Below are 190,021 nucleotides of genomic sequence, written 5' to 3' on the forward strand. Positions count from 1 at the left end.
GTCGATCTATTCGTTTCAGGGGGCCGATCCCGAGGCCTTCCGCGCGTGGCGGCAGCGTTTTCGCCAGCGTGCCGTGGCCGCCGAGGCATTGTGGCGCGAACCGGCCCTGACCGTTTCCTTCCGCTCCACCGCCCCGGTGCTGAAACTGGTGGACAGCGTATTCGCCAACCCCGCCGCCGCCCGTGGCGTGGTCGAGCCTGATGGCACCATTCCCCCCCATGTCACCGCCCGCCCCGGCCAGGGTGGCCGCGTCGAGATCTGGCCCCCCGTGCCGGTGGAGGAGGATGGCGAGGCGGTCAGCCCCTGGCAGGCCCCCCGGCTGAATGCGGGGCAGTCCACGGCCCAGCAGCGCCTGGCCGATACGCTGGCCGCCTGGATCGCAGCCGAACTGCGCAGGCCCCCGGCACCGGGCGAGGCACCCCTTGCGCCGGGTGACGTGCTGATTCTCGTGCCCCGCCGCTCGGCCTTTGCCCGCGCCCTGATCCGCGCGCTCAAAACCAACGACGTGCCGGTGGCCACCCTCGTGCGCACCGTGCTGACCGACCAGCTTGCGGTGCAGGACCTCATGGCGCTGTGCGCATGCCTGCTGCTGCCGCAGGATGACCTGACGCTGGCCTGCGTGCTGACCTCGCCCATTGGCGGGCTGGATGATGGGTCGCTCATGCATCTGGCAACAGGCCGCGATGGCAGGCCGCTGTGGGCGGTGCTGCGCGCGCGCCATGCCGAGCGCCCGGACTGGGCGACGGCGTGGCATATTCTCAACACGCTGTTCCGGCAGGTGGATTACGCAACGCCCTACCAGCTTCTGGCCGAAGCGCTTGGCCCGCTGGGCGGGCGCACGCGGCTGCTGGCCCGCCTCGGGCCGGAGGCGGTGGAGCCGGTGGATGAACTGCTCTCCGCAGCACTCCGCTTTGAGGAGGCGCACGCCATCTCGCTGCAGGGCTTCCTGCACTGGCTCAATGCCTCGGATGAGACCGTGCGCCACGAACCCGATGCCTCGGCCAACATGGTGCGCGTCATGACCGCGCATGGGGCCAAGGGGTTGCAGGCGCGGCTGGTGGTGCTGCCCGACACCATTGCCAGCCCCCGGTCTGACACCAACATCCTGTGGAAACAGGACCAGAAGACCGGCCTCGACATTCCCATATGGGTGCCCCGCCGCGAACTGGCCACCGACCTGACCGCAGCGCTGCAGGAAAGAATAAAACAGGAAGCGGCGGAGGAATATAATCGCCTGCTCTACGTGGCGCTGACCCGTGCGAGCGACCGGCTGGTGGTATGCGGCTGGAAGCCGAGCCGGGGTGTGCCCGATGGCTGCTGGTATGATCTGTGCCACCGTGGCTTCGAGCAGGCAGGGGCCGAGGCCCGGCCTTTTGATCTGGGCTGGGAGGGCGAAAGCCTTGTGCTGGAGGAACAGCGCACTGTTTCCGCGCCCACGGCAAGGCCGCAGGCCCCGGCGCGGGAGGAGGAACACCCCGTCACCCTGCCGGACTGGATGGGCCATGCGCCGCTGTGGCGGCCGGTGCTGCCCGTGGCGGAAGGCCCGCTGGCCCGCCCGCTCGCACCCAGCCGCCCCGATGATGTAGCCCTTGGCCCGCAGCCCGCCGTGCGTTCGCCGCTGGTTGCGGCCAGCACGGTGCGCGACCGGGCGGATGCCACGGCCCGGCGCGCCCGCGCCCTGCAACGCGGGCAACTGGTGCATGCCCTGTTGCAGTACCTGCCCGACTGCGCGCCTGATGCGCGGGCGGAACTGGCCCATGCCTGGCTGTCGCGCCCGGCAGCGGGGCTTGCGCCAGACATGCGTGATGAACTGGTGGCAGCGGTGCTTGCGGTTATGGAGCAGCCAGAACTTGCGGCACTTTTTGCCCCCGGCAGCCGCGTGGAGCAGCCTCTGGCCGGAATCGTGGGCGAGCAGGTGATCGTGGGGCAGGTGGACCGCATGGTGGTCAATGCCGATACGGTTACGGTGTGCGACTTCAAGACCAACCGCCACCCGCCAGATGATATTGGCCAGACCCCGGTGCTCTACCTGCGCCAGATGGCGGCCTACCGCGCCCTGCTGCGCGGAGTCTATCCGGGCAGGCAGGTCGTGTGCGCGCTGGTCTGGACCGAGGGCGTGCGCGTTGACATCCTGCCCACCGCCCTGCTGGACCATTATGCACCGGACAGGGTTGCCCTAAAGGGGTCGGTACGGGCTTGACCGCGTGCCGGGCGATTGCCATGTCAGCAGGACGCAAGGACAAAGGCAGCCATGGCTGCCGTAAATGGAGCATTGAGTGATGGGTGAAAACACGATTGCGGTCAGCGACGACCAGTTCAAGACGCTGGTTCTCGACTCAAAGGAACCGGTTCTGGTTGATTTCTGGGCTGAATGGTGCGGCCCGTGCAAGATGATCGCACCCGCGCTGGAAGAACTCGGCGGTGAGTTCAAGGGCCGCCTGACGGTGGCCAAGGTCGATATCGACAACAATCTCCGCACCCCCAACGAATACGGCGTGCGCAGCATTCCCACCCTGGTCCTGTTCAAGGATGGCAAGCCCGTGGCCCAGCAGACTGGCGCGATGCCCAAGAGCCAGCTCAAGGCATGGGTTGAATCCAAGCTGGGCTGATTATCAGTGAAAAGTTTTTGGTGAAGCTTTTTTCAAAAAGCTTCAGAAAAAGCCGCCTTTTTTTAAAAAGGCGGCTTCCAAAAACTTTCATTCTTTTCTCTTAACGCCCGCAGGCCACATCGGTCCATGTCGTGGGTGTCGCCCCCGCATGGGCCAGCCCCGAGTGGAAGCCCGGCGAGCAAAGCGTGCGGAACTCGGCTTCATGCTCATAAGTCGGCATGAGCCGCTGCAACAGCCTGTTCTTGGCCGTAGCCGGGTGGAAATAGATTTCCGACAGGCCATCAGGCAGGTGGGCGGCCAGAGCCGAGACGCGGTCGGTGGTCATGTGCCCGCTCCAGGCCAGGCCAAAGCACCAGTCATTCGTCACCAGCCCGGCCTTGTGCGCCTGATGGCGCAAAAGCCCGGTCCAGCGCCGCAGGGCGGCATCGCCCAGCGTGTCGGCATAGGTGCCGGCCGCGCGGAGCGGCTCAGGTGGCTCGAGCGGCACGCGCACCGCGCGCAGGCCATGGCGCAGGCCGCTTTCAATCAGGTAGCGCCCCACGGTGGGGTGCAGGTGCATGTGCTTGTGCGCGTTGGCGTGGTCCAGCGTAAGCCCTGTGGCGGCAAAGGCGCGGAACTGCGCCTCGATCTCGGCGGCAAGTTCACGGCGCACGGCGGGGCGGAAGAAATATTCCACCCCCAGCTTGAGCTGGTCGGAGGGGAACAGCCCATCCTGGGGCACCAGCAGCGGAATATCGGCAGGCGGCAGGGTGGCCGGGCCTTCAATGGCCACAAGGTGCAGCCCCACCCGCAGGTCAGGCAGCTTCCTGGCGCGGCGCACGGCATCGGCGGCAGCGGGGCCGGAGACCATCAGGCTTGCGGTTGACAGCAATCCATCCCGGTGGGCGATCTCGATGGCCTCGTTGACTTCTTCCGACAGGCCGAAATCATCGGCGGATATGATGACGCGCTTCATGCAGCAAAACCGGGTGGCTTGAAAAAAGAAATGCCGGAACCCGAAGGTTCCGGCATGGATCGTGGCGCGATCAGGCCGCGCGGCGTTCGCGCAGGAACTGGAAGAACTCCACCCCTTCGCGCAGGCGGCGCTTCATCATCTGCGGGCTGCGCACCATCTCGTTCAGGATCGAGGCGATCTTGGGCGCGCGGAAGTAGAACTTCCGGTAGAATTCTTCCACGCTCTGGAAGATTTCGGTGTGCGACAGGTGCGGGTAGTGCAGCGGCGCGATCTGCACGCCGTTATCATCGATCAGCTCGGCGTTCTTTTCATCCAGCCAGCCATTCTCGGTCGCCTGCTGGTGCAGGAACGTGCCGGGATAGGGCGCCGCCAGCGAGACCTGCAGCGTGTGCGGGTTGATCTCGGTCGCGAACTTGATGGTTTCCTGAATGGTTTCCTTCGTCTCGCCCGGCAGGCCGAGGATGAAGGTGCCATGGATCTTGATGCCGAGTTCGTGGCAGTTCTTGGTGAACTCGCGGGCCGTCTCGACGCGCATGCCCTTCTTGATGTTGTGCAGGATCTGCTGGTTGCCGCTCTCGTAACCCACGAGCAGCAGGCGCAGGCCGTTGGCCTTGAGCACTTCCAGCGTCTTGCGGGGCACATTCGCCTTGGCGTTGCACGACCAGGTTACGCCCAGCTTGCCCAGTTCCCTGGCAATCGCTTCGGCGCGCGGCAGGTCATCGGTGAAGGTGTCGTCGTCGAAGAAGAATTCCTTCACCTGCGGGAAATACTGCTTGGCGAGACGGATCTCGGCGGCCACGTGCTCGGGGCTGCGGGTGCGGTAGTGATGGCCACCCACGGTCTGCGGCCACAGGCAGAAGGTACAGCGCGACTTGCAGCCACGGCCGGTATAGATCGAGATGTAGGGGTGCATCAGGTAACCGATGAAGTAGTCTTCAATCTTCAGGTCACGCTTGTACACTTCGGTCACGAACGGCAGGCTGTCCATGTCCTCGATCATGGCGCGGTCGCGGTTATGCACGATCTTGCCATCGGCATCGCGCCAGGAGATGCCATCGACATCCTTCCACTCGCGGCCTTCCGCCATTTCCTTGATGGTGAAGTCGAATTCGTTGCGGGCCACGAAGTCAACCGGCGGGGCGTTGAGCAGGCTCTCTTCGGGCTGCACCGCCACCTTGGCGCCAACCATGCCGATCTTGACCTTGGGGTTGGCATCCTTGAGCATCTGGGCCACGCGCACATCCGATGCGAAGGACGGCGTGGAGGTGTGCATGATGACGAGGTCGCGGTTGCGCACGTCTTCGAGGATCGGCTCCATGCCCATGCGGGCCGGCGGCGCATCGATCAGGCGGCTGCCCTCGACCATGGCGGCGGGCTGGGCCAGCCAGGTCGGGTACCAGAACGACTTGATTTCCCGCTTGGCCTGATAGCGGGAACCGGCCCCACCGTCGAATCCGTCAAACGAAGGCGGCTGGAGAAACAGGGTTTTCATCATGCTACGCGTATCCTCGGGTTCTGGCGGGGAACGGGGTTCCCTTAATACCCGTTCTTATTGACTACAGGGTGGTTTTTAAAACGGTCCGGCGGGCTGGCGGGGGGTCAGTCACCGGGGGAGGCGGGTTGCGATCGTGGCGTCATGACCGAATGGGGCGTGACATGCATCGTCTGCCCGCGCCAAGCAACCCTTGTGCCCGTAACGCTGCCCACCATGATCGCGGCTGAAAGCCAGTCACGCAGGGGGAGGAGCAGTAACGGCAGCAGGCTGCGTTGCGCCAGTGTCCGGTCAAGGATGAAGGAACATACGCCCCGCCATCCCCACGCGCCAAGAAAGAAGAACCATGTCCATGCCGCATGGGGTGCCAGCAGCACCGCAACAGTGGCCCAGAACAGGGGGAGCTGGATGGCCGAGGCCGCATAGCCCGCCGGTTCCAGTGTCTTGACGGTGCGGCCCCAGCGCAGTTCATGCGCCAGCACCTCACGCATCGAGGTTTCGCCCACGGTGGTCCATGTCATGCATGCGGCAATGGCGATGTCCTTGCCATGCTCGCGCACGTAGCGGCCAAGAATCGCATCATCGGCCACATGGGGCACAAGGGCTTCAAGCCCGCCAATGGCGTCGAGCATGGAGCGCCGCAGCGCCATGGTGGCGCCGAGGCAGTCCTGCCGCCCGAGGTAACGCGACAGCATGACGCCAGGCAGGAAGTTATGGTTGATCTGGCAGGCGGCGAGCAGGCGCGGCACGGTGTTCGAGGCAGGCAGCCCGGCATAGAGCGTGGTCACAAGCCCCACATTGTCGGGCACCATGGCGCCCACGACATGGCGCAGGTAATCGGGCGCCACGTGAATGTCCGAGTCGGAGATGACCAGCACATCATGCTTTACGCGCGCCATGATGTTGATCAGGTTGCCGATCTTGCGGTTCACCCCATGGAAGGTGGGGTCGATCACCAGCTCCATCGGCACGTCCGGATGGCGTTCCATCAGGCGGTGCACGATGGGGATGGCGGCATCATCCTCGGCCTGTACGCCAAAGACGATCTGCATATGCGGATAGTCCTGCGTGCAGAAGCTTTCGAGTGCTTCCTCAAGCAGGGGTTCATCGCCATGCAGCGGCTTGAGCACGGAGACCGGGGGCAGGGGCACTTCCCGGTCAACGCGTTTTTCCTGCCAGCGGAAGCGCGAGACCAGGAAAGTGCCTACCGCTGCCTGCATGCACCCGGCGGCCGCGACAGTCGCGGCCAGTCCGGCGGGTGAAACAAGAGCGTTGAAAACAGACATTATTTTTCCGGCAAGGTCCCGCGCGTGAAACAAAATGAAAAAGACGTCAGGAAAAGGTCAGGTTACTCTTCCGAGAAGGTCTTGATTTTCTTCTGTAACAGATTTGTCAGTTTTTGCACATTCCCGCCAGACAGGGCGGAACTGAAATCTGCACGCTGTGCGGCAACCTGGCTGATGTGGGCATTGAGCAGCACGTCAACGATCTGCCAGCCCTTGGCGCCCGAGCGCATCACGTAATTGATCTCGGTCCCGCTCGGATCATCTGATGAGCCGATATGCGTTATAACAATGCGGTCGTTACCCACCGGGGAGGGCGTGACAGAAGGATCAATGGTGAAGCGCGCATCGCTGCCCGGCTTGAAGCTCGAGACATAGCGGGCAATGGTGAACTGGCGGAACGTGCTCAGAAGCTGCTGCTTCTGGTCATCGGGCAGGGCGGCGTAGCGCGGGCCGATGGAGGAGGCGAGCACGGCCTCCATGTCATAGGCGCGGTCGATTGCCGGTGCGAGCATCTGCGAGCGCTGCTCGAACGTGCCGCTGCCTTTGGCCTGCACGCGGTCGAGGGCAGCATACAGGGCCTTGATCGGCTCCTGCACCTGCGCGTCGGACGCGCTCGCGGCATAAGCTGCATGGATGGGGAAGACGGCAGGGATGACCGGTGCCGCCATCAGGCCGGCGCAAAGCGCCAGTGCGGTGGTTTTCAGGGCATGTTTCATAATGTTCATGATTTCGGTCCGTTTGCCGTCTTTAGCAAGGGCTGCGTCATGCTGATTCCGACACCCAGCGCCTCAAGGGCGGTATTGGTAATGGCTACCGCATCCAGCCCGGCCTCATGATACTGGGCTTCCTGGCTGTTATGATCGATGAAGCGGTCTGGCAGTGTCATGGGGCGGAAGCGCACGCGGTCGAGCAGGCCGGTTTTTGCCAGATGCGTCATGACAAAGGAACCGAATCCGCCAACCGAGCCTTCCTCGATGGTGATCAGCACCGCATGGTTGCGCGCGAGCTGCTCGATCAGCGCCGTGTCGAGCGGCTTGGCGAAGCGGGCATCGGCCACGGTGGGGGAAAGCCCCTGGGCGGCCAGCATGTCAGCGGCCTTGAGCGCGTCGGCCAGCCTCGGCCCGAGCGAGAGGATGGCGATGCCGCCCTGCTCGGGGCCGGACTGGCGCGCCATCTCGCGCACGATTCGCCCGCGCCCGATCTCGAGGATCTGGCCCGCCGCCGGCAGGTCCAGCCCCAGCCCCGCGCCGCGCGGGTAGCGCAGGCCAAGCGGGCCTTCGTCAAACGCGATCGCGGTGGCGGTCATGTTCAGCAGTTCAAGCTCGTCGCTCGGCGCCATGAGCGTGATGCCGGGCAGGCAGCCCAGATAGGCGATGTCAAACGCACCGGCATGGGTCGCGCCATCAGCGCCGACCAGCCCCGCGCGGTCGATGGCGAAGCGCACCGGCAGCTTCTGCAGCACGACGTCATGCATCACCTGGTCATAGGCGCGCTGCAGGAAGGTGGAATAGATGGCGCAGAACGGGCGCAGTCCCTCGGTGGCCATGCCGGCGGCAAAGGTCACGGCGTGCTGCTCGGCAATGCCCACGTCAAAGAAGCGGTCGGGATAGGCCTTGGCGAACTTGTCGAGCCCGGTGCCCGAGGGCATGGCGGCGGTGATGGTGACGATCTTGTCGTCAGTCGCCGCCTGGCGCACGAGTTCCTTGGCAAACACCGAGGTATAGCTCGGCGGGCCGGACGGGCCCTTCTTCTGCTCGCCGGTGACCACGTTGAACTTCGAGACGGCGTGGTATTTGTCGCCAGCCGATTCGGCCGGGCTGTAGCCGTGGCCCTTTTCGGTGATGACATGCAGCAGCACGGGGCCGACATCCTCGGCATCGCGCAGGTTGCGCAGGATGTGCACGAGCTGGTTCATGTCATGCCCGTCAACGGGGCCGACATAATAGAAGCCGAGTTCCTCGAACAAAGTGCCGCCGGTCATGATGCCGCGGGCGTATTCATCGGCCTTCTTGGCGGTGCGCTCGAGGCGGCCGGGCAGGCGCTTGGCCATCTTGGCGGCGAGTTCACGCAGGGACAGGAACTTGCGCGAGGACATCAGCCGCGACAGGTAGCTCGACATCGCGCCCACGGGCGGCGCGATCGACATCTCGTTATCGTTGAGCACCACGATCAGGCGCTCGGCGCCGGGGCCGCAATGCGAGGCGTTGTTCATCGCCTCATACGCCATGCCCGCCGAGATCGAGCCATCGCCGATCACCGCAATCACGTTGCGCTCGCGGTAGGAGGGGTCTTCCTCCGCGCGCAGGTGATGGGCGACGGCCATGCCGAGGCCCGCCGAGATGGAGGTGGAGGAATGCGCCGCGCCAAACGGGTCGTATTCGCTCTCGCTGCGCCGCGTGAAGCCCGAAAGCCCGCCCGGCTGGCGCAGGGTGCGGATGCGGTCGCGCCGCCCGGTCAGGATCTTGTGGGGGTAGGTCTGGTGGCCCACATCCCAGATCACGCGGTCGGCGGGGGTGTCGAACACGGCATGCAGCGCCACCGTGAGCTCAACCACGCCAAGGGAGGCGCCAAGATGGCCGCCGGTGGTGGACACGGTATCGATCGTCTCCGACCGCAGTTCCTCCGCAAGCTGCTTGAGCTGCTCGACCGAGAGGTTGCGCATGTCGTGCGGCCACTGCACCCGGTCAAGCTGGGCATAGCGCCCAAGGGTCGGAATCGCGGGTTTGGTCTGATCCATGATGTTCGCGTCCATTGTTCTGTGTCGGCCCTTGCCCATATGGGAGGAACCGACCCGGTTTTCGGTTAGGCCCCACGCGCCCCGGTCAAGGGGTCGGGCAGGCTGCCCCGGCGGCGATGAATGGCGGCTCATGGCAAACGGACCATGGCGACCGTAGCGTAATCGCGATGTGTTACTCCGGTTAGGCGTGCAAATACAGTCTCTAATTCCCTGACTGTTGTTAATTGGCCACACTGAAGGCAATAGCAATTGAATACAGGATGGTTTCTGTCCTATACCCTCGCGAAAGGCTTCATGTGTCGTACAAGTCCGCAACCTCGGCATGCTCTGTGTGCACGGCTGGGTGATGTTGGGCTTGTTTTCTTGTAGGTGGATGTGTCCATAGTCCGACCTACCAGACTTGAAATATGAGACCGGCGGTTGGGCCGGTGCAGGAGCAGAGGTTTCATGGCCGTTCCTATTATGCAGGCAGTCCGCGTCGGCGCCTATGTTGTCAAGCAGCATGTCACGCGGCGTAAACGTTATCCGCTCGTGCTTATGCTCGAGCCCTTGTTCCGCTGTAACCTGGCCTGCGCCGGGTGCGGCAAGATCGACTACCCCGCGCAGATCCTGAACCAGCGCCTGAGCGTGCAGGAATGCCTTGATGCGGATACCGAGGCCGGTGCGCCCGTTATCGCCGTGGCCGGTGGCGAGCCGCTGCTGCACAAGGAAATGCCCGAGATCATCCGCGGGCTGATCGCGCGCAAGAAGTACGTATATCTGTGCACGAACGCCCTCCTTCTTGAAAAGAAGATGGACGATTACGAGCCGAATCCGTTCTTCTCGTGGGATGTGCATCTTGATGGCGACCCGCAGATGCACGATGCCTCCGTCTGCCAGGACGGCGTGTACGAGCGCGCCGTGGCCGCGATCAAGAAGGCGAAGGCGCGTGGCTTCCGCGTGTCGATCAACTGCACCCTGTTCGATGGGGCCGACCCCAAGCGCGTCGCTACCTTCTTTGATGAAGTGATGGCGATGGGCGTGGACGGCATCATGACCGCGCCGGGCTATGCCTACGAGCGTGCGCCTGATCAGGAGCACTTCCTCAACCGGCAGAAGACCAAGCAGCTGTTCCGCGACATCTTCCGCCTGGGCAAGGGCAAGAAGTGGCGCTTCACGCAGTCGCCGCTGTTTCTGAACTTCCTGGCGGGCAACGAGCAGTATCACTGCACGCCGTGGGGCAAGCCGCTGCGCAACCCGTTTGGCTGGCAGCGCCCGTGCTACCTGCTCGGCGAAGGCTACGCCAAGAGCTTCAACGAGCTCATGACCGATACCGACTGGGATGCCTACGGCACCGGCAATTACGAAAAATGCGCCGACTGCATGGTCCATTCGGGCTACGAGTCGACGGCGGTGATGGATGCGGTCCGCAGGCCCTGGCACATTGCCAAGGTTGCGCTGTTCGGCCCCGAGACGGAAAAGCCGATGGCGCCGGAAATCCCGCTCGACCACCAGCGCCCGGCGGAATACGTGTTTACACAGCACGTCGATGCCAAGATGGCCGAGCTTGCCGCCCGCAAGAAGCCCGCGGCGCCGCCGCGGGTGAAGAAGGTCGCGGCCCCGGCCGAGACGGCAGACGCAGCCGACTGAGCACGCATTCGGGCATCATATCGACCGGATGGTTAAGGGAAGGCGGGGCATTTGCTCCGCCTTTTCTTTTGCGCGCCAGTCGGGGTCAAAATATGCCCGTCTGGCTGAATATGCTGTAAGAGCGTGGGATCATGCTTGTTTCCCTGATTGTCATATTGTGCCTCGTTCTGCTCAACGGGCTTTTTGCCATGGGCGAACTGGCGCTGATTTCCGCCCGCCGGGCGCGTCTTGCCATTCTTGCGCGTGATGGCACCAAGGGCGCGGACCGCGCGCTGAAACTGGCGGGCGACCCGCAGAGCTTTCTGCCCACCGTCCAGATCGGCATGACGCTGGTCTCGATTCTTGAGGGCACGTTTGGCGGCAACAGCATCGAGGCCGGGGTCAGCCGGTGGCTTTCACATATTGCGGCCCTGCGCTCGATTGCCGATGAACTGGCCATGTTCCTTGTGGTCAGCGCCATTACGGCGGTCATGCTGGTGCTGGGCGAACTGGTGCCCAAGCAGATCGCGCTGCGCCAGCCCGAACTCATTGCCGCCCGCCTGTCGCTGTTGCTGGAGTGGATGGCCTGGTTCACGCGCCCTATCGTCTGGCTGCTTGGCCGCTCATCGGAACTGGTGCTCAGGGTGATGGGCATTGGCAATGCGATTCGCCAGTCGGTCTCGGTGGAGGAACTGCGCGCCTATATTGCCGAGGGGGCCCAGGCGGGCGTGCTGGAGCAGGAGGAGCGCGACATGATCGAGCGCCTGCTGCGCCTGGCCGAGCGCCCGGTCCGCGCCATCATGACGCCGCGCAACGAACTGTGCTGGGTGGAGCGCCACGTGCCGCGCGCGCAACTGCTGCAGGTGCTGCGCTCGACCACCTATTCGCGCATCGTGGTGTGCGAGGGTGGCGTGGATAATCCGGTGGGCGTGATCCTGGCCAAGGACATGCTCGACCGGTTCCTTGATGGCAAGAGTCCCTCGGTCGAGATCGGGCTGCGTCACCCCATCTCGGTGCCCGATACACTATCCGCCTTTGACATGCTTGAGCGCATGCGCGCCTCCCCGCTGGGCATGGCGCTGGTGCTGGATGAATATGGCTCGTTCGAGGGAATCGTGACTTCATCCGACCTGTTCGGCGCGATCGTGGGCGAGCAGCACGAGCCGGGCAGCACGCCGCCCCAGCGCCTGGCGCATGACGATGTGCTCGTGCTCGATGGCGCGATGCCTGCCGATGAGGTCAAGGACCGGCTTGGCCTGTCCGACCTGCCAGCCGAGGGCAGCTATCACACGCTGGCAGGGCTGGTGCTGGCCCTGCTGCGCCGCGTGCCAGCCAGGGGGGACAAGGTGGTCTTCTCGGGCTGGCTGTTCGAGGTGCTGGAAATGGAAGGCCGCCGCGTGGTGCGCGTGCAGGCCAGCCGCCAGCTTCTGGCCGAGAACTGATGCAGCCTGCCGCAACATAAAATAGTTTTTGGTGAGGCTTTTTTCAAAAAGCTTCAAAAAAAGAGCGCCGCCTTTTTTAATAAAGGCGGCGCTCAAAAAATGTTCTCTTAGTGAATGGTGTGGCCCGCGTGGCCCGCCATGGCCATTTCCGCGCCAAAGCCGGGCCATTCATTGCGCCCCATCGCCTCGAGCGAGGGGGCTGCAACACCAAGCCGGTCGGCATAGATCCACAGATAGGTAAAGGCCCGGCGCACATAGTCGCGCGTCTCGCCATTGGGCAGGCTCTCGATATAGAGCAGGGGATCTGCATCCTCATCCATCGTCGCGCTGCGGCGCGAGATGGCCGAAGGGCCAGCGTTATAGCTGGCCAGCATGCGGATCATGTCGCCACCTGCGGGCACATGCGCACCCCCCGCCTGAGTGGAAAGCTGGGCAAGATAGAGCACGTAACGCTGCCCGATATCGAGGTTGGTGGCTGGGTCGTGCAGGTCGGTGGGGCGGCGGGTGAAGCGGTCCCTGTCATGCACCACGAAACCGGCGGTGACCGGCATGACCTGCATCAGCCCGTGCGCCCCGGAGCCGGAAACGGCATTGCTGTCGAAATTGGATTCCAGCCGGGTCAGCGCATAGACGAGTGCCGGGTCCATGCGGAAGCCATGCTCGGGCTGGAGCGGGGGGAGCGGGAAGCGGGCGGCGTGGGTGTTGTGCTCGCTTTCATTGGTGTCGATCAGCATGAGCATCTGCGATGCCAGTTCCTTGAGCCCCATGGCGTCGGCCACCATCTGGGTGGAATGGCACAGGGCGGCATCGTTCTGGATATCGGGCCACAGCCGCCGCAGCGCGGCTTCTGCCCGTTCGCGCTCGCCCACCTGCATCAGGGCAAACGCCCTGCGCCCGGCAGGGGTGGCGGCAACCGCCTCGATATCGATTTCACCCAGAACCGGGCTGCCGGCATGGATCGTCTGCTGGGCTGCCGCGAGCGTCATGTCGGCATCGGCGCTGATGGTATCGGGCGTGTGGGCCGACCGGCTGGCCGGCGGGGCCCGCAGGCCCAGAATCTGTGAGGCCAGAAGGCCATAAAAAGTGTGCGGAGCCGCCGCTGCCCGGTGCAGCCACGGGTGATAGGCCGCGACATCGCCGGTTGCCTGATGCGCGCGGGCCGCCCAGTAAGCCGCACCCGCGCGGATGCTGCCCGGTGTCAGGCTGGCGCGCGATGCGGCCTCGAACAGGGGCTCGGCCATGTCGGCGCGACCCTGCCGCCAGGCGGCCAGACCGGCCACATAGCCCGCAAGCCCGAGCCGCTGGCCGGATTTTTCAAAGGCTGCGCGCGCAATTGACATGGCCAGCCGGTTTTCGCCGCTGCTGAACAGCGTCATGGCAATTTCGGCGTGCAGGTGGGCGGCATACAGGTCGTTCATGCCCGGCGTGATCGCAATCAGGTGCAGGGCGCTGCGTGCGCCCTTTACGCCCTGGGCCGCGCGCTCGCGCACGGTGCGGTCGAGCATGGTGTTGCGGGTGAACACCCGCAGGGAGGGGTCATCCTCCTCCGGCAGGTGGATGTGCTGCGGCGGGCGGCTGCTGTCCAGCGTGCCATGGGCGGGCGCGGGGGGGAGTGGCCCCCCACGGACCGGCGCGGGCATGGCGGCCAGCATGGAATAGATGGCTGGTGAATCCGCAAGGCCCGAGAACGTGCGCAGCCACAGCCGGAGCTGCCCCGCATTGGGGTGATAGGCCGGGTTGAGATAGCGGGCAGCCAGGATGTCGCCGAGCAGGGTGTCATCATGGATGGAAGCGGTTTCGCGGATGGCGGCATCGAACTTGCCATCCGCCTGGAGGCGGAACACCCGGCGGATATGGCTGACATCCTCGGGTGAGAGCGGGCGCGGCATCCCGGCGTTACCGTGCGCGCGCAGGCGCGGAAGGGCGAGCGCCGTTTCCTCGTTATGGTCACCATGGCTTGCTGGATCATCGTCCAGTCGGCCAGGCGCCACTGTTTGGGCACGCAACGGCGCGAACGCCGCTCCTGCCAGAAATGCGGCGCCAGCCAGAAAGGCTGCCACCGCGTGATGGGGGGTATTGATTGTCCCTCGCATGGCGAAGCGGATGTAAGCCGTGCGTGCAAGGAAAGCAATAGCTAACGCATTTCGTGGCGGTAAATAAGTTTTCAGAACAGAATGAGGGAACTTATGTAAACACCGTAAAACATGTGCGCAAACAGGAATGAATAGCTGGTTTGCACAGGCTAATATGCCGGAATGATTATGTTAATACCCTTTATGATTTTAAGGACATGTTTCCGATTGTTTCGCGTATGAGCAGCATGTCTTTCCACGCATCGCGCCGTGCCGTGGCGCTGGCGCGCAACTGCAATGGATGGCGCATGGAAAGGGCTGGCAGCGTGGTGGCGGGCGCGTCATCGGGGCCGGTGGGCAGGGTGATGTCACGCCACCGCCCGCGCATGCGCGCTGCCGTGGTGTTCTGCCCTGTGATGAGGGAAACGGCGAGATTGCCAAGCAGCACCACCCGCCCCGGCCGGGCGAGCACGATGGCGCGCTGGATGAAGGGCAGGCAGATCCGCGCCTCCGCCACCGAAGGCGGCCTGCCGCCGGGCGGCCGCCATGGAATGATGGGGGCGGCAAGCAGGTCGGCGCGGTCGATGCCGATACTGGCGAACATGGCCGTAACCAGCGCGCCGCTTTCCCCCGCGAAGGGGTGGCCATTGCGGTCCTCATCCGCGTCCGGCGCTTCGCCGATCAGCATCAGCGGGGCCTGTTCCGGGCCTTCCACGCACACGCTATGGGTGGCGGTGGCCCGCAGCCCGCATGGCTCGAAGCCGCTTATGGCCGCGCGCAGCGCGGGCAGCGTATCAGCCGCGGTTGCCGCCGCGCGGGCGGCTGCCACGGCCTCGTCAATCAGCGTGGCGCGCGAAGGGGGTGCTGGCGGCCGGGACCTGCGGGCGGGTTTTGGGTGTCCATTCCCCGCATCTGGCTGTATGGGGGTGGGCTGTACGGAAAGGGCGGGGTTGCGCGGCGGAGTGGGAAGCGCGAGCCTGTCATGCGGGTCGGGGTCCAGCGCGTCATCCGCGCCCCACTCCACATAAAGGCGTAACAGGGACAGGGAATCAGTCATCGGATGGATATATCCCGCACCGGCACGGGCCACGGAGCAGCGCGCCATCCTGCCTCCCCGCTCAGGGTTTGGCAGCGGACGCCGCACGCGGTAGATTCTGGCGTCATGCTCTTACCTCGTCTGTCACGCATGGTCGTGGCCTCCCTTGTTGTACCGCTCCTTGCCGGGATTCCCAACCGTGAAATGCGGGCCGCCCCGCCGGTTGACCCCATCATCGAGGCAGGCAAGCAGGATCTGGCCACCAATCTGCTCGTTGGCAACGTGGCTGCGGCCGAGGGCGACAACGCCGAGGCCGCGCGGGCCTATGGCGTGGCGGCAGGGCTTGCGCCCACCTTTCGGCTGTTTGGCGAGCGGGCGTTTTTCTACAGCATTCTGGCGGGCAGCCCGCAGGCGGGCGCGCTTGCCCACGCGCAGCCCCCCGGCGTGATGACCGAACTGGTCATGGGCAATACCGCAGCGCTTGCCGGGCGGTGGGATGAGGCGGCGGCGCATTACCAGAACGCGCCAGCCGACCAGATCATGGGCCTGCTGCGCCCGCTGCTGCGCGCCTGGGCGCTGCAGGGCGCGGGCAAAACGGATGAGGCACTCGCCGCCCTTGCCCCAGCCGAGGTCGATGCCCGGCTGGGCGGTTACTATACCCTGCACTCGGCCCTGATCGCGCAGCTTGGCGGCATGCAGATGCGTGCCGATACCCTGTTCCGCCAGGCGGCGGAAAACGGCAGCGGCGACCTGTTCACCACGGTGGTCATGGCGCGCTGGCTGGTCACCCAGGGGCATGAGGCGGCGGCGCGCGACCTCATCAACCAGCGCATTACGGCCATGCCGGTGCTCGAAACGGCGCGGGCCAGCATCATGGCCATGCTCCAGCGCCCGGTCGTGACCCATGCCACGCAGGGCCTCGCACAGGCTTACGGGCTGGTGGCGCTGCTGATCGACCAGCAGCTTTATGCCCATGAGGGCGGGGATGAAGACCATGCGGGCGATGCCGCGATGGAAATCGGCACCCTGCGCGGCACCGAGCAGATGATGCTGCGCATGGCGCTCACCCTTGACCCCGCGGATTCGGAGGCGCGGCTGCTGCTCTCCTCCATGCTGCATGCCCGCAAGCAGGACCGGCAGGCGCGCGCCGCCTTTGATGGCGCTCCGGCCAATGACCCACTGCTGCCCGTCTATCGCGCCGAGCAGGCCGATCTTGACGTGGTGCTGGGCCACAAGGAGCAGGCGGCGCAGGAACTGCGCGACCTGCTGCGCCAGTCCCCCGATGACCGCATGCTGTGGAGCAGCCTTGGCGATGCCCTGCTTGACCAGCAGAAATGGCCCGAAGCACTTGATGCCTACCAGCATGCCACGGCACTCACGCCCCACCGGCTGGAAGGCGATGACTGGCGGCTGCTGTTTGGCCAGGCCATAGCCCAGGAGCGCCAGAACCACTGGCCGCAGGCGCGGGCGCTGTTGCAGCACGCCCTCCAGCTCGCGCCCAACGAGGCGGAACTGCTGAACTATCTTGGCTACTCCATGGTCGAGCATGGCGAGAACCCCGCCCTGGCCGAATCCTACCTGCGCCGCGCGCTCGCGCTTGCTCCGTCTGATAACCAGATCCGCGACAGCGTGGGCTGGGTGCTCATGCGCCTTGGTCACGTGGCGGAGGGGCTGCCGCTGCTTGAGCAGTCGGTCGAGCAGATGCCGCAGGATCCGGCCATCAACTACCACCTTGGCGTGGCATACTGGATGGCGGGCCGCAGGCTCGAGGCGATCAATGAATGGCAGAACGCCATCCAGTTCCAGCCCGACCCGATGGACCGCCGCAAGATAACGGCGGCGCTGGACTATGCCCATGCGTGGCAGGCCCACAGGCCCATGGCCCTGCCTGCCGACCTCAAGCCGGTGGCAAGCCCGCCTTCTTCCTCTTCCCAGTCAAATGGAACCCGTCACTGATGTCGTCGCTGCACGAACTGGCGCATGCCAAGATCAACCTGTACCTGCATGTCACGGGGCGACGGCAGGCGGATGGCTACCACCTGCTTGACAGCCTTGCCGTATTTGCAGGTGCTGCGGACCGGCTGGACCTGAAAATGGGTAGCGGGCGTGGTGGCCATGTCGCGCTGGACATCACGGGCCGGTTTTGTGCCGGGCTGGGCAGCGAGGACTGCGCCGATAACCTGATCGTGCGCGCAGGGGCGATGCTGCGCGAGCAGATAGGCACGGATGCCGCACGCGCCCTGCCGGATGTAGAGATCACGCTGCACAAGGAACTGCCGGTGGCCTCGGGCATTGGCGGCGGCTCGGCCGATGCTGCCGCCGCCCTGAGGCTTTTGCTGCGGGTTTGGAATCTCGACCTGCCACGCGCCACGCTCATGGCGCTGGCCACGCGGCTTGGTGCGGATGTACCGGTCTGCCTTGAGCAGTGTGCCGCGCGCATGGAAGGAATCGGCGAGGAACTCTCGCCCGCGCCCGGGTTGCCGCCCTGTGGCATGATGCTGGTCAATTGCGGGCAGAGCGTATCCACCCCGCAGGTGTTCAAAACGCGCGCGCCGGTCTTTACCCCCCGCGCCACGTTGCCCCCCGCCTGGGTCACGCTGGCCGATATGGTGCGCGACCTTGCCGCCCAGACCAACGACCTGCAGGAGGCCGCCTGCGCCATCCGCCCGGAAATCATGACCGTGCTCGACGCCCTGCGTGCAGCACCCGGCTGCCGCCTTGCGCGCATGAGTGGCTCGGGGGCCACGTGCTTTGCCCTGTTCGACAGCCCCGAGGCCGCCCGTGCCGCACAGGCGGCCGTGCAGCAGGCTGGCGCGCACTGGTGGGTGTGGGCGGGTGACCTGTGCCGCAGCACGACTGAGGCACGAACGTCCATTCCCGCCTGAGCGGGAAAGGCATTTTACAGATAAAAGTTTTTGGGCGCCGCCTTTTTGAAAAAAGGCGGCGTCTTTAGAAGCTTTTTGAAAAAAGCTTCACCAAGAACTTTTATCAGTTTTCAGCTTTTCCTGCGGCGCAGGGCCAGCAGCACGATGCCCATCAGCCCCGTTACGGTGGCAAGCTGGGCGTGGCGGCTGGTCAGCAGGAACGGCATGGCCTTGCGCGTGATCATGTCAAACCGGCCATGGGCGGCATAGGCGCCCGGCACGGTTTCATACAGGTCATCAGGTTCGTTGCCCGCCACTGGGGTTTTTTCCAGCTGCTTCGCGTAGCCCTTGCCCGACAGCCAGCGGTCTGACAGGCCGGGCAGGAAGGTGGACAGCGCCCAGTTGCGCACGCCCGACAGGCCCACCCAGATGTCGCGCTCGCGCCCGAAGGCGGCGCGGCAGATGGCCTCGGCGGCGATTTCAGGCTCGTACACCGGCCCCATCGGCTTGAGGCGCTTGCCGGTGTGGTTGCGTGTCCACGAAAAGCGCGGCGTGTTGATGGCGGGCAGGTGCACCAGTGCGATATGGATGCGATCGCCATCATGCAGGATTTCGGGGCGGATACTCTCGGAGAAGGCGCGCACGGCGGCACGCGCTCCGTTTTCCACCGCCTGCAGCGGCGGCGGGCGCAGGCTGGCCAGCCGGTCGAGATTGACGATGGTGCCGTGGCCGCGACGGCGCATGCGGGTCAGGGCCGCGCGGGTGCCGTTGACGGTGCCAAGATAGGTCACTTCGGTCGCGCGGCGGATCTCATCGGCCTCAAGGGCTGCAACCTGCCCGGTTACGGTCGCGCCCGCGCAGTTGATCCACAGCGTGATGGGGCCGAGCTTTTCTTCTATTTCCTCAGCCGCCTGTTCCACCGCCGCCGCATCCGCCACGTCGGCGCATACGATATGGGTGCGCACGGTGAGTTCGCGCAGTTCGGCGGCGGCATCATTGAGCCGGTCGCGGTTGCGGCCAAGCAGGGCGACATCGCACCCGGCCCGGGCCAGTGTGCGGGCCGTGGCGCGGCCGATTCCCGCGCCCGCTCCGGTAATGACGGCAACCTGCTGCGGCATGAATGATGCTCCCACCCGTTAGTAACAAGAACCGCGCGGGCAACGCCGCGCGGGCTTAAAAACACGATGGGCACCCTATCACGCCCTGCGGCGGGCGAACACCATCACGCGGGCAGGGGTGCTCCCCTCAGATATATTTCAGCGCCACGATGCCACCCACCAGCACGACCGCGAACAGCCCGGCCATCAGCGGCAGGCGCTTTTCGATAAAGCCCTGGATCGGCGCGCCATAGCGGCGCAGCAGGGCGGCAAGCAGGAAGAAGCGCGTGCCGCGCGTGACCGCGCAGGCCAGCAGGAACGGCACCAGCGACAGATGCGCCGCCCCGCTGGCAATGGTGACGAATTTGAACGGAATGGGGGTCAGCCCCTTGATGAGGATGATCCAGATACCCCATTCCCGGAAGCGGTCCTGCAGGGTCTGCAATGTTTGCTCGGCATGATAGAAATGCACGATGGGCATGGCCGCGTATTCCAGCAGGAACGCGCCGATGCACCAGCCCAGCACCGCCCCCGCCACGGAGGCTATGGTGCAGATGGCGGCGAGCCGGAAGGCCCGCTCGCGCTGCGTCAGCACCATGGGCAGCAGCATGATGTCGGGCGGCAGCGGAAAGACGCTGGCCTCGGCAAAGGCGATCACCGCCAGCCAGATGACGGCGTGCCGGCTGGCGGCGAGGGCAATGATGCGGGCATACAGGCGATCAAGCATTATCGGGCAATGCCATTAACCCCCTGCGTGCAGCAAGAAATTATTGCGCGCTGGTCACGCGTGGTTCGCAGGTCACGGGAAAGCGTACCGAGCGCGCGATGCAGCTGCGCATGGCGGCATCGTGGTGCAGGTCGATCACCTGCTGCACGTCATGCGCGGTGGAAAGGGCGGCGTGGGGCCGCAGGATGACCTGCGTGAAGGAGAATGACCCGTCCTCGAATTCCTCCAGGATACCCTCGGCATGGTCGGCATAGGACAGGATTCCGATTCCCATCGCCGTGCACAGGTGGATGAACCAGAGCTGGTGGTCCGCGCACAACGCGCCGAGCAGCAGTTTCTCGGGGTTCCATTTCTGGGAGTCGCCGCGAAAGGCGGGCGAGGCCGAGCCGTCAATGACCGGCCGGCCCGTGCAGTGCAGCTCGTAGCTGCGTTGATGATGGGCCTGCCGGGAAGCCCCGTCATGTTCGCCGTTTCCGGTCCATAGAAGGGAGACCTGATAACGGTGTGTTCTGTCCGGCATCGAGCGCTATATCCTGAATTGTCCGTTACTGGAATCGGACCTTAGCAGACAAGTGTGACCGTCACACGTAATCCATGCGGGTGTCGGTTGCCTAGCCGGATATCGCCGCCAAGCCCCCAGATAATGTTGCGTGAGATGGACAGGCCCAGCCCCGTGCCGCCGGTTTCGCGGTTGCGGCTCTGTTCGGCGCGGACGAAGGGGTCGAACATGCGCTCGAGATCCTCTGTGGGCAGGCCGGGGCCGTCATCCTCGATCAGGATGGTGACGGTTGTTTCCGCGCCGTCCTCGCCCGTGCCCTGGCGGGGTGGCAGCAGCACGATCCGCACGCCGTCGCCATATTTTATGGCGTTGGTGACAAGGTTGCTCAGCGCGCGCTTGAGCGCCATGGGGCGCGCGCGCACCAGCACGTCGGGCATTTCCGATGAAAACGCGATGCTGTCCGCCGCATCGAGATAGGTCTCGCAGGCTTCATCGGCAATGGTCTGCAGCAGGGCGGTCAGGTTGACCTGCCCCATCGGCTCGCGCTGCGAGGCGTCGCGGCCAAAGGCCAGGGTGGCGGCCACCATGGCCTCGAGTTCATCAAGGTCGGCCAGCATCTTGGCCCGCATCTCGTCATCCTCGATGAATTCGGCGCGCAGCTTCAGGCGCGTGATCGGCGTGCGCAGGTCGTGGCCGATGGCGGTCAGCATCAGCGTGCGGTCGGTCAGGTAGCGGCGGATGCGGTGCGCCATGGTGTTGAAGGCGTGGGCGGCCCGCGCCACCTCGCTTGGCCCGTCCTCGGGCATGGGGGGCGCGTTGACGTTACGGCCCAGCTCCTCGGCGGCGGCGCCGAGCGTGCTGACCGGCGCGATCAGCCTGCGCACGCCCCACAGGATCAGGATGCCGCCCGCGAAGGTCATGATAAGGAAGGCAATGGGGAAGGTGGGCGAGCGGAACGGGCTGGGCCGGGGCAGGATGTAATGGATCGTGACCCACCGCCGCTCATCGGGCAGCAGGAAGGCAACCGCCCGCCTGCGCCCCGATGCGGGCGAGATCAGCACCTGCTCGGGGCGCATCGATTGCGGCAGCGGCCCCATGCCGGGGTCGTTTTCCGGGCCGAAGCCATGCGGGCCACCGGGTCCGCCCGGGCCGTCGGGGCCAAAGGGGCCAAAAGGGCCGTGCGGCCCGTGCGGACCAGGGTGGCTGAAGGGCACCGGCCCCATGTCATCGGGCATGTGGCCGCCATTCCACTCGCCCGGCGGCATGTGGTGCGGGGGGCGCGGGGGCAGCGCCATGGCGTTGATCATGTCCGGCTCGGGGCCGGGGGTCAGCGTGATGTGTACGCTATCGGGCAGGTGCAGCGCCGCAAGTTCGCGGTCGCGGTCCGAGGGCGCGGTCTCCACGATGGCGCGGTAATAGGTGAACATCTTGCTGCGCGCGCGCTCATAAATCATGCGCTGGTCAAAATCGAACCGGTCGAGCGCATGGATGGTCAGCCCGATGATCTGGATGATGCCCAGGCCCCCGATCAGCAGCAGCGTGGTGCGCGCGGCAAGCGATTGCGGCACAAGGCGGCGGCTCAGCCGTTGCCATGCACCCGGCGGCTTTTCCTGCGGTGGGGGCGGGGACAGGAAGGATGAACCGGAGAATGGCTGCACGGGGCGGCTCAGCTACGCTCGACCTCGGCTGCGAGCACGTAGCCTCCGCCGCGCACCGTCTTGATCAGTTGCGCGTTGCGGCCGTTATCTTCGAGCTTGCGGCGCAGGCGGCTGATGGCCACGTCGATGGCGCGGTCGAACGGACCGGCCTGCCGTCCGCGCAGGAGGTCGAACAGCATGTCGCGCGTCATGACCCGGTTGGCGCGGTCGAGCAGGGCGAGCAGCAGGTCGTATTCGCCGCCGGTCAGGGGCACTTCCACCCCTTCGGGGTTGTGCAGCCGCCGCCGCCCGGTATCGAGTGTCCAGCCTGCAAAGCGCAGCGTGTGCAGCACCGGCACGCTGCGCGGGTCTGGCGTGTCGGAGGCCCGGCGCAGCACGGCGCGGATGCGCGCGAGCAGTTCACGCGGGTTGAAGGGCTTGGGCACGTAGTCATCCGCGCCGAGTTCAAGGCCGATGATGCGATCGGTATCATCGCCCATGGCGGTCAGCATCACGATGGGCACGTTGGCCTGCGTGCGCAGCCAGCGCGAGATGTCCAGCCCGCTCTCGCCTGGCAGCATGAGATCGAGGATGACCAGCTGGTAATGCCCTTCCCCCCACCGGCGGCGGGCTTCCTGCCCGTCACGCGCGGTGGTGACGCGCAGTTCATTGCGTTCGAGGAAGCGTGCCAGCAGGTCACGGATCTCGCGGTCATCATCAATGATGAGGATATGCGGCAGCGGGTTCATGGCCATATCTTACACCATGGCGCGCAGCGCCGCATCCGGTGTTTCACTCCGTTTCAATGGCCCTGGCCGCAGGGTGTTCAGGCCAGCCAGGAAGGCACGGGCAGGTTTTTGCCGCGCAGGAACTCCGGGTTGAACAGCTTGGACTGGTAGCGCGCGCCGCCATCGCACAGGATGGTGACGATGCGGTGCCCCGGCCCCATGGCGCGGGCCACGCGGATGGCGGCGGCGATGTTGATGCCCGCCGACCCGCCAACCGAAAGCCCTTCATGGATCAGCAGGCTGTAGATCTGCTCCAGCGCCTCGGGGTCGGGGATGCACACGGCATCATCGAAATGCAGCCCCTCAAGGTTGCCGGTCACGCGCGACTGGCCGATGCCTTCGGTCACGGAAGAGCCGCTGACCGAAAGATCGCCCGATTTCACCCAGCCATACAGGCCCGAGCCTTCGGGGTCGGCCAGCACGATGCGCGGGCGCGCAACGCCAGCCTTGCGGGCTTCATCCTCCAGCCCCAGCGTCACCCCCGCCAGCGTGCCGCCGGTGCCGCACGAGCAGGTGAAGGCATCGAGCTTTCCGCCCATCTGCTGCCAGATCTCGGGGGCGGTGGTGTGGCGGTGGCCTTCGCGGTTGGCGGTGTTGTCGAACTGGTTGGCCCACACGCCGCCAGTCTCCTCGGCCAGGCGGCGCGAGACATGCACGTAGTTGCCCGGATCGCGGAAGGGCTTGGCGGGCACGAGGCGCAGGTCGGCCCCGATCATGCGCAGGAAGTCGATCTTCTCGCGGCTCTGGGTCTCGGGCATGACGATGATGGAGCGGTAGCCGCGCGCATTGGCCACGAGCGTCAGCCCGATGCCGGTATTGCCTGCCGTGCCCTCGACAATCGTGCCGCCGGGCTTGAGCGTGCCGCGGCGTTCGGCATCATCGATGATGGCCAGCGCCGCGCGGTCCTTGACCGAACCGCCGGGATTCATGAATTCCGCCTTGCCGTAGATCTCGCATCCCGTGATGTCCGACGCATGGCGCAGGCGGATCAGCGGCGTATGGCCGATGGCTGCGGGCATGTCAGCACTGGGGGAGGAGACGGGATTTGCACTTTCGGCCATAAGGCAGCACCTTCGCTTGATCTGGGTCGTACCATGCGGCACGGCAGGCCGGGTGGTGGCCATGCAGCGCCTGTTGCATCCTTAACTATCAGGACGGGGGCAGGGCTGGCATATCCCCGCTGCACAGGTTTTTCCAGCCGAAAGGAAACATGATGATTGATGATATCTCGCCCGCCGCCGCGTGGGCTGCGGTCAGTGACCGCCCCAACGCCCACCTGGTGGACGTGCGCACCCCCATGGAATGGGAACATATTGGCGTGCCTGACCTTTCCGGCGCGGGCCGCACGCTGGTGCGCGACAGCTGGCAGCTGCCGCCTGCAGGCCAGGTCAACCCGGACTTCCTGACCACGCTGGAACAGGCCGGGATCGGCAAGACCGACGAGATCTATTTCATCTGCCGCTCCGGCGCGCGCAGCATGGCAGCCGCCCATGCAGCGTATGACGCGGGCTATCACAATGTTTTCAACGTGGCCGACGGTTTCGAGGGGCCGGAAGACGCGACGGGCAGTCGCGGTCGCCTAGCGGGCTGGCAGGCATCCGAACTGCCGTGGACGCGCGGCTGAGGGGCCGTGCGGAATTGAAGTGAAAGTTTTTGGGTGCCGCCTTTTTTAAAAAAGGCGGTGTTCTTCCTGAAAGAAGCTTCACCAAAAACTTTTGGGGTTACTGGTCGGCCTGCGGCTCGCGGTCGGCGTCGTAATGCACCTGCAGCACCACGCACCACGGGTAGCGGGAGTCGAGGCTTTTGCCGTGGCTGTCGGTCAGGCGGCCATTGGGGCCTACGGGCACATGCGTCAGGGCCACGGCATCGTCGATATTGCCGCCAATGATGCTGATTTCGTGGCCAAAGGGCGCATCATCATGCGGACCCGCCACCACGATGCCGCAATGGGCGGGAAAGCCCTGCGGCGTAGGCAGGTCACGAAAGCGCACCGACTTGCTCGCCCCGCGCCCCACGCAGATCAGGTCGCCCATTTTGGGCGCGTAACGGGCGGGATTGCGGGCCTTGACGCCCTTCTCCTGCCCGGAGGCTGCGGCGTTGATATAGGTGGCGTGGTTGGGGGAATAGGCGAAGCGGTCATTGGCCCCGGCCACCCGCATCACGTATGAGATGAACGCCGCCGACCATGCATAATAGCCATCATGCACGAAATCGGTGATGTGGCCGTTCGCGTCATGCTTGCCATCCCATGAGGATTCGGTCTCGGCGGGGTCCTGGCCAATCCACCAGTATTCGCCCACGCGCTGCCACAATCCCGCCGTGCGTTCGGGCTTGACCACGGTCGTGGTCGGCTCGGGGCGCAGCAGCGGGTCGTCATCACTTACCGGCTGGCCGAACAGCCGCCATTCGCGTAGCGCAATGGCCACGACATCCTGCCGGTTGAAGGGTTCGTAGTTACGGGTGGCGAAATCGGGCACATGGGTGTTGACCGCCAGCGGCCCGGCCCCGTTGGCATACTGCGCGACCGGTGTGGTGGCCCGATGGGCCTGATCGGCAGGCGTATGCGCGCACGCAGCCAGCACGAGCAGGGGGGCGAGCAGGACTGTCTTGCGCAAGGGGCACTCCGTAACAGGTAACGTGCCTCTACCCATACGGCGCGGACCGGCCTTGCGGAAGGGGTGCGCCCCCTCCCGGCCCGAAAAAGAACGCAACGCCGCCACGCGCTTCGTGTTGTGGGGAGCAGGCAGGGGCGCGCATGCCTCAGCCGTGGCGGGGCGGGTAACGCTACATGCCATGCCGTGGCACATTGTGGCTGGCGGTCATCCCATCGCCACGATCGTATTCACCATAAGGGAGAACATTCATGACGCAGGCGCCTGTTACGGAAACCATCCAGATACGGGGGCTCAAACATCCCGTTTCGCGCATTGCGCTGGGCACGTGGGCCATTGGCGGGTGGATGTGGGGCGGCCCGGATGACCGCAACGCCATCGCCACCATCCATGAAGCCCTCGATCTGGGCATAACGCTGGTCGATACCGCGCCTGTGTACGGTTTTGGCCATTCGGAGGAGATCGTGGGCCAAGCCCTGGCCGGGCGGCGCGACAAAGTGGCCATCGCCACCAAGGTCGGACTTGACTGGAAGGATGACCACAAGCCCTTCCGCAACAGCGCGCCTGCACGCATTCGCAAGGAAATCGAGGATTCGCTGCGCCGCCTGCGCACTGATTACATCGACCTCTATCAGGTGCACTGGCCCGATTCCTCGGTGCCGATGGAAGAGACCGCCCGCACGCTCGAGGCCCTGGTGCGCGAAGGCAAGGTGCTGGCGCTGGGGGTAAGCAATTTCTCCATCGCCCAGATGGATGCCTTCCGCGCGTTCGCCCCGCTCTGTGCCGTGCAGCCGCCCTACAACCTGTTCGAGCGCGCGATGGAGCACGACATCCTGCCCTATGCCCGCCAGCACGACCTGGCCATCCTGGCCTATGGCCCGCTGTGCCGTGGCCTGCTGTCAGGCAAGATGACGGCGGAGACGAAATTCGGCGCCGATGACCTGCGCAGCGCCGACCCCAAATTCCAGCCGCCCCGTTTTGCGCATTACCTGCAGGCCGTGCGCGAATTGCAGGACTTCGCCCGCGAGAAGCACGGCAAGTCGCTGCTGGCGCTGGCCATACGCTGGGTGCTCGATCAGGGGCCGACCATTGCCCTGTGGGGCGCGCGCCGCCCCGACCAGATCGCTGCCGTGGCCGATGCGATGGGCTGGCACCTGAGCGCTGATGACCGGCGCGAGATCGATGCGATCCTTGCGCGCTGCATCCCCGACCCGGTTGGCCCCGGCTTCATGGCGCCTCCGGGCGCCTGACGGGTGCTGCCCCGTGCCCTGCGGCTCCCGCAGGGCTCAGGGGTCGACCGAGTCGCCCACGCTGGTGCTGTAGCGGGGTTTCCATGCCCCGGCCTCCACCATGCATTCCGAGAAGAAAGTGGTATGTGACGACCCGGCCCATGCCTGGGCGCTGCCGCTGTTCGTGCTGCCCATGGCGCCCACGCCAGCCTTGTTCTGGCATCGCTGCGACGCCGCGACGTAGCGGGGGTCCTTCTCGCTTATGGCGGCCACGAAGCCGCTGAGATGGCCATAGGGCGAGTTGCCGTGCGGATGATGCTCACGCACGTTGAAGTGATGCGAGCGGGCCTGTGCGCCCGCGCTCCCGACGGTGCTGAGGCACAGGCAGGCCAGCAGGATACGGATGCGCAGCAGCATGGGGCGGTTCCTCTTGCGGTTTCGGTCTGCCGGGAAATGGGGTCGCAGTTCTTTTATCAGTCTGTCAGGGCGGGTGTCATGCATCCCGTTTCAGGCAGGGCTGCGCCATCATGGGTGCTGGCATGCGGCAGGCCATCGGGGCGGGGCAGGGAACGGGCCTCGATCTGGAGTTCCTGCTCGATGAAATCAAGCTCCTGATTGATGGTCAGTTCGGTCTCGTCATTGATGAGTTTCTGCACCACCCGCATGTGCAGGCGTTCGCGCATGTGGCGGATGAGGCGGAAGCGCAGCGCAAGCTCGGTTCGTTTTTCGCGGATGGCGGTGGCGCGGATGCTGGCTTCCGCCGCGCGTGAATTGTCCAGCCTGCGCAGCGTGTCCTGATATTCGTGCAGCAGGCGGCCAATGGCTTCCTGCTTCAGGTCCACGCTTTCCGAGCCATCGGGCATGATGTCGAGTTCCTGCTGCGCCAGCACGGCCTGCTCGGCATGCAGGGCCTCGATGGCGGTCTGCGCCAGTTCGATGCGCATCATGTCCAGTTCGTGCAGGCTGGGGTCGTCCTCATCGGTGCTCATGCCGTGCAGCAGCGGCGGAATGGCCAGGCTTGCCAGCACCAGCGAGCAGATGATAACGCCCGCCGCCAGCGTTACCAGCAGGTCGCGACCCGGAAAGCCCGGTCCCGCCAGCGTTGCCACCGGCAGCGACAGCACGGCCGCCAGCGTAATGGCCCCGCGCGTGCCCGCCACGGTCATGAGCAGCACGTTGCGCGCCGACGGGATGACCGTGTTGCGGTGGCGCAGATGGGCGAACAGCCGCCGGGCGGAAATGGAGATCCAGATCCACGCAAAGCGGATCAGGCTCATCATGAGCTGGATGCCCACGATGGCCAGGATCAGGAACCACGGCGAAATGCCGCCCGCGCGCGCAATGGCGGCGCCCCCGCTCACAAGGTCAGGCAGTTGCAGGCCCAGCAGCAGGAAGATCACGGCATTGAACGTGAAGTTCACCATGTCCCACACCGTGGTGGCCTTGAGGCGCGTTTCGGTGCGGGCTTCGTTCATCACCCCGGTGAACTTGACCGTCATGCCGCCCGCCACGGCAGCGAGGATGCCCGAGCACTGCACCGCATCGGCCAGCAGGTAGATGCCAAAGGGCAGCATCATGGCCAGCGTGATGTGGGTGGGCGGGTCGTCATAGCCGCGCACCAGCAGCATGTGCTCCGCCCGGCACGCCGCCCACGCCACCACGATGCCGATCACGATGCCGCCCACCGCCATGAAGATGAAGCTGCCCAGCGCCTGCTGGAACGAGAACAGCCCCGTCATGGCCGCCGCCACCGCGAACTTGAAGCACACCAGCCCCGAGGCATCATTGAGCAGCGCCTCGCCATGCAGGATGTGCACCACGCGGGCAGGCGCGCGCCCGCCCTCGATCATGCTGCCGACCGAGACCGCATCGGTGGGCGACATGACGGCGGCGAGCGCGAAGGCCGCAGGCAGCATGATGGGCGGAATGAGCCAGTGAATGAAGTAGCCGCACGCCAGCGTGGTGAACACCACAAGCCCCAGCGCCATCATGACGATGATGTTGCGCAGCTCGCCAAACTCGCGCATCGGCATGCGGTAGGCATCGGCATAGAGCAGCGGCGGAATGAACAGCAGCAGGAACATGTCGGGGTCGAAGCCGATATTCAGCCCCGCAAGGGCCGCGATGGCCCCCACCGCGATCTGGATCAGTGGCAGGGGCACGGGAATGCGCCCTATGCGCGAAATCAGGCTGCTGATCCCGGTAACGGTCAGTAATGCAAGGGTGATGAAAACGGCATGCATCTGGCGTGGTCTTTTTTATAGTTCTATTGCATTGCGGAAATACTTCATTTTTGCATGAATTAAAAATACAAAAGATGTTATTTTGAAGTTCCTGTTGTGTTATTTTCTTCTGCCAGCCATGCATGGATCGAAGATTTCCCCGCCCTTCATTGACCCTGCTCTCCCCACTTCCCATTATTGAAGCATGAAGGGCCGCAAGGCTGTATTGATGGTGTTCAGGGGGCACGGGCGTGGCGCATGGCCGGGCTGGCCCATTCCTGACGGAGGGATGATTTTTAAGTGAGCAAGGATCCATACGAAGTACTCGGCCTCACGCGCTCGGCCAGCCAGGATGATATCCGCAAGGCCTATCGCAAGCTGGCCAAGAAGTACCACCCCGACCTCAACCCCGGCGACAAGGTGGCCGAGGAACGCTTCAAGGCCATCGGGGCGGCCAATGCCCTGCTGTCCGATGAGGCGCAGCGCGCGCGCTACGATCGGGGCGAGATTGATGAAACCGGCCAGGAAAAAGGCTTCGGCTTTGGCGGTGGCGGCGGCTACCGCGACCATGCCGAAGGGCCGCAGGGCTTCAATTATGGTGGCGGCCAGTTCTCGGAAGATGATCTGGGCGATATCTTCGGCATGTTTGGCGGTGGCGGCGGCGGGTTCCGCCGCAGGCCGCAGGGACCGATGAAGGGGGCGGACCGGCAGTACGCGCTGACCGTAAGCTTCCTTGATTCCGTCAATGGCGGCACGGAACGGATCACGCTGCCCGGCGGCACGCAGCTTGATGTGAAGATTCCGCCCGGCATTACCGATGGCCAGGTCATGCGCCTGCGCGGCAAGGGCGATCCGGGCCATCAGGGCGGCCCTGCGGGCGACGCGCTGATCACCATCACCGTGGCGCCCGACAGCACCTACACGCGTGATGGCAACGACATCCGCATGTCGCTGCCGGTGGACCTGAAAACGGCGGTGCTTGGCGGCAGCATCACCATCCCCACGCCTGCGGGGTCGGTAAAGATGAACGTGCCCGCCCATTCCGACAGTGGCAGCGTGCTGCGCCTGCGCGGGCGCGGGGTCAAGGCGCATGGCAAGACCGAGGCGGGCAACCTGTATGTCAGGCTGGTCGTGACGCTGGGCAAGGTTGACCCGGCGCTGGAGGAATTCCTGCGCAAGGGCACGGCGGATGAGAAGGCGGAGCCAGCGGAGGGCAAGAAAGCATGATTACGATCGAGACCCTGTGCCTGCGCATTGGCAACGTGCCGCAGCAGGACGTGCAGGCATGGATCGACAGCGACTGGCTGCGGCCCGAGGGCGCGCCCGGTCATTACCTGTTTCGTGAGATCGATGAGGCGCGGGCCCGGCTGATTCTTGAACTGCGTGATGACATGGGCATCAATGACGAAGGGATGCCGGTGGTGCTCTCGCTGCTCGACCAGCTTTACGCCGCCCGCCGCCAGATGCTGCGCCTGCGCGAGGCGATCAGCATCCCGCGTGAGAACGAACTGCGTTCCCGCCTGCGCGGCCTGCTGATCAGCGCGCAGGACTGACACAGCCCGACCCCCGTGAGCGCATCCGGCCACGGGGGTTTTTCATGGCTCAGTCCGCGCGGCTGAGTGGCAGGTCGAGCTTCTGGCCCGGCTTGGCGCCCTGCATCTGCAAATCGGCGGCATTGGGCGAGGTCAGGCGGAAGACGGTGCGCGGGTTGTCATTGACCGAGCGCAGCGAAGTATCGTCCTGCACCTTCAGTTCGATGGTGCGGCCCGTCAGCCCCGTGATCTTGCCCAGCGAATCCGGCAGCTTCAGGTAAAGCCGCGCCGCAGGGCCGAGCGCCCTGTTGGCGGCGATGGTGACGGGCTGGAGGCCAAGCGCCGTCCACTCGCCCGTATAGGCGCCGGGACCATAGGGGGGCTTGGGGTCGGGCTGGTCGGCGTGGGCCACGCCAGCACCCGCGATCACGCCGGTCAGGCCCAGCGCTGCGATCGCCATGTGGAGGGGTTTCATCATCGGGTCATCCTGCCTGTTCATTTACCGTTCACAATGCAGGCGGGGGGCGGGCAGGGCAAGCGGCAAGCCCCGTGTGGCCGGTCTGCGGCCCACGCCAGTCCATATATTTTATATATGGAAATAGCCTTGAATATATATTGGACGTACTGACCAGCCTGCCGCACCATCCGCGTGCCATCTACACATGATCGGGAAGCAGGCCGTGCCACGCCGCGCCGCCGCCCCGTTGCAGGAGACCCAGGTCTTGAAGCTGAAATGCTACTCGGTAGGCGATATCGATACCCGCTCCAGCGCCGCTGACGCGACGGGCGTGCGTCCGCGCATGAACCGCCTGTACCAGACCTCCACCATGGCCGCGCTGCTCGATGCCGTCTATGATGGGGAAACCACGCTTGACGAACTGCTGCTGCACGGCAATTTCGGCCTTGGCACGTTCAATGCGCTCGATGGCGAGATGATCGTCAATGACAGCGTCATCCACCAGTTCCGCGCCGATGGGCAGGCCGGTCGCGTGCCGGGCGACCTCAAGACCCCGTTCGCCTGCGTCACCTTCTTCAACCCGGAGAAGGAGTACATGATCGACACTGCGCAGGACAAGGAAGGCTTCGAGGCGATTGTCGACCGTCTGGTCAACAACCCCAACCTGTTCGCCGCCGTGCGCTTTACCGGCCTGTTCGAGCGTGTCGAGACCCGCACCGTGTTCTGCCAGTGCCAGCCCTACCCGCCCATGCTCGAGGTCGTGGCGCGTCAGCCCACCATGCAGCTTGGCGCCGCTGCAGGCACCATGCTCGGCTTCCGCACGCCGGGCTACATGCAGGGCGTGAACGTGGCGGGCTATCACCTTCACTTCCTGACGGAAGACGGGCGCCGTGGCGGCCACCTGACCGATTACGCCGTGCTCAAGGGCAAGCTTGAAGTGGGCATCATCTCCGATGTCGAGATCCAGTTGCCCCGCACCGAGCAGTTCGCCAAGGCCAACCTTTCACCCGAGAACATTCATGAGGCCATTCGCGTGGCCGAGGGCGGTTGAGGGGTCACCCCTCCCGCCATTTCCCTGCCCGGCAGCCCAGGCTGCGGCATACATCTTTCAGGATAGCTGAAACAATGACTGACAAGACCAAATCGGCCGCGCCTGAGTGCGGGGCGGACATGATCGTGCGCAACCTAGTGGCGCATGGCACGACCCACGTATTCGGTATTCCGGGTGCCAAGGTTGACCGCCTGTTCGACGCGCTGGTCGACAGCCCGATCGAGACGGTGGTGACCCGCCATGAGCAGAATGCCGCCTTCATTGCCGGTGGCATTGGCCGCCTGACCGGCAAGGCGGGCGTTGCCATCGCGACCTCGGGCCCCGGCGCCTCGAACTTCGTGACCGGCCTGGCCACCGCCAACTCCGAAGGCGACCCGGTGCTGGCCATTGGTGGCGCGGTGAAGCTGGCCGACCGGCTGAAGCTGACGCATCAGAGCATGGACACGGTGGCCCTGTTCCAGCCCATCACCAAATACAGCGCGGAAATCACCTCTCCCGCCGCCGTATCCGAATCCATTGCCAACGCGCTGCGCTTTGCCGAGAGCGGCCGCCCGGGTGCAGCCTTCGTCAGCACGCCGATGGACATCCTGTCCATGCCGGCGGAAGGCAAGGTGCTGGCCGGGCGCGAATTGCCCAAAAATGGCGCGGCTCCGGTCGAGGCCATCAACGAGGCGCTGGGCCTGATCCGCAAGGCGCAGCGTCCGGTCATCTTGCTCGGCCTGCTGGCCAGCCGCCCCGACGTGTCGGATGCGGTGCGCGCGCTGGTGGCGACCACGGGCGTGCCGGTCATTGGCACCTATCAGGCTGCCGGTGCGGTGTCGCAGGAACTGTCCGACCGCTTTGGCGGCCGCGTGGGCCTGTTCCGCAACCAGCCGGGCGACCAGCTGCTGCATGAGGCCGACCTCGTGATCTCGATCGGCTACAACCCGATCGAATATGATCCGTGGCTGTGGAATGTCGATAACGGCCGCAAAATCGTGCATGTCGATGTGGTCGCTGCCGAACTCGACACGCATTACGACCCGGCAGTGGAACTGGTTGGCGATATCGCGGCCTCCGTGCGCGCGCTGGCCACGCAGGCAGGCAAGCTTGCGCGCGCGCCGCAGCTTGAAGAGATCCTGAGCCAGTATCACGCTACCCGCCTGGCCGCCCTGTCGGGCGCGCGCAGCACGTCCAACACCGCAGTCCACCCGCTGCAGATCGTGCGCGAACTCGAGCAGTTCGTTACCCCGGACGTGACGATGTGCCTCGACATGGGCACCTTCCACATCTGGCTGGCGCGTTACCTGCTATCCTTCCGCGCGCGCCAGATGCTGATCAGCAACGGCCAGCAGACCATGGGCGTGGGCCTGCCGTGGGGCATTGCCGCAAGCCTGGTCAACCCGGGGCAGAAGGTCATCTCGATCTCGGGCGATGGCGGGTTCATGATGTCGTGCATGGAGCTGGAAACGGCGGTGCGCCTCAAGTGCAACCTCATCCACATGGTCTGGGTCGATCAGGCCTACAACATGGTCGAGATGCAGGAGAAGAAGAAGTACGGTCGCGGCTCGGGCGTGGATTTCGGGCCGATCGACTTCGCCATGTTCGCCCGCTCGTGCGGCGCGCATGGCATTGCCGTCCATTCCGCCGATGGCGTGGCGGGCGCCCTGCGCGAGGCCATGGACATTGAAGGCCCGGTGGTGATCTCGGTGCCGGTCGACTACTCGCAGAACCATCTGCTCATGAAGCCGCTGGCAACCCTGGGCGAGACCTCAGCCGCGGCCTGAAACCGGCCCCGCGTACGGTAAAACCGGCCCGCCACGCCCTGACCGGCGGGCGGGCCGTTCTGTTTGGGCATGCGACCTCAGCATTTTATGCGCACGTCGCCCGATGCGAAACATGCCAGACTATGCAACATCATTTTACGAATGCCCTGCGCCGGAACCGGCGCGGGCGCATGCGGGAATGACATCGAAGGAATAATAAAATGCTGACAGCGGCACAGGACATGGCATCCACAACGGGCGCGCAACTGGTTACGGAACTCCAGCAGATCGTGGGCAACCACCATGTGCTGACCGAGGACGGAGCGACCCTGCCCTACCGGCGGGGGTTCCGTTTTGGCGAGGGGCGTGCCCTTGCGGTTGTCATGCCCGGCTCGCTGGTGGAGCAGTGGCGTGTGCTGCAGGCCTGCGTGAAGGCAGGCGTGATCGTGATCATGCAGGCGGCCAATACCGGCCTGACCGGCGGCTCCACGCCCGATGGCAACACCTATGACCGTGATATCGTGATCGTGCACAGCATGCGCATGCGCACGATTCACCTGATCGGTGGCGGCAGGCAGGTGGTGTGCCTGCCCGGTGCCACGCTTGACCAGCTCGAGACCATGCTCAAGCCCATCGGGCGCGAGCCGCATTCGGTCATTGGCTCATCGTGCATCGGGGCGTCGGTCTTTGGCGGGGTCAGCAACAATTCGGGCGGCGCGCTGGTGCGCCGTGGCCCGGCCTATACCGACATGGCGCTGTTCGCCCAGGTCTCGCCGCAGGGTGAACTGCAGCTTGTCAACCATCTGGGCATCGAACTCGGCGCCGACCCCGAGGAGATCCTCAGGCGTGCGGAGGAAGGCAACTTCCCCGATGCCAGCATCAACTGGCAGGCTGGCCGTGGGCATGATGATGGCTACGCCACTCATGTGCGCGACGTGAACGCCGATACCCCTGCGCGCTACAACGCCGACCTGCAGCGCCTGCACGAAGGTGCCGGCTGCGCGGGCAAGCTTGGCCTGTTTGCCGTGCGGCTTGACACGTTCGAGGCGGAAAAGGATCCCGTCGTCTTCTACATGGGCACCAACCAGACCGATGTGCTCGAAGACGTGCGCCGCCATATCCTGTCGGAATTCAAGGAACTGCCGATCGCAGGCGAATACCTGCACCGCGATGCGTTCAACATTGCCGAGAAATACGGCAAGGACACCTTCGTCATCATCCGCATGATCGGCACCAGCCGCCTGCCCGCCATGTTCGCCATGAAGAATGCGTTCGACCGGCTGGCGGATAAAATCGGGTTCCTGCCCAAGCATTTCAGCGACCGGTTCATGCAGTTCATGAGCCATTTCTTTCCGCAGCACCTGCCCGCGCGCATGCGCGATTACCGCGACCGTTTCGAGCATCACCTCATGCTCAAGGTCAGCGCCTCGGGCGCACAGGAGGCACGTGACTTCCTCAAAAGCCATTTTGCCACGCATGAAGGCGAATTCTTTGAATGCACGCCCGATGAAGGGGCCAAGGCCTTCCTGCATCGCTTTGCAGCTGCGGGTGCTGCCGTGCGTTACCGCAATGTCCATACCGACACGACCGAAAACATCGTGGCGCTTGACGTAGCGCTGCGCCGTAACGACCGCGAGTGGTTCGAGGTACTGCCCAAGGACATCGAGGACGAGATCATCGTCAAGCTGTACTACGGCCATTTCCTGTGCCACGTGATGCATCAGGATTACGTGGTGCGTAAGGGCTATGACTGCATTGCGCTCGAGCACCGCATGCTGCCAGGCCTGGACAGGCGTGGCGCGCGCTATCCGGCGGAGCATAATTTCGGTCATCTCTATCAGGCACCCGAGGACGTGCTGGCCCATTACCGCCAGCTTGACCCGTGCAACTGTTTCAACCCCGGCATTGGTCAGGCGACCAAGCGCCGGAACTGGGTTGCCGAAAGCGTAGGCTAAGGCGCGAACGGCCTTACCATGCTTTTGGCATGATGGCCCGATTACGGGCCATTCATGTGGCTCTTCCCCCCGTTGGGGGAGGGGCGCGGCCAGCCGCGCCCGCCACGCAAGGGAAGGAAAGTCGTCATAATGACATATACAGTTGGCCATTACCTTGGTGAACGCCTGGCGCAGATCGGGCTCAAGGACCACTTCGCGGTGGCGGGTGACTACAATCTCGTCCTGCTCGACCAGCTTCTTGAAATCGAGGGCCTGCGCCAGGTCTATTGCTGCAATGAACTGAACTGCGGCTTCAGTGCCGAGGGCTATGCCCGCGCCAACGGGGCGGGTGCTGCGGTTGTCACCTTCAGCGTGGGTGCGCTGTCTGCACTCAACGCCATTGGCGGCGCCTATGCCGAGAACCTGCCGGTCATCCTGATTTCGGGTGCGCCCAATTCAAACGATCACGGCAGCGGGCACATCCTGCACCACACCACCGGCACGCCGGATTATGGCTACCAGCTTGAAATTGCCAAGCGGCTGACCTGTGCGGCAGTGTCCATCACCGCAGCCGAGCACGCGCCGGTGCAGATCGATCACGCCATCCGCACGGCGCTGCGCGAGAAGAAGCCCGCCTATATCGAGATTGCGTGCAACGTTGCCTCCCAGCCCTGTTCGCGCCCCGGCCCGGTCAGCGCCATTCTGGCTGACGTGCCATCCGACCCGGCCACGCTGAAGGTGGCGGTTGACGCGCTGGCCCGCTTCCTCGATGCGCGCAGGAAGCCCATCATTCTCGTGGGCAGCCGCCTGCGTGCCGCTGGCTGCGAAGAGGCGGCCATCCGCCTGGCCGATGCGCTGGGCTGCGCCGTGGTGAGCATGGCGGCGGCCAAGAGCTTCTTCCCCGAGGATCATCCGGCCTATGCCGGCACCTACTGGGGCGATGTGAGCAGCCCCGGCGCGCAGCAGATCTTTGACTGGGCGGATGGCGTGCTGTGCCTGACCCCGGTGTTCAACGACTACTCCACCGTTGGCTGGACCGCGTGGCCCAAGGGCGACAACGTGGCGCTGATGGAGGCGCGGCATATCGAGGCGGCTGGCACCACCTATGATGGCGTGCACCTGCGCGACGTGATCGATGCGCTGATTGCCCGCATCAAGGGCCAGCCCAAAAAGGATGCGACGCTGGTTGAATACAACCGCATCAAGGCGCCCGTGGCTCCGGTGGCGCCTGCTGCCCCCGATGCGCCGCTGGTGCGGGCCGAGATGGCGCGTCAGATCCAGGCGCTGCTGACATCGAACACCTCGGTCATCGCCGAGACGGGCGATTCGTGGTTCAACGCCATTCAGATGAAACTGCCGCGTGGCGCGCGCGTGGAACTGGAGATGCAGTGGGGCCATATCGGCTGGTCCGTGCCCGCCACCTTCGGTTATGCCGTGGCCGAGCCGGAGCGGCGGATCATTGCCATGATCGGCGATGGTTCCTTCCAGCTGACCGCGCAGGAAGTGGCCCAGATGGTGCGGCTCAAGCTGCCGGTCATCATCTTCCTGGTCAATAACCGGGGCTATACCATCGAAGTCCAGATTCATGACGGCCCGTACAACAACGTCAAGAACTGGGATTATGCCGGGCTGATGAAGGTGTTCAACGCCGAGGACGGCCACGGCCTGGGCTTCCGCGCCACCACGGGTGCCGAGATGGAAAAGGCGATTGCCGCCGCCCTGGCCAACAAGGAAGGCCCGACCCTGATCGAGTGCCAGATCGACCGTGATGACTGCACGAGCGACCTGATCTCGTGGGGGCGGCGCGTTGCGTCCGCCAACGCCCGGCCGCCTGCCGCGCGCTGAAACGCCAACGCCTTCATGGCCTGAAAGCGGGGGTGCCTTCGGGCGCCCCCTTGCTGTATGGGCCACGCATCAACGGCAACAGGATGACTGACATGACCGGACAGACCGGCCCGCGCGTGGGTTGTGGCGCTGCCATTATTGATGGGGAAGGGCGCATCCTGCTGCTCAGACGCCTGCGCCCGCCGCAGGCCGGGTGCTGGGGGCTGCCCGGTGGCAAGGTGGAGGCGTTTGAGACGACCTGCCAGGCAATGGCGCGGGAAATCAAGGAGGAAGTGGGCCTGAGCGTAAAGGCCCCTGAGTTCTTATGCCTGGTGGAGGAACGCGACCCCACGGCGGGGCATTTCTGGGTTTCCCCGGTTTATCTGGTCACGGCATGGGGCGGCACGCCACGGCTTATGGAGCCGGACAGGCATGAAGGCCCGCGCTGGTTTGCGCTTGATGCCCTGCCGGAAGAACTGACGACCCCCACCCGCCATGCGGTGGAGGAACTGGCACGCAGGGCAACCCTGAATTGTAAAAAATGACAAAGTTTGATTTCTGTCGTGGTTGCCGAGAGCAATTCGGCCTCAGATAGGCGAAGGATCAGGACGGGTCGGCGGCCGTGTCGAGCGTGCGGGCATAATCGAGCAGCGCGCGGCGGTGACGGGCATGGATCATCCGCGTGGTCAGCGACCGGGTCGGGATTTCATCCGTGATTAACGGAAGGGCACCGGCTGCGATGGATGAAGCCGCGGCAGACGGGGCGATCGTGTCAACTGCAGGGGTCATTGCTGTTTTTCCGTTATGTGCCAAGGACAGGACAAGCTCCGGTGAGTCGGATCGTTAACCGAGCGACACATTACCTAATGTTCATACATGTCAGAATTGAGGCATAAAAGACATACTGGACCAAAAAGCTTGTTTTAGCGTTCACATTTAATTTATCGCATGAAACTCAGGAATAGGACCATGTTCCTCCTGAATCTTTCCGGAAAGTAATCTGAGCGCTTTATCAGCCTGCATGAATTAAAAAATTATCTAAATTTTTCCCCTTGGTTAAAAAAACGGGCGTTCGCCGTGCCGTCAGCCGATATGGCGCAGGAACTGTCCGTTTTCCCATGCGCGGCATAGCGCGACCGTGCGTTCGGACCAGTCCCGCCCCAGGCTCTGCACCTGCTGGGTCTGGGTATGGGTGCCTGTCCACGCCAGAAGCTGGATGCGGCGCTGGATGACGAGGGCTGGCAGGATATCAAGGTCTGCCTGCGTCAGGTCGCCCGTGGTGCCGTAGCCAGCCAGCCAGTGCTCAACCCAGCGCGGGGCCTGCGGATGGTCTTCATAAAAACTCAGCGCCGCCGCCAGATCGTGCATGAACCAGCTGATGCCGCAGTCATCAAAATCGATCAGGCGGGTGTGTGTGCCGCTGACCAGCAGGTTGGCCAGGCGCAGGTCGGCATGGATCAGCCCGAATCGTGCAGGCCCGGTGCCATAATCCGCCAGTTGCGCCGCAACGGTGCGCAGGCAGCCAGCAATCAGGTCGCGGGCGGTGGCGGTCATGCCAGGCGCATCGGGCCATCGGCCCCACAGGGCATCGGGGCCGGTCATGGTGGCGGGGGTCCAGACCTTGCGGATGAAGCCGGGGGGGCGCTGCCAGTGGCGGCTGTGGGCGTGCAGGCGGGCGGTCACGCGGCCCAGCCGGGCGAAGGCGGCAGGGTCGATATCGGTGGTGGGTTCGGTGCCTTCCATCCAGCCAAACAGCACGGCATGGCGGGGCACGCCATCAGCGCTGGAAATGGTGCGGATGCGCCCGCCATCAAGACCGGGCCGGGGCTGGGGCACATCGAGCCCGGTTGCGTGCAGGGCATCGAGCCAGGCCAGCTCGCTGCCAATTTCAGCGGCGGTATGGTAGCCGGGCCGGTGCAGGCGCAGCACATGGCGCGGGCCGGATGGCGTATCGATGCGAAAGACGACGTTTTCTGAAATGGAAAGCAGGCTGGCGCGCGCGTCACGCAGTGGGTACTGGGCCAGCGCTGCGTGGGCCAGCCGGTAAAGGGAGGCGGGATCGGTCATGATCCCTCTCCCATACCGCCTGGGCGCGTATTGATGAAGGGCGGGTTAGAGAATGCAGTTGAACTGCAGGCCCATCACCGCCGCATCATGATAGGTGGTGGTGCCGCCGGGGCGGTTGATATACTGGAAATCCGGCTGGAAGCTCATGCCGCGCGCAGTATGGATGTTGTAGAAGACTTCGTACACATCCTCATGCGTCTGGATGCCCCAGACCTTGCCCCACTGGTTGTTCAGGAAGGGCGTGCCCGCCAGCACCGAGGATTCCTGCTGCAGCACCGAGGCGCGGCTCATCTCGAAATAATGGAACATGGCACCCACCGTATCGAGCGGGCGGCCCCATGCGGCGCCTGTTTCCACCATGCCGGCCCAGGCGTGCTGTTTCATGGCCGAGACCTTGCCTGAGGTGTACATGTAGCCCGCAAGCGCGATCAGGCCGTTGGTCGGCCCCTTGCCGTTGCGGATGAACATCTGGTCGGCCTGGAACCAGGCGGTGCTGACACCGGACTGCTTGCGGAAAGGTCGGCCCGTGAGCACGGCGGAGTTGCCGTTGATGTCGGAATACAGGTCATTGTACTGCGAGTTGTCATAGCCGTAACCCGCCTTGTAGTGACCGGCGAGGTGGTGCGGACCGAATTCCGGCAGCCAGCCGAATTCCACCGGGGTGGAGAACTTGCCCAGCCCGCTCTGCGCCCAGGACCAGCCCGAGATGCCGCCATTGAAGGAATGCGGCGAGACGGCGAACATCGAGGCCATGATGTAGGTATCGACCGTGGGCATGACGCGCATCACCACGCCAAGGTTGCCCGAGGGCCAGTCGCGCCCGCCCGGCACGTATTTGCCTGGTGCGGGATTGCCGCAGATCGACACGTTCATGAAGTCACAGAACAGGGGGGATGCGGCAAAGAAGCTGCCCACCGGAATCCAGCCCGCGCTGATGTCGAGCCGGTTATGGAACAGCGACTGTTCGGCATACATGTACACAAGGTGGGCGACCACGTTACCACGCGCGCCGTAGATCTGCTGCACGCCACCAAGCGAATCGTGGATGTTGTCCGTGCTTTCGTTCCGGCCATGACCGTTCACGATCATGGTGTGGGTCCAGAAATTCTTGGGTGCGCCTGCCAGCTTGTGCCAGTCGATATCGATTTCCACGCCAACCTGACCCGCATCCGTCACGCCTTTTTGCGCGCCGCCGTGGAAGTTGCCTGCCAGTTCCTCATGCACGTCGGCTTCGATATGCACGCCATGCTTCTGCAGGTAGGGCTGAAGCCCGGCCCAGTCGCCAAAAAAGTGCTGGTTGCCGTAGGGCGGGCTGTAAAACAGCCCGGGGTCCTGCACCGAAACATCACGGCGTGCATTGATGTTGAGGCTGGGCTGCGAGCCAACCACGCCCTGGCCTTCCCCCGGAATGGCCTGTGCCCGGGCACCACCTTCGCCACAGGTGAAAAAGGCAAGAAGAAACAGGGGGAACAGTGCGCAAGAGCGGATTAATCTTCGGGTCATTCGCGTATCGATAGCATATTTCATGCCGAATATAAACCTTGGCAGGGGAATTGTATAAAAACTAATGTTTTGCAAAATATTGGTAAAGATATTTTTTTTGTTATATCAATAGATTTATATAAAATGTTACTATTCCTTAGGGTGTTTTTTTGTGCAATGCACAAATACATCAGAATTTCGTGTTTGTTCTCACATATTACTCATTTGCCCTGCGCGGGCCGATGATATCGCACCGCGCCCGCCTGACCGTTGACGCAACCCCGTGAGAATGGTGAACATGCCACCATGTCACGCCTTGATATGAAAAAACCTTTCCTGCCCGTTCGCATCGCCGTGCTCACGGTATCCGATACCCGCACGCCCGAAACCGACAGGTCGGGCGATATACTGGCCGCGCGCATCACCACGGCAGGCCATGTAGTGGCCGCCCGCGCCATCGAGCCCGATGATGCGGGGCAGCTCGCGGCCACGCTGTCGGGCTGGATTGCCGATCCGCAGGTCGATGTGGTCATTTCCACCGGGGGCACGGGGGTAACCGGCCGTGACGTAACGCCGGAAGCCTTCGACCGGGTGATCGAGAAGCGCATCGAAGGGTTTGGTGAACTGTTCCGCATGCTCTCGTATCAGAAGATCGGCACCTCCACCATCCAGTCGCGCGCGCTTGCAGGCGTTGCGGGAGGCACCTACCTGTTCGCCCTGCCCGGATCGACCGGCGCGGTGAAGGACGGGTGGGATGACATTCTGGTCTGGCAGCTTGATAGCCGTCATGTGCCCTGCAATTTTGTTGAGCTCATGCCCCGCCTGCGCGAGCATCTGCCGCCTGGCCATGAGGACTGAGGCGGGGCACGCAGGAGCAGGGATGAAGGGTTCCGGCTGCCGCCTCTGTTCAAAAAGGCAGCATTGGCGTGAAGGAGGACAGGCATGACGGGCACGAAAAAGCTGCTGTTGCTGGCAGGCGACTATGTCGAGGATTACGAGATCATGGTGCCCTACCAGGCCCTGACCATGCTCGGTTACGCGGTCGATACGGTCTGCCCCCGCAAGAAAAAGGGCGACTACGTGCTGACCGCCATCCATGATTTTGAAGGCGCGCAGACCTATAGCGAGAAGCCGGGCCACCGCTTCGTGCTCAATGCCGATTTTGATGCGATCAACCACGCGGATTACGCGGGCCTGATCCTGCCCGGTGGGCGCGCGCCGGAATACCTGCGACTCGACGATCAGGTGATCGAACTCGTCCGCGCCTTTGCCGATCGCCCATTGGCCGCGATCTGCCATGCCGCCCAGCTTCTGGCCGCGGCCCGCGTCATTTCAGGCCGGCGTGTTTCCGCCTATCCCGCCTGCCGCCCTGATGTGGAACTGGCGGGCGGCGTTTATGCCGATATTGCCATTGATGCCGCTGTGACCGATGGCCTGCTGGTTACGGCTCCCGCATGGCCTGCGCACCCCGCGTGGCTGGCGCAGTTCATTGCCGTGCTGGGCGCGAAGGTGACACTCGCTTAAAAGCAGATAAAAGCTTTTGGTAAAGCTTTTTCCCAAAAGCTTTGAAAAGACGCCGCCTTTTTGAAAAAAGGCGGCGCGCCGGAACTTTGATGCACAGGCCGATTTCAGATTCCGGCGCTGCTCATGGCCGGGCGGTTGAGAATGGACAGGAATTCTCGCCGCGTGTCGGAGTTGGTGCGGAACGTGCCAAGCATGCGGCTCGTCACCATCGACACGCCGGGCCGGTGCACGCCGCGCGTGGTCATGCACTGGTGCGCCGCCTCGATCACCACGCCCACGCCATAGGGCTGGAGTTCCTCATTGATCGTGTTGGCGATCTGCGCGGTCAGGCGCTCCTGAATCTGGAAGCGCCGGGCATAGGCATCGACCACGCGGGCCAGCTTGGAAATGCCCACCACCCGCTTGCGCGGCAGGTAGGCCACATGCGCCACGCCAATGATGGGCACCATGTGGTGCTCGCAATGGCTCTCCACGCGGATATCGCGCAGCAGCACCATCTCGTCATAATCGTCCACTTCGGAGAAGGTGCGGCGCAGCATGTCCACCGGGTCTTCGGCATAGCCTGCGAAGAATTCGCCATAGGATTTGATGACGCGGGCAGGCGTGTCACGCAGGCCTTCGCGGTCGGGGTCTTCGCCCGCCCAGCGCAGCAGGGTGCGTACGGCGTCTTCTGCTTCCGTGCGGGTGGGGCGGGAATCGATGGGGGTCATGCTTGTGGGTTCTTGTTGCAGGGGCCCGCCCGGCAGGGACAGGCCACGGAGGAAAAACTTAATGCAGGATGGTCGGGTGGTGCGGGCTGTCGAGGCTGAAGACCGGAATGCTGATATCGAAGTGCTCCCGGCTGGCCGGGCGGACCATGTGGTACTGCCCGCCCATGAAGCCGGTTGGCGTTTCAAGGGCAGCGCCCGACATGTATTCAAAACTGGCGGCGGCGTCGATCAGGGGCTGCTCGCCCACCACGCCTTCGCCTTCCACCCGTTCGATCCGGCCCTGCCCGTCCACGATGCGCCAGCTGCGACGCAGGAGCTGCACCGCCGTGTCGCCGTGGTTCTCGATCCGCACCCGGTAAGCCCACACATAGCGGTGCTCATCGGGTTCGGACTGGTCATCGAGCCAGAAGGTCTGGACCACCACGCGCACCCTGTCGGTCGTCGCCTCGAAACATGGCGTATTGTCCAGTGTCTCGCCCAGTGCGGCGTCAGCACCTTCCCCGCCAGGGGGAAGGAAAGGCCTGTTCTTGCTCATGGTGGCGACGCTCCTGCGTTTACCGGTTGGCCAGCGCCGCAAGGCCGCGCTTGAGGTCATCGATCAGGTCATCGGCATCTTCCAGCCCGACCGAGAAGCGGATCGCGCCATCGGTAATGCCAAGGCGGGCGCGCTCTTCAGGTGCGAGCTTCATGTGGGTGGTCGTGGCCGGATGCGTGACCAGCGAGCGGGCATCGCCAAGGTTGTTCGAGATCGAGATCAGCCGCAGCGCGTTCATGAAGGCAAACGCCCCCGCCTTGCCGCCCTCGACCTCAAATGCCACCAGCGTGGAGCCAGCCGCCATCTGCTTGCTGGCCAGTTCGTATTGCGGGTGGTCCTTGCGGCCGGGATAGAACACGCGGGCAATGCCGGGTGCTTCGGCCAGGAAGTCGGCCACTTTCGCGGCGTTCTGCGTCATGGCGTTGACGCGCAGGGCCAAGGTTTCGATGCTCTTGAGCATGACCCACGCATTGAACGGCGAGAGACTGTTGCCGGTATTGCGCTGGAAGGGACGCAGCACCTCGTTGATCCATTTTTCCGCGCCCAGCACGGCGCCACCGAGCACGCGGCCCTGACCATCGATGTGCTTGGTGCATGAATACACCACCACGTCGGCCCCGAGTTCGAGCGGCTTCTGGTAGAGCGGGGTGGCGAACACGTTATCGACCACCACGGTCGCGCCTGCCTTGTGCGCAAGGTCGCAGATCATGCGGATGTCGAGCACGTCGAGCATGGGGTTCGACGGGCTTTCCAGCAGGACCGCGCGGGTGGGCTTGCCAAGTGCGTCTTTCCACGCCGCCATGTCGCCGCCATCGACGAACACCGTCTCCACGCCGTAGCGCGGCAGCAGTTCGGAGACGATCCAGTGGCACGAGCCGAACAGCGCGCGCGAGGCCACCACGCGGTCGCCCGCGCGCACCTGTGCCAGCAGTGCGGAGGACACAGCCCCCATGCCGGTGGAGGTCAGGGCACAGGCTTCAGCGCCTTCAAGGTCGCACAGGCGGCGCTCGAGATTGGCCACCGTGGGGTTGCCAAAGCGGGTGTACTGGTAGTGCGAGACATCGCCGGTAAAGGTGCCTTCTGCCTGCTCGGCGCTGTCATAGACAAAGCCGGAGGTCAGGAACATCGCCTCGCTGGTCTCGCCATAGGGCGTGCGCTCGAGGCCCGCATTGATCAGGCGCGTTGCGGGGCGAAAGGATTTGGGGTCGGGCTGGTCAGTCATGGTGGGTAGCAGTTCCTGCAAACAGGGTGGTGTGAAAGCAGGCCAGAGCCGGTTGCTGCCCGGCGGTCTGGCCCGAAGGCGGTGCACGACCGTGGAAACCATGATGCCCGCGCCCTGTCACCGGCGGGATCAGGCCTCTTTAGCGCGTATGTTTTACCTCGCCGCAAGCCGGCCGTATCAAATCACGAGGGTCCGGGCGCAACCATGCCCGGGCATGATGCTTATTGCGGATCAGGGCCGGGTGCGTCAACTGCTGGCCTGACCTGTAAAGGGGTGATTGCATCTGCCATGCTTGTGCAGTATAGAAGGCGGGCCTGCGGGTGTAGTTCAATGGTAGAACGGCAGCTTCCCAAGCTGCATACGAGGGTTCGATTCCCTTCACCCGCTCCAGCTTTCCCCCAAATCGTTATCCTGACTGTGGCCATCATGGTCTGGCTGTGCGCATGTCATTTTCAGGAATGATGACCGGACTGTAACAGCCGTTTTTAATAATGGAGCGGGAACTGTTCCAGACAATCATGGAAAATGTTATTGTCGTCAGGGTATGTTTTGGGGAAATATTGGAATATTGATGCAATAATATTCCATAATTGATGTATTTGCATCATTGAAATAAATTATCATATCAACAGCAAGTAAAATAATAATGTCATTATTTGATGATTATTTAGAGGGTGTTATGTATTTTCGTGCCTGATTGGTGCAGTAATGAGGGATGACGCCTGCACGCAAACCGTATCCCTCTGATGTATCAGATGAAGAATGGTCTCTGGTTGTCCCGTATCTGGTTCTGATGCGCGAGGATGCGCACCAACGACATCACGCATTGCGCGAACTGTTCAATGGATTGCGTTACGTGATCCGCTACGGAATTGCCTGGCGCGCCATGCCGAATGACCTTCCGCCGTGGTCGGCGGTCTACCAGCAATCCCGTCGCTGGATGGAGGCAGGTTGTTTTGACGCGTTGGTGTCTGATCTGCGTGCCGTGCTGCGTATCGCTTCTGGCCGCAGGGCGGAGCCAACGGCAGCCATTATCGACAGCCGGACATTACGTTCGACGCCGGAAAGCGGTTCCCGCGCCGGATATGATGGGGCCAAGCGCAAAAGGGGATCAAAGCTGCACATGGCCGTGGACACATTGGGGTATCTGCTGGCCCTGCATGTCACACCAGCCAGTCGGGATGATCGCGCCGAAGTCGGACGTCTTGCCGCCGCCATTCAGGACGCGACGGACGAGAGCGTTGAACTGGCCTATGTCGATCAGGGATATACCGGCGAGAAGCCTGCCAGGGCAGCACGGGCCCAGGGGATCGCCCTTGAGGTCGTCAGGTTGTCCGAAGCCAAACGCGGCTTTGTGCTGCTGCCGCGCCGATGGGTTGTCGAGCGATCTTTCGCATGGGCAACACGTTGTCGTAGGCTCGTCAAAGATTACGAGCGTTACGCTTCAACACTCGCAAGTCTCCATGTCATTGCGTTCGCGTGCTTCATGCTTAGAAATGCAGCTATGCTCGCCCAAGGTGCATAACACCCTCTAGGAAAGTAAAAGTTTTTGGGTGCCGCCTTTTTTTAAAAAGGCGGCGTCTTTCAAAGCTTTTTGAAAAAAGCTTTACCAAAAACTTTTGTCTTTTCTGCCTGTTATCGGGGCGGGGCAGGTTCGGCAGTAGCCTGCGTGTCGGTATAGGTGCTGCCGTTCCAGATCCAGCGATCCGTGCCATCAACCAGCAGGTCGTGCATGCCTTCATGCATCTCGGGCGCGATGGTGATCGGGCCGCTGACGGAATCAAGGATCTGTATCCATTTGCGCCCGTCTGGCAGGTAAACGGAGGTGGAGCACCCCGCCGAGCCACACAGGCTGGCCGATTGCAACTGCACGAACAGCGCCGTGCGGGCCGGGTCATCCGACAGGTGGCCCGAGCCGGTCAGCAGCACCGGGCGTTCGTTCTGCATCGCAGCATCATGCAGGTCGGGCGAGACCAGCAGCCGGGCCTGCCGGTCGAGTTCGGTGCCGGGATGCTGCGCCAGAATCACCGGGCCGCCTTCCGCCCATGCCGCATTTGCGCCCCACAGTCCCATGATGGCGACAGGCAGCACGGCGGCACGCAGCAGGCGACGGATGGACGGCATGAAAGGCATACTCCCGCAATGACAAAGGTATTGCGAACCCAATGCGTAGCACCCCTCAAGGTTCCGTGCGGTATGCCTGTCTGGTGCGGAAGCCGCATTTGTAAACAGCCAGCGTCTTTTAAAGCTTTTTGAAAAGAAGCATCACCAAAAACTTTCTCATGAGTGCAGGGAAGTTTAAGGATGGGCTTTTCAGACCATAAATTGTATTTAAGTAAATATAAAATTTATGCTTGTAAAAAACAGTAAAAGTTTCCGGGTGTCACCTTTTTTCAAAAAGGCGGCACCCGGAATAAACCTCAGTTCCGCCCGTGGTGGCGGATGCTGGCGGCAGGTTCCGCTGCCGCCGTGGGCCAACTGGCCTCGATGCGGTCGCTCAGCTGGTTCAGCAGGCCCTCGGTCACCTTGGCAATGTTGTCATTGCTGCCAGTTGCCCCACTGCCCAGAATGATGGTGCGGTTGCGCTGGATGGGCTGGCGCGAATCCTGCGGAATGATGGCCCAGTCCGCATTCAGCGCGGAGGAACCATCGCGGCTTACATCAAGGCGGCTGATATTGAGCTGCAGCCGCCAGGTGGGGCGGTCGGGCTGGGGCTGGTCGGTCACGAACAGGTTCGGCCATTTCTGCGCCAGTCGCGCGGTAATCAGGTCGGTCGCGCCCACGGAAAGGCGGCTGGCCCAGCGGCCCAGCCCGCTGCGCTCGATCTCATGGCCGTTGCGCACCATGATGTCCTGGCTGTCCAGATAGTCGGGCAGGCGGGTCCGCTCGACTTCAATCACCGGCGTGCTGTCGGTAATGGGGGTGGTTGAGGTGGTTTCCGCACCCGTGGCGATGGCGGGCGCGCCCAGCGTGTAAAAGCGCACGGGCGCCGAGGAACACGCCGAGAGCACCATGGCTGACAGCAGCAGGCCACCACCCGCCCGCAGGGCCGGATACAGGCGCGAAAGGGAGAGAGCGGGCTGGCGCGTTTTCATTGATTGCGTCCCATCAGCAGAAGTTGCGGATTACTTTCGACTTCATTGGCGAATCCGCGCAGCCCGTAGCCGGCTTCCATTACGTCACGCATCGTATCATTCAGGTTAAGCATGTCACGGGACTGCGGATCGAGCAGTGCGCGCAGGCTGGCAAGGGTTTCACGCGATTGCGCCATGGTTTGCCTTGTGTTGGCAATGAGTGCCAGCAGTTCGGCACGACGGCCCTCGAACTGGCGCGTGTTGGTGGCAATCAGCCGGTCCAGCTTGTTTATGCTCACGCTGGCCCGGTTCTGTGCATCAATCACGACCGCGCGGATCTGGCGCACCGCCATGTCGCTGCGCGCTGATGTGTCATGAATGCTGGTCATCATGCCCGGCATGGTGGCGTTCACGTCGGCCACGAGTTTATGCACGCTGGCAAGGGCGGTGGCCAGGTCATGACGCAGCCCCTCCATGGAGGTGGAAACCATCATCGCTTCAAGCTGCTGCAGCGCGGTCTGGCCCATCGGTATTTCCGGCAGGTCGGTCAGGTCGGGGTGCAGGTGCACGGGCGAGCCGGGGTCGAGGTCAAGGTCGAGTTCGGTCTGGCCCGTAACCAGGCTGTGCAGCGTCATCTCCGCGCGCAGTCCGTTGGCCACGAGTTGCGGCAGCGGCGGCAGGTCGCCCCGTCCCGGCGCATGGGCCGGGTCGAACAGGATATAGACCGGCATGTAGGTGTGGTGGTCGACCGGGTCCACCTTGACCGTGATCCGCTCGACAGCGCCTACCGGCACCCCGCGGAAATTGACCGGCGAGCCGATATCCAGCCCGTTCGTGGGGCTTTCAAACACCACCACGGCTTCGCTGCTGCGGCCGGGCAGGGGCAGGTCGCCCTTGATCCCCAGCACGCCAAGCCCCAAGGCCGCCACCCCGAGCACGACCGCGCCGATCAGTGTCTGCCTGCCGGGCATCGGCCTTACCCGTTTCCATGGGCGCTGGAACTGTCCAGCTGCTCACGGTGCATGAAGGCATGCACCGTGGGGTCGGTGCAGTGGTCGCGCAGCCAGGTGGGCGAACCATGGGCGATGGCGGTTTTCTGGTCGGCATCAAGGAAGATGCCATCATCGGCAATATGGAACAGGCTGGAAAGCTCGTGGCTGACGATGATGATCGTGGCGCCAAGCCCGTCGCGCAGGTTCAGGATCAGCTCATCAAGCCGGGCCGAGGTAATGGGGTCGAGACCGGCCGAAGGCTCATCAAAGAACAGGATGTCAGGGTCGAGCGACATGGCGCGCGCCAGCCCCGCGCGCTTGCGCATGCCGCCGCTGAGCTCGGAGGGATACTGGTCAATGGCGTGCAGCATGCCCACAAGCCCCAGCTTGAGCTCGACAAGCTGGCGGATGACATGGGGTTCAAGCTTGGTGAACATCTGCATGGGCAGCGCTACGTTCTCGCCCACGGTCATCGAGCTCCACAGCGCCCCGCTCTGGAACAGCACGCCAAAGCGCCGCCCGATCTGCACGCGGCTTTCATCATCGCCGGCCCAGTAATTGTCCTTCTGCACCATGTAGGTGCCGTGCGTGGGGCGCAGCAGGCCGATCATGCTCTTGAGCAGCGTGCTCTTGCCGCAGCCCGAGCCGCCCATCACGGCAAAGATGCTGCCGCGCCGGACCTGAAACGAGACATCATGCTGGATCACGCGCGAGCCGAAGGCCAGCGTCACGTCATTTACGTCGATCATGACGGGGCGGTCATCGGTGGAGGGCATCTGGTTATTCATGGCGATCAGATCCCGATAACATTGGCAATAACCGCGAATACCGCATCAAGCGCGATCACGCCCACAATGCCCACCACCACGGCCTTGGTGGCCGCGATGCCGACATCAGCGGCACTCCGCCCGGCCTTGAGGCCGATGCGGCAGCTTGTCAGCCCGATGAAGGTGCCGAACACGAGGCTCTTGATGAAGCCGAAGGTGAACTGGTCAAGCGGCAGCGCATGCAGGGTTTCATGAAAGTAGCCCAGCGGCGAGACATCGAGCATGATGTAGGAAACGAAGAACCCGCCAAGCATGCCGATCAGGCAGCCATACAGGTAAAGCAGCGGCATGGTGAAGGCCAGCGCCAGCACCGAAGGCAGGATCAGGTAGCTGGAAACCGGAATGCCGAACACCTGCAGCGCGTCGATTTCCTCATTGGCCTGCATGGTGGAGATGCGCGCGGCATAGGCGCCACCGGTGCGGCCTGCCATGATGATGGCCGTCATCACCGCTGACATCTCGCGCACCATGGCGATGGCCACAAGGCTCGCCACATAGATGTCGGCTGCGAATTTGTGCAGTTCCACCGACCCCACAAAGGCCAGGATCGCGCCGACAAGAAAGTTGACCACGCCCACGATCAGCAGCGCCGCAGGCCCCGCCGCGCTCAGGTCGGACATGAGATCGACGGTGCGCATCATGCCGCGACCCACCAGGGCGGCAAACCCGCCCTTGGCGGCGGCCGCTCCCATTTCGCTCACGCAGCCGACCTCGTTGAGCGTATCGAGCGTGAACTGGCCCACGGCGGTGACGGGCTGGAATTTATGCGGTGGCGGCGGCGCGGGCGTGGGCGGGATTTCGGGCAGCAGGTCAAGCAGCTTGCGCGCGGATTCGGGCAGGGTGTCGATGCGCAGCTGCACGTTGTCTTCACGGGCGGTGCGCTTGAGCTCCCACAGGAAGCTGATCAGCGAGGTATCCCATTTGCCAAGCTGGTCGGTGCTGAATTCAACCGGTTCGCCGTGTGGCACATCCCTGAACCCGGATTCCGGGAAATCGGGAAGATGGCCCTGCTGTGCAATCCAGTCCCCGGATAATGTGACAAGGGTCCGGTTCGCATCGGGCTGCAGATGCCATTGCGGCGCACCATTGACGGACGTTTTCACCAGCCTCTCCAACCTCAGTGCCGCAACCTCGCCCACCCGGTTGCGGGGCGGCATGCACAAAACGATCCCCGTTCTCGTCATCCGCCTGTTTGCTGGCAGGCAGGTGGCGGGTCTCTCACGGTGTTCTGTTTTCAATACCAGATGACCCGCCCGGCACAAGCCCCGCTGCCGTGAAGGCTCCGCGATGGCAGCGCATGGCTTTGGCGCGGCCGTGCTCAGGGCGGGGTGGGCGCGTGGAGCATCTCCACCGCCGGATCATCCACATCGCCGGTCACGATGGCGGCGGTGATGTCGGCCATGATGCGACGGGCGACGGGCTGGCGGTAATGCAGCGGATCCCAGAAATTGTCCCGGTTTCCGGTCAGGGTGGTGTTGTGGTTGAAGTCGAGCACTAGCGTGTCGTGGCGGGTTTGCGTCACCTGGCTTACGCCCAGGCGGCAGGCTTTGAGCCGCGCATCGGCCACGCTGCCGGGCGGGCCGTGCAGAAAGCTGGAGGCGGGCGGAAACCACACCACGCGCAGCGTGGTGGCAGGCATGCGCGCCAGCATGTCGGCCAGCAGGTCCATGCCCGATGGCGGCGTCCGGGCCATGCCGGGGGGGGCGGGGGTGTTGTCGGGGGGCGCCCAGCGGCTGAAAACGGCCTGCACGCGGGCGGGGTCGTACTGGCTGTCGGGGGGCACGAAGCTGGTATAGCCATCACTGCCAAAGCGCTGGGCCTTGCGCCCGGCCAGCCACCAGAACTCATTGGCCGCTTCCTGCAGGGCATACAGGCTGGCCATGTGCAGGTAGCCCTTCCATGCGGGGTGGCCGTACATCCATTCCGGCCAGGGGCGGTTGGGGCTGCTCAGGCTGCCGGGGCGGGGGTGGCACCAGGCGGCGTCGATCCCGATCAGGACAATGCGCGGGGCCGGGTGCGCGCGCAGGAAAGTGTCGAGTTCGCGCGACTGCTCCCACGGGCTGGCGCTGTTCATGGCCATGTTGAGAAAATGCGCGCCCAGCGGCGGCCCCAGCACGGCAGGCTGCATGAGGCGGCTGGTCGAGGTGCCGATGATGACGGAGTCAAACCGTGCCTCGCGCGCCAGCGCGGGCATGGTGTAGCGGGCGTTTGAGGTAATGGGGATGCGCGCAAGAGGCGGCGAAAAGGGCAGGATGTTCCACGGGTCAACAGTTACGATGAACAGGTAGAGGCCGCCCCCCGTCACCCCTATCGCCAGCAGGGCCAGCAGGGCAAAGCGCCGCCACGGGCCTGCCTGCCCCGCCCGCGTGGCTGGCGTCATTGGTGGCGGAAGGTTACGACCAGAACATCACGGTAGGCCGGGCGGGTGGGGTCGAGCGGGCGCACCGCCGTCACGCCATGATAGACGCGGTTGTCATTGACCACTGCCGTATCCAGCGGCTGGTCGAGCATGAACCCGCCAAGCAACGTGCGTTGCAGGTCATGGATGGAGGTCTCGCCGGACATGACGTTTTCACGTCGCACCATGATCACCATCACCCAGTCCACGCCATCGCGGTGCAGGCCCTCGGGCGTGGGCTGGCCGGGGCTGTTCTCTAGCGCCTCGATGCGGAACTGGTGCACCTCGGTATGCCACACGTCGGGCCGGTTTGCCGGTTCGCTCAGGTCGGTCACGATGCGGTGCATGAGCCGCAATATGGCCTGTAGCGCGGGATGACTGCCCATTTCGGGCTCCATGGCGCGGAACCAGCGTTCGATGCCGCCATTGAGCTCGTTGTAGTCGCGGCTCTGGTAATGGGGCTGGTGCTTCTTGCGCGTCATGCCCCCGGCGCTGATGGCGAAGGTGGCATGGCGGCGCCGGCGGTAGCGCCCGCCATCGGCCATGTAGCGGTCCAGCCCCAGCCGGTTCCAGCTTGCGGCAAAGCTGGCCCAGTCCGCCACGGCCTGCTGGCCCAGCAGGGCACGCATGGCCCCTGCGGGCACGAAGGCAAAGCCATCCGCACGCAGGGGAGCCTCAAGGCCAGCCAGCACGGTCGCTGTATCCTCAGCCATGGGGGGCGTCATTTCCCTTTGGCGCGGCGTCCGCGCCGTGGCCTTCGGCGCTGGGGCCTTCGACCCTGGGGGCATCGGTTGCGCTGCCGATGCCTTCAGGCTGCGCGGGCTTGTCGAGGGCGGCCCTGGGGAAGTTTTCCTCCATGTTCATCTGCAGCGTGCCGGAGGGGCCGTTGGTCAGCAGGTTCATCGAGGTCGGGATCGGGAACTTGACCTTTTCCTTCACCATGCGCGCGCTCAGGCGGCTGTAATACTCGCGGTAGACCTTCCACTTCGAGCCCGGCGAGGTGCGGATGGAGCCAAGGAACTTGGAGCCATTGCCATCAGCCTGCTCCAGCCCGAGGAAGGAGAAGTCCGACTTGATGAGCGGGCCATACACATGGTCCTTGCGCAGGATCGCCAGTTCGTCCTGCAGGATCGCGGCCACCCGGTGCGGGTCTTCCGACAGGTCAAGCATGAAGCTGACCACCACGAGGTTGTAGTCGCGCGAGGTATTGGCAATCGAGGTGACGGAGGAGAACGGGATGATGTGCAGGTCGCCATTGACCGCGCGCAGCCGCAGCGTGCGGATGGAAAGGTGCTCCACCGTGCCCGACACGGCGCCCGCCGTTACCCAGTCGCCCACCTGCATGGCGTTTTCAACCAGCATGAAGAAGCCGGTGATGAAGTCCTTCACCAGGCTCTGGGAACCGAACGCGATGGCCGCACCCATGATGCCCGCACCGGTGAGCAGCGGGGCCACGTTGATGCCGATCTGCGAAAGGGTGGTCACCGTCACGATGATGATGATGAAGGTGAGCAGCACCGTGCGGATGATGGGCAGAACCGTGCGCAGCCGTGTCGCGCGCGAGGCCTGGTCCGATGTCTCGAAACGGGTGATCTGGTTCTGCAGGGTGGCGTTGGCCACTTCCCACACCACGATGGCGATGGTGTAGGCGATCATGATCGTCAGCATCGCGCCCACGATCTTGGTGCCCAGCGAGCCATGCACGAAGAAGCGGATGGCCGGCAGCCCCCAGGACTGGAGCAGCAGCACGACCGTGAAGAACACCAGCAGCACCGACAGCGTGCGCCGCGCCATGGGGTAGTAGTAGTCCACGCGGGCCTGCAGGCCGGGATAGCGCTTCTCGGTCGCTTCGGGCACGTGGAAGATCTTGTTCTGCAGGCTGAAGGCCAGCACCGACAGCAGGCGCGCGCCCAGAATGACCACGATGGTCAGCGACAGCGTGCGCAGGATCCACGCATAACCGCCCTGGATCTGGGTGGCCCAGACCAGCCACAGCGCGAAGTCGAAGAACATGGCCGGGATCCACCAGAAGCGGACCATCTTGCCCACGAACATCCAGAACGGCTTCTCGCGCAGGCGGCCCGAGGGCTGGAGCGCTGCCCCCACATGATGGCGGATGCGCCAGATGAAGACGGCGATCAGCATGTGCTCGATCAGCACCACGGCGCGGATGATGGCCTCGGTGCCACGGGCAGGCATGTGGAACACGCCGCCAAGCGTGGACAGGCAGACCACGATGGAAGGTGCCGCCACCAGGAAGTTCCACCACCTTGTTACCATGCGCGCCGTCGCATCGGATGCGCTGCACAGGCGGATGGTGGGCGAGTGCGGCACGAACACGGTCTCGAGCAGCAGGTAGATCACGCGCGCGATGACATAGGCATTGGTGAGCGTGATGGTGACCATCGCCGCCTGGTGGGTGGTGGCGAACAGGGCGGAAGCGCCGTAGCCCAGCCCGAAGAAGAGGACAACCGGCAGCAGCTTGATGAGAAAATGCAGTAGCGAATACGGAATGCGCGTGATGATGCGCAGCGTTTCATGCTGCTTGCGGTCATCCTGCTCGCGAGTCTGCTCGGTCTGCTGTTCGGCCTGGGCATCGGCGGCGGTGGCGGGGGGCGGGCTGGGCTGGTCCGCATCCGCCGCATCCTCACGCGCGAGGCGCTGGTTCAGGCGCTGCTCGGTTGCCACCGCGCGCGCGGTAACCCCCGCGAGCGGCTTGCGCAGGACAATGGACAGGCCACGCTCGGCCACGAGGGCGAGAATGAAGATGATGCCCGCGCGCCCCATCGCATCAAGCAGGATCTGGCGCGAATCCGTATTGGACAGGATGGAGTGAACCCACCGCCCCACAAAGGCCAGATCAGCGAACAGCGCCATGAAGTTCTGGCCCTGCTGGAGCGCGATATCGCGGATATGGCTCAGCTCGTTCATGGTTTCGCTGCTGATGCTGCCTGGCTCGACTTCCACGTCGGACTTGGCGGCAGCCTTCTTGGCGGGAGCCGGGGCAGGCGCCGGGGCTGCGGCAGGCGTGGTCGGCGCGGGCAGGCCCTTGGCGATGGCGTCAAGGGTGTGGGTGAATTCCTCACGCTTCTGCGGGTCGTTCATCACCGCGAGCACCTGCTGGGCCTGCTGGGCGGTGATGGTCTGCCCCGTGGCCTGGGCGGCTGCCGTGCCGGGGTCGGCGGCATGGGCGTGGGGAATGCAGGGCAGGAGGGCGAGCAGGAAAGCCGCCAGCACTGTCAGGATGCCGCCCCGTCGGGACTGTCTGGATACGGGATGGGCGCGCGTCGTGAAATGGGCTGACATGCCGATTGTTCACCTCCTTGAAAATATAAAACCCCGCCGGAGCGGAGGCAGGCTCCCCTGTCGAATGACGAACACCCCCGCCCATCGCTGCGCGGGGGTGCCGTGTCATCTTACCGCCTGAACACATGCAATATCAGGACAAAAGATTGCCAAAGCCTGCATGGTTGCATTCTTGACATGCCTTTTTTGCGTTTTTCAGCCCCATTGCGGGGGCTGTGGAGCCAGGGCGCGGGGCGCGCGCCGGATCACGCAGGTGCCTGCCAGAATGTCGTGCAATGCCTGCTTGCGCTGCGTCCACATGACCATGAGAAAGCCGATACCGAGCAGCAGCGTCGAAAGGTATTTGCCAAAATACCGCCCCGCCGCCCGCAGCGGCGTGATCCGGTTGCCATAAAGGTCGGTCACGCGCATCTGGCACACCAGCTTGCCGGGCGTGGCCTGAAAGCGCGAGGATTCAAACACGATGAAATAGAGCGCGGGCAGCAGGAGCGACATCAGCTCGAACAGCCCGTTCCCGTTCCAGTGCAGGTGGGGCATGGTCGAGACGATGGTGTAGTCGGCCTGCGTGTAGCCCGCGGGGTGGATGTAGGAGATGCGGTAGTCACCGCCGCTGCCGCCAGTCGCCTGCGGGTCGAACACCGACACCGAAAGGCTGGGCGGCACCAGCAGCAGGCCCATAAGCCCCAGCACCGCCCACAGCACGATGCCATCGATCACATGGGCGACCACACGCATCCAGAACCCGGCATAGGTCCAGATCTCGGTGGGGGAGGCAGGGCGGGAAAACGGGTTCGTCATGCAGGGTATTCCTGTCTGGCTGCCAAGAGGTTCACCCGTACAGCAATGCCATTGCCAGGAGCGCAGCGGAAGCAGGAAAAAACGTGCCGTCCCTATGAAACCGGAAGAAAGTTTCTGGTGAAGCTTTTTTAAAAAAAGACGCCGCCTTTTTTTGAATAAAGGCGGCGCCCGGAAACTTTTACTTTTTTATCCGTGCCTGTCAGCTGCGATAGGAGCCATTGATGTCGATATAGCCATGCGTGAGGTCACACCCCCACGCCTGCGCCGTGCCGTTGGCCAGGCCAAGGTCGATCGCGATCTCGATTTCCTGGCCCTTCATGTGGGCCACGACCGGGGTTTCGTCGTAGTCGGACACCACGGTGCCGCCCTGCGCGATCCATGTGCCGCCTATGGCGACGGAAAGCGTATCGCGGTTGGCGGGTTCGCCGCATTTGCCCACCGCCATGACCACGCGGCCCCAGTTGGCGTCCTCGCCCGCTACGGCGGTCTTGACCAGTGGCGAGTTGGCCACGGCCATGGCCACCCTGTGGGCCGACTCATCGGAGGTGGCGCCCGTTACGACCACATGCATCATCTTGGTCACCCCCTCGCCATCGCGGATGACGAGCAGGGCCAGTTCCAGCAGCAGCGAATCAAGGGCCGCGCGGAAATGGGCCAGTTCGGGCGAGGCAGGGTCGGTGATCTCGGCATTGCCGGCCTGGCCGGTGGCGAACAGCAGCACCATGTCGGAGGTGGAGGTGTCCGAATCCACCGTGATGCAGTTGAAGCTGCGGTTCACGCCCTCGGTCAGGAAGGACTGGAGCACGCTGGCGGGTAGCTTCGCGTCGGTGGCGACAAAGGCGAGCATGGTGGCCATGTCGGGGGCCACCATGCCGCTGCCCTTGGCAATGCCCTGGATGCGCACCGTGGTGTCGCCAATCTTCGCCGTGCGGGTCGCGGCCTTGGGGAAGGTGTCGGTGGTCATGATGCCACGCGCGGCATCCGCCCAGCCATCAGCGGAGAGGGTGGAATACAGGCCGGGCAGGGCTGCCGAAATCTTCTGGTAGGGCAGTACCTCGCCAATCACGCCGGTGGAGGCGAGGAACACCTCGCTGGCGGCGCAGTTGACCAGACGGGCGGCATCGGCCGCGTTGGCCTGTGTCGCCTCAAAGCCGGCCCGGCCGGTAAAGACATTGGCGTTGCCCGCATTGACCACCAGCGCGCGGGCCCGGCCATCGGCCATGGCGGCGCGGCACCAGTCCACCGGGGCGCCGGGGCATTTGCTTTTTGTATAGACGCCCGCCACCGTCGTGCCCGGTGCGAATTCAGCCATGACCAGATCGGTGCGCCCCGTGTAGCGGATGCCGGCCTCGGTCGCGCCAAAACGCACGCCAGCCAGCGCTGGCAGTTCGGGCAGGGGCTGGGCAAGGGGGGAGACGGGCAGGGCTTTGGCCATGGTCGGTCGGCTTCCGGTGCAGGGACGGGGGAAAAACTCGGATGGCGCGGCAGGGCAGGGGCCCCGCCGCGCGGCAGCCCGCTTTTAGTGGGCGGGCTGGTTTTCAGGCAGGGGCTTGCCATCGGGGCCGTAGCGCACGACCTTGACCTGTGCGAGCGCGTTGGCAACCGCCTTCTGCACGCCGTCCTGGATCAGCTTCTGGCGGATCTGGTCGCGCGTTGCGTCAAGCGTGGGGGTGGGCGCGGTGCGCTTGCCCAGCACCTGGATCACGTGCCAGCCATACTGGGTGTGCACCGGGGTCTGGCTGTAGCTGTTGGGCTGCATGGAAGAGGCCGCATCCCAGAAGGTCGGCAGCATGTCGCCCTTCTTGAACCAGCCCAGGTCGCCGCCATTCTGCTTGGCCGAGCCGGGATCCTTCGACAGCTTGGTGGCCAGCTGCCCGAAATCGGCGCCGCCCTTGAGCTGCTTGATCACGTCGTTGGCCTCGGCCTCGGTCTGGACCAGGATGTGGCGGGCATGAATTTCTTCCGCGCCCGGCTTGTTGGCGTAGTTCTTGTCGTAATACGCCTTGACCGCATCATCGGTCAGGGTCGGTGCGACCTGTGCCGACAGGTAGGCATTCTGCAGCGCCCCCTGCGAGGCCTGCTGCATCTGCTGCTGCACGTCGGGCTGCTTGTCGAGCCCGGACTTGGTGGCGGCAAGCTGGATGGCGCGCTGGTCAACGAGCTGGTTGAGCAGGATCGGCACGATGATGTTGTCGGGCAGCTTGCGCAGCTGCTCGGGCATCGTGGCCATGGCCTGCCGCACGTCATTGAGGCGGATGTCCTGCCCGTTCACGCTGGCGAGCAGCGGATTCTGGTCCGCCGTGGCCGGTGCGGCGGGCGCCGCTGGCGCGGGGGAGGCCGCCATTGCAGGAGGAATGATGAAAGAGGAAGCAAGCAGGGCCATCGTTGCGACAGCCTTTGCCGGACTGATAGTCCGCATGTGCAAAAAACCCTAGTTATGAACGCGTTCGGCAGGCATCATGGCGAAGGGCGGCCCTGCCTGCAAGGGCCGTATGGCGGATGGCCGTTTCCCCCCGCTTTTTCCATGGCGCTGCGGTCCATCGGTTGACCCGTGGCGGCGTGGGTCCTATCTCATGTCTCCGCGCGAGAATTTTATCCGCACGCCTGCCCCGTCCCCGCCAGTCATTGTGTGCGGGCGTGCGGGAATGTCATTCCGGGAAGGTCTTCATGTTCGCCAGTATTGCCCGCGCCCTGTTCGGAACCGCCAATGACCGGGCGCTGAAATCGTATCAGCGGCGCGTGCCCGCAATCAACGCGCTCGAGCCGCAGGTCCAGGCGTTGGATGACGTAGCACTTGCCGCCAAGACACCGGAATTCCGCGCCCGCATCGCCAAGGGCGAAAGCCTTGACGCCCTTCTGCCCGAAGCCTTTGCCGTATGCCGCGAGGCGGCAAAGCGCGTGCTGGGCATGCGCCACTTCGATGTGCAGCTCATTGGCGGTATGGTGCTGCATGATGGCAAGATTGCGGAAATGCGCACCGGCGAGGGCAAGACCCTCGTCGCCACCCTTGCCGTCTATCTCAGCGCGCTTGCGGGGCAGGGCGTGCATGTCGTGACCGTGAACGACTACCTCGCCAGCCGCGATGCCGAGCAGATGGGCAGGCTGTATGGCTTCCTTGGCCTGAGCGTGGGCGTGGTCGTGCCCAACATGCCCGAGGACGAGCGCCGCGCCGCCTACCGGGCCGACATCACCTACGGCACCAATAACGAATTCGGCTTCGACTACCTGCGCGACAACATGAAATACCGCGTGGAAGACATGGTCCAGCGGCCCTTCCATCATGCCATCGTCGATGAAGTCGATTCGATCCTGATCGACGAGGCCCGCACCCCGCTCATCATCTCCGGCCCGGCCGAGGACAGCTCCGGCCTCTACCGCTCGGTCGATGAAGTGATGGTCGCCCTCGTGGCCGACCCCGAAGCGTATGAAAAAGACGAGAAGTTCCGCTCCGTCATCCTGACCGAAAAGGGTGCCGAACAGGTGGAGGAACTGCTGCGGGGCGCAGGCGTGCTGCATGATGGCGGCCTGTATGACAGCCAGAACGTGGCGGTGATCCACCACGTGCAGCAGTCGCTGCGTGCGCACACGCTGTTCACGCGCGATGTGGATTACATCGTCAGCGGCGGCAAGGTGGTCATCATCGACGAGTTCACCGGCCGCATGATGGAAGGCCGCCGCTACTCCGATGGCCTGCACCAGGCGCTCGAGGCCAAGGAACACGTTGAGGTGCAGCAGGAGAACCAGACGCTGGCCTCCATCACCTTCCAGAACTACTTCCGCATGTATCCGCGCCTGTCGGGCATGACCGGCACCGCCATGACGGAAGCCGATGAGTTTGCTGATATCTACAAGCTCGACGTGATCGAGATCCCGACCAACCTGCCCGTCGCCCGCAAGGACGATGATGACGAGGTCTATCTCACCGCGCGCGAGAAGTACGAGGCGGTCGCTGGCCTGATCAAGGAAATCAGCTCGACTTCGGGCCAGCCGGTGCTCGTCGGCACGACCTCGATCGAGAAGAGCGAGCATCTCTCCTCGCCGCTGCGCAAGAATGGCATCAGGCACAGCGTGCTCAATGCCCGCTTCCATGAACTCGAGGCCGAGATCGTGGCACAGGCTGGCGCGCCCGGCGCCATCACCATCGCCACCAACATGGCCGGGCGCGGCACCGACATCAAGCTCGGCGGCAACGTGGACATGCTGATCAGCCAGAAGCTTGGCGGCATTGAAGACCCCGAGGAGCGCGCCCGGCAGGAAGAGGCCCTGCGTGCTAAGGTGGCACAGGATCACGATATCGTGCGCAAGGCGGGCGGCCTGTACGTGATCGGCACCGAGCGGCATGAAAGCCGCCGCATCGACAACCAGCTGCGCGGTCGCGCCGGGCGGCAGGGTGATCCGGGCAATTCACGCTTCTTCATCTCGCTTGAAGATGACCTGATGCGCATCTTCGGCACCGACCGCATGGGCAATATCCTGCAGAAGCTGGGCCTGAAGGAAGGGGAGGCGATCGTTCACCCCTGGATCAACAAGGCCCTGGAGCGCGCGCAGAAAAAGGTCGAGGCCCGCAACTTCGACATGCGCAAGAACACGCTCAAATATGATGATGTGATGAACGACCAGCGCAAGGAAGTGTACGCCCAGCGTCGTGAATACATGGCGGCGGAAGACCTTTCGCCCATCATCACCGAAATGCGCGAGGACGTGATCCACGAGATCGTGGCCCGCCGCATCCCCGAGAAGTCCTTCCCCGAACAGTGGCTCAAGGATGAACTGGCGCAGGATGTGCAGACTGCGCTCAACCTCACGCTGCCCATCGCGGAGTGGGCGGCGGAAGATGGCGTGGATGGCACGGTGGTGACCGAGCGCATCGAGCAGGCCGCAGCCCAGGCGCAGGCCAGCCGGGCCGCCAATTTTGGCCCGTCCGTCATGCGCTTTGTGGAAAAGCAGGTGCTGCTGACCACGTTCGATGCGGTGTGGAAGGAGCATCTGCTCGCCCTTGACCAGCTGCGCCAGGGCATTGGTCTGCGCGCCTATGGGCAGAAGGATCCGCTCAACGAGTTCAAGCACGAGGCGTTCGAGCTGTTCAATGCCATGCTCGACCATCTGCGCGCGCGCGTCACCTCCTCCATGGCGCGGGTGGAAATCGCGCCGCCGCCCATCGACAACCCCTTCGCAGGTGTTGCCGAAATCCATTCCGACCCCGAGGTGCCGGGGCTGGAGAACGAGCCGGGCCCTGGCCTCATGCCCGATGCGGCGGGCAACCTGCCCGATCCCGCCATGGGCAAACCGATCGGGGCCGCGGCCATCATGCCCGATGATCCGTCAAGCTGGGGCGAGGTCTCGCGCAACGCGACCTGCCCGTGCGGGTCGGGCAAGAAATACAAGCATTGCCACGGGCGGCTGGTCTGAACGGCCAGCCCCACCCGGGCCGATAGACAAGACAGTAACAAGAACAACACGATCAGGGACGAACGATGGCAGGTCATTCCCAATTCAAAAACATCATGCATCGCAAGGGCGCGCAGGACGCCAAGCGGGCCAAGCAGTTTGCCAAGGTCATCCGTGAAATTACCGTAGCCACGCGCGAAGGCATGCCCGACCCGGCCATGAATCCGCGCCTGCGTGCCGCAATCTCGGCCGCGCGTGAAGTGAACATGCCCAAGGATACGGTCGAGCGCGCCATCAAGAAGGCGAGCGGCGCGGGTGGCGGTGATGATTACACCGAGGTCCGTTATGAAGGCTACGGCCCGGCAGGCGTTGCCGTGATCGTGGAAGGGCTGACCGATAACCGCAACCGCACCGCGTCTGACGTGCGGGCTGCGTTTTCCAAGCATGGTGGCTCGCTGGGCGAGACGAATTCGGTCTCCTTCATGTTTACCCGCCTTGGCGTGATCGCCTATCCGCTTGATGCCGCGAGCGAGGATGACCTGATCGAGACCGGCCTTGAAGCCGGCGCCGAGAATGTCGAGACCGTGGACGGCATGCATGAAGTGACCTGCCCGGTCGAATCCTTCTTCGCCGTGCGCGATGCGCTGGAAACCCGCTTTGGCGAGCCGGCTTCCGCCAAGCTGGACTGGCGGCCGTCCAACACGGTCGAACTCGATGAGGACAAGGCCCGCAGCGTGTTCAAGCTGATCGACACGCTGGAAGATCATGACGACGTGCAGGCCGTGTACGCCAATTTCGACGTGCCGGACGACGTGGCCGAAAAGCTTTCGGCCTGATCCGGCCTGTGGTCCGCATCCTGGGCATCGACCCCGGCCTGCGTTTTACGGGCTGGGGGGTGATTACGGCGCAGGGCAACCGGCTGAGCCACGTGGCCGATGGCGTGATCGCCACCGATTCGGCGCTTTCCGTGCCCGAGCGCCTGCGCCACCTGCACGATGCGCTGCTCGAACTGGCCCGCAACTTCGCCCCCGATGAAGCGGCGGTGGAGGAAACCTATGTCAACCGCAATGGCGCTGCCACGCTCAAGCTGGGCTATGCCCGTGGCGTGGGGCTGCTGGTGCCCATGCTGCTCGATATTCCGGTAGCCGAATATGGCGCCAAGACAGTCAAGCGCGCGGTGGTGGGCACGGGTGCCGCCACCAAGGAGCAGGTCAGCATGATGGTCCGCCGTATCCTGCCCACTGCCCTGCTCAAGCGCGCCGATGCGGCGGATGCGCTGGCCGTGGCCATCTGCCACGCGCATCATCGCGCCTCAGCCGCCCATATCGCCAATGCCACGAGGATGGCATGATCGCGCAACTGCGCGGCCTGCTGGCACAGGTCGAGGCCGATCGCTGCGTGATTGATGTCAGCGGCGTGGGCTACCTCGTGCAGGCCTCGAGCCGCACGCTCGCGGCCCTGCCGCAGCCGCCGGAACTGGCCCTTGTGCTGGTCGAGACCGTGGTGCGCGAGGATGCGATCCTGCTCTATGGCTTTGCCGAAGCCTCGGAGCGCTCATGGTTCCGCCTGCTCACCACCGTGCAGGGCGTTGGCGCCAAGGTGGCGCTGGCCATCCTGTCGGTGCTGCCGCCACCTGAACTGATGGTGGCCATCGGCAGTGGCGACAAGACCATGCTCACCCGCGCGGGCGGCGTGGGCGCGCGGCTGGCCCAGCGCATCGTGACCGAACTGCGCGACAAGTGCGAGGGCATGCCCACGGGTGCGCCTGCGGCTGGCGGCGTGCCGGGTGTGACCATTACGGTGCCCACGCCGCGCAGCATTGCGGCGGATGCCGTACTGGCGCTGTCGGGCCTTGGCTTCAGGCGGGCAGAGGCGCAGCCTGTGGTCGAGCGCGTGATCGACCGCTTTGAGGGGGATGTGAACCTCGATGTCGTGATCCGTGACGCGCTGAAGGAACTGGCCCGATGAGTGAGCACCCCGAGCGCGAGATCGACGCCCGCCGGGCGGAGGAAGACGGCAACGAAGGCAGCCTGCGCCCGCAGACGCTTGATGACTTTACGGGCCAGAAGGCCAGCCGCGAGAATCTGGCCATCTTCATCGCCGCAGCCCGCCAGCGCGGCGATGCGCTGGACCACGTGCTGCTGCATGGCCCCCCGGGCCTGGGCAAGACCACGCTGGCGCAGATCGTGGCGCGCGAACTTGGCGTGGGCTTTCGCGCAACCTCGGGGCCAGTGATCCAGCGCGCGGGCGATCTGGCCGCCATCCTGACCAACCTCCAGCCGCGCGACGTGCTGTTCATTGATGAAATCCACCGCCTGCACCCCTCCATCGAGGAAGTGCTGTACCCGGCGATGGAGGATTTCCAGCTTGACCTGATTATTGGCGAGGGGCCAGCGGCGCGGTCCGTGCGCATCGACCTCTCGCCGTTTACGCTGGTCGCGGCCACCACGCGGGCGGGGCTGCTGGCAACGCCGTTGCGTGACCGCTTCGGCATTCCGCTGCGGCTGGTGTTCTACACGCCTGAGGAGCTGTGCCAGATCGTGGTGCGCGGGGCGCGCAAGCTGGAATTTGACCTCACCCCGGAAGGGGCGGAGGAAATTGCCCGCCGCTCGCGCGGCACGCCGCGCATTGCGGGCCGCCTGCTGCGCCGGGTGCGCGATTTCGCCGCCGTGGCGCGGGCAGGGCGTGGCCCGGTTGACCGCGCGCTGGCCGATGCGGCGCTGTCGCGCCTCGAGGTCGATTCGATGGGGCTTGATGGCATGGACCGGCGCTACCTGCGCCGCATTGCCGAATACCATCATGGCGGCCCTGTAGGGGTCGAGACGCTGGCCGCGGCCCTGGCCGAGGCGCGCGATACCCTCGAAGACGTGATCGAGCCTTACCTGATTCAGGAAGGGCTTGTGCTACGCACCAGTCGCGGCCGCATGCTGGGCGAGCGGGGCTGGCGGCATCTGGGCCTGCAGCCGCCCGCCCGCGTGCCCGGCCAGGGCGACCTGCTCGGAGAGGGGACTGATGGTTCAGCATAGTATCGATTTCCGCATCTATTACGAGGATACGGATGCGGGCGGCGTGGTCTATCACGCCCGCTACCTCGCCTTTGGCGAGCGCGCCCGCACCGAAGCCATCCGTGCGCAGGGGCACTCGGCTGCTGACCTGCTCGATGATTTTGGCCTGGCCTTCGTGGTGCGCCATGCGGCCATGGACTACCGCGCCCCCCTGCGGCTCGATGACATCGTGTGCGTTACGACTCGCCTGACAGAGCTGGGGGCTGCGAGCTGCAGGCTGCTCCAGACCTTCCACCGGGCGGGGGTGGCGGAAAAACCCGATTGTGGCACGCTCGATGTGCGGCTGGCCTGCGTGCGGGCCGCCGATGGGCGCGCGGCCCGATTTCCGCCGTTATGGCGTGATCTGTTGCGCGGGCTGGTCGGCTGAGCGTTACAAAGCCATGCAGGACGTGTGTTCTTTTTGTGTCATGGGTTGACCGTGATGCAAGGCTGTGCGGAAAGCAGGTTGGCCGTGGCTTGCCAAGCGGGCAATCTTCGTGTTTGAGCGAACGGCCAAGGTGGGCAGGAGGCGTATTTGGACCAAGCGGTTAATGCAGCGAATCTGGGTGCTGCAGCGGGTGATCTTTCAATGTGGGCGCTGTTCATGCACGCCTCAATTGTGGTCAAGCTCGTCATGATCGGGCTGGTGACCAGCAGCATCATTGTCTGGGCCATCATTTTTGATAAATTCACCACCATCCGCCGGGTCAACCGGCAGGCCAACGATTTCGAGGAGCGCTTCTGGGCTGGTGGCAGCCTTGAGGATCTGTACGAATCCGATGGCGCCAAGCCCGTGCACCCGATGGCCGCCGTCTTTGGCGCGGCCATGGGCGAATGGCGGCGTTCATCGCGCATTTCGGGTATCGACCTGGTGCATGGCGGCGTGCAGGACCGCGTCAACCGCGCCATGGCCATTACCATCACGCGCGAGATGGACCGGCTGAACCGCTGGATCATCTTCCTCGCCACCATCGGGCCGGTGGCGCCCTTCATTGGCCTGTTCGGCACGGTATGGGGCATCATGCACGCGTTCGGCTCGATCGCGGCCATGCACAACACCAACCTTTCGGTCGTGGCGCCGGGCATTTCCGAGGCGCTGTTCGCCACCGCCATCGGCCTGGTCACGGCCATTCCCGCCGTGATCGCCTATAACGTGGTCAGCAACAGCATGAGCGTGTTCGAGGACCGGCTGGATGCGTTCGGCACCGAGTTCGCCGCCATCCTGTCGCGCCAGTCGGAAGAAAGGGGCGCGTAACATGGGGGCAAGCCTGGGCGACCTGCGGGGGCGGCGGCGCAAGCGGCGCCCCATGGCCGAGATCAACGTCACACCCCTGGTGGACGTGATGCTGGTGCTGCTCATCATCTTCATGGTGACAGCGCCCATGATGACCAGCGGCGTGAACGTGGACCTGCCCAAGACGGATGCGGCCCCGGTCAATACCGACACCAAGCCCATCACGGTGTCGATCCGCTCCAATGGCGACCTGTATCTGGGCGATGAACCCGTATCGCAGGACCAGTTGGTGGACCAGCTCAGGGCGGCGGCGCAGAATGACAGCGAGCACCGTATTTTCGTGCGCGGTGACCAGCATATCGATTATGGCCGCGTCATGCAGATCATGGGGCAGATCACGGCGGGCGGCTTTACGCATGTGGCCCTGCTGGCCCAGCAGCCACCCGGTCACTAAACAGAATCTGATACCAGGAGCCGTCTGATCGTGGTCCCACCGCGTCGTTCCGAACGCATCCTCATGCGGCGTTCCATCCTGGTTTCGGGCGGGCTTCATTTTGCCCTGCTGGTGGCGGTGCTGCTCAGGCTGCCCGTGCCGGTGCCCAAGGAGCCGCCGCCCCCGCCCACCATCGAGATGGAATTCGCAGCCGATACGGGCACATCAACCCCGCACAAGGGCGACAAGCCGGCCCCCAAGCCCGCCCCTGCGCCCGCCCCGGTAAAGCAGGAGGCGCCGCCTTCGCCCACGCCGCCGGAAAAGGAACCCAACGAGGAGGCGGCACCCCCGCCGCCCCCGCCGCCACCCATGCCGCCGCCGCAGCAGGTGTCCAAACCCGTGCCGGATGCGCCAACCCCGCCGCGTGAGCAGACGCCATCGCCCGATGCGGTGAAGCTGCCGCCCACGCCGCCCAAGGCAGCCCCCGCGCAGGCGCACGCCCCCGTGCCGCCTTCGGCCCAGCCTGACCCCACGGCCGCGCCCAAGGTGCAGGAGCAGTCACGCACCACGCAGCCCAACGAGGCCAAGAAGCATGTGCCTGATACGCACTCGCTGCTGGCAACACTCGATACCTTCCGCGCGGACCAGAAGCAGACCCACCCGCCCAAGGCCCGCCCCAACCCGCAGCAGGGTGGGGCGCCCGATGGCGGGGGCTCGCCGGATGGCGACATAACCAGTTCCATGACCGCCACCGAGCAGAAGGCCATCGGCAACTCGGTGCGGCGCTGCTACTCGGAAGATACGGCGGCCCGTAATTATGCCCAGTTTGTGGCGCATCTGGTCGTGACGGTGGATGGCACCGGCATGGCGCGCATGGTTGACTTCGCGCCGCAGACACAGGCGCAGATGGAGGCTGACCCGTCCTACCGCGCGCTGGCCGAACGCGCGCGTGATGCGGTGCTCAGCCCGACCTGTGCCAAGCTGCCCATTCCGCAGAACCTGCTGGGCCAGACCCGGCAACTGAAATTCGTATTCCGTCCCTGATACAAAGCGGACGAAGGCGAGGAGAGGAAAATGATGTCAAGCGTAAAGCCATTGATCCCGGATGATGATGCCGCACGGCTGGCATCGGCCTTCAGCCGGCGTGGTTTCATGGGCGCAGGCGTTGCGGGCGGGCTTATGGCCACGCCGCTGTTCGCTGCAGGTGCCGCCCATGCACAGGATGCGGGTGCCGCCGAAATCACGGTTGACCAGGCCCGTACCGCCCCCATTCCCATTGTCCTGCCCTCGCTTGGCAGTGGCGTGGCCCAGCAGATCACGGATGTGATCTCGGCCGATCTGGGCAATTGCGGCCTGTTCCGCCCCATCAGCGCCAGCATGCCGCAGGGCACGCCCCCGTTTGCCACCTACAAGTCAATGGGCGCGCGTGCGGTCATGACCGGCAAGGTGGTCGAGCAGGGCAGCAGCCTGCGCGTCGAGTTCCGCCTGTGGGATGTGCTGACCGGCAAGCAGTTGCAGGGCACGGCCTATACGGCCGCCACCCAGGACTGGCGTCGCATCGCGCATGTGATTGCCGATGTGATCTACAGCCGCCTGCTTGGCGAGCAGGGCTATTTCAATTCCCGCATCGCCTATATTGCCCGCTCCGGCCCGCGCGCGCGCCAGGTCACGCGGCTTGCCATCATGGACCAGGATGGCGCGGACAGCCGCTACCTGACCAACGGCCAGTGGCTGACGTTGACGCCGCGCTTCAACCCGGCCAATAGCGAACTGGCATTCATGTCCTATGCCAACTACAGGCCGCGTGTTTACCTGTTCAACCTAAATACCGGGCAGCAGCGCCTGCTGGGTGACTTTACGGGTATTTCATTTGCACCGCGCTTTGCCCCCAACGGGCAGTCGGTCATCCTGTCGGTCACGCGCGGTGGCGGGTCGGACATCTTCGTGGTCGATCTTGCCACGATGGCGCGCCGGCAGATCACCTCCTCCGGGGCGATTGACACCAGCCCATCCTACAGCCCCGACGGGTCGCAGATCGTGTTCAACTCCGACCGTGGCGGCTCGCAGCAGCTCTATGTCATGAGTGCATCAGGCGGCGAAGCGAAGCGGATTTCCTACGGGCACGGGCGCTACGGCTCGCCCGTATGGTCGCCGCGTGGGGATCTGATCGCGTTCTCGCGCATTGCCAATGGCAGCTTCTCGCTTGGCGTGATGGCGCCTGATGGCACGGGCGAGCGAATCCTGACCCAGGGCTTTACGGTGGAAAGCCCCACTTTCTGCCCCAACGGGCGCGTGCTGGCGTTTTGCCGCCAGAGCGCGGCCGGGGCAAATGGTGCCGGATTTGCAACAGGTATCAATACAATCGACATCACCGGCTTCCATGAACGCGCCCTGCCTGCGGGCAGCGCCTCTGATCCGGCATGGTCGGGCCTGAATAAGTAAGTTTTTTCAATGCGTTGGACAAACACATCGCCCTAACCCACTCAATTGACAAATGGCGGGTATGTGTTTGTTCCGCGTTGACTGAAACCGGATTTGAAAGCTATGCTAGTGGCGGTTTCCAGCGATCGCGAGTTTCTGTTTTACAATTTGTTTGGCAGGGCGCAACGAGACTCGGGACCGTTCTATATTTAAATCCGGAAATTCAACAAATGGTTTCGAAACAAGAAACCGATCCAGGATCCAAAGTAATGAAACTGAAGCTTTTTGGTGCGGCCGGTCTGGCGCTCTTCCTTGCCGCCTGTTCTGACCATGCGAACAAGAACGTAAACACCGGCGCTGCCACGCAGCAGCAGGTTGGCCCCGTGCCCGGCAGCGAGGCCGATCTGGTCGCGACCGCTGGTGACCGCGTCCTGTTCGCGCTGAACCAGAACTCGCTGTCCAGCGATGCGAAGGCAACGCTCGACAAGCAGGCCGCATGGCTGGCCAAGTACCCGCAGGTGCATGTGCAGGTCGCCGGTAACTGCGATGATCGCGGCACCGAGGAATACAACATCGCGCTGGGCGAGCGTCGTGCCAACGCGGCGCATGACTACCTGGTGGCCAAGGGTGTCGATGCATCGCGCATCACCACCATCTCCTATGGCAAGGATCGCCCGACCGCCGTTGGCGATGACGAGGCTTCCTGGGCCCAGAACCGCAACGCCATCACGGCGGTGCAGTAAGTTTCTGCCAGCACTTCCACGAAGTGTGGCGGTATGGAACCGGCCGGGCGCTTATCGCTCGGCCGGTTTTGTTTTAGGTAGACGTGCGTAGTGTTGCTTGAAGGGTATGGTCCATGCGGTCTGTTATGTCGTGTTTCCTTTCGGTTCCCGGCCGGTTTTCACGGTGGGGGCGGGTTGGTATGCTGGCAGGTGGCGTATCGCTGGCCTGTCTGGCCAGTGCGCGCGCAAGTGACAGTGGCAACCTGACCCTGCAACTGCTTGACCGGGTCAACACGCTTGAAGAGCAGACGCGCGAGATGCGCGGGCAGATCGATCAGCTGACCAATCAGGTGCAGCAGCAGAATGCCGCCATGAGCAAGCAGATCGATGACATGAATTTTGCCATGCAGCAGCATGGCCATGCTGCCGCAGGGGTTCCGGCTGCGGCGACGGCGGCCAGTGGCGTGACGCCTGCAGCGCCCGCCGCAGCAGCCCCTGCCACGGCCAAGCGCAGCCCCGATGATGTGCTCAAGGCAGGCAATGATGCGCTGTTGCAGCATGATTACGCCACGGCGCAGGCCGATGCGCAGCAGGTGCTCTCCGGCCCCAAATCCGCCAGACAGATTGATGCGCAGTACCTGCTGGCCCAGTCCCTGGCGGGGCAGAAGCAGTACCGTCAGTCCGCCCTTGCCTATTACGATACCTATAACCGCGCCCCGCATGGCCAGCGCGCGCCAAGCGCCCTGCTCGGTGTTGCGGCAACACTGGTGGCGCTGAACGACAAGGCATCCGCCTGCCAGGCGCTGGACAAGCTTTCCAGCGAATTTCCCACGCCCGCCCCGCGCATCAAAGCCGCCGAGTTGGTCTACCGCAAGCGCGCCAAATGTAGCTGATTGCCTGCAGGGGTGTAGGGCGCATGCAGCCTTCCGGACCGGTCAGCCCGGCCTGTTTCGCCGCCCGCATGGCTGCTCTTGGTCCGTGGCCGGGGCAGGGCATGCCTGTCTGCATTGCGGTATCGGGTGGGGCGGACAGCATGGCGCTGGCCATTCTGGCCCGGGGCTGGCGGCGTGATGTGGTGGGGCTGGTGGTGGACCACGGGCTGCGTGCCGAGTCGCGGCTTGAGGCCGAGCAGACGGTGGCCCGCCTGCTCCAGCTTGGCATACCCGCCCGCCTGCTGGTGCTTGAAGGGCTGGCGCGCGGCCCCCGCATGGCCGAGCGTGCCCGGCGCATGCGTTATCAGGCCCTGTTTGCCGCCTGCCGCGACCTTGGCGCGCTTGACCTGCTGGTGGCCCACCATGCGGGCGACCAGGCGGAAACCGTGCTCATGCGCCAGCAGGCTGCAAGCGGGGATGACGGGCTGGCCGCCATGGCGGTGGCGACGGACATGGCGGATGTGCGCCTCGTCCGCCCGCTGCTGGGCGTGGGCAAGGATGCCCTTTATGCCACGGTGCGGGCGGCAGGCGTGAACTGGGTGGAAGACCCCTCCAACACTGACCTGCGCACCGCCCGCGCCCGGGCGCGTCATGCCCTTGCGGCAGATCCCCCACGGGCGGCCACGCTCCTGACGGATGCCCTGCAGGCTGGACAGGCCCGCAAGGCGCGTGATGGGGATGATGCACGCTGGCTGGCCATCCATGCCCGCTTTCACCCCGGTGGCTGGGTGGTGCTGCCCGCGGATCTTGCGCCGCCACGGCTGCTGTCGGCCCTGATCCGCGTGGTGGGGGGGCGGGATTATGCCCCGGCGCGCGAGGCGGTGGCAGCGCTTGCCGCCCGGCCCCGGGCGGCTACGCTGGCCGGGGTTGCCCTCCTGCCCTGGCGTGAAGGGCAGTGGCTCGTGGCCCGTGAGGAAGCCGGTCTTGCACCCCTCATCCCCGCCAGATCAGGAGCCATATGGGACCGGCGTTTCATCCTGCACGCGGCCTCCCTGCCGCCGGGCTGGCGCGTGGGTGCTGCGGGGCCGGTGGCCGCATGGTGGCCGCATGGCAGGGGGCGGTCGTGCTGGCCCGCGCGATTGTTGCGCACGCTGCCTGCGCTATGGCATGATGGACAGGTCAAGGCCGTGCCCCATATGGGCCTGCGCGCGCAAGAACGTGCCGCCGCCCATGCGGTTTTCATGAACCAGCCCCCCCATCCCGTGCTCGACTGCGCTGTATTTGGCGACGCCGAACGCCACGAGGCAGGTGGACTGGCATAAAAGGTTGGCGGGTGGGGGTGTGAATATCCCCTGATCGTCCTATGTATGATAGGACGTAGTGAACGTGGCATCTGTTCGCCTGCCCGCTGTGGGGCATGGGCGAGGGGGCCAGCGGATGGAACAGTGGACAAGATGAACAATTTCGGCCGGAACTTGCTCCTGTGGGTTATCATCATCGTCCTGCTGCTGTTGCTGTTTAATGTCTTCCAGCCGGGAAGCGTGCAGCATGCATCGCAGCAGTTGGCGTATTCCGATTTCATCGGAGACGTGAACAGCGGGCATGTTCGCTCTGTCGTGGTGCAGGAGCACAACATCACCGGCACGCTGACGGATGGCACGTCGTTCGATACCTATACGCCGCAGGACCCCACCCTGATTTCCCGCCTGACGGAAAAGGGCGTGGAAGTCGTGGCCAAGCCGCTTGAGGCGGATACCAACCCCATCCTGCGCTACCTCATCAACTATGCGCCGCTGCTGCTCATGGTGGGTGCCTGGATCTTCATCATGCGCCAGATGCAGTCGGGCGGTGGCCGGGCCATGGGCTTTGGCAAGTCGCGTGCCCGCATGCTGACCGAAAAGCAGGGCCGCGTCACCTTTGATGACGTGGCCGGCATTGATGAAGCCAAGGGCGAACTGCAGGAGATCGTCGACTTTCTGCGCGATCCGCAGAAGTTCACCCGCCTTGGCGGCAAGATCCCCAAGGGCGTGTTGCTCGTAGGCCCTCCCGGCACCGGCAAGACGCTGCTTGCCCGCGCCATTGCGGGTGAGGCGAACGTGCCGTTCTTCACCATCTCGGGTTCCGACTTTGTGGAGATGTTCGTGGGCGTGGGCGCATCCCGCGTGCGTGACATGTTCGAGCAGGGCAAGAAGGCCGCGCCCTGCATCATCTTCATTGACGAGATCGACGCTGTCGGCCGCCATCGTGGCGCAGGCCTTGGCGGCGGCAATGACGAGCGCGAGCAGACGCTCAACCAGATGCTTGTCGAGATGGATGGCTTTGACAGCAATGAGGGCGTGATCCTGATTGCCGCAACCAACCGCCCCGACGTGCTTGACCCCGCCCTGCTGCGCCCCGGCCGCTTCGACCGTCAGGTCGTGGTGCCCAACCCCGACGTGGCGGGCCGCGAGAAGATCCTGCGCGTGCACATGCGCAAGGTGCCGCTGGCCTCCGATGTGGATCCAAAGGTCATTGCCCGTGGCACACCCGGCTTCTCGGGTGCGGACCTTGCCAACCTGGTCAATGAAGCCGCCCTCATGGCCGCCCGCCTGGGCAAGCGCACCGTGGCGATGCTCGAGTTCGAGAACGCCAAGGACAAGGTGATGATGGGCGCCGAGCGCCGCTCGCTTGTCATGAGCGAGGACGAGAAGAAGATGACCGCCTACCACGAAGGCGGGCATGCGCTGGTGGGTATTCTCACGCCGGGTTCCGACCCGGTGCACAAGGCCACCATCATTCCCCGTGGCCGGGCGCTGGGCATGGTGATGAGCCTGCCGGAGAAGGACCGCTACTCCGAAAGCCGCTCGTGGTGCATTGGCAAGCTGACGCTGGCTATGGGTGGCCGCGCGGCTGAGGAAATCATCTTCGGGGCCGACAATGTCTCGACCGGTGCCTCGGGCGACATCAAGATGGCGACCGACGTGGCCCGCCGCATGGTGACCGAATGGGGCATGAGCGAAAAGCTGGGCATGGTGGCCTATGGCGGCAACGGGCAGGAAGTGTTCCTTGGCCATAGCGTGACGCAGAACAAGAACGTATCGGAAGAAACGGCGCGCGAGATCGATAACGAGGTGCGCAAGCTGATCGATGCCGCCTATGAGCGTGCCCGCAGCCTGTTGCTTGAGCATATCGACCAGCTTCACCGCCTTGGCGCGGCGCTGCTGGAATATGAAACCCTGACCGGTGAGGAAATCCGTCAGGTGCTGCGTGGCGAGAAGATCGAGCGCGTGGTGGTGGATGACCCGATGCCGGAGAACCGCCGTCCTTCCGTGCCGCCTTCGGCGCCGTCCGCTCCTGTGGCTCCGCTGCCCACGCCAGAAGGTGAGGGTGGGGTGGGTACTGCCCCGGCTGGCTAGGTTGCCTTGATAGAAAACAAGTAAAAGTTTCCGAATGCCGCCTTTTCTCAAAAAAGGCGGCATTCTTTTTAGGCTTTAGGCTGGCAGGCTTTTCAAACAGGCTCTTATATGAACATGGCGGGGCGGCTTCAGGCTGTTCCGCCATGTCTGTATCCGGTCCCCCGGGCGCGGACAGGAAATGATGGGCGCATGGAAAGCCGCTTCATCAAAAACTTCTTCATGATCGGATGCGTATTTCGTGGGTCATTTCTCCAACCAGCCGCTGATTGAGCCACTGGCCCTGCTGCATGGCGAAGCGGCCCGGCAGGCGGTGGCGCAGGGTCTTGCGCACTGGTTTGCAGGCGGCCCGCATGCCTATGCGCTTGCCCGCCTGATCGGGCAGGGGCAGGAAGGGACAATCGTGCCGGTTGCAGCTCTTCCCCCCGCATGGGAGGAGGCGGCCCGGCGCGTCAGCGCAGCCGTGCCCGATGCAGGGCTGCCACCGGGCCCGCAGGTCATGGGCATCATCAACGTCACCCCGGACAGTTTCAGTGATGGCGGCCAGCATGACCGCGTGGAGACGGCGCTGGCACGCATCAAGGCGTTGCATGCAGCCGGGTGCCGGGTGGTGGATATTGGCGGCGAGAGCACCCGCCCCGGCGCGCCTGCTGTTCCGGCCGAGGCGGAATGGGGGCGGATCGGCCCGGTCATCCGCGCCGTGCGGGCCTGTTCCGCGCTTGATGACCTGCATCTCTCGATTGATACGCGGCAGGCTGCGGTCATGGACCAGGCGCTGGCGGCCGGGGCGACGCTCATTAACGATGTCTCGGCGCTGACGCATGACCCCGCCGCGCGTGCGGTCGTGGCGCGGCATGGCTGCCCGGTCATGCTCATGCACATGCGCGGCACGCCCGCAACAATGCGCGCGCACACGACATATGGCGATGTGGCGGTGGATGTGGTGCGCGAACTCGGCCAGCGGGTGGAGGAGGCGGTGGCAGCAGGCATTGCGCGCACGCGCATACTGGTTGACCCCGGCATCGGCTTTGCCAAGACGCTGGAAGGCAACCTGACCCTGCTGGCCCGCCTGCCGCTGCTGGCCAATCTGGGGTGCCGGGTGGTGCTGGGCACATCACGCAAGCGCATGATTGGCGAACTGGGCCACGAACCCGATGCCGCCGCACGCGATCCGGGCACGATTGCGGCCAGCCTGCCCGGAATGGTCTTTCCCGGCGTGGTGCTCCGGGTTCACAATGCAACGGCCATGATCCAGGCCATGCGGGTGCGGCAGGGGCTGGATCAGCAGTAACAGGTAAGGTAGGTCGGTGTCCGACCAGAACGTATCCGGAGATTCCCAGTCATGGTAAAAACAAGAAAGCTGTTCGGCACTGATGGCATTCGGGGCATGGCCAACCGCTTTCCCATGACGGTGGAAGTGGCGCAGAAGCTGGGTCAGGCCGCGGGTCTGCGCTTCATACATGGCACGCACCGCCATAGCGTGCTGCTGGGCAAGGATACGCGCCTTTCGGGTTACATGATTGAATGCGCGCTGGTGTCGGGCTTTCTTTCCGCCGGGATGGACGTGACGCTGGTGGGGCCGATGCCCACGCCCGCCATTGCCATGCTCACCCGCTCCCTGCGCGCCGATCTGGGCGTCATGATCTCGGCTTCGCACAATCCGTATGGTGATAACGGCATCAAGCTGTTCGGTCCCGACGGGTTCAAGCTGTCCGATGAGACGGAAGCGGACATCGAGGCCGCGATGGGCGAAGACCTGACCCACATGCTGGCCGCACCCGACCAGATCGGCCGCGCCTCGCGCCTGAATGACGCGGCGGGCCGGTACGTGGAAAGCGCCAAGTCCTCCTTTCCCCGCCGCCTGCGGCTTGACGGGCTGCGCATCGTGATCGACTGCGCCAACGGGGCGGCCTATCGCGTGGCACCCACGGCGTTGTGGGAACTGGGTGCTGAAGTGGTGCGCATTGGCTGCGACCCCGATGGCATCAACATCAATGAAGGCTGTGGCTCCACCCGCCCCGAAGCCCTGTGCGCGGCGGTGCTGCGCCACCGGGCCGATATTGGCATCGCGCTGGATGGGGATGCCGACCGCGTGCTGATTTCCGATGAAAAGGGCCGGCTGATTGATGGCGACCAGATTCTGGCGCTGATCTCGCATTCATTGGCGCGGCAGGGGCGGCTGTCGGGGCGGCATATCGTGGCCACCGTCATGTCCAACATGGGGCTTGAGCGCTATCTCGAGACACAGGGGCTGGAACTGGTGCGCACGGCGGTCGGCGATCGCTACGTGGTGGAGAAAATGCGCGAGCTCGGCGCCAATATCGGCGGCGAGCAGTCAGGGCATATGGTGCTGTCGGACTTTGCCACCACGGGCGACGGGCTGGTGGCCGCCCTGCAGGTGCTGGCCGAAGTGGTGGAGGCCGGTCGCCCCGCCAGCGAGGTGTGCCGCATGTTCAAGCCCTACCCGCAACTGTTGCGCAACGTGCGCTTTGCCGGTCGCAGCCCGCTGCATGACCCGCAGGTACAGGATGCGCGCAAGGCGGCGGAAAAACGGCTGGGCACGCGCGGGCGGCTTGTGCTGCGTGAAAGCGGCACCGAGCCATTGGTGCGCGTCATGGCGGAAGCCGAGGACGAGGCGCTGGTCAATGCGGTGGTCGATGACATGTGCGAGGCGATCACCGCCATCCAGATGGCGGGCTGAGCCATGCGCGGGCGTATTCTCATCATGGCGGGCAGCGATAGCGGGGGCGGCGCTGGCATCCAGGCGGATATCAAGACCGTAACCGTGCTGGGCGGCTTTGCCATGACCGCCATCACCGCGCTCACCGCGCAGAATACGCTGGGCGTGCAGGCGGTCATGCCGGTCTCCCCTGCCTTTATCGTGACCCAGATGCGCTGCGTGATGGATGATCTGGGCGTTGATGCATTCAAGAGCGGCATGCTGGACCGGCCGGAGGTGATCGAGGCGATTGCCGATGTACTGCTCACCACCGCCGACATTCCCTACGTGCTCGACCCGGTCATGGTGGCGAAAGGGGGGGCTGCGCTGTTGCAGGATAGCGCGCTGGCCACGCTGAAGGCGCGGCTGCTGCCGCTTGCCACCGTGCTGACCCCCAACATTCCTGAAGCCGAGGCCCTGCTCGGCCATGCCATTGCCGGGCGCGCGGACATGGTGCCCGCAGCCCGCGCCCTGCTGGCGTTCGGCCCACGGGCCGTGCTGCTCAAGGGCGGCCATATGGAAGGCGATGAACTGCTGGACGTGCTGGTGCAGGCCGATGGCACGGTACAGGAATTCGTGAGCCAGCGCATCCATACTCGCCATACGCATGGCACGGGCTGTACGCTGGCAAGCGCCATAGCCACGGGGCTGGGGCAGGGCATGAGCCTGCCGGATGCCGTGATCCGCGCGCGGGCCTATGTGCTGCGCGCCATTGCGGCAGCACCCGGCTATGGCGCGGGAGCTGGGCCGCTGAACCATGGTGCAGGCGGCATGGGATAGGATATTAATAATTCATTAATAAAATAAGTCCCATTATATTTATTATCCCTATGAAAGAATGGTAATATATAAACAACTTTAGGTTGTTTAATACGACCGGCGCACTTATAGGTAGATATAGTGTAAATATCTACTGGATGGTCGATATGCGGATTTTGCTTGTAGAGCCCAATGCCCGGAAAGCCGAAGAGACCACCCGGCATATGGAGAGGGCCGGATTTACAGTAGATCATGTTGATACGGGGCATGATGGACTGGGAATGTTAAAGTCCTATAATTATGACCTTGCGGTCATGGAGGTGCGGCTGAAAGATCTCGATGGATTCGAGGTCATTCGGGTCAGCCGCGCGGCAAGGGTGCCCACCCCCGTGCTGGTCCTGTCAGAGGAGCGCGATGCCGCCACAAAGGTGAAGGCCTTCTCCACCGGGGCGGATGATTATGTGACCCGTCCCTACGAATCGATGGAACTGACAGCGCGGATGCAGGCGGTTATCCGCCGCTCCAAGGGTTATAGCGAGCCGACCCTGCGCGCGGGGCCACTTGAACTGTGTCTTGATAGCCGCGCGGTCAGCGTGCAGGGGCACTCTGTGCACCTGACCGGCAAGGAATACATGATTCTGGAGCTGCTCCTGCTGCGCAAGGGCATGGTCCTGACCAAGGATGCCTTCCTCAACCATCTGTATGGCGGGATGGATGAGCCGGAAATGAAGATTATCGATGTGTTTATCTGCAAGCTGCGCAAGAAATTGCAGGTTGCGGGCGCAGGGCAGCTCATTGCCACCGTGTGGGGGCAGGGCTATGTGCTGCGCGACGAGACCCCGGCCCTGTCTGTAGCACCCTTTGGTGCCCCGAGGGCGCAGGTAACGGTTGCGTGATGCCTGTCGGGCTATCGTAACTGCAACTGGAACGGATCTGTCATCGTTAAAATGACCGTGCAAAGAAAAATGGCAGGCCCACCCCGCAAGGTGTGCCTGCCAAAGTTTTAAAGTGATGATTCGATATGCGATGCCCCCATCGCCTGACTGTTATCGCATTGCCGTGCCGACCCGGAACATGAGATAAATCAAACTCGGCTGAAATAATTCATATGTTTTTTTCCGCGCATCTTTATTCCGTCCCGTTGATGAGACAGGATGCGCTGATTAACAGGATGGAAACAGGCGGCACGTCGATGGGAAACAAGAAAGCGCTGAGGCATCTTTACGCAGGTGGTGCGTTGCTGCTTGCCATATCCACCGGGCTGAGTGCGTGCGAAAGCGTGCATGACCAGATCGTGGATAAAGAAAACAGCCTTGCCGCAGCCGGTTTCGTGGCGCGCCCCGCCAATAATCCGGAACGGCAGTTGATGCTGCAGAAACTCCCCCCCAACCGGTTTCTCCAGAAATCGTTTGGAGACCACATGCTCTACATCTATTCCGACCCCAAGGTGTGTAGCTGCCTGTATGTGGGCAACCAGGCGGCCTATGGGCGCTACATGTCCTATGTGCAGGCCCAGAACCTGGCTGACCAGCAGCAGATGACGGCGGATATGTACGAAGATGCCTCCTGGAACTGGGGCATGTGGGGCTGGGGCGGCGGTGGCTGGGGTGGCCCCTGGGGCGGCGGCTGGTGGTAAGGCGCTGTCTGAAACACGCCGCACTGATGCAATAAAGAACGTTTCTGGGTGCCGCCTTTTTTTTAAAAAGGCGGCATTTCTTTAAAGCATCGTGAAAAAGCATCACCAGCAACTGTCTGCTGATTACACGATATTTTTGCTGCCAGCATTTCAGGTAAATTTGGGGCGGTGGTCTGCATAGACCACCATCTGCCAGGCTTCACGCGTGCCGAGCCTGTGGGGATGGGCATGGATGGCAGGCAGGAGCTGCCCTTCGCTTATGGCAATTTCCACGCCGCAGCCGGCACAACGATAAATGCCGGAATGGGGGGCGACGGTGCGGGGCGGATGAAGCTTGTCGAATTCAGGATCGGTCCACGTATCAATAAACTGTGCGGACTGGTAGAGGGCCATCCCGTTCTCCATTGTTTTTCATCGGCTGGCTGGGCTGTTAAAATAACACTTAGCATGCATCTTATGCGGTGGCACATTCATCCCCGCATGTCGCACCCTATATTCCTATGCTGTTTCCTGCCCTGTGGATATTGGCCCCATGCAGGTCAGGTCGACCTTTTATGAGGGCGTCTGCTGCAAGCCAATATCTTTTTCAGTACAGAATTGAATTTTTTATATCTGACAATGTAAAATGAAATTTACATTTCTATTTTGTTTATGTTGAGATCATTGGGCACATTGTAAATAAAAATATATAATTTGCATAACCGTTTTCGTTCTGTCGAAAAAAGTATTTGTTGGATGGTTTTTATAATAATGCATTGACTGGAAGCAGTAAAATTTTTTGATGCGGCTTCGGAAAGAAATTTCTTATCAAAACAGGCAGTTTACTGAACAGAAAGTTCAGGCAATTGATCAGAACCCTGTTGCCTGTGTGCTTCCATCATGCCCGTCATGTGGCATGATATGGACAATACATAACTGAAAATACTGTTTTCAGTCTGGCGAACGGAGTGTCAGCGACTGGTCAACTGTTCGTGTAACAATTGCATTCAGTGCGCCGTGGGCTGCTGTCCATTGAAAGGGATCGGCATCGTTATTGAAGGTTGGATCAAGCTGGTCGCCCCGTACCGTGCCATAGGCCTGAAAATACATGTCGGGGCGGGCGGGGATGGTGTCCATCGTCCATGTCCAGTCATCGGACAGGAGTGCCGTCGCACCCACCTGCGCGCAGGGGCGCGTGGGTGACAGGGTCACGGCGGCAGTGGTCATGAGGGCCGCCTGCGGGCGGTGGTAGCGGCTGTCGCCGCCAATATCTTCCATTTGCAGGTCGCGGCGGTGCGCTTCCTCGGCGGGCGGGATGTTACGCCAGCCATCGCCATCGGGGGCCGCGTGGGCGCGGTCGAGCGGGTCCGATGCAGGGCCGAAGGCATGGCCCGCATAATTGAGCGCGGTGCCCGCTGGCACATGGATCGGGCCATGGGCGGCGGCATTCTGCACAAAGCTGTTTTCAACAGGGTGTCGGGCCAGACAAAGTTCGATCTGGCCGCCCGCCCGGGCCGGTTGTGTGCCAAGGGCAAGGCAGAGTCCGGTCATGGCCAGCCAGAGGCCCCGCCGGGTGAACAGCCCGCCCCCCTGCGCGGGAGGCGATGGGGGGCGGGCTGTCCTTACGCGCGGCATGCTAACGACCGGAAACAACCGGGATTCAGTTCTTGGCGGCTTTCTTGCCCGAAGGCGTGCCAACCATGTCTTCAGACACGAAGCGGATGCTGTTCTGGGCATCGAACAGGGCGGCGTCCGCATCCTTGGTGTTGGGCGTGGCGCCTGCAAGCAGGTTGGAGGCGCGATAGACATCGCTTGCGCTGACATCAAGCGGTGCTATGGCCAGCACGAAGTCAACATCCACTGCGGCAACCTGCAGGTTCTGCGCTGCCTGCGCGGGCTTGCCCTTGTTCAGGCTGGTATTGGCCGAAGCCACTGCCGTGCCCTTGGTGGAGGTGGGCTCAAGGTCTTCGGTCACGATGTATTCGCCATCAACCGGCAGCCAGGCCACGGGCTGGGTGGAGGGGGCTGCCTTGGGCGCGGGGGCGGCAACCGGGGCCTTCTTGGGGGGCGTCAGCTGGGCTTCGGCCTTCATGAACACCTTGTTGTCGCTCTTGGCGCGGGTCAGGGCGTTGTTGGCGTCGGTCAGCAGCTTGACGGCGCCAGCGGTGTCGTTGTTGGCAAGCGCCGTGCGGGCCATGGCGATATCGTCAAACGCGCGGCTGCCATCAGCCGACAGCTTGGCGAAATCACGATTGACCGCGCGTCCGGTTGACGGGGTGGCATGTGCTGCGCCGACTGCCGTGCCCAGCATGAGCAGGGCCGCAGGCAGGAATGCATATTTCTTCATGGTTCATTCTCCGGTCTTGGTGGCGGTATCATTGCCCGGCGCCATCTGTAACAAAAGATGTGGCAACGCAATGCGGCTGCCCTGCTGCCGCATGTCAGGCCCGACCGGGCGCCTGCGCGGCAAAAGCCCACTGGTCACGGCGCATGCATGCGCTAATATGGGTTGTGCTGCTCCCGTCTGGAGTGGAGCTGTTGATCAAGGAATGAATCATGTCTGAATGTGCAACCAAGTGCCCTTCCAAGTCTCCCTGCCTCAAGGGCATCCTGGTTTTCGGTGCGATTGTTGGCGCTATCGTGTTTTTCCTTAAGAAAAAGAAGTGCAACGACTGATCTCCCGCAGTCACGCCGTGCCGGTCATGTCCCTTGGGGGCATGACCCCGGTGCTGCCAGCGCCGTGAGTAGCGCGGGGCACCGGCGCATCATCCATGTTGACATGGATGCCTTCTATGCCTCGGTCGAGCAGCGGGATGATCCGGCCCTGCGGGGCAGGCCGCTTGCCGTAGGCGGTGCCGGGCGGCGCGGTGTTGTCGCCGCCGCAAGTTATGAGGCCCGCCGGTTTGGAATACGCTCGGCCATGCCTTCGGTCGTAGCGCAGCGCAAATGCCCGGACCTTGTGTTCGTGCCGCCGCGTTTTGATGTGTATCGCGCGGTTTCAGCCCAGATTCACGCCATATTTGCCAGTTTTACCCCCATCATCCAGCCGCTTTCGCTTGATGAGGCGTATCTGGATGTAACCCGGCCGCTGCTGGATTATCCTTCCGCCACGGCGATTGCCACGGCCATCCGCGCCCGCATCCGCAACGAGACGGGGCTGACCGCCTCGGCAGGCGTGTCCTACAATAAATTCCTGGCCAAACTGGCATCCGATTACCGCAAGCCCGATGGCCAGTTTGTCATTACACCACGCATGGGGCCGGATTTTGTGGCGAACCTGCCGGTCGAGCAGTTTCATGGCATTGGCCCGGCCACGGCTGCGCGGATGCATGGGCTGGGCATTCGCACGGGGCTGGACCTGCGCGGGCAGCCGCTGTCACGCCTGCTGCGGCATTTTGGCAAGGCGGCGGATTTCTATTACGGCATTGCCCGTGGGCTTGATGACCGCCCCGTGGAGGTCAATCGCCCGCGCCGCTCCATCGGTGGCGAGCAGACCTTCGATGCCGATATTCACGACTGGTCCGCAGCGCGTGACAACATGCTGGCCCTGTCGGAGCGGGTGTGGGGGCGCTGCGTGGCGCGTGGCCTGACGGGCGTGACCGTGACGCTGAAGGTGAAATACAACGATTTCCGCCAGATCGTGCGCGGGCGCACGGTGCCGGAGCCGGTAGCGGACGGGGCCGATCTGGCCCGGCGGGCGCTGGCGCTGCTGGCCCCATGCTTTCCGCCGCCACGGGGCATCCGGCTGCTCGGCGTGACCGTATCGGGCCTGCGCGTGCCCGGCGCTGTTCCGCCCGCGCGGCAACTCGCGCTGTTTGGCTGATAAATGAAAAGGAATTTTTGGGTGTCGCCTTTTTTCAAAAAGGCAGCATTCTTTGACGCTTTTTGAAAAAAGCTTCACCAAAAACTTCTTATCGATTGTAGGCAGGTCGCATTGAGGTCATTGGATGACCTTCCTCATACGAAGCAGGACGCCATGAACAACGCAGCCCCTCCCGGCTCAAAGGCCATTCTCAACGCCATTGCCGAACTCGTGCTGATCGCCGTGCCGGAAGAGGAAGAGGAAACCTGCCGCGCCATCGAGATGCACATGGCCTTTACCGGCAATGTCGAACTCGGTGACACGAATGTATATTTCGGCTTCGATTACGAAACGCAGGAGGGGGAAAAGGTCAATTTCAGCCCCTTCGAGGACGAATCGACCGAAGGCCACATCCGCTACCTGCATGACCTGCAGCATGAACTGCTCGAACTGCGTGCTGCCTTCTGGCGCGAGAACCCGGCCCGCGACCAGCCGGTCTGGACCGGGTTGACCCTGCGGGTGGAGATGGCCGAAGGGTCTTTCTCGGTTGATTTTGACTACTGAGAGGCTGTTAATGCCCTGAAATAATAAAAGTTTCTGGTGAATCTTTTTTCAAAAAGCGTCAAAGAACGCCACCTTTGTGAAAAAAGACGACACCCAAAAACTTTTTCGGAATCAACACGCCATTCAGGCCGGGGCGAAAAGCGGCAGGGGTTCCGGCTTCAGGCTGCCGGGCAGATAGAGCGGGTGCTCTGGGCGGCCCGACCCCTTGCTCAGCCGCATGGCGCTGACCGTAATGCCGTGCTGTTGCAGCATGCGGATCACCTCCGGCCCACGCGGTAGCAGGCTTTTGATCTGCGGTGAGCCATAGGCCGCCACCACCAGGTCCGCCCGCCGCGCCATGGCCAGCAGGTGGCGGTCGTTCTCGGGGCCAACCGGATCGGGCACCTCGGTCAGGCGTTTCTGGTCGGTGCAGCGATAGGCGAAGGTGTTGCCCACCAGCAGCGTGCCGTAGCCCCAGGCGCGGGCATAGCGCTGGCACTTGGCCACCGTGCGGTCATCGCCATCTTCCGTCGCGACCGAAGGGTTCATCATCAGCCACATCACCGCAGGCCCTTCGGGGTTCCAGGTGCGGGTCAGTTCATAACGGTAGCACTTGTCCGGGCCGCCATAGATGGCATGGCTGACCACGTCATCGGCCAGGCGGAGCGGGCGGCTGTGGCCCACATGGTGCTGGCCCTGTCTGGTGGTGTTCATGGCCCCAAACATACGCATGGCCGCGCAGAGGTCTACCCCCGCGCGGCCATGGCGCGTTTCAGCAGATGTGAAAGATCAGCGCGGCGTGCCGATCTTGTGCGGGGCCACCATCAGTTCATGGCCGCGCAGCATGCCATCCCAGTACAGCGCGGGCATGACCCATTCCTTAAGGAACCATGCCAGATGCGTGGGCTTGCGGCCATTGAGCAGCCATGTGGGCAGGGTGGGGGCCAGCTTGCCGCCATAGGCGAACTCGGCCAGCACGATCTTGCCGCGCTCGACGGTCAGCGGGCAGGCGCCATAGCCGTCATAATCGGCCACGGCGGGTTTGTGGTCGAGCGTGGCCAGCACGTTCACGGCCACGACCGGGGCCTGCACGCGCACGGCGGCGGCGGTCTTGGCGTTGGAGGTGCCCGCCACATCGCCGAGTGCAAAGACATTGGCGAACTTCGTGTGGCGCAGCGTTGCGGGGTCAACCGATACCCAGCCGCCATCGCCCGCAAGCGCGCTGTTGCGGATCACGTCGGGCGCGCGCTGCGGCGGGACGACATGCAGCATGTCGAATTCTACTTCCGAGGTCGTCTTGCTGCCATCGGCCGCCACGTTCTCGAAGGTCGCGATGCGGCCCTTGCCGTCCACCTTCGTCAGGTTGGACTTGAGGCACAGGTCGATATGGTAGCGGTTGATGTAGTCCATCAGCGGCGGCACGAATTCCTTCACGCCAAACAGCCCCGGCGTTGCGGTGTGGAAGGACACGTTGATGTTGTCGCCCAGTCCGCGCCTGCGCCATGCGTCGCATGCCAGGTACATCGCCTTCTGCGGCGCGCCCGCGCACTTGATGGGCATGGGCGGCTGGGTAAAGACGGCGTTGCCGCGGCCCAGCGTCTGCACCATCTGCCAGGTATAGGGGGCAAGGTCATAGCGGTAGTTCGAGGTCACGCCATTGCGGCCAAGGGTCTCGCTCAGGCCCTCGATCGCGTCCCAGTCCAGCGTCAGGCCGGTGGCTACCACCAGCACCTCGTAGCGGATGGATGACCCGTCGGACAGGTGCACGAGATTGGCTTCTGGCTCGAAGCCCGTGGCCGCTGCCTGCACCCAGTCGGCACCGGCGGGGATCAGCTTCTTTTCCGACCGGCGGGTCTGTGACTGCTTGAACACGCCGCCCCCCACCAGCGTCCAGCCCGGCTGATAGAAATGCGAGCCCGACGGCTCTATGATGGCCAGCGTGATGCCGCCCCGCCGCTTGAGAATGCTCGCCGCGGTGGACAGGCCGGCAGCCCCCCCGCCAACCACGACGACATCATAGGTCAGGCCCCGCGCCGTGCTGGCGAGGTTCGGGGTGGTGGGGGCGGTATCGGTCATGAAGGATCTCCGTAATGACTTTATAGATAAGGCAGCGATAGATGTGTGTCAGGAACGGCTGAGCGGTATTTTGATATAACTTACACCATTATCTTCAGGCTCGGGCAAATGACCACCGCGCATGTTGACCTGCACCGAGGGCATGATCAGGTTGGGTAGCGACAGGGTGGCGTCGCGCGCGGTGCGCATCTGCACGAAAGCCTCCTCATCCACGCCGTCATGAACGTGAACATTGTTCTGGCGTTCCGCGCCGATGGTGGTTTCCCATGCAAAGGTGTCGCGGCCGGGGGCCTTGTAGTCGTGGCACAGGAAAACCCGCGTCTCGGCGGGCAGTGCGAGCAGGCGGCGGATGGACTGGTAGAGCATGCGGGCATTCCCGCCGGGAAAATCGGCCCGCGCGGTGCCGTAATCGGGCATGAACAGCGTATCGCCAATAAAGGCGGCCTCGCCGATCACGTAGGCCATGTCGGCAGGCGTGTGGCCAGGCACGTGCAGCACGGTCACGGGCAGGGCGCCGAGCGTGAACTGCGCCCCGTCCTCGAACAGTTCGTCAAACTGCGAGCCATCACGCGCGAACTGCGTGCCCACGTTGAACAGCCTGCCGAAGATGTCCTGCACTTTCAGGATGGCATGGCCAATGCCGAGCCTGCCGCCAAGCCGCTCCTGCAGCCAGGGGGCGGCCGAGAGGTGATCGGCATGGACATGGGTTTCAAGCAGCCATTCCACCTTCAGCTTTTCCGCCGTGACGTAGTCCACGATGTCCTGCGCCATGGCGTGGTCGGTTTTGCCGGATGCGGGGTCGTAGTCCATCACGCTGTCGATGATGGCGCAGGCGCGGGTGGCTGGGTCATGCACCACATGGGTGGCGGTGAAGGTGGGCAGATCGAAAAAAGTCCGTACTACCGGCGCCTGGCCTGTTGCGCGGCATGTCATCACCTGGGTTGCAGCGGCTTCAAGGGCGGGGTCGGACATGGAATATCATCCATAGTTTATGAATTACATAATAAATGTATGTTATGAGATGGCTTGCGTCAAGGCGCGGCAGATGCAAAAGGGCAGGACATGAGCAAAGAGGCGAGTATACCCGCATACCATGGCGTGATCGAAACGCGCCCGTTGCGGATCGGAGACGTGGCGCCAGACTTTCAGGCCCGTACCACGAAGGGGGAAATGCGCCTGTCGGACTTCCGCGGGCGCTGGCTGCTGTTTTTCTCGCATCCGGCGGATTTCACGCCGGTCTGCACCAGCGAGTTCATGGGCCTGGCCCGCGCGGCCGATCGCTTCGAGCAGCTTGACTGCGCGCTGCTGGGCCTGTCGGTCGACAGCCTGTATGCGCATCTGGCCTGGCTCGAGACGATACAGGAGCGCTTTGGCGTCGAGATCCCGTTCCCGCTGGTGGAAGATCCCTCCATGGCGGTGTGCCGCGCCTATGGCATGCTGGACCTGACCGCGCAGAACAGCGCAACCGTGCGCGCCACCTACGTGATCGACCCCGATGGCGTGATCCGCGCGCTGGTGTGGTACCCCATGTCGGTCGGGCGCTCGGTCGAGGAACTGCTGCGCCTCGTCGAGGCCCTGCGCCGCAGCGAGGGCAATGCGGTCATGACGCCCGAGGGCTGGACGCCGGGCTGCGACGTGGTGCGCCCCGTGCCCACAACGCAGGCCGCCCTGCGCAAGGTCGGGGGCGCTGGCTGCTGGTTCTATAACCCCGTGCCCGATACGGGCAGCAAGCGCGGGCAGTAACGTCATGTCTGATCCTGCCCGCGATGCGCGCCTGTCCTATGTGCTCACGCTGTCCTGCCCCAACCGTCCCGGTATCGTGGCGGCGATCAGTCAGGCCCTGTTCGAACTCGGTGGCGACATTGCGGGCGCCCAGCAGTTTGATGAGCGTGAAAGCCGCATCTTCTTCATGCGCGTGGTGTTCAGCGTGCCCGCAGGCGGCGTGGAGCGCGCGGTGCTCGGGCAGGCGCTGGCCGCTTTGGCCGCGCGGTTCGACATGCACTGGTCGCTGCGCGAGAGCCTGCGGCCCACGCGCACCGTCATCATGGTCTCGCGCTTCGATCACTGCCTGGTTGACCTGCTGTACCGCTGGCGCATTGGTGAACTGGCCATCGCGCCCGTGGCCATCATCGCCAACCACCCGCGTGAGACCTACGCCCATATCGACCTTGATGGCATCCCTTTCCACTACCTGCCCGTAACGGCCGCCACCAAGGCCGCGCAGGAGGCACGGATGGCCGAAATCGTGCGCGGAACAGGGGCCGAGCTGGTGGTGCTGGCGCGGTACATGCAGATCCTGTCCGATTCCATGAGCGCGTGGCTGGCGGGGCGGTGCATCAACATCCACCACTCCTTCCTGCCCGGCTTCAAGGGGGCGCGGCCCTATCATCAGGCGTTTGCGCGCGGCGTGAAGCTGATCGGCGCCACCGCCCATTTCGTCACCCCCGACCTCGATGAAGGCCCGATCATCGAGCAGGATGTCGAGCGCATTACCCACGCCGATACCCCCGATGACCTGATCCGCAAGGGGCGCGATATCGAGCGCCGGGTGCTGGCGCGCGCCGTGCGTTACTTTACCGAGTGCCGCGTCATTCCCAACGGGCGCAAGACCATCGTGTTCAATCCCTGATGCCCAGCCCGGACCACAGGCCAGCCCCCCCCATGCCCGATGCCGATACGCAGTGCGCGGGCTTTCGCCAGGCGCGGCTGGCGCGCAAGACGGCCCTGATCGAGGATTATGTCGAACTGATCGATGACCTGCTCAATGACGGGCAGGAAGCACGCCAGGTCGATATTGCCGCCCGCCTTGGCGTGTCGCAGCCCACCGTGGCCAAGATGCTGGTGCGGCTTGAGGCGGATGGTCTTGTCACCCGCAGGCCCTATCGCGGCATTTTCCTGACCGGGGCGGGGCAGGAGATGGCGCGGGCCAGCCGCGCGCGCCACCACACGGTCGAGCAGTTCCTGCGCGCCCTTGGCGTAAGCGAGGTGAGTGCCCGCATTGATGCCGAGGGCATGGAACACTATGTGGGGGCGGAAACGCTGCGCGCCTTCCGCCACGCGCTCGAGGCGGGGCTGGCCACCTTCATGGCCGGCACGGGCAAACGCCAGAACGACTGACACGCCCATGAAGGGGAACGCGCCATGACCCGACGCGCAGGCTCCGCCGACCTGCCGCTGCATTCCGGGCGGGTGCCCGCGTGGCTGGGCCAGCGCATGGCGCGGCTGGGGGCTGTCATCACGCAGGCGGTCGTGCATCATTACGGGCGTGACGAGTTCCTGCGCAGGCTGGCGCACCCGTTCTGGTTCCAGTCCTTTGGCGCGGTCATGGGCATGGACTGGCATTCCTCGGGCATTACCACCAGCGTGATCGGCGCGCTCAAGCGTGGGCTTGCGCCATTGCAGGATGAGCTGGGCCTGTATGTGTGCGGTGGCCGGGGCCGCCATTCGCGCCGCACGCCCGATGAACTGCTGGCGGTGGGCGAAGCCACGGGGCTTGATGCCACTCCCCTCGTGGCCACGAGCCGCATGGTGGCCAAGGTGGACAGCGCCGCCGTGCAGGATGGGTTCGACCTTTACCTGCATGGTTTCGTGGTGGCGGCGGATGGCAAATGGGCGGTGGTGCAGCAGGGCATGCATGCGGGCCAGCGCCTGGCGCGGCGCTATCACTGGCTGTCCGATGACGTGAGCAGTTTTGTCGAGGCCCCGCATGCCGCCATCGAGGGGCGTGTCGCGGGCGGCTCCATCATGAACCTGACCGACCGCCGGGCGGCCGCCTCACGCACGGGGCAGGTGGACCTGCTGCATGCCATGGGTCCGGACCGGCTGACGCGTGAACTCATGCGCATCGAGGGTCATGCGCCCCCACAGCCCCCGGCGCAGGGGGAACTGCCCTATCTGTGCATGCCCGCCCACCATGACGTGCAGCCGCAGGATGTAAACATGCGCCGCCTGCATGGTGCGCTGGCGGCGGCGAGCGAGGCGGGGCCGCGTGATTTCCCCGACCTGCTGCGCGTGCCCGGCGTGGGCGCGCGCACGGTGCGGGCGCTGGCACTGGTGGCGGAGGTGGTGCATGGCGCGCCGTGCCGTTTTGATGATCCGGCCCGCTTCTCGCTGGCGCATGGCGGCAAGGACCGCCACCCCTATCCCGTGCCGGTGGCGGTTTATGACCGCACGCTCTCGGTCATGAAGGCGGCCGTGGCTGCTGCAAAGCTGGGGCACGAAGAACAGCTCGATGCCATCCGCAGGCTGGACTCCGCCGCCCGCAGGCTGGAGCGCGATGCGCATGGACCGTCTTTCTCCACTATCATGGGCGAAGAACGCGCCCGCTCGCATGATTATGGCGGGCGCTCCGTATTTGGTTATGAACCGCCACCGCCCGGCCGGGTTTCAGAAGGGCAGCGGAACGGGATCATGCGCCATGATGACCAGCCACACGACCAGCAGGGACACGAAGGCAAGGCGTCTGGCAACGCGCGATAGGGGTGCATCTGTCATGCAGGCATGATACCGGGCCAAATGCGGCATAAGTGCGGAGCCTTTTCCCCGCCATGTCCTCAAGGCAGCATCCTCGCATGAACGTGAAAGACTCCGTCATCTCTACCGATACGCGCCCCATGCCCGCCCTGGCGTGGTACCGCGCCCGCCCGCTGGGGTTCATTTTCCATTACGTGCGGCTGCATGGCAGGTGGCATGCCATCATCGTTGGCGCGATTACGATAGCGGTGGCGTGCAACGTGGGCATGTCGGCCATCATCCGCCACCTGGTCAATGGCATGACCGAGGGCGGGCGGGGCATGGGGGCGGTGTGGGTCTCGATCGGGCTGTTCTGCGCCACCATCATCTGCGACAACGCAGCCTGGCGCGTGGCGGGGTGGATGGCCTCGGGCGTGTTCGTGCGGGTGGGCGGCGATGTGCGCGGCGACCTGTTCCGCTACCTCAGCGGGCATGATGCGACCTATTTTGCCAACCGGCTTTCCGGTGCGCTCGCGGCCCGGGTTTCGGCGGCGGCAGGGGCGGTGGTGGCGCTGGAGAACATGGCGGCATGGAACCTGCTGCCTTCAGTGCTGAACCTGTTCCTTGCCATCATCACGCTGGGCACGGTCAGCCCGCTGATGGCGGCGGTGCTGGTGGGCATGACGCTGCTGCTGGGGCTGTGCATTTACCTGCTGGCAGGCCACGGGCAGGAGATGCACCTGGCCTACGCGGCGGAAGCGGCGGAGGTGGATGGCGAGATGCTGGACGTGATGCAGAACCTGCCCCTGGTGCGCGCCTATGGCATGATGGGGGTGGAACATGCCCGCATGCGCCAGCGCATCCGTGGCGAGACCGGGCTGCAGACGCGCTCGCTGCGCTATATGGAAAAGCTGCGGATGATCCATTCCGTCGTCACGGCTTTCATGACCACGGGGCTGCTGCTGTGGGTCGTGCTGCTGTGGCGCATGCACCGCGCCACCACGGGCGATGTGGTGATGGTGACCACGCTGGGCTTTTTGATCCTGAACTGCACGCGCGACCTGGCCTTCTCCATGGTGGAGGCGATGAAGCACGTCACCCGCCTAACCGAGACGCTGGGCCACCTGCTTGTGCCGCATGAAGGCAGCGGCGTGGCCGAGACGGTGGTGCTGCCGCCCGCGGCGTTGCGGGGGCACGTGCAGTTGCGTGATGTCAGTTTTGCCTATCCCGGCGGCGCGCCGGTGCTGTCGCATTTCAATCTCGATATTCCCGCAGGCTGCCGCGTGGGGCTGGTGGGGGTATCGGGCTCGGGCAAGAGCACGGTGCTGGCCCTGTTGCAGCGCCAGCGCTTCGTGCAGGCAGGCGCTGTGGAGCTTGATGGTGTCAACATCCTTGAACTTGATGAGGACAGCCTGCGCGCCTCCATGGCCGTGGTGCCGCAGGAGGTGTACCTGCTGCGCCGCTCGGTGGGCGAGAACATCCGCTACGGCCGCCCCGACGCCACCGATGAAGAGGTGAAGGCCGCGGCCGAGGCGGCGGGCTGCTCCGGTTTCATCAATGCCATGCCGCAGGGGTTCGCAACCGTGGTGGGCGAGCGGGGGGTCATGCTCTCGGGCGGGCAGCGCCAGCGCCTGGCCATTGCGCGTGCCTTTTTGCGCAATGCGCCCATCCTGATTCTGGATGAAGCAACCAGCGCGCTTGATGGGGAAAGCGAGCGACATGTCCATGCCGCCCTTGAGCGGCTGATGGTGGGGCGCACGGTCATTGCTGTCGCCCACCGGCTTTCCACCCTGCGCGGGTTTGACCGGATCGTGGTGATGGAGCACGGGCATATTGCCCAGGCGGGCAGCATGGCCGAGCTTGAGGCCGTGCCCGGCCCATATCGTGACCGGCTGCTGGCGACAGGCGACCTGCCCCCCGCGCCGGGTCTTGTGCCCCTGTCCTGAACAGTGCCGCAGATGCTGCCTGTCTGCCTTTTCAGGTTCTTTCCCCAATCATGCGACAAGGACAACCCATGCAAGCCCCAGCCCACCGCATAGGCCCCGATGACCTCGTGCCCATGGTGGCCGCCACCTTGGCGGGCGAGACGGACCTGATCGCCAATATGGCGAATATCGCAGCGCTGGTGTTCGAGGCGCTGCCTGACATCAACTGGGCCGGATTCTATCTGTGGAAAGGCGGCATGCTCGTGCTGGGGCCTTTTCAGGGGCGGGTGGCGTGCACGCGCATTGCATCGGGGCGGGGCGTGTGCGGCACGGTAGCCCGCGAGCGCAGGACGGAAGTGGTGCCCGACGTGCACGCCTTTCCCGGCCATATCGCCTGTGACGCGGCCTCTGCCGCCGAGATCGTGGTGCCCGTCCTGCACGGGGAACGGCTCGTGGGCGTGCTGGACGTTGACAGCCCCCGCCAGAACCGTTTCACCCCGGCGGACCGGCACAGGCTCGAGCAGGTCGTGGCCCTGCTGGTGGCGCGTATGCCCCGTGAAGCGCCAGAACATTCCTGAGGTTGCAGGCCGTCTCCGGCCTGTATTTTCGGGTAGCCGCTTTCAAAGGCAGGGCTGTCGGTCGCTTTTACGGTTTGATGTCAGTCTGCAGGGCAGGGTGGGGCGTGGAATCCGGCGTGGCCTGTACCGGCGCGCCTGGTGCGGGTGGCGTATCAAGCAGGCGGGCAATGGCCGTTCGGGTGGTGAGCATGCCATGGGCGGCCTGTCCGTGGTCATTGGGCATGTCGGCCTGCGGGGTCATGTATATCATGCCCTGCGGAAAGGCCATGAGCACGCGCCGGCGTTGCAGGAAGTTCATGCCCAGCACGTTGTAGCTGGTTTTTTCCACATTCACGTCCAGCCGCAGGTCGTGCCATGCGCCAATGGCGATGTTGTCAAAATGGTGCATGCGCCCGTTCAGGATCTTTCCGGCATTGGTCCGTACGTGAATATCCTCGTGCAGGATGGTGGCGGTCAGGCCCAGCGCCCTGGCATCCCTGCGCGCGAGCGAGGACATGTCCGCCCCCGGTTCGATTTCCATGCGCGTGGCCTGCGTGCCCACCTGCATGCGGATGCCGGTCATGCGCCCGCGCCGGTCGGGTTGCAGGGGCAGGGCCGTGCTGTCCGGCCCGAGCCAGTCCTGCAATGGCGGGCAGCCGGGTGCCGTGCTGGCAACGAACAGCACCATGACCCGGGCGGGAAAATCAAACAGCACATCGTAATTGCCCAAAATGTCGTAGCCGATCACGCCCAGTACGGGCTGGTCATTGAGGCGGGGCTGGCGCGTGCCCTCGAGCAGGGCGGGCACGTCATCGGCATGGCCATTGCTGATGCGCAGGTCATGCAGCACCGTGGTGTAGGTGGTGTCGACACCCGCGATGGTCTGGATGCTGATGGCTGACAGAACGGGAAAGGCGGTGGGATTGGGCGCGTAAACGCCCACCTGGTCCTGCGTTACGCTGACATAGGCCAGCCCGGCCATGTCATTGAACGTGGCGGGAATGATGGGGCTGCCGCTATTGGTCAGCAGCGGGGCCGCGATGACATGGGTCAGGCAGGCGGCGGGCAGCCCATAGCGCAGCGCGGGTGGTGGCGCGGGCGGCGGCGCATGCCGGGCCGCATGGGCGGGTGCCGCCCCTGCCAGGGCAAGCAGCGCGGCACCTGCGCGGGCCAGTCGCAACGCGCGCCGATCAGTCCGGCTGGTCAGCCAGATATTCCGCCACCCCTGTATTTTCATCGAGGGGGGATTCGGTCTGGTCAAAGCGGGTGTAGTCAACGGTGATCCGCCCATCCGGCCCGGCGTTGATGATATCGACGAAGCGGTGATTATACAGCATGCGGTCAAATCCGTAAGCGGAGCGCGCAAAAACGGTCTGGCCCGATGCCTCGTCGGTGCCGGTCAGGCTGACGATGATTTCCGCCTCCTGCGCCGCAAGATCCTTTTCCGTCAGGCCATCAAGGGGGCTGCTGGTATCGATGACATGGGTGGGCGTGCAGGCAAAGCGCAGCACCGGCACATGCGACTGCTGGAGCGCAAGCGGATCGAACTGCCGCACCACCCGGCCTGATGGCGTGTGAATGAGGCGGGCAAGCGCAAACTCCACATCGACCGACAGGATGGGGCTGCGGCGGCAGTTGGCGATGCGGATATCAAGGTGAAGCTGGCCGCCTTCCGGCAGGATCAGCGCCTTTTTGCTGAACATGACCCGGGCGCGCGGGCGCGAGAAACGCGCGAAGATGAGGCCCGTGGCCAGAGCGTTGATCATCATGCCACCCAGCACTTCCACGGTGGCGATCAGGTTGGCGGTGCGGCTGACGGGCACCATGCCGCCATAACCTACGGTGGAGAGGGTTTGCACGCTGAAGAAGAAAAAATCAGCGAAGCTGTGCGGGTCAGCCCCCTTAACGCCCTGGCTGTCGGCCATGTACAGCAGCGCGAAAAGCAGATTGACCCCCACGTAAACCAGCAGCGAACTGTAAAAGAACGTGCGCCACGGTGCTGTCAGGGCATGGTGGTAGAAATCGGACCAGATCCGGTCCACCTGCCCCACGCGCACGATCGTATCGTGTCCCTGATCCTCGACCTTGTGGAGGGATTGCGGCCTGTCGCCTGCCAAAGGGCTGGGGCGTGGGGGCGTTTGTGGCCCGGCGTCCTGTGCCATGGCGTGTCCTGCCTGCGGGTGTGTGGTGTGGTGCCGGGACTGATCAGCCTGACAAACTTTGTAATATGGCATACGCCCCGGCGGGGCAACGCCCTGCGTGGTAGAAAGGACGCGCACCCTTCGCATATCCATGCGCCCCCGCCCGGCAGGAGACCCCATGACAGAGCTGACCCCCGACGAGATGGAACACATGGCGACCACGCTGGAAGGAACGGGCCGCTACCGCGTGCTGCGCCCGCTCGCCCCGCGCGTGCTGGCGCAATACCCGCCCGAGGCGGGCACGCGGCTGGGCATGTTCCTTGATCTCGAGACTACGGGGCTGAGTGCGGCGAAGGATGAGATCATCGAATTTGGCATCGTGCCCTTCGTTTACACGCTGGATGGACGGATTCTGGGCAGCCTTGAACCGTTCAGCCGCCTGCGCGAGCCCTCGCGCCCCATTCCGCCCCAGATCACCGCGCTGACCGGCATCACCCCGGCCATGGTGGCGGGCCAGTCGGTCACACCTGAGGAGGTGGCCAGTTTCGTAGCGCCCGCCTCACTCATTATCGCACATAATGCAGATTTTGACCGCAAGTTTGCCGAGCGTTTTACCCCGGCCTTCACCACCAAGCCCTGGGCGTGTTCCATGAAGGATGTGGACTGGGCGGCGGAAGGTTTTGAGGGGCGCAAGCTGTCCTATCTGGGCATGCAGGCAGGGTTCTGGTTCGATGGGCATCGCGCGGTGGATGATTGCCTGGCGGGCATTGCAATCCTCGACCGGGTGCTGCCTGTGTCAGGGCAGCCTGCCCTTGCGGCGCTGCTGGAAAACGCCCGGCAGGTGCGCTGCCGCATCTGGGCGGAAAACGCGCCCTATGAGTTCAAGGACCAGTTGCGCCAGCGCGGCTACCGGTGGAATGACGGCACGGATGGCAACCCGCGGGCGTGGTCCATCTCGCTGCCCGAGGCGGAGGTGGAAGCCGAACTGGCCTTTTTGAATGCAGAGGTCTTTGCCCGCCCGGTGGAACTGCCGGTAACACGGATCACGCCGTGGGACCGCTTTTCCACCCGTTGCTGAGGGGCGGGGTATGGGCGTTTTGGGCGCTGCCTTTTCCAAAAAGCTTCGAAAGCGCAGCCCCCAAAAACTTTTATTATTTTACGGGCCGGTAAAGAACGCATCGCCCATGTAATCGGGCGGGCCGCCATCCAGCCCTTCGGCCTCGAAGCCATCATTATACGGGCCGGAATAATACCCCATGCCGTAATTATGTTCATTCCAGTCATTATTCGTAATCATCGGGCCATCCGGGCCTGAAAGCTGCGGGCCTTCAGGCCCCGCGCAGGCTCCCAGCCCGCCCAGCAATGCCGCCAGCAGGCACAGGGTTGTCTTGCGTGCGGGCATAAAGCGGGTTCCTGTCATTTCTGGTGCGTGCTCTGACCGGGCAGCGGGCCGGAGACGGGCTGGCCACGATGCCAGACCTGCCTGATCCGGTCCAGCGCGGCAGGTTCCACCGTGGGGTTGCCCTGCACCACCAGCAGGTCGGCCCACTGGCCGGGTGCTATGGTGCCCCGGTCGGTCAGATGCATGAGGTGCGCGGCATCGCCCGTGGCCAGCGTAATGGCCTGTAATGGCGTCAGCCCGGCCATGATGGACAGGCGCACTTCCCGATGTTCCGCAAAGCCGGGAATGCGCACTGGCGTGGCCCCTGAATCCGTGCCGAACCCAACGGGAATACCCGCGCGGTAAACCGCCATGAGGTTCTGCATGTTCATGGCCAGCGCCCGATGCGCGGCGGCTGTCAGGGGCGCTGCCAGCGTTCTGGCCCGCCAGGCGGGATCGGCAAATTGCTGGCGCAGCGCGGGCGAAAGGCCGAAGGACAGGAAGGGATCGTCAAGCCATTCCGGGTGTTCGGCAAAGATGTAGCTGGCCTCATCAAGCGAGAGCGTGGCGATATAGCCCGTACCCTGCGCGCGCATGGCGTTGATCAGCGCGGGGTCTATGGGTCTGTCGCGCACGCCGTGGGCCAGAATGTCCACGCCTGCCACCACCAGGGCGCGGGCATCGACGAGGTCATGAATATGGGCGGCAACCCGCTTGCCCCTTGCGTGGGCCTGCGCAATGGCGGCGCGGTAGATCGCAGGCCGCATCTTGGGCAGGGGGTGCGCGCCGGGCACGCCATTGCGGAAATCATCAACCCACAGCTTGATCAGATCCGTGCCTTCATCGACCATGCGGTCGACGGCGGCGCGTGTTTCGGCAGGCGTGGTGGGGCGAAAGACCTGATCGGGGCCGATATGGAACATGTTTTCAGGCGGCACGCCATCGGGCGCGCCAATGCCCTGATCCACGCCAAACAGGTCGGCACCGGGGTTGAGGCCCGCATGCTGTTCGCGCCGCAGGTCATCAAACAGCGGCGAGCGGTTCAGCCCGAGTGCGACCACCGTTGTCACGCCGTATCGTTCATATTGCGCGAGTTCGGCGAGGATATTGGCGCGGGTATAGTTTTCCGCTCCGTTATAGGTGCCGCTGACCTGGCCTACATGGCTGTGGTCCGAAATCAGCCCCGGCAGCACGCTCAGTCCTGACAGGTCGCGCACGCGGGCATGGGCGGCCGGCTTCAGGCCGTGCCCCGTGGCGGTGATGTGCCCGTTTTCGATCAGGATATCCATATCGGCCTGCGCAGGCTGTCCCGTGCCGTCAATCACGGTGGCATGGCGCAGCAGCACGGGTCCTGCCGCCTGGGCATGGGTAGTGCCGCACAGGGCGGGCAGGCTGGCCAGAACGGCCATCAGGGCAGGGCGGATTCGGGGCATGAAGAACCTCCATCAGGCACGGGCAATGGCGCAGTGTTGACCATCGGGTGCGCCTGCGTCCATTCACGTCCGTGCCGGTCAGGCGGTTCAGGCAGGCAGGCGGGTCGCGCCCCCTTCAATCAGGTCGGCAAAGGCATCCTGCACGTCGCCACTTTCAGGAAAGCAGACAAGAACGTCATCGCTTTCCGTTTTCGCCTCACGCGCGGGTTTGACCACGCTCTCCCACTGGCGCGAAAGGGATGTGACCGTGCCGATTTCGGGTTCAAGAAACTGCCACGACCCACCTTTGGCTGTTGACCCCATGACAGTGGTGAGCAGAAACACGCCCGCCTGGTCCGGCAGGGGCGAGGGCACGCGATGAAACTGGTAGAGCGTGCCGGATTTTCCAAACAGCGTGAATGAATTCCACGGTTCCATAAGCCTGTTACCTCCCTCGGTAGCAGGACAGAGTATGCCATACTTCACCATGATGGTGGAAAGGTGATGCAGGGCCTGCCAGCCATGCGGGCGGGGTGTGAAACGCGATGGAAAACAGAAGTTTCCGGATGCCGCTTGCTGGCCGCAAACAAGCCATCCGCCAACCATCATGCAGGCAATACGAGGCTGTTCATATCTGGAACGGGAAGAGTTCATGAAAGCAGGCGGACATGAACATGGCTGCCTTCACTTCAGGTCAAAAACCGCATTCAGCCATGTTACTGATGGCCGATCTCCCGCTTGGTCTGTCGTGATGGAACATAACCGTAGCCTCAATGGGGTATTCCTGATCGTATTTTGCAGTTTCTCTTCGGTCATATCAAAAAAATAACGACAGTTTTCAACCCTTTCACCTGTTCCTGCCTTGAACGAGGCATAACCCGTCCCTGAGGGTTTCAACGCCTGTGCCAGTCTTGTCAGAGCCGTTTCGAGTTCTGTCGGGGGCAGATGCAGGAGAGCGGCACAGGCCCAGAAACCATCGAACCGGTTGGTCCAGTCCAGTTCCGCAAACGTCATGTGATGCACCGAAACCGGGTATCCCGCTGTTCTTTTACGTGCCAGCCTGACCATGGCGGCGCTGCCATCCATGGCGGTAACGCGATACCCGGCACGGGCAAAGGCCAGCGCATCGCGCCCCACTCCGCAACCGGCGTCCAGAATATGTCCACCGGGGGGAATATCGGGCAGGAAAAGCCCATGGATCGCCTTCATGTCCACGCTGGCGGTACGCGCCTCAAAATGGCTGGCGTTGCGGTCATACCATGCCAGCGTATCGGGAACCTCAGTCATGATGCTCCTCGGCTGGTTCCCATGTATGGATCAGGGCGTCACGGGCGATCTGCTGCCGGGAGCGCAGGAAGCTGCGCCGGGCCTCCTCGCTCTGGCCTGTCTGCAGCATGATGGTTTCGCGCAGCGGGTGATGGCTTTCCACCAGCCATGAGTTGCGGGCGTGCAGCCGCGCGACAAGCCTGTCGGATGGCACGCTGGCAAACTTGCCACCCTCGCCCCGGTTGCAGTCCCGACAGGCCAGGACCAGATTCCAGATTCCGTCAGCATCCGGCATGAGGCCACGTTCCCGCAGCATCCACGGAAAGAAATGGTCTACGTCCGCTGCTGCCAGTGGCATGTCGCACCCGCAATAGAAACAGTGGCCTTTCTGGTAGCCATTCAGCGATGGGCGGACGCGGCTGAGCGAGACCCGTCGCACTTTCTGTACAAACAGTTCCTGCGTTTCGCTGTCCAGTTGCACGGCCACATTGGCGCGCGGAAGGTCATACTGCCATGCACCTTCCACCAAGCGCCATCGGGCTTCCGTTTCATCCGCCAGATCATCGGCCCGGAACCGTTCGCGCAATTTATAGAGTTCATCCGTCAGGCGGATGGCTGGCGGTCCGCCTGCCGTTCGTTCATCCACGAAAAAGCGGTGCGGCACCGGACCCTTGCCGACCATGTGGAAGGCATCGATCACGTTGACAAACCCCAGCTTGGTCGTGGCATCGCGCAGTTGCGTTGCGGTGATTTCGTCGCGGTTGAATGCGCGACAGGTATCCAGAAACCGACTGGATCGCGATGTGCCCTGCCGGTCCACACGGGCCAGGTGCTGGCACAGATGCCGCGAAAACGGTTCCGCCAGATCGCTCAGCAGGACTCTGGTCGTAGACCGCTCCGCCATTTCCAGCAGGCTTTGCGCGAGCGCGAATTTATAGGACGCGACATTGCGCCCGAACAGCACGACCGCACGCCATGATGTATCCGGTTTCGGGCAATCTGAAAGAAAAGGGGTCATGCTGCGCAACCAGACAGGGAAAAAGGCTGGACAGTGCAGGGTTGATGATGGGGCCAGCACATTGGGCCAGTTTTGCCCGGCCAGTAACCGCGACGCAAGGTGAGGGCCGTCATCCTGATTGTTCTGATGCGGGCCTGAGTGTGTCAGGTTACGCCATCTGGCATCATGGCGATGGGCCGCGATGCCACACACCCTTCGGCAGCGGCCTGCCCGTGGCGGGATCAATATTTGTTTTCTGTGATTCGCTTATGCGAGGCCCTGATATCACCGCGTGTTTCCTGCCTGACGGAAACCCGTCTGGTTCAGGATCCAATAAACTGGAAATCAGGAAATTACCTGTAATCAGCCAAGACCCGCAGTAAACTGCGGTAAAGTAGCTGGCGTCCCGTACGGGATTCGAACCCGTGTTGCCGCCGTGAAAGGGCGGTGTCCTAGGCCTCTAGACGAACGGGACTAAAGGCGTGAGGGGTAACTATCCCGCCACGGGGGGCGGGTCAACCCCCCTTATGCAAAAAAGACTGAAATTATTGAGCGATCGCCACGTCGCGGATGAAGAATGTGGCCGATGTCCGCCCGTTCCAGCTCTCGGCCCGCAGCCAGCCTGCAAGGTGCAGCGGGGGCGCATCGCGGTCTTCCAGCACCGGGGCGATGGGGCTTTCATTGGCGCGGAACACCAGCGCCTTGAGCCGTGGGCCCCGGCCTTCGCCCTGGAGTGTGAGGCGCAGGGTATTGCCCTCGCGCCCGATCCGCTCGGCATAGGCCACGCGCACGCGGGGCAGGGCGATGAGCGGTTCGTCATTGCCCGGGCCAAAGGGGGCGAGGCGATCCATGTCGGTTGCCAGCGCCACGTCGGCGGCGGCCACGTTCACCACGGCATCAATGGTCAGGTCCACCGCATCGGGCAGATCGGCGGCGGAGGCGAGGTAGCGGTCAAGAAAGTCGTGCAGTGCCGGAACCCCTTCGGCGGGCAGCCCAAAGCCCGCTGCCATGGCATGGCCGCCGCCCGATGTCAGCAGCCCTGCCTGGCGTGCTGCAATGATGGCGCCGCCCAGATCCTGCCCCGGCACGGAGCGGGCCGAGCCCTTGACGCTGCCATCATCAAGTTCCGCGCCAACCAGCACGGGGCGATTGAATTTTTCCTTTATCCGCCCGGCCACGATGCCCACCACGCCGGGGTGCCAGTCGCGCCCGCTCAGCACCAGCACGGCATGCCCCTGTTCGCGCTGGGCGGCGGCGAGTTCCATGGCGCGGTCCAGAATGCCGGCTTCCACGCTCTGGCGGTTATGGTTGACGGAATTGAGCTTGTCGGCCAGCGCCTGTGCCTCGGCGGCATCATGTGACAGCAGCAGCCGCAGCCCCAGCCCGGAATCGGCAATGCGCCCCCCGGCATTGATGCGCGGCCCAAGCGCAAACCCGCAGGTAAAGGCGGAGAGCGGGTCACGCGCGCCCGCGGCCTCAAGCAGGGCTGCAAGCCCCGTGCGCCCGCGCCGCGCCATGATGTTCAGCCCATGAATCACGAAGGCGCGGTTCAGCCCGGTCAGCGGCATCACGTCGCACACGGTGGCCAGGGCCACCAGGTCGAGGCTGTTCTTGAGTTGCGGGTCGGGATGGGTGTCAAACCACCCTTCGCTGCGCAGCAGGCGCGTGGTGGCTCCGGCTGCCAGAAAGGCCACCGCTGCCGCGCAGATGCTGCGCAGGCCGGAGGGGCAGTCGGGCCGGTTGGGGTTGACCGTGGCCAGCACGCGGGGCAACGCGCCCTGCACCTGATGGTGATCGAGCACGATCACATCGCAACTCTGGCTGACATGCTCCAGCACATCGACCGCCGCCGTGCCGCAGTCGAGGCAGACGATGAGGCTGGCACCCTGCGCCTGCAGGGCTTCAATGGCGGGAATGTTGGGGCCGTAGCCCTCCGTCATGCGGTCGGGGATGTGGGTGAGCACCGTGCAGCCCTGCGTGCGCAGGAAGGCGGTCAGGAGTGCAGTGGAACAGGCGCCATCCACGTCATAATCGCCAAACAGCCCGATGGTCTCGCCATTGCGGATGGCGCGCGCCATGCGCTCGGCGGTCACGTCCATGTCCACCAGCGTCGAGGGATCGGGCAGCATCTGGCCCATGACGGGCCTGATGTAGCTTTCCACCTGGTCGGGGCTGATATGACGCAGCGCGAGCATGCGGCCCACGATCTCGGGCAGGCCGGTCTGCTGGGCAATGGCCATGCCCATGCGGTCGGCATGGCTGGCCTGGCTGCCCGCCCGCCATGTCCATCGCCGCCCTGTCACGCTGTGGGTCACCCCCAGCACGGCGGGCACGGCTCCGTCCTGTGCCAGTTGTGCGGCAGGGGCGGGCGATGTCAGGTCGGTAACAGGCACGGGCAGGTCCTTGTGCAGGGGGCCGGGATCAGCGACGGGGCGCGGATGGACGCGCGCCCACCCGCGCCATTTCTAGCCCGCGTCGATGCGGATCAGGGCAGGTTCGTCCAGCACGGCAGGCAGTTCCGCAATGTGGTGCAGGGCGTGCTGCATGGCCGCTTCGTTGGTCTTGTGGGTCAGCAGCACCAGCGGCACGGCATGGGTGCCGTCGGGGCGGGTTTCATGCGCATCGGCATGCTGGAGCATGCTGCGCAGCGACACGCCATTGTCACGCAGCACGGCGGTGATGTCGGCAATCACGCCGGGGCGGTCTTCCACGTTCAGGCGCAGGTAGTATTCGCCCATGAACGATTTGGCGGGCAGGGCCACGGCCTGCGTCAGGCTGTCGGCATCGCAGCCCCATACGGGAATGGCGGCGCCGCGCGCGATGTCGATCAGGTCGGCGCACACGGCGGTGGCCGTAGGCCCTTCGCCAGCACCCCGGCCCTCAAGCATCAGGCGGCCGACAAACGCGCCCTCCGCCACCACGGCGTTGAACACGCCATTGACCTGCGCGATCGAGGCATCCTGCGGCACAAGGCACGGATGCACGCGGGCCTCGATGCCGTTTTCATGCTGGCGGGCAATGCCCAGCAGCTTGATGCGGTAGCCCATCTTGCGCGCGAACTGCAGGTCAAGCGCGCCAATGCGGCGGATGCCCTCGATATAGACGGAGGCGAACACCACCGGCCGCCCGAAGGCCAGCCCCGCAAGGATGGCCAGCTTGTGGGCGGTGTCGATCCCATCGACATCGGTGGAGGGATCGGCCTCGGCATAGCCCAGCTTCTGGGCATCGGCCAGGATCTCGGCAAAGTCGCGGCCGGTCTCGTGCATCACGCTCAGGATGTAGTTGCACGTGCCGTTGAGGATGCCGCCAATTTTAAGGATGCGGTCCGCCGCCAGCCCTTCGCGCACGGTCTTGATGGCGGGAATGCCGCCGGCCACCGCCGCCTCGAACATCAGCGGCACGCCTGCGGCCTGCGCCGTGCAGGCCAGTTCCGCGCCGTGGATGGCGATCAGCGCCTTGTTGGCGGTCACCACCGGCCTGCGGTTTTCCAGCGCGCGGGTTACGGTCAGGCGGGCAGCGCCCTCGGCGCCGCCAATCAGTTCGGCCACCACGTCCACATTGGGGTGGGTGGCGAGTTCCTCGGGCGTGTCGCACCAGGCAACGCCTGCCAGGTCAACCCCACGGTCGCGCGTGCGGTCGCGCGCGCTGACGGCGGTCACCACCAGTTCGCGCCCGGCGCGGGCGCGGATCAGGGCCGCGTTCTCGCGCAGCAGTTTCATAACGCCAGCGCCAACCGTGCCCAGCCCTGCAATGCCGATGCGCAGGGGCGGTTTGGGTGCGGGCGAAGAAGAAGGTTTAGAAGTCATCTGTTTTCCGTCAACCGAGTGGGCCGTCATGAATGGGCGGGCTGTTCTTCAGGCAGGGGAGCGGCCTGCTGGCTGGTGGGCGCAAGGCCGCCATGTTCCGTCATGAAATGGCGGATGGAGCGGCAGGCCTGCCGCAGGCGCTGGGTGTTTTCCACCAGGCCGATGCGCACGAAGCCTTCGCCATGCTCGCCAAAGCCAAGCCCCGGCGCTACGGCAACGCCTGCCTCCCTGAGCAGAAGCTTGGAGAAGCCAACGCTGCCAAGTTCGCGGAACTGCTCGGGAATCGGCGCCCAGGCAAACATCGAGCCCTCGGGCGAGGGCACATCCCATCCTGCCGCGTGCAGGCCCTGGATCAGCACGTCGCGGCGCTTGCGGTAGATGTCGCGAATTTCGGCAACACAGTCCTGCGGGCCGCTCAGGGCCGCCACCGCCGCAACCTGAATGGGGGTGAACGCGCCATAATCAAGGTAGGACTTGATGCGCGTCAGCGCCGAGATCAGCTTCGGGTTGCCCGCAGCAAAGCCCATGCGCCAGCCCGCCATGGAATAGGTCTTGGACAGCGAGGTGAACTCGACCGCGATATCCTTCGCCCCCGGCACTTCAAGGATCGAGGGGGGCACTTTGTCGCCAAAATAGATCTCGGCATAGGCCAGGTCGGACAGGATCCAGATCTCGTGCTTGCGGGCAAACGCCACGAGCTTGCGGTAGAAATCGAGATCGGCCAGGTACGCGGTCGGGTTTGACGGAAAATTGACAATCAGCGCCGTGGGCTTGGGCACCGAATGGCGCACCGCGCGGTCGAGGGCCTCGAGCATTTCATCATCCGGCGTGGCCGGGATGGAGCGCACGGACGCACCCGCGATGATGAAGCCGAACTGATGGATGGGGTAGGAGGGGTTGGGCACCAGAATGGTGTCGCCCGGGCTGGTGATGGCGGAGGCGAGGTTGGCCAGCCCTTCCTTTGAGCCAAGGGTCGCGATCACCTCGGTCTCGGGGTCAAGCTTTACGTTGAAGCGGCGCTCGTAATAGCCCGCCAGCGCCCGGCGCAGGCCGGGAATGCCCCGGCTGACCGAATAGCGGTGCGCGCGCGGGTCCGACACGGTCTCGACCAGCTTCTGCACGATATGCGGCGGCGTGGGCGTGTCGGGATTGCCCATGCCGAGATCAATAATATCCTCCCCCCGCGCTCGGGCGGCGGCCTTGGCCTTGTTGACTTCAGCGAAGACATAGGGCGGCAGGCGGCGGATACGATGGAATTCTTCGGTCATGGGACGCTCTGTTACGGGCGGGCGAAATGAATGCGCGCCAGGTTGCGAATCAGCTCATGCAGGCCCGCGTGCCGGGCCTGCGGCGCCAGTCTAGCGCACCACTGCAATTCTTGCACCATTGCCAAAGGCATGGGCACGCACCACGATGCGGGCGGCGGGCACGCCACGCGCCACGAGCATGGCGGTGACGGTGCGGGCGCGCAGGATGGCAAGGTTGAGGGCGGCGGTCTGCCCTTCCGCCGTGGCGCTGGCGGCATTTCCGTAGCCGTTCACGATTATGAAATTACCGTCGCGTTCCCTCACGGCGTTGTCCACCACCTCGTCCTCGCCATCGGCAATGTGGTCGGATCCGGGCAGGAAGTGCACCGTTGGTCCGTCATCGGCGCTGGCAAGGTGGTAGCTTGGCAGATCGAGCCCGTCACGCTCCGCGTTGTCAGGCAGGGTGATGCCGCCCACCTTGGGCAGGGCCGGGGCTTCCTGGGCTATGGGCGGCAGGTTGGCGGGAATGGCCTCGGGGTGTTCGCTCACCATGGTCGAGACCTCGGGCATGAGCAGCAGGCCGTTGCCGCCATAAAGCGGGCGCCCGTCCTGGCCGGTCTGCGTGGTGGGGGTGGCGGCCTCGGGCGTGGTGCCTTCTGGCGACGGGGCGGGCGTGGCGGCGGTAGCGGCAGGCGTGTCAGGGCTGTCCGCCGTCCTGAGCGAGGCGGACTGCGTGCCGAACTGCGTGCGCGAGGGGATGGGCGGAATATCCGTCATCGTGGGCATGGTGCCCATGATCGCATCCTGGCGCTCGTTGAGTTCGTGCTGGGCCTCGAGGTCGGCGGTAATGTCCTCGCGCAGGTCGGGCGAGGGGAGTTCGGGCGCCTTGCGCGGGCCAAGCCCGATTTTCGGGTAGGGCTGGTGGGTGCCCGGTGGCGGGGGGCGCTGGTGGCTGATCACGCCGCCCTGGTACTGGTGGTACCACTGCGTCACGGTATCGACCGTGTCCTGGTGGTGCACGCAGCCCGCAAGCGCTGCCGCGCACAGGGCCAGCATGGCGGGCCGTGCGGCACGCGCGCTGCATGATGGCGGAAAAAAAAATCTTCCGGGACTTGGCGATGGCACCCGCTTTCCCAATCTCTAGCTCCCATGGCCCTTGTGGCCTGCACACGACACGACCGGGGCAAACTAGCCTGCAATGCCGCTCTTAGCGAGAGGGGTTGCGTCACTTGCGTCATGACGTGCGTCACCTCTCCACCCGATTGCAAGGTCGGGACTTGGCACCGGGCGCAAGGCAGCGCAGGATAAGGGCATGACCAGGACAGTCCCGGAGAAGAGGGAGAACCCGATGAACGGCATGCAGCCGAACTACCGCATCCGCATGGATGATGAAGACCCGAGAGATCCCGATATCCCCGAACCCCAGGGCCCGGAAACCGAGGAGCCCGACAAGAACCGCACGCTGTCCTCGCCCATTGGCGAGCTTGAGAGCCGCCTGTTCGACCAGCGCAAGGTGCTGGTGTTCGGCCCGATCAACGACAAGATCGCCCGTGACGTGACCGGCCGCCTGCTCGCCCTTGCCGGTGCATCCGACAAGCCGATCGATGTGTACGTCAACTCGCCCGGCGGCCATGTGGAAAGTGGCGACACCATTCACGACATGATCCGCTTTGTCGATTCGATGGCGCCGGTGAACATGATCGGCACGGGCTGGGTCGCCTCCGCTGGCGCGCTGATCTTTGCCGCCGGCAACAAGGAGCGGCGCTACTGCCTGCCCAACACGCGCTTCCTGCTGCACCAGCCGATGGGCGGCGTGCGCGGGCCTGCCACCGATATCGACATCGAGGCCCGTGAGATCGTCAAGATGCGCGCGCGCCTCAACCACCTGTTCGCCCGCGAGACCGGCCAGCCTTACGAGAAGGTGTGCAAGGACACCGACCGTAACTACTGGATGTCCGCTGAAGAAGCGATCGCCTATGGCCTGGTGACGCGCGTGATCGACAAGATCTCGGACCTGCATTGATCTAGGGCAAGGCGAGGTTTCGGGCTCGCCCATAATGCTGGCGTTCCGTTCCGCAGGAGGGGCCAAAACCCCTTCTGCGGATTCCAGATAACAGTCCTGCACTTTGCATGGACTTATGATATGGGAACCGGCAACGAGGGTGTCAGGCAGTTTGAATGAACGCCTCATCGGCCGGCGTATTCACGCGACACCGTTCCGAACAGCGAGCCGACATGACGAAATCACTTTCTGACATTTATACAACCCTGCCCGAAGCCCGTGATCCGGGCGCTGCCACGCCAGATGCCGTGGCGAAGGCCGATTTCAATGCGCGGCATTGGTCCAGCCCGGTTGCTGGCCCGCTCAAGCCGGGCTCGCCCGAGCACAAGAAGGCCGTGGCGGACATGTTCCGCGAGACCTTCAACCCCTACAAGCCATCCGTCATCGAATGGCCTGAACTTGATGCCGAGACGCTGCAGCGCGTCACCTCCCTGCCGATCTGGGACATCGCGGTCCAGACCGAAGGCAAGGCCCGCCTGCGCATGGCCGCCTATGCCCGCCTGATCGACGACCCGGACATGAAGGACGCCCTGTCACGCAATGCGTGGGAGGAGAACCGGCACAAGGAAGTGCTGTCCAAGATGGTGGCGGCCTACAACATTCCGCTGGCCTCCGAGCCGCCCTACATCGAGCCGCGCGATGTGGAATGGGCCTATATGGTCACCGGTTTTTCGGAGTGCGTGGACAGCTTCTTCGCCTTCGGCCTGTTTGCCATCGCCCAGAAATCCGCTTTCTTCCCGCCTGTGCTGATCGATACGTTCGAGCCGGTGATGCAGGAAGAATGCCGCCACATCCTTCTGTTCGCCAACTGGCTGGCCTGGCACCGCGCCACCATGCCATGGTGGAAGCGCCCGTGGTTCGAGGCGCGCGTGCTCGGCGTATGGTTCTTCCTGCTCTATGAGCGGCTGGGCATGGTCACCACGTTCGATGCCGATGGCAACAAGCACGAGCAGGACAACAACTTCACCGTCAACGGCACGAAGGAAGTGGCTGATGTCGATGTGAAGCTGCGTGACATGATCGATATCTGCCTGATCGAGAACGAGCGCCGCTTCTCGGGCTACGATCCACGCCTGGCGCGGCCGAAGCTTGCGCCCAACCTTGCGCGCCTCATCCGCTTCTTCCTGCCGCGCACGCCCAACTCGGCCAGCCTTGAAAGCCAGCCCGGCGCGGCGTAACCCGCACCCGTCACTTTCCCCGCCCGCCTGATGCGGGCGGGGAAAACGGCTTCAGCCCAGCGTGGGCACGGCGGGGCCCGCCCCGAAATCAAGCTGCCCCAGATAGGCCACGCGCTCGCCGGGAACGATATCGCCAATCCGGCCGCCTTCGATGCGGGCATAGGCGAAGACCTTGCTTTCCTCCTCATCCGACGAACCGATGGCAAGGCCCGTGAACGGCTTGCCTGCCGCATCCTTCAACTGCCACACATCACCGCGCACCACGGCGTCGTATTTGTAGCGAAAGCCCGGCACGATCTTCGTCAGGAGCAGGGGCATGGCGGCGGTGACGTCAATGGCGGTGCGCACGAAGGCGGTGCAGGCGTCATCGGGGGCGAAATAGCCACGGGCATCCGCCGTCATCAGGATCAGGCCCGGTGTTGTGCCATCGGGGCCGACAAGGCGGCTGCGGATGACGATCTTCTGGTCATCACGCGAGACTTCCGAGGCGAGCATCACGGTGCCGGCTGGTGCTGCAAGCAGGTCAGGCACCACGATGAGGTCTGACAGGGGAAGAGTGGCGAGTCTGGTCATTTTTCATTCTCCATCGCGGCAGTTGCCAGGGGACAATGGGGCGGACTGTGCGCTCCGTTACGTTTCATGACAACCATGCACCCCTGCGGGTGTTACATGTTACATGGCCCGCGCATGACCCATGCGTGGCAGGAATGGTCCGCCCTTCATGCATGCGCGATAAACATTGGTAATATGGGGTCATTGCCCCAATTTAGAAGAGGGCCATGGAAACATCTCCATGCTCCATAGAGGGAGGGTAACCACATGGCGGGTCAAATCACGAAGGGGCTTGCGGCTCTGGCGTTTGGCGCATTGCTGGCCTGCGGGTCGGCGGGCGTGGCCCATGCGCGCAGCCATTCGGGCGACGCGGCTTCAGGCGCGGGCAGCTATGCGGCTGGCCAGAATGATGGCGCAGGGGTGGCCATGCCGCCTGCCTACAGCGCGCCCGAGACCGGAACCGGCGGTGGCGTGCCGCAGTTCAGCAACGACAATGCGGAATCTGACCAGATGAGCGGCGCAATGATGATGCCCGGCTCCGCATCTGGCAGCGCGGCGCCTGGCATGACCGATGGCAGCTATACCAACATGAATATTGGTGGCGAAGACAGCGCGATTCTGCCCGGCGTCAACTGAAGGCGGGATGGGCCGCGGCCTTTTTATAGGTAATTTTGATCAGAGATCACCGCATGACCGCATCTTCTCTTTCCTCGCCGCCTGCGCATTATAGTTGGGAGACACGGTGGCTGCACTGGCTGACCGCCGTTCTGGTGCTTGAGCAGTTCGTGGTGGGGCAGGTGGGCTGGCATCTCATGGCCCGCACCGCAGCGTGGCGGCCCTTTCTGGTCGTGACGCATACCTCGCTTGGGGTAGTGCTGGCCACGGTGTTCATCATCCGCGTGGCATGGGGCATGACCGGCGGTCGTGCCATTCGCTTCCCTGTCGTGACAATGCAGGATCGCGTGGCGCGCAGCGTGCATCGCCTGCTCTATATGCTGCTGGGCGGCGAGATCGTGTTCGGCTACATGGCGCGCTGGTCCACCGGGCGACCCATCATGGCGTTTGGCGTGCCGATCAATTCGCCCCTGCCCATGTTGATGCATGGAACACATTCCTTTTTTACAGGATTACATCACTGGACCGCATGGTTACTGTTCTGTGTGGCGCTCTTTCACGGACTGGCCGGGTTTTACCACCTGTTCATTTATCGTGACCGAGTTTTTCAACGGATGTTACCCTGACAGGCATAGATTAAGGCGTGTTGTCCTAATATCGCCTGCATCAGAACAGAAATATCTCCACAAATAAAAAAATAGGAATATAAGCCTAATTTTTGTTATATTGGAATTCTATCTGTTACGCATTTAAATAGGAAATACCTTTAACTATCCGGATTGGTAGTGCCCTAATGTATTTATAAATTTTTTAAGGACAATTTTTTGTTGCATTGTGAATGAATGTTTACTAATATATGATTAATCTCAGCAAATATAAAAACAAATGGCTGATTTCCCGTTGGATGCCCTTATTGTAAGCGGTTGATGCCAGATGGTTTCTGCAATGCCCCCTGTGGAGCCAGGTGTTTGTTGGAACCTGTTTTCGTAAACGCATGGTATCTGGCGCTCAAAAATGGAAGTCATGAGCAATCATATTTATGAACTGAAGGTGTATGATCCCTTCCTACTCGTCGGTGCGCTGATCGTATGCGTAACAGGCGCGTGGATTACGATGCGGCTGGTAACACGGGTCGCGCAGACCCATGGCCGCCAGCGCCTGGGCTGGTACTGCCTTGCCAGCATGGCAGGGGCGAGTTTTGTGTGGTGCACGCATTTTGCCGCCATGCTGGCCTATCATTGCAATGCCCAGGTGCATCTTGACCCGCTGCGCACGGGGGTTTCGCTACTGGTCATGCTGGGCGCGATGCCGCTGGCGGTGATGCTGGCGGTGCGCCTGTATGGTCGTGGCGGCTGCATGGTTGGCGGCGTCGTGCTCGGGCTGGGCATTGCCGGCATGCATTATATCGGCATGGCCGCCTACCGGCTTGATGCGCTCGTGGCCTGGAACGGGCTGCTTGTGGTCGCCTCCGTGCTGATTGGTGCGGGCTGCTCCGCCACGGCCCTGATGCTGGCGTTGCGCCCGGTCAATCCGCGCCGCGAGATCGAGACGACGCTGGCCCTTGTCGGCGCGGTTGCCGGGCTGCATTTTACCGGCATGGAGGCCATGCGTGTTGTGGCCATGCCGCAGCACATGCTGGCTGTACATGATAACGGGCAGTTCCTGGCGCTGGGGGTGTCGGTCATTGGCGGCACGATGCTCATGCTCATTGCCGGTATCGCCTCGTTTGTCATTGATGGCAGCGTGCGGCAGGAGTCCTATGAGGAACTGCATCGCATGGCCATGTCGGACGGGCTGACCGGCCTGCCCAACCGCATCAGCTTCAACGAGCGGCTGCACAACGAGGTCAGCCGGGCCGACCGCGATGGCGAACAGTTTGCCGTCATCGGCATCGACCTGAACAAGTTCAAGGAAATCAACGATACCCGCGGTCATGCGGCGGGCGATATCGTGCTGACCACGCTGGCCGAGCGCTTCAGCGCGCTGCTTGCGGATGGCGAGTTCGTGGCCCGCCTTGGTGGTGATGAGTTCATCGCCATTCACCGCACGTCCGACAGCGCGGAACTGCATGGTTTTGTCGAGCGGATCCAGCAGGCGCTCAACCAGCCGATCCCCATCGAGGATTACGTGGTGACAAGCGGCGGCAGTATTGGCGTTGCGGTCTATCCCGTCGATGCGAGCGACAGCGAGACCCTGATCTCGCGCGCGGACATGGCCATGTACCGCGCCAAGACCGATCCGCACCACACCATCTGGTACTATGAAAGCGCGCTTGACCAGAACATGCGCGCGCGCCGCGCCCTTGGCGAAGACCTGAAGGTCGCCATGAATAGCGGGCAGCTCTCGCTGTTCTATCAGGTGCAGACCGTGGTGGCGACGGGCGAGGTCTCGGGCTACGAGGCGCTACTGCGCTGGGAGCACCCCGAACGCGGCGCCATCGCCCCCCCCGAGATCCTGCAGCTTGCCGATGAGAACGGCCTCATCATCAAACTCGGCGAATGGGTGCTGCAGACAGCCTGTGAGGCAGCCGCAGGGTGGAACGAGAACGTCCGGGTTGCGGTCAATATGTCCGCTGCCCAGTTCCTCCAGCCCCGCTTCGTTGTGGCCGTGCAGGAAAATCTTGCCCGCAGCGGGCTTGCTGCCGACCGTCTGGTCATCGAGATCACGGAAGAAACCGTGCAGCGCAATCCTGACCGCGCGCTGGCCATGGCCAACAGCCTGCAGGCCCTTGGGGTGCGCCTCGCCCTTGATGAGTTTGGCGGCACCCATTCGGTGCTGCACATGCTGCGCGCGTTCCCTTTCAGCAAGCTCAAGATCGACCGTTCGCTCATGCAGCAGGTCGATACCGACCCGGTGGTGGCGCAGCTTGTGCGCTCCATCCTGCTCATGGGCCACGCGCTGCGCATCTCGGTTCTGGCCCAGGGGATCGAAACGAGGGGCCAGTTCAGCATCGCCTCCGCCGAAGGGTGTGACGAAGGCCAGGGTTACCTGATCGGCCACCCCGCGCAGTCGGCCCAGGCAGCGGCCACGATCGGTGGCGGATCTTTCGCCAGTTCCATACGCGCCGTCCCATCTCCCGCCTTCAGCCCCGAGATCTGAGAGGCGCGAATTTTTCATGAAACAGCAAGAGCATGTAATGAACCCTCACGATGCCTCCGCGATGACATCTGTACAGACCCCGCCCGGTGAACTTGACATGACCGCCGATGTCAGCCTCCAGCTGCTTGAGCAGGCGACGGATGGCGTGGTCATCATCAACGAGCGCAACGAGGTGATCTTTTTCAATCCGGCGGCTGAGAAACTGTGGGGCTATTCCGAGGCCGAAGTGCTGGGGCGCAACGTGAGCTGCCTCGTGCCATCGGTCTATCGTGGCGATCATGACAGCTATATCGACAAGAACCGCAAGACGGGCATGAACCGCATTGTCGGCACCTCGCGTGAGGTCACGTTCGAGAACAAGGCGGGTGACTACATCTCGGGCGAGATGTCGATCTCGACCGCGCTGCTCGGCCCGGAAAAGAAACGCTATTACATGGCCTTCATGAAAGGCGTGACCGAGGAGAGCCACCGCCGCAAGCTGCTCGACCTGCAGAATACGGTGTTCCAGGCCATCTCCAACGACATGCTTGTTGAAGACGTGGCCGATCTGGTGTGCCGCGAGGTGGAAAGCTTCGTGCCCAACACGGTCTCGGTCATCATCCTGCTGGATGAGAACAACCGCCTGAGCATCCTGTCCGGCCCCGGCCTGCCGCGCCGTTATGCCGCAGCACTCGAGAACATGGCCCTGACCGAAGGCGACCTTGCGGCGCTGGGCAATGACCTGTCGGAAGCCAACAGCATCGTGTGGGACAGCTACCGCTCGCTCGGCATCTCGCTGGGGCTGCACAACTGCTGGGCCTCGGCCATCAAATCGCGCAACGGGCGCATTTCGGGCATTTTCGCGCTATATTCGCGCAACCAGTACAAGCTGAGCGACTGGCCGCAGAAGATCGTGTCGGGCTGCGTGCCCTTCTGTAGCGTGGTGATCGAGAACTACGAGGCGCAGCAGCACATCGCCCAGCTTGCCAACCATGACTCGCTGACCGGCTTCCACAACCGCACCGCCATCCACAAGGTCATCAAGTCGATGATCGACCACCCGGGTGATAACGAGTTTGCGGTGTTCATGATCGATATCGACCGTTTCCGCGATATCAATGACACGCTCGGCCACATGAATGGCGATGCCTTCCTCAAGGCGGTGGCCCAGCGGCTCAGGGACCTGTCGCGCAGCAACTATATCCTCAGCCGATCGGGGGGGGACGAGTTCGTCATCGTCATGCCCGACAGTGACGAGGCCAAGGCCGTGGCCTTTGCCGAAACCCTGATCAAGGCCATGCAGGAGCCCATCGAGATCGCGGGCAACCTGCTTGTCGTCTCCCTTGGCATCGGCATCAGCCTGTTCCCCGAGAACGGACCTGATAGCGAATCCCTGCTTGGCCATGCCGAGATTGCCATGCGCCGGTGCAAGAAGGAGGCGCGCGGCGGATACTGCGTGTCCAGCACGGCCGACAACCGTGCCGCACAGGACCGGCTGCTGCTGGGCTCGGCGCTGCGTGATTCACTGGCCAAGGGCATGCTCAACCTGCACTATCAGCCGCAGGTCGATATCAAGACCGGCAAGCTGTATGGCGTTGAGGCGCTCTCGCGGTGGAAGCACCCGACGCTGGGCAACATCTATCCATCGCGCTTCATCGCGGTGGCGGAAGATACCGGGCAGATCGAGGCCATCGGCACCTGGTCGCTCGAAGAGGCGACAAAACAGATCATCGACTGGGAGCGCGCCGGGCTTTACGTGCCGACCGTTTCGGTCAACCTGTCGGCTGCCCATTTTCGCAATCGCGGGCTGCCCGCGCTGATCGAGCGCATCCTCAAGGATCGTCAGATCTCGCCGGAACGCCTGTGCGTGGAAATTACGGAAAGCGTGATGATGGATGAAAACGAGGATACGATGGAAGGCCTCGCCGCCATCCGCAACCTCGGCGTTGGTCTGTCGATGGATGATTTCGGCACGGGATATTCGTCGCTCTCCAGGCTGACGCGCCTGCCGCTGACCGAGATCAAGATCGACCGCAGCTTCATCATGAACCTTGACCATGACCCCAATGCCCAGGCCGTGACCACGGCGGTGATCGGTATTGGCAACCGCCTGGGCATGACTGTCGTGACCGAGGGTGTCGAGACCGAGGCCCAGCTCAAGCTGCTGCAGGGGCTGAACTGCGATGTGGTGCAGGGCTATCTGTTCGCACGGCCGATGCCGTCGGCGGAGCTGCTTGAATGGTCACAGGGGCCTGCCAAGACCCTTACGCTCGAACTTGTCGCCTCTGATGAGGCCGAAAGCAAAACGAAGAAATAGTTTCGCCACGAATTTTGGCTTGTTCGCTGTTCCCGTGCCTGGTTGGAAACAGGCCTGCTTAACCTTGGATCCCTATGAAAACGCAGAAACCTTCCCCTTCGCCAGCTGTTGTGGCCATTCCTGAAATCAGTTTTGAACTGTTGCATCAGGCGCATGATGGCATGGTCATCATCGATGATCATAACACCATCCTCTATGCCAACCCCGCAGCCGAGACGTTATGGGGCTACGACCCTGGCACGCTTGTGGGGCGCTCCGTGGGGGAACTCATGGCCGCGTCGGTGGAGAATGGGGCAGCACCCTTTGACATCAACGCCTCGATCAAGGCTGTGGAGCCGGTCTCGGGAGAGGTCACGTTCGAGAACCGCAGCGGCGACTACATCTCCGCCGAGGTCAGCCTGACGGCGGCGCGGGTAGGGGTCGATGGACGCCGCTACCGCCTGATGATGGTGCATGGCATTACCGGCGCGGGCCATCGCAGCCGGGTGGTCGAGCTGCAGAATACGGTGTTCCGCTCGCTGTCGAGCGAGATCCAGATCCAGGACGTGGCGGACATGGTCTGCCGCGAGGTCGAGACGCTGGTGCCCAATACGGTTGCCGTGCTGATCCTGCTCGATGAGCAGAACCGGCTGCGCATCCTTTCAGGCCCCGGCATGCCACGCCGCTTTGCCGCGGCCCTGGAAGACATGCGCCTGACCGAGGCCGATATTGCCGCCCTTGCCAATGACCTGAACGAGGCGACGACCATCGTCTGGGACAGCTACCGCTCGGTTGGCATCTCGCTGGGGCTGCACCATTGCTGGGCTTCGGCCATCCGCACGCGCAACGGGCGCATTACCGGCATCTTCGCGCTGTATTCGCGCTCCGAGCGCAACCGTGGCGGCTGGCCCGCGCAGATCGTGAACAGCTGCGTGCCGTTCTGTGGCGTGCTGATCGAGCAGCATGAGGCGCGCCAGCACATCTCGCAGCTGTCGAACTACGACCCGCTGACCGGCTTCCTCAACCGCACGGCGGTGCACAAGGTCATCCGCTCGCTGATCGGCCAGCCGGGGGATAATCATTTCGCGCTGTACATGATCGATATCGACCGCTTCCGTGATATCAACGACGCGCTGGGCCATATCAATGGCGATGGGTTCCTGAAATCCGTTTCCGAGCGGCTCAAGGGTGTTTCGCGCAGCAATTACGTGCTCAGCCGTTCCGGCCCGAACGAGTTCCTGATCATCGTGCCCAACACGCGGCGGGAGGAGGCGCTCAAATTCGCCGATATGTTGCATGGCTGCGTCAAGCAGCCCATCGAGATCGGTGGCAACATGATCGTGCCGACGCTGGGCATCGGCATCAGCCTGTTCCCTGAAAACGGGCCGGATGGCGAATCCCTGCTCAGCTATGCCGAGCAGGCCATGCGGCAGGCCAAGCGCTCGGGGCTGGGCGTGACCCACCTCGCGCGCTCGGAAGACAACAAGGCCGCGCAGGACCGGCTGCTGCTCGGCTCGGCGCTGCGTGAATCGCTGGCGCAGGGGCTGCTCAACCTGCAGTACCAGCCGCAGATCGACGTGCGCAACAACACGCTGTATGGCGTGGAAGCGCTCTCGCGGTGGAACCACCCCACGCTGGGCAACATCTATCCCTCGCGCTTCATTGCCGTGGCGGAGGAAACCGGGCAGATCGAGGCCATCGGCACCTGGTCGCTCGAGCGCGCCGTAAAGCAGATCCTTGAATGGGACGCCCACGGCATTTACGTGCCCACGGTGGCGGTCAACCTTTCCGCCGGGCATTTCCGCAACCGCAATCTGCCCGGCTTCATTGCCCGCCTGCTCAGTGACAGCAAGCTCGAGCCCCATCGCCTGACGGTCGAGATTACCGAGAGCGTGATGATGACTGAAAACGAGGACACGAACATGGTCCTCCAGTCCATCCGCAACCTTGGCGTGGCGCTGTCGATGGATGATTTCGGCACGGGGTATTCGTCGCTTTCCAGGCTGACGCGCCTGCCGCTGACCGAGATCAAGATCGACCGCAGCTTCATCATGAACCTCGAGCATGACGCCAACGCCCAGGCCGTGACCACGGCGGTGATCGGCATTGGCGGCCGTCTTGGCATGACGGTGGTGACCGAAGGCGTGGAAACCGTGCGCCAGCTTGACCTGCTGTGCCAGCTTGGGTGCGATGTGGTGCAGGGCTACCTGTTCGCCCGCCCCATGCCGCCTGAAAAACTTGAGGAATGGCTGCGTGATGACCGCCTCGCCGCCGTGCTGAAGGAAGCCAAGGAAAGCCGCGCCGCCGCCAGCGAATAAGGCGCGGCCCTGCATCGGTAAGCCTGATCCGCACCCCGGCCCGCAAGAGCCGGGGTGTTCTGGTATGGGCGGTTTGCACGGGGGCGGGCGCATGCCATACAAACAGGACCAGCAATCCCCTGCGCCCGCCTGCCGCATGCGGCCGGTTGCGGGTTTATGGCCACAGGATGATCCCCATGACCCTACCCATTTTTGATCTCTGTCTGAAAAATGGCAGCGTTGTCCTGCCTGACGCCACGGTCGTGACCGATGTTTACGTGCGTGACGGGCGTATCGCCCGTATTGGCGGGCAGGGTGACGCGGGCCGGGTCATTGACTGCACGGGGCTGACCGTGCTGCCCGGCGTGATCGACACGCAGGTGCATTTTCGCGAGCCGGGGCTGACGGCGGCGGAAGACCTGGCCACCGGCAGCCTTGCTGCCGTGATGGGTGGCGTGACCGCCGTATTTGAAATGCCCAACACCAAGCCGCCCACCGACTGCCCCGAGGCGGTGGTGGCCAAGCTTGAACATGCGCGCGGGCGCATGTGGTGCGACCATGCCTTTTACGTGGGCGCCACGACCGATAACGCCGAGCGCTGCGCCGAGCTGGAAATGCTGCCGGGCACGGCGGGGATCAAGATCTTCATGGGGTCTTCCACCGGCAGCCTGCTGGTGTCCGAGGATGCGGTGCTTGAGCGGGTGCTGCGCTCGGGCCGCCGCCGTGTCGCGATCCATGCCGAGGACGAGACCCGCCTGCATGAGCGCCTGAACGAACGCAAGGCAGGCGACCCGTCGAGCCACCCGGTCTGGCGTGATGAGGAAACGGCCCTGCGCGCCACGCGGCGCATCGTGCAGCTTGCGCGGCGCACGGGGCGGCGCATCCATGTGCTGCACATCACCACCCCGGCCGAACTTGAGTTCCTGTCAGGCCACAAGGACATTGCGAGTTGCGAGGTGACGCCGCAGCACCTGACGCTGGCAGGCGAGGACGCCTATGCCCGCCTCGGCACGCTGGCGCAGATGAACCCGCCCATCCGTGGCCAGAAATATCGCGACGGGCTGTGGTACTGGATGGGGCAGGGCGTGCCCGATATCATCGGCTCCGACCATGCGCCCCATCCGCTGGCGGCCAAGCAGCGCGCGTATCCCGATACGCCTTCGGGCATGCCGGGGGTGCAGACCCTGCTGCCGCTCATGCTCAACCATGTGGCTCAGGGGCGGCTGTCGCTGCGCCGCCTGGTGGACATGACATCAGCCGGTCCGCAGCGCCTGTTCGGGCTGGTGCGCAAGGGGCGCATCGCGGTGGGATATGACGCGGACTTTTCGGTCGTGGACCTTGGCGCGCGCTGGACGGTGCAGCAGGAATGGCTGGCCTCGAAATGTGGCTGGTCGCCTTTTGTGGGCGATGAACTGACCGGCCGCCCCATGGGCACCATCATCCGCGGCAATGTGGTCATGTGGGAAAACCAGATCGCGCCCACCGCGCAGGGTGAGCCGCTGCTGTTTGAGGCAACAGACCGCCCGCGCGAAGCCTGACAGCACGGATAAGGCGTCCGTTACGGGCACCCCGGTGGCGTGGGGTCCAGCAGGCCTGTCAGATAGGTCGAGACCCCTGCCGTGCTGCCCGGGCTGGCGACTTCCAGCAGGCTTATGCCCTCCACGATGGAAAGGATGGCGGCTGCCCGGCCCGGCTGGGCACCCGTGGGCGGTGTGGTCAGGCGTGAGTCGATCCACGCCATCCAGGCCCGGACTATATCGCGCGCGACGGTGTCATAGGGTTGCATCCCTCTGGCGCCACGGGCGATGACATCGGTCCATACCTGCATGAAGGGGGCCACATCCGCCTCATGGGCAAGCGCGAGCACACGGGTCAGAAACTGCCCCGGTGACAGGCGTGGCCCCGTACTATGCTCCGCCAGCAGGTGGCTCAGGCGATTGCTGATTTCATGCAGCACGGCCAGGATCATCTGCTCACGGGTCGTGAAATAATAAAGCAGCATGCGGTCGCTTGTGCCCAGCTTGGCCGCCAGCGCGCGCACGCTCATATCCCCCAGCCCCTCATGCAGGACAATCGTCGCGATCTCGGCAGTCAGGGCCGCGTGGCGGGTCGCCTTGTCGCCCCGGGCGGCACGTGTGCGGTCTGCTGGCGTTTTCATGCAGAAAATGTAGCGCGTGCTACATGGTTCTGGTATGTAGTGGGTGCTACATATGAAAGGACGAACCATGATGTTGCGCCCAAGGCAGATCGTGATCTGCACATCGCTTGCCGTTTCCTTCTGGTTGCTGGCGACACTCTATATTCGCTTCATGCCCGTGTTTGTTACTGATCCCCTGCGTGGGGATATCGGGTTCATTACCAGCATTCCGGTCTGCTGGCTCAGTCTCTGGCTGACCATCCGCCTGGCCAGACTTGAGCCGCAGCAGATCCTTGCGGGCTGCCTGCTCGTACTGGCTGATGCCATGCTGATTGACGGCATCGCACTGCGCTGGTTTCACGCAGTCTATACGACCGATGAACGGACCGCACGTCTTGGCGCAGCGTGGCTGCTATGGGGATATGGGGTCAGTGCGTGGATTGCCCTTTTCGTGGCAAACCGCAGGGTGCGCCTGCATCCGGCCCGCTGAAGGGCGATTACGAACGCACAAAGCCGCATTCCAACTGCATATACAGTGGATTAGCAGCTTATTATGACAGATTTATTGGATTTAATGGTGCCCAAGACCGGGATCGAACCAGTGACACTGCGATTTTCAGTCGCATGCTCTACCAACTGAGCTACTTGGGCACCGGGCCGTTGGTCCGGCTAGGCCATGGGGCAGGGCCGTCATGACGTTGGACAAGCGTTTACCCCACCTCATCATCGGGATCAACCCGTCTTGTGTATTTTTCATCCGTTTCGGAGGGAATTTCAGTAGAGGGCACGCGATACTGCCCGGAGAACCAGCGCCCGAGGTCCACATCCGCGCAGCGCCGCGAGCAGAACGGCCGGTAGCGCGGGTGGGCGGGCTGGCCACAGATGGGGCAGGGGGCGGCTTTGGGCTGCTGCGCGGTCATGGTTCAAATCTCCAGCCATGGGCGGGCAGGGCCGTGTCGGCCACGGGCTGGAGCACGCGCCCGGTCAGGCGCATGAAGTCCTCCACCCAGGCCGGATGGTCCTGCATCATCTGCATGATACCATAGCCGCAGGCCAGCCGCACGGGCTGCCCGTTGGGCGGCATGCCGCGATAGGCCTGCATCTGCCCGCGCAGGGCGTGCAGCATGCGCCCCTCGCGCGAATGAAACAGTTCATGCAGCGGAGGATGCACGCGCGGGCGCACGATCTCGGCCAGGCCCAGCGCCGTAAAGCCCAGAAAGCGCGGGCGCAGCGGGTCATCGCGCAGCACCGCCTCGATCGTATCGCCCAGCGCGCGGCGCTTGCGGATGGCAAGCCCTGCCACGTCAACCACAATCGCGCCCGACAGGTTGCGCAGCCGCAACTGGCGCATCAGGTCGGGCAGGGCATCGCGGTTGGCGGCAAACTGCGCGGTCTGTTTGGGGCGGCGGTCCATGCTGGTGGCGGCTCCGCCATCCATATCGATCGCAATCAGGGCCGGGGTGGGCGTAATGCTGGCCGACATGCCGCCGGGTAGGGGCACGGTGGCCTCCTGCAGCGCATCGACCTGGGCGCGCAGGTCGCTGTCAAAGGCGGAACTGGCGCGTGACAGGCGTGGGTGCAGGCTGGCGGGCAAAAGGGTGGCAATGGCCGCGTCATCAATGACGATGGGCGCATCAGGATGGCGTGCGGCCAGCCGTTCCAGCGGGGTGAGGCCACGCCGCAGCAGCCGGGGGTCGGCGCCGCCGGGCAGGTCGGGGGGCAGGTTGCGCGCGCCAAGCCGCACGCCCTTGCCGCCCTGTGCGCTGCGGGTGACGGTGACAAGCACCGTCTGCCCCTGCGTAAGTGGACCCAGCCCTTCCGAATCGGGCAGGAAGCCTGCCTGCTCCTGCCCCGGCAGGGTCACGAACGTGCCGCCGAGCGCAGGCGCATGCGCGCTGACGCGGGCGCGGTAAATATCGCCCACCCCATCGGGCATGTCAGGTCGCCACAGGGCGAATTCCTGCATGACGCCATCAAGGGTTACGGCAATGCGGATTTCACCGGGGCTGCTGCTGGCGCAGATGCGCGCGCTCACGAAAGCCAGCTTCCCTTCTGCCCGCGCAGCAACTGGGCTGTCTCGAACAGAGGCAGGCCCACAATGCCGGTGTAGCTGCCTGACATGAATCGTACAAATGCTGCTGCATGGCCCTGTATGGCGTAGCCGCCCGCCTTGCCCTGCCAGTCGCCTGCGGCAATGAGCGCATCGATCTGCACAGGTGTAAGGCGCGAGAAGGTGACCGTGCTGGCGACAATGCGGCTACCTGCACGCCCTTCGGCCCATGCTGCCGTGGGGCGCAGGGCGATGGCGGTAAAAACGGTATGACGGCGGCCCGAAAGCCGCTCGAGGCAGGCGCGCGCCGTCTGCTCGTCTTCCGTCTTGGGCAGGATGCGGCGGCCAAGGGCCACGACCGTATCGGCTGCCAGCACGAGTGCGGGGCCTTCGATCTGGCCAGCCACATGCGCCGCCTTTTCAGCGGCGAGCCGCTCGGCGTAAGGGCGGGGCAACTCGTCATGCCGGGGCGTTTCATCGATATTGGCTGGAAAGACCTGACCGGGCACGAGCCCGATCTGGCGTAGCAGGTCAAGCCTGCGGGGTGAAGCCGAGGCGAGGACAAGCCGCACCTCCGCCTCCGCGCCGCCGGGCGCGGGGGTTCCGGTCATGACCGACAAGGGCGGCTTACTTGAAGCGGAAGGTGATGCGACCCTTTGTCAGGTCATAAGGCGTCATTTCCACATTCACGCGGTCACCGGCGAGTACGCGGATGCGGTTCTTGCGCATCTTGCCGCTGGTATGCGCCAGGATGGTGTGCTCGTTATCCAGTGTAACGCGGAACATGGCATTGGGCAGCAGTTCGGTAACCGTGCCGCTGAATTCGATCATGTCTTCTTTAGACATCGTGTCCTTCAATCATCAAAATGGCCGTCCTGCCGCGGGCCCGCGGCGTAGTACGGTTGGTTTATGTGGGGAGACTCGCCGCCGGGGTCAAGTTCCGTTATTGCGCGCCCTCAAGCTTTGCCAGCCGTACCGCCACGCTAAGGGCATGGGCATCAAGCCCTTCGGCCTGAGCAAGGCTTACGGCGGCAGGCCCGATTTCACGCAGCGACTCGGCCTGCGCCTCGATGAACGTGGTGCGCTTGATAAAGTCGAACACCGAAAGCCCCGACGAGAACCGCGCCGTGCGGCTGGTGGGCAGCACATGGTTCGGCCCCCCCACGTAATCGCCGATCGCCTCGGGGCAGTAGCGCCCCACGAAGATCGCGCCCGCATGCCGCACGCGGTCAAAAACCGGCTGCGGATTATCGATCATGAGTTCCAGATGTTCCGGGGCGATCTCGTTTACAAGGTCGGCGGCTTCATCAAGGTCGCGCACGGTAATGATCGCGCCATGCGCATCCCAGCTGGCGCGGGCGATTGCCGCGCGCGGCAGGGTTTCAAGCTCGGTCGCCACGGCCTGTTCCACCTTCGCCGCCATGCCGGCATCGGGCGTGATCAGGATGGACTGGGCCATGGGGTCGTGTTCGGCCTGGGCCAGCAGGTCAAGGGCAATGGCGCGGGGGTCGTTGTTGCCATCGGCAAGCACCACCACTTCCGACGGACCCGCAATGCTGTCGATACCCACCGTGCCGAACACCTGCCGCTTGGCTTCGGCCACATAGGCATTGCCCGGCCCCACCACGCGGTCAACCGGGGCGATGGTGGCGGTGCCATAAGCCATGGCACCCACGGCCTGGGCGCCACCCACGCGGTAGATCTCGGTCACACCCGCGCGGCGGGCGGCGGCGAGCACGAGCGGGTTGAGCACGCCATCGGGCGTGGGCACGCACATGGCAATGCGCCCGACACCCGCCACATGGGCGGGGATGGCGTTCATCAGCACGGACGAAGGATAGGCCGCCTTGCCGCCGGGCACGTACAGCCCCACCGAATCCAGCGCCGTCCAGCGCATGCCCAGTGTCACGCCTGCGCCATCGACATATTTCATGTCGGCCGGCATCTGCGCCCTGTGAAAGGACTCGATGCGGGTGGCAGCGACTTCAAGCGCCTCAAGCAGGGCGGGGGGCACGTGCGCGCAGGCGGCCTCGACCTCTGCGGGCGTGATGCGCAGGGTGGCGGGGGTGACGCTGGTGCGGTCGAAGCGGTTGGTGAATTCGCACAGCGCCGCATCCCCGCGCGTGCGCACGGCGGCGAGGATCTCGGTTACGGGGCCATCGACGCGGGCGGTATCGCTGTCGCGCTCGGTCAGCAGGCGTCGGAACTCGGCGTGGAAATCCGCCTGGGTGCTCGTCAGGCGCTTCATGCCGTGTGCTCCTTGGCCAGTGCCGTGCGGAAACGGTTGATGATCGCGGTAATGCGCTCGGGCTGGGTTTTCAGCGCCGTGCGGTTCACGATCAGGCGGCTGGTGATGTGGGCGATGGTCTGGGTTTCCTCCAGCCCGTTGGCGCGCAGCGTGGAGCCGGTATCGACCAGATCGACGATCAGGTGCGAAAGATCCAGCACCGGGGCCAGTTCCATCGCGCCATGCAGGTGCACGATGGAGGCATTGATGCCACGCGCCGCGAAATGCCGCCGCGTGAGCGAAGGATACTTGGTGGCCACCCGCACCTGCGAGAGGCGGTTGGGGTTGTCTTCCTGCCCGCTGCGATCCTTGGGCTGGGCGATGGAAATGCGGCACCCGCCAATGCCCAGATCAAGCGGGGCATAGATTTCGGGATAGTCGAATTCCATCAGCACATCAGCGCCGCAGATGCCGATCTGCGCCCCGCCAAAGGCCACGAAGGTCGCCACATCGAACGAGCGCACGCGCACCACGTCGATGCCGGGGTTATTGGTCGAGAAACGCAGGAGGCGGCTTTTATCGTCACTGAAATCCGGTCCGGGCACAATGCCCGCCATATGCAGAAGCGGCGCCGCGGCTTTGAGGATACGGCCCTTGGGCAGGGCGAGTACCAGCGGGCTATCCGTTTCCGGAATGGCGGTCTGGGCCGGTGACAGGACGGTCAATGCATTCTCCACGCATGAAGGCAGGCCCACCGCAATCGCAGGCGGGCCTTAAGTGACATGCGCGCATACCACATTCAGCCATCATGCAGGAAGCGCGCTTTTCTCAGGCCAGATGCCTCAGCCTGAAACACGCTCGATATGGGCACCCACCTGTGCCAGCTTGCGCTCGACCGCCTCATAGCCACGGTCAAGGTGATAGACCCGGCTCAGGATCGTCTCGCCATGGGCTGCAAGCCCCGCCAGTATGAGCGAGAACGAGGCCCGCAGGTCGGTCGCCATGACCGGCGCGCCTGAAAGCGAATGCACGCCACGGATGATGGCCGACGAGCCATGCACGTTAATGCGCGCGCCCATGCGGTTGAGTTCGGGCACATGCATGAAGCGGTTCTCGAAAATGGTCTCGGTCACCATCGACGCCCCTTCCGCCACCGAGAGCAGCGCCATGAACTGCGCCTGCATGTCGGTGGGAAAGCCGGGATAGGGCTCGGTCATGATATCGACCCCGCGCAGCGCACCGGTGCGCTGCACGCGCACAGCGCCTTCTTCCTGCACCATTTCCACGCCGGCTTCCTCCAGCGCGCGCACCACGGCGCCGAGATGCTCGACCTGACCGCCCACCAGGCGCAGCTCGCCCCCGGTAATGGCGGCGGCACAGGCATAGGTGCCGCATTCGATGCGGTCGGGCATGACGCGGTAGCGCGCGCCATGCAGGCCCTCGACCCCATCAATCACCAGCTTGCCGGTGCCGACGCCGCTAATGCGTGCGCCCATGGCGTTGAGGCAGCCGACCAGATCGCCAATCTCGGGCTCGCGCGCGGCGTTGATGATCTCGGTGCGGCCCGTGGCGAGAGAGGCGGCCATGAGCAGGTTCTCGGTCGCCCCCACCGAGGCAAACGGCAGGATGACCCGCTCGCCCTTCAGCCCGTTCGGGGCCTCGGCGTGGATGTAACCGTTCTCGAGCGTGATCTTCGCCCCCAGCGTTTCCAGCGCCTTGAGGTGCAGGTCAACGGGGCGGGTGCCGATGGCGCAGCCGCCGGGCAGCGACACGCGGGCCTCGCCGCAGCGTGCGAGCAGCGGGCCAAGCACCAGGATCGAGGCCCGCATCATGGAGACGATGTCGTATGGCGCTTCCGTATTGGTAATCTCGCCACCGACGGAGAGCGTGCCGCCATCGCCGCTCACGTCTTCCACGCTCAGGCCATGCTGTTCGAGCAGGCGGCGCATGGTGCGGATGTCGGCAATGCGGGGCACGTTTTCGAGCACCAGCGGCTCGGGCGTGAGCAGCCCCGCCACCAGCAGCTTGAGGGCGGAGTTCTTGGCCCCGCCAATAACGATGTCGCCACGCAGCGGGTGGCCGCCGTGGATGATGAAACGGTCCATAGGCTTGCGGTTCCTGCTTACATGCGCGGTGGGGCGACGCCGATCTGCCCCATGTATTTGCCCTTGCGGTCGGCGTAGCTGACCTCGCACGGTGAGGCCCCCTGAAAGAACAGGAACTGGCAGATGCCCTCATTGGCATAGATGCGCGCGGGCAGCGGCGTGGTGTTGCTGATCTCGATCGTGACCTGCCCCTCCCATTCCGGCTCCAGCGGGGTCACGTTGACGATAATGCCGCAGCGCGCATAGGTGGATTTGCCCAGGCACACCACCAGCGTGTCACGCGGTATGCGGAAATACTCGACCGTATGCGCCAGCACGAAGCTGTGGGGCGGGATGGTGCAGCAGTCGCCATGGCGGGTGACGAAGCTGTTCTCGGCAAAGTTCTTGGGGTCGACCACCGCGTTGTCCACGTCGGTGAAAATCTTGAATTCGTTGGCGATGCGCGCATCGTAGCCATAGGAGGACAGGCCGAAGGAAATGACGCCCTCACGGCTCTGTTTTTCCACGAAAGGCTCGATCATGCCGTGTTCCGTGGCCATGCGACGAATCCACGTATCAGGCATTATGGGCATGGTGTCCGTTCCTCCGGCATGGATTGCGCGCAGGGCGTGCCCTGCGGCTTGCGCGACCACTAACGAAGTGATCGGCCAACCGCAACCGGCAAAATCACGCTTCGTTGCCGGATGTGTCCTGCGGCGGGGCCTCGGGCGGCGTAATGCGCGCGCGGCTCTGCTGCTTGCGCCTGCGCAGGTTCGCGCGCAGGGCTTCGGCCTCGCGCTCGAGGCGGGCAAGGCGCGCGGCTTCGGCCCTGTCGGTCAGGCGGGGGGTGTCAGGCCGGTCGGTCATGGCGGTGTTTCGTTCAAAGGCAGGGCCATCCGCCCCATGCCGGGGCGGATGGCGGGGCGCTCAGGCCGTGGTTTCGGGTGTGGCGGCGCAGGCAGCGGGTGCGGCGAGCGCTACGGGTGCCGCGTCAGCCTGCGGTGCTGCATCCTGCGCAATGCCGCAGCGCGTGAGCAGTTCGCGCAGCGCCTTGACCACGGGGAAGATCTCGACATTGCGGTCGTGGCCCACCTCGTTCCACGCCGCCTGCTCCAGTTCCACGATTTCCTTGTCTTCAAGGAAGATGCGGTTGGTGAACCAGCCCAGCGCAGGCCAGATCAGGTCGATCAGCAGCGGGGTCTGCGGGCGCAGGATGGACAGCAGGCCAAAGGCCTGGGTCACGCGCTCGTCCTTGTCCACCGGCACGTAGGCCGTCCACAGATCCATGATCAGGTCACCGTCCTTATCGGTGATGCGCAGGGTCTGGTACGGGTATTCGGTGCGGATGGTCACCACTTCCTCAATGGGCTGTTCGCGGCCGTTGAGGTCCTTGTGCTTGCCAAAGATCAGGCGCTCGGCCAGCGGCTGCTGGCCCGCGCAGCGCATGAAGCTGTAGCGTGCCTCGATGAAGTCCTCGCCCTTGTCCTGACCAAGGAAACGCGCCTTGATCTGGCCCATCTGGCGGCGGTGCAGGAACTGATGGTTCATGTCCATCAGGTTCTCGTGCATGAAGGTGTAGTGGCAGTTCACGCGCGGGCCGAACTGCTTGGTCTTGTAGGCGGGATTGGCGGTCTGGGCCAGTTTGGGGAAGGGGACGGTATCCGCCTTGGCCGGATCGCCGGGGAAGACGAAGATCAGCCCGCCTTCCTCACGCACGGGGAAGGTGCGCACGCCGTTGGGCATCTTGCCCTTGCCCAGATAGGGCACGTCGATGCAGCGCCCCGAGCGGCCAAACGCCCAGCCATGATAGCAGCAGCGCACGGTCTGGCCATTCACGGTGCCCTTGCTCAGCGGCACCTGGCGGTGGGGGCATCGGTCGAACAGGGCAAAGACGGTGCCTTCCTCCGGGCGGACGAGCACCATGGGAATGCCCGCAAAGCTGACGGCCAGCGTCTTGTTCCGGCGCAGGGCGGAAGACCACGCCACCGGATACCAGAAATCCGGGTTGGAATTGACCCGCCGCAGGTCGGGCGTGGCTGCCGTGGCGGCGGTGTCTGTCTGGACGGGGGAAATCTGGTTCATGTGGTGCAGTCCCGAAGTGTTCACGTTAAACGGCGGTCAGCGGGCATCCCCGTCCGCCAGGAATCAGAATGTGCCATGGGTGAAGAATTTCAGCCGGGTTGTCGACTGTAAAACAGTCCCTTGCATATGGCCCATGCTCGGGGCTGGATGCTCCGCCAGGGTTTTGGGGCGGGCATGAGGCAGATCAAGGCATTGTTGCACCGTATATGACATAATTACGGTGCAACCCTTTCAGCCAGCCTGGGGCAGGGCTTCCTCATCCCACTCCGGGCTGCCCATGGCGGTGTGATAAAACGTATCCGCCAGCCGGGTGTGCAGGAGTTCATCATAAACGCATAGCGTCGCGTACTGCATGGCCTGGGTGGAATAATGCAGCAGCACGTTTTCGCGCGCACGCACGGCAAGATCCGCGCGTTCTTCCACTGACAACGCGGCCACGTGGCGGATGCACGCTGCCAGCGCCTGCGTGTCATCGGGGGGGAAGGCAAAGCCGGTCACGCCGTTGTCTACTGTTTCGAGCGCCGCGCCATGGGCGGCCACGATCACGGGGCGGCCCATGGCCTGCGCCTCCACCACCACGCGGCCAAACGGTTCGGGCCGGCGCGAGGGCACCACGATCATGTCAGCCAGCATCATGGCCGCGGGCATGTCCGCGCAGTGCCCGGCAAAGCGCAAATGTTCGGCAATGCCGCTGCGTTCGGCCTGGGCCACGAGCGCGCGGCCTTCCTTCGCGTTGGCCTCGCCCACGAAAATGCACACCCAGTCCCGGCTGAAGCCTTCCGTGCGGGTGAGATGGGCCAGCGCCTCGATCAGCACGGCATGGCCTTTCCACGCCGTTACGCGCGCGGGTAGCATGATGACCGTGGCCCCATCGGGGATGTGCCATAGCCCCAGCAGCTTCTGCACCCGGTTGCCGCGCACGTTATGCGGGTCAAAGCGCAGCATGTCCGCCCCGCGCGGGATCAGGCGCAGGCGGTCGTCGCCCACCTTGTATTCATCACGCAGGCGGGTGGCAATGTACTGGCTGATGGCAATGACCCGCGCGCCCGAGGCCAGCACGCTGTTATAGCGCTTCTTGCCCGGCAGGTTGGCCGCGTGCACGCCATGCCACGTGGTGACCAGCGGCACGCCCGCCCTGCGGCAGGCAAGCGATGCCGCCCAGGCGGGCGCGCGCGAGCGGGCGTGCACCAGGCTGACGCCATGTTCGGCCATGACATGACACAGCCGGCTGGCGTTGCGCATGATGGAGAAGGGGTTCTTGGCCCCGAGTTCGAGCGCGATGGGGGTTGCGCCGATATATTTCAGGCGTGGCACAAGGCGCCCGCCCGCACTGGCCACCAGCGCCGTGCCGCCAGCCTGTACGATGGCCTGCGCCATTTCCAGCGTGCCATGTTCTATGCCGCCGGATTCGAGTGCTGGCAGCACCTGCAGGATGACGGGTCGGTCAGTAACGGTTTGCATCACATTTCACCATACCACGAACGCAATGGAACTGCACGGTCTGCGGGTCAATGGGGCTTTGGCCTTGACCTTGGCCGCAGGCAGGCCGACGAATGCGCTAATGAGACCTTTTGCCCAGCCATCCTTCTGTGCGCCCGCCTCATGGCGCAGCCCTGCCGCAGGGCCGGTGCCGGTGTTGTCGTGCCCCCGGCGCGCGGGTTTCATGGCCTTTGGCCTCGTGCTGGCCGCGGGCCTTGCGTGCGGGCGCGCCCGGGCCGATGAAACCGGCCCCGTGAAAGACGTGCAGCCGCCCATCGCCACGCCTGCATCCGCCCCGTCCGTGCCCGCAGCGCCAGAGAGCTGGGATTTCAGCCACTGCACCGCCACCCTTGCCGATGACCCCGATGGCGTCCGTGATTATGCCGAGGACTGGCGCAGCCATGGCGGCGGGCTTGAGGCCGAGCAGTGCGCGGCCCTGGCCGAGATGGAACTTGGCGATGTCGCCACCGCCGCCACTACCCTCGACCGCCTGGCGCATGTGCCAGACTGGCCCGCAGGCCCGCCCGAGGGCAGGCGGGGCAACAGGCATGCCGTTGTGGAAACACCCGCTTCCCGCCTGCGCCGTGCCAGCGTGGCGGAGGCGGCGGCCCGCGCCTGGCAGGCCGATGACAGCCCGAAGCAGGCCTTTGACAGCGCCACCTATGGCCTGACGCTGGCCCCGGATGATCCGGCGCTGAAGCTGGTCTATGCGCGGGTGGCGGTGGAGCTTGGCCAGCCCCAGCGCGCCATCGACATGCTCACGCCGCTGCCATCCGCCCCCGCCGCGCGTGATGAGGCGCTGGTGGCGCGGGCGGGCGCGTGGCGCCAGCTCGGGCGCATCGATCAGGGCATGGCCGATATCAACGCCGCCCTGCATGACATGCCCCATAATGGCGCGGCCCTGCTTGAGCGTGGCATCCTGTACCAGCGTCAGGGGCAGATGGAACAGGCCCGCGCCGACTGGCTCGACGTGGTGAAGCAGGCCCCGGATTCGGATGAGGCCGATCTCGCGCGTCAGGATCTCGCCCTGCTGGAAACCGACCCCGAGGCACCCTGACCCATGGCCCGCATTCTTGTCATCCGCCTGGGCGCGCTGGGCGATTTCGTGCAGTCATTCGCGCCGTTTGCCGCCATCCGCGCCCATCATCCCCATGATGAGGTGGACCTGATGACCCAGCCTGCCCTTGCCGAACTCGGGCGGGCCTGCCCGTGGTTTGACCATGTGCGGCTCGACCGCAGGCCCCCGTGGCGCGACATTGCGGGCATCATGGCGCTGCGGCGCGTGCTGCGTGGTTATGACTTCATTTACGACCTGCAGACCTCGGGGCGCAGCACGCGCTATTTTCATCTTTCGGGGCACAGGGCGTGGTCGGGAATCGGCCGGGGCGCGCAGGCGGAGCATGACAACCCCCAGCGGCGCTTCATGCACACCCGGGCCCGCCAGCGCGACCAGCTCAGGCGGGCGGGACTCGAGCACCTGCCCGCGCCCGACCTGTCATGGCTGGCCCGGGGCGGCCCCGTGCTGCCTGCGCCCTACGCTGTGCTCGTGCCCGGTGCCGCCGCCCACCGCCCGGCCAAGCGCTGGCCGGTGGAACGCTACGCAGCCCTTGCCACGCGCCTGCACACGCAGGGCCTGCTGCCGGTTGTGGTGGGGGGGAAAGGCGAGGCCGGGCTGGCCCGCATCATCCGCCAGGCCTGCCCCGAGGCGCTGGACCTGACCGGCCGGACCACGCTGCCCGAACTCGGCGGCGTGCTGGCGCGCGCGGCGTGGGCCGTGGGCAATGATACCGGGCCCATGCACATGGCAGCCGCCCTCGGGGTCGCGTGCACCGTGCTGTTTTCCGCTGACAGCAACCCTGCCCTGACCGCCCCGGTAGGGGTGCGGGCAGGGCAGGTACAGGTGATTTATGTACATGATCTGGCCACCGTGCGCGTTGACAGGGTTGCGGCAACGCGCGCCTGACGCCATTACAGCGCAGTATATTCTTACCGGAGCAATGAACCATGCCTGCCATCACCCTGCCTGACGGATCCGTTCGCCGCTTTGACGGGGCAGTGACGGGCACTACCGTGGCGCAGTCCATCGGCGCCGGTCTCGCCCGCGCCGCTCTTGCCATGGAAGTGGATGGCAAGCTCATGGATATCGGCCGCGAGATCGACCACGACGCCAGCCTGCGCTTCATCACGCGCAAGGACCCCGAGGCGCTGGAAATGATCCGCCACGACGCCGCCCACGTGCTGGCCGAGGCCGTGCAGTCGCTCTTTCCCGGCACACAGGTCACGATTGGCCCGTCGATCGAGAATGGCTTCTATTACGATTTCTACCGTAACGAGCCGTTCAGCCCGGAGGATTTCGCCGCCATCGAAAAGCGCATGGGCGAGATCGTGGCCGCCAACGAACCCTTCGTGCGCGAGGCGTGGCCGCGGGACAAGGCCATCGAATTCTTCGAGAACAAGGGCGAGCGCTTCAAGGCCGAACTGATCCGCGACCTGCCGGCGGATGAGGAAATCTCGATCTACCGCCAGGGCGAATGGCTGGACCTATGCCGTGGCCCGCACCTGCGCGGCACGGCTGATGTGGGCCATGCCTTCAAGCTGATGAAGGTGGCGGGCGCCTACTGGCGCGGCGACCACCGCAACCCCATGCTCACGCGCATCTACGGCACGGTCTGGCGCGACCGCAAGGAGCTTGAGGCCCACCTGCACCAGCTTGAGGAAGCCGAGCGTCGCGACCACCGCCGCATTGGCCGCGAGATGGACCTGTTTCACATTCAGGAAGAAGCCGTGGGCCAGATCTTCTGGCACCCCAAGGGCTGGCGGCTGTACACCGTGCTGCAGGACTACATGCGCCGCGCCCAGGATGGCAACGGCTACCAGGAAGTCCGCACCCCCCAGCTCGTTGACCGCGCCCTGTGGGAGGCCTCGGGCCACTGGGACAAATACCGCGAGCACATGTTCATCGCCACCGTGGAGGACGAGGACAAGACCTTGGCGCTCAAGCCGATGAACTGCCCGTGCCATGTGCAGATCTTCCGCCACGGGCTGCGCTCATATCGCGAACTGCCGCTGCGCATGGCGGAATTCGGCGCGTGCCACCGCTACGAGCCCTCGGGCGCGCTGCACGGCATCATGCGCGTGCGCGGCTTTACGCAGGATGATGCGCATATCTTCTGCACCGAGGACCAGATTGCCGATGAAACCGCGCGTTTCGTCCGCATGCTGGCCGATGTGTATCAGGATCTCGGCTTCGAGCACTTCCGCGTAAAGTTTGCGGATCGCCCCGAACAGCGCGCGGGCGATGATGCGACATGGGACCGGGCGGAAAACGCGCTGAAAGTGGCCTGCGACATGGCGGGCGTGACCTACGAGCACAATCCGGGCGAGGGCGCGTTCTATGGCCCCAAGCTGGAATTCGTGCTGCGTGACGCCATTGGCCGTGACTGGCAGTGCGGCACGCTGCAGGTCGATTACGTGCTGCCCGAGCGGCTTGATGCCTCCTATGTGGGCGAGGACAGCGCGCGCCATCGCCCCGTCATGCTGCACCGGGCCATTCTCGGCTCGTTCGAGCGATTCCTTGGCATCCTGATCGAGCAGCATGCCGGGCGCTTCCCGCTGTGGCTCGCACCCACCCAGGTGGTCGTGGCCTCGATCGTGACCGATGCGGCCGATTATGCCCAGCATGTGACCGACAGCCTGCGGGCGGCCGGGCTGGTGGTGGAAGCAGACCTGCGCAACGAGAAGATCAACGCCAAGATTCGCGAGCACAGCCTAGCCCGCGTGCCGGTCATTCTGGTGGTGGGCCGCAAGGAAGCGGAGGAAAACACCGTGGCCATGCGCCGCCTGGGCGGCAAGACGCAGGAAGTGCTGCCGCTTGAAGAAGCGGTCTCTGCCCTTGCATATGAGGCCCTGCCACCCGATATCCGTCGCAAGCGCGGCTGATTAGCCCTGTCCCGTGCCGGAACTGCATGGCTGTTTTCGCAGGTGCGGGGCAAGACAGTACTTGATCTGGGGCGCGTCTTTGCGTCACATATCTTTCCATAATGTAAGGTCATTCCTTGCCCGCGTGTTTTTTCGTGGCTTTGCCCACGGCGCGTGGGCAGCGGGAATGGCCTTGCCTGCCGTTTGAATGCAACAGTTACAGGAGCTGACCATAGCCAGACCCCCGATGCCCACTCCGCCAAATCGAGAGGGCCCCCGCGTCAATGAAGAGATCCGCGTGCCGCAGGTGCGTCTGATCGATGAAGAGGGCGAGATGCTCGGCATCATGTCCACGCGTGATGCGCTGGCACGCGCTTATGCCGCTGGTCTTGACCTGCTTGAAATCAGCCCGAACGCCGAGCCGCCGGTGGCCAAGGTGCTCGATTACGGCAAGTTCAAATACGAGCAGCAGAAGAAGCGCAACGAAGCGCGCAAGAAGCAGAAAGTCATTGAAATCAAGGAAGTCAAGGTTCGCCCGAACATTGATGAAAATGACTATCAGGTGAAAATGCGCGCGATGAAGACCTTCATCGGCGAGGGTGACAAGGTGAAGGTGACCCTTCGCTTCCGTGGCCGCGAAATGGCGCATCAGGATCTGGGTGTGAAGGTTCTCGAACGTATCCGCGCCGAGATGGATGAACTGGCCAAGGTTGAGCATATGCCCAAGCTTGAAAACCGCCAGATGATCATGGTGCTGGCACCGCGTTGACACCCTTGCGGGTGTAGAATGCAAAAGCCCGGAGGGATTACCCTCCGGGCTTTTTTTATGGCTAAAAGCTTTAGAAGAACGCCGCCTTTTTGAAAAAAAAGCGGCATCCAAAAACTTCTATTTTTATCAATGCTTTAGGGTTTGAGGATCACCGTTGCCCGCGCCGTCGCGGTTACATCCTGCTGCCCGGTGGGGGCTTCGGGGGCGGCCACGTCGGCGGAGGCCATGCGGGCCATCATCATCATGGGCATGGGGCGGGGGAAGTTCTGCTCCTCAAGGGCGACCGAGCGGATCGAGGCCACCTTGAGCTTGAGCGTCGCGGCCGCCGCCTGAGCGCGGGCCTGCATGTCTTCCAGCGCCAGGGTTTCGGCCTTGCGGGTCAGTTCCGCGCGCCTGTTGCGCGAAAGGGACCAGTCCAGCCGGGTCAGCGCCAGGTTTTCAGCCTGTATGCGGCCTACGAGCGGCAGCAGCACCTTGCCGTCGGCTGCCGTCAGGCGCAGGCCCTGCCGCGCCACCCAGTGCGGCTTGCGGTTCTGGTGCACATCGCCTTCATCATGATGCACGAAATAGGATTCGGCATTGATGACCAGCCCGTCGGTATGGGCGGTGGCGGCCATGGCCTTGCTGATGAGCGCATTGAGCTGCGCCTGCGCGGCAGCGGCGGTATCGGCCTGCGCCTCGGCCACGAAGGTGGCGGTCAGTTCATCGGGCGGGGCCTGCACGGTGCCGGTCGCGCTCAGTTCGAGTTCGGTGCCATCGGGGCGTGTGGAGTCGGGGGATTGGGTCTGGGCCATGCCTGTTGCCGGATGCAGCCCTGCTACGGCCAGCAGGCCGCACAGCGCCACCCTCTGGCTGGTGCGGGCGGGAAACAAAAAATGAAGTCGGGTCATGAATGCGTGGTCTCCTTGAGTTCGACCAACGCGCGACGCAGCCGAACGATGCCTGAGCGGACACGCCCCTCGCGGCACATGTCCGCACCCTGCATGCGCAGGCTGTCCACATCCTGCGGCAGGGCGGGGCCGTAGGCGTCGATGATGTTGAGCAGCCGGTTGCAGTAGGCCTTGGTGTCACTGGTAATGATGACCGGCTTGTCGCCTCCGCCATCACGCGTGGCCATGATCTGGGGCGTGCCCTCCGGCGCTATCGGCGCGGGTGCTGCGCCGCACAGGCAGAAACTCATCACGACGATGGCGGGCGTCACGGAGGATTGCATGGTCATGATGCTACTCTACGCTACTGTTCGTGTCGTGCTGATGGGGTAAAGGTGACGTTTGAGTCATGCCTGATATGTGCGCCGATGAGGACATCTCCGCCTCTGCCTCCGCCAGGGCGCTGGCCGCCACGGGCAGCGCGAGCGAAACCGTAAGCCCCGGCGCATGCGATGAGAGATGCATCTGCCCCCCATGCAGTTGCACGATGGCCCGCACCATCGACAGGCCCAGCCCCGAGCCGGGGGTATTACGGGCCTTCTCCGCGCGGAAGAAGCGTTCGGTCGCGCGCGCCATGTCCGCCTCGCTCATGCCAATGCCCTCGTCACTGACCGAAAGGTCGAGCATGCCCTCGCCCGTGGGGCCGGCAAGGCGCCCCGGCGCGCTCTCGCGCAGGTGCGCGCGCAGGTAAACCTTACCGCCGGGGGGCGAGAACTTGATGGCGTTATCAAGCATGTTGGCCACCGCCTGCTGCACCAGCGAGCGGTCGCCATAAAAGAACAGGCGCGCGGGCAGGTCGAGTGCCAGCGCAATGCCACGCTCTTCCGCCACGGCTTCGTACAGGTCGGCCACGTCGCGCAGCACGGGCACGAGGTCGAAGGTCATGAACGCGGAGCGGCGTGCCCCCGCCTCGATCTGGGCAATGCGCAGCAGGGCCTCGAATACGGCGGTCACGTTATCAAGGTCGCCCACCGCACGCTCGATCGCGCCGCGCAGCTCATCGGGCGTGCTGGCGTGGAGTGCGGCATCTTCAAGCTGGGTGCGGGCGCGGGCGATGGGGGTGCGCAGGTCATGGGCAATGGCGTTGGACACCTGCCGCACGCCATCCATCAGGCGCACGATCCGGTCGAGCATTTCATTGATGGCCTCGGCCACCTGATCCATCTCGTCGCCATTGCCCACAAGCGGCATGCGGCGGCTCAGATCGCCATGCGCGATGGCGGATGTGGTGCGCGCCACGGTCTTGACCATGCGGCGGAAAATGCGGTGCACCAGCACCGCCCCGCTGATGGCCAGCAACGTGACCATGACCCACGCCCAAAGCAGCGAATCGGTCAGCAGATGGCGCAGGATGCCGCGCGCGCGCACATCGCGCCCCACCAGCAGGCGGTAGCCGCTATCAAGCTGGCCTTCCGTATGGGTCTGGGCCGTGCCGGGCAGGTTGTAGGCATGGAGCTGGGCCATGCCGCGCAGCCCCGCGCGGGTATCGGGCAGGTTGTACCACCGGTCGGTGTGCTCCACCCTGCCGGGCCAGGCGGAGACGTTGCCGGTCAGGTAATTGCCCTGCGGGTCGATGACCAGATAGATCGCATCATCATCAAGGTTCTGTTCAAGCCGGTCCTCGATGGTCAGGGCCAGCGTGGGCAGGCCGCCCATCACCCAGCGCTCGGCCAGGCCGCGGGCATCGGCGTTGATGGCGGTTTCCACCTGGCGTTCAAGGAACCCGATCGTGCCCCACCACATGAACGACATGAACAGGATGGAAGACAGCGCGAACATCGTGCCATAGGCCAGCGAAAAGCGCAGGCTGGCCGACCGCCATGCCCGCCAGCGCGAGCGGCGCGGCGGCGCGGCGGTGCAGAATACGGGGGGTACTGTCATGGCTGCCCGCGCCGTGGCCATCCACGCCCGCGCTGCCCGGCATGGGCCGTGCCGTGCCGGTGCAGTCGTGCCGCCGGGGGCTGGCATGTGCCGTAAGCGACGGCTCCCTGCGCCAGACAGGGCGCGCGCCTGCCCCCGCAGGGCGGAGGGAGCCGCCTGTTACTCGGCACGCAGCATGTACCCCGCATTGCGGATGGTATGGATGAGCGGCGCGCCGAAGGGCTTGTCCACCTTCTGGCGCAGGCGCGAAACATGCACGTCGATCACGTTGGTCTGCGGGTCGAAATGGTAGTCCCACACGCCCTCGAGCAGCATGGTGCGGGTCACGACCTGGCCTGCGTGGCGGGCAAGATATTCCAAAAGGCGGAATTCACGCGGCTGAAGGTCGATCTTCTGCCCCGCCCGGCGCACCGTGCGCGAGAGCAGGTCGATCTCGAGATCGGCCACTTCCAGCTTGGTCTGGGGCGCGCTTTCGGTGCGGCCCCGGCGGCCCAGCGCCTCGACGCGGGCCAGCAGTTCGCTGAAGGCGAACGGCTTGGTCACGTAGTCATCGCCGCCCGCCTTGAGGCCCTGCACGCGGTCATCCACATCCGCCAGCGCCGAGAGCAGCAGCACGGGGGTGGTGTTGTTCTGTGCGCGGATGGTCTCGAGCAGGCGCACGCCATCAATGCCGCCGGGCAGCATGCGATCGAGTATGATCAGGTCGAACTTTTCGCTCACGGCCATGAACAGGCCGTCCTTGCCGTTATCGGTCATCTCGACCAGGTGGCCTGCTTCCTTCAGGCCCTTGGCCACGAAAGAGCGGACGGTGGGGTCATCTTCAACAACAAGAATATGCAAAACGGCCTCGTGTCGGTTGGGGCGGGGTCTTGGTCAGTCGTCCATGTCTTCATCGGGGCGGTGGCCTACGCAGGCCTCCAGGCTCATGGTATCGTGGCGGCGGCGGATATGCAGCGTTACGGTGGAAGCGGGCCGCTTCGCCGCGATCGAGCGGATCAGCATGCGCGCGGTGTCGATCGGCTCGTCATTTACCGCCGTAATGACATCGCCAATGCGCAGATGCGCCTTCATGGCCGGGCCGTCGCGGTCGATTCCCACGATCTGCACGCCGCCATGCCCCGCGCCGTCAGCCAGTGTAACACCAAGCCAGCCGCGGTCTATATGCCCGTTATGGCGCAGTTCCTCCACGATGGGGGCCACGATCTCCGATGGCAGGCCAAAGCCTATGCCCACCGAACCACCCGTGGGCGAGACGATGGCCGTGTTCACCGCCACCACCTGCCCGCCCAGATTGAAGGACGGGCCGCCGGAATTGCCGGGGTTGATGGGCGCATCGATCTGGAAAAAGTCATCGAACGGGCTGGTGCCAATGTCGCGCCCGCGCGCCGATACGATGCCTGCGGTCACGCTCGAGCCCAGCCCGAACGGGTTGCCTGCCGCCATGATCCAGTCACCGATATTGACCAGCCTGCTGTCGCCCCACGGCACGAAGGGCATGGGGTGGGGCGCATGGATCTGGATGACCGCGATATCGGTCAGGTCGTCGCTGCCCACAAGCCGGGCGGGGAACTCCGTGCCATCGGAGAGCGAGACGGTAATCTGGTCAGCCCCCCCCACCACATGCGCGTTGGTCACGATCACGCCGCCGGGGTCGATCAGGAAGCCCGAGCCCGCGCCCAGCATTTCCTCGCCATGGGCGCGCATGCGCTCGCGGAATTTATGCTCGAACGGCGTGCCTTTCACGCTTGGCGGCAGGGGCTGGCGGGTGGCGGCCTGATGGCTGTCCTGCGCCTGCGATACGGCGATGTTCACCACGGCGGGGCCAACCTGGCGCACCAGTGGCGCGAAGGTCAGCGGCCCGGTCTGCACCACCGGCGGCACGGGGGGCGCGAACAGCGAGGCACTGGCAGGCACGGTGGGCGCTGGCGCCGCCACATCCTGCGCCAGCGCCTCCGTTCCCGCGCCGGTCATGCCCAGCAGCAGGATCGGTAGCATGCGTGCAGCCGGACGGGCCGTGGCGATCCATGTCATGCCGGGGGACGGAAGAATGCGTTCATGATGAAGCATGTTATCTGAAAAAAGCGGCAATGCCATGTCTGCATGGCACGGTAGGGGCTGATGCATGCGTTTTTCGGGGCTGTCTGACAAACCCGCGCCCCGCGGCTGAAAACCACAAGACGTTTTTGGTGAAGCTTTTTTCAAAAAGCTTCGAAAAAATACTGCTTTCCCGGGGGAAAGCGGTACCCGGAATCTTTTATTATTTTAATCTGGTTCCTACGACGGACGGCGCGGGCGTGGTGGCGGCGGACTGGCTGTTGCCGGGTTTTCGGGCCAGTCGTGGCGGGGGTAGCGCCCGCGCATGTCGCGCCGCATGTCCGCCCATGACCCCGCCCAGAACCCGGCAAGGTCCGCCGTGATTGCCTGTGGCCTGCCAGCGGGCGAGAGCAGGGCGATGCGCAGGTCGAGCCTGCCATCGGCCAGGCGCGGGGTCTGGGTCACGCCATAGAAGGTCTGGGCGCGGGCGGCGGCAACCGGCACGGGCTGCAGGTAATCGATCGCGGCGCGGCCACCGGGCAGGTCCAGATGGGTGGGCAGCATGCGGTCCAGCCATTTCAGGCTGGCATGGTCCATGGTGGCGCGCAGCATGGCCAGCAGGTCCATCTCCGCCAGCGCGGACAGGCGGTTTACCCCCGCCAGCCACGGGGCGAGCCATGTTTCGGTGGTGGTGGCGAGTGCTGCATCCGACAGGTCGGGCAGATCGGGGCGGTCAAGCTGCGTGCGGGCCATCTCCACCCGTGCCTGAAGCTGGCGGCAGGCATCGGGCCACGTCAGCGTGGCAGCCAGGTTCTGCGCCGCCTGCGCACAGAGCAGGGCGCAGACCTCATCGGGGCTGGCAGTCACCGTGCGGTCGCGCAGCACGAGGTTGCCCAGCCGCAGCCTGCGCCGCGCCAGCACGCTGCCCGTGGTGGTGTCGAGCGTGGTTTCCACCTGTTCCTTCGCCCGCGCTAGCAGGGTCTGCGGCAGGTTGTCGCGCTCCAGTGGCGCGGCAAGGCAGATCTCGGCGGCCTTGCGCACATGCATGCCCGCTACCGCCAGCAGGGTGCTGCGGGCCAGTTCATCAGTTTTGGAAAGTCGGGCGCTGCCACCTCCCGCCAGCCGGAAGGAGCCGACATCGCCGCGCGCCTGCGCCACCCGGTCGGGGAAGGCGGCGGCAATCAGGGCGGCAGGATCGCCCGTAGCCTCGATATCGCGGCCCAGCCCCAGCCGCCTGCGATACTGCCGGGCGGCATGGCGGATGCGCGAGAGTGCTGCCCGGTCGGCATCGGGGTGGTCGCCGCCCGCGATCAGCTCCAGGCGCAGGCGGATATCGGCAGGCGCTGCGGGGGGCGCGCCACGGCTGCCGCCTGCGGGGCGGCGGGGGCGCAGCGGGTCGCGTTCCTCCAGCAGGGCGGCGATATCGGCGGCCATGGCGCGTTCGGCTGGCGTGCGGGCGGCCAGCATCATGGCGGCAAGGCGGGGATGCGCGCCCAAAGCGGCCATGCGCGCGCCCTCATGGGTAATGCGGCCTGCCTCATCAAGCGCGCCAAGGGCCTCAAGCAGGCTGCGCCCGGCCTCGAACGCGCCATTGGGGGGCGTGTCGGGGAAGGGCAGGTCGGCAGGCTCCGTGCCCATCGCCTCCTGCCACGCGGCGGCATCAAGCCGCAGGCCGGTCAGTTCGGCCTCCATCATTTCAGGCTGGTCGTGCGGCGGCATGGCGCGGGTGGTCATTTCGGTCCAGAGCCGGATGGCGATGCCGGGCGCCACGCGGCCTGCGCGGCCCGCGCGTTGCTGCGCGGCCGCACGCGAGATGCGTACCGTATCGAGGCGGGTCAGCCCGGTGCCCACATCCAGCCGGGGCACGCGGCGGAACCCGCCATCGACCACAATGCGCACGCCCGGCACGGTGAGCGATGTCTCGGCAATGGAGGTGGACAGGATCACCCGCCTGCGCCCGGCGGGGTGGGGGGTGAGGGCCAGATCCTGCTCGGCGGGGGGGAGCTCGCCATAAAGCGGCAGCACATCGGCATCGATGCCCGCAAGCGCTGCGCGGGCGCGGTGGATCTCGGCCACGCCGGGCAGGAAGGCCAGCACGTCGCCTTCATCGTGCGCAATGGCGGTGCGGATGGTGGCGGCCATGGCATCGGGCAGGTCGCGGCGGTGCACGAGGTCGCGCGTGGCGTGGCGGATTTCCACAGGGAACATCCGGCCTTCGCTTTCCACCCGCTCGGCATTCATACGGGTGGCGAGTGCTGCGCCATCCATGGTGGCGGACATGGCCACCAGCTTCAGTTCCGGCCGCAGGCTGCGCTGCAGGTCGAGGCAGAAGGCCAGCGCCGCATCGGCATCGACCGAGCGTTCATGGATTTCATCAAAGATCACGCAGGCCACGCCATCAAGCGTGGGGTCGGACAGCAGGCGGCGCACCAGCAGCCCCTCGGTAATCACCTCGATGCGCGTGCGCTCCGAACGCGCGCCATCGAGCCGGGTGCGGTAGCCCACCAACCCGCCAACCGGCTCATTCACCAGTTCCGCCATGCGGGTGGCGGCAGCGCGGGTGGCCAGCCTGCGCGGCTCGAGCATGAGGATGCGCCCATCGCCCCGCCATGGTGCCTGTAGCAGGGCGAGCGGTACCAGCGTGGTCTTGCCCGCACCCGGCGGGGCCACCAGAACGGCGTTGGATGTGCGCGCCAGCGCCGCCTGAAGGGCAGGCAGGGCCTGAGCCACGGGCAGGGCGGCTGCGTTCTGGGCCACAAGGGCGTGCAGCCGGTTTTGCAAGGTCGGGTCGAAAGCCATATCTTCATCTTATGGCGTCGGGCATGGTGGCGGGGCAATCCTTGCCGTGCTGCGTGGCTGCGTTTTTCCTGATCTCCTGTTTGTGGTGGAGTACTGTCCGTGCCCTTTCTGTGGCTTGTGTCGATCCTGTGCATGCTGGTCACGGCCCTGCCGGTTGCCCGTGCCGCCGAGAGCGACCCCGTAACCTCGACCCGCGCCACCGCCACGCTGGTCACGGATGATGATACCTACAGCCCCGGTCGCGCCCTGCATGTGGGGCTGCGGCTGCAACTTGCCCCCGGCTGGCACACCTACTGGCTCAACCCCGGCGATGCAGGTGATGCGCCCACCCTTGAGGTGAGCGCGCAGGGCGGGGCCACCGGGCAGGCCAGCACCATTGAATGGCCAACCCCGCGCGTGCTGCATGACGGGCCGCTGACATCCTACGCCTATACCGGCGACGTGCTGTTGCCTGTCACCTTTACCCCCGCAGCGGGCGAAGGCGATGGTCCGCTCACGCTCAGCGCCGTGGCGGACTGGCTGGTCTGTGCCGAGGTGTGCGTGCCCGAGCACGGCACGTTCAGCCTGAGCCTGCCGCGCGGAGCGCCCCGGCCTTCGGCGCAGGCGCCCGCATTTGCACAGGCTGCTGCGGCGCGCCCCGTGGCCTCGCCCTTTGCGGCAAAGGTCTCGGTAGAAGGGATCATGCAGTTGCGCGGGCCTGAACTTTCGGCTGACAGCGTGCGCGATGCCTGGTTCATGCCCGAGGTGGCGGGCGCGATCGATCAGGATGCCCCGCAGGCGGTGACGGTGCATGATGGCGTGGTGCAGCTTGCGCTGCATCCGGGGCCGGAATTCCATGGCGGTGCGAAGCTGTCCGGCATCGTGGTGCTGCGTGACGGCATGGGGCGCGAGCGCGGGTTGCAGGTCAGGCCGGAGCCGGGGGCGGTAACAGCCCTTGCCGCCCCCGTGGCGGCACCGAACACGCGCGCCAATGTGGGCGTGCTGTTGCTCATGGCGTTTGCGGGCGGCGTGATCCTGAACCTCATGCCCTGCGTCTTTCCCGTGCTGGCCATGAAGATCCTGGCCCTTGAGCGCATGGCGCGCGGGGCGCGGGGGGCTGCGCTGACGGGTGCTGCGGCTTATGGCGCGGGCGTGGTGGTGTCCTTTGTCGCACTTGGCGGCGCTATTGCGGCATTGAGGGTGGCAGGGCACGAGGCGGGGTGGGGGTTTCAGTTCCAGTCCGTGGGGTTCGTGACCGTTATCTGCCTGCTGCTGTTTGCCGTGGCCCTCAACCTGCTGGGCGTGTTCACCATCGGGCTGCGGCTGATGGGGGTGGGGGGCAACCTGCCCGCCCATGCCGGTGATTTCCTGACCGGGGTGCTGGCGGTGGTGCTGGCCTCGCCGTGCACGGCGCCGTTCATGGGGGCAGCGGTGGCGGCGGCCCTTGCGGCCTCGCCGGTGATCGGAGTGGTGGTCTTTGCCGCCCTCGGGCTGGGACTGGCCGCACCTTACCTTGTGCTGGCAGCCATGCCCGGCCTGCTGGCATGGCTGCCCAAACCGGGAAAGTGGATGGAGACGGTGCGCAACCTGCTGGCCCTGCCAGTACTGGCCACCTGCGTGTGGCTGGGCTGGGTGGCGAAGCTGGAAGGCGGCATGGATGCCCTCACCCTGCTGGGCATGGGGCTGGTGCTGGTGGCCATTGGCTGCTGGAGCCTGCGGCGTGCCAACCGGCTGGACCTGCGCGATGCCATGGCGGGGCGGGCCGGGCTGTACCGCGCGGTGGCGACATTAAGCCTGCTGGCGGCTTTTGTGGGGGGGGCCGTGCTGCCACCCGCCACGCTGCATGAGCGGGGAGCGGCGCGCGTGGCCGATGGCAGTTCCGCCTATTCCCCCACGCGCCTGGCCGAATTGCGCAGGCAGGGCCGACCTGTCTTTGTGGACATGACGGCGGCGTGGTGCATCTCATGTCTGGTCAATGAGCGTGTGGCCCTGTCGAGCCAGAGCGTGCAGGCAGCCTTTGCCAAACGCGGCATTATCTACATGAAAGGCGACTGGACCCTGCGCGATGCGGCGATTACCGCCTTTTTGCAGGCCCATGGGCGCGACGGAGTGCCGTTTTACGCCTATTACCCTGCGCATGGGGCGGAAGTGATCCTGCCTGAAATCCTCACCCCCGCCATCGTGCTGGAGATGACCGCGCCCGCGGGTAAGTGACCCGCGCAGGTGCGGCAGACAAAAGTTTTTGGCAAATCTTTTTTCAAAAAGCTTTGAAAGAACACCGCCTTTTTAAAAAAAGCGGCGCCCGGAAACTTTTGCCCGGCCTTACTGCCCCGTGCCGCCCGGCAGCGTCAGGTTGCCCGGCTGGGGGGAGCGCATCCGCGGGGTCGGGGCTGCGGTATCGTTGCCTTCGGATGAATATCCTTCAGGGAAGATCGCATCCGGTTCTTCATGGATGGGCCTGGCCTGCGCAGGTGCGGGGGCCGGGGTGGCCGCCGGTGTGGTTGCTGCGGCCTCGGGGTGGTCGTCGGTCGGGCCACCGCCAATGGTCATGGTGTCCACCCCTGTGGCCGGGCTGGCGGGCGTGGTGGTGACGGCAGGCGTATCACCATCGAGCGGCTGGGCCGCAACGCTGCCCGGTGCCTGCGGCGTGACCAGCCAGTTGCCCAGATTGGTGCGGATCTGGCTTTCCAGCTCCTGGTTCATGTCCTGCAGCATGAGGTTGGTCAGGGTATTCAGGTTCTCGGGCGTGTCGCTGTTGCCGTGCTTCTTCTTGGGGTCGAACGAGCGGGTGACCTGGGCCACGGCATAGCCGGTGCGGCGGCCATCGGCGGAGGTCACGTCCAGATGCACGTTCAGCTGCCCGTCAAGGATGCCGCCCGGCTCGTGCAGGATGGAAACGCGGTCGATGGTGAACGTGCCGCTGCCCCCGCTGCCCGCGGCGAGCAGCCGGTCATGCGCCAGCTGCTTGAGCAGGTCATCGGGCGGGTTGGGCGCGCGACCCGACAGGTCGCCCGGCACCAGACCCGGTCCGCCCCGGTCCACCACCGATATGGTGGCCACATTCAGGTTCAGCGGTGGCTGGTCACCATATTGCGGCCCGGCAAAGGTGGTCGGTTCGTCATGATGGTGGCGGCTGTAGGCGGGGGTGCTGACAGCACCCAGCGCGATCAGGGGCAGGCCTGCGGCCAGTACCACGCGCAGGCTGCGGCGTAACGACAGGGTGCTAAGCGGCGAACGGTTCGGTCGCATGGATATATCCCGATAACGGCTGGCGCACGTGGCGCGGTGGTCGATCAGGAGTGTGATCGTGCCATGTCCCGCGCCGGACGCATAGGGTGCTGTCAGGCGGTCTTGCCGCTGATCTCGCTGCGCTGGAAGTGGAAGTCATGGTTGCAGAACTGGCAGTTCATGGTGATCGTGCCGTCCTTGGCCATGTGGTCGAGGTCATCAAGCGGAAAGGTTTCCAGCAGGCTCGACAGCCGCGCGCGCGAGCAGCGGCAGCCAAAGGCCAGCGCGCGGGGCTGGCCCGTAATCAGCCCCTCGGCATGGAACAGGCGGTACAGCAGGTCAGCCGAGGCAAGCCGGTCATCAAGCACTTCGCGTGCGGTGAGGGTTGTGGCAAGCGTGATGGCGGTCTCCCACGCATCATCGCCTTCCTCGGGCGTTACGTCGGATTCGATGCCGCCGCCCATGGCGATCTTTTCCATCACCAGCGCGCCCGCGCGCCAGCCGGCTTCCGTTTTGTCACAGAACAGCTTGACCCAGCAGGCATGCTGCTCGGAGGTGGCGAAGTAATGCGCCGCCATCTCCGACAGGCTCTCCCCACTGATCTCGACAATACCCTGATGGATGTCGGTATCAGGCCCCTGGTCCACGCTGAAGGCAATGTAGCCCTTGCCCAGCAGGTCGCTTGCCGTGGGGTTGGGGTTGGTTTTGAGCAGTTCGGCCACCGCCTCATCATCCGAGCGGGCATGAAAGCGCAGCGCGCCTGCATCGGTGCAGTCGGCCAGCAGCAGGCTCAGCGGGCCATCGCCCTTGGCCTGCAGCGAGAACGACCCCTGGAACTTCAGCGCCGAAGCTAACGCCGCCACCAGTGCCAGCGCCTCGCCCGCAAGCCTGAGCACGCAGTCGGGGTTGTCATGGCGGGTCAGCAGCGTGTCGGTCAGCACGCCGGGCCGCACGAGGCGGCCGCGCACGGGCCGGTTATCGAGGTAGAACGGCACCACGCCCTGCGGCACGACTAGATCGGGCGTGTCGGGGCGGCTGGTGTCGAGAAAGGCGGGGGAGGAAATATTGGAGGTCATGGCACAAACCCGCTTCATCACGCCCCGCATTGCAGCGCGGCGCTGGGAAATCAGAGGTTGGCGGTAATATCCGCCTCCAGCGCGGCAAGGCGCTGGTCGAGGTCTTCAAGCCTGGCGGCAGGCAGCAGGCCCGTGTTTTCTACCGCGCCGAGGGCCTGCTGGCGGCATCGGTCATGCTCCATGTCCAGATCCTGTGTGCGGCCCGCACCGGCAAGGCAGTCCAGATACGCATCGCGGATGGCGTCAAGCCGCCCGTCATGCACCGGCAGCGCCGCGAAAATGTCGCGCGCGCTCTTTTCCGCCCAACCGGGCACCTCGGGCGTGTCTTCGGTGCCGCTGGGCAGGGCGGGCTGTTCGGCGGGGCCGGTCATGGGGTGGGTTCCTTTCCATATTGCTGCCAGTCCGCGCCACACAGCGCCCAGACCAGAATGCCCTTTTGCGCGTGCAGGCGGTTCTCCGCTTCATCGAACACGACGGAGCGGGGGCCTTCAAACACGTCTTCGGTCACTTCCTCCCCGATATGGGCAGGCAGGCAGTGCAGGAAAAGGGCATCGGGGGCGGCATGCGCCATCAGCGCCGCATCAACCCGGTAGGGTTCGAACGCGCTCACCCGCTGGTCGGATGCCTTGTCAGACATGCTGACCCAGGTATCGGTAATGATCGCATCAGCGTCTTTTACCGCGGCAGCCGGGTCGGTCGTGACCGTGATGTCGGCCCCATGTTCACGCGCCCACGCAACCGCCGCGACCGAGGGCGCATGGGTGGGCGGCGTTGCCAGCCGCAGGCTGAAGCCGAACAGGGCGGCGGCCTCGATGAAGGAGGTGGCGACATTGTTGCCATCGCCCACCCAGGCCAGTGTGCGGCCCCTGATCGGGCCGCGATGTTCCTCGAACGTCATGATGTCGGCCATGATCTGCACGGGGTGCGAATCCGGCGTCAGGCCGTTGATGACCGGCACGCTGCTCCACCGCGCCAGCTCGCGCAGGTTCTCGGTCTTGCCGGTGCGCAGCACGATGGCATCGACAAAGCGTGACAGCACGCGCGCGGTATCGGCAATGCTTTCCCCGCGCCCAAGCTGCATGTCGGATGGCGCAAGCAGCACCACGTTGCCGCCAAGCTGCTGCATGCCCACTTCAAACGAGACGCGCGTGCGCGTGGAGGGCTTGGAGAGCATCAGCCCCAGTGCGCGGCCACGCAGCGGCAGGGCCGGGTGCAGCGGGCGCGCCCTGTGGTCCTGCATGCGCTTGATGCCGCTGGCCACATCAAGGATGGCGCGCAGTGTCGCGGCATTGAGGTCCTTGAGGTCAAGGAAGTGGCGGGGGGTGACATGAGTGGGGGTGCGTAGCGCGTTCATGCCACAGTCTCCGCATTGGTGGCCGCGAGGTGGGCCTGCACGCGCGCAGCCGCCCGGCCCAGCATGGACAGGGCGGCTGTGCAGTCGGCCTCGGTCACGGTCAGGGGGGGGAGCAGGCGCAGCACGTTGTCGCCCGCCGTCACGCACAGCATGCCCTCGCCCGTCGCCGCGTTCTGCACCAGTGCTACATCGGGCCTGCATTTCAGGCCGATGAGCAGCCCGAGGCCGCGATGGGCGGTGAAAACGTTGGGGTAAGTGGCGATCAGCCTGTCAAAGCCTGCGTCAAGCTGGGCCGCGCGGGCCTGCACGCCTTCAAGGAAGCCGGGGGCGAGGATGATGTCGAGCACCGCGTTGGCGGCGGCGCAGGCCAGCGGGCTGCCGCCAAAGGTGGTGCCGTGGCTGCCGGGCGTCATGTGCTTTGCAATGGTCTCGGTCGTCAGCACCGCCCCCATGGGGAAGCCACCGGCAATGCCCTTGGCGGTGGACAGGATGTCAGGCGTGATGTCCGACCATTCATAGGCGAACAGGCGGCCGGTGCGGCCCATGCCGCACTGTACCTCGTCCACGCCCAGGAACAGGCCGTATTCATCGCACGCGGCCCGCAGTTCGCGCATGAAGCGCGGGTCGGCGACATGGATGCCGCTTTCGCCCTGCACCGGCTCGATCATGATGCCTGCCGTCTCGGCGCCAATGGCGTCGCGCACGGCGTTCATGTTGTTGAGCGGCACGTGGTCGAAGCCTTCCACCCGCGGGCCGAAGCCATCGAGGTATTTGGCGTTGCCGGTGGCTGACAGCGTGGCCAGCGTGCGCCCGTGGAAGGCGCCGTTGAAGCAGATGATGCGCGTGCGCTCGGGGTGGCCGGACTTGGCCTGCGCGCGGCGGATCATCTTAATCATGCCTTCATTGGCTTCCGCGCCCGAATTGCAGAAGAAGGCGCTATCGGCAAAGCTGTTGGCCACCAGCCGCTCGGCCAGCTTTTCCGCCTGCGGCACGCGATACAGGTTGGAGACATGCATGACGCGCTGCGCCTGCTGCGTGATGGCCTGCACCAGATGCGGGTTGTTGTGCCCGACCGAGGACGTGGCGATGCCGGAGCCAAAATCGAGGAATCGTCGCCCGTCCACCGTGTACAGCCAGGCGCCTTCGCCACGCTCGAAAGCGAGGTCGGCGCGATTGTAATTCGGCATCAGGGCGGAAATCATGGAATGGCCTTGCGATTTCGGTTCAAAGAAAAAAGAATGATGGTCCAGAAACGAAAATAACCCACCGCTCGGGGTGGGCATCTTTTCCTTCCTGCTTTTTCCAGCCCTCAATGCGGGGCCTTCGCCCACCGCGCCCGAGGCCGGAAAAGCGGAAGAATATGGCGCGCCGGGCCGAAATGCAACCTTCAGCGCCATTTCCACCCCGCGTTCTGGCCATGCCTGCCATACTGCCATAGGCGCGCGCGGGCTGATTGTGGCACACTGCATGCATCATGGTGGCCCGTCCTTCCCGTTCCGCACCCCGCCCGCTGCCGCCAGCGCCTGATGGTGCTGCGCTGCGCGCGGTCGCGCTGGCCTATCTGGCCCGCTTCTCGGCCACACGGGCGGGGGTGACGCGGGTGCTGACCCGCCATGTCGACCGCTGGGCGCGGCGTGCGGTTGATGGCGGAATGGACGGGGAGGAGGCCGCGCGCAGCGTGCAGCCCGCCCGTGCGCTGATCGGGCGCATCGTGGCCGACATGGAAGGGCTTGGTGCGGTGGATGATGCCCGTTTTGCCGAATTCCGCGCCCGTTCGCTGGCACGGGCCGGGCGTTCGCGCCGCATGGTTGCCGCCCATCTGAGCGCGCGCGGCGTGGATGAGGCGACGGCAGGGGTTGCAGTGGAGGAAGCGCTGGGCGCGCGCGATGGCGAAGGGCGCGAAACCGAGCTGGCCGCCGCTCTTGTGTTCATCCGCAAGCGCCGGGCGGGGCCTTTCCTGCGGGCCGATGCCGATGAGGCGGAGGCCGCCCTGCGCCACCGCCGCGCAATGGATGCCATGGCGCGCGCGGGCTTTACGCGCGATACGGCGCGCACGGCGCTGGATATGGACCGTGACGAGGCGGAGGACAGGATCATGCGTATGAGGATGGCGTGAAGCGCGTGCTGGCGCGGGGGGCAGGGGGGCTTGCGCTCCTGTCGCTTGCGGCATGCGCCGGGGGCAGCGGGCAGGGCTGGCACGGCGCGCTGCAGTGCGCGCCCTATGCGCGGCAGGTCACGCATGTGCAGTTGCGCGGCGATGCGGCCTCATGGTGGGGGCAGGCGCAGGGGCATTACCCCCGCACGCATGTGCCGAGCCGGGGGGCGGTGCTGGTGTTCCGCGCGACAGGCCGCCTGCCCGATGGGCATGTCTCGGTCGTGCAGCAGGTGCGCGGCCCGCGTGAGGTGCTGGTGGACCAGGCCAACTGGGTGCCAGGGCGGGTGGGTCATGGCGAGCCGGTAGTCGATGTATCGGGCCGCAATGACTGGTCGCGGGTCAAGGTCTGGTGGTCCCCCATTCACGGCATGGGCAAAACCGTCTATCCTGCCTACGGGTTCATCCTGCCACGGGGCTGAGTGGCGTGCGGCAGGGGTGCTTGCATATCATGCGCTCTCCCCTCACATAGGCGGGGAGGGCAGGTCGCTTCCATACGGGAGGGCGGCCAACACGGTATTTTGCGTCATGGACGCGGATCGGGGGATGCGATGGGTAGCTTGAGCTGGGGACATTGGCTGATCGTACTGGCAGTGGTGCTGGTACTGTTTGGCGGCGGCGGCAAGATCAGTTCGCTCATGGGTGACATGGCGCGCGGGATCAAGTCGTTCAAGAAGAACATGGCCGATGACGAGCCGCATGAGCCCGTTGCCTCCGGCCACCTCCAGGGGCCGGGCAAGGAAAAGGACGCAACCTTTACCGAAGCGCCGCAGCCTTCCACCAATAACGTGAAATGACGCGTCTTTCCGATCGCGCGGGCGGGCGGCTTTAAGTCATGGCGCAGGCAGTTTTTCCCGCAGGGGCTTATTGCCGCGCGGTAGAGCGGATCATCGCCGCAGGCCAGCGCATGGACCGCTTCGGCTGGGTGCCCGCCACCGCAGGCAATATCAGCATCCGCCTGCCTGATGGCAATCTGGCCATCACGCGCTCGGGCGGGCACAAGGGGCTGCTCGGGCCGGATGGGGTGATCTGCGTCGATCCGCAGGGCCGCCCGCTTGCCGCAGGCGACCGGCCGAGCGCCGAGACGCTGCTGCACTGCCAGGTCTATGCCCATGACCTGGCGGCGGGCGCCGTGCTGCATGGTCATTCGGTCGCCTCCACCGTGCTGTCGATGGCAGGCGGCGATGGCCTCGTGCTTGAAGGCTACGAGGTGCAGAAGGTCTTTGCCGGGCAGGACACGCATGCGGCCCGCGTGCATGTGCCCATATTCGACAATGACCAGGACATCGCCCGCCTGTCGCGCGTGGTGGCCCCGCATCTGGCTGGCATGTGCGCGGGCTACATCATCCGCGGCCACGGGGTATATGTGTGGGGCAATGACATGGACATGGCCCTTGCGCGGCTGGAAGGACTCGAGTTCCTGCTCGCCTGCGAACTGGAAAAAAGGAAGCTCCCATGAGCCGCCTCAATGTCTATGCCGACAACAATCCCGGCACGCCCATCATTCACCTGACCGACCCCGCCCGCATCGCCGCCGAACTTGCGCCCATTGGCGTGCGCTTTGAGCAGTGGAACAGCCCGGTCACCCCCGACCGCGCGGCGCCCGAGGCCGAGGTGCTGGCCGCCTATCGCCCCTATCTCGACCAGTTGATGGGCGAGACGGGCGCCGGTTCCGCCGATGTGCTGCGCGTTGGCCCCGACACGCAGGGCTGGGCGGAGGCGCGGCGCAAATACCTGTCCGAGCACACGCATGGCGAGGACGAGGTGCGGTTTTTCGTGCATGGGCAGGGTGATTTCATCCTGCATGTGAATGGCCGCGTGTATGACGTGCGCTGCACGGCGGGCGACCTGATCTCGGTGCCCGCAGGCACGCCGCACTGGTTTGATGGTGGCGAGACGCCCGATTTCGTGACGCTGCGCATCTTCACCAACCCCGATGGCTGGATCGCGCGCTATACCGGCAGTGATATCGCAGCCAGCTTCCCCGCCGAAGCCTGAGCCGCCCCGAAGGAGAACAAGACCGTGACCCAGGCCACGCAGCCGCCAGTACGCGCGGTGCTGCTGGATATCGAGGGGACGACCATACCGGTTTCCTTCGTCCATGCGACCCTGTTCCCCTATGCCCGCAAGGCGCTGCCCGCCCTGCTGCGCAACCATGCGGATGACCCCGCGGTGCAGGCCCAGATTGCTGAAATCGCGCGCCTTGCCCCCGGCGAGCCCCCCCTGCGCCAGCTTGAGGCGTGGATGGACGCGGATGCCAAGGTTGCACCGCTCAAGGCCCTGCAGGGCATGGTCTGGGCACAGGGCTACGCCGAGGGCGTGCTCAAGGCAGCCCTCTACCCCGACGTGGTGCCCGCCCTGCGCTGCTGGGCTGCGGCGGGGCTTTCGCTTGCGGTCTATTCCTCCGGCTCGGTGGCGGCGCAGAAGCTGATCTATGGCCACACGACCGAGGGCGACCTGAGCAACGTGTTCGTAGGCTTTTACGACCTGCAGATGGGTGGCAAGCGCGATGCCGAAAGCTATCGCCACATCCTTGACGCCGCGCGCTGGCAGGCGGGCGACGTGCTGTTCCTGTCCGATGTGGTGGCCGAGCTTGACGCGGCGGCGCAGGCAGGCCTGCGCACCTGCCAGATCGTGCACCCCGAGGATGGCACGCAGCCCGGCGCCACGCACCCGGTAGCAGGCTCGCTGGCCGAGGTGGCGCAGCGTTTCGGCCTGCCCCACCCGGAGGTGGCATGAAGGCGCGGCTGCATACCGACTGGCGCGATATTCCCGATAGCGCGCGCGGGTGCGTGGCCGCCCTGGGCAATTTTGATGGCGTGCATATGGGCCATGCCCATCTGGTCCATGCGCTGCATGCCGCCCGCCCCGAGCGTGAGCTGGCGGTGGTGACCTTCGAGCCGCATCCGCGCGAACTTTTCCGCCCGCAGGACCCGCCCTTTCGCCTGACCCTGCCCGAGGAGCGTTTTACAGCCCTCGCCGCCCTTGGGGTGAAGCATGTGTTCCAGATCGGGTTCGATCAGGAATTCAGCGCCATGGGGGCCGAGCATTTCGTGACCCGCGTGCTGCATGAAGGGCTTGGGCTGCGCCATGTCGCCTGCGGCATGGATTTTGCCTTTGGCCACCGCAGGCAGGGCAATGTCGACTTCCTGACCGAGCAGACCGAGGCGCTGGGCATCGGGCTGACGGTGGTGCCGCCTCTATCCGATTCGCTGGGACCGTATTCCTCAAGCCGCATCCGCAGGCTGTTGCAGGATGGCTATCCCGAGCGCGCGGCGGAGGAACTCGGGCGCCCCTGGTCGATTCGCGGCGTGGTGCAGCATGGCGACAAGCGTGGCCGCCTGCTCGGCTTCCCCACCGCCAACATCGCCCTTGGCCGCCACCTTGAGCCCGCGCGCGGGGTTTATGCCGTGAGCGTGCGCCTGTCCGATGGCCGGGTCTGTCCCGGCGTTGCCAATATCGGCCGCAGGCCCACCATCAATGACGGGCAGGAAAGCCGGCTGGAAGTGCACCTGCTCGGCTTTGATGGCGACCTGTATGGCCAGACCCTGTCGGTGGCGCTGCATACGCTGCTACGCGCCGAGCGCCGGTTTGACGGGCTCGATGCGCTCAAGGCGCAGATCGCGCGGGATTCCGCGCAGGCCAGCGCCTGGCTTGCCGCGCGCCAGACAGGCGGCCCGCCGGCCAAGGCTTGACCGCGCCGCGCTACGGCACCCATAAGGTTGCGCCCCCTGAGGTTGCGTCTTTTGGGGCCAACTGACCTTTCCCCTGCCAGAAGAACAGAACAGGCCATGTCCGAGTCAAAACCACAGGATCTCTATCGGGAGACGGTCTTCCTGCCGACGACCTCCTTCCCCATGCGCGGCAACCTGCCCCGGCGGGAACCCGAGATTCTGGCGGGGTGGGAAGGCGAAAAGCTCGATGCGCGCCTGTTCGAGCAGGCGAAGGGGCGTGACGTGTTCATGCTCCATGATGGCCCGCCTTACGCCAACGGCCACCTGCATATCGGCCACGCGCTGAACAAGATCCTCAAGGACGTGATCAACCGCGCCCACCGCATGGCGGGCTACGGCATCCATTACGTGCCGGGCTGGGATTGCCACGGCCTGCCGATCGAATGGAAGATCGAGGAGGAATACCGCAAGCGCGGGCAGGACAAGGACAGCGTGCCCGTGCTGCAGTTCCGCGCCGAGTGCCGCGCCTATGCCCAGAAATGGCTCGACACGCAGGCCAGCGAGTTCCGCAGGCTGGGCGTGCAGGCGGAGTGGGCGAACCGCTACGCCACCATGGATTTCTCATCGGAAGCGGCGATTGCGGGCGAGATCGGCAAGTTCCTGCTCAACGGCCTGCTGTATCGTGGCCTGCGCCCGGTCATGTGGAGCCCGGTTGAAAAGACCGCGCTGGCCGAGGCCGAGATCGAATATCGCGACCACGAATCCACCGCCATTCACGTGGCCTTCCCCTTCGTGACCGACCCCACGCCCGCCAGGGCGCTTGAAGACGTGGCCGCCGTGATCTGGACCACCACGCCGTGGACCATTCCCGCCAACCGCGCCATCGCTTACGGCCCGGACATCACCTATGCCGTGGTGCGGGTTGATGGCGTGAGCGAGAACGCGACGTTGGAGCCCGAAGCAAAGATACTGGTGGCCGAGGACCTGATCGCGCCGTTCTGCGAGGCTGCCGGGGTTACGGCCCACCACGTTCTCTACACCCTGCCCGGCAGCGCGCTGGAGGGGGCGATCTCCGCCCATCCGCTGCGGGGGCAGGGCTATGATTTCGACGTGCCGCTGCTGCCCGGCGAGCACGTGACGACCGAGGCAGGCACGGGCCTCGTGCACACCGCCCCCGCCCATGGCGAGGACGACTTCAACCTTGGCCGCGCCTATGGCCTCGAGATCACCGAACTGGTGATGGATGATGGCCGCTACGCCGACTATGTGCCGCTCTTTGCCGGTGGCCATGTGTTCAAGGCCGCCGAGCCGGTGTGCCAGGCCCTGCTTGAGGCCATGCAGCGCGCCGTAAGCGCGGGCACGGCGCCAAGCGGGCTGGTGGCGCGGGCGACGCTTGTGCATTCCTATCCGCATTCATGGCGCTCGCGCGCGCCGATCATCTACCGCGCCACGCCGCAATGGTTCATTCGCATGGATGGCGAAGGCCACCTGCGCGACCGCGCGCTGGCAGCGCTGGAGAAGGTGACTTTCGTGCCCGCGCAGGCGCGTAACCGCCTGACCTCCATGGTCGCGGGCCGTCCCGACTGGTGCATCAGCCGCCAGCGCGCCTGGGGCGTGCCCATTGCCGTATTCGTGGAAAAGCGCACCGGCGAGGTGCTGCGTGATAAGGAGGTGATGGAGCGCATCGTCACCGCCTTCCGCGCCGAAGGGGCGGATGCGTGGTACAGCTCGCCTGCCTCGCGCTTCCTTGGCGAAGGCCGCAACCCCGATGATTACGAGCAGGTGTTCGACATCGTGGATGTGTGGTTCGAGAGTGGCTCGACCCATGCCTTCGTGCTCGGTCATGGCGACATGCCTTTCCCCGCCGACCTGTATCTTGAAGGCTCGGACCAGCATCGCGGCTGGTTCCAGTCCTCGCTGCTCGAAAGTGTCGGCACGCGCGGCATCGCACCCTACAAGGCGCTGGTGACCAACGGCTTCGTGCTTGATGAGCAGGGCCGCAAGATGTCGAAGTCGCTGGGCAATGTCATTGCGCCGCAGGATGTCAATGACAGCCTTGGCGCCGACATCCTGCGCCTGTGGGTCATGAACTCGGATACCAACGAGGACCTGCGCATCGGCAAGGAAATCCTCAAGCAGCAGGGCGAGCTTTACCGCCGCCTGCGCAACACGCTGCGCTGGCTGCTCGGGGCGCTTGACGGCTTTACCGAGGCCGAGCGCGTGCCCTACGCCGAACTGCCCGAGCTTGAGCGCTGGGTGCTGCACCGCATGACCGAACTCGGCGGCCTCGTGGCCAGCGCGGTCGAAACGCATGAATGGGTGGGTGTGTACCCCGCGCTGCACGGCTTCTGCGCGGCTGACCTGTCGGCCTTCTATTTCGACGTGCGCAAGGACACCATCTACTGCGATGGCCCTTCGAGCCTGAAGCGCCGCGCGGCCCGCACGGTGCTCGACCACCTGCACCGCAACCTGTGCGCATGGCTGGCCCCGGTGCTGGTGTTTACGGCGGAGGAAGCCTGGCTGGCCCGCCCCGGCAACACCGAGAGCGTGCACCTGCAGGCCTTCGCGGAACTGCCTGCCGAGTGGAACGACCCCGAACTGGGCGAGCGCTGGGCCATGCTGCGCGCCGTGCGCCGCGTCATCACCACCGAGATCGAGACCGCGCGGCGTGACGGGCTGGTCAAGTCCTCGCTGCAGGCGGCGCTCGAACTGCCCCTGTCGGAGGCGGAAGCAGCACGGTTTGCCGATGTGGACTGGGCGGAGCTGAGCATTGTCTCGCAGGCCGATGTAACCGTGGTGGCGGGTAGCGGCTCGATCTATCTGGGCGAGGACGAAGCGCAGCAGGGCACGCCGCACGGCATTCCCACCATCAGCGTGGCCACCGGGCATAAATGCGCGCGCTGCTGGAAAGTGCTTGATGAGGTGGGGCAGGATACCCATCACCCCGAGCTGTGCCTGCGCTGTGTCGATGTGGTGCAGGGCAAGGCATAGCCGCGATGAACAACCGCGTTCTGGGTGCCACCTGCCTGCTCGGTGCGCTAGTGGCCGACCAGGCCAGCAAATACTGGGTCCTGAACATCTATGACCTGCCGGCGCGTGACAGCGTGCCGGTGCTGCCGGGCCTGAACCTGACCATGGTGTGGAACCACGCCATCACCTTCGGCATGCTGGGGGGGGCTGGTTCTGCTGGCCGCATCATCTTCTCGGTCGCAGCACTGCTGATCGTGGCGGGACTGGGCATATGGATGGCGCGCACCCGGCGGCAATGGGTGGCGGTGGCGCTGGGCATGGTCATGGGCGGCGCGATTGGCAACGTGATCGACCGGCTGCGTTTTGGCGCGGTGGTCGATTTCATCCATGCCCATGCCTATGGCTGGTCATGGCCGGTGTTCAACATTGCCGATGCGCTGATAGATTGTGGTGTCGCGATCCTGATTATCGACAACCTGCGTGATCGCGATGCAAACTAGGGGAGGCGCGGCGTGCACATGCTTGCCGAACCGTTCCACTAACGGTAATAGGCGAGATATGGCGATTTCAGCTCTCAGACCCCTTTCGTGCGCATTGCTTGTCTCGAGCGGTTTCATGCTCTCGGGGTGCACGGGTGCCGATGTTTCGCGCGCGTTCGGGCTCGAGCGCAGCCTGCCGGATGAATACACCGTCACCACGCGCGCGCCGCTGTCCATGCCGCCATCGGATGAACTCGGTGCGCCCAACAGCAACGCGGTGCAGCGCGCGCAGGACACCAACCCACGCATGCAGGCGCTTGAAACCCTCTCGCCCAACGTGGCGCTGCAGGGCGCTGACGGCACGGGCAGCGTGGGGCAGACCGCCCTTGTGGGTCAGGCGCAGGAAGCCGCGAACGAGCCAGACAAGGGCGAGATGGGCCGGGCCGATACCAGCTTTGTCGACAAGCTGATGTTCTGGCATGGTGGCGGGGCGGGGAACCTGGTCAATGGCAAGGCGGAAAACGCCCGCCTGCGTGAGGATTCGGCCCTTGGCCGTAACCTGACCCAGGGTGCGACCCCTACCGTAAGCGGCCCTGCCAAATAAGGGCTGGCGTCTTGCATGGGCGGCATCAGGCCGCCCCAACCGCCGGTTTATCCGCATGAATACGTCTTCTACGCCTGAATTGCCGGTCATCCGTCGCCTGTCGGAGCAGGTGGTCAATCGCATTGCCGCAGGCGAGGTGATCGAGCGCCCGGCTGCGGCGCTGAAGGAACTGGTGGAAAACGCCCTCGATTCGGGGGCGCGGCGCATCGGCATCCGCCTTGATCGTGGCGGAATCGACCGCATCGAGGTGACCGACGACGGCTGCGGCATGTCGCCCGATGACCTGTGCCTGGCGGTTGAGCGGCACTGCACCTCCAAATTGCGTGACGAGACGCTGGTGCGCATTTCTACCCTTGGCTTCCGAGGGGAGGCGCTGCCCTCCATCGGGGCTGCGGCACGGCTTACTGTCATGTCGCGGCAACATGGGACGGATTCGGCGTGGTCCATCCGCGTGGAAGGGGGCGCCGTCAGCCAGCCCGAACCCTGTGCCGGGCCTGCGGGCACCCGCGTACTGGTGGAGGACCTGTTTTTTGCCACACCCGCGCGGCGCAAATTCCTCAAAAGCCCACGTGTCGAATCCAGCCATGCCGAGAACGTGGTGCGCAGGCTGGCGCTGTCCGCCCCGCATGTGGCGTTCAGGCTGGAATTTGACCAGCGCGTAGTCCTTGACCTGCCCGCGCAGGACCGCGCCGCCCGCGTTGCGGCCATTCTCGAGGCCGGTCAGGCCGATGGTCTGCTGGCGGTTGAAGGCCAGCGTGGCGACCTCAAGCTGAGTGGTTATATCTGCGCGCCATCGGTGCATCGGGCCACGGCCAACGGGCAGATGCTGCTGGTCAATGGGCGGCCCGTGGTTGATCCGGTGCTGCGCACGGCAGTCAGGGTGGCCTATCGCAACGTGATGGAGCACGGGCGGCATGCGGTCGTGGCCCTGTCGCTGGAAATTCCGCCCGAGCAGGTGGATGTGAACGTGCATCCCGCCAAGACCGAGCTGCGCTATGCCGACTCGGCTGCGGTGCGCGCGCTGGTCATTGGCGCGCTAGGGCGCGCCCTTGGCGCCGGGGCGGGTGTTGCGGGCGTGCGGCCCGACCTGCTCCAGTCGCGCGGGCCATCAGCCGCGCGGATATGGTACCCGCCCGAGCGCGGGAATGACGCGGCGGACCTGTCCACCCGCATGGCAGCCCCAATGCCGCCAGCCCCGCAGGCCGATCCGGACCTGCCCCCCGGCTTTGCCGAGTCGTCGCTGCCGCTCGCGGCCCTTCCTGCGGCCCGCAAGGCGGTGCCGCAAGCCGTGCTTGAGCATGCCGACACCACTGCCGCCATGGCGCATCCGCTTGGCGCGGCGGTAGCGCAGGTGCTGGGCACCTATATCCTGTCACAGACGGCGGATGGCGCGCTGGTGCTGGTGGACCAGCACGCCGCCCATGAGCGCCTGACGCATGAAATCTTGCGCGCGCAGTATCTTGGCGGCGAGATCCGCGCCCAGCGACTCCTGCTGCCCGAGGTGGTGGACCTGCCTGCCCGGCAGGTGGCGGTGCTGCTGCCTTTCGCCCCCGCGCTGGCCCGGCTGGGCATCGAGATCGAACCCTTTGGCGGCACGGCGGTGCTGGTGCGCGCCCTGCCTGCGCTGCTGGGCAAGGAAAACCCGGCTTCCATGCTGCGCGACCTGGCCGAGGAACTGGAGGCGGACGAGCTTTCCACCCCCGCGCAGGCCGATGCGCTGGACAGCCGCATGGATGCGATCATTGCCCGCATGGCCTGCCACGGCAGCGTGCGCGCGGGCCGCAGGCTCACACACGAGGAAATGAACGCCCTGCTGCGCGACATGGAACGCACGCCGCGCGCGGGCACCTGCTCGCATGGCCGCCCCACCTGGCTGAAGCTGGAAAAGGCCGATCTTGAGCGGATGTTCGGTCGCCGCTAGGCCGCGCGGCAGGGGCCGCATGGGCGTGGAGCAGAGGCGCCATGGCTGTGGCATGCCGGGGTTCCTCTGCATAATGTGAGCGGGGCGTGGCTGGATTCTCTCCCGCCAACGCTCCTAGGGTCAGCGCATCATTCATGGATGATGTGAGACCGAATGTGCATCCGATCCTGCTCTCCCTAGTTACGTATCTGCCCCTTGTGGGGGCTGCGGCCATCATGCTCACGCGCGGCACGGCCCAGAGTATCGAGACCGCCGCGCGCTGGGTGGCGTTGTGGACCAGCGGCATCGTGTTCGTGCTGGCCGTGCTCATGTGGGCGCAGTTCGACCCCGCACGGCACGGTATTGCGTTCGAGCAACAGGTCAGGTGGGCCAGTGGCGCGGGCATGTCCTACCATGTGGGGGTTGATGGCATCAGCCTCATGTTCGTGCTGCTTTCCGCCTTCCTGACTCCACTGGCCATCATTGGCGGGTGGCGGCAGGTCACGGGGCGGGTGCGCGACTACATGGTGGCCATGCTGGTGCTGGAAACGACGCTGATCGGGCTGTTCTCGGCGCTCGATCTGGTGCTGTTCTATGTGTTCTATGAAGCAACGCTGCTGCCTGCCAGCCTGATGATTGGCGTATGGGGCGGCCCGCGCCGGGTCTGGGCCTCGCTGCAGTTCTTCCTGTTCACCTTTGGCGGCTCGCTGTTCATGCTGCTGGCATTGCTGGCCATGTGGAACGCCACCGGCACCACCGACATCGTGGCCCTGCAGCATCATGGCTTTGGCCACGGCATGCAGTGCTGGCTGCTGGCGGGCTTCATCATCGCCTTTGGCGTCAAGCTGCCGCTGTTTCCGCTGCATGCGTGGCTGCCCGATGCCTATACGGAGGCCCCGACCCCGGCCTCGGTCATGCTTTCTGGCGTGCTGTCAAAGGCGGGTGCGTACGGCCTGCTGCGCTTTGGGGTGATGATGTTCCCCGATGCGGCGCGGCTGTTTGCCCCCGTGGTGCTGACGCTGGGCGTAATCGCGGTGATCTACGCCGCCATCATCGCGCTGGCGCAGACCGACATGAAGCGCGTGATCGCCTATTCCTCGTTCTCGCATATGGGGGTGATCGCCATCGGGCTGTTCACGCTCACGCCCGAGGGGATTGATGGCGCGATCTTCCAGATGCTCTCGCATGGCATCGTGATCGCAGCACTGTTCTTCTGCGTTTCCGCTGTATCCTGGCGGGCGGAAACGCGCGAGATCAGCGCATTCTCCGGCGTGGCCCACAAGATGCCGGTGCTCGCCACGCTGGCCATGCTGTTTGTCATGGCCAATATCGGCCTGCCGGGCACGGGAGCCTTCGTGGGTGAGTTTCTGGTCATGGTCGGCGCGCTGCATGTCTCGTTCTGGCTGGCCTTCCTCGGTGGCACGAGCATGATTCTGGGTGCGGTCTATATGCTGGTGCTCTACCGCCGCGTGCTGTTTGGCGCGGACCGGGGTGGCATCGTAGCACTGCTGCGTGACCTGACCGGGCAGGAACTGGCCGTGCTGGTGCCGCTGGCCATCGTCACCATATGGATGGGTGTGCACCCCAACTCGTTCCTGCGCGTGTTTGATCCTGCCGTGACCTACCTGCTGCACCCGCTGGCCACCGTGGCGGCGGTCGAGCCTGCGCAGATCACGCATGTGGCAGGATAAAAAATGATAAAAGTTTTTGGTGCCGCCTTTTTCACAAGGCGGCATTCTTTTGAAGCTTTTTGAAAAAAGCTTCACCAAAAACTTCTGCTTTTAAAGCCCGGCCCCCTCTGGAGGCCGGTTTTTTTATACGTCGAGGTTATCGACCTGATTGGCGTGTTCCTGAATGAAGCGGAAGCGCAGTTCCGCCTTGCGGCCCATCAGGTGTTCCACGCGCTCGAGCGTAAACGCCCGGTCTTCGGGCGGGGTGATGACCTTGAGCAGCGTGCGGTGTTTGGGGTCCATGGTGGTCTGCTTGAGGTCGGCGGGCGGCATTTCACCCAGACCCTTGAAGCGCGAGACCTCGACCTTGCTGTTGGGCTTGAACACCTTCCTGAGCTTGCGCTCGCGATCGGCGTCATCCATGGCGTAAATGCTCTTGCTGCCCTGTGTCAGGCGGTAGAGCGGCGGCTGGGCCAGGTACAGGTGCCCGCCCCGGATCAGGCCGGGCAGTTCGCGGTAGAAAAACGTCATGAGCAGGGAGGCGATATGCGCGCCATCCACATCGGCATCGGTCATGATGATGATGCGGCCATAGCGCAGCTTGCTCGCATCAAAACGCTCGCCCGTGCCGCAGCCCAGGGCCTCGACCAGATCGCGTAGTTCCTGATTGCCGCGCAGCTTTTCATTCGAGGCGCTGGCCACGTTCAGGATCTTGCCGCGCAGCGGCAGCACGGCCTGTGTTTCGCGGTTGCGGGCCTGCTTGGCCGACCCGCCTGCCGAATCGCCTTCCACCAGAAAGATTTCGGTCTCGGCCGCGTTCTCGCGCGTGCAGTCGGTCAGCTTGCCGGGCAGGCGCAGGCGGCGGGTCGCACTTTTGCGCGGGGTGTCCTTCTGCTCCTTGCGGCGCAGGCGCTCCTCGGCGCGTTCCACCACAAAGGCCAGCAGGTTATCGGCCTGGGGCGGGTTGCCCGCCAGCCAGTGGTCGAAGCGGTCGCGCAGCGCGGTCTCGACGAGCTTGCTGGCCTCGCCGCTGGTCAGCTTCTCCTTGGTCTGACCCTGAAACTGCGGGTCGCGGATGAACACCGACAGCTTGGCGGCGATGCAGCCCATGATGTCATCGGCGGTGATGTTGGCCGCGCGCTTGTTGGCGCGCTGCTCGCCCCAGTTGCGCAGGCCCTTGACCAACGCGTTGCGAAACCCGGTCTCGTGCGTGCCGCCATTGGGGGTGGGAATGGTGTTGCAGTAGGACGCCAGCGCCGATGTGCCCTGCTCAAGAAAGGCGATGGCCCATTCCATGCGCCCGGTATCCGCGCCATCGGGGCCGGTGGGCAGGTCGGCGTCACCGGCCCACAGGTCGGTCAGCAGGGCGGCTTTCTCGCCAAGTTCATCGCGCAGGCTGTCAGCCAAACCACCGGGGAAGTGCAGCACGGCCTCGGCGGGGATGTCATGGTCCTTGATCAGCGCGGGGTCGCACGACCAGCGGATGGTGACGCCACGGAACAGGAATGCCTTGGAGCGGCACAGCCGGTACAGCCGCGCGGGCGAGAAATGCAACCGCCCGAAAATCTCGGGGTCAGGGGTGAAACGGATTTGGGTGCCGCGCCGGTTATTGACCGGGCCGATTTTTTCCACGCCTGAAAGCGGGCGACCACGCTCATAGACCTGCCGCCACAGGGCACGATCACGCGCGATTTCCACTTCCATGCGCGACGCCAGGGCATTGACCACCGATGAGCCAACCCCGTGCAGCCCGCCCGAGGTGGCATAGGCCTTGCCCGAGAACTTGCCGCCCGCATGCAGCGTGGTCAGGATGACCTCAAGCGCAGAGCGATCGGGAAAGCGCGGATGCGCATCGACCGGAATTCCGCGCCCGTTATCGCGGATGGTCAGGTAGTCACCGGCCTCGAGGGTTACATCGATGGTGGTGGCGTGGCCGGCCACGGCCTCGTCCATCGCGTTATCGAGAATTTCGGAGGCGAGGTGATGATACGCCGTCTCGTCCGTGCCGCCGATATACATGCCCGGCCGCCGCCGCACGGGTTCGAGTCCTTCCAGCACCTCAATGGCGCTGGCGTCATAGGAATCGGGACCGTTTTTTGCGGGGTCTGGCATGGCGGCGGGGGAAACCTTGTGTGAAGTGGGCCGGGCAGGCGGCGCAGGCGTGGAAAAAAGATCGTCGTTCATGAAGCGTTCTTTGTTCTGTCAGGTCACGTCCTGTCAAGCTGCGCGGCCTGTCTCCCTGCGCCGACTATGCCCGCACTTGCAGGCATGAAAAAGGCCGGACAAAGCCCGGCCCCGATTTTTCTTCAGCTTCTGGCGCGCAGGCTGGCGCGTCGGTCAGCTACGCACCGTGCGGCGCGCGGGCGCGCGCGTGCGGGCAGGGGCTGCGGCCGGATGGTTGGGAGCCGTGCAGGTCAGGTAGGACGCGGGCTGGATGATGTCCTTGGCCTGGGCATAGTTCGACAGGTCGGCCGTGCTTTCGAGCTCCTGCACCTCATCGAACATGGAAACATGCTGCTGGCAGAACGCGGTGCCCGCCTGCAGGCCGCGCTCGGACTGCACGTTGGCGAGCTGCGTGATGTAGTCATCATGCTGGCGCTGGGCGTTGCGGCCATAGGTGGTGGAGAAATATCCGTTGAGCACGTGCTCCTCGGCCGCGAGCTTGGGGCGGAACTTGCCAACAAAGTTGTTGTACTTGTCCTGCACGCCACAGGACAGCGCGGTGACCATGAGCTGGCTCTTCAGCCCCTGCACGTCAAACGCCTCATGCGCGGGGGAGGGGGAGCAGGGACCGGCAGCCAGTGCCTGCCCGCCATTAACCAGCCCCACAAGGGCAAGAGCTGCAGCGCCAGCGCGCCAGATCGACATGGACATCAGGACGGGTTCTCCAGAGATAGTGGGGCGGTTGCCAATGGGGGTAATGCACGGACCCCGCATATTCCGGCACGATGAAATCCGGATCAGGTCTATAGCGCAAACACGCTGCCGCCAAAAGGGCGCGTGACAGACCCGCGTTCAAAAAGATGCGTTATGAATGCACGATGGGATGACAGCGCCCCGTGGTCCGGGTATGCCACACGGGCAGGGCGTGCATGCCTGCGCAAAAGACAGGGGTGGGGCTTTTCCGCCTGGATGCGTTGTTCTACAGCGTATGCCATGGTGGTTGGCCCGCGCGCCAATCCTGACCGTTACGGGGCGGCGCAGGCGCAATGGTCCTTAACGGGTGATGTATCAAACACAGCGGAGCTGACGAGTGCGACTGCGACTGTCTGCAATCATGATGACGACGGGCCTTCTGCTCGCCGGATGTGACAACAAACCGGCGGTGAACCTTGGTGGCATCACCGGAACCCCCAATCCCTATAACTACATGAAGGCCTCGGGCCAGTGCCAGGTTGGCAGCCTTGCCGATGCGGGCAAGGACACCAAGTCCACTACCATGCAGGTGCGCAGCGATGATGGCTACTGCGCCATCGAGACGCGGGCCTCGGCAGGCCATCCCTATGCCTCGTTTGGCGTTTCTCCCGCGCCCGATCACGGCAAGGTGTTCATCTATAATTATAATGATCACACTTATGTGACCTACACGGCCAACACCGCCTATTCCGGCCCGGACAAGTTCCGTGTCGTGCTGATTCCCGGTGGGGGCAAGCCGCGTGAATACATGAATGTGACCACAACCGTCACCGCGCCCGCCGTTACCGCCGCGAAGTAATCCGGCGGCTGGCCAGCCCTGCTGCGGCGGGGCTGGCAGATGGCCTAGATGGAGAAGGTGATCGGCTCGGGCAGGGGGCGGCGCATGCCGGCATGCTCGGCCCGGCGCACAAGGTCATCAAGGCTGATCTTGCGGCACTGTTCATCGATCATCGCATCGAATTCCTGCCAGCATGGCTCGACAACTTTCTGGAACAGGCCGCCAACGGGGCCGTCATCCGTATTGTCCTCCGCCGTGATGACCGCAAGGATATCCGCCAGCAGTATATCGCGCCGCGGGCGGCCAAGCCGGTAGCCGCCACGGGGGCCACGCACGCTTTCCAGCAGGCCCGAGCGTGACAGGGTCTGGAGCAGCGGCTCGATCCCGCGCCGGGCCAGGCCCGCGCGCTCGGCGATGTCGGCAGCGCTGATGGTGCCATTCCGCCCCGCGTGAAAGGCCACGTCCAGCATGATCAGTATGGCGATCATGGTCCTGTCACGCCGCAGCAGCATATCGTTCAGCCTCGCCTTGCATGGATGAAAAACCGGTTTCCCCCGTTTACCAGTAATTTGCTGATTGTTCCACGCTTCTGTTCAGGAGGATGGTGGATTATGTCAGACTGCACGCGTGAATAGGCCATTACCGCACCAAGGAGTGATACCGGATGACGAAAACCACCCCGCCCGATCGCACGTACGGTTTTGCCGCCCCGCGCGGGCGGATATACGACTCCATTGTCGAGACCGTGGGGGGCACGCCGCTCGTGGCGCTGCCGCATCTGACCCGCGAGGACGGCCTTGCCGCCCGCGTGCTGATGAAGCTGGAATTCTTCAATCCGCTCGCCTCCGTCAAGGACCGCATCGGCGCTGCCATGATCGAGGATGCCGAGGCGCGGGGCGAGATCCATCCCGGCAAAACCACGCTGGTGGAACCGACTTCGGGCAATACCGGCATTTCGCTGGCTTTTGTCGCGGCGGCCCGGGGCTACAGGCTGATCGTGACCATGCCGGAGGGGGCCTCGATCGAGCGCCGCAAGATGCTGCGCCTGCTCGATGCCCAGCTTGAACTCACCCCCTCGCGCCTTGGCATGGCGGGCGCCATCGCACGGGCGGAGGAAATCCTGCAAAAAACCCCCAATGCCTGGATGCCGCGCCAGTTCGATAATCCCGCCAACCCTGCCATCCATGCCGCCACCACGGCAGAGGAAATCTGGGTCGATACGGCGGGCGCGGTTGATATTGTGGTAGCGGGCCTGGGCACGGGCGGCACGGCAAGCGGCATTGCCCATGGGCTCAAGCCCCGCAAGCCCGGCATCGAGGTCTATGGCGTGGAGCCGATGGAAAGCGCCATTCTCAACGGCGATGAGCCGGGGCCGCATGGCATTCAGGGAATCGGGCCGGGCTTCTGCCCCCGCACGCTCGACCTCGCGGCGCTCGCGGGCGTGCTGCCGGTATCGGAGCGCGAGGCGATTGCCGCCGCCCGCCGCTGTGCGCGGCTGGACGGGGTGCCGGTGGGCATTTCATCGGGGGCGGCGCTCCATGCGGCCATACAGCTTGCAGGACGACCCGAGAACGCAGGCAAGACCATCGTGACCATCGCGCCTTCCTTTGCCGAGCGCTACCTGTCCACGTCCCTGTTCACCGGGCTGGTCTAGATCGGAAGTTCCAGGCGCCGCCTTTTGCAAAAAAGGCAGCGCCTGAAAACATTTGGTTCACACAGCCCCATATGGAAAAAGCGGCTCCCTTGCGGTGCCGCTTTTTTCTTTTCCATGCTCAGGCGTGGAAGTGGGTGCTCAGTGCAGGATGATCTCGACCCGGCGGTTCTGTGCCTCGCGCGTGTTGGCTGCGGTCTGCACCAGCGGGTTGGAATCACCATAGCCATGAATGTCGATGGCGGGGCCGGGCACGCCGTCACGCACCAGTTCGGCCTTGATGACCTGTGCGCGCCTGAGCGAGAGGGCCTGATTATACTTTTCCCCCTGCGGGCCGGGATGGGCCGCCGAGTTGTCAGTATAGCCATTGACCTCGATGCGCGTGGTCTGGGTGTTGGTCGAGGCCTGGGCCGCCACCGCCACAATGGAGCGGGCGCGGTCGGTCAGGTCGCTGCGGTCCCAGTCAAAGAACACGAGATAGGTGCGGTTCTCGGCCGGGGCAGGCACGGCGTTGGTTGAAGGCGGCGGCGGTGGTGGCGGCGCAGGGTTGAACTCGTAGCGCAGGCCGAGCATCAGCGAATGGTTGAAGTCGGTGCGGCTGTCACGGTTGCCATCACGAAAGCCATAGTCGCCGTTCATGGCGGCAAGCGTGGTCGCGCTGCCCGTTACCACGGAATGGTGCGACTGCGGGCCGAGCATGGTCCAGAACCGGTATTCCGCCGTGGCCGACAGGCCCACGACCCACGGCATGGGGAAGGAAAGGCCGAATATGCCCTGATAGGCGAAGTTGCCGTAGCTGCCGCTCACATGCTGGCTGTAGTTCGCCCCATTCACGTTGCCCGTGATGGTGGTGTTCATGTTCTGCCAGCCATAGCCGATACCCGCGCCAAAATACGGGAACAGCCAGCTTTTGCCGATATCAAGGTCGAACAGCGCATTGGCCATCAGCCCCGATTCCTGCTGCCGGCCATCGGCATGGGCATGATAGGCGGCATTGCCGCCCACGGTTTTCAGGTCATTGTTGCGATAATGGCCCTCAAGCTCGACGCGGAAGCCATTGCCAAGCCCCCAGCCAATCGCGCCGAGGCCGATGGCGCCGGTGCGAAACTGATCACGTGCCGAAGAATTCCGTATGACCTGGCCCTGGTTGAAGGTCGCGCCACCTTCACCGCTCATATACAGGCCCTGAACAGGCTGGGCGAATACCGGAGCGGAGACCAGCACGGAGCCCAGGGTAACCGAGGCAGCCAATAAAGACCCTGCAAGCAATCCGTACCGCAGATTCATACTCTTTTTCTCCCTTCGACGGGCCTCTTCCGGCATATAGGCCCGGTCGGGTGCACGTGCCATATTCCCTGGACTGATCAGCATCCGCATTCTTTTGCTGAAAGAAACCGCCCCTGACAATCCATTGCCACCACCTTAACCCGCCGCTCGGGGTAGTGTGGCCCACTGGCATGGCTGACTGTGTGTCAGATGCCACACCTTTCTGGCCGGATCGGTTTCCCTGCTTTCAAATCCGTGGAATCACGTCTTTCATATCAATCTTGCTTCAAACGGCGGCATCAGATCAGGGGCATCAAATTCAACAACCCACAAGTCGGGGTCGCGTTCCATCTGCCGTGTGACATAGGCGTCAACACTGGCCTGATCAACATCCGTCTCCCCTGTAGCGCGGAACCATGCCCGGCGTCCATCGGGGGTACGGGTCTGGGACAGCACGCACATCCGCCCCCCGCGCCCCAGAAGCACGGCCAGCACGCCGCCTGCGTCATCATCGCCATGGTGCAGCACCATGCCCGGATTTCCCTTCTGTCCAGCCTGGCGCAGCATTGCCCGGACCCACAGGCCGGTTTTCAGGCGGGGTTCTTCCATGGGGTCTGATTTCTCCGGTAATGCATAAAAACAGAGGGTGGCATGCAGGAATAGCATGGTTTTTGCCCGCGCGGGCGACTCACCCCCCGTTTGGGGGCGCGGCGTCTTCTTCCGGTATGGCCGACAGGGCGGCGCGGTATTCCTCGGGGTTGTCGAGCAGGGAATGGGCGGCATCAAGGTCGCTATCGGTGCCAATGGCGGCAGGGCAGGCCTTGCGGATGGCCAGAATGCGCGACAGGTCGGCAGGCAGGCGTAGCTGACGCGCCGGCACGACCCACTGCGCGCTGTCGGCCGTGCCTTCGGCCAGGTTCTGCAACTGGCGCTCGAGTTCGCTCTCGCCCCGGCTTGTGCACACCTGCGGCATGACGCCAAGCCCCTGCAGCGGCCAGCCCAGCGGCGCGAGCACGCGACTCCATGTTACAAATAGCTCGGCCCCGTTGGGCATCTGGCCAATGGTCTGCACCAGCCCCTTGCCCAGCGTCGCGCTGCCGATCACCACGCCGCGCTTCTGGTCGGACAGGGCGGCGGCGAGAATTTCGGCCGCACTCGCGGTCCGGCCATCAACCAGCACGATAATGGGCAACCCATTGGTCATGTCGCCGCCCTGCACGGCCCAGACATGGTTGGCCTGCGGGTCGCGCCCCTGCGTAATGGCGGCCACCCCGTGGTCGAGCATGAGGGCCGACGTGGTCACGGCCTGCTGCAGCACACCGCCCCGGTTGCCGCGCAGGTCCAGGATCAGGCCCGAAATGCCGGGCACGTTCATGGCTTCGTCAAGATACTGGCTCATTTCCTCCGCCGTGTTGGCGGAGAAGGCGGTGATGTGCAGCACCACATGCTTGCCGCTGGTATAGGCGAACACCGTCTCGGGCGGGGTTGAGGCGCGATGCAGGGTGACCGTGGTCTGTCGCCCCTTCGCTTCCACCGTGATGCGCACGAGGCTGCCCCCCGGGCCATTGAGCCACGAGGTCACGGTATCGACCGTGTGGGACTCGGTGGAGCGGCCATTGACCGCGCGCACGATCTGGCCCGCCGCCAGGCTGGTGGGCCAGGCCGGACCGTTGGCGTTGACCGCCGTGATCCTGATGGCGTGGTGATCCAGCCCCAGCGTCAGCCCCGCCGTGGCCTCGCCCCCGGTGCGGGTGCTGCGGTCCGATACGGCGGCCCCGGGCGGGATATAGCGCGAATAGGGATCGAGGTGATTGAACAGCTCATCGAAGAAGCCCTGCAGCACGCCGTCCTGCCCGGTGTTGCGCATGGCGGCCGAGTGATGCCAGGCCACGTCGAGGATGCGCGTAATGGCAGCACTCCACCCCGCCACGTCATCCGGTGCGGGCACGGGCAGGGCGAGCACGGTCTTCTGGGTGGCGGCGAGTTGCAGGAAGCCGTGCTGCTCATCAATGCTGAGCGAGGGATCGAGCGCGCTCAGCCCGTTCAGCCCCCACAGGGCGAAATCGTGAATCGCGTGGTTCTCCAGCGTGCGGGGCTGGAGAAAGGACAGACTCGCCTGCATGACGGAGGACAGCACGGCGAGGTCCATGCTGGGCATGTCCGGATTTTCCACGCTGTCTTCATGCAGTGGTGGCTGGGGCGTGGGCGTGCGCGGGGTGGCGGGCAGGTCATCGGCGCAGGCGGCGGTAGTCAGCCGGGCGATGATGAGCAGCAGGATGAACGTATCACGCGGGAGATGGCCCAGCGTGGACATGCGCCGCCGCCACGCGCCCGTCCCTTCGCCGCCCAGACCCATGGGCCGGGCGATGATGACGGGAAACGGGGCGCGTTTCACGGCCTGCGTTTCCGCAGGCGGGGTGCCACGTCGGGCAGGGCCAGAAGGACGGTGCCCCGGATGGCGCATGCTTCTTCTATCCGTACGCGCAAAGCCTGACCGGGGCGGAATGCCATGGTCGTGTCGCGTGCGTGCAATGTCTGCGTTTTTTCATCGTGATGCCATTGATCTTCCGGCAGGGCAGACATGGGCAGCAGGGCGGAGGTTCCTGTTGCATCCAGCACGACAAAAATACCGAATCGGGACAGGCTGGAAATATGCCCGTCCATCTCGGTGCCGATCCGCGCCTCAAGCCAAGTCGCGGCGTAGCGCTCCAGCGTCTCGCGCTCGGCCTGTGCCGCGCGGCGCTCGGTGCGGGTGATGGCCTCGCCCACTTCTTCAAGCGCTTCGTGGCCGGGTGCGGGGCCGGGCTCGAGTCCGGTGGCGACGAGCAGGGCGCGGTGGGTCAGCAGGTCGGCATAGCGGCGGATGGGGCTGGTGAAATGCGCGTAGGCCGCAAGCGAGAGGCCAAAATGCCCGATCGGCTCGGGGCTGTATTCCGCCTGGTTCTGCGCGCGCAGGATCAGTTCATTGACCAGCCCGGCCTGATCGGTGTCGCGCACCTGCTCCAGCACGCGGTCAAGATCGGCGGCGCGCAGGCTGCCCACGGGCGGCAGCTTCAGGCCCATCAGGTCGAGCGTGCGGCGCAGGCTTTCCAGCCGCTCGGGCGTGGGGGGCGCGTGGATGCGGTACAGGCACGGAATATGTCGCGCCTCAAGGCAGCGGGCGGCGGCGACATTGGCCGCGATCATGAATTCTTCGACCAGCCTGTGGCTGTCGAGGCGGATTCGCGGCGCAATGGCCGTGATCTGGCCCCCATCACCCAGCCGGACCAGCCGCTCGGGCAGGTCGAGGTCCAGTGTGCCGCGCGCGCGGCGGGCATGGGTGAGGCTGGTCCACGCGCCAAACAGGCTGTCGAGCAGGCCTGGCGGCAGGGCCTGCATGGTGGTGTCGGGCGCACCATCGCGCGCGGCCTGCACCTGCTCATAGGTCAGGCGGCCCGCGCTGCGCATGATGCCGCGGCCAAAGCGGGCATTGCTGACAGCGCCATCAGGCGCCACGTTCATGGTCACGAACAGGCAGCCCCGGTCCTCATCGGGGCGTAGCGAGCACCACCCGTTCGAGAGATCCTCGGGCAGCATCGGGATCACCCGGTCGGGGAAGTAGACCGAATTGCCGCGCTGCCGGGCCTCGCGGTCGAGTGCACTGCCGGGGCGCACGTACCAGGCCACGTCGGCAATGGCGATGGTGATGCGGAAGCCATCGCCATCGGGTTCGGCATAGATGGCATCATCAAAATCGCGTGCATCCGCGCCATCGATCGTGACCAGCGGCATATCACGCAGGTCGGTGCGGCCCATGGGGGCGACGCCACGGGCGGCTTTTGCCTGCGCCAGCGCCTCGGTGGGGAAGACGTGGGGAATGCCCAGCATGGCCACTGCCACCATGCTGATGGTGCGGGCATCGCCCTGCGGGCCAAGGCGCTCGATGATGCGCGCAGGGTGCAGCCCCGGCCCGGACTGGGGCAGCGGGGTGGCGATGACAATTTCGTTATCGGGCGCGTTGTCATCCTCGCCCGTGGGGATGACCCATTCCGCCTTGGCGCGACGGTCGGCTGGCGTGAGGCGGCCTGCGGGGCGGAAGCGGGCCGGGGTGGCGGCGGCGGGATCATCGGCTGGCAGGGTGCGGAACAGGCCCACGATCTGGGTGGGCGCATCACTCACGCGGCGCAGCGTGCGGCCTTCATACTTGCCGGGGCCGACCCGGCGCAGGCGGGCCACCACGCGCTCGCCCGGAGCAAGGGCGGCGCGACCGCGCAGTTCGGGGTGCATGAACACGGTGGGGGAGGGGCCTTCGCCATCCCACTGCACCGGCCGGGCGATGGGGTCGCCATCGGCATCGGTGCCGGTGACCTGCACCACCATGGATTCGGGCAGCCGGTCCGATACGCGAAAGCGCCGTGCGCCCGCAGGCGCAAGCGTGCCATCAAGCGCCATGTCGCGCAGCATCTGGCGCAATGCGCCCTTGTGCTCCGGGCCAAGGCCGAATTCACGGCTGATCTCGCGCTTGCCGATGCGGCCTGTCGCCCCTTCGATAAACGCGCGAAGCTGCTCACGATCGGGCAGGCCACCCGTACGGGCTGGCGGCGTGCCCGTGGGCAGGCGGTCCGGCATCTCGGGAGTTGCTGGACGCTGCCGCTTCATGATCAGTCCGTCTCGCTTTCAGTCTTGGCCGGGGCGGCCTTCTTGCGGGTGGTGGTTTTTTTGGCCGCCGGTTTGGCCGCCGTCTTTTTGGGGGCTGCCTTTTTCTTTGGTGCAGCCTTTTTGGGCGCGGCTTCCTTGCCGTCCTCGCTTTCCGCCGCCTTGGCCTTTGTCTTGCGGGCTGCGGGCTTGCGGGTGGTGGTGGCTTTCTTGCCCTTGGCCTTGAGCGGCTTGCCCTTTTCGGTCAGCAGCGTCAGGGCTTCCTCCATGGTCACGTCGTTCATGTCATGCGCGCGCGGCACGGTGGCCACGATCGAACCGTGCTGAACGTACGGGCCAAAGCGGCCCTTGCGCACCATGACCGGCTCGCCATCCTTGGGGTGCGGGCCGATGGTGCGGATCGAGGCCAGCTTCTTGGCCAGCGCATCGACCGCGCGGTTCAGCCCCACGGTCAGGACATCGTCATCCTTGTCCAGCGAGCCATAGACCGCGCCCATCTTCACATATGGCCCAAAGCGGCCCAGACCCGCCTCGATCGGCTCGCCAAGTTCGGGGTGAATACCCACGATGCGCGGCAGCGACAGCAGGCCAACCGCCTGTTCGAGCGTGATCTTGTCGCCATCAAGCCCGCGCGGAATGGTGGCGCGCCTGGGCTTGGCCTTCTTGTCCTCGGGGTCGGGCTCGCCCTGCTGCACGTACAGCCCCCACGGGCCACGGCGCACGGTCACGTCCTCGCCGGTGGGTGCGGCACCGAGCACACGCATGCCATCCTTCAGGGCGGCGGCGTCATCGCCTTCCTTCGGGTCGGCCACGAGTTTGCGGGTGTACTGGCACGTGGGGTAGTTCGAGCAGCCGATGAACGCGCCATAGCGCCCCAGCTTCAGCCCCAGCCTGCCGGTGTTGCACGCCGTGCACAGGCGCGGGTCCTGCCCGTCTTCCCGCGCGGGGAAGAAGTAAGGCGAAAGATCGGCATCAAGTGCGGTGATGACGTCGGATATCTTGAGGTCCTTGGTCTGGTCCACCGCGTGCGAGAAGTCGGACCAGAAGGCGGACATGACATCGCGCCAGTTGGCCCGGCCGCCTGAAATGTCATCAAGCTGTTCCTCAAGGCCTGCGGTGAACTGCGTGTCCACATACCGCTCGAAGAACGAGGTGAGGAAGGCCGTGACCAGCCGCCCGCGATCTTCGGGGATGAAGCGGCGGTTTTCAAGCTGCACGTAATTGCGGTCGCGCAGCACGGTCAGGATGGAGGCGTAGGTGGAAGGGCGGCCAATGCCGATCTCTTCCATCTTCTTCACCAGCGAGGCCTCCGAGTAGCGCGGCGGTGGCTGGGTGAAGTGCTGGTCCGCCGTGACCTCGCCGCGCCCGATGGCGTCGCGCTCCTTCATGGCGGGCAGCATGCGGTCCTGCTCGTCCTCTGCCTTGGCGGGCGAGTCGTCGCGGCCTTCGCTATAGAGCTTCAGGAAGCCGTCAAACGCGATCATGGAGCCGGTGGCGCGCAGGGTCACGCGCTTCTGGCGGTCCACGATGTCAACCGCCACCTGGTCGAGTTCGGCGGACTGCATCTGGCTGGCGACCGAGCGCTTCCACACCAGGTCGTACAGCTTTTTCTGCTCGGGCGAGAGGTAACGCGCCATGTCGGCGGGCGTGCGGCGCACGTCGGTCGGGCGGATGGCCTCATGCGCTTCCTGCGCGTTCTTGGCCTTGGTGGAATAGATGCGCGGCTTGTCGGGCACGTACTGCTCGCCAAAGCTGTGGCCGATATGGCCCCGGATGGCGCTGATCGCCTCACCCGCCATCTGCACGCCGTCGGTTCGCATATAGGTGATGAGACCCACGGTCTCGCCACCGATGTCGATGCCCTCATAAAGCTGCTGGGCCGTGCGCATGGCTACCTGCGCGCCCATGCCCAGCTTGCGCGAGGCCTCCTGCTGCATGGTCGATGTGGTGAACGGCGGCGGCGGGTTGCGGCGCACCTTGCGGCGCTCGACCTTCTCTACCCCGAAGTCACCGGCCTCGACCGCAGCCCTGGCGGCCATGGCGCTGGCTTCGTTGTTAAGGTCGAACTGATCAAGCTTGTGACCATCAAGATGCGTGAGCCGCGCGGTAAACGCAGCCCCTGCGGGCGTGGTCATGCGGGCCAGCACCGACCAGTATTCACGCGGCTTGAAGATCTCGATCTCGGCTTCGCGCTCGCAGATCAGCCTGAGTGCCACCGACTGCACACGGCCTGCGCTGCGCGAGCCGGGCAGCTTGCGCCACAGCACCGGCGAGAGCGTGAAGCCCACGAGGTAGTCAAGCGCGCGGCGGGCGAGATAGGCCTCGATCAGCGGAAAGTCGAGTTCACGCGGGTGAGCCATCGCGGCCTTGATGGCGCTTTTGGTGATCTCGTTGAAGGTGACGCGCTGCACCTCGATGCCCTTGAGGAGCTTTTTCTCCTCCAGGATCGAGCGCACGTGCCACGAAATGGCCTCTCCCTCGCGGTCGGGGTCAGTGGCGAGATACAGGTGTGTCGCCCCGCGCAGCGCCTTGGCAATGGCCGCGATCTGGCGGCTGCCGCGCTCGTCGGTTTCCCACACCATGGCAAAGCCTTCGTCGGGTTTGACGCTGCCATCCTTGGGCGGAAGGTCGCGCACATGCCCGAACGAGGCCAGAACCGTATAGTTTTCACCCAGATACTTATTGATCGTTTTCGCCTTGGCTGGCGATTCGACCACCACGACGTCAGTCATTCTGTCTCCGGATCACGATTCTCAAAACCTTGCTCTATCCCGCGCTCAGGCCGGGGGTGGACGCCGCACGACCAGATCCCCCGCAAGGAATTCGATCGTGCCCGCAATCTCCATTTCCGACAGGACGGTCAGGACTGCTGCTGTCGAGAACTGGCAGCGCCGTACAAGATCGTCAACAGGCGATGGCGTGAAAGATAGAAAACCTTCCACCATTTCATGCAGGTCGCCCTGGGCTGGGGGCGGTGGCGCGGGGTCTGTGTGCTGCGGGGCCAAGGCTTGCCCGCCCGATGGGGCAGCATTGTGGCGCACGGCGCGGGGTGGGGCGGAAAACAGGTCGTTTTCCTCTATTGTTTCAGGCAGTTCGCGCAATATGTCGCGTTCGGTTTCGGTCACGATTGCGCCCTGGCGCAGCAGGTCGTTGCTGCCCCGGCAGCGCGGATCAAGCGGCGAGCCGGGCACGGCGAAGATGGTGCGCCCGTAATCGAGCGCCATGCGCGCGGTAATCAGGCTGCCCGAGCGCAGTGCAGCCTCGATCACCACGCAGCCCAGGCCCAGGCCCGCAATCAGCCGGTTGCGGCGCGGAAAGTGCCTGGCCTGCGGCACCGTGCCCAGCGCGGCCTCGGTCACGACCGCGCCGGTGCGGGCAATCTCGGCCTGCAGGGGGGCATGTTCAGGCGGGTAGGGGCAGTCCAGCCCGCCTGCTATGGCGGCAACCGTGCGGCCCGCCGTCATGGCGCCGCGATGGGCTGCGCCATCAATGCCCCGCGCCAGCCCCGATACGGTGTGCACGCCGTGCGCGGCCAGCAGGGCGGCCAGGCTTTCGGCCATGCGCAGCCCGCCCGATGAGGCATTGCGCCCGCCCACGATGCCCACCATGCGGGCAGACAGCAGCGCCACGTCGCCCAGCACCGACAGCACGGGTGGCGCGTCGGGCAGTGCGGCCAGAAGGGCCGGGTAGCCGGGCTGGCCGTGCACGAGCAGCGTGCCGCCCAGGGCATGCAGGCGCTCAAGCTCGCGCAGCGCGTCATCACGCGGGCAGAGCGGGCCGATGGTGCGGCTGATGCGGGTGGCGCCGCGCTCGAGCATGGCAAGGGCTGCTTCAACACTGCCATGGGTGCGGATGAGCTTGCGGTAGCTGACCGGGCCGATGCCGTCCGTTCGCGCCAGCCGCAGGCAGGCCAGCGCCGTTTCGGCATCGGGGCGGGTCATGTGCCTTTCTGGCCGATTCTGGGCTCGGTGCCCTTGAGCAGGCGGGTAATGTTGGCGTGATGGCGGATCAGGATCATCACCGCAATCAGCACCCCGGCCAGATAGGCGGGGGAGTTGAAGTCAATGCGGCCGGGCCGGATCATGAGCAGCGGCAGGGCGGCGAAGGCGATGATTGCGCCCGCTGATGAAATGCGCGTGACCTTGGCAAAGATCAGCCACAGCGCGCAGCAGCACAGGCCCACGCCGGGCATGAGGGCCAGAATGCAGCCAAGCCCCGTGGCAACCCCTTTACCGCCCTTGAATTTGAGCCAGACGGGAAAGCAGTGCCCAGCCACGGCAAAGATGGCGGCCAGCGATTCGGCGGCCAGCGTGTGGAACGGGCACAGCACGAAGGCGCAGAACACCGCGAACGCCCCCTTGGTGCCATCAAGTGCGAGCGTGCCCGCGGCCAGCCCCTTGCGGCCCGTGCGCAGCACGTTGGTCGCCCCGATATTGCCCGAGCCGATCTTGCGGATATCGCCACCACCCGAAAGCGCGGTGAGCACCAGCCCGAAGGGAATGCTGCCAATCAGATAGGACAGGAAGGCGACGCCGCCCATGAGCGGCAGGTCGTAGGTGGGGATGCCGTAGATCATGCGGCCTGCGCCCCGAACACGCGCACGCCCTTCTTCCACGTGCCCAGCACGCGGCCTTCCAGCGCACGGCCATCGAACGGGGTGTTCTGCGCCTTGCCCGGCAGGTCGCCCGCGCGCACCACCCAGGCGGTATCGGGGTTGAACAGGCACAGATCGGCAGGCTCGCCCACGGCCAGCGTGCCCGCCTTGCTGCCCAGCACGGCAGCGGGGCGGTGGGTGAGCAGGCCGATGGCCTCCATCATGCCAAGATGCCCCGCATGAACCTGCGCCAGTGTAACCGCAAGCAGCGTGCACAGCCCGGTGCCCCCGGCTGCCGCCACGGCAAAGGGCTGGCGCTTGTCATCGGCGTCGCACGGCATGTGGTCGGAGGCAATGGCATCAATCGTGCCATCGGCCAGGGCGGCGCTGACGGCACGGCGGTCGGCCTCGGTGCGCAGCGGCGGCGAGAGCTTGGCGTAGGTGCGGAAATCACCGATCACCGTCTCGTTGAGGTCGAAATAGGGCGGTGCCGTATCGCAGCTCACGCGCAGGCCATCGGCCTTGGCGTTGCGGATCAGGTCCAGCCCCTCGGCGGTGGAGACATGGCCAAAATGCAGCCGCCCGCCGGTCATGCGCGCAAGGCGGAGGTCACGCGCGATCAGGATGGCCTCGGCTGCCGCCGGAATGCCGGGCAGGCCAAGGCGGGTGGCGAGTTCGCCATCGGTGGCGCAGCCGCCGCGCGCGAGCGACGGGTCTTCGGGGTGCTGCACGATCAGCGCGTTGAAGCCGCGGGCGTAGGTCAGCATCTGGCGCATCATGCGGCTGTCGGCAATGGCGTGCGGGCCATCGGTAAAGGCAATGGCGCCTGCTTCGGCCAGCAGGCCGATTTCGGCCATTTCCTTGCCTGCGCATTCGCGTGTCAATGCACCGTAGGGCAGGATGTCGATCATGCCCGTTTCCTCGCCGCGCGCGCGCAGCAGGCGGGCAAGGGCGGGGTTGTCTATGGTGGGGCTGGTATTGGGCAGCACGGCAATGGTGGTGATGCCACCTGCCACGGCGGCGCGCGCGGCCGAGAGCACCGTCTCGCGATATTCATATCCCGGCTCGCCAATGGTCACGCGCATGTCTACAAGGCCGGGGCACAGCACGAGCTGGCCGCCGCCATCGATCACGTCTGCCCCATCGGGCATGCCTTCGGCCTGCGGCGCATCGGTGCCTGCAATCACGCCATTCTGCACCAGCAGGCGGCCGGGGCGGTCCGTGTTGCTGGCGGGGTCGATCAGGCGCACATTTTCAAAAACGGTTGGCTTCATGCGCCTTCTCCCCCGCGTGCGAGCAGGTCGAGCACCGCCATGCGCACTGCAACCCCCATTTCCACCTGTTCACGGATGACGCTCTGGTCGGAATCGGCCACGCGGCTGTCAATTTCCACGCCCCGGTTCATCGGGCCGGGGTGCATGACCAGCGCATGCGGCCTGGCCAGCGCAAGGCGTTTGTTATCAAGGCCATAAAAGCGGAAATATTCCCGCGCGCTGGGCACCTGCGTGCCCTTCATGCGTTCGCGCTGCACGCGCAGCATCATCACCACGTCCACGCCGCGCAGGCCGTCTTCCATGGTGTGATGGATGCTCACCCCCAGCGCGCCAATGGCACCGGGCACCAGCGTGGGCGGCCCCACCACGCGCACCTGGCAGCCCAGGGCGGTGAGCAGGTGGATGTTGGAGCGCGCGACCCGGCTGTGGCTGACATCGCCGCAGATCGCTACCGTCAGCCCCTCGAACGTGCCGAAATGGCGGCGGATGGTCAGCGCATCAAGCAGCGCCTGGGTGGGGTGCTCATGCGTGCCATCACCCGCATTGACCACGCTGGCCTGCACTTTCTGCGCCAGCAGGGCGGGCGCGCCGGACTGGGCATGGCGCACCACGAGCAGGTCGGCGTGCATGGCGTTGAGCGTGGCTGCGGTGTCAAGCAGCGTCTCGCCCTTGTTGACCGAGGAACTGGCCACGGTCATGTTCACCACATCCGCGCCCAGCCGCTTGCCCGCCAGCTCGAACGAGGTGCGGGTGCGGGTGCTGTCCTCAAAGAACAGGTTGATGAGCGTGCGCCCGCGCAGCAGGTCGCGCGGCGTCTTGCGCGAGCGGTTGAGCAGGGCATAGTGCTCGGCCAGGTCCAGTATGGGCATGATCCGGCTCGGATGCATGCCCTGCACGCCCAGCAGATGGCGCGTGGCCGGGGTGGCGAACACGTTGCTGCCGTGGCTGCTGCGCTCATTCATGGGCGGCGACCGCGTTGATGCGCGCCAGAACCTCGTCACGGCCAAGGGCGAGCAGCGTATCATCAATGCCGGGCGACATGGTGCTGCCGGTTACGGCGGCGCGCAGCGGCTGGGCCACCTTGCCCAGCTTCATCTCATGCGTTTCGGCAAACTGGCGCAGGGTCGCGTCGATCGCCTCCTTGCTGAACGGCTCGGTCGCCTCGAGCGCCTTGGCCAGCCTGCCCAGCATCACGCGGTTTTCCGGGGTAAGCTGCTTTTCGGCCTTGGGGTCGAAGGCGAGAGGCAACGAACGGCCGAGGAAGGCGGCGTTATCGGCCAGTTCCACCAGTGTCTTGGCGCGTTCCTTCAGGCCGGGCATCAGCGCCAGCACCTTTGCACGGGTGGCGTCGGATGTATCAACGCCTTCCATCTTGCCCAGGCGGTCCATCACGTCATTGGTCAGGCGGGTGTCATCGGCCTGGCGCAGCCACACGCCATTGATGTGCAGCAGCTTGGCGTAATCCATGCGCGAGGGCGAGCGGCCCACGCCATCGAGGTCGAACAGCCTGATCTGTTCCTCGCGTGAGAGGATCTCGGCATCACCGTGGCCCCAGCCAAGGCGCAGCAGGTAATTGTTCAGGGCCTCGGGCAGGTAGCCCATATCGCGGAATTCCACGACCGACTGCGCCCCGTGCCGCTTGGACAGCTTGGCCCCGTCAGGCCCGTGAATGAGCGGCAGATGCGCGAAATGCGGCAGGTTCCAGCCCATGGCGCGGTAGATCATGGCCTGGCGGAAAGTGTTGGTCAGGTGGTCATCGCCACGGATGACATGGGTGATGTCCATGTCATGGTCATCGACCACCACGGCAAGCTGGTAGACCGGGGTGCCATCGGCGCGCAGGATGATCATGTCATCGAGTTCGCTGTTGGCCACGCGCACGTCGCCCTGCACCAGATCGTGGATGGTGGTTTCCCCCTCACGCGGGGCCTTGATGCGGATGGTGTAGGGGGTGTTGGCGGGGGCCTCGGCGGGGTCACGGTCGCGCCACATGCCGTTGTAGCGGGGGGGACGGCCCTCGGCCATCGCCTTCTCGCGCATTTCCTTCAGTTCATCGGCCGTGCAGTAGCAGCGATAGGCCAGGCCCTTTTCCAGCAGTTCATGCGCCACCTCGGCGTGGCGGCCCTGGCGCGTGGACTGGAAGACCGGCTTCTCATCGGATTCGATGCCCATCCAGGCCAGGCCGTCGAACAGCACGTCGACCGCATGCTGGGTCGAGCGTTCGCGGTCGGTATCCTCGATGCGGAGCACGAACTGCCCGCCGTGGTGGCGGGCATAGAGGAAATTGAAAAGGGCGGCACGGGCGTTGCCGATATGCAGCAGGCCGGTGGGGCTGGGAGCAAAACGCGTACGGACAGTCATGAACCGGGTTCCTAGCATGTTTTCGCCCTGCTGACAGGGGGCACTCTGGCGTGAAAACCGTTCCGCCCGCTAGGGTGTGCATTCCTGCCACGCCTTTTACGCGCATTATGGGGGTCTTCTGTCGGGTTTGTCTGCCATTCGCCATCAATGCCGATGCGGCTGGCCTGCCACGTGCGCGGCGGCCCGCGCTTTGCAGGTGGCGATTACAGGCCGTGCGGCGGCGCCAGCCGGGCGGGGTGGTTTTTGAGCCGGGCGCTGACATGGGGCCTGTCGTGCCTGCGGGGCGTGCTCGCGGCGTGGCTGTGGGGGCAGAACAGTCGCCTGGTGCTGTGGCTGCCGGTGGCGCTTGCGGGCGGCATCGTCCTTTATTTTACCCTGCCGTCCGAGCCGGGCGGGGTCGCCATGGCAGGTGCGGTACTGGCCTGCGCTGCGTCGCTCGCCTGCCGCCTGCTGTGGCCGGGCCGACTGGTCGTGCGGCTGGGCGCGGGCGCGGTGGGGGCCGGTGCGGTGGGCTTTTTGCTGGCATGGGGGCAGGCGGGGCGCATGCCGCCCTTTCCCGATCTGCCACATCGGGCGGTGCATCTGTCAGGGCAGGTGACGGGGGTTGAGGTGCAGCGTCTAGCCGATGGCACGCAGGCATTGCGTGTGACGTTGCACGGCGTGCGCTTTGACGATGGCATCAGCATGGGCATGCCGCCCCTGCGGCGATGGCTGTCGCTGCGACTGCGGGCCGATGATCCTGCTCGGCCCATGCCGGGTGATGGGCTTGGGGTGCGCGCCCTGCTTTCGCCGCCTGCCTTCCCTGATGTGCCGGGTGGGTATGATGCCCAGCGCCGGGCATGGTTTGCAGGCCAGGCGGGCCATGGCCGTGCGCTTGACCGGGCCACGGTCACGCCCGCGCGGGCCGCTGGCGGACCGGCAGGCTGGCTTGCGGGCAGGCGGCGGATGCTGGCGGAGCGGATACGCACGGCCCTGCCCGGCCCGCGGGGCGATATTGCCGCGACCATTCTGGTGGGGGCCGATGGCGTGGTGGCGGCCCCCGAGCGCGAGGCCTTTGCCGATGCGGGGCTTGCGCACCTGCTGGCCGTGGCCGGGCTGCATCTGGCTATTGTGATGGGGCTGGTGATGGTGGTGCTGCGCACGGGGCTGGCGCTGAGCGAGCGGGCGGCGCTGTACTGGCCATGCCGTCAGATCGCGGCGGTGGGCGCATTGCTGGCGGGCGCAGGCTACGTGGTGCTAACCGGCGCGCACCTGCCCGCCCAGCGCAGCCTGCTCATGGCGGGGCTGGCGGTTCTGGCGCTGCTGGCGGGCAGGCGGCCTTTGTCGCTGCGCGCGCTGGCGGTGGCGGCAACGGTGCTCATGGCCCTCAACCCGGAGGGGGTGACCGAGTTGCCCCTGCAGATGTCGGTTGCCGCCGTGATGGCGCTGATTGCGGGGTTTGACGCGCTGCGGCCAGCCCTGTCGGGCTGGGAGCATGATGATGTGTGGCTGCGGCGGGTTGCGGCCCGCATGGCCCACCCGCTGTTGGCCAGCGTGCTGGCGGGGAGTGCGTGCATGCCGGTGGGCATGGCGCATTTTGGGGCGGTGCAGCCGTGGTTCGTGCTGGCCAACCTGCTGGCCGTGCCGCTCATGTCGGTCTGGATCATGCCGTGGGGGCTTGCGGCACTGGGGCTGATGCCGGTGGGGCTGGAAAAACTGGCCCTTGTGCCCATGGGCTGGGGCCTTGGCGTGGTGGCATGGCTGGCGCATCTGGTAGCCCGCCTGCCCATGGCGCGGATGGACGTGCCTGCCTTGGGCAATGCCGGGTTGTGCGTGTTCTTCGTGGGGTTGTGCTGGCTGTGCCTGTGGGCGGGGCGGGTGCGGCTGCTGGGGCTTGCGCCGATCGTGCTGGCGGTGCTCTCGCCATGGATGGCGGCCCGCCCGACGCTGCTGCTGGCCCCTGATGCCCGCATGGCCGGAATCGTGACGCAGGGACACCTGCTGACCGGTCCCGGCACGCATCCTGATCCCTTCGCATTGCGCGAATGGCAGCGCGTGACCGGCCTGCCTGCTGGCCTGCTACCTGCTCAGGGCACGGTGGGCAATGTGGCGTGCCATGGCGGGATCTGCCGCGTTGGAGATATCGTGCTGGTGCTTATGCCCCGACCGCCTGCGCCGGGCCTGTGCCAGGGTACCGGGCTGCTGGTCAACCTGCAGGGCACGTGGGGGTGTGATGGCGTGCCTTCCATCGGGCGTTTTGATCTGTGGCGCAACGGGGCTTATGGCATTTACCGGCGGGCGGATGGCGGGCTTGTGGTGCAGACGGACCGCGCCATGCGCGGGGCGCGGCCATGGGTCATGCGCCCCGGCGGGGCGGGCCTGCCCAACCTGCCGCTGGCGCAGGCGGAATAAAAGTTTTTGGGTGCCCCACCTTTTTTAAAAAGGCGGTGTTCTTTCAAAGCTTTAAAAAGAACTTCACCAAAAACGTTTATCTGTTCAGGCGGGGGCCAGGCGCAGTTCGTCCTTCATGCGGTACTGGCAGGGCTCAAACGCAGGGCAGCGCCAGCATTCGGGCTTGCGGGCCTTGCACACATACCGCCCGTGCAGGATCAGCCAGTGATGGGCGGGGCGCAGCATGTCGGGCGGTATGCGGCGCACCAATTGGTCCTCCACCGCGCGCACGGTGGCGCCTGGGGCCAGTCCCGTGCGGTTGCCAATGCGGAAGATGTGGGTATCCACCGCCATCGTGCTGTCGCCAAAGGCTACGTTCATCACCACGTTCGCGGTCTTGCGGCCCACGCCTGGCAGGGATTCAAGGGCCGCGCGGTCATGGGGCACCTTGCCATCAAAACGCTCGAGCAACTGCCGCGACAGCGCGACCACGTTGCGCGCCTTGGTGCGCCACAGCCCGATGGTGCGGATATGCGCGCCCACCTTTTCCTCGCCAAGGTCCACCATGGCCTGCGGGGTTGGTGCATCACGGAACAGGTTGACGGTGGCCTTGTTGACCGAGGCATCGGTCGCCTGCGCCGACAGCACCACGGCCACGAGCAGCGTGTAGTCATCGACAAAGTCGAGTTCGCTCTCGGCATCGGGGTTGGCGGTGGCCAGCAGGCTGATGAAGGCGCGCACTTCGGCCAGCGTCATGGCGCGGCGGGCGGGTTTGGTTCGGCGGGGCGGTGTTGGCATCGGCTACTCGCTGGGGTGGGTCGGGGCGTATTGTGCGGCGTGGGGGTGGGGCGTGTAAATTGCCCTGCCCCCTGATAACCCGGCAGGGGCCTTGCATGCCACGCGGGGCGGGGCTAGTCGTTCCAGCCCTTTGCGGCAGTCAGGGCATGGCCGCGTTTTTTGCATTCTGGCGTGGTGGGCATGGCTTCTTCCTCTTCTCGACCCCTCACGCGGCGGCATGAATTCGCTGCCGTTCTGGGCTTTGTGTGGCGCCGGTGGCGGGCGTGGCCCGCCCTGCTGGCGGGCACGCTGGCAGGCATAGCGCTGGCCACGGTGGCGGATGTGATGATGCCGCTGCTGGCAGGCTGGCTGGTTGATGACGTGTCGCACCCCGCGCAGGCGGCCACCATCCACCGCGCCATGCGCGATGTGGCGGGGCTGACGGGGCTGGGCGTGGGCGGCATCGTGGCGCGGCGCATGGCGTATGTGACCATCTCGCACCTCACATCCCGCGTCATGACCGGCATCGTGACCGAGGCGTTCGCCCGCGTGCAGCGCTTTTCCAGCGAATGGCATGCCAGCAATTTCGCGGGTTCGACCGTGCGGCGGATCACGCGCGGGCTGGGCGCGATCGACACGCTGGGCGATACCGTGCTGCTCATGCTGGTGCCCGAGGTGATCGTGCTGTGCGCCACGACCGGCGTGCTGGCCTTTCACTGGGCGTTCATGGGGCTGGTGCTGGCGGTGGGGGCGGTGGCCCTTGTGGGGCTTTCGGTCGTGCTGACGCTGCATTACGTGGCCCCGTCCGCACGGCTGGCCAATGCGTGGGATACGCGCATGGGGGCCACCCTGTCCGATGCCGTGACCTGCAATGCCGTGGTCAAGGCATGCGGGGCGGAGGGGCGCGAGGATGCCCGGCTGGCCTGGGTGGCGGGCCGGTGGCGGCAGCGCATGGTGCGCTCTTGGCTGCGCGGCACCGACAGCGCCAACCTGCAGAATCTTGCCGCCCTGCTCATGCGTATGGCGCTGATTGCGGGGGTGGCGGTGCTGTGGGTGCGTGGCCGGGCCGGGCCGGGTGATGTGGCCTATGTGCTGACCATGATGTTCGTCATTCAGGGATACCTGCGTGATATCGGCCAGCAGATTTCGGTCGTGCAGCGCTCGGTCAACGAGATGGAGGAACTCGTGGCCCTGTTTGCCATGCATCCCGGCGTGGCGGACCGCCCCGATGCCCCGGCGCTGCGCGTGACACGGGGGCATATCCGCTTCGAGCACGTGCGCTTTGGGTATGTGCGCCAGCACGGGCGGGTGCTGTTTGATGACCTGAACCTTGATATTGTCCCCGGCAGCCGGGTGGCGCTTGTTGGCCCGTCCGGCTCGGGCAAGACCACGCTCACGCGGCTGCTGCAGCGGCTTTATGACGTGCAGGCCGGGCGCATCACCATTGATGGCACGGATATTGCCACCGTAACCCAGGCCAGCCTGCGCGGGCAGATTGCCATCGTGCCGCAGGAGCCGCTGCTGTTTCACCGTTCGCTGGCCGAGAATATCGCCTATGGCCGCCCCGACGCCACGCCAGCCGAGATCGCCCACGCGGCCCGGCAGGCCAATGCGGCGGATTTCATCGACCGCCTGCCGCGCGGCTACGCCACCATGGTGGGCGAGCGTGGGGTCAAGCTTTCGGGGGGCGAGCGCCAGCGCATCGCCATTGCCCGCGCCTTTTTAAGCCGGGCGCGCATCGTGATCATGGATGAGGCGACGTCGAGCCTCGACTCCCAGTCCGAAGTGCAGGTGCAGCAGGCGATGGAGCGCCTCATGACCGGGCGCACGGTGCTGGTCATCGCCCACCGGCTTTCCACCGTGATGGGGCTCGATCGCATCATCGTCTTCCGCCATGGCCAGGTGTGCGAGGATGGCCCCCATGCCGCCCTGATGCAGCGCGAAGGCGGGCTGTATCGTGATCTGTTTGAACTTCAGTCCCTATAAAGGACAGTTCACCAAAAACGCCGCCTTTTTGGGGGAAGGCGGCGTTTCCGTCGCGCTTCAGCCCGGCAGCATGGCCCCGAGCGGGCGGCCACCAAACAGATGCACATGGAAGTGCGGCACTTCCTGCCCGCCTTCGATGCCGGTGTTCGACACCAGGCGGTAGCCCGGTGCCTCCAGCCCGAGGTCACGCGCCACCTTGCCCACCGCGCGGGTGAAGCCTGCGATTTCCGCCTCGCTCGCGTTGGCGCTGAAATCGGCAAAGGAAACATAGGCTCCTTTGGGGATTACCAGCACATGGATGGGTGCCTTGGGCGCAATGTCATGGAAGGCGAGGGCATATTCATCCTCATACACCTTCCTGCATGGCAGTTCTCCGCGCAGGATGCGGGCGAACACGTTCTGCGGGTCATAGGCGCCGGTGCCATTTACGGGCATGGGTCTTCACTCCTGTTGGGGTCGGTCAGGCCAGCGGGTCGCGCGGGCGCGAGGCTTTCTCGGCCACGCCGCTCGTGCCTTCGCGGCGCAGCAGTTCGGCCCAGACTTCAGCCGGTTTCACGCCCGCATCCACCCACATCACGATCAGGTGGTAGAGCACGTCAGCGCTTTCGCTGATCAGTTCCTCGCGGTTGCCCGCCACGGCCTCGATCAGGCATTCCACGGCTTCCTCGCCGAATTTCTGGGCGATCTTGCGCCGGCCACGGGCCAGAAGGCGGGCGGAATGACTGACGGAGGGGTCCGTGCCCCGGCGCGATTCCACGACCTCGAACAGGCGGTCGAGCACATCAGGCGTTGCGGGGCCAACGGCCTCGATCTCGATGGTCGCGGCTGCGCCCTTGCCTGCTCCCTTGCCGGGGGCCGGTTTGGCCGGGGCGGCCTTGGCGGGGGCGTTCTTGCGGGATTTTTCTGGCTTGGCCATGACAATGCTCCGATAGGCGGGAAAGGGGGATCAGGCGGTCGGTCTGACCGGCAGGCCCGCTTGCGCCAGCGCCTGCTTGACCTGTGGAATGGTGAACTGCCCGAAGTGGAACACGCTGGCCGCCAGCAGCCCGGTCGCACCCGCGCGCGCGCCTTCAACAAAATGTTCAAGCGCGCCGACCCCGCCCGAGGCCACGATGGGAATGCGCACCGCCGCATTCGCCGCCCGCAGCAGGTCAAGGTCGAAACCCTTGCCGGTGCCATCGCGGTCCATGCTGGTCAGCAGGATTTCGCCCGCCCCGCGCGCTGCCACTTCCCGGCACCAGTCAATCACGTTGCGCCCGGTGGGCGTGCGGCCGCCATGGGTATAGACCTCCCACCCGCCATGCCCGTCGCTGCGGGCGTCAATGGCGACCACCACGCACTGGCTGCCGAATTTCTGCGCAGCCTCGCTCACCAGTTCGGGGCGCGAGACGGCAGCCGAGTTCATGGCGCATTTATCAGCACCCGCCAGCAAAAGGCGGCGCATGTCATCGGTGGTACGCACCCCGCCGCCCACCGTCAACGGCAGGAAGATACGCTCGGCCGTGCGGCTGACCACATCAAGGATGGTGTCGCGGTTCTCGTTGCTGGCCGTGATGTCGAGGAACGTGAGTTCATCAGCCCCCGCCGCGTCGTACACGGCGGCCTGTTCCACCGGGTCGCCTGCATCGCGCAGCGAGACGAAGTTGACCCCCTTGACCACCCGGCCGTTCTTGACGTCCAGGCAGGGAATGACGCGTAGCTTGAGCATCAGGCCAGAACCCGCAGGGCTTCGCCAAGGTCGATGCGGCCATCATACAGCGCGCGGCCCACGATCACGCCCTCGATGCCCGGCGCCCGTGCCGTGGCCGCCCGCAGAGCCTCAAGGTGGCCCAGATTGCCCACGCCGCCGCTGGCGATGACCGGGATGGAGAGCGCATTGGCCATGTCGGCAGTCTGCTCGATGTCAATGCCGGTGAGCATGCCGTCGCGGCTGATCTCGGTGAAGATGACGGCGGCCACGCCTGCATCCTGCATGCGCAGGCCGAGGTCAACGGCCTTCATCTCCGATGTTTCGGCCCAGCCTTCGGTGGCGACCTGGCCGCTACGCGCGTCGATGCCCGCCACGATGCGACCGGGGAACAGGCGGCACGCCTCGCGCACCAGTTCGGGGTTCTTGACCGCGATCGAACCGAGGATGACGCGGCTGATTCCGGCATTGAGCCATTTGCCGATGCTTTCAAGGTCACGCAGCCCACCGCCGAGTTGCACCGGCACGGAGGCATTGGCGATGATGGCCTCGATGGCCTCGGTATTGGCCGAGCGCCCGGCAAACGCGCCGTTGAGGTCAACCACATGAAGCCACGAGCAGCCGGCATGGATCCATGCCCGCGCCTGCGCGCCGGGATCATCGGAATAGACGGTGGCGTTGTCCATCTCGCCACGGCGCAGGCGCACGCATGTGCCATCCTTGAGGTCAATGGCGGGGTAGAGGGTCAGGCTGTGTCCGGTCACGGGGGCATGTCCTGCTGCAGGGATGGGAGTGGAGGCAGCCTGCGGGTGGGCGGGTACGATCCGCTCGTTATCCTGCAGGCGCTTGGTGAAGAACAGGCCGCGCACGGTGCGGCCATCGGTGCGGGCATAGCTGGGGTGGGTGCCCCAGTGGTGAAAGCCGCTGCTGCGGAACAGCCGCACGGCCTCGGCCTGGGTCTCGCGCACATCAAGGTTGATGATCTGGTAGCCCATGCTGCGGGCGCAGTTTTCCACCTCGGTCAGCAGAAGGCGGCCCAGGCCCAGCCCGCGCGCGTAGGGGGCGATATAGAAATGCATGAGGGTCGCACTCATGGCCTGCGCCTCGTTATTGCGCGGCGGGCGCACGAGCTGGGCGGACCCCACGATCATGTCATCGAGGCGGGCCACGAACATCTGCCTCTCGGGCACCAGCAGCACGCCACGGAAGTAACGCTCCAGCGTCTCGCGCGGGGGGGGGGCCAGCCAGCCAAAGCCGCCGCCCTCGAGTATGGCCGCGTTGGTCGCGTCACACAGGGCGTGCAGGTCGTCCTCGTGCATGTTGTCGAGCAGGCGTTCGGCATACAGCGTGCCGGCTAGGGTGGCCTGCCGGGTCATGGCGCGGGGTCCGGCGCGGGCGTCCAGCGCAGGAAGTTGGACAGGATGCGCAGGCCCACCTGCTGGCTCTTTTCCACATGGAACTGGGTGCCAGCCCGGTTGCCGCGCGCCACGATGGCGGGCACCGGGCTGCCGTAATCGGTGGTGGCCACCATGTCGGCGCGGTCGTAGCCCGCAAGCGCGAAGGAATGGACGAAATAGCCATGGGCATCTGCCGCCAGCCCTTCGGTCAGGGGGTGGGCGCCGGGGGTGAAGGCCAGTTCGTTCCAGCCCATCTGCGGCAGGCGCAGCCCGGGGGCCTCCATCAGCGTGATTTCCCCCGCGATCCAGCCAAAGCCGGGGGTGATGCCATGCTCGCGCCCGCGCTCGGCCATGAGCTGCATGCCAACACATATGCCAAGGAAGGGCACGCCGCCATCGGTTGCCGCCACGATGGCATCGCGCAGGCCGGGCCGGGCCGCAAGGCCTGCCGCGCAATCGGCAAACGCGCCCTGGCCGGGCAGGATGATGCGGTCGGCCTGCAGAACGGCCTGCGGGTCTGCCGTGATGGTGACGGTGGCGTCGATGCCGCTATCAGCCGCGGCCCTTGTCAGGGCGCGGGCGGCGGAGGCCAGGTTGCCGCCATTATAGTCGATCACCACGATGGACTGGGGGCGCGAGGATGCGGGCGCGGGCATGGTCTGCCTCATGATACGGGAGAAGGGGAGGGAACGGGCCGGTTATGCTCCAGCCAGCGCAGCACGGCGGCGCTCCGGTCTGGCGCGTACACGCCCTGCGCGGGGGCGTAGCCGCGCAGTTGCAGTTCCCATTGCCGGATTTCCGGCGTGTTGAGGGCCAGCAGCAGGTGCAGGCCGCCCAGCAAGGGCAGGGCAAAGGCCAGCGGCACGAACTGGGTCAGCAGAATGCTCACGCCACCGGCCAGCAGCCCGCTGATGAAGCAGCCCCGCAACAGCAATCCGCCCCAGCCGCACAGCAGCACCAGCCACGACATGCGGCAGGCCACCATCACGGGCCAGGCCCGGGTATCGGGCCTGCCCGCGGGCGGCAGCAGGGCGGAATAGAATGTCACAGGCTGCCCTTGGTGGAGGGGATGATGCCACCCGCGCGGGGGTCGGCCTCGCTTGCGGTGCGCAGGGCGCGGGCCAGGGCCTTGAAGGCGGCCTCGGCAATATGGTGGCAGTTGTGGCCCGCGCGCTGGATGACATGCAGCGTGACCAGCGCGCTCATGGCGAAGGCGCGGAAGAATTCCTCGAACAGTTCGGTGTCCATCTCCCCGATCTTGTCGCGCCCGAAGGTGACGGACCACGCCAGGAAGGGGCGGCCGGAAATATCGACAACCGCCTCGCACAGCGCCTCATCGAGTGGCACGGTGGCGCTGCCGTAGCGGCGGATGCCGCGCTTGTCGCCAATGGCCTGCGCGAAGGCCTTGCCCAGGGCGATGCCCGTATCTTCCACCGTATGGTGGTAGTCGATATGCAGGTCGCCTTTGGCAACAATGTCGAGATCGCACATGCTATGGCGGCCAAGGGCTGTCAGCATGTGGTCAAGGAAGCCGATCCCGGTATCGATGCGGGTCTGGCCGGTGCCATCGAGGTTGATGGTCACGGTAATGTCGGTCTCGCTGGTGGCGCGATGGACCGTGGCTGTGCGCGGGCTGTTCATGCTCCCCTTCTACAGAAGGGCGGGGCCGGAATCCATACCGATCCCGCCCGCGCCACGCCGCCCGGGCATGCGTATTGGCAGGGCCGGGCCGTTGCGGCATGGTGTCGCGCGCGTTGGCTTCAGGCCTGCTGCTGCGTGCCTTCATATCAAGGGAACGACCATATGACATCGCTCGATCTTCTCCTGTCACGGTTTTCCACCGATGCGCTGGCGGAACCGGCCCCTGCGGGTGACGTGCTCGAGGCCATCCTCTCCACCGCCATGCGCGCGCCCGATCATGGCAAGCTGCGCCCGTGGCGCTACGCCATCGTGCAGGGGGATGCGCGGGTGAAGCTGGCCGAGCGCGTGGTGGCCAGCATGAAGCGGCTTGACCCCGATGTGGCGCCCGCCAAGGTGGAAAAGCGCTTCTCGCGCATGTCCACCATGCCCATGACCATCGTGCTGGGCATGCACCTGCAGCCCGAGAACAAGATTCCCCTGCTTGAGCAGGAACTGGCCGTGGGCGCTGCCGCCATGAACATTCTCAATGCCCTGCACGCCA

At 64.8% G+C, this 190,021-nt stretch carries 174 protein-coding genes, 3 tRNA genes and 1 riboswitch (2 of these 178 only partly in view); of the genes, 79 read left to right on the forward strand and 98 right to left on the reverse strand.

Annotated features, from left to right (window positions below):
- Together addA and trxA are read left to right on the forward strand one after the other, a co-directional pair.
- Positions 1–2,200, forward strand: the 3' portion of a protein-coding gene (gene addA, locus R5N89_RS01485) for a double-strand break repair helicase AddA (RefSeq protein WP_110568015.1). Its footprint begins 1,394 nt before the window's first position; the window shows 2,200 of its 3,594 coding nt (coding positions 1,395–3,594); its start codon lies off the left edge, out of view; it ends in the stop codon at positions 2,198–2,200.
- Positions 2,201–2,279: 79 nt separating this feature from the next.
- Positions 2,280–2,609 (forward strand): thioredoxin, encoded by a 330-nt coding sequence (gene trxA / locus R5N89_RS01490; RefSeq protein WP_110568017.1) that lies wholly within the window; start codon positions 2,280–2,282, stop codon positions 2,607–2,609.
- A gap of 100 nt (positions 2,610–2,709) precedes the next feature.
- On the opposite strand, the gene hpnK is transcribed toward trxA, so the two are convergent.
- The 5 genes from hpnK to dxs all read right to left on the reverse strand — a co-directional run bounded on the left by hpnK (position 2,710) and on the right by dxs (position 9,079).
- Complete coding sequence (gene hpnK / locus R5N89_RS01495; RefSeq protein WP_110568019.1) at positions 2,710–3,564, reverse strand: hopanoid biosynthesis-associated protein HpnK; 855 nt, start codon at positions 3,562–3,564, stop codon at positions 2,710–2,712.
- Positions 3,565–3,634: 70 nt separating this feature from the next.
- Positions 3,635–5,059 (reverse strand): hopanoid biosynthesis associated radical SAM protein HpnJ, encoded by a 1,425-nt coding sequence (gene hpnJ, locus R5N89_RS01500; RefSeq protein ID WP_110568020.1) that lies wholly within the window; start codon positions 5,057–5,059, stop codon positions 3,635–3,637.
- Between the two features lie 104 nt (positions 5,060–5,163).
- The gene (hpnI, locus tag R5N89_RS01505) at positions 5,164–6,342 is read right to left on the reverse strand and encodes a bacteriohopanetetrol glucosamine biosynthesis glycosyltransferase HpnI (protein WP_110568023.1); all 1,179 of its coding nucleotides are present in this window, start codon (positions 6,340–6,342) and stop codon (positions 5,164–5,166) included.
- A gap of 62 nt (positions 6,343–6,404) precedes the next feature.
- Positions 6,405–7,067, reverse strand: a complete 663-nt coding sequence (locus tag R5N89_RS01510; RefSeq protein WP_110568024.1) for an ABC transporter substrate-binding protein — start codon at positions 7,065–7,067, stop codon at positions 6,405–6,407.
- The gene (dxs, locus tag R5N89_RS01515) at positions 7,064–9,079 is read right to left on the reverse strand and encodes a 1-deoxy-D-xylulose-5-phosphate synthase (protein WP_408887031.1); all 2,016 of its coding nucleotides are present in this window, start codon (positions 9,077–9,079) and stop codon (positions 7,064–7,066) included. Before dxs ends, R5N89_RS01510 begins: the two co-directional genes overlap by 4 nt.
- 447 nt (positions 9,080–9,526) lie before the next feature.
- On the opposite strand from dxs, the gene hpnH reads away from it, so the two are divergent.
- The gene (gene hpnH, locus R5N89_RS01520) at positions 9,527–10,708 is read left to right on the forward strand and encodes an adenosyl-hopene transferase HpnH (RefSeq protein WP_110569963.1); all 1,182 of its coding nucleotides are present in this window, start codon (positions 9,527–9,529) and stop codon (positions 10,706–10,708) included.
- Positions 10,709–10,839: 131 nt separating this feature from the next.
- Complete coding sequence (locus tag R5N89_RS01525) at positions 10,840–12,129, forward strand: hemolysin family protein (RefSeq protein ID WP_110569964.1); 1,290 nt, start codon at positions 10,840–10,842, stop codon at positions 12,127–12,129.
- 107 nt (positions 12,130–12,236) lie between these two features.
- Here R5N89_RS01525 and R5N89_RS01530 read toward each other — a convergent pair whose 3' ends face one another.
- Together R5N89_RS01530 and R5N89_RS01535 are read right to left on the reverse strand one after the other, a co-directional pair.
- Complete coding sequence (locus R5N89_RS01530; protein WP_110569965.1) at positions 12,237–14,222, reverse strand: lytic transglycosylase domain-containing protein; 1,986 nt, start codon at positions 14,220–14,222, stop codon at positions 12,237–12,239.
- A 181-nt stretch (positions 14,223–14,403) separates the two neighbouring features.
- A complete protein-coding gene (locus R5N89_RS01535; RefSeq protein ID WP_110569966.1) occupies positions 14,404–15,345 on the reverse strand; it encodes a uracil-DNA glycosylase family protein in 942 nt (313 codons plus the stop codon).
- 18 nt (positions 15,346–15,363) lie between these two features.
- Here R5N89_RS01535 and R5N89_RS01540 point away from each other — a divergent pair, with 18 nt between their 5' ends.
- Both R5N89_RS01540 and R5N89_RS01545 read left to right on the forward strand, forming a co-directional pair.
- Positions 15,364–17,193, forward strand: coding sequence for a tetratricopeptide repeat protein (locus tag R5N89_RS01540; protein ID WP_244192269.1), 1,830 nt, complete (start codon positions 15,364–15,366; stop codon positions 17,191–17,193).
- The gene (locus tag R5N89_RS01545; RefSeq protein ID WP_110569968.1) at positions 17,193–18,122 is read left to right on the forward strand and encodes a 4-(cytidine 5'-diphospho)-2-C-methyl-D-erythritol kinase; all 930 of its coding nucleotides are present in this window, start codon (positions 17,193–17,195) and stop codon (positions 18,120–18,122) included. The genes R5N89_RS01540 and R5N89_RS01545 overlap by 1 nt, the downstream gene beginning before the upstream one ends.
- 110 nt (positions 18,123–18,232) lie before the next feature.
- On the opposite strand, the gene R5N89_RS01550 is transcribed toward R5N89_RS01545, so the two are convergent.
- From R5N89_RS01550 to R5N89_RS01575, 6 genes are all read right to left on the reverse strand, one after another.
- Positions 18,233–19,219, reverse strand: coding sequence for an SDR family oxidoreductase (locus R5N89_RS01550; RefSeq protein WP_110569969.1), 987 nt, complete (start codon positions 19,217–19,219; stop codon positions 18,233–18,235).
- A 127-nt stretch (positions 19,220–19,346) separates the two neighbouring features.
- Positions 19,347–19,925 (reverse strand): YqaA family protein, encoded by a 579-nt coding sequence (locus tag R5N89_RS01555; RefSeq protein WP_110569970.1) that lies wholly within the window; start codon positions 19,923–19,925, stop codon positions 19,347–19,349.
- 40 nt (positions 19,926–19,965) lie between these two features.
- Entirely contained in the window at positions 19,966–20,445 is a 480-nt protein-coding gene (locus R5N89_RS01560; protein ID WP_110569971.1) for an OsmC family protein, read from the reverse strand.
- Positions 20,446–20,486: 41 nt separating this feature from the next.
- Positions 20,487–22,082, reverse strand: a complete 1,596-nt coding sequence (locus R5N89_RS01565; RefSeq protein ID WP_110569972.1) for an ATP-binding protein — start codon at positions 22,080–22,082, stop codon at positions 20,487–20,489.
- A gap of 8 nt (positions 22,083–22,090) precedes the next feature.
- Complete coding sequence (locus R5N89_RS01570) at positions 22,091–22,810, reverse strand: response regulator (RefSeq protein WP_110569986.1); 720 nt, start codon at positions 22,808–22,810, stop codon at positions 22,091–22,093.
- A gap of 77 nt (positions 22,811–22,887) precedes the next feature.
- Positions 22,888–23,910, reverse strand: a complete 1,023-nt coding sequence (locus R5N89_RS01575; RefSeq protein WP_110569987.1) for a cysteine synthase A — start codon at positions 23,908–23,910, stop codon at positions 22,888–22,890.
- A gap of 152 nt (positions 23,911–24,062) precedes the next feature.
- Here R5N89_RS01575 and R5N89_RS01580 point away from each other — a divergent pair, with 152 nt between their 5' ends.
- Positions 24,063–24,473, forward strand: a complete 411-nt coding sequence (locus R5N89_RS01580; RefSeq protein WP_110569988.1) for a rhodanese-like domain-containing protein — start codon at positions 24,063–24,065, stop codon at positions 24,471–24,473.
- 97 nt (positions 24,474–24,570) lie between these two features.
- Here R5N89_RS01580 and R5N89_RS01585 read toward each other — a convergent pair whose 3' ends face one another.
- Positions 24,571–25,500, reverse strand: coding sequence for a DUF2272 domain-containing protein (locus R5N89_RS01585; RefSeq protein WP_110569973.1), 930 nt, complete (start codon positions 25,498–25,500; stop codon positions 24,571–24,573).
- Between the two features lie 212 nt (positions 25,501–25,712).
- Between R5N89_RS01585 and R5N89_RS01590 the strand changes: the two genes are divergently transcribed.
- Entirely contained in the window at positions 25,713–26,711 is a 999-nt protein-coding gene (locus R5N89_RS01590; protein ID WP_110569974.1) for an aldo/keto reductase, read from the forward strand.
- Positions 26,712–26,747: 36 nt separating this feature from the next.
- Here R5N89_RS01590 and R5N89_RS01595 read toward each other — a convergent pair whose 3' ends face one another.
- Together R5N89_RS01595 and R5N89_RS01600 are read right to left on the reverse strand one after the other, a co-directional pair.
- A complete protein-coding gene (locus R5N89_RS01595; RefSeq protein WP_244192271.1) occupies positions 26,748–27,107 on the reverse strand; it encodes a hypothetical protein in 360 nt (119 codons plus the stop codon).
- Between the two features lie 56 nt (positions 27,108–27,163).
- Positions 27,164–28,933, reverse strand: a complete 1,770-nt coding sequence (locus R5N89_RS01600; protein WP_244192272.1) for a Na+/H+ antiporter — start codon at positions 28,931–28,933, stop codon at positions 27,164–27,166.
- A gap of 279 nt (positions 28,934–29,212) precedes the next feature.
- Between R5N89_RS01600 and R5N89_RS01605 the strand changes: the two genes are divergently transcribed.
- Positions 29,213–30,139 (forward strand): DnaJ C-terminal domain-containing protein, encoded by a 927-nt coding sequence (locus tag R5N89_RS01605; protein WP_110569975.1) that lies wholly within the window; start codon positions 29,213–29,215, stop codon positions 30,137–30,139.
- On the forward strand, positions 30,136–30,465 hold the full coding sequence (locus tag R5N89_RS01610) for a chaperone modulator CbpM (protein WP_110569976.1): 330 nt from the start codon (positions 30,136–30,138) through the stop codon (positions 30,463–30,465). Before R5N89_RS01605 ends, R5N89_RS01610 begins: the two co-directional genes overlap by 4 nt.
- Before the next feature lie 49 nt (positions 30,466–30,514).
- On the opposite strand, the gene R5N89_RS01615 is transcribed toward R5N89_RS01610, so the two are convergent.
- The gene (locus R5N89_RS01615) at positions 30,515–30,922 is read right to left on the reverse strand and encodes a hypothetical protein (protein WP_244192273.1); all 408 of its coding nucleotides are present in this window, start codon (positions 30,920–30,922) and stop codon (positions 30,515–30,517) included.
- Between the two features lie 226 nt (positions 30,923–31,148).
- Here R5N89_RS01615 and budA point away from each other — a divergent pair, with 226 nt between their 5' ends.
- The 5 genes from budA (at position 31,149) to R5N89_RS01640 (ending at position 38,000) form a co-directional block, all read left to right on the forward strand.
- Entirely contained in the window at positions 31,149–31,952 is an 804-nt protein-coding gene (gene budA, locus R5N89_RS01620; protein ID WP_373320384.1) for an acetolactate decarboxylase, read from the forward strand.
- Between the two features lie 74 nt (positions 31,953–32,026).
- Positions 32,027–33,718 carry an acetolactate synthase AlsS gene (gene alsS, locus R5N89_RS01625; RefSeq protein WP_110569977.1) on the forward strand — a complete coding sequence of 564 codons (1,692 nt, stop codon included), beginning with the start codon at positions 32,027–32,029 and terminating at the stop codon, positions 33,716–33,718.
- 200 nt (positions 33,719–33,918) lie between these two features.
- Positions 33,919–35,652, forward strand: coding sequence for a D-lactate dehydrogenase (gene dld, locus R5N89_RS01630; protein WP_110569978.1), 1,734 nt, complete (start codon positions 33,919–33,921; stop codon positions 35,650–35,652).
- Between the two features lie 129 nt (positions 35,653–35,781).
- The gene (locus R5N89_RS01635) at positions 35,782–37,476 is read left to right on the forward strand and encodes an alpha-keto acid decarboxylase family protein (protein WP_110569979.1); all 1,695 of its coding nucleotides are present in this window, start codon (positions 35,782–35,784) and stop codon (positions 37,474–37,476) included.
- Positions 37,477–37,568: 92 nt separating this feature from the next.
- Positions 37,569–38,000 (forward strand): NUDIX domain-containing protein, encoded by a 432-nt coding sequence (locus tag R5N89_RS01640; protein ID WP_110569992.1) that lies wholly within the window; start codon positions 37,569–37,571, stop codon positions 37,998–38,000.
- A gap of 58 nt (positions 38,001–38,058) precedes the next feature.
- On the opposite strand, the gene R5N89_RS01645 is transcribed toward R5N89_RS01640, so the two are convergent.
- From R5N89_RS01645 to R5N89_RS01655, 3 genes are all read right to left on the reverse strand, one after another.
- Positions 38,059–38,244 carry a hypothetical protein gene (locus R5N89_RS01645; RefSeq protein WP_061272832.1) on the reverse strand — a complete coding sequence of 62 codons (186 nt, stop codon included), beginning with the start codon at positions 38,242–38,244 and terminating at the stop codon, positions 38,059–38,061.
- A 294-nt stretch (positions 38,245–38,538) separates the two neighbouring features.
- Positions 38,539–39,522: a phosphotransferase enzyme family protein gene (locus R5N89_RS01650; RefSeq protein ID WP_110569980.1), complete on the reverse strand. Its 984-nt coding sequence runs from the start codon at positions 39,520–39,522 to the stop codon at positions 38,539–38,541.
- 45 nt (positions 39,523–39,567) lie between these two features.
- Entirely contained in the window at positions 39,568–41,049 is a 1,482-nt protein-coding gene (locus R5N89_RS01655; RefSeq protein ID WP_110569981.1) for a carbohydrate porin, read from the reverse strand.
- A 261-nt stretch (positions 41,050–41,310) separates the two neighbouring features.
- Here R5N89_RS01655 and moaB point away from each other — a divergent pair, with 261 nt between their 5' ends.
- Both moaB and R5N89_RS01665 read left to right on the forward strand, forming a co-directional pair.
- A complete protein-coding gene (moaB, locus tag R5N89_RS01660) occupies positions 41,311–41,862 on the forward strand; it encodes a molybdenum cofactor biosynthesis protein B (RefSeq protein ID WP_110569982.1) in 552 nt (183 codons plus the stop codon).
- Between the two features lie 84 nt (positions 41,863–41,946).
- Positions 41,947–42,528 carry a DJ-1/PfpI family protein gene (locus R5N89_RS01665; protein WP_110569983.1) on the forward strand — a complete coding sequence of 194 codons (582 nt, stop codon included), beginning with the start codon at positions 41,947–41,949 and terminating at the stop codon, positions 42,526–42,528.
- A gap of 104 nt (positions 42,529–42,632) precedes the next feature.
- Here R5N89_RS01665 and folE read toward each other — a convergent pair whose 3' ends face one another.
- From folE to metZ, 3 genes are all read right to left on the reverse strand, one after another.
- Positions 42,633–43,238 carry a GTP cyclohydrolase I FolE gene (folE, locus tag R5N89_RS01670; protein WP_110569984.1) on the reverse strand — a complete coding sequence of 202 codons (606 nt, stop codon included), beginning with the start codon at positions 43,236–43,238 and terminating at the stop codon, positions 42,633–42,635.
- 58 nt (positions 43,239–43,296) lie between these two features.
- Entirely contained in the window at positions 43,297–43,707 is a 411-nt protein-coding gene (gene apaG / locus R5N89_RS01675; protein WP_110569993.1) for a Co2+/Mg2+ efflux protein ApaG, read from the reverse strand.
- 85 nt (positions 43,708–43,792) lie between these two features.
- Positions 43,793–44,995 carry an O-succinylhomoserine sulfhydrylase gene (metZ, locus tag R5N89_RS01680; protein WP_110569985.1) on the reverse strand — a complete coding sequence of 401 codons (1,203 nt, stop codon included), beginning with the start codon at positions 44,993–44,995 and terminating at the stop codon, positions 43,793–43,795.
- 118 nt (positions 44,996–45,113) lie between these two features.
- Positions 45,114–45,194, reverse strand: a riboswitch (SAM riboswitch).
- A gap of 117 nt (positions 45,195–45,311) precedes the next feature.
- Between metZ and R5N89_RS01685 the strand changes: the two genes are divergently transcribed.
- A tRNA-Gly gene (locus R5N89_RS01685) sits at positions 45,312–45,385 on the forward strand.
- 325 nt (positions 45,386–45,710) lie between these two features.
- Positions 45,711–46,520: an IS5 family transposase gene (locus R5N89_RS01690; RefSeq protein ID WP_110570284.1), complete on the forward strand. Its 810-nt coding sequence runs from the start codon at positions 45,711–45,713 to the stop codon at positions 46,518–46,520.
- A 110-nt stretch (positions 46,521–46,630) separates the two neighbouring features.
- On the opposite strand, the gene R5N89_RS01695 is transcribed toward R5N89_RS01690, so the two are convergent.
- The 11 genes from R5N89_RS01695 to R5N89_RS01745 all read right to left on the reverse strand — a co-directional run bounded on the left by R5N89_RS01695 (position 46,631) and on the right by R5N89_RS01745 (position 58,809).
- A complete protein-coding gene (locus tag R5N89_RS01695) occupies positions 46,631–47,119 on the reverse strand; it encodes a hypothetical protein (RefSeq protein ID WP_244192165.1) in 489 nt (162 codons plus the stop codon).
- Between the two features lie 296 nt (positions 47,120–47,415).
- The gene (locus R5N89_RS01700) at positions 47,416–48,090 is read right to left on the reverse strand and encodes a membrane integrity-associated transporter subunit PqiC (RefSeq protein WP_110569040.1); all 675 of its coding nucleotides are present in this window, start codon (positions 48,088–48,090) and stop codon (positions 47,416–47,418) included.
- Entirely contained in the window at positions 48,087–49,040 is a 954-nt protein-coding gene (locus R5N89_RS01705; protein WP_110569039.1) for an MlaD family protein, read from the reverse strand. The genes R5N89_RS01700 and R5N89_RS01705 overlap by 4 nt, the downstream gene beginning before the upstream one ends.
- 5 nt (positions 49,041–49,045) lie before the next feature.
- A complete protein-coding gene (locus R5N89_RS01710; protein ID WP_110569038.1) occupies positions 49,046–49,849 on the reverse strand; it encodes an ABC transporter ATP-binding protein in 804 nt (267 codons plus the stop codon).
- 5 nt (positions 49,850–49,854) lie between these two features.
- On the reverse strand, positions 49,855–51,045 hold the full coding sequence (locus R5N89_RS01715; RefSeq protein ID WP_373320363.1) for an ABC transporter permease: 1,191 nt from the start codon (positions 51,043–51,045) through the stop codon (positions 49,855–49,857).
- Between the two features lie 161 nt (positions 51,046–51,206).
- Positions 51,207–52,268 carry a hypothetical protein gene (locus R5N89_RS01720; protein WP_110569037.1) on the reverse strand — a complete coding sequence of 354 codons (1,062 nt, stop codon included), beginning with the start codon at positions 52,266–52,268 and terminating at the stop codon, positions 51,207–51,209.
- Positions 52,265–52,999 carry a 2OG-Fe dioxygenase family protein gene (locus R5N89_RS01725; protein ID WP_110569036.1) on the reverse strand — a complete coding sequence of 245 codons (735 nt, stop codon included), beginning with the start codon at positions 52,997–52,999 and terminating at the stop codon, positions 52,265–52,267. Before R5N89_RS01725 ends, R5N89_RS01720 begins: the two co-directional genes overlap by 4 nt.
- Entirely contained in the window at positions 52,992–55,592 is a 2,601-nt protein-coding gene (locus R5N89_RS01730; RefSeq protein WP_208624674.1) for a mechanosensitive ion channel domain-containing protein, read from the reverse strand. The genes R5N89_RS01725 and R5N89_RS01730 overlap by 8 nt, the downstream gene beginning before the upstream one ends.
- 195 nt (positions 55,593–55,787) lie before the next feature.
- Entirely contained in the window at positions 55,788–56,390 is a 603-nt protein-coding gene (locus R5N89_RS01735; RefSeq protein WP_110569035.1) for an RDD family protein, read from the reverse strand.
- 199 nt (positions 56,391–56,589) lie between these two features.
- Positions 56,590–57,825: a bifunctional glutamate N-acetyltransferase/amino-acid acetyltransferase ArgJ gene (gene argJ / locus R5N89_RS01740; protein WP_110569034.1), complete on the reverse strand. Its 1,236-nt coding sequence runs from the start codon at positions 57,823–57,825 to the stop codon at positions 56,590–56,592.
- Between the two features lie 84 nt (positions 57,826–57,909).
- Positions 57,910–58,809: a peptidylprolyl isomerase gene (locus tag R5N89_RS01745; RefSeq protein WP_354680691.1), complete on the reverse strand. Its 900-nt coding sequence runs from the start codon at positions 58,807–58,809 to the stop codon at positions 57,910–57,912.
- 248 nt (positions 58,810–59,057) lie between these two features.
- Here R5N89_RS01745 and secA point away from each other — a divergent pair, with 248 nt between their 5' ends.
- The 19 genes from secA (at position 59,058) to R5N89_RS01840 (ending at position 79,010) form a co-directional block, all read left to right on the forward strand.
- Positions 59,058–61,799, forward strand: a complete 2,742-nt coding sequence (secA, locus tag R5N89_RS01750) for a preprotein translocase subunit SecA (protein ID WP_354680692.1) — start codon at positions 59,058–59,060, stop codon at positions 61,797–61,799.
- A gap of 65 nt (positions 61,800–61,864) precedes the next feature.
- Positions 61,865–62,614 (forward strand): YebC/PmpR family DNA-binding transcriptional regulator, encoded by a 750-nt coding sequence (locus R5N89_RS01755; RefSeq protein WP_110569031.1) that lies wholly within the window; start codon positions 61,865–61,867, stop codon positions 62,612–62,614.
- 8 nt (positions 62,615–62,622) lie between these two features.
- Positions 62,623–63,129, forward strand: coding sequence for a crossover junction endodeoxyribonuclease RuvC (gene ruvC, locus R5N89_RS01760; protein ID WP_110569030.1), 507 nt, complete (start codon positions 62,623–62,625; stop codon positions 63,127–63,129).
- Positions 63,126–63,746 (forward strand): Holliday junction branch migration protein RuvA, encoded by a 621-nt coding sequence (gene ruvA / locus R5N89_RS01765; RefSeq protein WP_110569029.1) that lies wholly within the window; start codon positions 63,126–63,128, stop codon positions 63,744–63,746. Before ruvC ends, ruvA begins: the two co-directional genes overlap by 4 nt.
- Positions 63,743–64,804 carry a Holliday junction branch migration DNA helicase RuvB gene (ruvB, locus tag R5N89_RS01770; RefSeq protein WP_110569028.1) on the forward strand — a complete coding sequence of 354 codons (1,062 nt, stop codon included), beginning with the start codon at positions 63,743–63,745 and terminating at the stop codon, positions 64,802–64,804. Before ruvA ends, ruvB begins: the two co-directional genes overlap by 4 nt.
- Positions 64,791–65,210: a YbgC/FadM family acyl-CoA thioesterase gene (locus R5N89_RS01775; protein ID WP_110569027.1), complete on the forward strand. Its 420-nt coding sequence runs from the start codon at positions 64,791–64,793 to the stop codon at positions 65,208–65,210. Before ruvB ends, R5N89_RS01775 begins: the two co-directional genes overlap by 14 nt.
- A 201-nt stretch (positions 65,211–65,411) precedes the next feature.
- Entirely contained in the window at positions 65,412–66,077 is a 666-nt protein-coding gene (gene tolQ / locus R5N89_RS01780) for a protein TolQ (protein ID WP_110569026.1), read from the forward strand.
- Position 66,078: 1 nt separating this feature from the next.
- Positions 66,079–66,510, forward strand: coding sequence for a protein TolR (tolR, locus tag R5N89_RS01785; protein WP_078524994.1), 432 nt, complete (start codon positions 66,079–66,081; stop codon positions 66,508–66,510).
- 30 nt (positions 66,511–66,540) lie between these two features.
- Positions 66,541–67,533 carry an energy transducer TonB gene (locus R5N89_RS01790; RefSeq protein ID WP_110569025.1) on the forward strand — a complete coding sequence of 331 codons (993 nt, stop codon included), beginning with the start codon at positions 66,541–66,543 and terminating at the stop codon, positions 67,531–67,533.
- A 30-nt stretch (positions 67,534–67,563) separates the two neighbouring features.
- On the forward strand, positions 67,564–68,931 hold the full coding sequence (gene tolB / locus R5N89_RS01795; RefSeq protein WP_110569024.1) for a Tol-Pal system beta propeller repeat protein TolB: 1,368 nt from the start codon (positions 67,564–67,566) through the stop codon (positions 68,929–68,931).
- A 248-nt stretch (positions 68,932–69,179) separates the two neighbouring features.
- Entirely contained in the window at positions 69,180–69,653 is a 474-nt protein-coding gene (pal, locus tag R5N89_RS01800) for a peptidoglycan-associated lipoprotein Pal (RefSeq protein ID WP_110569023.1), read from the forward strand.
- A 113-nt stretch (positions 69,654–69,766) separates the two neighbouring features.
- The gene (locus tag R5N89_RS01805) at positions 69,767–70,525 is read left to right on the forward strand and encodes a hypothetical protein (protein WP_110569022.1); all 759 of its coding nucleotides are present in this window, start codon (positions 69,767–69,769) and stop codon (positions 70,523–70,525) included.
- A gap of 23 nt (positions 70,526–70,548) precedes the next feature.
- Entirely contained in the window at positions 70,549–71,826 is a 1,278-nt protein-coding gene (tilS, locus tag R5N89_RS01810) for a tRNA lysidine(34) synthetase TilS (RefSeq protein ID WP_110569021.1), read from the forward strand.
- A 132-nt stretch (positions 71,827–71,958) separates the two neighbouring features.
- A complete protein-coding gene (gene ftsH, locus R5N89_RS01815; RefSeq protein WP_110569020.1) occupies positions 71,959–73,899 on the forward strand; it encodes an ATP-dependent zinc metalloprotease FtsH in 1,941 nt (646 codons plus the stop codon).
- A gap of 238 nt (positions 73,900–74,137) precedes the next feature.
- Positions 74,138–75,187, forward strand: coding sequence for a dihydropteroate synthase (folP, locus tag R5N89_RS01820; protein ID WP_110569019.1), 1,050 nt, complete (start codon positions 74,138–74,140; stop codon positions 75,185–75,187).
- 51 nt (positions 75,188–75,238) lie between these two features.
- Positions 75,239–76,597, forward strand: coding sequence for a phosphoglucosamine mutase (gene glmM, locus R5N89_RS01825; RefSeq protein WP_110569018.1), 1,359 nt, complete (start codon positions 75,239–75,241; stop codon positions 76,595–76,597).
- A 3-nt stretch (positions 76,598–76,600) separates the two neighbouring features.
- A complete protein-coding gene (gene thiD, locus R5N89_RS01830; protein ID WP_110569017.1) occupies positions 76,601–77,395 on the forward strand; it encodes a bifunctional hydroxymethylpyrimidine kinase/phosphomethylpyrimidine kinase in 795 nt (264 codons plus the stop codon).
- 146 nt (positions 77,396–77,541) lie between these two features.
- Positions 77,542–78,270: a response regulator transcription factor gene (locus tag R5N89_RS01835; RefSeq protein WP_110569016.1), complete on the forward strand. Its 729-nt coding sequence runs from the start codon at positions 77,542–77,544 to the stop codon at positions 78,268–78,270.
- A 296-nt stretch (positions 78,271–78,566) separates the two neighbouring features.
- Positions 78,567–79,010 carry a hypothetical protein gene (locus tag R5N89_RS01840; RefSeq protein WP_244192164.1) on the forward strand — a complete coding sequence of 148 codons (444 nt, stop codon included), beginning with the start codon at positions 78,567–78,569 and terminating at the stop codon, positions 79,008–79,010.
- 150 nt (positions 79,011–79,160) lie between these two features.
- On the opposite strand, the gene R5N89_RS01845 is transcribed toward R5N89_RS01840, so the two are convergent.
- The 3 genes from R5N89_RS01845 to R5N89_RS01855 all read right to left on the reverse strand — a co-directional run bounded on the left by R5N89_RS01845 (position 79,161) and on the right by R5N89_RS01855 (position 81,336).
- Positions 79,161–79,415, reverse strand: coding sequence for a hypothetical protein (locus tag R5N89_RS01845; RefSeq protein ID WP_110569015.1), 255 nt, complete (start codon positions 79,413–79,415; stop codon positions 79,161–79,163).
- Between the two features lie 525 nt (positions 79,416–79,940).
- Entirely contained in the window at positions 79,941–80,540 is a 600-nt protein-coding gene (locus R5N89_RS01850; protein WP_110569051.1) for a hypothetical protein, read from the reverse strand.
- Between the two features lie 109 nt (positions 80,541–80,649).
- Positions 80,650–81,336 carry a YfdX family protein gene (locus R5N89_RS01855; protein WP_110569014.1) on the reverse strand — a complete coding sequence of 229 codons (687 nt, stop codon included), beginning with the start codon at positions 81,334–81,336 and terminating at the stop codon, positions 80,650–80,652.
- Positions 81,337–81,768: 432 nt separating this feature from the next.
- Here R5N89_RS01855 and dinB point away from each other — a divergent pair, with 432 nt between their 5' ends.
- Both dinB and R5N89_RS01865 read left to right on the forward strand, forming a co-directional pair.
- The gene (gene dinB, locus R5N89_RS01860; RefSeq protein ID WP_244192166.1) at positions 81,769–82,812 is read left to right on the forward strand and encodes a DNA polymerase IV; all 1,044 of its coding nucleotides are present in this window, start codon (positions 81,769–81,771) and stop codon (positions 82,810–82,812) included.
- A gap of 153 nt (positions 82,813–82,965) precedes the next feature.
- Positions 82,966–83,355, forward strand: a complete 390-nt coding sequence (locus R5N89_RS01865; RefSeq protein WP_061272938.1) for an immunity protein YezG family protein — start codon at positions 82,966–82,968, stop codon at positions 83,353–83,355.
- Positions 83,356–83,478: 123 nt separating this feature from the next.
- Here R5N89_RS01865 and R5N89_RS01870 read toward each other — a convergent pair whose 3' ends face one another.
- The 3 genes from R5N89_RS01870 to R5N89_RS01880 form a co-directional block, all read right to left on the reverse strand.
- Positions 83,479–84,048, reverse strand: coding sequence for a DUF1643 domain-containing protein (locus tag R5N89_RS01870; protein ID WP_208624672.1), 570 nt, complete (start codon positions 84,046–84,048; stop codon positions 83,479–83,481).
- Positions 84,049–84,123: 75 nt separating this feature from the next.
- On the reverse strand, positions 84,124–85,410 hold the full coding sequence (locus R5N89_RS01875; protein ID WP_110569011.1) for an FAD/NAD(P)-binding oxidoreductase: 1,287 nt from the start codon (positions 85,408–85,410) through the stop codon (positions 84,124–84,126).
- Between the two features lie 48 nt (positions 85,411–85,458).
- Positions 85,459–86,382 (reverse strand): MBL fold metallo-hydrolase, encoded by a 924-nt coding sequence (locus R5N89_RS01880; RefSeq protein WP_110569010.1) that lies wholly within the window; start codon positions 86,380–86,382, stop codon positions 85,459–85,461.
- Between the two features lie 90 nt (positions 86,383–86,472).
- On the opposite strand from R5N89_RS01880, the gene R5N89_RS01885 reads away from it, so the two are divergent.
- The 6 genes from R5N89_RS01885 (at position 86,473) to R5N89_RS01910 (ending at position 92,365) form a co-directional block, all read left to right on the forward strand.
- Complete coding sequence (locus tag R5N89_RS01885; protein WP_110569009.1) at positions 86,473–87,153, forward strand: peroxiredoxin; 681 nt, start codon at positions 86,473–86,475, stop codon at positions 87,151–87,153.
- A 4-nt stretch (positions 87,154–87,157) separates the two neighbouring features.
- On the forward strand, positions 87,158–88,039 hold the full coding sequence (purU, locus tag R5N89_RS01890) for a formyltetrahydrofolate deformylase (protein WP_110569008.1): 882 nt from the start codon (positions 87,158–87,160) through the stop codon (positions 88,037–88,039).
- Complete coding sequence (mntR, locus tag R5N89_RS01895; protein ID WP_110569007.1) at positions 88,039–88,527, forward strand: manganese-binding transcriptional regulator MntR; 489 nt, start codon at positions 88,039–88,041, stop codon at positions 88,525–88,527. Before purU ends, mntR begins: the two co-directional genes overlap by 1 nt.
- 24 nt (positions 88,528–88,551) lie before the next feature.
- The gene (locus tag R5N89_RS01900) at positions 88,552–89,889 is read left to right on the forward strand and encodes a DUF763 domain-containing protein (RefSeq protein WP_110569006.1); all 1,338 of its coding nucleotides are present in this window, start codon (positions 88,552–88,554) and stop codon (positions 89,887–89,889) included.
- 92 nt (positions 89,890–89,981) lie between these two features.
- Positions 89,982–91,808 carry an ABC transporter ATP-binding protein gene (locus R5N89_RS01905; RefSeq protein ID WP_244192162.1) on the forward strand — a complete coding sequence of 609 codons (1,827 nt, stop codon included), beginning with the start codon at positions 89,982–89,984 and terminating at the stop codon, positions 91,806–91,808.
- A gap of 68 nt (positions 91,809–91,876) precedes the next feature.
- Positions 91,877–92,365 carry a GAF domain-containing protein gene (locus R5N89_RS01910; RefSeq protein ID WP_110569005.1) on the forward strand — a complete coding sequence of 163 codons (489 nt, stop codon included), beginning with the start codon at positions 91,877–91,879 and terminating at the stop codon, positions 92,363–92,365.
- 67 nt (positions 92,366–92,432) lie between these two features.
- Here R5N89_RS01910 and R5N89_RS01915 read toward each other — a convergent pair whose 3' ends face one another.
- Positions 92,433–93,581 carry a retropepsin-like aspartic protease gene (locus R5N89_RS01915; RefSeq protein ID WP_110569004.1) on the reverse strand — a complete coding sequence of 383 codons (1,149 nt, stop codon included), beginning with the start codon at positions 93,579–93,581 and terminating at the stop codon, positions 92,433–92,435.
- On the reverse strand, positions 93,535–94,506 hold the full coding sequence (locus R5N89_RS01920; RefSeq protein ID WP_110569003.1) for an ion channel: 972 nt from the start codon (positions 94,504–94,506) through the stop codon (positions 93,535–93,537). Before R5N89_RS01920 ends, R5N89_RS01915 begins: the two co-directional genes overlap by 47 nt.
- Positions 94,507–94,663: 157 nt before the next feature.
- Between R5N89_RS01920 and R5N89_RS01925 the strand changes: the two genes are divergently transcribed.
- Entirely contained in the window at positions 94,664–95,563 is a 900-nt protein-coding gene (locus R5N89_RS01925) for a 3'-5' exonuclease (RefSeq protein ID WP_110569002.1), read from the forward strand.
- A 78-nt stretch (positions 95,564–95,641) separates the two neighbouring features.
- On the opposite strand, the gene R5N89_RS01930 is transcribed toward R5N89_RS01925, so the two are convergent.
- The 10 genes from R5N89_RS01930 to R5N89_RS01975 all read right to left on the reverse strand — a co-directional run bounded on the left by R5N89_RS01930 (position 95,642) and on the right by R5N89_RS01975 (position 105,731).
- Positions 95,642–95,887, reverse strand: a complete 246-nt coding sequence (locus R5N89_RS01930; protein ID WP_244192161.1) for a hypothetical protein — start codon at positions 95,885–95,887, stop codon at positions 95,642–95,644.
- Between the two features lie 14 nt (positions 95,888–95,901).
- Complete coding sequence (locus R5N89_RS01935) at positions 95,902–97,299, reverse strand: amidohydrolase family protein (protein WP_110569000.1); 1,398 nt, start codon at positions 97,297–97,299, stop codon at positions 95,902–95,904.
- A gap of 87 nt (positions 97,300–97,386) precedes the next feature.
- On the reverse strand, positions 97,387–97,716 hold the full coding sequence (locus R5N89_RS01940; protein ID WP_110568999.1) for a hypothetical protein: 330 nt from the start codon (positions 97,714–97,716) through the stop codon (positions 97,387–97,389).
- A gap of 246 nt (positions 97,717–97,962) precedes the next feature.
- The gene (locus R5N89_RS01945; protein ID WP_110568998.1) at positions 97,963–98,565 is read right to left on the reverse strand and encodes a bifunctional 2-polyprenyl-6-hydroxyphenol methylase/3-demethylubiquinol 3-O-methyltransferase UbiG; all 603 of its coding nucleotides are present in this window, start codon (positions 98,563–98,565) and stop codon (positions 97,963–97,965) included.
- Entirely contained in the window at positions 98,558–99,562 is a 1,005-nt protein-coding gene (locus R5N89_RS01950) for an HNH endonuclease domain-containing protein (protein WP_110568997.1), read from the reverse strand. Before R5N89_RS01950 ends, R5N89_RS01945 begins: the two co-directional genes overlap by 8 nt.
- Before the next feature lie 378 nt (positions 99,563–99,940).
- Positions 99,941–100,016, reverse strand: a tRNA-Glu gene (locus tag R5N89_RS01955).
- A gap of 70 nt (positions 100,017–100,086) precedes the next feature.
- Positions 100,087–101,934 carry a single-stranded-DNA-specific exonuclease RecJ gene (gene recJ / locus R5N89_RS01960; protein ID WP_110568996.1) on the reverse strand — a complete coding sequence of 616 codons (1,848 nt, stop codon included), beginning with the start codon at positions 101,932–101,934 and terminating at the stop codon, positions 100,087–100,089.
- A gap of 72 nt (positions 101,935–102,006) precedes the next feature.
- A complete protein-coding gene (locus tag R5N89_RS01965) occupies positions 102,007–103,347 on the reverse strand; it encodes a homoserine dehydrogenase (RefSeq protein ID WP_110568995.1) in 1,341 nt (446 codons plus the stop codon).
- 26 nt (positions 103,348–103,373) lie between these two features.
- The gene (locus tag R5N89_RS01970) at positions 103,374–104,615 is read right to left on the reverse strand and encodes an LL-diaminopimelate aminotransferase (protein ID WP_110568994.1); all 1,242 of its coding nucleotides are present in this window, start codon (positions 104,613–104,615) and stop codon (positions 103,374–103,376) included.
- 90 nt (positions 104,616–104,705) lie between these two features.
- Positions 104,706–105,731: an OmpA family protein gene (locus R5N89_RS01975; RefSeq protein ID WP_110568993.1), complete on the reverse strand. Its 1,026-nt coding sequence runs from the start codon at positions 105,729–105,731 to the stop codon at positions 104,706–104,708.
- Between the two features lie 211 nt (positions 105,732–105,942).
- Here R5N89_RS01975 and R5N89_RS01980 point away from each other — a divergent pair, with 211 nt between their 5' ends.
- Together R5N89_RS01980 and R5N89_RS01985 are read left to right on the forward strand one after the other, a co-directional pair.
- Positions 105,943–106,617, forward strand: a complete 675-nt coding sequence (locus tag R5N89_RS01980) for an ATP-dependent Clp protease proteolytic subunit (RefSeq protein ID WP_110568992.1) — start codon at positions 105,943–105,945, stop codon at positions 106,615–106,617.
- A gap of 212 nt (positions 106,618–106,829) precedes the next feature.
- Positions 106,830–107,834 carry a ferritin-like domain-containing protein gene (locus tag R5N89_RS01985; RefSeq protein ID WP_110569049.1) on the forward strand — a complete coding sequence of 335 codons (1,005 nt, stop codon included), beginning with the start codon at positions 106,830–106,832 and terminating at the stop codon, positions 107,832–107,834.
- 51 nt (positions 107,835–107,885) lie between these two features.
- Here R5N89_RS01985 and R5N89_RS01990 read toward each other — a convergent pair whose 3' ends face one another.
- Positions 107,886–108,407, reverse strand: coding sequence for a hypothetical protein (locus R5N89_RS01990; protein ID WP_110568991.1), 522 nt, complete (start codon positions 108,405–108,407; stop codon positions 107,886–107,888).
- Positions 108,408–108,653: 246 nt separating this feature from the next.
- Between R5N89_RS01990 and R5N89_RS01995 the strand changes: the two genes are divergently transcribed.
- The 6 genes from R5N89_RS01995 (at position 108,654) to R5N89_RS02020 (ending at position 118,210) form a co-directional block, all read left to right on the forward strand.
- Complete coding sequence (locus R5N89_RS01995; protein ID WP_110568990.1) at positions 108,654–109,022, forward strand: hypothetical protein; 369 nt, start codon at positions 108,654–108,656, stop codon at positions 109,020–109,022.
- A 53-nt stretch (positions 109,023–109,075) separates the two neighbouring features.
- Complete coding sequence (locus R5N89_RS02000) at positions 109,076–109,627, forward strand: cytochrome b (protein WP_110568989.1); 552 nt, start codon at positions 109,076–109,078, stop codon at positions 109,625–109,627.
- A 397-nt stretch (positions 109,628–110,024) separates the two neighbouring features.
- The gene (locus R5N89_RS02005; RefSeq protein WP_244192159.1) at positions 110,025–112,100 is read left to right on the forward strand and encodes a bifunctional diguanylate cyclase/phosphodiesterase; all 2,076 of its coding nucleotides are present in this window, start codon (positions 110,025–110,027) and stop codon (positions 112,098–112,100) included.
- 61 nt (positions 112,101–112,161) lie between these two features.
- Positions 112,162–114,396 (forward strand): EAL domain-containing protein, encoded by a 2,235-nt coding sequence (locus R5N89_RS02010; RefSeq protein ID WP_167400865.1) that lies wholly within the window; start codon positions 112,162–112,164, stop codon positions 114,394–114,396.
- A gap of 74 nt (positions 114,397–114,470) precedes the next feature.
- Complete coding sequence (locus R5N89_RS02015; protein ID WP_110568986.1) at positions 114,471–116,693, forward strand: EAL domain-containing protein; 2,223 nt, start codon at positions 114,471–114,473, stop codon at positions 116,691–116,693.
- 176 nt (positions 116,694–116,869) lie between these two features.
- Positions 116,870–118,210: a dihydroorotase gene (locus tag R5N89_RS02020; protein ID WP_110568985.1), complete on the forward strand. Its 1,341-nt coding sequence runs from the start codon at positions 116,870–116,872 to the stop codon at positions 118,208–118,210.
- A 20-nt stretch (positions 118,211–118,230) separates the two neighbouring features.
- On the opposite strand, the gene R5N89_RS02025 is transcribed toward R5N89_RS02020, so the two are convergent.
- The gene (locus tag R5N89_RS02025; RefSeq protein WP_167400864.1) at positions 118,231–118,830 is read right to left on the reverse strand and encodes a TetR/AcrR family transcriptional regulator; all 600 of its coding nucleotides are present in this window, start codon (positions 118,828–118,830) and stop codon (positions 118,231–118,233) included.
- Positions 118,831–118,897: 67 nt separating this feature from the next.
- Here R5N89_RS02025 and R5N89_RS02030 point away from each other — a divergent pair, with 67 nt between their 5' ends.
- On the forward strand, positions 118,898–119,299 hold the full coding sequence (locus R5N89_RS02030) for a DUF5367 family protein (protein WP_244192158.1): 402 nt from the start codon (positions 118,898–118,900) through the stop codon (positions 119,297–119,299).
- An 85-nt stretch (positions 119,300–119,384) separates the two neighbouring features.
- Here the strand turns inward: R5N89_RS02030 and R5N89_RS02035 are convergent.
- The 12 genes from R5N89_RS02035 to R5N89_RS02090 all read right to left on the reverse strand — a co-directional run bounded on the left by R5N89_RS02035 (position 119,385) and on the right by R5N89_RS02090 (position 128,713).
- Positions 119,385–119,460: transfer RNA gene (locus R5N89_RS02035), tRNA-Phe, on the reverse strand.
- Positions 119,461–119,519: 59 nt separating this feature from the next.
- Positions 119,520–119,729, reverse strand: coding sequence for a DNA gyrase inhibitor YacG (locus tag R5N89_RS02040; RefSeq protein ID WP_110568983.1), 210 nt, complete (start codon positions 119,727–119,729; stop codon positions 119,520–119,522).
- Positions 119,726–120,844 (reverse strand): ribonuclease E/G, encoded by a 1,119-nt coding sequence (locus R5N89_RS02045; RefSeq protein ID WP_208624670.1) that lies wholly within the window; start codon positions 120,842–120,844, stop codon positions 119,726–119,728. The genes R5N89_RS02040 and R5N89_RS02045 overlap by 4 nt, the downstream gene beginning before the upstream one ends.
- A complete protein-coding gene (locus tag R5N89_RS02050) occupies positions 120,841–121,470 on the reverse strand; it encodes a nucleoside triphosphate pyrophosphatase (protein WP_110568981.1) in 630 nt (209 codons plus the stop codon). Before R5N89_RS02050 ends, R5N89_RS02045 begins: the two co-directional genes overlap by 4 nt.
- Before the next feature lie 16 nt (positions 121,471–121,486).
- The gene (gene infA, locus R5N89_RS02055; RefSeq protein WP_010508114.1) at positions 121,487–121,705 is read right to left on the reverse strand and encodes a translation initiation factor IF-1; all 219 of its coding nucleotides are present in this window, start codon (positions 121,703–121,705) and stop codon (positions 121,487–121,489) included.
- Between the two features lie 97 nt (positions 121,706–121,802).
- On the reverse strand, positions 121,803–123,107 hold the full coding sequence (gene hisD, locus R5N89_RS02060; RefSeq protein WP_110568980.1) for a histidinol dehydrogenase: 1,305 nt from the start codon (positions 123,105–123,107) through the stop codon (positions 121,803–121,805).
- Positions 123,104–123,823 (reverse strand): ATP phosphoribosyltransferase, encoded by a 720-nt coding sequence (gene hisG / locus R5N89_RS02065; protein WP_110569047.1) that lies wholly within the window; start codon positions 123,821–123,823, stop codon positions 123,104–123,106. The genes hisD and hisG overlap by 4 nt, the downstream gene beginning before the upstream one ends.
- A 105-nt stretch (positions 123,824–123,928) precedes the next feature.
- Positions 123,929–125,191, reverse strand: a complete 1,263-nt coding sequence (gene murA / locus R5N89_RS02070) for a UDP-N-acetylglucosamine 1-carboxyvinyltransferase (RefSeq protein WP_110568979.1) — start codon at positions 125,189–125,191, stop codon at positions 123,929–123,931.
- Between the two features lie 17 nt (positions 125,192–125,208).
- Positions 125,209–125,763: a dCTP deaminase gene (gene dcd / locus R5N89_RS02075; RefSeq protein WP_078524902.1), complete on the reverse strand. Its 555-nt coding sequence runs from the start codon at positions 125,761–125,763 to the stop codon at positions 125,209–125,211.
- A gap of 94 nt (positions 125,764–125,857) precedes the next feature.
- On the reverse strand, positions 125,858–126,037 hold the full coding sequence (locus tag R5N89_RS02080; protein WP_110568978.1) for a hypothetical protein: 180 nt from the start codon (positions 126,035–126,037) through the stop codon (positions 125,858–125,860).
- Positions 126,038–126,097: 60 nt separating this feature from the next.
- Positions 126,098–127,252: an aromatic ring-hydroxylating dioxygenase subunit alpha gene (locus tag R5N89_RS02085; RefSeq protein WP_110568977.1), complete on the reverse strand. Its 1,155-nt coding sequence runs from the start codon at positions 127,250–127,252 to the stop codon at positions 126,098–126,100.
- 231 nt (positions 127,253–127,483) lie between these two features.
- Positions 127,484–128,713 (reverse strand): glycosyltransferase family 4 protein, encoded by a 1,230-nt coding sequence (locus R5N89_RS02090; RefSeq protein ID WP_110568976.1) that lies wholly within the window; start codon positions 128,711–128,713, stop codon positions 127,484–127,486.
- A 100-nt stretch (positions 128,714–128,813) separates the two neighbouring features.
- Between R5N89_RS02090 and R5N89_RS02095 the strand changes: the two genes are divergently transcribed.
- From R5N89_RS02095 to infC, 4 genes are all read left to right on the forward strand, one after another.
- Positions 128,814–129,788 carry a lipopolysaccharide assembly protein LapB gene (locus R5N89_RS02095; RefSeq protein ID WP_244192156.1) on the forward strand — a complete coding sequence of 325 codons (975 nt, stop codon included), beginning with the start codon at positions 128,814–128,816 and terminating at the stop codon, positions 129,786–129,788.
- A gap of 3 nt (positions 129,789–129,791) precedes the next feature.
- Positions 129,792–130,694: a glycosyltransferase family 9 protein gene (locus R5N89_RS02100; RefSeq protein WP_110568973.1), complete on the forward strand. Its 903-nt coding sequence runs from the start codon at positions 129,792–129,794 to the stop codon at positions 130,692–130,694.
- 41 nt (positions 130,695–130,735) lie between these two features.
- On the forward strand, positions 130,736–132,670 hold the full coding sequence (gene thrS, locus R5N89_RS02105) for a threonine--tRNA ligase (RefSeq protein ID WP_110568972.1): 1,935 nt from the start codon (positions 130,736–130,738) through the stop codon (positions 132,668–132,670).
- Positions 132,671–132,896: 226 nt separating this feature from the next.
- Entirely contained in the window at positions 132,897–133,418 is a 522-nt protein-coding gene (gene infC, locus R5N89_RS02110) for a translation initiation factor IF-3 (protein ID WP_061273391.1), read from the forward strand.
- 134 nt (positions 133,419–133,552) lie between these two features.
- On the opposite strand, the gene R5N89_RS02115 is transcribed toward infC, so the two are convergent.
- The 6 genes from R5N89_RS02115 to hrpB form a co-directional block, all read right to left on the reverse strand.
- Positions 133,553–134,308: an SIMPL domain-containing protein gene (locus R5N89_RS02115; RefSeq protein WP_110568971.1), complete on the reverse strand. Its 756-nt coding sequence runs from the start codon at positions 134,306–134,308 to the stop codon at positions 133,553–133,555.
- On the reverse strand, positions 134,305–134,637 hold the full coding sequence (locus tag R5N89_RS02120; RefSeq protein WP_110568970.1) for a hypothetical protein: 333 nt from the start codon (positions 134,635–134,637) through the stop codon (positions 134,305–134,307). The genes R5N89_RS02115 and R5N89_RS02120 overlap by 4 nt, the downstream gene beginning before the upstream one ends.
- A gap of 4 nt (positions 134,638–134,641) precedes the next feature.
- On the reverse strand, positions 134,642–136,228 hold the full coding sequence (locus R5N89_RS02125; RefSeq protein WP_110569046.1) for a HAMP domain-containing sensor histidine kinase: 1,587 nt from the start codon (positions 136,226–136,228) through the stop codon (positions 134,642–134,644).
- A 159-nt stretch (positions 136,229–136,387) separates the two neighbouring features.
- Positions 136,388–137,068 carry a response regulator transcription factor gene (locus R5N89_RS02130; protein WP_110568969.1) on the reverse strand — a complete coding sequence of 227 codons (681 nt, stop codon included), beginning with the start codon at positions 137,066–137,068 and terminating at the stop codon, positions 136,388–136,390.
- 33 nt (positions 137,069–137,101) lie between these two features.
- On the reverse strand, positions 137,102–138,322 hold the full coding sequence (locus R5N89_RS02135) for a S1C family serine protease (RefSeq protein WP_110568968.1): 1,221 nt from the start codon (positions 138,320–138,322) through the stop codon (positions 137,102–137,104).
- 180 nt (positions 138,323–138,502) lie between these two features.
- Entirely contained in the window at positions 138,503–141,061 is a 2,559-nt protein-coding gene (hrpB, locus tag R5N89_RS02140) for an ATP-dependent helicase HrpB (RefSeq protein ID WP_244192155.1), read from the reverse strand.
- 93 nt (positions 141,062–141,154) lie between these two features.
- Between hrpB and R5N89_RS02145 the strand changes: the two genes are divergently transcribed.
- Positions 141,155–143,254, forward strand: a complete 2,100-nt coding sequence (locus R5N89_RS02145) for a protein-disulfide reductase DsbD (RefSeq protein WP_110568967.1) — start codon at positions 141,155–141,157, stop codon at positions 143,252–143,254.
- Between the two features lie 108 nt (positions 143,255–143,362).
- On the opposite strand, the gene R5N89_RS02150 is transcribed toward R5N89_RS02145, so the two are convergent.
- From R5N89_RS02150 to R5N89_RS02170, 5 genes are all read right to left on the reverse strand, one after another.
- Positions 143,363–144,289, reverse strand: a complete 927-nt coding sequence (locus R5N89_RS02150; protein WP_110568966.1) for a hypothetical protein — start codon at positions 144,287–144,289, stop codon at positions 143,363–143,365.
- 92 nt (positions 144,290–144,381) lie between these two features.
- The gene (locus R5N89_RS02155) at positions 144,382–145,362 is read right to left on the reverse strand and encodes an Hsp33 family molecular chaperone HslO (protein ID WP_110568965.1); all 981 of its coding nucleotides are present in this window, start codon (positions 145,360–145,362) and stop codon (positions 144,382–144,384) included.
- Positions 145,363–145,394: 32 nt separating this feature from the next.
- Positions 145,395–145,715, reverse strand: a complete 321-nt coding sequence (locus tag R5N89_RS02160) for a hypothetical protein (RefSeq protein WP_110568964.1) — start codon at positions 145,713–145,715, stop codon at positions 145,395–145,397.
- Positions 145,712–146,698, reverse strand: a complete 987-nt coding sequence (gene argF, locus R5N89_RS02165) for an ornithine carbamoyltransferase (RefSeq protein WP_110568963.1) — start codon at positions 146,696–146,698, stop codon at positions 145,712–145,714. The genes R5N89_RS02160 and argF overlap by 4 nt, the downstream gene beginning before the upstream one ends.
- On the reverse strand, positions 146,695–147,900 hold the full coding sequence (locus R5N89_RS02170) for an aspartate aminotransferase family protein (RefSeq protein WP_110568962.1): 1,206 nt from the start codon (positions 147,898–147,900) through the stop codon (positions 146,695–146,697). Before R5N89_RS02170 ends, argF begins: the two co-directional genes overlap by 4 nt.
- Positions 147,901–147,973: 73 nt before the next feature.
- Here R5N89_RS02170 and R5N89_RS02175 point away from each other — a divergent pair, with 73 nt between their 5' ends.
- The 13 genes from R5N89_RS02175 to R5N89_RS02235 all read left to right on the forward strand — a co-directional run bounded on the left by R5N89_RS02175 (position 147,974) and on the right by R5N89_RS02235 (position 160,168).
- Complete coding sequence (locus R5N89_RS02175) at positions 147,974–148,225, forward strand: hypothetical protein (RefSeq protein WP_110568961.1); 252 nt, start codon at positions 147,974–147,976, stop codon at positions 148,223–148,225.
- Positions 148,173–148,814, forward strand: coding sequence for a regulatory protein RecX (locus R5N89_RS02180; RefSeq protein ID WP_110568960.1), 642 nt, complete (start codon positions 148,173–148,175; stop codon positions 148,812–148,814). Before R5N89_RS02175 ends, R5N89_RS02180 begins: the two co-directional genes overlap by 53 nt.
- Entirely contained in the window at positions 148,811–149,272 is a 462-nt protein-coding gene (locus R5N89_RS02185) for a CHAP domain-containing protein (RefSeq protein WP_110568959.1), read from the forward strand. Before R5N89_RS02180 ends, R5N89_RS02185 begins: the two co-directional genes overlap by 4 nt.
- Positions 149,273–149,401: 129 nt before the next feature.
- Complete coding sequence (locus R5N89_RS02190) at positions 149,402–149,647, forward strand: twin-arginine translocase TatA/TatE family subunit (protein ID WP_110568958.1); 246 nt, start codon at positions 149,402–149,404, stop codon at positions 149,645–149,647.
- A 38-nt stretch (positions 149,648–149,685) separates the two neighbouring features.
- Entirely contained in the window at positions 149,686–150,309 is a 624-nt protein-coding gene (locus R5N89_RS02195; RefSeq protein ID WP_110568957.1) for a methylthioribulose 1-phosphate dehydratase, read from the forward strand.
- A complete protein-coding gene (locus tag R5N89_RS02200) occupies positions 150,306–150,848 on the forward strand; it encodes an acireductone dioxygenase (RefSeq protein WP_110568956.1) in 543 nt (180 codons plus the stop codon). Before R5N89_RS02195 ends, R5N89_RS02200 begins: the two co-directional genes overlap by 4 nt.
- A gap of 24 nt (positions 150,849–150,872) precedes the next feature.
- Entirely contained in the window at positions 150,873–151,589 is a 717-nt protein-coding gene (mtnC, locus tag R5N89_RS02205; RefSeq protein WP_110568955.1) for an acireductone synthase, read from the forward strand.
- The gene (locus R5N89_RS02210) at positions 151,586–152,545 is read left to right on the forward strand and encodes a bifunctional riboflavin kinase/FAD synthetase (RefSeq protein ID WP_110568954.1); all 960 of its coding nucleotides are present in this window, start codon (positions 151,586–151,588) and stop codon (positions 152,543–152,545) included. The genes mtnC and R5N89_RS02210 overlap by 4 nt, the downstream gene beginning before the upstream one ends.
- Positions 152,546–152,641: 96 nt before the next feature.
- On the forward strand, positions 152,642–155,515 hold the full coding sequence (gene ileS / locus R5N89_RS02215) for an isoleucine--tRNA ligase (protein WP_110568953.1): 2,874 nt from the start codon (positions 152,642–152,644) through the stop codon (positions 155,513–155,515).
- A gap of 5 nt (positions 155,516–155,520) precedes the next feature.
- A complete protein-coding gene (gene lspA, locus R5N89_RS02220) occupies positions 155,521–155,994 on the forward strand; it encodes a signal peptidase II (RefSeq protein WP_110568952.1) in 474 nt (157 codons plus the stop codon).
- Positions 155,995–156,088: 94 nt separating this feature from the next.
- Positions 156,089–156,577 (forward strand): DUF3035 domain-containing protein, encoded by a 489-nt coding sequence (locus R5N89_RS02225; protein ID WP_110568951.1) that lies wholly within the window; start codon positions 156,089–156,091, stop codon positions 156,575–156,577.
- Positions 156,578–156,632: 55 nt separating this feature from the next.
- The gene (gene mutL, locus R5N89_RS02230) at positions 156,633–158,498 is read left to right on the forward strand and encodes a DNA mismatch repair endonuclease MutL (protein ID WP_110568950.1); all 1,866 of its coding nucleotides are present in this window, start codon (positions 156,633–156,635) and stop codon (positions 158,496–158,498) included.
- A gap of 134 nt (positions 158,499–158,632) precedes the next feature.
- Positions 158,633–160,168, forward strand: coding sequence for an NADH-quinone oxidoreductase subunit M (locus R5N89_RS02235; protein WP_110568949.1), 1,536 nt, complete (start codon positions 158,633–158,635; stop codon positions 160,166–160,168).
- Between the two features lie 123 nt (positions 160,169–160,291).
- On the opposite strand, the gene parE is transcribed toward R5N89_RS02235, so the two are convergent.
- Together parE and R5N89_RS02245 are read right to left on the reverse strand one after the other, a co-directional pair.
- On the reverse strand, positions 160,292–162,331 hold the full coding sequence (parE, locus tag R5N89_RS02240; RefSeq protein ID WP_110568948.1) for a DNA topoisomerase IV subunit B: 2,040 nt from the start codon (positions 162,329–162,331) through the stop codon (positions 160,292–160,294).
- Between the two features lie 153 nt (positions 162,332–162,484).
- A complete protein-coding gene (locus R5N89_RS02245) occupies positions 162,485–163,021 on the reverse strand; it encodes a hypothetical protein (protein ID WP_110568947.1) in 537 nt (178 codons plus the stop codon).
- Between the two features lie 403 nt (positions 163,022–163,424).
- Here R5N89_RS02245 and R5N89_RS02250 point away from each other — a divergent pair, with 403 nt between their 5' ends.
- The gene (locus tag R5N89_RS02250) at positions 163,425–163,862 is read left to right on the forward strand and encodes a hypothetical protein (protein ID WP_110568946.1); all 438 of its coding nucleotides are present in this window, start codon (positions 163,425–163,427) and stop codon (positions 163,860–163,862) included.
- Between the two features lie 44 nt (positions 163,863–163,906).
- Here the strand turns inward: R5N89_RS02250 and R5N89_RS02255 are convergent, their stop codons facing one another.
- Positions 163,907–164,353, reverse strand: a complete 447-nt coding sequence (locus R5N89_RS02255; protein WP_110568945.1) for an Rrf2 family transcriptional regulator — start codon at positions 164,351–164,353, stop codon at positions 163,907–163,909.
- Between the two features lie 152 nt (positions 164,354–164,505).
- Here R5N89_RS02255 and cysK point away from each other — a divergent pair, with 152 nt between their 5' ends.
- Positions 164,506–165,495, forward strand: coding sequence for a cysteine synthase A (cysK, locus tag R5N89_RS02260; RefSeq protein WP_110568944.1), 990 nt, complete (start codon positions 164,506–164,508; stop codon positions 165,493–165,495).
- A 138-nt stretch (positions 165,496–165,633) separates the two neighbouring features.
- On the opposite strand, the gene R5N89_RS02265 is transcribed toward cysK, so the two are convergent.
- The 10 genes from R5N89_RS02265 to gltX all read right to left on the reverse strand — a co-directional run bounded on the left by R5N89_RS02265 (position 165,634) and on the right by gltX (position 179,622).
- A complete protein-coding gene (locus R5N89_RS02265; protein WP_167400862.1) occupies positions 165,634–166,779 on the reverse strand; it encodes an OmpA family protein in 1,146 nt (381 codons plus the stop codon).
- Between the two features lie 249 nt (positions 166,780–167,028).
- On the reverse strand, positions 167,029–167,367 hold the full coding sequence (locus R5N89_RS02270) for a DUF1491 family protein (protein WP_110568942.1): 339 nt from the start codon (positions 167,365–167,367) through the stop codon (positions 167,029–167,031).
- Positions 167,368–167,446: 79 nt separating this feature from the next.
- On the reverse strand, positions 167,447–169,153 hold the full coding sequence (locus tag R5N89_RS02275) for a S41 family peptidase (RefSeq protein WP_110569044.1): 1,707 nt from the start codon (positions 169,151–169,153) through the stop codon (positions 167,447–167,449).
- Positions 169,150–171,366: a ribonuclease R family protein gene (locus R5N89_RS02280; protein ID WP_110568941.1), complete on the reverse strand. Its 2,217-nt coding sequence runs from the start codon at positions 171,364–171,366 to the stop codon at positions 169,150–169,152. The genes R5N89_RS02275 and R5N89_RS02280 overlap by 4 nt, the downstream gene beginning before the upstream one ends.
- A 32-nt stretch (positions 171,367–171,398) precedes the next feature.
- Entirely contained in the window at positions 171,399–174,125 is a 2,727-nt protein-coding gene (gene topA / locus R5N89_RS02285) for a type I DNA topoisomerase (protein ID WP_110568940.1), read from the reverse strand.
- A 45-nt stretch (positions 174,126–174,170) separates the two neighbouring features.
- A complete protein-coding gene (dprA, locus tag R5N89_RS02290; protein WP_110568939.1) occupies positions 174,171–175,334 on the reverse strand; it encodes a DNA-processing protein DprA in 1,164 nt (387 codons plus the stop codon).
- Positions 175,331–175,969, reverse strand: a complete 639-nt coding sequence (gene plsY / locus R5N89_RS02295; protein WP_110568938.1) for a glycerol-3-phosphate 1-O-acyltransferase PlsY — start codon at positions 175,967–175,969, stop codon at positions 175,331–175,333. Before plsY ends, dprA begins: the two co-directional genes overlap by 4 nt.
- Entirely contained in the window at positions 175,966–177,261 is a 1,296-nt protein-coding gene (locus tag R5N89_RS02300) for a dihydroorotase family protein (protein ID WP_110568937.1), read from the reverse strand. The genes plsY and R5N89_RS02300 overlap by 4 nt, the downstream gene beginning before the upstream one ends.
- Positions 177,258–178,223, reverse strand: a complete 966-nt coding sequence (locus R5N89_RS02305; protein WP_110568936.1) for an aspartate carbamoyltransferase catalytic subunit — start codon at positions 178,221–178,223, stop codon at positions 177,258–177,260. Before R5N89_RS02305 ends, R5N89_RS02300 begins: the two co-directional genes overlap by 4 nt.
- Positions 178,216–179,622 (reverse strand): glutamate--tRNA ligase, encoded by a 1,407-nt coding sequence (gltX, locus tag R5N89_RS02310; RefSeq protein ID WP_110568935.1) that lies wholly within the window; start codon positions 179,620–179,622, stop codon positions 178,216–178,218. Before gltX ends, R5N89_RS02305 begins: the two co-directional genes overlap by 8 nt.
- 147 nt (positions 179,623–179,769) lie before the next feature.
- Here gltX and R5N89_RS02315 point away from each other — a divergent pair, with 147 nt between their 5' ends.
- Positions 179,770–182,013, forward strand: a complete 2,244-nt coding sequence (locus R5N89_RS02315) for a ComEC/Rec2 family competence protein (protein ID WP_244192154.1) — start codon at positions 179,770–179,772, stop codon at positions 182,011–182,013.
- A gap of 84 nt (positions 182,014–182,097) precedes the next feature.
- On the opposite strand, the gene nth is transcribed toward R5N89_RS02315, so the two are convergent.
- A complete protein-coding gene (gene nth, locus R5N89_RS02320; protein ID WP_110568933.1) occupies positions 182,098–182,790 on the reverse strand; it encodes an endonuclease III in 693 nt (230 codons plus the stop codon).
- Positions 182,791–182,970: 180 nt separating this feature from the next.
- Here nth and R5N89_RS02325 point away from each other — a divergent pair, with 180 nt between their 5' ends.
- Positions 182,971–184,755 (forward strand): ABC transporter ATP-binding protein, encoded by a 1,785-nt coding sequence (locus R5N89_RS02325; protein WP_110569043.1) that lies wholly within the window; start codon positions 182,971–182,973, stop codon positions 184,753–184,755.
- Positions 184,756–184,812: 57 nt separating this feature from the next.
- Here the strand turns inward: R5N89_RS02325 and R5N89_RS02330 are convergent, their stop codons facing one another.
- The 7 genes from R5N89_RS02330 to hisB are packed head-to-tail and all read right to left on the reverse strand — an operon-like array spanning position 184,813 to position 189,480.
- Positions 184,813–185,190 carry a histidine triad nucleotide-binding protein gene (locus tag R5N89_RS02330; RefSeq protein ID WP_110568932.1) on the reverse strand — a complete coding sequence of 126 codons (378 nt, stop codon included), beginning with the start codon at positions 185,188–185,190 and terminating at the stop codon, positions 184,813–184,815.
- A gap of 25 nt (positions 185,191–185,215) precedes the next feature.
- The gene (locus R5N89_RS02335) at positions 185,216–185,671 is read right to left on the reverse strand and encodes a phosphoribosyl-ATP diphosphatase (RefSeq protein ID WP_110568931.1); all 456 of its coding nucleotides are present in this window, start codon (positions 185,669–185,671) and stop codon (positions 185,216–185,218) included.
- 30 nt (positions 185,672–185,701) lie between these two features.
- The gene (gene hisF / locus R5N89_RS02340; protein WP_110568930.1) at positions 185,702–186,463 is read right to left on the reverse strand and encodes an imidazole glycerol phosphate synthase subunit HisF; all 762 of its coding nucleotides are present in this window, start codon (positions 186,461–186,463) and stop codon (positions 185,702–185,704) included.
- Entirely contained in the window at positions 186,463–187,818 is a 1,356-nt protein-coding gene (gene hisA / locus R5N89_RS02345) for a 1-(5-phosphoribosyl)-5-[(5-phosphoribosylamino)methylideneamino]imidazole-4-carboxamide isomerase (RefSeq protein ID WP_110568929.1), read from the reverse strand. The genes hisF and hisA overlap by 1 nt, the downstream gene beginning before the upstream one ends.
- Positions 187,815–188,495 (reverse strand): imidazole glycerol phosphate synthase subunit HisH, encoded by a 681-nt coding sequence (gene hisH / locus R5N89_RS02350; RefSeq protein ID WP_110569042.1) that lies wholly within the window; start codon positions 188,493–188,495, stop codon positions 187,815–187,817. The genes hisA and hisH overlap by 4 nt, the downstream gene beginning before the upstream one ends.
- 8 nt (positions 188,496–188,503) lie before the next feature.
- On the reverse strand, positions 188,504–188,887 hold the full coding sequence (locus R5N89_RS02355) for a hypothetical protein (RefSeq protein ID WP_110568928.1): 384 nt from the start codon (positions 188,885–188,887) through the stop codon (positions 188,504–188,506).
- Positions 188,884–189,480, reverse strand: coding sequence for an imidazoleglycerol-phosphate dehydratase HisB (gene hisB, locus R5N89_RS02360; RefSeq protein WP_110568927.1), 597 nt, complete (start codon positions 189,478–189,480; stop codon positions 188,884–188,886). Before hisB ends, R5N89_RS02355 begins: the two co-directional genes overlap by 4 nt.
- A 162-nt stretch (positions 189,481–189,642) precedes the next feature.
- Between hisB and R5N89_RS02365 the strand changes: the two genes are divergently transcribed.
- Positions 189,643–190,021 carry the 5' portion of a nitroreductase gene (locus tag R5N89_RS02365; protein WP_110568926.1) on the forward strand. The gene runs 209 nt beyond the window's last position, so 379 of the gene's 588 nt are visible here — the first part of the coding sequence; its start codon is at positions 189,643–189,645; its stop codon lies beyond the right edge, outside the window.

Origin of the sequence: Komagataeibacter sucrofermentans DSM 15973, assembly GCF_040581405.1 — a bacterium.
GTDB lineage: Bacteria > Pseudomonadota > Alphaproteobacteria > Acetobacterales > Acetobacteraceae > Komagataeibacter > Komagataeibacter sucrofermentans.

What these genes read in the sequence shown, in the direction of transcription:
- R5N89_RS01925 (WP_110569002.1), top strand. Translation starts at nt 94,664, where the DNA reads ATGACAGAGCTGACCCCCGACGAGATGGAACACATGGCGACCACGCTG.
- R5N89_RS02250 (WP_110568946.1), top strand. Translation starts at nt 163,425, where the DNA reads ATGATGACGACGGGCCTTCTGCTCGCCGGATGTGACAACAAACCGGCG.
- mntR (WP_110569007.1), top strand. Translation starts at nt 88,039, where the DNA reads ATGCCCAGCCCGGACCACAGGCCAGCCCCCCCCATGCCCGATGCCGAT.
- R5N89_RS01730 (WP_208624674.1), bottom strand. Translation starts at nt 55,592, where the DNA reads ATGTCAGCCCATTTCACGACGCGCGCCCATCCCGTATCCAGACAGTCC.
- hpnJ (WP_110568020.1), bottom strand. Translation starts at nt 5,059, where the DNA reads ATGATGAAAACCCTGTTTCTCCAGCCGCCTTCGTTTGACGGATTCGAC.
- R5N89_RS01645 (WP_061272832.1), bottom strand. Translation starts at nt 38,244, where the DNA reads ATGACCCCTGCAGTTGACACGATCGCCCCGTCTGCCGCGGCTTCATCC.
- purU (WP_110569008.1), top strand. Translation starts at nt 87,158, where the DNA reads ATGTCTGATCCTGCCCGCGATGCGCGCCTGTCCTATGTGCTCACGCTG.
- R5N89_RS02170 (WP_110568962.1), bottom strand. Translation starts at nt 147,900, where the DNA reads ATGATTTCCGCCCTGATGCCGAATTACAATCGCGCCGACCTCGCTTTC.
- hisB (WP_110568927.1), bottom strand. Translation starts at nt 189,480, where the DNA reads ATGAACAGCCCGCGCACAGCCACGGTCCATCGCGCCACCAGCGAGACC.
- R5N89_RS01695 (WP_244192165.1), bottom strand. Translation starts at nt 47,119, where the DNA reads ATGCCGTCCATCCGTCGCCTGCTGCGTGCCGCCGTGCTGCCTGTCGCC.
- thiD (WP_110569017.1), top strand. Translation starts at nt 76,601, where the DNA reads ATGCGCGGGCGTATTCTCATCATGGCGGGCAGCGATAGCGGGGGCGGC.
- R5N89_RS02280 (WP_110568941.1), bottom strand. Translation starts at nt 171,366, where the DNA reads ATGCCGGACCGCCTGCCCACGGGCACGCCGCCAGCCCGTACGGGTGGC.
- R5N89_RS02000 (WP_110568989.1), top strand. Translation starts at nt 109,076, where the DNA reads ATGACCGCATCTTCTCTTTCCTCGCCGCCTGCGCATTATAGTTGGGAG.
- R5N89_RS01545 (WP_110569968.1), top strand. Translation starts at nt 17,193, where the DNA reads ATGTCGTCGCTGCACGAACTGGCGCATGCCAAGATCAACCTGTACCTG.
- R5N89_RS01510 (WP_110568024.1), bottom strand. Translation starts at nt 7,067, where the DNA reads ATGAACATTATGAAACATGCCCTGAAAACCACCGCACTGGCGCTTTGC.
- R5N89_RS01775 (WP_110569027.1), top strand. Translation starts at nt 64,791, where the DNA reads ATGGTTCAGCATAGTATCGATTTCCGCATCTATTACGAGGATACGGAT.
- R5N89_RS02155 (WP_110568965.1), bottom strand. Translation starts at nt 145,362, where the DNA reads ATGAAGCGGGTTTGTGCCATGACCTCCAATATTTCCTCCCCCGCCTTT.
- pal (WP_110569023.1), top strand. Translation starts at nt 69,180, where the DNA reads ATGAAACTGAAGCTTTTTGGTGCGGCCGGTCTGGCGCTCTTCCTTGCC.
- R5N89_RS01970 (WP_110568994.1), bottom strand. Translation starts at nt 104,615, where the DNA reads ATGACCGAAGAATTCCATCGTATCCGCCGCCTGCCGCCCTATGTCTTC.
- hisF (WP_110568930.1), bottom strand. Translation starts at nt 186,463, where the DNA reads ATGCTCAAGCTACGCGTCATTCCCTGCCTGGACGTCAAGAACGGCCGG.
- R5N89_RS01655 (WP_110569981.1), bottom strand. Translation starts at nt 41,049, where the DNA reads ATGAAATATGCTATCGATACGCGAATGACCCGAAGATTAATCCGCTCT.
- topA (WP_110568940.1), bottom strand. Translation starts at nt 174,125, where the DNA reads ATGACTGACGTCGTGGTGGTCGAATCGCCAGCCAAGGCGAAAACGATC.
- R5N89_RS02235 (WP_110568949.1), top strand. Translation starts at nt 158,633, where the DNA reads ATGGATGATGTGAGACCGAATGTGCATCCGATCCTGCTCTCCCTAGTT.
- thrS (WP_110568972.1), top strand. Translation starts at nt 130,736, where the DNA reads ATGCCTGCCATCACCCTGCCTGACGGATCCGTTCGCCGCTTTGACGGG.
- tilS (WP_110569021.1), top strand. Translation starts at nt 70,549, where the DNA reads ATGCAGCCTTCCGGACCGGTCAGCCCGGCCTGTTTCGCCGCCCGCATG.
- R5N89_RS02315 (WP_244192154.1), top strand. Translation starts at nt 179,770, where the DNA reads ATGCCGATGCGGCTGGCCTGCCACGTGCGCGGCGGCCCGCGCTTTGCA.
- ileS (WP_110568953.1), top strand. Translation starts at nt 152,642, where the DNA reads ATGTCCGAGTCAAAACCACAGGATCTCTATCGGGAGACGGTCTTCCTG.
- R5N89_RS01580 (WP_110569988.1), top strand. Translation starts at nt 24,063, where the DNA reads ATGATTGATGATATCTCGCCCGCCGCCGCGTGGGCTGCGGTCAGTGAC.
- R5N89_RS02120 (WP_110568970.1), bottom strand. Translation starts at nt 134,637, where the DNA reads ATGACCATGCAATCCTCCGTGACGCCCGCCATCGTCGTGATGAGTTTC.
- R5N89_RS01920 (WP_110569003.1), bottom strand. Translation starts at nt 94,506, where the DNA reads ATGGCACAGGACGCCGGGCCACAAACGCCCCCACGCCCCAGCCCTTTG.
- R5N89_RS02005 (WP_244192159.1), top strand. Translation starts at nt 110,025, where the DNA reads ATGAGCAATCATATTTATGAACTGAAGGTGTATGATCCCTTCCTACTC.
- alsS (WP_110569977.1), top strand. Translation starts at nt 32,027, where the DNA reads ATGACTGACAAGACCAAATCGGCCGCGCCTGAGTGCGGGGCGGACATG.
- R5N89_RS01755 (WP_110569031.1), top strand. Translation starts at nt 61,865, where the DNA reads ATGGCAGGTCATTCCCAATTCAAAAACATCATGCATCGCAAGGGCGCG.
- parE (WP_110568948.1), bottom strand. Translation starts at nt 162,331, where the DNA reads ATGAACGACGATCTTTTTTCCACGCCTGCGCCGCCTGCCCGGCCCACT.
- R5N89_RS01575 (WP_110569987.1), bottom strand. Translation starts at nt 23,910, where the DNA reads ATGGCCGAAAGTGCAAATCCCGTCTCCTCCCCCAGTGCTGACATGCCC.
- tolB (WP_110569024.1), top strand. Translation starts at nt 67,564, where the DNA reads ATGATGTCAAGCGTAAAGCCATTGATCCCGGATGATGATGCCGCACGG.
- R5N89_RS02330 (WP_110568932.1), bottom strand. Translation starts at nt 185,190, where the DNA reads ATGCCCGTAAATGGCACCGGCGCCTATGACCCGCAGAACGTGTTCGCC.
- R5N89_RS01880 (WP_110569010.1), bottom strand. Translation starts at nt 86,382, where the DNA reads ATGTCCGACCCCGCCCTTGAAGCCGCTGCAACCCAGGTGATGACATGC.
- dld (WP_110569978.1), top strand. Translation starts at nt 33,919, where the DNA reads ATGCTGACAGCGGCACAGGACATGGCATCCACAACGGGCGCGCAACTG.
- tolR (WP_078524994.1), top strand. Translation starts at nt 66,079, where the DNA reads ATGGGGGCAAGCCTGGGCGACCTGCGGGGGCGGCGGCGCAAGCGGCGC.
- hrpB (WP_244192155.1), bottom strand. Translation starts at nt 141,061, where the DNA reads ATGGCTTTCGACCCGACCTTGCAAAACCGGCTGCACGCCCTTGTGGCC.
- R5N89_RS02100 (WP_110568973.1), top strand. Translation starts at nt 129,792, where the DNA reads ATGGCCCGCATTCTTGTCATCCGCCTGGGCGCGCTGGGCGATTTCGTG.
- ruvB (WP_110569028.1), top strand. Translation starts at nt 63,743, where the DNA reads ATGAGTGAGCACCCCGAGCGCGAGATCGACGCCCGCCGGGCGGAGGAA.
- hpnI (WP_110568023.1), bottom strand. Translation starts at nt 6,342, where the DNA reads ATGTCTGTTTTCAACGCTCTTGTTTCACCCGCCGGACTGGCCGCGACT.
- folE (WP_110569984.1), bottom strand. Translation starts at nt 43,238, where the DNA reads ATGACCCCCATCGATTCCCGCCCCACCCGCACGGAAGCAGAAGACGCC.
- R5N89_RS02190 (WP_110568958.1), top strand. Translation starts at nt 149,402, where the DNA reads ATGGGTAGCTTGAGCTGGGGACATTGGCTGATCGTACTGGCAGTGGTG.
- R5N89_RS01950 (WP_110568997.1), bottom strand. Translation starts at nt 99,562, where the DNA reads ATGACCCCTTTTCTTTCAGATTGCCCGAAACCGGATACATCATGGCGT.
- hisH (WP_110569042.1), bottom strand. Translation starts at nt 188,495, where the DNA reads ATGCCCGCGCCCGCATCCTCGCGCCCCCAGTCCATCGTGGTGATCGAC.
- R5N89_RS01870 (WP_208624672.1), bottom strand. Translation starts at nt 84,048, where the DNA reads ATGAACACCACCAGACAGGGCCAGCACCATGTGGGCCACAGCCGCCCG.
- infC (WP_061273391.1), top strand. Translation starts at nt 132,897, where the DNA reads ATGCCCACTCCGCCAAATCGAGAGGGCCCCCGCGTCAATGAAGAGATC.
- ftsH (WP_110569020.1), top strand. Translation starts at nt 71,959, where the DNA reads ATGAACAATTTCGGCCGGAACTTGCTCCTGTGGGTTATCATCATCGTC.
- R5N89_RS01700 (WP_110569040.1), bottom strand. Translation starts at nt 48,090, where the DNA reads ATGAAAACGCGCCAGCCCGCTCTCTCCCTTTCGCGCCTGTATCCGGCC.
- hisD (WP_110568980.1), bottom strand. Translation starts at nt 123,107, where the DNA reads ATGAAGCGCCTGACGAGCACCCAGGCGGATTTCCACGCCGAGTTCCGA.
- R5N89_RS01905 (WP_244192162.1), top strand. Translation starts at nt 89,982, where the DNA reads ATGAACGTGAAAGACTCCGTCATCTCTACCGATACGCGCCCCATGCCC.
- R5N89_RS02335 (WP_110568931.1), bottom strand. Translation starts at nt 185,671, where the DNA reads ATGGCCAAGCCAGAAAAATCCCGCAAGAACGCCCCCGCCAAGGCCGCC.
- R5N89_RS01710 (WP_110569038.1), bottom strand. Translation starts at nt 49,849, where the DNA reads ATGAATAACCAGATGCCCTCCACCGATGACCGCCCCGTCATGATCGAC.
- R5N89_RS01585 (WP_110569973.1), bottom strand. Translation starts at nt 25,500, where the DNA reads ATGGGTAGAGGCACGTTACCTGTTACGGAGTGCCCCTTGCGCAAGACA.
- R5N89_RS02245 (WP_110568947.1), bottom strand. Translation starts at nt 163,021, where the DNA reads ATGTCCATGTCGATCTGGCGCGCTGGCGCTGCAGCTCTTGCCCTTGTG.
- R5N89_RS02150 (WP_110568966.1), bottom strand. Translation starts at nt 144,289, where the DNA reads ATGCGACCGAACCGTTCGCCGCTTAGCACCCTGTCGTTACGCCGCAGC.
- infA (WP_010508114.1), bottom strand. Translation starts at nt 121,705, where the DNA reads ATGTCTAAAGAAGACATGATCGAATTCAGCGGCACGGTTACCGAACTG.
- R5N89_RS01560 (WP_110569971.1), bottom strand. Translation starts at nt 20,445, where the DNA reads ATGCCGGACAGAACACACCGTTATCAGGTCTCCCTTCTATGGACCGGA.
- R5N89_RS01525 (WP_110569964.1), top strand. Translation starts at nt 10,840, where the DNA reads ATGCTTGTTTCCCTGATTGTCATATTGTGCCTCGTTCTGCTCAACGGG.
- mutL (WP_110568950.1), top strand. Translation starts at nt 156,633, where the DNA reads ATGAATACGTCTTCTACGCCTGAATTGCCGGTCATCCGTCGCCTGTCG.
- argF (WP_110568963.1), bottom strand. Translation starts at nt 146,698, where the DNA reads ATGAACGCGCTACGCACCCCCACTCATGTCACCCCCCGCCACTTCCTT.
- lspA (WP_110568952.1), top strand. Translation starts at nt 155,521, where the DNA reads ATGAACAACCGCGTTCTGGGTGCCACCTGCCTGCTCGGTGCGCTAGTG.
- R5N89_RS01940 (WP_110568999.1), bottom strand. Translation starts at nt 97,716, where the DNA reads ATGGAACCGTGGAATTCATTCACGCTGTTTGGAAAATCCGGCACGCTC.
- R5N89_RS01595 (WP_244192271.1), bottom strand. Translation starts at nt 27,107, where the DNA reads ATGCTGCTGCGCATCCGTATCCTGCTGGCCTGCCTGTGCCTCAGCACC.
- R5N89_RS01650 (WP_110569980.1), bottom strand. Translation starts at nt 39,522, where the DNA reads ATGACCGATCCCGCCTCCCTTTACCGGCTGGCCCACGCAGCGCTGGCC.
- R5N89_RS01550 (WP_110569969.1), bottom strand. Translation starts at nt 19,219, where the DNA reads ATGCCGCAGCAGGTTGCCGTCATTACCGGAGCGGGCGCGGGAATCGGC.
- glmM (WP_110569018.1), top strand. Translation starts at nt 75,239, where the DNA reads ATGGTAAAAACAAGAAAGCTGTTCGGCACTGATGGCATTCGGGGCATG.
- R5N89_RS02195 (WP_110568957.1), top strand. Translation starts at nt 149,686, where the DNA reads ATGGCGCAGGCAGTTTTTCCCGCAGGGGCTTATTGCCGCGCGGTAGAG.
- dxs (WP_408887031.1), bottom strand. Translation starts at nt 9,079, where the DNA reads ATGGATCAGACCAAACCCGCGATTCCGACCCTTGGGCGCTATGCCCAG.
- R5N89_RS01865 (WP_061272938.1), top strand. Translation starts at nt 82,966, where the DNA reads ATGAACAACGCAGCCCCTCCCGGCTCAAAGGCCATTCTCAACGCCATT.
- murA (WP_110568979.1), bottom strand. Translation starts at nt 125,191, where the DNA reads ATGGACCGTTTCATCATCCACGGCGGCCACCCGCTGCGTGGCGACATC.
- ruvA (WP_110569029.1), top strand. Translation starts at nt 63,126, where the DNA reads ATGATCGCGCAACTGCGCGGCCTGCTGGCACAGGTCGAGGCCGATCGC.
- tolQ (WP_110569026.1), top strand. Translation starts at nt 65,412, where the DNA reads ATGTGGGCGCTGTTCATGCACGCCTCAATTGTGGTCAAGCTCGTCATG.
- R5N89_RS01805 (WP_110569022.1), top strand. Translation starts at nt 69,767, where the DNA reads ATGCGGTCTGTTATGTCGTGTTTCCTTTCGGTTCCCGGCCGGTTTTCA.
- R5N89_RS01615 (WP_244192273.1), bottom strand. Translation starts at nt 30,922, where the DNA reads ATGATGAAACCCCTCCACATGGCGATCGCAGCGCTGGGCCTGACCGGC.
- R5N89_RS01935 (WP_110569000.1), bottom strand. Translation starts at nt 97,299, where the DNA reads ATGCCCCGAATCCGCCCTGCCCTGATGGCCGTTCTGGCCAGCCTGCCC.
- R5N89_RS02135 (WP_110568968.1), bottom strand. Translation starts at nt 138,322, where the DNA reads ATGGCATTGCCGCTTTTTTCAGATAACATGCTTCATCATGAACGCATT.
- R5N89_RS02115 (WP_110568971.1), bottom strand. Translation starts at nt 134,308, where the DNA reads ATGACCCGACTTCATTTTTTGTTTCCCGCCCGCACCAGCCAGAGGGTG.
- hpnH (WP_110569963.1), top strand. Translation starts at nt 9,527, where the DNA reads ATGGCCGTTCCTATTATGCAGGCAGTCCGCGTCGGCGCCTATGTTGTC.
- R5N89_RS01600 (WP_244192272.1), bottom strand. Translation starts at nt 28,933, where the DNA reads ATGCATGCCGTTTTCATCACCCTTGCATTACTGACCGTTACCGGGATC.
- R5N89_RS01995 (WP_110568990.1), top strand. Translation starts at nt 108,654, where the DNA reads ATGGCGGGTCAAATCACGAAGGGGCTTGCGGCTCTGGCGTTTGGCGCA.
- R5N89_RS02090 (WP_110568976.1), bottom strand. Translation starts at nt 128,713, where the DNA reads ATGCAAACCGTTACTGACCGACCCGTCATCCTGCAGGTGCTGCCAGCA.
- plsY (WP_110568938.1), bottom strand. Translation starts at nt 175,969, where the DNA reads ATGATCTACGGCATCCCCACCTACGACCTGCCGCTCATGGGCGGCGTC.
- R5N89_RS01635 (WP_110569979.1), top strand. Translation starts at nt 35,782, where the DNA reads ATGACATATACAGTTGGCCATTACCTTGGTGAACGCCTGGCGCAGATC.
- R5N89_RS02305 (WP_110568936.1), bottom strand. Translation starts at nt 178,223, where the DNA reads ATGAATGAGCGCAGCAGCCACGGCAGCAACGTGTTCGCCACCCCGGCC.
- R5N89_RS02255 (WP_110568945.1), bottom strand. Translation starts at nt 164,353, where the DNA reads ATGCTGCTGCGGCGTGACAGGACCATGATCGCCATACTGATCATGCTG.
- R5N89_RS01885 (WP_110569009.1), top strand. Translation starts at nt 86,473, where the DNA reads ATGAGCAAAGAGGCGAGTATACCCGCATACCATGGCGTGATCGAAACG.
- R5N89_RS02180 (WP_110568960.1), top strand. Translation starts at nt 148,173, where the DNA reads ATGGTGGCCCGTCCTTCCCGTTCCGCACCCCGCCCGCTGCCGCCAGCG.
- R5N89_RS01980 (WP_110568992.1), top strand. Translation starts at nt 105,943, where the DNA reads ATGAACGGCATGCAGCCGAACTACCGCATCCGCATGGATGATGAAGAC.
- R5N89_RS02325 (WP_110569043.1), top strand. Translation starts at nt 182,971, where the DNA reads ATGGCTTCTTCCTCTTCTCGACCCCTCACGCGGCGGCATGAATTCGCT.
- R5N89_RS01715 (WP_373320363.1), bottom strand. Translation starts at nt 51,045, where the DNA reads ATGCCGCCCCGCAACCGGGTGGGCGAGGTTGCGGCACTGAGGTTGGAG.
- dinB (WP_244192166.1), top strand. Translation starts at nt 81,769, where the DNA reads ATGGATGCCTTCTATGCCTCGGTCGAGCAGCGGGATGATCCGGCCCTG.
- R5N89_RS02080 (WP_110568978.1), bottom strand. Translation starts at nt 126,037, where the DNA reads ATGACCGACCGGCCTGACACCCCCCGCCTGACCGACAGGGCCGAAGCC.
- argJ (WP_110569034.1), bottom strand. Translation starts at nt 57,825, where the DNA reads ATGGCCAAAGCCCTGCCCGTCTCCCCCCTTGCCCAGCCCCTGCCCGAA.
- metZ (WP_110569985.1), bottom strand. Translation starts at nt 44,995, where the DNA reads ATGACTGACCAGCCCGACCCCAAATCCTTTCGCCCCGCAACGCGCCTG.
- nth (WP_110568933.1), bottom strand. Translation starts at nt 182,790, where the DNA reads ATGCCAACACCGCCCCGCCGAACCAAACCCGCCCGCCGCGCCATGACG.
- R5N89_RS01530 (WP_110569965.1), bottom strand. Translation starts at nt 14,222, where the DNA reads ATGCGAGGGACAATCAATACCCCCCATCACGCGGTGGCAGCCTTTCTG.
- R5N89_RS01735 (WP_110569035.1), bottom strand. Translation starts at nt 56,390, where the DNA reads ATGACGAACCCGTTTTCCCGCCCTGCCTCCCCCACCGAGATCTGGACC.
- R5N89_RS01855 (WP_110569014.1), bottom strand. Translation starts at nt 81,336, where the DNA reads ATGAAGAAATATGCATTCCTGCCTGCGGCCCTGCTCATGCTGGGCACG.
- R5N89_RS01875 (WP_110569011.1), bottom strand. Translation starts at nt 85,410, where the DNA reads ATGACCGATACCGCCCCCACCACCCCGAACCTCGCCAGCACGGCGCGG.
- R5N89_RS01725 (WP_110569036.1), bottom strand. Translation starts at nt 52,999, where the DNA reads ATGGCTGAGGATACAGCGACCGTGCTGGCTGGCCTTGAGGCTCCCCTG.
- R5N89_RS01915 (WP_110569004.1), bottom strand. Translation starts at nt 93,581, where the DNA reads ATGAAAATACAGGGGTGGCGGAATATCTGGCTGACCAGCCGGACTGAT.
- R5N89_RS02020 (WP_110568985.1), top strand. Translation starts at nt 116,870, where the DNA reads ATGACCCTACCCATTTTTGATCTCTGTCTGAAAAATGGCAGCGTTGTC.
- R5N89_RS01745 (WP_354680691.1), bottom strand. Translation starts at nt 58,809, where the DNA reads ATGCGGACTATCAGTCCGGCAAAGGCTGTCGCAACGATGGCCCTGCTT.
- R5N89_RS02300 (WP_110568937.1), bottom strand. Translation starts at nt 177,261, where the DNA reads ATGAAGCCAACCGTTTTTGAAAATGTGCGCCTGATCGACCCCGCCAGC.
- R5N89_RS01910 (WP_110569005.1), top strand. Translation starts at nt 91,877, where the DNA reads ATGCAAGCCCCAGCCCACCGCATAGGCCCCGATGACCTCGTGCCCATG.
- dprA (WP_110568939.1), bottom strand. Translation starts at nt 175,334, where the DNA reads ATGACCCGCCCCGATGCCGAAACGGCGCTGGCCTGCCTGCGGCTGGCG.
- hpnK (WP_110568019.1), bottom strand. Translation starts at nt 3,564, where the DNA reads ATGAAGCGCGTCATCATATCCGCCGATGATTTCGGCCTGTCGGAAGAA.
- R5N89_RS01845 (WP_110569015.1), bottom strand. Translation starts at nt 79,415, where the DNA reads ATGGAGAACGGGATGGCCCTCTACCAGTCCGCACAGTTTATTGATACG.
- R5N89_RS02025 (WP_167400864.1), bottom strand. Translation starts at nt 118,830, where the DNA reads ATGAAAACGCCAGCAGACCGCACACGTGCCGCCCGGGGCGACAAGGCG.
- trxA (WP_110568017.1), top strand. Translation starts at nt 2,280, where the DNA reads ATGGGTGAAAACACGATTGCGGTCAGCGACGACCAGTTCAAGACGCTG.
- R5N89_RS02085 (WP_110568977.1), bottom strand. Translation starts at nt 127,252, where the DNA reads ATGAACCAGATTTCCCCCGTCCAGACAGACACCGCCGCCACGGCAGCC.
- R5N89_RS01540 (WP_244192269.1), top strand. Translation starts at nt 15,364, where the DNA reads ATGCTCTTACCTCGTCTGTCACGCATGGTCGTGGCCTCCCTTGTTGTA.
- R5N89_RS01945 (WP_110568998.1), bottom strand. Translation starts at nt 98,565, where the DNA reads ATGACTGAGGTTCCCGATACGCTGGCATGGTATGACCGCAACGCCAGC.
- R5N89_RS01930 (WP_244192161.1), bottom strand. Translation starts at nt 95,887, where the DNA reads ATGCCCGCACGCAAGACAACCCTGTGCCTGCTGGCGGCATTGCTGGGC.
- secA (WP_354680692.1), top strand. Translation starts at nt 59,058, where the DNA reads ATGTTCGCCAGTATTGCCCGCGCCCTGTTCGGAACCGCCAATGACCGG.
- R5N89_RS01900 (WP_110569006.1), top strand. Translation starts at nt 88,552, where the DNA reads ATGACCCGACGCGCAGGCTCCGCCGACCTGCCGCTGCATTCCGGGCGG.
- moaB (WP_110569982.1), top strand. Translation starts at nt 41,311, where the DNA reads ATGTCACGCCTTGATATGAAAAAACCTTTCCTGCCCGTTCGCATCGCC.
- cysK (WP_110568944.1), top strand. Translation starts at nt 164,506, where the DNA reads ATGACGAAAACCACCCCGCCCGATCGCACGTACGGTTTTGCCGCCCCG.
- R5N89_RS01555 (WP_110569970.1), bottom strand. Translation starts at nt 19,925, where the DNA reads ATGCTTGATCGCCTGTATGCCCGCATCATTGCCCTCGCCGCCAGCCGG.
- R5N89_RS02160 (WP_110568964.1), bottom strand. Translation starts at nt 145,715, where the DNA reads ATGACCGGCCCCGCCGAACAGCCCGCCCTGCCCAGCGGCACCGAAGAC.
- R5N89_RS01840 (WP_244192164.1), top strand. Translation starts at nt 78,567, where the DNA reads ATGGGAAACAAGAAAGCGCTGAGGCATCTTTACGCAGGTGGTGCGTTG.
- R5N89_RS01665 (WP_110569983.1), top strand. Translation starts at nt 41,947, where the DNA reads ATGACGGGCACGAAAAAGCTGCTGTTGCTGGCAGGCGACTATGTCGAG.
- R5N89_RS02050 (WP_110568981.1), bottom strand. Translation starts at nt 121,470, where the DNA reads ATGACCGGAACCCCCGCGCCCGGCGGCGCGGAGGCGGAGGTGCGGCTT.
- R5N89_RS01640 (WP_110569992.1), top strand. Translation starts at nt 37,569, where the DNA reads ATGACCGGACAGACCGGCCCGCGCGTGGGTTGTGGCGCTGCCATTATT.
- R5N89_RS02015 (WP_110568986.1), top strand. Translation starts at nt 114,471, where the DNA reads ATGAAAACGCAGAAACCTTCCCCTTCGCCAGCTGTTGTGGCCATTCCT.
- R5N89_RS01610 (WP_110569976.1), top strand. Translation starts at nt 30,136, where the DNA reads ATGATTACGATCGAGACCCTGTGCCTGCGCATTGGCAACGTGCCGCAG.
- R5N89_RS02125 (WP_110569046.1), bottom strand. Translation starts at nt 136,228, where the DNA reads ATGACAGTACCCCCCGTATTCTGCACCGCCGCGCCGCCGCGCCGCTCG.
- R5N89_RS02095 (WP_244192156.1), top strand. Translation starts at nt 128,814, where the DNA reads ATGAGACCTTTTGCCCAGCCATCCTTCTGTGCGCCCGCCTCATGGCGC.
- R5N89_RS02030 (WP_244192158.1), top strand. Translation starts at nt 118,898, where the DNA reads ATGATGTTGCGCCCAAGGCAGATCGTGATCTGCACATCGCTTGCCGTT.
- R5N89_RS01570 (WP_110569986.1), bottom strand. Translation starts at nt 22,810, where the DNA reads ATGAACCCGCTGCCGCATATCCTCATCATTGATGATGACCGCGAGATC.
- R5N89_RS02270 (WP_110568942.1), bottom strand. Translation starts at nt 167,367, where the DNA reads ATGGAAGAACCCCGCCTGAAAACCGGCCTGTGGGTCCGGGCAATGCTG.
- R5N89_RS01985 (WP_110569049.1), top strand. Translation starts at nt 106,830, where the DNA reads ATGACGAAATCACTTTCTGACATTTATACAACCCTGCCCGAAGCCCGT.
- R5N89_RS01720 (WP_110569037.1), bottom strand. Translation starts at nt 52,268, where the DNA reads ATGACGCCAGCCACGCGGGCGGGGCAGGCAGGCCCGTGGCGGCGCTTT.
- R5N89_RS01850 (WP_110569051.1), bottom strand. Translation starts at nt 80,540, where the DNA reads ATGACCGGACTCTGCCTTGCCCTTGGCACACAACCGGCCCGGGCGGGC.
- R5N89_RS01705 (WP_110569039.1), bottom strand. Translation starts at nt 49,040, where the DNA reads ATGCCCGGCAGGCAGACACTGATCGGCGCGGTCGTGCTCGGGGTGGCG.
- R5N89_RS02210 (WP_110568954.1), top strand. Translation starts at nt 151,586, where the DNA reads ATGAAGGCGCGGCTGCATACCGACTGGCGCGATATTCCCGATAGCGCG.
- R5N89_RS02200 (WP_110568956.1), top strand. Translation starts at nt 150,306, where the DNA reads ATGAGCCGCCTCAATGTCTATGCCGACAACAATCCCGGCACGCCCATC.
- hisA (WP_110568929.1), bottom strand. Translation starts at nt 187,818, where the DNA reads ATGACCCGGCAGGCCACCCTAGCCGGCACGCTGTATGCCGAACGCCTG.
- R5N89_RS01990 (WP_110568991.1), bottom strand. Translation starts at nt 108,407, where the DNA reads ATGACCAGACTCGCCACTCTTCCCCTGTCAGACCTCATCGTGGTGCCT.
- gltX (WP_110568935.1), bottom strand. Translation starts at nt 179,622, where the DNA reads ATGACTGTCCGTACGCGTTTTGCTCCCAGCCCCACCGGCCTGCTGCAT.
- R5N89_RS01965 (WP_110568995.1), bottom strand. Translation starts at nt 103,347, where the DNA reads ATGACTTCTAAACCTTCTTCTTCGCCCGCACCCAAACCGCCCCTGCGC.
- R5N89_RS02265 (WP_167400862.1), bottom strand. Translation starts at nt 166,779, where the DNA reads ATGAATCTGCGGTACGGATTGCTTGCAGGGTCTTTATTGGCTGCCTCG.
- dcd (WP_078524902.1), bottom strand. Translation starts at nt 125,763, where the DNA reads ATGCCCATAATGCCTGATACGTGGATTCGTCGCATGGCCACGGAACAC.
- R5N89_RS02010 (WP_167400865.1), top strand. Translation starts at nt 112,162, where the DNA reads ATGACATCTGTACAGACCCCGCCCGGTGAACTTGACATGACCGCCGAT.
- R5N89_RS02040 (WP_110568983.1), bottom strand. Translation starts at nt 119,729, where the DNA reads ATGACCGCGCAGCAGCCCAAAGCCGCCCCCTGCCCCATCTGTGGCCAG.
- R5N89_RS01690 (WP_110570284.1), top strand. Translation starts at nt 45,711, where the DNA reads ATGACGCCTGCACGCAAACCGTATCCCTCTGATGTATCAGATGAAGAA.
- R5N89_RS01590 (WP_110569974.1), top strand. Translation starts at nt 25,713, where the DNA reads ATGACGCAGGCGCCTGTTACGGAAACCATCCAGATACGGGGGCTCAAA.
- R5N89_RS01835 (WP_110569016.1), top strand. Translation starts at nt 77,542, where the DNA reads ATGCGGATTTTGCTTGTAGAGCCCAATGCCCGGAAAGCCGAAGAGACC.